At 67.8% G+C, this 225,972-nt stretch carries 195 protein-coding genes, 1 tRNA gene, 1 pseudogene and 1 riboswitch (2 of these 198 running past the window's edge); of the genes and pseudogenes, 103 read left to right on the top strand and 94 right to left on the bottom strand.

Annotation, left to right across the window (positions count from 1 at the left end; all coding sequences use genetic code 11):
- Both nirK and ACZ50Q_RS18690 read left to right on the top strand, forming a co-directional pair.
- A protein-coding gene (gene nirK / locus ACZ50Q_RS18695; RefSeq protein ID WP_464079242.1) for a copper-containing nitrite reductase crosses the window boundary here: on the top strand, positions 1-810 show its 3' portion. Its footprint begins 273 nt before the window's first position; only the last 810 of its 1,083 coding nucleotides appear in the window; the start codon falls outside the window, past its left edge; the stop codon is at positions 808-810.
- A gap of 71 nt (positions 811-881) precedes the next feature.
- Complete coding sequence (locus ACZ50Q_RS18690; RefSeq protein WP_464079241.1) at positions 882-1,208, top strand: c-type cytochrome; 327 nt, start codon at positions 882-884, stop codon at positions 1,206-1,208.
- Positions 1,209-1,240: 32 nt separating this feature from the next.
- On the opposite strand, the gene ACZ50Q_RS18685 is transcribed toward ACZ50Q_RS18690, so the two are convergent.
- A complete protein-coding gene (locus ACZ50Q_RS18685; protein WP_076521566.1) occupies positions 1,241-1,864 on the bottom strand; it encodes a LysE family translocator in 624 nt (207 codons plus the stop codon).
- Positions 1,865-2,097: 233 nt separating this feature from the next.
- Here ACZ50Q_RS18685 and gorA point away from each other — a divergent pair, with 233 nt between their 5' ends.
- Positions 2,098-3,456, top strand: coding sequence for a glutathione-disulfide reductase (gorA, locus tag ACZ50Q_RS18680; protein WP_464079240.1), 1,359 nt, complete (start codon positions 2,098-2,100; stop codon positions 3,454-3,456).
- 4 nt (positions 3,457-3,460) lie between these two features.
- Here gorA and ACZ50Q_RS18675 read toward each other — a convergent pair whose 3' ends face one another.
- Entirely contained in the window at positions 3,461-4,288 is an 828-nt protein-coding gene (locus ACZ50Q_RS18675) for a DUF72 domain-containing protein (RefSeq protein WP_464079239.1), read from the bottom strand.
- A 165-nt stretch (positions 4,289-4,453) separates the two neighbouring features.
- On the opposite strand from ACZ50Q_RS18675, the gene ACZ50Q_RS18670 reads away from it, so the two are divergent.
- Both ACZ50Q_RS18670 and ACZ50Q_RS18665 read left to right on the top strand, forming a co-directional pair.
- A complete protein-coding gene (locus tag ACZ50Q_RS18670; RefSeq protein WP_464079238.1) occupies positions 4,454-5,086 on the top strand; it encodes a LysE family translocator in 633 nt (210 codons plus the stop codon).
- A complete protein-coding gene (locus ACZ50Q_RS18665; RefSeq protein ID WP_056316115.1) occupies positions 5,086-5,382 on the top strand; it encodes a hypothetical protein in 297 nt (98 codons plus the stop codon). The genes ACZ50Q_RS18670 and ACZ50Q_RS18665 overlap by 1 nt, the downstream gene beginning before the upstream one ends.
- Here the strand turns inward: ACZ50Q_RS18665 and pdxR are convergent.
- Complete coding sequence (gene pdxR, locus ACZ50Q_RS18660; RefSeq protein WP_464079237.1) at positions 5,379-6,869, bottom strand: MocR-like pyridoxine biosynthesis transcription factor PdxR; 1,491 nt, start codon at positions 6,867-6,869, stop codon at positions 5,379-5,381. The two genes, ACZ50Q_RS18665 and pdxR, sit on opposite strands and share 4 nt — an antisense overlap.
- Positions 6,870-6,993: 124 nt before the next feature.
- On the opposite strand from pdxR, the gene ACZ50Q_RS18655 reads away from it, so the two are divergent.
- Both ACZ50Q_RS18655 and ACZ50Q_RS18650 read left to right on the top strand, forming a co-directional pair.
- On the top strand, positions 6,994-7,743 hold the full coding sequence (locus tag ACZ50Q_RS18655; RefSeq protein WP_464079236.1) for a GNAT family N-acetyltransferase: 750 nt from the start codon (positions 6,994-6,996) through the stop codon (positions 7,741-7,743).
- Complete coding sequence (locus tag ACZ50Q_RS18650; protein ID WP_076521560.1) at positions 7,734-8,618, top strand: DMT family transporter; 885 nt, start codon at positions 7,734-7,736, stop codon at positions 8,616-8,618. The genes ACZ50Q_RS18655 and ACZ50Q_RS18650 overlap by 10 nt, the downstream gene beginning before the upstream one ends.
- Here the strand turns inward: ACZ50Q_RS18650 and ACZ50Q_RS18645 are convergent.
- The 5 genes from ACZ50Q_RS18645 to ACZ50Q_RS18625 all read right to left on the bottom strand — a co-directional run bounded on the left by ACZ50Q_RS18645 (position 8,603) and on the right by ACZ50Q_RS18625 (position 13,574).
- On the bottom strand, positions 8,603-9,997 hold the full coding sequence (locus ACZ50Q_RS18645) for a carotenoid oxygenase family protein (RefSeq protein ID WP_464079235.1): 1,395 nt from the start codon (positions 9,995-9,997) through the stop codon (positions 8,603-8,605). The two genes, ACZ50Q_RS18650 and ACZ50Q_RS18645, sit on opposite strands and share 16 nt — an antisense overlap.
- A 148-nt stretch (positions 9,998-10,145) precedes the next feature.
- On the bottom strand, positions 10,146-11,087 hold the full coding sequence (locus ACZ50Q_RS18640) for a DMT family transporter (RefSeq protein ID WP_464082014.1): 942 nt from the start codon (positions 11,085-11,087) through the stop codon (positions 10,146-10,148).
- Positions 11,088-11,089: 2 nt separating this feature from the next.
- Entirely contained in the window at positions 11,090-11,425 is a 336-nt protein-coding gene (locus ACZ50Q_RS18635; RefSeq protein ID WP_076521558.1) for a thioredoxin family protein, read from the bottom strand.
- Between the two features lie 13 nt (positions 11,426-11,438).
- Positions 11,439-12,716 carry an allantoate amidohydrolase gene (locus ACZ50Q_RS18630; protein WP_464079234.1) on the bottom strand — a complete coding sequence of 426 codons (1,278 nt, stop codon included), beginning with the start codon at positions 12,714-12,716 and terminating at the stop codon, positions 11,439-11,441.
- 63 nt (positions 12,717-12,779) lie between these two features.
- Entirely contained in the window at positions 12,780-13,574 is a 795-nt protein-coding gene (locus tag ACZ50Q_RS18625; RefSeq protein WP_464079233.1) for an enoyl-CoA hydratase/isomerase family protein, read from the bottom strand.
- Between the two features lie 136 nt (positions 13,575-13,710).
- On the opposite strand from ACZ50Q_RS18625, the gene ACZ50Q_RS18620 reads away from it, so the two are divergent.
- Positions 13,711-14,622, top strand: coding sequence for an SDR family oxidoreductase (locus ACZ50Q_RS18620; protein ID WP_464079232.1), 912 nt, complete (start codon positions 13,711-13,713; stop codon positions 14,620-14,622).
- Here the strand turns inward: ACZ50Q_RS18620 and ACZ50Q_RS18615 are convergent.
- Positions 14,586-15,311, bottom strand: coding sequence for a TetR/AcrR family transcriptional regulator (locus ACZ50Q_RS18615; protein ID WP_076521554.1), 726 nt, complete (start codon positions 15,309-15,311; stop codon positions 14,586-14,588). The two genes, ACZ50Q_RS18620 and ACZ50Q_RS18615, sit on opposite strands and share 37 nt — an antisense overlap.
- Positions 15,312-15,465: 154 nt before the next feature.
- On the opposite strand from ACZ50Q_RS18615, the gene ACZ50Q_RS18610 reads away from it, so the two are divergent.
- The 4 genes from ACZ50Q_RS18610 (at position 15,466) to ACZ50Q_RS18595 (ending at position 24,855) form a co-directional block, all read left to right on the top strand.
- Positions 15,466-17,133, top strand: coding sequence for an acyl-CoA synthetase (locus tag ACZ50Q_RS18610; protein ID WP_464079231.1), 1,668 nt, complete (start codon positions 15,466-15,468; stop codon positions 17,131-17,133).
- Between the two features lie 139 nt (positions 17,134-17,272).
- Positions 17,273-19,129 (top strand): phosphoenolpyruvate carboxykinase (GTP), encoded by a 1,857-nt coding sequence (locus ACZ50Q_RS18605; protein ID WP_092582206.1) that lies wholly within the window; start codon positions 17,273-17,275, stop codon positions 19,127-19,129.
- A 477-nt stretch (positions 19,130-19,606) separates the two neighbouring features.
- Positions 19,607-24,445, top strand: coding sequence for an RHS repeat-associated core domain-containing protein (locus ACZ50Q_RS18600; protein WP_464079230.1), 4,839 nt, complete (start codon positions 19,607-19,609; stop codon positions 24,443-24,445).
- A complete protein-coding gene (locus ACZ50Q_RS18595; protein WP_464079229.1) occupies positions 24,436-24,855 on the top strand; it encodes a DUF6896 domain-containing protein in 420 nt (139 codons plus the stop codon). Before ACZ50Q_RS18600 ends, ACZ50Q_RS18595 begins: the two co-directional genes overlap by 10 nt.
- Positions 24,856-25,040: 185 nt before the next feature.
- Here the strand turns inward: ACZ50Q_RS18595 and ACZ50Q_RS18590 are convergent, their stop codons facing one another.
- Positions 25,041-25,919 carry an aldo/keto reductase family oxidoreductase gene (locus ACZ50Q_RS18590; protein WP_464079228.1) on the bottom strand — a complete coding sequence of 293 codons (879 nt, stop codon included), beginning with the start codon at positions 25,917-25,919 and terminating at the stop codon, positions 25,041-25,043.
- 106 nt (positions 25,920-26,025) lie between these two features.
- Between ACZ50Q_RS18590 and ACZ50Q_RS18585 the strand changes: the two genes are divergently transcribed.
- Positions 26,026-26,931, top strand: coding sequence for a LysR family transcriptional regulator (locus tag ACZ50Q_RS18585; protein ID WP_092582581.1), 906 nt, complete (start codon positions 26,026-26,028; stop codon positions 26,929-26,931).
- Between the two features lie 90 nt (positions 26,932-27,021).
- A complete protein-coding gene (locus tag ACZ50Q_RS18580) occupies positions 27,022-27,651 on the top strand; it encodes a class I SAM-dependent DNA methyltransferase (protein WP_464082013.1) in 630 nt (209 codons plus the stop codon).
- Positions 27,652-27,658: 7 nt separating this feature from the next.
- Here the strand turns inward: ACZ50Q_RS18580 and ACZ50Q_RS18575 are convergent, their stop codons facing one another.
- A complete protein-coding gene (locus tag ACZ50Q_RS18575) occupies positions 27,659-28,177 on the bottom strand; it encodes an O-acetyl-ADP-ribose deacetylase (protein WP_464079227.1) in 519 nt (172 codons plus the stop codon).
- 166 nt (positions 28,178-28,343) lie between these two features.
- Here ACZ50Q_RS18575 and ACZ50Q_RS18570 point away from each other — a divergent pair, with 166 nt between their 5' ends.
- The 3 genes from ACZ50Q_RS18570 to ACZ50Q_RS18560 all read left to right on the top strand — a co-directional run bounded on the left by ACZ50Q_RS18570 (position 28,344) and on the right by ACZ50Q_RS18560 (position 31,666).
- Complete coding sequence (locus tag ACZ50Q_RS18570; RefSeq protein ID WP_464079226.1) at positions 28,344-28,817, top strand: DUF2778 domain-containing protein; 474 nt, start codon at positions 28,344-28,346, stop codon at positions 28,815-28,817.
- 534 nt (positions 28,818-29,351) lie between these two features.
- The gene (locus tag ACZ50Q_RS18565; RefSeq protein ID WP_464079225.1) at positions 29,352-30,560 is read left to right on the top strand and encodes a GGDEF domain-containing protein; all 1,209 of its coding nucleotides are present in this window, start codon (positions 29,352-29,354) and stop codon (positions 30,558-30,560) included.
- A 77-nt stretch (positions 30,561-30,637) separates the two neighbouring features.
- Positions 30,638-31,666, top strand: coding sequence for an alpha/beta fold hydrolase (locus ACZ50Q_RS18560; RefSeq protein WP_092582579.1), 1,029 nt, complete (start codon positions 30,638-30,640; stop codon positions 31,664-31,666).
- A gap of 59 nt (positions 31,667-31,725) precedes the next feature.
- On the opposite strand, the gene ACZ50Q_RS18555 is transcribed toward ACZ50Q_RS18560, so the two are convergent.
- From ACZ50Q_RS18555 to ACZ50Q_RS18545, 3 genes are read right to left on the bottom strand one after another with little or no spacing between them, the layout of a single operon-like run.
- Positions 31,726-32,715, bottom strand: coding sequence for an NAD(P)H-quinone oxidoreductase (locus ACZ50Q_RS18555; RefSeq protein ID WP_464079224.1), 990 nt, complete (start codon positions 32,713-32,715; stop codon positions 31,726-31,728).
- Positions 32,712-33,062, bottom strand: a complete 351-nt coding sequence (locus tag ACZ50Q_RS18550; protein ID WP_464079223.1) for a carboxymuconolactone decarboxylase family protein — start codon at positions 33,060-33,062, stop codon at positions 32,712-32,714. Before ACZ50Q_RS18550 ends, ACZ50Q_RS18555 begins: the two co-directional genes overlap by 4 nt.
- A gap of 14 nt (positions 33,063-33,076) precedes the next feature.
- Positions 33,077-34,513 (bottom strand): NAD-dependent succinate-semialdehyde dehydrogenase, encoded by a 1,437-nt coding sequence (locus ACZ50Q_RS18545; protein WP_464079222.1) that lies wholly within the window; start codon positions 34,511-34,513, stop codon positions 33,077-33,079.
- A gap of 252 nt (positions 34,514-34,765) precedes the next feature.
- Here ACZ50Q_RS18545 and ACZ50Q_RS18540 point away from each other — a divergent pair, with 252 nt between their 5' ends.
- Positions 34,766-35,713 (top strand): LysR family transcriptional regulator, encoded by a 948-nt coding sequence (locus tag ACZ50Q_RS18540; RefSeq protein ID WP_464079221.1) that lies wholly within the window; start codon positions 34,766-34,768, stop codon positions 35,711-35,713.
- Between the two features lie 93 nt (positions 35,714-35,806).
- On the opposite strand, the gene ACZ50Q_RS18535 is transcribed toward ACZ50Q_RS18540, so the two are convergent.
- The 3 genes and pseudogenes from ACZ50Q_RS18535 to ACZ50Q_RS18525 all read right to left on the bottom strand — a co-directional run.
- Positions 35,807-36,469: a hypothetical protein gene (locus ACZ50Q_RS18535; protein WP_464079220.1), complete on the bottom strand. Its 663-nt coding sequence runs from the start codon at positions 36,467-36,469 to the stop codon at positions 35,807-35,809.
- Position 36,470: 1 nt separating this feature from the next.
- Positions 36,471-37,265, bottom strand: a complete 795-nt coding sequence (locus ACZ50Q_RS18530) for a hypothetical protein (RefSeq protein ID WP_464079219.1) — start codon at positions 37,263-37,265, stop codon at positions 36,471-36,473.
- Positions 37,266-37,534: 269 nt separating this feature from the next.
- Positions 37,535-37,759, bottom strand: a pseudogene (locus ACZ50Q_RS18525) (short-chain dehydrogenase); the annotation flags it as partial.
- A 126-nt stretch (positions 37,760-37,885) separates the two neighbouring features.
- Here ACZ50Q_RS18525 and ACZ50Q_RS18520 point away from each other — a divergent pair.
- Complete coding sequence (locus ACZ50Q_RS18520; protein WP_464079218.1) at positions 37,886-38,467, top strand: nucleotidyltransferase family protein; 582 nt, start codon at positions 37,886-37,888, stop codon at positions 38,465-38,467.
- Between the two features lie 131 nt (positions 38,468-38,598).
- Here the strand turns inward: ACZ50Q_RS18520 and ACZ50Q_RS18515 are convergent, their stop codons facing one another.
- Complete coding sequence (locus ACZ50Q_RS18515; RefSeq protein WP_464079217.1) at positions 38,599-39,462, bottom strand: pirin family protein; 864 nt, start codon at positions 39,460-39,462, stop codon at positions 38,599-38,601.
- A 156-nt stretch (positions 39,463-39,618) separates the two neighbouring features.
- Here ACZ50Q_RS18515 and ACZ50Q_RS18510 point away from each other — a divergent pair, with 156 nt between their 5' ends.
- The 4 genes from ACZ50Q_RS18510 (at position 39,619) to ACZ50Q_RS18495 (ending at position 45,398) form a co-directional block, all read left to right on the top strand.
- Positions 39,619-40,176: a DNA-deoxyinosine glycosylase gene (locus ACZ50Q_RS18510; protein WP_464079216.1), complete on the top strand. Its 558-nt coding sequence runs from the start codon at positions 39,619-39,621 to the stop codon at positions 40,174-40,176.
- A gap of 156 nt (positions 40,177-40,332) precedes the next feature.
- A complete protein-coding gene (gene dsrO, locus ACZ50Q_RS18505) occupies positions 40,333-41,106 on the top strand; it encodes a sulfate reduction electron transfer complex DsrMKJOP subunit DsrO (protein ID WP_076521538.1) in 774 nt (257 codons plus the stop codon).
- 19 nt (positions 41,107-41,125) lie between these two features.
- Positions 41,126-42,160: an NrfD/PsrC family molybdoenzyme membrane anchor subunit gene (gene nrfD / locus ACZ50Q_RS18500; protein ID WP_464079215.1), complete on the top strand. Its 1,035-nt coding sequence runs from the start codon at positions 41,126-41,128 to the stop codon at positions 42,158-42,160.
- Positions 42,161-42,197: 37 nt separating this feature from the next.
- Positions 42,198-45,398: a molybdopterin dinucleotide binding domain-containing protein gene (locus tag ACZ50Q_RS18495; RefSeq protein WP_464079214.1), complete on the top strand. Its 3,201-nt coding sequence runs from the start codon at positions 42,198-42,200 to the stop codon at positions 45,396-45,398.
- A 37-nt stretch (positions 45,399-45,435) separates the two neighbouring features.
- On the opposite strand, the gene ccmI is transcribed toward ACZ50Q_RS18495, so the two are convergent.
- The 16 genes from ccmI to ACZ50Q_RS18415 all read right to left on the bottom strand — a co-directional run bounded on the left by ccmI (position 45,436) and on the right by ACZ50Q_RS18415 (position 58,654).
- Positions 45,436-46,761 carry a c-type cytochrome biogenesis protein CcmI gene (ccmI, locus tag ACZ50Q_RS18490; protein WP_464079213.1) on the bottom strand — a complete coding sequence of 442 codons (1,326 nt, stop codon included), beginning with the start codon at positions 46,759-46,761 and terminating at the stop codon, positions 45,436-45,438.
- Positions 46,758-47,210 carry a cytochrome c-type biogenesis protein gene (locus ACZ50Q_RS18485; RefSeq protein WP_464082012.1) on the bottom strand — a complete coding sequence of 151 codons (453 nt, stop codon included), beginning with the start codon at positions 47,208-47,210 and terminating at the stop codon, positions 46,758-46,760. Before ACZ50Q_RS18485 ends, ccmI begins: the two co-directional genes overlap by 4 nt.
- A gap of 59 nt (positions 47,211-47,269) precedes the next feature.
- Positions 47,270-47,791 carry a DsbE family thiol:disulfide interchange protein gene (locus ACZ50Q_RS18480; RefSeq protein ID WP_076521535.1) on the bottom strand — a complete coding sequence of 174 codons (522 nt, stop codon included), beginning with the start codon at positions 47,789-47,791 and terminating at the stop codon, positions 47,270-47,272.
- Positions 47,791-49,800, bottom strand: coding sequence for a heme lyase CcmF/NrfE family subunit (locus tag ACZ50Q_RS18475; RefSeq protein WP_464079212.1), 2,010 nt, complete (start codon positions 49,798-49,800; stop codon positions 47,791-47,793). The genes ACZ50Q_RS18480 and ACZ50Q_RS18475 overlap by 1 nt, the downstream gene beginning before the upstream one ends.
- Positions 49,797-50,225, bottom strand: a complete 429-nt coding sequence (ccmE, locus tag ACZ50Q_RS18470) for a cytochrome c maturation protein CcmE (protein WP_464079211.1) — start codon at positions 50,223-50,225, stop codon at positions 49,797-49,799. Before ccmE ends, ACZ50Q_RS18475 begins: the two co-directional genes overlap by 4 nt.
- On the bottom strand, positions 50,222-50,395 hold the full coding sequence (ccmD, locus tag ACZ50Q_RS18465; RefSeq protein ID WP_464079210.1) for a heme exporter protein CcmD: 174 nt from the start codon (positions 50,393-50,395) through the stop codon (positions 50,222-50,224). The genes ccmE and ccmD overlap by 4 nt, the downstream gene beginning before the upstream one ends.
- Positions 50,392-51,210, bottom strand: a complete 819-nt coding sequence (gene ccmC / locus ACZ50Q_RS18460) for a heme ABC transporter permease CcmC (protein ID WP_464079209.1) — start codon at positions 51,208-51,210, stop codon at positions 50,392-50,394. The genes ccmD and ccmC overlap by 4 nt, the downstream gene beginning before the upstream one ends.
- 7 nt (positions 51,211-51,217) lie before the next feature.
- Complete coding sequence (gene ccmB / locus ACZ50Q_RS18455; RefSeq protein WP_076521529.1) at positions 51,218-51,883, bottom strand: heme exporter protein CcmB; 666 nt, start codon at positions 51,881-51,883, stop codon at positions 51,218-51,220.
- Positions 51,849-52,532: a heme ABC exporter ATP-binding protein CcmA gene (gene ccmA / locus ACZ50Q_RS18450; protein ID WP_464079208.1), complete on the bottom strand. Its 684-nt coding sequence runs from the start codon at positions 52,530-52,532 to the stop codon at positions 51,849-51,851. Before ccmA ends, ccmB begins: the two co-directional genes overlap by 35 nt.
- Complete coding sequence (locus ACZ50Q_RS18445) at positions 52,519-53,157, bottom strand: cytochrome c3 family protein (RefSeq protein ID WP_076521526.1); 639 nt, start codon at positions 53,155-53,157, stop codon at positions 52,519-52,521. The genes ccmA and ACZ50Q_RS18445 overlap by 14 nt, the downstream gene beginning before the upstream one ends.
- A gap of 16 nt (positions 53,158-53,173) precedes the next feature.
- On the bottom strand, positions 53,174-53,650 hold the full coding sequence (locus ACZ50Q_RS18440; RefSeq protein WP_464079207.1) for a nitrate reductase cytochrome c-type subunit: 477 nt from the start codon (positions 53,648-53,650) through the stop codon (positions 53,174-53,176).
- A 15-nt stretch (positions 53,651-53,665) separates the two neighbouring features.
- Positions 53,666-56,161 carry a periplasmic nitrate reductase subunit alpha gene (gene napA / locus ACZ50Q_RS18435; RefSeq protein WP_464079206.1) on the bottom strand — a complete coding sequence of 832 codons (2,496 nt, stop codon included), beginning with the start codon at positions 56,159-56,161 and terminating at the stop codon, positions 53,666-53,668.
- Complete coding sequence (locus ACZ50Q_RS18430) at positions 56,145-56,486, bottom strand: chaperone NapD (protein ID WP_464079205.1); 342 nt, start codon at positions 56,484-56,486, stop codon at positions 56,145-56,147. The genes napA and ACZ50Q_RS18430 overlap by 17 nt, the downstream gene beginning before the upstream one ends.
- On the bottom strand, positions 56,486-56,644 hold the full coding sequence (gene napE, locus ACZ50Q_RS18425) for a periplasmic nitrate reductase, NapE protein (RefSeq protein ID WP_076521519.1): 159 nt from the start codon (positions 56,642-56,644) through the stop codon (positions 56,486-56,488). Before napE ends, ACZ50Q_RS18430 begins: the two co-directional genes overlap by 1 nt.
- A 196-nt stretch (positions 56,645-56,840) precedes the next feature.
- On the bottom strand, positions 56,841-57,695 hold the full coding sequence (locus ACZ50Q_RS18420) for a beta-keto acid cleavage family enzyme (protein WP_076521517.1): 855 nt from the start codon (positions 57,693-57,695) through the stop codon (positions 56,841-56,843).
- Entirely contained in the window at positions 57,692-58,654 is a 963-nt protein-coding gene (locus tag ACZ50Q_RS18415; RefSeq protein WP_464079204.1) for a 3-hydroxyacyl-CoA dehydrogenase family protein, read from the bottom strand. The genes ACZ50Q_RS18420 and ACZ50Q_RS18415 overlap by 4 nt, the downstream gene beginning before the upstream one ends.
- A gap of 134 nt (positions 58,655-58,788) precedes the next feature.
- Between ACZ50Q_RS18415 and ACZ50Q_RS18410 the strand changes: the two genes are divergently transcribed.
- Positions 58,789-59,700 carry a LysR family transcriptional regulator gene (locus ACZ50Q_RS18410; RefSeq protein WP_092582555.1) on the top strand — a complete coding sequence of 304 codons (912 nt, stop codon included), beginning with the start codon at positions 58,789-58,791 and terminating at the stop codon, positions 59,698-59,700.
- Between the two features lie 93 nt (positions 59,701-59,793).
- Here the strand turns inward: ACZ50Q_RS18410 and ACZ50Q_RS18405 are convergent, their stop codons facing one another.
- From ACZ50Q_RS18405 to ACZ50Q_RS18385, 5 genes are all read right to left on the bottom strand, one after another.
- Complete coding sequence (locus tag ACZ50Q_RS18405) at positions 59,794-62,226, bottom strand: TonB-dependent siderophore receptor (RefSeq protein ID WP_464079203.1); 2,433 nt, start codon at positions 62,224-62,226, stop codon at positions 59,794-59,796.
- A gap of 70 nt (positions 62,227-62,296) precedes the next feature.
- On the bottom strand, positions 62,297-63,349 hold the full coding sequence (locus tag ACZ50Q_RS18400) for a FecR family protein (RefSeq protein ID WP_464079202.1): 1,053 nt from the start codon (positions 63,347-63,349) through the stop codon (positions 62,297-62,299).
- 5 nt (positions 63,350-63,354) lie between these two features.
- Entirely contained in the window at positions 63,355-63,876 is a 522-nt protein-coding gene (locus ACZ50Q_RS18395) for a sigma-70 family RNA polymerase sigma factor (RefSeq protein WP_464079201.1), read from the bottom strand.
- Positions 63,877-64,030: 154 nt separating this feature from the next.
- Complete coding sequence (locus tag ACZ50Q_RS18390) at positions 64,031-64,747, bottom strand: GntR family transcriptional regulator (protein ID WP_076521510.1); 717 nt, start codon at positions 64,745-64,747, stop codon at positions 64,031-64,033.
- Between the two features lie 41 nt (positions 64,748-64,788).
- Positions 64,789-66,564 (bottom strand): IlvD/Edd family dehydratase, encoded by a 1,776-nt coding sequence (locus ACZ50Q_RS18385; RefSeq protein ID WP_464079200.1) that lies wholly within the window; start codon positions 66,562-66,564, stop codon positions 64,789-64,791.
- Between the two features lie 222 nt (positions 66,565-66,786).
- On the opposite strand from ACZ50Q_RS18385, the gene ACZ50Q_RS18380 reads away from it, so the two are divergent.
- Both ACZ50Q_RS18380 and pdeR read left to right on the top strand, forming a co-directional pair.
- On the top strand, positions 66,787-67,782 hold the full coding sequence (locus tag ACZ50Q_RS18380; RefSeq protein WP_076521507.1) for a Bug family tripartite tricarboxylate transporter substrate binding protein: 996 nt from the start codon (positions 66,787-66,789) through the stop codon (positions 67,780-67,782).
- 291 nt (positions 67,783-68,073) lie between these two features.
- Entirely contained in the window at positions 68,074-70,071 is a 1,998-nt protein-coding gene (gene pdeR, locus ACZ50Q_RS18375; protein ID WP_076521506.1) for a cyclic di-GMP phosphodiesterase, read from the top strand.
- Between the two features lie 24 nt (positions 70,072-70,095).
- Here the strand turns inward: pdeR and ACZ50Q_RS18370 are convergent, their stop codons facing one another.
- Positions 70,096-70,980: a crotonase/enoyl-CoA hydratase family protein gene (locus ACZ50Q_RS18370; RefSeq protein ID WP_092582550.1), complete on the bottom strand. Its 885-nt coding sequence runs from the start codon at positions 70,978-70,980 to the stop codon at positions 70,096-70,098.
- A gap of 445 nt (positions 70,981-71,425) precedes the next feature.
- Between ACZ50Q_RS18370 and ACZ50Q_RS18365 the strand changes: the two genes are divergently transcribed.
- The gene (locus ACZ50Q_RS18365) at positions 71,426-72,301 is read left to right on the top strand and encodes a dienelactone hydrolase family protein (RefSeq protein WP_464079199.1); all 876 of its coding nucleotides are present in this window, start codon (positions 71,426-71,428) and stop codon (positions 72,299-72,301) included.
- Between the two features lie 25 nt (positions 72,302-72,326).
- Here the strand turns inward: ACZ50Q_RS18365 and ACZ50Q_RS18360 are convergent, their stop codons facing one another.
- On the bottom strand, positions 72,327-73,070 hold the full coding sequence (locus ACZ50Q_RS18360; RefSeq protein ID WP_464079198.1) for an SDR family oxidoreductase: 744 nt from the start codon (positions 73,068-73,070) through the stop codon (positions 72,327-72,329).
- 239 nt (positions 73,071-73,309) lie between these two features.
- Between ACZ50Q_RS18360 and ACZ50Q_RS18355 the strand changes: the two genes are divergently transcribed.
- The gene (locus tag ACZ50Q_RS18355; RefSeq protein ID WP_092582547.1) at positions 73,310-74,221 is read left to right on the top strand and encodes a LysR family transcriptional regulator; all 912 of its coding nucleotides are present in this window, start codon (positions 73,310-73,312) and stop codon (positions 74,219-74,221) included.
- Here ACZ50Q_RS18355 and ACZ50Q_RS18350 read toward each other — a convergent pair.
- Positions 74,200-75,594, bottom strand: coding sequence for a GntP family permease (locus ACZ50Q_RS18350; protein ID WP_464079197.1), 1,395 nt, complete (start codon positions 75,592-75,594; stop codon positions 74,200-74,202). The two genes, ACZ50Q_RS18355 and ACZ50Q_RS18350, sit on opposite strands and share 22 nt — an antisense overlap.
- A gap of 479 nt (positions 75,595-76,073) precedes the next feature.
- On the opposite strand from ACZ50Q_RS18350, the gene ACZ50Q_RS18345 reads away from it, so the two are divergent.
- Complete coding sequence (locus ACZ50Q_RS18345) at positions 76,074-78,734, top strand: T6SS effector BTH_I2691 family protein (protein ID WP_464079196.1); 2,661 nt, start codon at positions 76,074-76,076, stop codon at positions 78,732-78,734.
- On the top strand, positions 78,734-79,846 hold the full coding sequence (locus tag ACZ50Q_RS18340) for a hypothetical protein (protein WP_464079195.1): 1,113 nt from the start codon (positions 78,734-78,736) through the stop codon (positions 79,844-79,846). The genes ACZ50Q_RS18345 and ACZ50Q_RS18340 overlap by 1 nt, the downstream gene beginning before the upstream one ends.
- Positions 79,847-79,907: 61 nt before the next feature.
- On the opposite strand, the gene ACZ50Q_RS18335 is transcribed toward ACZ50Q_RS18340, so the two are convergent.
- The 5 genes from ACZ50Q_RS18335 to ACZ50Q_RS18315 form a co-directional block, all read right to left on the bottom strand.
- Positions 79,908-80,357: an NUDIX hydrolase gene (locus tag ACZ50Q_RS18335; RefSeq protein ID WP_464079194.1), complete on the bottom strand. Its 450-nt coding sequence runs from the start codon at positions 80,355-80,357 to the stop codon at positions 79,908-79,910.
- An 88-nt stretch (positions 80,358-80,445) separates the two neighbouring features.
- On the bottom strand, positions 80,446-81,711 hold the full coding sequence (locus ACZ50Q_RS18330) for an ABC transporter substrate-binding protein (RefSeq protein WP_092582544.1): 1,266 nt from the start codon (positions 81,709-81,711) through the stop codon (positions 80,446-80,448).
- Between the two features lie 135 nt (positions 81,712-81,846).
- Entirely contained in the window at positions 81,847-82,590 is a 744-nt protein-coding gene (locus tag ACZ50Q_RS18325) for a GntR family transcriptional regulator (protein ID WP_076521494.1), read from the bottom strand.
- Between the two features lie 14 nt (positions 82,591-82,604).
- Positions 82,605-84,209, bottom strand: a complete 1,605-nt coding sequence (locus ACZ50Q_RS18320) for an AMP-binding protein (RefSeq protein ID WP_464079193.1) — start codon at positions 84,207-84,209, stop codon at positions 82,605-82,607.
- Positions 84,210-84,212: 3 nt separating this feature from the next.
- Positions 84,213-85,253 (bottom strand): cyclase family protein, encoded by a 1,041-nt coding sequence (locus tag ACZ50Q_RS18315; RefSeq protein ID WP_092582542.1) that lies wholly within the window; start codon positions 85,251-85,253, stop codon positions 84,213-84,215.
- Between the two features lie 144 nt (positions 85,254-85,397).
- Between ACZ50Q_RS18315 and ACZ50Q_RS18310 the strand changes: the two genes are divergently transcribed.
- From ACZ50Q_RS18310 to ACZ50Q_RS18300, 3 genes are all read left to right on the top strand, one after another.
- Positions 85,398-86,390 carry a Bug family tripartite tricarboxylate transporter substrate binding protein gene (locus ACZ50Q_RS18310; protein WP_076521491.1) on the top strand — a complete coding sequence of 331 codons (993 nt, stop codon included), beginning with the start codon at positions 85,398-85,400 and terminating at the stop codon, positions 86,388-86,390.
- Positions 86,387-87,109: an SDR family NAD(P)-dependent oxidoreductase gene (locus tag ACZ50Q_RS18305; RefSeq protein ID WP_464079192.1), complete on the top strand. Its 723-nt coding sequence runs from the start codon at positions 86,387-86,389 to the stop codon at positions 87,107-87,109. The genes ACZ50Q_RS18310 and ACZ50Q_RS18305 overlap by 4 nt, the downstream gene beginning before the upstream one ends.
- An 86-nt stretch (positions 87,110-87,195) precedes the next feature.
- Complete coding sequence (locus ACZ50Q_RS18300; protein ID WP_464079191.1) at positions 87,196-87,870, top strand: DJ-1/PfpI family protein; 675 nt, start codon at positions 87,196-87,198, stop codon at positions 87,868-87,870.
- Between the two features lie 9 nt (positions 87,871-87,879).
- On the opposite strand, the gene ACZ50Q_RS18295 is transcribed toward ACZ50Q_RS18300, so the two are convergent.
- On the bottom strand, positions 87,880-88,362 hold the full coding sequence (locus ACZ50Q_RS18295; RefSeq protein WP_092582539.1) for an Lrp/AsnC family transcriptional regulator: 483 nt from the start codon (positions 88,360-88,362) through the stop codon (positions 87,880-87,882).
- A gap of 132 nt (positions 88,363-88,494) precedes the next feature.
- Here ACZ50Q_RS18295 and ACZ50Q_RS18290 point away from each other — a divergent pair, with 132 nt between their 5' ends.
- Positions 88,495-89,127, top strand: coding sequence for a LysE family translocator (locus ACZ50Q_RS18290; RefSeq protein WP_464079190.1), 633 nt, complete (start codon positions 88,495-88,497; stop codon positions 89,125-89,127).
- A gap of 184 nt (positions 89,128-89,311) precedes the next feature.
- On the opposite strand, the gene ACZ50Q_RS18285 is transcribed toward ACZ50Q_RS18290, so the two are convergent.
- Positions 89,312-91,198, bottom strand: coding sequence for an ABC transporter ATP-binding protein (locus tag ACZ50Q_RS18285; RefSeq protein ID WP_464079189.1), 1,887 nt, complete (start codon positions 91,196-91,198; stop codon positions 89,312-89,314).
- Positions 91,199-91,550: 352 nt separating this feature from the next.
- The gene (locus tag ACZ50Q_RS18280; RefSeq protein ID WP_464079188.1) at positions 91,551-95,153 is read right to left on the bottom strand and encodes an ABC transporter ATP-binding protein/permease; all 3,603 of its coding nucleotides are present in this window, start codon (positions 95,151-95,153) and stop codon (positions 91,551-91,553) included.
- A 94-nt stretch (positions 95,154-95,247) separates the two neighbouring features.
- Between ACZ50Q_RS18280 and ACZ50Q_RS18275 the strand changes: the two genes are divergently transcribed.
- Positions 95,248-96,183, top strand: coding sequence for a LysR substrate-binding domain-containing protein (locus ACZ50Q_RS18275; RefSeq protein WP_464079187.1), 936 nt, complete (start codon positions 95,248-95,250; stop codon positions 96,181-96,183).
- Between the two features lie 64 nt (positions 96,184-96,247).
- Here the strand turns inward: ACZ50Q_RS18275 and ACZ50Q_RS18270 are convergent, their stop codons facing one another.
- The 4 genes from ACZ50Q_RS18270 to ACZ50Q_RS18255 all read right to left on the bottom strand — a co-directional run bounded on the left by ACZ50Q_RS18270 (position 96,248) and on the right by ACZ50Q_RS18255 (position 99,779).
- Positions 96,248-97,036: an ABC transporter ATP-binding protein gene (locus tag ACZ50Q_RS18270; RefSeq protein ID WP_175493276.1), complete on the bottom strand. Its 789-nt coding sequence runs from the start codon at positions 97,034-97,036 to the stop codon at positions 96,248-96,250.
- Positions 97,024-97,794: an ABC transporter permease gene (locus ACZ50Q_RS18265; protein WP_076521480.1), complete on the bottom strand. Its 771-nt coding sequence runs from the start codon at positions 97,792-97,794 to the stop codon at positions 97,024-97,026. The genes ACZ50Q_RS18270 and ACZ50Q_RS18265 overlap by 13 nt, the downstream gene beginning before the upstream one ends.
- A gap of 18 nt (positions 97,795-97,812) precedes the next feature.
- Positions 97,813-98,811 carry an aliphatic sulfonate ABC transporter substrate-binding protein gene (locus tag ACZ50Q_RS18260; protein ID WP_464079186.1) on the bottom strand — a complete coding sequence of 333 codons (999 nt, stop codon included), beginning with the start codon at positions 98,809-98,811 and terminating at the stop codon, positions 97,813-97,815.
- 212 nt (positions 98,812-99,023) lie between these two features.
- Complete coding sequence (locus ACZ50Q_RS18255; protein ID WP_092582533.1) at positions 99,024-99,779, bottom strand: SDR family NAD(P)-dependent oxidoreductase; 756 nt, start codon at positions 99,777-99,779, stop codon at positions 99,024-99,026.
- Between the two features lie 152 nt (positions 99,780-99,931).
- On the opposite strand from ACZ50Q_RS18255, the gene ACZ50Q_RS18250 reads away from it, so the two are divergent.
- The 5 genes from ACZ50Q_RS18250 (at position 99,932) to ACZ50Q_RS18230 (ending at position 104,605) form a co-directional block, all read left to right on the top strand.
- Entirely contained in the window at positions 99,932-100,840 is a 909-nt protein-coding gene (locus ACZ50Q_RS18250) for an AraC family transcriptional regulator (protein WP_464079185.1), read from the top strand.
- 120 nt (positions 100,841-100,960) lie between these two features.
- Positions 100,961-102,148, top strand: coding sequence for an NAD(P)/FAD-dependent oxidoreductase (locus ACZ50Q_RS18245; RefSeq protein WP_464079184.1), 1,188 nt, complete (start codon positions 100,961-100,963; stop codon positions 102,146-102,148).
- Positions 102,132-102,815, top strand: a complete 684-nt coding sequence (locus ACZ50Q_RS18240) for a HutD/Ves family protein (RefSeq protein WP_464079183.1) — start codon at positions 102,132-102,134, stop codon at positions 102,813-102,815. Before ACZ50Q_RS18245 ends, ACZ50Q_RS18240 begins: the two co-directional genes overlap by 17 nt.
- A 108-nt stretch (positions 102,816-102,923) precedes the next feature.
- Positions 102,924-103,673, top strand: a complete 750-nt coding sequence (locus ACZ50Q_RS18235; RefSeq protein ID WP_464079182.1) for an electron transfer flavoprotein subunit beta/FixA family protein — start codon at positions 102,924-102,926, stop codon at positions 103,671-103,673.
- Positions 103,673-104,605 carry an electron transfer flavoprotein subunit alpha/FixB family protein gene (locus ACZ50Q_RS18230; RefSeq protein WP_092582528.1) on the top strand — a complete coding sequence of 311 codons (933 nt, stop codon included), beginning with the start codon at positions 103,673-103,675 and terminating at the stop codon, positions 104,603-104,605. The genes ACZ50Q_RS18235 and ACZ50Q_RS18230 overlap by 1 nt, the downstream gene beginning before the upstream one ends.
- Before the next feature lie 9 nt (positions 104,606-104,614).
- Here ACZ50Q_RS18230 and ACZ50Q_RS18225 read toward each other — a convergent pair whose 3' ends face one another.
- From ACZ50Q_RS18225 to ACZ50Q_RS18215, 3 genes are all read right to left on the bottom strand, one after another.
- Entirely contained in the window at positions 104,615-105,628 is a 1,014-nt protein-coding gene (locus tag ACZ50Q_RS18225) for a LysR family transcriptional regulator (RefSeq protein WP_092582527.1), read from the bottom strand.
- Between the two features lie 45 nt (positions 105,629-105,673).
- Positions 105,674-106,477, bottom strand: coding sequence for an N-formylglutamate deformylase (gene hutG, locus ACZ50Q_RS18220; protein WP_464079181.1), 804 nt, complete (start codon positions 106,475-106,477; stop codon positions 105,674-105,676).
- Between the two features lie 172 nt (positions 106,478-106,649).
- Positions 106,650-107,693 carry a LacI family DNA-binding transcriptional regulator gene (locus ACZ50Q_RS18215; protein WP_076521467.1) on the bottom strand — a complete coding sequence of 348 codons (1,044 nt, stop codon included), beginning with the start codon at positions 107,691-107,693 and terminating at the stop codon, positions 106,650-106,652.
- 141 nt (positions 107,694-107,834) lie between these two features.
- On the opposite strand from ACZ50Q_RS18215, the gene ACZ50Q_RS18210 reads away from it, so the two are divergent.
- From ACZ50Q_RS18210 to ACZ50Q_RS18195, 4 genes are all read left to right on the top strand, one after another.
- Entirely contained in the window at positions 107,835-109,184 is a 1,350-nt protein-coding gene (locus ACZ50Q_RS18210; protein WP_464079180.1) for an MFS transporter, read from the top strand.
- The gene (locus ACZ50Q_RS18205) at positions 109,181-110,560 is read left to right on the top strand and encodes an amidase (protein ID WP_464079179.1); all 1,380 of its coding nucleotides are present in this window, start codon (positions 109,181-109,183) and stop codon (positions 110,558-110,560) included. The genes ACZ50Q_RS18210 and ACZ50Q_RS18205 overlap by 4 nt, the downstream gene beginning before the upstream one ends.
- A 107-nt stretch (positions 110,561-110,667) precedes the next feature.
- Positions 110,668-111,351 (top strand): MarC family NAAT transporter, encoded by a 684-nt coding sequence (locus ACZ50Q_RS18200; RefSeq protein WP_092582522.1) that lies wholly within the window; start codon positions 110,668-110,670, stop codon positions 111,349-111,351.
- Positions 111,352-111,668: 317 nt separating this feature from the next.
- Positions 111,669-111,851: a hypothetical protein gene (locus ACZ50Q_RS18195; RefSeq protein WP_139208602.1), complete on the top strand. Its 183-nt coding sequence runs from the start codon at positions 111,669-111,671 to the stop codon at positions 111,849-111,851.
- Between the two features lie 39 nt (positions 111,852-111,890).
- Here the strand turns inward: ACZ50Q_RS18195 and ACZ50Q_RS18190 are convergent, their stop codons facing one another.
- Together ACZ50Q_RS18190 and ACZ50Q_RS18185 are read right to left on the bottom strand one after the other, a co-directional pair.
- A complete protein-coding gene (locus ACZ50Q_RS18190) occupies positions 111,891-113,096 on the bottom strand; it encodes a DesA family fatty acid desaturase (RefSeq protein WP_092582520.1) in 1,206 nt (401 codons plus the stop codon).
- A gap of 161 nt (positions 113,097-113,257) precedes the next feature.
- The gene (locus ACZ50Q_RS18185) at positions 113,258-114,544 is read right to left on the bottom strand and encodes an LLM class flavin-dependent oxidoreductase (protein ID WP_464079178.1); all 1,287 of its coding nucleotides are present in this window, start codon (positions 114,542-114,544) and stop codon (positions 113,258-113,260) included.
- A 201-nt stretch (positions 114,545-114,745) separates the two neighbouring features.
- Positions 114,746-114,852: riboswitch (TPP riboswitch) on the top strand.
- 99 nt (positions 114,853-114,951) lie between these two features.
- Here ACZ50Q_RS18185 and ACZ50Q_RS18180 point away from each other — a divergent pair.
- Complete coding sequence (locus tag ACZ50Q_RS18180; protein WP_464079177.1) at positions 114,952-116,403, top strand: sodium:solute symporter family protein; 1,452 nt, start codon at positions 114,952-114,954, stop codon at positions 116,401-116,403.
- A gap of 86 nt (positions 116,404-116,489) precedes the next feature.
- On the opposite strand, the gene ACZ50Q_RS18175 is transcribed toward ACZ50Q_RS18180, so the two are convergent.
- A tRNA-Ala gene (locus tag ACZ50Q_RS18175) sits at positions 116,490-116,565 on the bottom strand.
- A 70-nt stretch (positions 116,566-116,635) separates the two neighbouring features.
- Positions 116,636-117,418 (bottom strand): exodeoxyribonuclease III, encoded by a 783-nt coding sequence (gene xth / locus ACZ50Q_RS18170; RefSeq protein ID WP_464079176.1) that lies wholly within the window; start codon positions 117,416-117,418, stop codon positions 116,636-116,638.
- A gap of 231 nt (positions 117,419-117,649) precedes the next feature.
- On the opposite strand from xth, the gene ACZ50Q_RS18165 reads away from it, so the two are divergent.
- Together ACZ50Q_RS18165 and ACZ50Q_RS18160 are read left to right on the top strand one after the other, a co-directional pair.
- Positions 117,650-118,123 (top strand): DUF2778 domain-containing protein, encoded by a 474-nt coding sequence (locus ACZ50Q_RS18165; RefSeq protein WP_092581760.1) that lies wholly within the window; start codon positions 117,650-117,652, stop codon positions 118,121-118,123.
- Positions 118,123-118,404, top strand: a complete 282-nt coding sequence (locus ACZ50Q_RS18160) for a hypothetical protein (RefSeq protein WP_254792093.1) — start codon at positions 118,123-118,125, stop codon at positions 118,402-118,404. Before ACZ50Q_RS18165 ends, ACZ50Q_RS18160 begins: the two co-directional genes overlap by 1 nt.
- A 68-nt stretch (positions 118,405-118,472) precedes the next feature.
- Here ACZ50Q_RS18160 and ACZ50Q_RS18155 read toward each other — a convergent pair whose 3' ends face one another.
- The 3 genes from ACZ50Q_RS18155 to ACZ50Q_RS18145 all read right to left on the bottom strand — a co-directional run bounded on the left by ACZ50Q_RS18155 (position 118,473) and on the right by ACZ50Q_RS18145 (position 120,402).
- A complete protein-coding gene (locus ACZ50Q_RS18155; protein WP_092581762.1) occupies positions 118,473-118,694 on the bottom strand; it encodes a hypothetical protein in 222 nt (73 codons plus the stop codon).
- A gap of 103 nt (positions 118,695-118,797) precedes the next feature.
- Positions 118,798-119,580 (bottom strand): 3-oxoacyl-ACP reductase, encoded by a 783-nt coding sequence (locus ACZ50Q_RS18150; protein WP_464079175.1) that lies wholly within the window; start codon positions 119,578-119,580, stop codon positions 118,798-118,800.
- An 18-nt stretch (positions 119,581-119,598) separates the two neighbouring features.
- Positions 119,599-120,402, bottom strand: coding sequence for a FadR/GntR family transcriptional regulator (locus ACZ50Q_RS18145; protein ID WP_464079174.1), 804 nt, complete (start codon positions 120,400-120,402; stop codon positions 119,599-119,601).
- Between the two features lie 294 nt (positions 120,403-120,696).
- On the opposite strand from ACZ50Q_RS18145, the gene ACZ50Q_RS18140 reads away from it, so the two are divergent.
- Complete coding sequence (locus tag ACZ50Q_RS18140) at positions 120,697-122,133, top strand: aldehyde dehydrogenase family protein (protein WP_172805928.1); 1,437 nt, start codon at positions 120,697-120,699, stop codon at positions 122,131-122,133.
- Between the two features lie 100 nt (positions 122,134-122,233).
- Complete coding sequence (locus tag ACZ50Q_RS18135; RefSeq protein WP_464079173.1) at positions 122,234-122,938, top strand: riboflavin synthase subunit alpha; 705 nt, start codon at positions 122,234-122,236, stop codon at positions 122,936-122,938.
- Between the two features lie 55 nt (positions 122,939-122,993).
- Here the strand turns inward: ACZ50Q_RS18135 and ACZ50Q_RS18130 are convergent, their stop codons facing one another.
- The gene (locus ACZ50Q_RS18130; RefSeq protein WP_464079172.1) at positions 122,994-124,490 is read right to left on the bottom strand and encodes a M81 family metallopeptidase; all 1,497 of its coding nucleotides are present in this window, start codon (positions 124,488-124,490) and stop codon (positions 122,994-122,996) included.
- A gap of 299 nt (positions 124,491-124,789) precedes the next feature.
- Between ACZ50Q_RS18130 and ACZ50Q_RS18125 the strand changes: the two genes are divergently transcribed.
- The 9 genes from ACZ50Q_RS18125 to ACZ50Q_RS18085 all read left to right on the top strand — a co-directional run bounded on the left by ACZ50Q_RS18125 (position 124,790) and on the right by ACZ50Q_RS18085 (position 134,789).
- Positions 124,790-126,223 (top strand): amidase, encoded by a 1,434-nt coding sequence (locus tag ACZ50Q_RS18125; protein ID WP_464079171.1) that lies wholly within the window; start codon positions 124,790-124,792, stop codon positions 126,221-126,223.
- 62 nt (positions 126,224-126,285) lie between these two features.
- Positions 126,286-127,869, top strand: a complete 1,584-nt coding sequence (locus ACZ50Q_RS18120) for an ABC transporter substrate-binding protein (protein ID WP_464079170.1) — start codon at positions 126,286-126,288, stop codon at positions 127,867-127,869.
- 18 nt (positions 127,870-127,887) lie between these two features.
- Complete coding sequence (locus tag ACZ50Q_RS18115; protein ID WP_076521444.1) at positions 127,888-128,829, top strand: ABC transporter permease; 942 nt, start codon at positions 127,888-127,890, stop codon at positions 128,827-128,829.
- Positions 128,830-128,837: 8 nt separating this feature from the next.
- On the top strand, positions 128,838-129,701 hold the full coding sequence (locus ACZ50Q_RS18110) for an ABC transporter permease (protein WP_076521443.1): 864 nt from the start codon (positions 128,838-128,840) through the stop codon (positions 129,699-129,701).
- 5 nt (positions 129,702-129,706) lie between these two features.
- Positions 129,707-131,359, top strand: a complete 1,653-nt coding sequence (locus ACZ50Q_RS18105) for an ABC transporter ATP-binding protein (protein WP_464079169.1) — start codon at positions 129,707-129,709, stop codon at positions 131,357-131,359.
- Positions 131,360-131,370: 11 nt separating this feature from the next.
- The gene (locus tag ACZ50Q_RS18100; RefSeq protein WP_464079168.1) at positions 131,371-132,297 is read left to right on the top strand and encodes a 2-hydroxyacid dehydrogenase; all 927 of its coding nucleotides are present in this window, start codon (positions 131,371-131,373) and stop codon (positions 132,295-132,297) included.
- Positions 132,298-132,389: 92 nt separating this feature from the next.
- Entirely contained in the window at positions 132,390-133,370 is a 981-nt protein-coding gene (locus ACZ50Q_RS18095; protein ID WP_464079167.1) for an alpha/beta hydrolase fold domain-containing protein, read from the top strand.
- Between the two features lie 9 nt (positions 133,371-133,379).
- Positions 133,380-134,027 carry an FMN-binding negative transcriptional regulator gene (locus ACZ50Q_RS18090; protein WP_464079166.1) on the top strand — a complete coding sequence of 216 codons (648 nt, stop codon included), beginning with the start codon at positions 133,380-133,382 and terminating at the stop codon, positions 134,025-134,027.
- An 18-nt stretch (positions 134,028-134,045) separates the two neighbouring features.
- Positions 134,046-134,789, top strand: coding sequence for a class II aldolase/adducin family protein (locus tag ACZ50Q_RS18085; protein WP_464079165.1), 744 nt, complete (start codon positions 134,046-134,048; stop codon positions 134,787-134,789).
- Positions 134,790-134,826: 37 nt separating this feature from the next.
- Here ACZ50Q_RS18085 and ACZ50Q_RS18080 read toward each other — a convergent pair whose 3' ends face one another.
- Complete coding sequence (locus ACZ50Q_RS18080) at positions 134,827-135,618, bottom strand: IclR family transcriptional regulator (protein ID WP_076521437.1); 792 nt, start codon at positions 135,616-135,618, stop codon at positions 134,827-134,829.
- Positions 135,619-135,785: 167 nt separating this feature from the next.
- On the opposite strand from ACZ50Q_RS18080, the gene speG reads away from it, so the two are divergent.
- Positions 135,786-136,370 (top strand): spermidine N1-acetyltransferase, encoded by a 585-nt coding sequence (gene speG / locus ACZ50Q_RS18075; protein ID WP_464082011.1) that lies wholly within the window; start codon positions 135,786-135,788, stop codon positions 136,368-136,370.
- A 14-nt stretch (positions 136,371-136,384) separates the two neighbouring features.
- Here the strand turns inward: speG and ACZ50Q_RS18070 are convergent, their stop codons facing one another.
- The 5 genes from ACZ50Q_RS18070 to ACZ50Q_RS18050 form a co-directional block, all read right to left on the bottom strand.
- Complete coding sequence (locus ACZ50Q_RS18070) at positions 136,385-136,702, bottom strand: NIPSNAP family protein (protein ID WP_092581775.1); 318 nt, start codon at positions 136,700-136,702, stop codon at positions 136,385-136,387.
- A gap of 34 nt (positions 136,703-136,736) precedes the next feature.
- Positions 136,737-137,726, bottom strand: coding sequence for a Bug family tripartite tricarboxylate transporter substrate binding protein (locus ACZ50Q_RS18065; RefSeq protein ID WP_464079164.1), 990 nt, complete (start codon positions 137,724-137,726; stop codon positions 136,737-136,739).
- Positions 137,727-137,776: 50 nt separating this feature from the next.
- Positions 137,777-139,462 (bottom strand): thiamine pyrophosphate-binding protein, encoded by a 1,686-nt coding sequence (locus tag ACZ50Q_RS18060; RefSeq protein WP_464079163.1) that lies wholly within the window; start codon positions 139,460-139,462, stop codon positions 137,777-137,779.
- 168 nt (positions 139,463-139,630) lie between these two features.
- Complete coding sequence (locus ACZ50Q_RS18055) at positions 139,631-140,530, bottom strand: helix-turn-helix domain-containing protein (protein ID WP_464079162.1); 900 nt, start codon at positions 140,528-140,530, stop codon at positions 139,631-139,633.
- Between the two features lie 66 nt (positions 140,531-140,596).
- Positions 140,597-143,020, bottom strand: coding sequence for a heavy metal translocating P-type ATPase (locus tag ACZ50Q_RS18050; protein WP_464079161.1), 2,424 nt, complete (start codon positions 143,018-143,020; stop codon positions 140,597-140,599).
- A 97-nt stretch (positions 143,021-143,117) separates the two neighbouring features.
- On the opposite strand from ACZ50Q_RS18050, the gene cadR reads away from it, so the two are divergent.
- From cadR to lpdA, 6 genes are all read left to right on the top strand, one after another.
- Positions 143,118-143,552: a Cd(II)/Pb(II)-responsive transcriptional regulator gene (cadR, locus tag ACZ50Q_RS18045; RefSeq protein WP_076521431.1), complete on the top strand. Its 435-nt coding sequence runs from the start codon at positions 143,118-143,120 to the stop codon at positions 143,550-143,552.
- 104 nt (positions 143,553-143,656) lie between these two features.
- Positions 143,657-144,250, top strand: coding sequence for a nitroreductase family protein (locus tag ACZ50Q_RS18040; protein ID WP_464079160.1), 594 nt, complete (start codon positions 143,657-143,659; stop codon positions 144,248-144,250).
- Positions 144,251-144,449: 199 nt separating this feature from the next.
- On the top strand, positions 144,450-145,682 hold the full coding sequence (locus tag ACZ50Q_RS18035; RefSeq protein WP_076521429.1) for a 3-methyl-2-oxobutanoate dehydrogenase (2-methylpropanoyl-transferring) subunit alpha: 1,233 nt from the start codon (positions 144,450-144,452) through the stop codon (positions 145,680-145,682).
- A 2-nt stretch (positions 145,683-145,684) separates the two neighbouring features.
- A complete protein-coding gene (locus ACZ50Q_RS18030) occupies positions 145,685-146,728 on the top strand; it encodes an alpha-ketoacid dehydrogenase subunit beta (protein WP_092581782.1) in 1,044 nt (347 codons plus the stop codon).
- Between the two features lies 1 nt (position 146,729).
- Positions 146,730-148,082, top strand: coding sequence for a dihydrolipoamide acetyltransferase family protein (locus ACZ50Q_RS18025; protein ID WP_464079159.1), 1,353 nt, complete (start codon positions 146,730-146,732; stop codon positions 148,080-148,082).
- 2 nt (positions 148,083-148,084) lie between these two features.
- Entirely contained in the window at positions 148,085-149,488 is a 1,404-nt protein-coding gene (gene lpdA / locus ACZ50Q_RS18020; protein ID WP_464079158.1) for a dihydrolipoyl dehydrogenase, read from the top strand.
- A 99-nt stretch (positions 149,489-149,587) separates the two neighbouring features.
- Here lpdA and ACZ50Q_RS18015 read toward each other — a convergent pair whose 3' ends face one another.
- Both ACZ50Q_RS18015 and ACZ50Q_RS18010 read right to left on the bottom strand, forming a co-directional pair.
- On the bottom strand, positions 149,588-151,594 hold the full coding sequence (locus tag ACZ50Q_RS18015; RefSeq protein ID WP_464079157.1) for a PEP/pyruvate-binding domain-containing protein: 2,007 nt from the start codon (positions 151,592-151,594) through the stop codon (positions 149,588-149,590).
- Positions 151,595-151,664: 70 nt separating this feature from the next.
- Entirely contained in the window at positions 151,665-152,102 is a 438-nt protein-coding gene (locus ACZ50Q_RS18010; protein ID WP_464079156.1) for a GFA family protein, read from the bottom strand.
- A 90-nt stretch (positions 152,103-152,192) separates the two neighbouring features.
- Here ACZ50Q_RS18010 and ACZ50Q_RS18005 point away from each other — a divergent pair, with 90 nt between their 5' ends.
- Positions 152,193-153,083, top strand: a complete 891-nt coding sequence (locus ACZ50Q_RS18005) for a LysR family transcriptional regulator (RefSeq protein ID WP_092581790.1) — start codon at positions 152,193-152,195, stop codon at positions 153,081-153,083.
- A gap of 58 nt (positions 153,084-153,141) precedes the next feature.
- Here the strand turns inward: ACZ50Q_RS18005 and argH are convergent, their stop codons facing one another.
- Positions 153,142-154,563 carry an argininosuccinate lyase gene (gene argH, locus ACZ50Q_RS18000; RefSeq protein WP_092581791.1) on the bottom strand — a complete coding sequence of 474 codons (1,422 nt, stop codon included), beginning with the start codon at positions 154,561-154,563 and terminating at the stop codon, positions 153,142-153,144.
- 137 nt (positions 154,564-154,700) lie between these two features.
- Between argH and ACZ50Q_RS17995 the strand changes: the two genes are divergently transcribed.
- The 3 genes from ACZ50Q_RS17995 (at position 154,701) to ACZ50Q_RS17985 (ending at position 158,776) form a co-directional block, all read left to right on the top strand.
- Positions 154,701-156,068 (top strand): mechanosensitive ion channel family protein, encoded by a 1,368-nt coding sequence (locus ACZ50Q_RS17995; RefSeq protein WP_464079155.1) that lies wholly within the window; start codon positions 154,701-154,703, stop codon positions 156,066-156,068.
- A gap of 107 nt (positions 156,069-156,175) precedes the next feature.
- Positions 156,176-158,242: an NAD(+) synthase gene (locus tag ACZ50Q_RS17990; protein WP_464079154.1), complete on the top strand. Its 2,067-nt coding sequence runs from the start codon at positions 156,176-156,178 to the stop codon at positions 158,240-158,242.
- Positions 158,243-158,437: 195 nt separating this feature from the next.
- A complete protein-coding gene (locus ACZ50Q_RS17985; RefSeq protein WP_006386376.1) occupies positions 158,438-158,776 on the top strand; it encodes a P-II family nitrogen regulator in 339 nt (112 codons plus the stop codon).
- A 42-nt stretch (positions 158,777-158,818) separates the two neighbouring features.
- Here ACZ50Q_RS17985 and gspF read toward each other — a convergent pair whose 3' ends face one another.
- The gene (gene gspF / locus ACZ50Q_RS17980) at positions 158,819-160,024 is read right to left on the bottom strand and encodes a type II secretion system inner membrane protein GspF (protein ID WP_092581793.1); all 1,206 of its coding nucleotides are present in this window, start codon (positions 160,022-160,024) and stop codon (positions 158,819-158,821) included.
- A gap of 176 nt (positions 160,025-160,200) precedes the next feature.
- On the opposite strand from gspF, the gene gspD reads away from it, so the two are divergent.
- The 3 genes from gspD (at position 160,201) to ACZ50Q_RS17965 (ending at position 165,901) form a co-directional block, all read left to right on the top strand.
- Positions 160,201-162,564, top strand: a complete 2,364-nt coding sequence (gene gspD / locus ACZ50Q_RS17975) for a type II secretion system secretin GspD (RefSeq protein WP_464079153.1) — start codon at positions 160,201-160,203, stop codon at positions 162,562-162,564.
- Entirely contained in the window at positions 162,561-163,988 is a 1,428-nt protein-coding gene (gspE, locus tag ACZ50Q_RS17970) for a type II secretion system ATPase GspE (protein WP_092581795.1), read from the top strand. The genes gspD and gspE overlap by 4 nt, the downstream gene beginning before the upstream one ends.
- A 317-nt stretch (positions 163,989-164,305) precedes the next feature.
- Positions 164,306-165,901 (top strand): putative bifunctional diguanylate cyclase/phosphodiesterase, encoded by a 1,596-nt coding sequence (locus tag ACZ50Q_RS17965; RefSeq protein WP_464079152.1) that lies wholly within the window; start codon positions 164,306-164,308, stop codon positions 165,899-165,901.
- A 30-nt stretch (positions 165,902-165,931) separates the two neighbouring features.
- On the opposite strand, the gene gspN is transcribed toward ACZ50Q_RS17965, so the two are convergent.
- The 9 genes from gspN to ACZ50Q_RS17920 all read right to left on the bottom strand — a co-directional run bounded on the left by gspN (position 165,932) and on the right by ACZ50Q_RS17920 (position 171,698).
- Positions 165,932-166,699 carry a type II secretion system protein N gene (gene gspN, locus ACZ50Q_RS17960; RefSeq protein WP_464079151.1) on the bottom strand — a complete coding sequence of 256 codons (768 nt, stop codon included), beginning with the start codon at positions 166,697-166,699 and terminating at the stop codon, positions 165,932-165,934.
- Positions 166,699-167,283, bottom strand: a complete 585-nt coding sequence (gene gspM / locus ACZ50Q_RS17955; RefSeq protein ID WP_464079150.1) for a type II secretion system protein GspM — start codon at positions 167,281-167,283, stop codon at positions 166,699-166,701. The genes gspN and gspM overlap by 1 nt, the downstream gene beginning before the upstream one ends.
- Positions 167,280-168,272, bottom strand: a complete 993-nt coding sequence (gene gspL / locus ACZ50Q_RS17950; protein WP_464079149.1) for a type II secretion system protein GspL — start codon at positions 168,270-168,272, stop codon at positions 167,280-167,282. The genes gspM and gspL overlap by 4 nt, the downstream gene beginning before the upstream one ends.
- Positions 168,269-169,240 (bottom strand): type II secretion system minor pseudopilin GspK, encoded by a 972-nt coding sequence (gspK, locus tag ACZ50Q_RS17945; protein ID WP_464079148.1) that lies wholly within the window; start codon positions 169,238-169,240, stop codon positions 168,269-168,271. The genes gspL and gspK overlap by 4 nt, the downstream gene beginning before the upstream one ends.
- Complete coding sequence (locus tag ACZ50Q_RS17940; protein ID WP_092581801.1) at positions 169,237-169,842, bottom strand: prepilin-type N-terminal cleavage/methylation domain-containing protein; 606 nt, start codon at positions 169,840-169,842, stop codon at positions 169,237-169,239. Before ACZ50Q_RS17940 ends, gspK begins: the two co-directional genes overlap by 4 nt.
- A gap of 2 nt (positions 169,843-169,844) precedes the next feature.
- Entirely contained in the window at positions 169,845-170,273 is a 429-nt protein-coding gene (gene gspI / locus ACZ50Q_RS17935; RefSeq protein ID WP_076521416.1) for a type II secretion system minor pseudopilin GspI, read from the bottom strand.
- The gene (gspH, locus tag ACZ50Q_RS17930) at positions 170,260-170,748 is read right to left on the bottom strand and encodes a type II secretion system minor pseudopilin GspH (RefSeq protein ID WP_076521415.1); all 489 of its coding nucleotides are present in this window, start codon (positions 170,746-170,748) and stop codon (positions 170,260-170,262) included. Before gspH ends, gspI begins: the two co-directional genes overlap by 14 nt.
- The gene (gene gspG, locus ACZ50Q_RS17925) at positions 170,720-171,091 is read right to left on the bottom strand and encodes a type II secretion system major pseudopilin GspG (RefSeq protein ID WP_254792100.1); all 372 of its coding nucleotides are present in this window, start codon (positions 171,089-171,091) and stop codon (positions 170,720-170,722) included. The genes gspH and gspG overlap by 29 nt, the downstream gene beginning before the upstream one ends.
- A gap of 163 nt (positions 171,092-171,254) precedes the next feature.
- Positions 171,255-171,698 carry a general secretion pathway protein GspC gene (locus tag ACZ50Q_RS17920; RefSeq protein ID WP_076521413.1) on the bottom strand — a complete coding sequence of 148 codons (444 nt, stop codon included), beginning with the start codon at positions 171,696-171,698 and terminating at the stop codon, positions 171,255-171,257.
- Between the two features lie 337 nt (positions 171,699-172,035).
- Here ACZ50Q_RS17920 and ACZ50Q_RS17915 point away from each other — a divergent pair, with 337 nt between their 5' ends.
- Genes ACZ50Q_RS17915 through ACZ50Q_RS17905 form a run of 3 tightly spaced genes read left to right on the top strand, consistent with a single transcriptional unit; the run spans position 172,036 to position 176,437 of the window.
- Complete coding sequence (locus ACZ50Q_RS17915) at positions 172,036-174,018, top strand: alkaline phosphatase family protein (RefSeq protein WP_464079147.1); 1,983 nt, start codon at positions 172,036-172,038, stop codon at positions 174,016-174,018.
- Positions 174,019-174,038: 20 nt separating this feature from the next.
- Positions 174,039-174,230, top strand: coding sequence for a hypothetical protein (locus ACZ50Q_RS17910; protein WP_464079146.1), 192 nt, complete (start codon positions 174,039-174,041; stop codon positions 174,228-174,230).
- 35 nt (positions 174,231-174,265) lie between these two features.
- Positions 174,266-176,437, top strand: a complete 2,172-nt coding sequence (locus tag ACZ50Q_RS17905; protein WP_464079145.1) for a phosphocholine-specific phospholipase C — start codon at positions 174,266-174,268, stop codon at positions 176,435-176,437.
- Positions 176,438-176,440: 3 nt separating this feature from the next.
- On the opposite strand, the gene ACZ50Q_RS17900 is transcribed toward ACZ50Q_RS17905, so the two are convergent.
- Positions 176,441-177,343: a LysR substrate-binding domain-containing protein gene (locus tag ACZ50Q_RS17900; protein ID WP_464079144.1), complete on the bottom strand. Its 903-nt coding sequence runs from the start codon at positions 177,341-177,343 to the stop codon at positions 176,441-176,443.
- 99 nt (positions 177,344-177,442) lie between these two features.
- Here ACZ50Q_RS17900 and ggt point away from each other — a divergent pair, with 99 nt between their 5' ends.
- The 10 genes from ggt (at position 177,443) to ACZ50Q_RS17850 (ending at position 190,453) form a co-directional block, all read left to right on the top strand.
- On the top strand, positions 177,443-179,071 hold the full coding sequence (gene ggt, locus ACZ50Q_RS17895; RefSeq protein ID WP_464079143.1) for a gamma-glutamyltransferase: 1,629 nt from the start codon (positions 177,443-177,445) through the stop codon (positions 179,069-179,071).
- Between the two features lie 36 nt (positions 179,072-179,107).
- A complete protein-coding gene (locus ACZ50Q_RS17890) occupies positions 179,108-180,619 on the top strand; it encodes an ABC transporter substrate-binding protein (RefSeq protein ID WP_464079142.1) in 1,512 nt (503 codons plus the stop codon).
- 129 nt (positions 180,620-180,748) lie between these two features.
- Positions 180,749-181,693 carry an ABC transporter permease gene (locus ACZ50Q_RS17885; protein ID WP_076521407.1) on the top strand — a complete coding sequence of 315 codons (945 nt, stop codon included), beginning with the start codon at positions 180,749-180,751 and terminating at the stop codon, positions 181,691-181,693.
- Complete coding sequence (nikC, locus tag ACZ50Q_RS17880; RefSeq protein ID WP_076521406.1) at positions 181,690-182,568, top strand: nickel transporter permease; 879 nt, start codon at positions 181,690-181,692, stop codon at positions 182,566-182,568. The genes ACZ50Q_RS17885 and nikC overlap by 4 nt, the downstream gene beginning before the upstream one ends.
- A gap of 14 nt (positions 182,569-182,582) precedes the next feature.
- Positions 182,583-184,451: a dipeptide ABC transporter ATP-binding protein gene (locus tag ACZ50Q_RS17875; protein ID WP_464082010.1), complete on the top strand. Its 1,869-nt coding sequence runs from the start codon at positions 182,583-182,585 to the stop codon at positions 184,449-184,451.
- Positions 184,452-185,031: 580 nt separating this feature from the next.
- Positions 185,032-185,568: a YaeQ family protein gene (locus ACZ50Q_RS17870; RefSeq protein WP_092581808.1), complete on the top strand. Its 537-nt coding sequence runs from the start codon at positions 185,032-185,034 to the stop codon at positions 185,566-185,568.
- 75 nt (positions 185,569-185,643) lie between these two features.
- A complete protein-coding gene (locus tag ACZ50Q_RS17865) occupies positions 185,644-186,240 on the top strand; it encodes a TetR/AcrR family transcriptional regulator (protein ID WP_464079141.1) in 597 nt (198 codons plus the stop codon).
- Between the two features lie 117 nt (positions 186,241-186,357).
- Complete coding sequence (locus ACZ50Q_RS17860; RefSeq protein WP_092581810.1) at positions 186,358-187,050, top strand: SDR family oxidoreductase; 693 nt, start codon at positions 186,358-186,360, stop codon at positions 187,048-187,050.
- A 19-nt stretch (positions 187,051-187,069) separates the two neighbouring features.
- Positions 187,070-188,497 (top strand): DHA2 family efflux MFS transporter permease subunit, encoded by a 1,428-nt coding sequence (locus ACZ50Q_RS17855; RefSeq protein ID WP_464079140.1) that lies wholly within the window; start codon positions 187,070-187,072, stop codon positions 188,495-188,497.
- Between the two features lie 264 nt (positions 188,498-188,761).
- Positions 188,762-190,453: a GGDEF domain-containing protein gene (locus tag ACZ50Q_RS17850; protein ID WP_464079139.1), complete on the top strand. Its 1,692-nt coding sequence runs from the start codon at positions 188,762-188,764 to the stop codon at positions 190,451-190,453.
- A gap of 19 nt (positions 190,454-190,472) precedes the next feature.
- Here ACZ50Q_RS17850 and ACZ50Q_RS17845 read toward each other — a convergent pair whose 3' ends face one another.
- Entirely contained in the window at positions 190,473-190,802 is a 330-nt protein-coding gene (locus ACZ50Q_RS17845) for a YciI family protein (RefSeq protein ID WP_092581813.1), read from the bottom strand.
- A 1,175-nt stretch (positions 190,803-191,977) separates the two neighbouring features.
- Here ACZ50Q_RS17845 and ACZ50Q_RS17840 point away from each other — a divergent pair.
- The 14 genes from ACZ50Q_RS17840 (at position 191,978) to ACZ50Q_RS17775 (ending at position 211,890) form a co-directional block, all read left to right on the top strand.
- Positions 191,978-197,956, top strand: a complete 5,979-nt coding sequence (locus ACZ50Q_RS17840; protein ID WP_464079138.1) for an autotransporter domain-containing protein — start codon at positions 191,978-191,980, stop codon at positions 197,954-197,956.
- 221 nt (positions 197,957-198,177) lie between these two features.
- Positions 198,178-198,975, top strand: coding sequence for a GntR family transcriptional regulator (locus tag ACZ50Q_RS17835; protein WP_464079137.1), 798 nt, complete (start codon positions 198,178-198,180; stop codon positions 198,973-198,975).
- Between the two features lie 20 nt (positions 198,976-198,995).
- A complete protein-coding gene (locus ACZ50Q_RS17830) occupies positions 198,996-200,201 on the top strand; it encodes an ABC transporter substrate-binding protein (RefSeq protein WP_464079136.1) in 1,206 nt (401 codons plus the stop codon).
- Between the two features lie 8 nt (positions 200,202-200,209).
- The gene (locus ACZ50Q_RS17825) at positions 200,210-201,082 is read left to right on the top strand and encodes a branched-chain amino acid ABC transporter permease (protein WP_464079135.1); all 873 of its coding nucleotides are present in this window, start codon (positions 200,210-200,212) and stop codon (positions 201,080-201,082) included.
- Between the two features lie 2 nt (positions 201,083-201,084).
- Positions 201,085-202,056 carry a branched-chain amino acid ABC transporter permease gene (locus ACZ50Q_RS17820; protein ID WP_076521395.1) on the top strand — a complete coding sequence of 324 codons (972 nt, stop codon included), beginning with the start codon at positions 201,085-201,087 and terminating at the stop codon, positions 202,054-202,056.
- A complete protein-coding gene (locus tag ACZ50Q_RS17815; RefSeq protein WP_092581820.1) occupies positions 202,049-202,804 on the top strand; it encodes an ABC transporter ATP-binding protein in 756 nt (251 codons plus the stop codon). Before ACZ50Q_RS17820 ends, ACZ50Q_RS17815 begins: the two co-directional genes overlap by 8 nt.
- A complete protein-coding gene (locus tag ACZ50Q_RS17810; protein WP_092581821.1) occupies positions 202,801-203,511 on the top strand; it encodes an ABC transporter ATP-binding protein in 711 nt (236 codons plus the stop codon). Before ACZ50Q_RS17815 ends, ACZ50Q_RS17810 begins: the two co-directional genes overlap by 4 nt.
- Positions 203,512-203,513: 2 nt before the next feature.
- On the top strand, positions 203,514-204,782 hold the full coding sequence (locus ACZ50Q_RS17805) for a 3-isopropylmalate dehydratase large subunit (RefSeq protein WP_464079134.1): 1,269 nt from the start codon (positions 203,514-203,516) through the stop codon (positions 204,780-204,782).
- Positions 204,779-205,279 carry a LeuD/DmdB family oxidoreductase small subunit gene (locus ACZ50Q_RS17800; protein ID WP_092581823.1) on the top strand — a complete coding sequence of 167 codons (501 nt, stop codon included), beginning with the start codon at positions 204,779-204,781 and terminating at the stop codon, positions 205,277-205,279. The genes ACZ50Q_RS17805 and ACZ50Q_RS17800 overlap by 4 nt, the downstream gene beginning before the upstream one ends.
- 10 nt (positions 205,280-205,289) lie before the next feature.
- Positions 205,290-206,960, top strand: coding sequence for a hydantoinase B/oxoprolinase family protein (locus ACZ50Q_RS17795; RefSeq protein ID WP_076521390.1), 1,671 nt, complete (start codon positions 205,290-205,292; stop codon positions 206,958-206,960).
- The gene (locus ACZ50Q_RS17790; RefSeq protein ID WP_464079133.1) at positions 206,957-209,005 is read left to right on the top strand and encodes a hydantoinase/oxoprolinase family protein; all 2,049 of its coding nucleotides are present in this window, start codon (positions 206,957-206,959) and stop codon (positions 209,003-209,005) included. Before ACZ50Q_RS17795 ends, ACZ50Q_RS17790 begins: the two co-directional genes overlap by 4 nt.
- A gap of 9 nt (positions 209,006-209,014) precedes the next feature.
- The gene (locus tag ACZ50Q_RS17785) at positions 209,015-209,623 is read left to right on the top strand and encodes a cysteine hydrolase family protein (protein WP_076521388.1); all 609 of its coding nucleotides are present in this window, start codon (positions 209,015-209,017) and stop codon (positions 209,621-209,623) included.
- The gene (locus ACZ50Q_RS17780; RefSeq protein WP_464079132.1) at positions 209,620-211,017 is read left to right on the top strand and encodes an FAD-dependent oxidoreductase; all 1,398 of its coding nucleotides are present in this window, start codon (positions 209,620-209,622) and stop codon (positions 211,015-211,017) included. Before ACZ50Q_RS17785 ends, ACZ50Q_RS17780 begins: the two co-directional genes overlap by 4 nt.
- Before the next feature lie 9 nt (positions 211,018-211,026).
- Positions 211,027-211,890 (top strand): isocitrate lyase/PEP mutase family protein, encoded by an 864-nt coding sequence (locus ACZ50Q_RS17775; protein WP_464079131.1) that lies wholly within the window; start codon positions 211,027-211,029, stop codon positions 211,888-211,890.
- Positions 211,891-212,043: 153 nt separating this feature from the next.
- Here ACZ50Q_RS17775 and ACZ50Q_RS17770 read toward each other — a convergent pair whose 3' ends face one another.
- Positions 212,044-212,664 carry a chorismate--pyruvate lyase family protein gene (locus tag ACZ50Q_RS17770; protein ID WP_464079130.1) on the bottom strand — a complete coding sequence of 207 codons (621 nt, stop codon included), beginning with the start codon at positions 212,662-212,664 and terminating at the stop codon, positions 212,044-212,046.
- Positions 212,665-212,756: 92 nt separating this feature from the next.
- Here ACZ50Q_RS17770 and ACZ50Q_RS17765 point away from each other — a divergent pair, with 92 nt between their 5' ends.
- Positions 212,757-213,488 (top strand): pseudouridine synthase, encoded by a 732-nt coding sequence (locus tag ACZ50Q_RS17765; RefSeq protein WP_076521384.1) that lies wholly within the window; start codon positions 212,757-212,759, stop codon positions 213,486-213,488.
- Between the two features lie 93 nt (positions 213,489-213,581).
- Here ACZ50Q_RS17765 and ACZ50Q_RS17760 read toward each other — a convergent pair whose 3' ends face one another.
- Positions 213,582-214,493 (bottom strand): LysR family transcriptional regulator, encoded by a 912-nt coding sequence (locus ACZ50Q_RS17760; RefSeq protein WP_076521383.1) that lies wholly within the window; start codon positions 214,491-214,493, stop codon positions 213,582-213,584.
- A 334-nt stretch (positions 214,494-214,827) separates the two neighbouring features.
- Here ACZ50Q_RS17760 and ACZ50Q_RS17755 point away from each other — a divergent pair, with 334 nt between their 5' ends.
- From ACZ50Q_RS17755 to adeC, 3 genes are read left to right on the top strand one after another with little or no spacing between them, the layout of a single operon-like run.
- Complete coding sequence (locus tag ACZ50Q_RS17755; RefSeq protein WP_464079129.1) at positions 214,828-216,042, top strand: efflux RND transporter periplasmic adaptor subunit; 1,215 nt, start codon at positions 214,828-214,830, stop codon at positions 216,040-216,042.
- A 14-nt stretch (positions 216,043-216,056) separates the two neighbouring features.
- Complete coding sequence (locus ACZ50Q_RS17750) at positions 216,057-219,236, top strand: efflux RND transporter permease subunit (protein WP_464079128.1); 3,180 nt, start codon at positions 216,057-216,059, stop codon at positions 219,234-219,236.
- Positions 219,236-220,741: an AdeC/AdeK/OprM family multidrug efflux complex outer membrane factor gene (gene adeC, locus ACZ50Q_RS17745; protein ID WP_464079127.1), complete on the top strand. Its 1,506-nt coding sequence runs from the start codon at positions 219,236-219,238 to the stop codon at positions 220,739-220,741. Before ACZ50Q_RS17750 ends, adeC begins: the two co-directional genes overlap by 1 nt.
- Positions 220,742-220,841: 100 nt before the next feature.
- Here the strand turns inward: adeC and ACZ50Q_RS17740 are convergent, their stop codons facing one another.
- From ACZ50Q_RS17740 to ACZ50Q_RS17715, 6 genes are all read right to left on the bottom strand, one after another.
- Complete coding sequence (locus tag ACZ50Q_RS17740) at positions 220,842-221,093, bottom strand: GlsB/YeaQ/YmgE family stress response membrane protein (RefSeq protein WP_076521379.1); 252 nt, start codon at positions 221,091-221,093, stop codon at positions 220,842-220,844.
- Positions 221,094-221,214: 121 nt separating this feature from the next.
- Complete coding sequence (locus ACZ50Q_RS17735; protein WP_076521378.1) at positions 221,215-221,829, bottom strand: SCO family protein; 615 nt, start codon at positions 221,827-221,829, stop codon at positions 221,215-221,217.
- Positions 221,830-222,036: 207 nt separating this feature from the next.
- The gene (locus tag ACZ50Q_RS17730; RefSeq protein ID WP_464079126.1) at positions 222,037-224,103 is read right to left on the bottom strand and encodes a M3 family metallopeptidase; all 2,067 of its coding nucleotides are present in this window, start codon (positions 224,101-224,103) and stop codon (positions 222,037-222,039) included.
- 265 nt (positions 224,104-224,368) lie between these two features.
- Positions 224,369-225,220: a bifunctional methylenetetrahydrofolate dehydrogenase/methenyltetrahydrofolate cyclohydrolase FolD gene (gene folD, locus ACZ50Q_RS17725; RefSeq protein WP_464079125.1), complete on the bottom strand. Its 852-nt coding sequence runs from the start codon at positions 225,218-225,220 to the stop codon at positions 224,369-224,371.
- Positions 225,217-225,843 carry a response regulator transcription factor gene (locus ACZ50Q_RS17720; RefSeq protein WP_043545730.1) on the bottom strand — a complete coding sequence of 209 codons (627 nt, stop codon included), beginning with the start codon at positions 225,841-225,843 and terminating at the stop codon, positions 225,217-225,219. Before ACZ50Q_RS17720 ends, folD begins: the two co-directional genes overlap by 4 nt.
- A protein-coding gene (locus tag ACZ50Q_RS17715) for a PAS domain-containing sensor histidine kinase (protein WP_076521375.1) crosses the window boundary here: on the bottom strand, positions 225,840-225,972 show its 3' portion. The gene runs 1,622 nt beyond the window's last position; 133 of the gene's 1,755 nt are visible here — the last part of the coding sequence; the start codon falls outside the window, past its right edge; the stop codon is at positions 225,840-225,842. Before ACZ50Q_RS17715 ends, ACZ50Q_RS17720 begins: the two co-directional genes overlap by 4 nt.

Raw genomic sequence — 225,972 nt, 5'->3', positions numbered from 1 at the left:
GTCGTGCACGAGGGCGATTACGTAGAGCTGACCCTGGTCAATCCCAAGTCCAACGCCATGCCGCACAACGTGGACTTCCATGCCGCGACGGGCGCGCTGGGCGGCGCCAAGCTCACCAACGTGAATCCCGGTGAACAGGCCACGATGCGCTTCAAGGCCGACCGCGCCGGCACCTTCGTCTATCACTGTGCCCCGGAAGGCATGGTGCCCTGGCACGTGGTGTCCGGCATGAGCGGCACGATCATGGTGCTGCCGCGCGAGGGCCTGAAAGACCCGCAGGGCAAGCCGCTGCACTACGACCGCGTCTACACGATCGGCGAATTCGATCTGTATATCCCGAAGGACGCCAACGGCAAGTACAAGGATTTCGCGACCCTGGCCGAGAGCTATGGCGACACGGTCGAAGTCATGCGCAAGCTGACCCCGTCCCACATCGTCTTCAATGGCAAGGTCGGCGCGCTGACCGGCGACAACGCGCTGACCGCCAAGGTCGGCGAAACCGTGCTGCTGATCCATTCGCAGGCCAACCGCGACACGCGTCCGCACCTGATCGGCGGCCATGGCGACTGGGTCTGGGAAACCGGCAAGTTCAACAATCCGCCCGAAAAGGACCTGGAAACCTGGTTCATCCGCGGCGGATCGGCCGGCGCCGCGCTCTACACCTTCAAGCAGCCGGGCGTGTACGCGTACCTGAACCACAACCTGATCGAAGCCTTCGAGCTGGGCGCGGCGGGGCACATCAAGGTCGAGGGCAAGTGGAATGACGACCTGATGAAGCAGATCAAGGCGCCGGGTCCGATCCCGCGCTGATCGACGCCGGGCAGGGCGCGCGCCGCGCGCCTTGCCGCTTCATTCCCACCCCGTAGACGAGAACCCCAGCCATGCTTCACTTTGCCCGACTTGCATTCGCCCTGGCCCTGGCCAGCCTGCCCGCGCAACAGGCGTCGGCGGACACCCCGGCCGCCGTCAACCCCGCCGGCGAAAAGCTCTACAAATCGGCCTGCGTCGTCTGCCATGCCAGCGGCGTGGCCAACGCGCCCAAGCTGGGCGACAAAGCGGCCTGGACGCCGTTCCTGGCGCAAGGCCCGGATGCGCTCATGGTCACCGTGCTGAAAGGCAAGGGCGCCATGCCGCCCCGCGGCGGCTCGGCCGCCGACGAGGCGACGCTGCGCGCCGCGGTGGAATACATGATGGCCGCGGCGCGGTAGCGCGACAGCGCTCCGGCGGCGCCTTGGCTGCGCTAGGCGCGGCGGGCCAGCATGGCCCAGATGCCGGCGGCCGACAGCAGCGCGCCGCCGCCCAGATTGAAGCCGCGCTGCGCGCGCGGCGACGCCAGCATGCGCCGGGCCGAGCCTGCGAACACGGCGTAGGCGGCGGCGTTGATGCCGGCACAGGCGACAAAGGTCGCCGACAGCATCCAGAGCTGCCGCGTCACGTCGCCCGCTGGGTCGATGAATTGCGGCAGGAAAGCCACGAAGAAGATCATGCCCTTGGGGTTCAGCGCGGTGACCAGGTAGGTGTTGGCGAACAGCTTCCAGCGCGATCCCGTGGCCGTCGCCGCGGGCAGCGTGGCCGGCGAGACGCCGGCGCGCAGCAGCCGGTAGCCGAGGTACAGCAGATACAGCCCGCCGACGGTCTTGACCACCGTGAACCAGAACGCCGAGGCGGCGAGCAGCGCGCCCAGTCCCAGCAGCGACAGCACCAGCGCGGTCGAATCGCCCAGCGCCACGGCCAGCACCAGCGGCAGGCGGGCGCGCTTGCCGTGGGTGAGCGAATAGCTGATGACGGTGAGGATGGTGGGGCCAGGCAGCATGACGAGCAGCGCCGAGGCGCCCAGGAAGGCCAGCCAGGTTTCGAGAGACATGGGATGCGCTCCGGATGAAGTGCCGGCCTGCGGGGCCGGCTGCGCCCACTGTATCCCAACCTTCGCCGCGTGGAAACCGGGCGGACGGCAGGGCGCGACCGGTGGCGCGTGCGATGGCTGGGCGCGGCGGGCGGACGCGATGAGGCGGAGCCGGCGGCCCGGGACGCAGTGGTGTTAAATACAGCTTTCCCGGACAGTGAACGCCGGCCGCCAGGCCGCGCGAAGGAAACGACATGGCATTTGATTTTGATCTGTTTGTGATCGGCGCGGGCTCCGGCGGCGTCCGCGCGGCGCGCTTTTCGGCCAGCTTCGGCGCGCGCGTGGCGGTGGCCGAAAGCCGCTACCTGGGAGGCACGTGCGTGAACGTGGGCTGTGTGCCCAAGAAGCTGCTGGTCTACGGCGCGCACTACAGCGAAGACTTCGAGCAGGCGCACGGCTTCGGCTGGTCCGCCCAGGCGCCGAAGTTCGACTGGCCCACGCTGATCGCCAACAAGAACCGCGAGATCGAACGCCTGAACGGCATCTACCGCAACCTGCTGGTCAACAGCGGCGTGACGCTGCTGGAAGGCCACGCCCGCATCGTCGATCCGCACAAGGTCGAGATCAACGGCAAGACCTACAGCGCCGCGCACATCCTGGTGGCGACGGGCGGCTGGCCCCAGGTGCCCGACATCCCGGGCAAGGAACACGCCATCACCTCCAACGAGGCCTTCTTCCTGAAGGAGTTGCCGCGCCGCGTGCTGGTGGTGGGCGGGGGCTACATCGCCGTGGAGTTCGCGTCCATTTTCAACGGCATGGGCGCGCAGACCGTGCAGTCCTACCGCGGCCCGCTGTTCCTGCGCGGCTTTGACCTGGGCGTGCGCGAGCACCTGCGCGACGAGCTCACCAAGAAAGGCATCGACCTGCGCATGAACACCGAGGTCGTGCGCATCGACAAGCGCGAGGACGGCACGCTGGCCGCCACCTGCAAGGACGGGGCCGTCATCGAGACCGACTGCGTGTTCTACGCCACGGGCCGCCGCCCCATGCTCGACAACCTGGGGCTGGAAAACACCGGCGTCAAGCTGCGCGAGGATGGCTTCATCGAGGTCGATGACGAATACCGGACGGCCGAACCGTCCATCCTCGCCATCGGCGACGTGATCGGCCGCGTGCCGCTTACGCCCGTGGCGCTGGCAGAAGGCATGGCCGTGGCGCGGCGCCTGTTCCGTCCGCAGGAATACCGCACGGTGGACTACAAGCTGATCCCCACCGCGGTGTTCAGCCTGCCCAACATCGGCACGGTCGGCATGACGACCGAAGAGGCGCGCGAAGCCGGCTACGAACTGCAGCTCTTCGAAAGCCGCTTCCGGCCCATGAAGCTGACGCTGACCGAATCGCAGGAACGCACGCTGATGAAGGTGATCGTCGACGCGCAGACCGACCGGGTGCTGGGCGTGCACATGGTCGGTCCGGACGCGGGCGAGATCGTGCAGGGCCTTGCGGTGGCGCTGAAGGCGGGCGCGACCAAGGCGGTGTTTGACGACACCATCGGCATCCATCCGACGGCGGCCGAAGAGTTCGTGACGATGCGCACGCCGGTGGCGCAGTAAGCCTTTACAGCCGCTCGATCAGGGCGCGCGCCGCCGCCGGCGCGCGTTCCTTGGCCCCGTTGATGAAATACGCATAGACGTCCCGCGGCCGCGCCTTGGCGGTCTTCGCGGGCTCACCGGCGTGCGGCAGGCCGTCCGGGTCCGCACCGGCCGACCACGCGCGCAGCCGGTCGGCCCAGGCGTCCAGCGCCTTGGGCGCATAGCCCGCCTTGAACCTCGCGCTGGCGCGCATCAGCCGCGCATACACGAAGTCGCCCGTCTGGTCGGCCAGGGAAGGGTAGTCGTCGCTGTCGGTATGGACGGTTGCGGCGCGGTGCTTGCGCGCCAGTTCCACGTATTCCTCGCAGGCGAAGCTGGGATGGCGCACGTCCAGCGCATGGCGCAGGGGCAGGCCCTCGATGCTGTCCGGCAGCAATGCCAGGAAGGCGCCGAAGTCCCGCGGGTCGAACGGCTTGGTCGGGGCGAACTGCCAGACGATGGGGCCGAGCTTCGGGCCCAGTTCGGCGATGCCGCTCTTGACGAAGCGGTCGATGGATTCCTTGGCGCCCGCCAGTTCGCGGCGGTTGGTTGCGTAGCGCGAGGCCTTGAGCGTAAACACGAAATCGTCCGGCGTGTCGTCGCGCCACTTGGCGAAGGTGGCGGGTTTCTGGGTGCCGTAGTAGGTGCCGTTGATTTCGATGGCGGTCAATTGCCGGCTGGCGTATTCCAGCTCGCGCGCGTGCGGCAGGTCTTCGGGGTAGAAAGCGCCGCGCCACGGCTCGTAGGTCCAGCCGCCTATGCCGACGCGGATCGCGGCGGGGCGGGCTTCCGGGGACGAATGGCGTTTCGGCATGCCGGGGCTCCATCGGGGTGAACGACCGGCAAACTGTATCGCCAGCGCGACCTGCCGCCAACCCCGCCGGAAAAATCCGCTGTTTCGGTACAGTTTTGGGCTAAGGTGTGCGTTCACGATCCGACTTCCGACCTCCGACTTCCGACCGGCGCGCGCCGGCTCATCATGCCCGACCTGACTCATTTGCTGACGTTCGCCCTGGTAGCGCTGGGCATGGTGCTCACGCCCGGGCCCAACATGATCTACCTGGTGTCGCGCTCCATCTCCCAAGGGCCGCAGGCCGGCCTGATCTCGCTGGGCGGCGTGGCGGTCGGATTCATCTTCTACGTGGCCTGCGCGGCGTTCGGCATCACCGCCTTGCTGATGGCCGTGCCCTACGCCTACGACGCGCTGCGCATCGCCGGCGCCCTCTATCTGCTCTACATGGCCTGGCAGGCGATCCGGCCGGGCGGACGGTCGCCGTTCCAGGTCCGTGACCTGCCCAAGAGCAGCCCGCGCCAGTTGTTCACGATGGGGCTGCTGACCAACCTGCTCAATCCCAAGATCGCCGTCATGTACGTGTCGCTGCTGCCGCAGTTCATCCAGCCCGACCACGGCAGCGTCTTCACCCAGTCGCTGGCGCTGGGGATGACGCAGGTGGTGATCAGCCTGTCGGTGAACGCGCTCATCGCCGTCATGGCCGGGTCCATCGCCGGGTTCCTGGCGGGCCGCCCGCTGTGGATGGTGGCGCAGCGCTGGCTGATGGGCACCGTGCTGGCCGGCCTGGCCGTGCGCATGCTTGCGGATACGCGTCGCTGATGCCGGCCCAGGACGGTTTTTTCGCAACGCTGGGCGGCATGCTTGGCGAGGGCCTGCGCGCCATCGTGGCAGGGATCAAATGGCTGCTGGGCGGGCTGGGCGGCGCGCTGGCGGACTTTTACGCCGGCCTGGCCGGCGCGATGGGCATGAGCCCGTCGATCTTCAACCTGGTGCTGCTGGCGCTGGGCCTCATGTTCCTGTGGGGCGCGGTGAAGGCGCTGCTGCGGCGCTCCATCCTCGGATTCCTGTTCTGGCTGTTCATGACGCTGCTGGTGCTGGGCGGGCTGGTGGATTAAGCCGCCTTCAGGCCGGCCGCCACCTCGTGCAGCCGGCGCACCAGCGCGGGAAACCGCTCCGCGCCGGTATTGCCGTAGCCGATCACCAGCCCGTTGTCTTCTTCGCGCGGGTTCAGTGCAAAGGACGACAGCGCCGCGGGATTCATCCCCAGCTTGCGCGCCTGCGCCACGATGTCCACGTCGGAATAGGCCGGCGCGAGCCGCACTGTCAGGTGCAGGCCGCAATGTCCGCCCAGGACCTCGTGCTCGATGCCCAGATGCGTTGCCAGCGCCTCCCGCAAGGCGGCCTGCCGCTCGCGGTACAGGCGGCGCATGCGGCCCAGGTGGCGCGAGAACTGGCCGTTTTCGATGAAGGCGGCCATGGTGAGCTGTTCCAGCCGATGGCCGCCGCGCTGCATCTCGATGATGGACGGCATGGCCCGGTCGGCGATCGCCTGCGGCAGCACCAGGAATCCCAGGCGCAGGGCGGGGAACATGGTCTTGCTGAACGTGCCGACGTAGAGGACCGGCGCGTCGGGCAGCAGGCCCTGCATGGCGGCGATGGGTTCGCCCTGGTGCCGGAACTCGCTGTCGTAGTCGTCCTCGATGATCCATGCGCCCGCGCGGCGGGCGCGTTCCAGCAGGTCCAGCCGGCGGGTCAGCGACAGCACGGCGCCTGTTGGGTACTGGTGCGACGGCGTTGTCTGGATCAGGCGCGGCGGCTGGCTGGTCCACGCGCTTTCCGGGATGACGATGCCGTCGGCGTCCACGCGCATGGCCACCACGTTCAGGTCGCCGCCATGGAACGCGGACTTGGCGCCGCGGTAGCCCGGATCTTCCAGCCACGCCGTGTCGCCGGGGTTGGTCAGCAATTGCACGCACAGCGCCAGCGCGCCCTGGGCGCCTTCGGTGATGACGATGCGCGACGCGTCGCAATGCACCCCGCGCGACACCCGCAGGTACTGGGCGATGGCCTCGCGCAGGGCCGGCTCGCCCGCCGGATCGCCATAGCCCAGCGCGGCGGCCGGGGCCGACTGCAGCGCGCGGTCCTGCGCGCGGCGCCAGGCATTGAGGGGAAACTGGGTCAGGGCCGGCGTGCCGGGCGTCATCGGCAGCGATCCGTCTTGCGCCTGGCGCGCGGAGACGATGCGGGCCAGGCGGCGCGCGGTGGCGGGCGGCCGGTCGTTGGCCGGGGCGGCGTGGCGGGCCGCGCTGCGGGCGGCGGCCGACAGGGGCGCCACGCGCGTGCCCTGGCGGTCGGCGATCACGTAGCCTTCGGCCGTCAGTTGCTCGTAGGCGATCAGCACCGTGTTGCGGGAGATCTCCAGTTCCTCGGACAGCGCGCGCGACGAGGGCAGCCTGCCGCCGGCCGGCAGCCGGCCGGCCAGGATGGCCTGCTTCAGCCGCTGGATGAGCTGGCGCTGGCGCGGCAGCGCGCCGGGGCCGCGCGCCAGCGGGCTGGACAGCAACGATACGCCGGCGGAATCGCTCAAAGTGGTGTTGATCATGGCCCTATTAAACAAGAGGTTCGTGGCGCTTTTTATGATGCCACGGTTCCGATATCGTGAGGGCCTGGATGTCGCGCCCGCCACGCTCGGCGGCGCTCCCTGAACCGACCCGAGGCACCGTCGCATGCAACCCCGCACCAACGCTTTCCAACAACCGATCGGCCCGGCGCTGCCCGGCTGGACCCCGCGTCCGCGTCCCCCGCTGGAACCCGCCATCGGCCGCTACTGCCGGCTGGAACCCCTGTCGGCCGAACGCCACGCGGCCGACCTGTACCACGCCTTCAGCCAGGCGCCCGACGGCAGCGACTGGACCTACATGGGCATCGGACCGTTCGCCGACGAGGCGCAATACCGGGCCTTCGCGGAATCCGTGCAGGCGGGCCAGGATCCGATGCACCACGCCATCATCGATCTGGCCACGGGCCGCGCCATCGGGACGCTGGCCCTGATGCGCATCGATCCGGCCAACGGCGTCATCGAGGTGGGCTTCGTGTGCTATTCGCGCCAGCTCAAGCGCACCCGCATCGCCACCGAAGCGCAATTCCTGCTGATGCGCCGCGCCTTCGACGAACTGGGCTACCGCCGCTACGAATGGAAGTGCGATAGCCTGAATGCGCCCTCGCGCGCCGCGGCGCGGCGCCTGGGCTTCACGTTCGAGGGCGTATTCCGGCAGGCCACGGTCTACAAGGGCCGCAGCCGCGACACGGCGTGGTTTTCCATCATCGACAGCGAATGGCCGGCCCTGCGCGCGGCCTACGAACGCTGGCTGAGCCCGGACAACTTCGACGCCGAAGGCAACCAGCGCCGCGGATTGGCCGACCTTGCGGGCGCCGAAAGGGCAGACTCCCCGGGAGAACACGCCGCGTGCGCCTGATCCCGGTGGCCCTGGCCCTGTTCTGGGGCCTGAACTGGCCGGCGGTGAAGATCATCCTGTCGATCTTCCCGCCGTTCACGCTGCGCGTGCTGGGACTGGGCAGCGGCGCGCTGCTGCTGTTGCTGCTGGCGGGGGCCAAGCGGCTGCCGCTTCTGCCGCCGCGCAGTGCGTGGCCCGGCATCGCGGTGGGCGGCATCCTGGCGGTCGCGGTCTTCAACCTGGCCGTGGCCTGGGCGCAGCTCAGCACCAGCACGTCGCGCGCGGCAGTGCTGACTTTCACCATGCCGATGATGTCGGCGCTGCTCGCGTGGCTGGTGCTGGGCGAACGCCTGGACCGCCGGCGCGGCCTGGCGCTGCTGCTGGGCGCCTGCGGCGTCGCGGTGCTGGCCTGGCCCGTGCTGCACGCGGTATTCGCCGGCAACGACGTGGCGGCCGCCAAGGGCCTGGTGTTCCCGCTGGTGGCGGCGTTTGGCTGGGCGGCCGGCACCGTCTACCTGAAGCGCTGGCCCGTGGCGGGCGACCGCATCGTCATCACGGCCTGGCAACTGGTCGTGGGGGCAAGCTGCGCCCTGGCCGGGGCGTTGATCGCCGGAGAATCCTTTCCCACGCGCGGCTGGACCGCCAGCGTCGCCGGCGCGCTCTCGTTCCACATCATCCTGGGCACCGCCGTGGCGTATTGGCTGTGGTTCGTGCTGAGCGAGCGCGTCAGCGCCACGGTCGCCGCGCTGACCACCCTGATGGTGCCCGTGGTCGGCGTGCTGGGCGCGATGGCGCTGGTGGGGGACCGGCCGGGCGCGTCGGATTGGTGGGGCTTTGCGTTCGTGATGGCCGGGGCAGGGCTGATCGTCCTGAACCTGGGTCAGCGGCGCGCCTGATCCGCGCCCGCGGGCGGTGCCGGCATCCATGACCCATGCAGGCCGGCGGGGACGCGGCGCGGCAGGCGGATCGTCGCGACCGGGCCGGCGGCCAGGTCGCGGGCGTCCAGCACGATGAATCGCCCGCCCGCGTCGTTTTCGGCATGCACGAAGCTCAGGAGATAGCCGTCCGCCTCGTCGGCGACGGCCGGGTTGGCGGCCGGGTTTGCGGCCGGGTCGGCGGCGAACACCGGTTCGCACGCGGTATGGCCGGCGGGCAGCCGGAACACTGTCTTTGCGCCCGTTTCCAGGTCGTAGCGGGCAAAGGCCTCGAAGGCGCCCGGTTGCGGCGTCTCGCCCGGGCGCGGGTCGCGCAGGCCGGCATAGCAGTACCGCGCGCGCCGGCCCAGCCAGGCGTCGTTGATCCGGCCGAACTCGCAGGGCTGGTCGTCCAGCATCTGGTCATCGACCTGCCCGCTGGCAAGGTCGATGCGCAGCCGGTGCAGTTCCAGCCGCTTGCGTGAGTCCGGCCCAAAGCCGTCGTGCCAGGGCATCACCGCCTCGATCGTGTCGCCCTCCACGCAGGCGTTGGCGACGTGCCAGTTGAAGAAGGGGGCCGCCTCGATCCACCGGATCTGCGCCGCGTCGGTGCAGTCGCGCGGCACCAGCAGCACCTGTGTGCCGCGCTTCGGTTCCCACGCAGGCGCGGCCGGCCCGCGGCTGAAGTCGAAGACCAGCGGGCACACGAAAGCCACCGCGTGGGTGGCGGTCAGCCCGATGTCGTGGACCAGCGCCGGCCAGGGCGACGCAAACCGCACCTGGCGGTCCACCTGGCCGCTGGCGTCCAGGCGCAGGTATTCGAGCGTGCCCGCCATGAGGTCGTAATTGATCGCCACCATTTCCCCGGTCAGGGGATCGACCTTGGGATGCGCGGAGAAGGCGCCGGCAAGCCTGCCCTGGAACGCGTCCGGTCCCAGCGTCGCCAGCGTGTCATCGATGACGTAAGGGCATCCGCCTTCGTACAGCGCAAATATTCGGCCGGCGTGGCGCAGCACGTTGGTATTGGCCAGATTGGCTTGCGGCGGCGGTCCGAAAGTGGGGTTGTAGAGGCGGCGGCCGGCGTCCCGCTCTTCCTGCAGTTCACGCGTCAGCACCCAGCGATTGCGGTAGCGCGCCCGGCCGGCGTCCAGGTACAGCGCGTGGATCATGCCCGTGCCGTCGTAGGGGTAGGCGTAGCCGGGCCCGGGCTCGAACTGCGGATTGGGACCGTTGCGCATGAAGACGCCGGACAGGCCGGCGGGCAGCGCGCCCTCTACCGGAAGGTCCGTGTCGTCGCGCTCGTCGAAGACGGGGGCAAAGGCGCCTGCAAGCGCCGGGTTGTCGCTGTGCCAGGGTTGCATTGGAGGGCTCCGCGCCGTGGCCGCGCGCCGGACCGGCCGGCCGGGCTGTGGGAAAGACCCTTGGTTATATCCGGTCGGCATTCCCGGCGCCAGCCGAGATAACCATGAGGCTACCGGCCATGGCGCCAGGCGCCGCGGGGCGCTGCGCCTAGCGTCGGCGCAGCAATTGCCTGACCATTTCCGCGCCGCTGACCAGGGTGATCCCCGCCAGCACCATCGCGGCGCCGATCACGAAGCCCGCATCCAGCGGCTCGTCCAGGATCAGCACGCCGAAGCTCACGCCAAAGAGCGGCGTCATGAACGACAGGATGGACAGGCGCGACGCGAGATAGCGGCGCAGCAGCCAGAACCAGGCCAGGTAGCTGGACAGCGCCACCACCACCGACTGGAAGCCGACGCTCAGCATCGCCGCCGGGGTGTAGCGGATGCCGTGCTGGCCAGTGGCCGCCGCGAACGCCAGCAGGCCCACCGAGGCCACCGCCATCTGGTAGAACAGGGTCTTGGCGGGCGCGGCCTCGGACAGCGAGGTCTTGCGGATCGCCACCGTCGTGGCGCCCCACAGCAGGCCGGCCAGCAGGCCCATGGCGTCGCCCAGCAGCATGTTGCCTGCTGCGCCGCCCGGCGCGGCTGGCTGGCTGTCCTTGACCAGGAACGCGACCGCGATGCCGCAGAAGGCGATCGCCACGCCCAGCCACTGCAGCGGCTTCATGCGCTCTTCGGGCAGCAGCCAATGTAGGCCCAGCGCCGCGAAAATCGGCGCGGTGTACAGAAACACCGACATGTGCGAGGCCGTGGTGTGGACCAGGCCCTGGGCCACGAACAGGAATTCACCCGCGAACAGCAGGCCCACGATCAGGCCGGGCAGGATGGTGCCGTCCGTGAAGGCGCGCCGGCCTTCGCCGCGCCACACCACCACGGCCAGGACCAGGGCCGCGAAGGTCGACCGCAAACCGATCTGCATGATCGGGGCCACGTCGTCCGCCACCAGCTTGATGGCGATCTGCTGGAAGCCCCAGCACACGCACAGCAGCAGCATGGCGCCGGTGGCCAGCGCGTCCAGGGGCAGGCGCCGCGGTGTTGCCGTGGCGATGCTCACGGCAATTCGGCGGGGTAGCTGTCCAGCGCCAGGCCGATCTGCTGGCGCAGGTCCCATTCCGCCAGCGTGGACTGCACCGGTCCGTAGAAGGCGCCGTCGCGGGCGACGAACATGGCGGGCAGGTGGAAGACTTCGTAGCGCTCGACCAGGCCGCGGTTGTCGCCGGCGTCGATCCAGCAGAGACGCTCCACGGGCAGTTCCACGGCGGGAAGCTGCTCGCGCGCCACGCGGCAGGTGCCGCAGGTGCGGCTGTGAAAAACGATGAGCGACAGGCCGCGCGCGTCCAGCAGAAAGCGGTCGGCGGTGCTGTCGTTGAGTTCGATCTGTTCCATGGGGTCGTGAGACTCAAGCGCCGCGCAGCGCGCGGTCCAGTTCCAGCACCGACTGGTACAGCACGCGGGTGCCGTCCAGCAGTTGCGCGGGTTCGATCCATTCTTCGGGGCAGTGGCTGCGGCCGTTCAGGCAGGGGATGAAGATCATGCCGATGGGGCCGGTGGGCGCCATGTAGACCGCGTCGTGCCCGGCGCCGCTGGGCAGGCGCATCGACGCATAGCCCAGCTGGTCGGCGGCGGCCTTGACGGCGTCCATGACCAGCGGCGAACAGTCGGTGGGCTGCGCGCGGCTGAGCTGCGTGAAGCCGGCGGTCAGGCGCAGCGCCTTCAGGTCGTCGGCCACCCCGGCCATCAGGGTTTCCGGGAAGGCATCCAGCACGGCGTTGCTGTCGCTGCGCATTTCCAGCGTCATCTCGACCCGGCCGGGCACCGCGTTGGCCGCGTTGGGCGTCAGGGACAGCCGGCCCACCGTGGCAACCACGTAATGCGGGTTGCCGCTGGCGGCGCTGGCCTGGCGATGGGCGGCGTCGATGATGCGGGCCGCGCCCACCAGCGCGTCGCGGCGGATGTCCATGGGCGTGGTGCCCGCGTGGTCGGGTTGCCCCTCGACCACGATCTGCACGCGGCGGATGCCGACGATGTTGGTGACCACGCCGATCGGCAGCTTGCGGCTTTCCAGGACGGGGCCCTGTTCGATGTGCAGTTCGACGAAGGCGGCGGTTTCGCCCGCGCGGCGCAGCGGCGCGCCCAGCGCGGCCGGATCGCCGCCGATGCGGGCGATCCCCTGCGCCAGCGTCTCGCCCTGCGGATTGCGCGCCGCCAGCATGTCGGCGGTGAGCTGGCCGCACAGCGCGCGGCTGCCCACGCAGGAGATGCCGTAGTCGCTGGGTTCTTCGGACAGGAAATCAATGACTTCGAAGGGGTGGTCGAGCGTGATGCCGTGTTCGTGCATCGTGTGCGCGACTTCGATGCCGGCCAGCACGCCGATGATGCCGTCGAAGCGGCCGCCGCTCATCACGGTGTCGCAATGCGATCCGGTGGCGATGGGCTTGCGCGATGCGTCGCGCCCCGCGCGCGTGCCGACCAGGTTGCCGCCCGCATCCAGTCGGGTGACCAGGCCGGCGGCCTCGAACTCGCTGCGCAGCCAGGCGCGCGCGTCATCGAACAACGGCGAAAAGGCGCGGCGCGTCCAGGGCACGTCGGGCAGGGTGAACCGGGACAGGGTTTCGACCCGCGCCCACAGGCGTTCGGCGTTCAGGGGAGGCAAGGCGGGCGGTGTGACGTGCGGCATGAGGCTTCCAGAAGATCCGCCCGGGATTATGGCATCAATGGCGCGGCGGCTCCGGGGCGCGGCTCACGGGGTGCTGCGCCAGGCCGGCTCGCGCTTTTCCAGGAACGCCGTCACGCCCTCGCGGGCTTCATCGGTGCTGCGGATGGCCGCGATGCGTTCGACCGTATCGGCGATCAGGGCGGCGTCCAGGGGCCGGCCCGCAAAGTCCCGCACCAGCCGCTTGCTCGCCTGCACGGCGCCCGGACCGTTGGCGCACAGCGTGCGGCAAAGGGCTTCGGCGGCCTCGAGCGCCTGCGCCAGCGGCACCACCTCGTGGACCAGACCGAGCCGCAGCGCCGTGGCGGCGTCGAACCGTTCGGCGGTCAGGAAATAGCGGTTGGCCGCGCGCTCGCCCATCGCGCGGATCACATAGGGGCTGATGGTGGCGGGCAGCAGGCCCAGGCGGGTTTCCGACAGGCAGAAATGCGCGCTGTCCGCCGCGACGGCGATGTCGCAGGCCGCCACCAGGCCCATGCCGCCGGCATACGCATCGCCGTTGACGCAGGCCACGACGGGCTTCGAGCAGGTCCAGACCGCATTCAGCATGTCCGCCAGCCGCGTGGCGTCCTGGCGGTTGTCCGCGGCGGTCAGCGTGCCCATTTTGCGCATCCAGTTCAGGTCGCCGCCCGCGCAGAACGCCTTGCCCGCGCCCGTCAGCAACAGCACCCGCACCTTAGGATCGTCCGCGGCCGACCGGACCGCCGCCGTGAGTGCGGCAATCAGCGTATCGTCGAAAGCGTTGCGCATGTCCGGCCGGTTCAGCGTCAGCCGGGCGATGGCGCCGTCCAGGGCGACGTCCAGGGGGGTGTTCGGCGTCATGAGTAGTCTCCGGTTTTATTGATGGTGGCTCAATGAATGCTGTCATCTGGTGGACTGATTCTATTGGCAAAAGACCAAAACGGCGACCCTTCCTTTCCAATTATTGAGTTATGCTCAACAAAAAAAGGAGTGAGACATGACCCAGCAGGCAGGCGGCGCAGCCGCCGATCAACGCTACGCATCCGTATTCCGGCCCGGACTGTTCGAGGGCAAGACCGTAATGGTGACCGGCGGTGGTAGCGGCCTGGGCCGTTGCACCGCGCACGAACTCGCCTCCCTGGGCGCCCGCCTGGCGCTGGTCGGGCGCAATCCCGACAAGCTGCGGACGGCGGCCGATGAAATCGCCCGCATCTATCCCGAGGCGGCGGGGCGCATCAGCCAGCACGCCTGCGACATCCGCGACGAGGCCGGCGTGCGCGCCGTCGTCGCCGATGCGCTGGCCGCGCATGGCGGAATGGACGGCCTCTTCAACTGCGCGGGCGGCCAGTTTCCCGCGCCGCTGGACCGCATCAGCCTGAACGGCTGGAACGCCGTGGTGCAGAACAACCTGCACGGCACCTTCCTGGTATCGCGCGAGGTCTATACGCAGCACATGCGCCAGCACGGCGGCGCCATCGTCAACATGCTGGCCGACATCTGGGGCGGCATGCCGGGGATGGGCCATTCCGGCGCGGCGCGCGCCGGGGCATGGAACCTGACCGAGACCGCCGCCTGCGAATGGGCCCACGCGGGCGTGCGCGTCAATGCCGTGGCGCCGGGGTGGATCGCCTCCAGCGGCATGGACAGCTACGACGAACACTACCGCAGCGTGTTGCGCGAATTGAAGACCAAGGTGCCGCTGCAGCGCTTCGGCACCGAGGCCGAACTGGCCGCGGCCGTGGTCTTCCTGCTATCGCCCGCGGCGGCGTTCATCAATGGGAGCGTGATACGCGTCGATGGCGGCGTGCCCAACGCCCGCCATTCATGGGCGCTGCAGCCCGCCGAACGCGGCGAGACCTACAACGGCTTTCCTCAGTACGTGCCGCCTTCGCTCTTCTCGGACGACTGAAGACGATGCAGCGCGTCCTGGACTTCGCCGCGAAACTGCGCCAGTGCCAGGGCGTCCCGGCGCGGCGGCTGCAGGGCCTGCCACAGGAAGCCGACCAGATGGTCGGCGGTGGCGGCCACGTCGGCGCCCGCGCCCCGCAGGATCGCGTCCCACAGCACGTGCTCCATCGGGCCGTAGACCGCCGAGCGCAACAGCCGCAGCGGCATGTCCTGGCGGATGTCGCCGTCGGCCTGGCCCTGCGCCAGGATGCGCATCAGCGGTGCGGTATAGCGGCGCTGCAGGTCGGCGTAGATCTCGCCGAAGTCGTCATTGCGCGCGCGGCCCTCGGAAAGAATGAACGCGCACAGGCCCGGCCCCTCGGCCAGCAGGTGGCGCAGGTGCGTGTGCACGAGGTAATGCAGTTGGGCGCGCGCGCCGTGGATATGCGGCAGGTGGTCCTCCACCTTGGCGATGATTTCGTCGTACCAGTCGCTGATCACGCGCACGCAGAGTTCGCGCTTGCCGCCGAAATACGTGAACACGGTGGCCTCCGACACGCCCAGGCGCTGCGCGATCTCGGTGGTGGTCGCCGCCTGGAAGCCGGCTTCGGAAAACACCTGGCGCGCGACGCGCAGGATGTCCCGGATGCGTTGCTCGGATTTGGCGCTGGCCGGCGGGCGGCGCATGGGAACGGGTGGGGTCTTTTCCATACAGGCAGAAAGCGGAGGGAGGGGGCGGCCAGCCTGCCGGGCCGCCGCGCGAGGGCCTATTATTGAGCCAGGGTCAACTTCCAGGCAAGGCGGCGCACATGCCCCGCGCCGCGCCGGAGCCGGCCCGCATCCATAACAACACCAGAGACAGACCATGCTGCACAGCGCAGATTCCTACGATCAACTCGTGTCCACGTTCCAGTGGCAGGTGCCCGCCGCCTACAACATCGGCGTGGACGTGTGCGACAAATGGGCCGACGGCAGCGGCCGGCTGGCGCTGATCTACGAAAAGAGCGATGGCGCGCAGACGCGCTACACGTTCGATGAGATCAAGGCGCAGTCCAACCAGCTGGCCAACAGCCTGGCGCGCCATGGCATCCGGCGCGGCGACCGCGTGGCCATCTACCTGCCGCAGGCGCCGGAAACGGCGATCGCGCACGTCGCGGCCTACAAGCTGGGCGCGGTCGCGGTGCCGCTATTCACGCTGTTCGGGGTGGACGCCATCCAGTACCGGCTGGCCGACAGCGGCGCGGCGGCCCTCGTGACCGACGCGGACGGCTGCCGCAAGCTGCGCGAGATCCGCGACAGCCTGCCCGCCCTGAAAGTGATCTATTGCATCGATGGCGAAGGGCATGACGGCGCCGAGGCGTCGTCCGCCGCTTCCGGCGCCCCGGCCCAGGTCGATGCATTGCCGTTCCACCGCAGCCTCGCCCTGGAATCCGACGTCTACGACCCGGCGCCCACTGCGGCCGACGACCCGGCCGTCATCATCTATACGTCCGGCACCACCGGCAAGCCCAAGGGCGCGCTACACGCGCATCGCGTCCTGCTGGGCCATCTGCCCGGCGTGGAGATGTCGCACGAGTTCTTCCCGAAAAACGCCGCCCTGATGTGGACGCCGGCCGACTGGGCCTGGATCGGCGGGCTGCTGGACGTGCTGCTGCCGTCCTGGCATCACGGCGTGCCCGTGCTGGCGCGGCGCTTCGAAAAATTCGATGGCGCCTCGGCGCTGGAACTCATGGCCCGCCACGGCGTGACGCACACCTTCCTGCCGCCCACCGCGCTGAAGATGATGCGCGGCTGCGACTGGCCCGGCGAGGCCGGGCCGCGCGCCCTGCGCTCGGTGGCCAGCGGGGGCGAGTCGCTGGGCGCGGAACTCATCGACTGGGGCCGCCGCGTCCTGGGCGTGACCATCAACGAGTTCTACGGCCAGACCGAGTGCAACATGATCGTGTCGTCGTGCTCGTCGCTATTCGACCCCTGCATCGGCGCCATCGGCCGGGCCGCGCCCGGACACCGCGTCGCTATTGTGGACGACGCCGGCGTCGAAGTGGCCGATGGACAGGAGGGCAACATCGGCGTATTGCGCCCCGATCCGGTCATGTTCCTGGGCTACTGGAACAATCCCGATGCGACCGCCGAGAAATTCGCGGGCGATTATCTGTTGACCGGCGACATCGGCGTGCGCGACGCGCAGGGGTTCATCCGCTTCGTCGGCCGCAACGATGACGTCATCACCAGTGCCGGCTACCGGATCGGCCCGGGGCCGATCGAAGACTGCCTGATCGGCCACCCCGCCGTCCGCATGGCGGCGGTGGTGGGCATGCCGGATGCCGAGCGCACCGAAATCGTGGTGGCGTATGTGGTGCTGAATGAAGGCGTCGAAGGCGACGAAGCGCTGGTCAAGGCGCTGCAGGCCCACGTGCGGACCCGTCTTGCGGCCCACGAATACCCGCGCGCGATCCGCTTTGTAACCAGTTTGCCGACCACCGCCACCGGCAAGATTATCCGCAGGGAGCTGCGCGCCGGATACCCGGGATGACCGTCTCACCCGGTGACAATCTCCCCCATGAGGATGGGTTGACGGGTTGCCCGGCGCTGCAAGTATGATTGCGCAAACTGGATACGGCCCCCTCAATTGGGGCCGTATCACCTTTAGCCAAAGTATGGAGATAACCCCAATGAATAAGCCTTTGGACGGGGGATTGGCAGCCTTGAACGTGCCCGCGTACGTCAAGCATCGCGGACTGATCGACTGGGTCGCCAGTTTTGTCGCGCTGGCCAAACCCGATCGCGTGGTGTGGTGCGACGGCTCGCAGGAAGAGTACGACCGCCTGTGCGAGCAGATGGTCCAGTCGGGCACCCTGCGCCGGCTCAACCCCGCCAAGCGCCCCAATTCCTATCTGGCCTGGTCCGATCCCTCCGACGTCGCGCGCGTGGAAGACCGCACCTTCATCTGCTCGGACCGCGCCGAAGACGCCGGCCCCACGAACAACTGGGCCGATCCCGCCGAAATGCGCGATACGCTCAACGGCCTGTTCGACGGCGCCATGCGCGGCCGCACGCTGTACGTGGTGCCGTTCTCGATGGGCCCGCTGGGCTCGGACATCGCGCACATCGGCGTCGAACTGTCCGACAGCCCTTACGTGGCCGTCAACATGCGCATCATGACGCGCATGGGCAAGCAGGTCTATGACGTGCTGGGCACCGATGGCGACTTCGTGCCGTGCCTGCATTCGGTGGGCAAACCGCTGGCCGACGGCGAGGCCGACGTGGCCTGGCCCTGCAACCCCACCAAATACATCGTCCATTTCCCCAAGACCCGCGAAATCTGGAGCTACGGCTCGGGCTACGGCGGCAACGCGCTGCTGGGCAAGAAGTGCTTCGCGCTGCGCATCGCGTCCACCATGGGCCGCGACCAGGGCTGGCTGGCCGAACACATGCTGATCCTGGGCGTCACCTCGCCCAAGGGCCGCAAATACCACGTCGCCGCCGCGTTCCCGTCGGCCTGCGGCAAGACCAACTTCGCCATGCTGATCCCGCCGCAGGGCATGGACGGCTGGAAGGTCACCACCATCGGCGACGACATCGCCTGGATCAAGCCCGGCCCGGACGGCCGCCTGCACGCCATCAACCCCGAGGCCGGTTATTTCGGCGTGGCCCCGGGCACCAGCGAGCAGACCAATTTCAACGCCATGGCCACACTGAAGGCCAACGTCATCTTCACCAACGTCGCGCTGACCGACGACGGCGACGTCTGGTGGGAAGGCATGACGGATACGCCGCCTGCGCACCTGGTCGACTGGCAGGGCAAGGACTGGACGCCCGAGATCGCGCGCGAAACCGGCCGTAAGGCCGCGCACCCGAATGCGCGCTTCACCGCGCCGGCCTCGCAGTGCCCGTCCATCGACCCCGAATGGGAAAACCCCAAGGGCGTGGTCATCGACGCCTTCATCTTCGGCGGCCGCCGCTCCACCACCGTGCCGCTCGTCACCGAAGCCCGTAACTGGGTCGAAGGCGTCTACATGGCCGCCACCATGGGTTCGGAAACCACCGCCGCGGCCGCCGGCCAGCAAGGCGTGGTGCGCCGCGATCCCTTCGCCATGCTGCCGTTCTGCGGCTACAACATGAGCGACTACTTCGGCCACTGGCTCAAGCTCGGCAAGCAGCTCGAAGCGGCCGGCGCGACCCTGCCGCGCATCTATTGCGTGAACTGGTTCCGCAAGGGCCCGGACGGCAAGTTCGTCTGGCCGGGCTTTGGCGACAACATGCGCGTGCTGCGTTGGATGCTGGGCCGCATCGACGGCCAGTCCAAGGGCGTGGACCAGGTCTTCGGCGTGTCGCCCACCTACCAGGACATCGACTGGACCGGCCTGGAATTCAGCCCGGACAAGTTCGAGCAGGTCATGTCGGTGGACGAAGCCGCCTGGCGCGAGGAACTGGCGCTGCACCATGAGCTGTTCGGCCAGTTGGCCCAGGGCCTGCCCGAAGAGCTGCGCTCGACCAAGACCGAGATCGAGGGCCGGCTGGCGGCCTGAGGCTGCTCAGGTTCGTCCCTGAAGGATCGCCTGCGGAGGGACCGTGGGCGGTCAATGCGCCGGTCTGTGAGAGAGTCAGCCCGATTTCCGCGCAGCGTTACGCTGCGTGGAGGTCGGGCTGATTTTTTTGCGGCTATCGGGGCACCGTATCGCCGGCTGACGGGGAATCGGCAAATCAATCGGGCCAGATTTGACCCGACCGGGTCAAATCTGGCCCGGTGCGTTTTCTTATTTATCAATAACTTGGAAATAAACGGGCCAAATTTGTCCCGATTTTCCGGCCAAATCGCGGCTTTTCAGGCGCCGCGATGGCGATCGGCTGGCTGATTCGCGCGAGATTCAGCTTCAAGGCCTTGATGTTGCAGGGGTTTTCTTTGCACCGCTAACCCTGGCACGGATTTCGCATATGTCGCCGCATTCCCGCAACGGGATGCCTCCGGCCTCTTGAAGGCCTTTGCGACGACACCGGACTCCGTCATGCCAACCCCGCCAGGCGCTGCCCCCTCCGTTCCAAACCGAATCGCCCCTGCAGTCGACGAGGACTACACCGAAGCCGAATACCAGGAAGCCGAAGCCGAGAACGACGGCATCCAATGGAGCGACGAAGACCTGGACGGCCCACAAGGCGTCGTCGCTCCGCTGAACACCATTGCCCCCGAAGACGTCGAGGCTGGCCAGAACGCCTTTGACCAATGGCTGCGCGAAAACAGCGACGGCTGGGTCACGCTGCCGCGCATCAAGGCGGCCGCGGGCGCGGTGCCGGTGCTGGGCAACCTCATGGCGCTGGTCGACGCCATCGGCGACATCACGACATTGGTCGACAGCAATCCCACCCAATTCCTGGACTGGGTGAGCCTGGGCATCAACCTGTTCGGCGTGGTGCCCGTGCCCGGCACGGCGGCTGCGCGCATGAGCCTTCGGCCCGCGCTGTTTCTCGTGCAAAAGGAGGTCGCGCGCCAGGCCAAGGCGGGCCTGGGCAACGCCATCATCATGGCCCTGGCCGCGCACTTGAGCGAGAACATCGCCGGCGACATCGAAGACTTCGCGCAACAGGCGCAGGCACGGTTGGAAGGGCTGCTGCAGGATGCGGGGGCCAAGGCAGAAGAAATCATCCGGGCGCTGGCCGATGTCCTGGTCAGCCTGACCGTGCCGGCAAACGCGGACGCCTCGTTTGAGAAGGCGGGCGAGCAGCTCTCGTCCGCGTGGGACAAGAAGTGGGACTCGCCGCTGGGCGCGGCGCGCGACCTCTGGGATGGCCTCGGTAGCGGCGTACGCGGCAGCAAGCAGTCGGTCGGCAACGCCGCCAAGGACCTGCTGCCCGCCAAGGCGCGCGACTTGATGCTGCGCTCCGCCCAGCGCCTGAACGCCCTGGCGCCGCAAGTCAATGACAGCATGCAATCGCTGGCCGACGAGAACAACGTCAACAGCATCGCGTCGCTGCTCATGCAACTGTCGGTGGCCGTGGTGCTGTGGCGCCAGCGCAAGGGGTACGCGATCGGCGCGAACGTGCGACCGGCCGTGGCGAGCAAGGCCCGGCAGATGGCGCGTTCGATGCGCCTGGCGCGCATCCGCCGCCAGGCCCGCGCGCGGCGGAATGCCAATAAAGACAAGAATGGCGCGTGTCCGGCCACCTGCCACAGCATCAGCTTTGCGATGGGGACTGAGCGGATCACGCATGTGGATTTCTCGTTGCCAGGGCCCTTTGCGCTGCGCTGGGCGCGAACGTATTCCTCGGACCTGGCTGCGTACGACAACGGCGTCATCGGCGCACGCTGGATCAACGAGTACACCTCGCGCATCGACATCAAGACGGCAGGCGCGGACCGCGAAACCCTGCGCTATCACGCCGAGGACGGGCGCACGCACGCCTGGCCGCTACCGGCGGTCGGCAAGTTCCACTACGACCCCGTCGAGAACCTGACGGTAGTGCGCACCTCCGACAGCGAACTGACCGTGGCGCAAGGATACGAGCGGCGCGCGACCTATCAACGCGAGGGCCGGCGGTTTCGGCTGACGGGCATCCACCTGCGCAACGGCGCGCGCGTCGCGTTGCACTATCGGCATGTCGTGGGACGGCGCAGCGTTCTGTCCGACCTCGTGACGTATCTGGACGATGTCCCCCACACGCACGTCGGCACGCAGATCGATGCCGCCGGCCGCATCGTGGCGCTCTGGCAACTCAAGGACGGAGAGCCGCAGCGGCAATTGGCCGGCTACGACTACGACGAGCAAGGGGACCTCCTGCGGGCGCGGGACGAACACGGCGCCCAGTGGGACTACCACTACCGGCAGCACCTCATCACCCGCTACACCGACCGCACCGGACGCGGCATGAACCTGGAGTGGGAGGGTTCAGGCCCCAAGGCGCGCGCCGTGCGCGAATGGGCCGACGACGGCAGCTTCGACACGCGCCTGCGCTGGCACCCCGAGATCCGCCTGACCTACGTCACCGATGCGCTCGGGCATGTCACGGAGCACTACTACGACATCGACGGCTACACCTACCGCATCGTGCACCCGGACGGCCTGTCGGAATGGTTATATCGCGACGACGCCAAGAACGTGGTCACGCACATCCACCCCGACGGCAACATCGACAGCTACGCCTACGACGAGCGCAGCAATCTGCTCGAACACCTGCGCGCGGATGGCACGTCAGTCCACTACGCCTACGACGACCAGGACCAGCTCTTCAAGATCCGCGACGCCGAAGGCGGCCTGTGGCAGCGCGACTACAGCCCGCGTGGGTATCTGACCGAGACGATCGATCCGCTGGGTCACAAGACCGAATATGCCTATGACGCGGCGGGCAATCCGGTTGCGATCCGGGACGCCCGAGGCGGCCAGAAGTTGCTGGCCTATAACGCCGCGGGCCAGATAACGCAGTACACGGATTGCTCGGGCAAGCGCAGCGCGTGGGCGTATGACGAGGCGGGACAGTTGACCTCCTTCACGGATGCAGCGGGCAACGTCACGCGCTACGGGTACGAGGCCGGGCATCTGGCCCTGGTCACGCACCCGGACCAGACGGTCGAACACTTCGAGCGCGACGCCGAAGGGCGGTTGATGGCCCACACCGACGCACTGGGCCGGCGCACGCAGTGGACCTATAACGGCGCGGGGCTCCTCGCCCAGCGCCTAGACGCGGCGGGCCGGACGCTCCAATACGAATGGGACAGGCTGGGTCGGCTCACCGCGCTGGCCAACGAGAACGACCGGCAGGCGAGATTCGTCTATGACCCGGTCGGGAGACTGCTGGAGGAGCGAGGCTTCGATGACGTGGCCACACGCTATCGCTACGACCCGGACAGCGGCACGTTGCTGTCTGCGCAGGATGGTGACCGGGTAATCGAGTTCACGTTCGACGCATTGGGGCGCGTGACACAGCGGCTGGCGCGGCCGTATGCGCCGTCGGCGCAAGCGGCAGCGCGTACGTCGGCGCAAACGGCCACGCAAACGTCAGCACCCGCGTCCACACGCTCAGCACCGGTTCGCGTCGAGGCGCAGACAGAGCGCTACGCCTACGACGGCAACGGCCGCTTGACCCTCGCCGAGAACACCGCCTGCCGGCTCCAATGGTTCCACGACGCCGCCGGCAACCTGACTCGCGAACACCAGCACTATTTGCGCCTGGCGCAACCGGTCGTGGCGGTCTGGAAGCACGAGTACAACGAGCTGAACCAACGCATCGCCACGCACCGCCCCGATGGCCATCGCGTCAGCGTGCTGACTTATGGCTCGGGCCACGTGCACGGCCTGATGTTCGACGACCATGAACTCGTCAGCATCGAACGCGACGACCTGCACCGCGAGACCAAGCGCGTACAAGGCAATGGCCTGGCGCAGACGCAATCATGGGACGCGATGGGGCGCCTGAATGCACAGAGCATCGCGCGGCGGGGCGCGCAGCGCCTGATCCACCGCGGCTACCGCTACGATGCTGCGGGCCAGTTGGAAGCAATCCAGGACAGCCGCCGAGGCCCCTTGGCATACCGCTATGACCCGGTAGGACGCCTATTGGAGGCCACCAGCAGCCTCGGCAAGGAAACCTTCGCCTTCGATCCGGCAAGCAATCTCCTCGACCCGTCCAGCGACCCGGCCCACGCCAGCACGCTAGGCATGGCGGGCCCCGTCTACACCTACCGCCAGCGCTCCGCGCGCCTGGACAACCTGCTGCGCGAATACGCCGGCACCCACTACACCTACGACGCGCGCGGCAACCTCGTCGAGAAGCTGCACAACGGCCAGCGCTTGCGCTTCGAATGGGATCTCTTCAATCGCCTGACGGGCTACAGCAACGACCGCCTGCAAGTGAGCTACCAGTACGACGCACTGGGCCGCCGCTTGCTCAAGCAGTCCGAAGCGCACTGGCGCGGTCGGCCCGGCATGACGCCCGCGCAGCGCCAGGAAGAACAAGCGCGCGCGAATCGCGCGATGGGCTGCAGCACGACCCTCTACGGCTGGGATGGCGACACCCTGGCATGGGAAGGCCGCGACGACCAGACCACGCACTACCTCTACGAACCCGGAAGTTTCGTGCCGCTGGCCCAGGCGATCAGCCGCAAGCCCATTCTCCTGCACCAGCAACCGGCGTACGCCGGAGCCTATGACATCGACCGCGATCCGCTATGGACAACCTCGCCCGACCCGGACCCGGTGGATGCCCTGGCCTGGTATCACTGCGACCACCTGGGCACGCCGCAGGAACTGACCGACGCGCAGGGCGAGATTGCGTGGAGCGCGCACTACCACGCGTGGGGCGCCGCAAAAGAAGCCATCACCGATGCCGCCCGCGCGGCGGGAATCCGTAATCCGATCCGATTCCAGGGGCAGTATCTGGACCCGGAAACGGACCTGCACTACAACCGCCATCGCTACTATGATCCGCAGATCGGGCGGTTCATATCGAAGGATCCGATCGGGTTTGCGGGTGGGTTGAATGTTTACCAATATGCGGATAACCCGGTGGGCTGGGTTGATCCGTTCGGGCTAAGCAGCCGATGTTCGACACTGGTAAATCCGAGGCAATTGCAGTCACGCCAAGGACCGAGCGAAATGACGGGAAATAAGGTTAAGCGATATGCGTCGGCGATGCGTGCTCAAGGCGGATTCGGTTCGTTTCCTCCTATCGAGGTCGCGGATTTGGGAGACGGTGCGCTGGTAATCATCGATGGACATCACAGAGCGGAAGCCGCAATCAAGGCGGGCGTATCAACGACTCCGGTACACATCACTGTGGTGTCTCCTGAGGAAGCGGAACAATTGAAGTATGAGGCCGAAATGGCGAGAGCCGAGAGGGTAAACCGATGTCGATGATGATCTGCCAGGAATTCGTTGAACTGGTCAAAGAGTATGTTTCGTACCAGTCAACATTGCAATGCGAGTTTTTCAAGAAAAACTCAAAAATAACTGATTGGAAATTTTTGACGGACTGTCCTCGGAACGGTGTCCTTGGTGCGGCGGAGGAAAATTGGATATATAGACGCCACGGTGTGGGGATAAGATTTGAGAGCGAGCGAGGGCTTGTTATTGATGTCCATAATCACATTGCTTTGAGAGGAGTGGTGGACGCCCACAGAATTTCCGAATATTTGATTTCTAAGAAGCCTGAGGTTGATAGCGAATCCGACGTGTATGTGGAATGCACAAGGCTTCTGAAAGGTATGGAAGTCGCCGGGCTGCTACGTAGAATTTGCGACGATGAGGAGGCATGGATTCTGGTCTGACGAGCTTTCTCGATCCGCTAACCTACCAAGTCCATTGAGTTTGGATTGGCGTCCGCCTTGGTCTGATGCTCGCGCACTGAGGCAACGACTGTCTATTGACCCGGCGCCAGCCAACGGCACTCCGCGCCCGCAGAATTGGATTTCCAGAAAACTACGGGAGGCGGTTGCTTTGCGCGTGGCCCGATTTAAGCCGGCTCGCTCGCGCCGATCCCATCCAGCGCCCTCGCCACATCCTCCGGCAACCGCAACGACCCCGCCGCCATATTCTCCCGCAGATGGCCGGTCGATGACGTGCCCGGTATCAGCAAGATATTCGGGGACCGCCGCAACAGCCACGCCAGCGCCGTCTGCATGGGTGTCGCGCCGATCCGCGCTGCCGCATCGTTGAGAATGGACGACTGCAATGGGCTGAAGCCGCCCAGCGGAAAGAACGGCACGTAGGCGATTCCCTCGCGGGCCAGGTCGTCGATCAGGGCATCGTCGCCCCGGTGGGCCACGTTGTACTGGTTCTGCACGCAGACGATTTCGCAGATCCGGCGGCCCTCGGCCACCTGGGTCGGCGTGACGTTGCTCAGGCCGATGTGGCGGATGAGCCCTTGCTGCTGCAGGCCGGCCAGCACGGACAGCGGCTCCTCGATGGAACCTTCGGCCGGCCCGTGCACGTCGAACATGGCGCGCAGGTTGACCACGTCCAGCACGTCGCGGCCCAGGTTGCGCAGGTTGTCATGGACCGCGCGGGTCAGTTGCTCGGGCGAGAAGGCGGGATTCCAGGAGGCATCGTCCCCGCGCACCGCGCCCACCTTGGTCACGATCACCAGGTCGTCGGGGTAGGGGGCGAGCGCCTCCTTGATGAGCTGATTGGTGATGTGCGGGCCGTAGAAGTCGCTGGTGTCGATATGGTCGACCCCGGCGGCCACGGCCTCGCGCAGCACGGCGATCGCCGCATCGCGATCCTTGGGCGGTCCGAAGACGCCGGGGCCGGCGAGCTGCATCGCGCCATAGCCGAGCCGATGGACCTGGCGCGAGCCCAGGGGGTAAGTGCCGCTGTCTTGGAGGTGGGACATGTGGGGTTCCTGTTCCGGTGAAATGTGGGTACGGACACACGATAGAACTTCCGGCATGCGCTGATAAGCCAATACAATCCGGACGGCTTGTACGGAATTCTGAACAATGTCGACCGATCTCGATGACCTCCATGCCTTCGTCGCCGTGGCGCGCGCCCAGGGTTTCCGGGGGGCGGCCCGGACCACGGGCACCAGCGCCTCGCGGCTCAGCGACACGGTGCGCCGGCTGGAGGCGCAGCTTGGCGTGCGCCTGTTCAACCGGACGACGCGCTCCGTGGCGCTGACGCAAGCGGGGCAGGAACTGTTGAGCCGGCTGGCGCCTGCGCTGACGGAAGTGGAGGCGGCGCTGGACGCCGTCAACGGCTTTCGCGACAAGCCGGCGGGCACGCTCAGGCTCAACGTGCCGCTGAGCGCGTCGCGGCTGGTGCTGCCGTCCCTCGTTCCCGACTTCCTGGCGGCCTATCCCGACATCCGCCTGGAAGTCGTGGCCGAAGAGAGCTTTGTCGACGTGCTGGCCGCGGGCTGCGACGCCGGCATCCGCTACGACGACCGGCTGGAACAGGACATGATCGCGGTGCCCATCGGTCCGCGCGTCCAGCGCTTTGCGGCCGGCGCCTCGCCTGCGTACCTGGACCGGCGAGGGCGTCCCGCGCATCCCGGCGACCTGATGCAGCACGCCTGCCTGCGCGGCCGCTTTCCCAGCGGGGCCATGCCGGCCTGGGAATTCGAGCGGGACGGGGAATCGGTGCGCATCGACGCCACGGGGCCGCTGGTCGTGCAGATCGGCGGCGCGGTGGACCTCGCCGTGGATGCGGCCATTGCCGGCGTGGGCGTCATGTATCTGTTCGAGGACTGGCTGCGTCCGCACTTCGAAAGCGGGGCGCTGGAGCCGGTGCTGCAGCCGTGGTGGCCGCGGTTTTCGGGGCCGTTTCTTTACTACTCCGGGCGCCGCCTGGTGCCTTCGCCGCTCAAGGCCCTGATCGATTTCATCAAGGCGCGGCCGTTTCCCTGAGCTGGGACGGCCGTCTTTCCGGCAGTCGCGGTTCCCCTGAATGACGCCCGCCGCCTCGCCGGCCCACGCCATTTCATGCACAATCGCCCCATGCACCTGGACCCCGAAGACCTCGCCAAGATTACCTCCCTGACGCTGGCCCACTACGAAGAGAACGCCGAGTCGTTCGAAGCCGGCACGCGGGACCACGATGTCAGCCAGAACATCGCGGCCTTGCTGCGGCACATCGAAGGGCAGCCGCCCTACGACATCCTGGACCTGGGCTGCGGTCCGGGGCGCGACCTGAAAACCTTCCTGGCCATGGGGCATCGGCCCGTGGGCGTGGACGGCACGCCGCGGTTCGTGCAGATGGCGCGCGCGGCAAGCGGATGCGAGGTCTGGGAGCAGGACTTCCTGCAACTCCAGCTTCCGGCGGCCCGGTTCGACGGGATCTTCGCCAACGCCGTGCTATTTCATGTGCCCGGGCAGGAGCTTCCCCGCGTGCTGCGCGAACTGCGCGCGGCGTTGCGGCCGCGCGGCGTGCTGTTCAGCTCCAACCCCCGGGGCGGCAATCAGGAAGGATGGAATCGTGGGCGCTATGGGGCCTATCACGACCTGGACGGCTGGCGCGCCTTGATGGAAGCGGCCGGATTCGAGGAGCTTGAGCATTACTACCGGCCCGACGGCCTGCCGCGCGAACAGCAGCCCTGGCTGGCGAGCGTGTGGCGGCGCCTGGACTAGGGACGCGTCAGGCAAGCGGGGCGTTCAACAGGCGCTCATAGTGCAGCAGGTCTTCGGTCGAGAAACAGCAAAAGATGACCTCCTGCACAGGCGAATCCCGCGACAGGCTTTCGCGGATGGTGTTGAACGCCACCTGCGCCGCCAGATCGATGGGATAGCCATATATGCCCGTGCTGATGCTGGGAAAGGCAATCGAGGCGACCGCCCTGTCTTGCGCCAGATCGATGCACCGGCGATAGCAGCTTGCCAGCAACGCCGGCTCCCCGCTGTCGCCGCCTCTCCAGACCGGCCCCACGGTATGAATGATGTAGCGAGCCGACAGCCGATAGGCGCCGGTCACCTTCGCATCGCCCGTCTTGCAGCCCCCCAGCAGCCGGCACTCATGCACCAGATCCGGCCCCGCGGCGCGATGGATGGCGCCATCGACGCCACCGCCGCCTAGCAGCGAGGAGTTGGCGGCGTTGACGATGGCGTCGACGTGGAGTTTTGTAATGTCGGAGCGCAGGGCGCGCAGGGTGGTGGGCATGATTTTGATCCTCATGGCGTGAATGCGGCTGCGGGCGTGACGGACGCCCATAACACTTCTCAGCGTACGTCGGAATGACGCAGTGTTGGCTTTTCGGACGGCACTGATATTTTCGGCGCCATCTGCCAGGCAAGCTAACGCCCCACAAACTATCGTGGAGCGACAAATGATTGAATGGGAGTTCGTGTTGAATAACCAGCCGATGAGCAAGCTGAAGGGGCGGGGGCTTTCAGTCGACGCTTTTTCAGGAAGGGAAGGCCATTTCAATAGATGCGAATCCGCCTGCTTGCGAAACCTTGGTCCTATTCCTGTGGGGAAGTACTACATAGTGGATAGGCCCACCGGTGGATTGAGAGGAACCTTCAATACTTGGATTGGCAGGCGCTGGGACTGGTTTGGACTGTTTGCCGTCGATAGCAAAGTTGATGATTGGGTCTTCTGCAACGACGTTGAAAGAGGCAGTTTCCGCCTCCATCCCAGAGGGCCGCGAGGGATCAGCGAAGGTTGTATTACGCTGGAGCGAGCTTCAGATTTCGCTGCGGTGCGTAGACTGGTCCTGGAAGCTGGCGGGACTGCCATTGCGGGGAGCAGTTTGAAGGCCTATGGAATCGTAAATGTCCGATGTGGCGGAGTGAATTAATGCGACGACTTCTGCAATGCCTGGCGCTGCTGGTGTGGTTGACCCTATCCAGTCTGGCATTGGCCTACGTTTGGATTCGCAGCCCCGATGCCTGGAATCCCATCCCTCGTTGGATCTGGGAGCAAGTAGAGCGAAATGTTGAAATCGGTTGCTGTGAACAGGCTGCCGACGTGGAATATTCCGTCGTGCTTGGGGCGGCCGTTCTTACGATGCTGTTGGTAACGGCCGTGATCGGCTTGGGAATGCGATGGGCGACCTTCCGGTCGAGGCGACGGCAAGATTAATGTGTTGGGCCCAACTGCGGGAAACCCGAGCCGGATGCACGCAGGTTGGTTGGCATGTTTCTGGCCGTCCTGACGGAAAGGCGTCGACATTCTTCCGGCACAATTCTTCCGGATAACGTCCGGCGCACCCAGCATTCGCCAATTCAAAAGCTCCCCTTGACCTGGCTGACATTTCCTCGGTTAATGCTTCGCTTGGCACGGCCTGATCGTGCCGGTACTGGAAATCTGCCTCCCTCTCGACGTTCATCTCATGGTTGCCTCCACGCTAGTCGGCATGCTGTGCGCACACCTGTTGTGCTTTTCCGGCATGTTTTTGCTTATCAGCCGTCGCCTGCCTGGCAACAGGATGGGGATGGATGTCTTTGCCGTGGGCAATCTGCTGCTGGCGGGGGCCTATATTCTGCAGCTGGTTGAAGGCGGCCCCGCCTGGAGTGCGATGAGCGTCGTCAATCACTGCCTGACGCTGGCGGCCCCCATTGCCTACGTGCTTGGCGCCATGCGGTTCTTCGGGCATCAGGTTCGGTTATGGCGGCCTTTGATTGTGTTCTGCGTGGTTTATGGCGTTGCCCAGTGGTGTGTTCAAGCGCAGAGCGGGCCGGAGGCGCGCTACGCCATGCTTGCGGCGTCGGCGACGCTGCTTTTCTTTGCGATGACCGTCACCGTGCTCTACGGCGGGCGCACGTTCGCCAGAGACTTGTTCGGCGAGATGATCTTTTTCGCGTTGCTGATCGGCGGAATCTGTGTTCTGAACGCATTGAAATTCCTGAAGATCGTGGACGGCGGCCTGGACGCGCTGCACATGGACAGCCGCTTCCAGATGATTTTCTACATCTACATGTCGACCCTTGCCACCATCGTGCCGCCCTCCATTGTCTGGCTCGTCCTGCGCCGGCTGACCGACAGCCTGCGCAATATGGCGGCGCGCGATCCCCTGACGGACCTGTTCAATCGCAGAGGACTCTCCGAGGCCTTGACCCAATACTTCAACGGCCGCAATGCCGCACCCGTCTATCTGCTGGAATTGGACGTCGACCATTTCAAGCGGATCAATGACAGTCATGGTCACCAGGCGGGCGACGAGGTGATCCGCCACGTCGCCAATCTGCTGCGCGCCACCGTGCGTCGCGGCGACCTGACAGGCCGGTTTGGGGGAGAGGAATTTGTCGCCATCATCCTGGAAGCGGATGTCGCGGATGTGATGCAACTGGCCGAGCGGTTGCGTGCCAGCGTCGAAGACCAGCCGATCAACGTCGCGGGCATTGATGAACCGCTGCGCTGCACGGTCACGATCGGTGTGTCATCCCGCTTTCACGGCGCGCAGGGCCTGGACGAGGCGCTTCGACAGGCCGATTCCGCGCTCTATACAGGAAAGGCCGCGGGGCGCAACCGGGTGGAGCTGGCAACCGCGTCTCACGGCATGCCAGTGGCCGACATCGAACTGGCCGGCGCACACCCCTAAGGAACCCAGGTCCCGTTCTTGCTGTCCCTCTTGTACAGCGCTGGCAGCGGGCCGGCGCCATAACAGGAGTCACACGCATGACACGATCACAACCTCTTCGGCTGGCTGCGTTCTGCGCCGGTGTCGCGCTTGCGGGCAGCGCCATCGCGGCGGACGCGCCCAAGGTGCCTGACTACGGCCCCAATCTGGAGCGTTTCGCGTATCCGCACGAGGTCAAGCGCCTCTCGCTGGACACGCAGGGCCAGAAGCTCTCGATGGCCTACATGGACGTGGCCGCCGCCAAGCCCAATGGCAAGACCGTTGTGCTCATGCATGGCAAGAACTTCTGCGGCGCCACCTGGGAGACCAGCATCGCCGCACTGAGCCAGGCCGGCTATCGCGTCGTGGTGCCCGACCAGATCGGCTTTTGCAAATCCGACAAGCCGCAGGCCTATCAGTTTTCGTTTCACCAACTGGCCGCCAACACGCACGCGCTGCTCGACCATTTGAAAATCGATCGCGCGAGCATCGTCGGCCACTCCATGGGCGGCATGCTGGCTGCGCGCTATGCGCTCATGTACGGCCCGCAAACCGAAGCCCTGGTGCTCGTCAACCCCATCGGTCTCGAAGACTGGAAACAGGAAGGGGTGCCGTACCGCAGCATCGACGACTGGTACCAGCGCGAGCTCAAAGCCAACTTCGACGGCATGAAGAAGTACCAGCTCGGCACTTACTACGCCGGCCAATGGCGCGACGACTACGACAAGTGGGTTCTCATGGCCGCTGGCATGCTGCAGGGCGAAGGGCGCGAGCGCGTCGCCTGGAACCAGGCCCTCACTTACGACATGTTGTATACCCAGCCGGTCGTCCATGAATTCGGCCAGATCGCCGTGCCCACCACGCTGCTCATCGGCGAAAAGGACAACACGGCTCCCGGCAAGGACGCCGCCCCACCCGAAGTGGCCAAGCGCCTGGGCAACTACGCCGCGCTGGCGCCCAAGGCCGCCAAAGCCATCCCCAATGCCACCCTCGTCGTCTGGCCCGACCTCGGCCATTCCCCGCAGGTGCAGGATTCGACGCGGTTCAACGAAGCGCTGCTCAAGGCATTGCCCGCCCCGAAGGGGTGATGCGTGGCCCGCGTCCGCATGCCGTGATCGGCATGCGGACGTGAGGCCAGGCCGCCAGGTCAAGCGGTCATCGTCAGAATGATTTTTCCCACGTTCTGGGCCGATTCCATCCGGCGATGGGCGTCCGAGGCGCGTTCCAGCGGATAGGTGCTGTCCACGACAGGCACCAGGCCAGCGCCGCTGGAGAAGCGGTCCAGCCAGTGCGCGCGAAAACGCTGGACCATCGCATGCTTTTCCGCCTGCGGCCGCGACTTCATGACCGTGCCAAATATCTGCAGATGGCGGTACAGGATGTCCTCCAACGCAATACTGACCTGGCCGCCGCCGCCCAGGATACCCACCTGGACCAGCCGCCCGCCGTTGGCCAGCGAGGCGATGTTGCGCGTAAAGTTGGGCGCGCCGATAAAGTCGATCACCACGTCCACGCCACGGTTCGAGGTCCGCTCGGCCACGACCTGCGAAAAGTCCTGGGTGCGGTAGTCGATTGCGTGATCGGCGCCCAGCCGCAGGACCTGCTCCAGTTTGCCGGCCTCGGCCGTGGCGTACACGGTGGCGCCCGTTGCCCGGGCAAGCTGGACCGCCGCCGACCCCACGCCGCCGGCCGCCGCGTGGATCAGCACGGAATCACCCGCTTTCAGGCGGCCGAGATGCAGCATGGCTTCGTGTGCGGTGACGAACACTTCCGGGATCGCGGCGGCGTGGACGTAGTCCAGTTCCTCGGGAATGGGCAAGGCCATGCGCCAGTCCAATCTGGCGATTTCCGCGTACGCGCCGCCGCCCACCACGCCCATTACGCGGTCGCCGGTCTTGAAGCCGCGCACGGCGCTGCCGGCTTGCAGCACTTCGCCCGCGATCTCCAGGCCCATGATGGTCGAGTCGCCGAAGTTCGGGCGGCCGTAGCCGCCGCGGCGGTGGGTGAGGTCGGCGCGGTTCACGCCGGCGGCATGGACACGGACGATCAGATCGTCGGGACGCATGTCGGGCCGGGGCACGTCGGCCACCTGGAGCACATCGGCTTCGCCAAACTGTTCAAAAACGATCGCTTTCATTTCTTATCCTTCAGGTCGTTGTGATGTGACTCGGCCAAGGTGGCTTGCGCAATCGCCGAGGCCGTAATTGCGGCGGGAAATCCGACGTAGAACGCCAGGTGCGTGATGACGGCCGACAGTTCGGCCTGCGTCAGCCCATTTCCAACGGCTCGGCGCAGATGCGCGGGCAATTCGTCGGTATGCCCCGCGGCAATCAGGGCGGCCACTGTGATCAGGCTGCGGTCTCGGGGCGCCAACGCCGGATCGTTCCAGAAATCGGGGTACAGCGTGTTGTCGACAAAGGCAGACAGGGCCGGGGTGAAGGCGCGCGCCGCTTCGCGGGGACGGCTGAAATCGATATTCGACATGATGTGCTCCTGGTTCAAGCCTGGCTGATGAATTTGTGCGTGAGGTAGTACTCGATGCCTTCCACGCCGCCCTCCGAACCGTGACCGCTTTCCTTCATCCCGCCGAAGGGCAACTCCGTGGCGACGATCCGGTATTGGTTGATGCCGATCATTCCGGCTTCCAGGCCGTCGGCCACGTCGATCGCCGTGCGGGCATTGGTTGTGAACGCATAGGCCGACAAGCCATAGGGCAACCGATTGGCCTCCTGCAAGCCATCCGCCAGCGCATCGAAGGGCATCAGCACCGCGATCGGCCCGAACGGCTCTTCGTGCATGATTCGGGCGTGCATCGGCACATCCGCCAGCACCGTCGGCTCGAAGAAATAGCCTTCGCCCTCGATGGGCTTGCCCCCCGTCAACACCTTGCCGCCGCAGGCCAGCGCGTCGGCAATCAACGCCTGCATTTTTTCCAGCTGGCGCGGGTTCGCCAACGGGCCGACCTGGGTATCCGGATCAAGGCCGTTTCCGACCTTCAGCGCGCGGGCGGCCTTGACGAAGTGTTCGCGGAACTCGTCATAGACCCCGCGCTGGATCAGAAAGCGCGTGGACGAGATGCAGACCTGGCCGGTGCCGCGAAAGCGGTTGGCAGCGCCCTCCACCGCGGCGCGCTGGACGTCGGCATCGTCAAACACCAGGACCGGCCCATGCCCGCCCAGTTCCAGCGTGATGGGCTTTACGCCTTCGGCGGCGCGCGCCGACAGCAGCCGGCCGATGGGCACGGACCCCGTGAAAGTCACCTTGCGGATCACCGGCGATGCGATCAGGTGCCGGGACACGTCGTCGGGGACGCCAAATATCACTTGCAGCACCCCTTTGGGCAAACCCGCATCGTCCAGCGCGCGGGCCAGGGCCAGCGCGGTGCCCGGGCTTTCCTCACCGGGCTTGATGATGACACTGCAACCGGCGGCCAGCGCGGCGGCAAGTTTGCGCGCCGGCGTGATCGCAGGGAAATTCCAGGGTGTGAACGCGGCCACCGGGCCGATCGCCTGCCGCTTGACCAGTTGCTGCACCCCCGGGCGGTTGGCGGGCACGACACGGCCGTCAATCCGCTTGGCTTCTTCGGCAAACCATTCAAAGTACTCGGCGGCGCGCAGCACTTCATCGCGGCTTTCAGCCAGGGGCTTTCCTTCTTCCAGCGTCATCTGCGTGGCAATGTGCTCGGCGCGTTCGCGCATCAATGCCGCGGCGCGATTGAGAACGCGAGCACGCTCGTTGGGAAACGTCTTGCGCCAGACGTCAAAGGCCGGCTGCGTCGCGGACAGCGCGCGGTCCATGTCCGCCGTCGTCGCAAGGGGGACCCGGCCCAGCTCCTTGCGCGTGGCAGGATTGACCACGCTGGCCGTGTCGCGTTCGCTCGCCCCTATCCATTCGCCGTTGATGAAGAGGTAAAGCGGATCATAATTGCCGTTCATGGTTGCAAACTCCGATAAGATTGTTCGATACCAGCCGGCTCCATTTCCGCCAGATGGGCTCAACCCGCAGGGAAGGGGAGATAGCCATCGGGACGAAGCACGCTTGCGTTCGCCAAGCGCGGGATCAGGGGCCTGACCATGGAACGAAGTCTAGGCGCGAGGGGCGCGCGGATTTAGCCCCGTACGGAAGAATGACTTTCCCTGCCAGAGGAAAAGTCGCAGCAAACACACTGGACCCACCACGGACCCACGATGGACAAGCTTTACAACATGGCGGTTTTTGCGAAAGTGGTGGAAATGGGCAGCTTCACTGCCGTGGCCAACCATCTTTCCACCACGGTCGGCAATATTTCGCGTGCTGTCACGGTGCTGGAAGAGGGTCTGAATGCCCGGCTGATCCAGCGCTCCACCCGCCGTTTGGTCGTGACCGATGTGGGACATCGTTTCTATGACCGCTGCATCGCGATCCTGGGCGACGTCGAGCAAGCGGAGGCCGAAGCGAGCCACGCAACGGTCTCGCCCCGGGGGGTATTGCGCGTTCATGCCGTACCCGGTCTGGGGCGCACGCTGGTCGCCCGCGCAGCCTTGGCGTATAGAAAGACCTACCCCGACGTCTCGGTGGACCTGCTGCTGTCGCAGCGCATGCCGAATCTGCTTGAAGAACAGCTCGATGTCGGCATCGTGATCGCACGCACCTTGCCGGATTCCACCTACGTCAGCCAGAAGATCGGCGTCAGCCACTGCATCCTGGCGGCGTCGCCTGAGTACCTGGAGCGGCATCCCCCCGTACGCACCCCCGAGGACCTTGCCCGGCACGATTGCATTTTGCTGACCACGGTCGACTACGCGCCGGACGAGTGGCATCTGGAAGGCGACGGCGGCGCGTTTATCCACCGTCCATCGGGCGGGCATCTTGGCGTGAACGATATGGACGCCATGGCGACGGCGCTGCGCGATGGCGCCGGTATCGGGCTGCTTGCGGGATTCTCCGCCATTGAGGATCTGCGCCGAGGCACACTGGTGCGCGTCTTGCCGGGGTATTACACGAACCAGCGCAACGTGTATGCGCTGTATCCGTCGCGACAATTCGTCGATGCAAAAATCAAGCTCTTCATCGATGCCTTGAGACAGCACGTTGGCGAGCAACTGGCGGGGTATGCCTCTGAATTGGGGATCGCCACGACGAAAGAGGAGAGTTGAACCCCTGTCTGCGTTAACGGCGCCGTGCCGTTACGGCCGGGCCGGAACGCTGCATATCGGACTAAGGCCCGCGACGCGTGGGTCGATTCAGGTTTATTCGACGCCGGAAAAGAAGGCGCAATGCCCCGGGTAGCCGGGCCGCGCGTCGCAGGCCTTCAAGCAGCCGGGCTTGCCGCCCGGGAAGCTCGCCGCGACCGACATCCCGAACCCGTACGTCGGCGTGGTCACGTCGAAGCGGCTTTCGCACACTGTCTTCGTGCTGTAGGCGAACGTCATGCCCTCGCGCCGGCCGTTGATGGCGAACTCCACCTGGAAGCTATTCGTGCTGGTCCACCCCGGCCGGGGCAAGACGACGAACCGGTAGTGCGTGGCGTCCAGGCGTTCGCCGAAGATCTTCAGTTGCGCGGACGTGGTCCGCGTCGTGGGCGACGGATACGGCAAGGCCAGCAACGTCCGCGGATCGCCCAGCACGCCCAGGTCCAGGCCCATGCCCTTCTGGTAGAACGGAACGTCGATGCTGGGATAGCCGGCGTATTCCACCACCTTTACCTTCGATCCGTACTCGATCGTCTGAGGATCGTAGTCGGGCGCCTGAGCAAACGCCACGTCCAGCGTCAGCACCACGTCCGCGGGGTTGGCGTCTTCGGCGCGAACGTGCCGTTCATATATGTCGGCGTTGGTTGCGCAGCCGGCAAGCGCGGCGGCGCACCCGAGCGCCAGCCAGCGCCAGCAATGAAACGCGGGAATCGGCCTCATCTCATTGCTCCTTCTTCGATTGCAGGGGAAGCGCGGCGGGCTTCAGGCCCTGGCCGATGAATTGCCAGCCGTCCTTGCCTTGTTGCCATCGGAAATTGCGGTTGATCCATTCCGCCTTCAGGTTGTCGTGGAGGCGGCGCTGGTCAATGTGCTTGCCTTCGTCCAGCGCCGCGCGCGCACGCGCACGGCTCTGATCCCACGCCGGCTTGAAGGCCTCGCGCTGCATCGCCCTGGTGAACGGGACGCTGGCGTAGGGGCCTTCGCCCGCCACACTGAGCCGGATCTCGTTGTCGAGCAGCAGGGCGCCATGGCGATTGTCCGGCGACACGGACACCAGCAGCGGGCTGGAGCGCTGGTACTCCTTGGGCAGCAGGTGCTCGAACCACAGCACCTGCCCGGTCGACGTCACCAAGGCCCGCGAACCCGCGGTGAACAGCAGCAGGTCCTGACGCCCGGGCTGCGCCAGGCCCATGTCCGGGTCGCGCACATCGACGGTGGGACTCAGGACGCGCGCAAGGGGCGTGTCGTTCTGCACCGCGATCAGGATCGTGCCCACGCCCATGAAATCGTTCGACACCGCCAGCAGCATCGGCTGGCCGCCCTGGGTCGGGCCCAGCGCCCTGACGTGGATGAACTGGTATGCGTTCAGCGGCCGGTACGGCTTGCCGCGGTACTTGATTCGGTAAAGGTTCGAATTCGGCTGGCCTTCCAGTTCAAAGGCGCCGCCTGGCGGTTGGGTGGCCTGGACAGAGGCTGATGCGGGGGCCGCCCGCTGCGCCTGGGCGGCAGGCGTCATCGATAGCGTCAGCGCCAGCGCGACGCTTGTGCAAACCCGGGAGCGGCGGCGGCCCGGCGGAACGGTCTTCGTAGGAACAGGCACAACGTCGTTGGCGGCGGCGCCGCATGAAAGCGATGCCGGCATTCTAGGTCAAACGCGTCGCCGGGCACGGACGGCCGCCGCGGGCTACCGGTCTGGCTGTCTCCGGCTGTCCGCCTCTGCGCGGCCAATCCGGGCACTTCTGAAAATGCAGTCCGCGCCAACGCGGACGCTTCGATCCGCTTGCTTTATACGGGGATGGGATTGGCCGCGTTCTCAGCGTTGAAGCCATCGACCAGCGCATGTTCGCCGCTGTCGGGGTTATCGCGCAGGGCGCGTATCGCCTCGACGAACACTTCCGGCGCGTCGGTTGCCAGCCCTTTCATGGGTTCGGCGATGAAGGCCTCCAGCGGCATAGCGCGCGGATCGCCGCTCTTTTTGATGAGATCGGTGTCGATCCACGGTGGCGCGATTATCGAGGTGTTGTGGATGATGGTCGCTGTGTCGCAATACGGCCATACACGACTGCGCCGCGAATTGCGCCAACCGCTCGCGGGCCGCACAATCCCGTTTTCGGCGGCTCGGTGCAAATACAGATCGTGACAGACCTGCAGACAAGCAATGAACAACGACTTTGCAACTTGGTGGCCGCGTCTGGCCAACTGATGGGCTTGCTGCGTACCGTACGCTCGCTCGGACTGTCATCTTGGTGCATTGGCGCGGGCGTCATCAGGTCCTTGGTATGGGACGCGTTGCACGGTTTTCAGGATCTTTCCAAAGTGGCGGACGTGGATGTCGCATATTTTGATGCGGACGCGGGTCTGGACCAGGAGGCGGAACTTCAAGAGCGGCTTTCCTTGTTGGCCCCTCATATAGCCTGGGATGTGACGAATCAAGCAAAAGTGCATGAGTGGCTGGTCGGTGAATCAGGGCAGGCAGTTCCCCCGCTCACCTCGTTGGAAGATGGGCTCGGTACGTGGCCCGAATTCGCCACCTGCGTGGGGGTTTATCTGGAAAGCGATGAGTCGATAAAGGTCATAGCGCCGCACGGCTTGAATGACTTGTTCGGATTGTTAGTTCGGCATAACCCTCGCCAGGCCAGTGTCGCGACGTTCATGCATCGTGTGGACTCCAAACAATTCGGCAGGCGATGGCCTCGCCTTTCGATCTGCGTGCCATGATCGCGAAGCGCGTATTTCGTCGGAAGCAGGCGTCCGAGATGGCCTTCGGCCGATTTAGGCGACAGTTTGCGCCCCGTGGGCAGAGAAAACCGCGCAATTCGCGCGGCTTTTTCTTCATACCCTCGGCGTCCTCAATGCATCTGCCCATACCGCCCGGCATTGAAATCCTGGATCGCTTCCACGATTTCCTCCTGCGAGTTCATCACGAAGGGCCCATACCCCACCACCGGCTCATCGATCGGCTCTCCGCTCAGGACCAAAAACACCGCGTCGTTGTTGGCCTCGACGGTGATGTCTTCGCCGTCGCGCGAGAACAGCGCCAGTTGCGCGTCGCGCGCGACCGATTCGCCGTTCACCAGCACCGTTCCACGCAGCATGACGAGCATGCTGTTGCGGCCCGCGGGGATGGGGAAGGTGGCCGACTTGCCAGCCGCCAGCTTTACGTCCCACACGTCCATCGGCGTGAAGGTGCGCGCCGGGCCTGTCTGGCCCGCGTAGGCGCCTGCGATCACGCGCAGCGTGCCGGCGCCGTCGGGCAGGGCCACCACGGGGATGTCCGTGCTGAGGATGCCCTGGTAGCCCGGCGCCGCCTTTTTGTCCTTGGCGGGCAGGTTGACCCAGAGCTGCACCATTTCCAGCTTTCCGCCCGTGCGGGTGAAGGCATGGGAGTGGAATTCCTCGTGCAGGATGCCGGAGGCCGCCGTCATCCATTGCACGTCGCCGGGGCCGATGACGCCGCCGTTGCCGGTGGAGTCGCGGTGCTCGACTTCGCCGCTGTAGACGATGGTGACCGTTTCAAAGCCGCGATGGGGATGCTGGCCGACGCCGCGGGGCTGGCTGGCCGGGCCGAATTCGGCGGGGCCGGCGTAGTCCAGCAGCAGGAAGGGGCTGGTGTCGCGGCCCTTGTCGTTGTACGAGAACAGGGAGCGCACCGGAAAGCCGTCGCCCACCCAGTGGGGACGGGGACTGGCGTGCAGGCCGAGGATCTTCTTCATGATGAGGTTTCCTGTTGCGCGGCGCCATCGGCGCCGTTCGTCATAGAAAGGAAGATAAGGGCGGAACGCCGATTCCGGTAGACCCCGCTTGCGATAAGCACTGTTCCATTTGTCGGACGATGGGGCGGGCCCAGCGGGCGGCGGAGATTCGGCGGTATGCTCCCCGGCATGGACAAGCAGAGGAATGGCGCCGCCGCGCGGCGCGAGGAACAGGTTTGGGGGTTTGCGCCGGTGGTGGGGCAGGGCGCGCGCGTGCTGGTGCTGGGATCGATGCCCGGCGTGGCGTCGCTGCGGCAAGGGCAGTATTACGCGCATCCGCGCAACGCATTCTGGCCCCTGGCCGCGCGCATCCTCGGTTTTGACGCGGGCCTGGAGTACGACGCCCGCCTGCGGGCGCTGCAGGCCCGGGGCGTGGCGCTCTGGGATGTCCTGCAAGCCTGCGAACGGCCGGGCAGCCTGGACGCGGATATCCGGCGCGAGACGCTGGTGCCGAACGATTTCCCGGCGTTCCTTGCCCGCCATCCGTCCATCGTCCGCGTCTGCCTGAACGGCGGCAAGGCCGCGGCGATGTTCCGGCGCCACGTGTTGCCGGCGTTGGCGCGGGCGGACCTGGAATGCATCGAATTGCCATCGACGAGTCCGGCGCATGCGGCGGCCAGCTTCGAGCAGAAACTGGCGGCGTGGCGGCCGGCACTGACCCTGCCGATAGCCTGACGGCGGCGATCCGGCGGTCCCGCCGTCGCCGACGCGAGGCGTTCAGTCCACCCTGATCCGGCACACTCTGTCCCCGAATTGACAGATATCAAGGCTCTATATAACTGCGAGTGATAAGTTAATTCCCGTAACAGCTAAATGTTTCGGAGTTTAACGATGCACACCCCCACGAGCCCCCCGGAAACGCCTCTCCCGGGCAAGCGTGGCTTCCTGAAAGGGCTGCTTGGCCTGGGCGCCGCCGCCACCGTCATTCCCATCCATGCGCAAGCGGCGCCCGGCTTGAACGGCCAGCCGCCGCGCCGCCCAGGCATGGCCGGCAAGCGCTTCGGCATGGTCGTGGACATGCGCAAATGCATCGGGTGCCAGTCCTGTACGGTGAGCTGTTCGCTGGAGAACGTGCCGCCCATCGGGCAGTTCCGCACCACCGTCCTGCAGTACGAGGTCACGCCCGATGCGGGCGGGCCGTGTTCGATGGTCATGCTGCCGCGCCTGTGCAACCACTGCGACAAGCCGCCCTGTGTGCCGGTCTGTCCGGTGCAGGCGACCTTCCAGCGGGAAGACGGCATCGTGCTGGTCGACAACGCGCGCTGCGTGGGCTGCGGCTATTGCGTGCAGGCCTGTCCCTACGACGCGCGCTTCATCAATCACGAGACGCAGACGGCGGACAAGTGCACGTTCTGCGAGCACCGCCTGGAAGCCGGGCTGCTGCCGGCCTGCGTGGAAAGCTGCGTGGGCGGCGCGCGTGTGATCGGCGACATGAACGATCCCGACAGCGCCATCTCGCGCCTGCTGGCCGAGCACAAGGCCGATATCAAGGTGCTCAAGCCCGAGATGAAGACTGATCCCCACGTCTATTACATCGGCCTGCCCGACGCGTTCGTGCACCAGGTGGACGGCCAGGCCGGCGTGCGCCTGGCCGGCGGCCATTGAGCCATCGACGAGGACTCTCATGCAAATCTCCGAATTGCTCACGCCGGTCTACGACGCCGCCTGGCTGCCCTGGGCCGTGCAGTATTTCTTCCTGATCGGCATCAGCGCCACCACCGCGCTGACCGCCGCCTTAGCGTCCTTTGGCCGGCCGGATTCCGACGCGCGCCGGCTGTTGCCGGCGGCGGTGACGGTGCTGCTGGTCAGCGCCATCGCCGCGCCGGTGTCGCTTCTGGCCGACCTGCATCAGCCCGGGCGTTTCTGGCACTTCTATGCGCACATCACGCCGTGGTCGTGGATGTGGCTGGGCGCCTTGCTGCTGCCGGTCTTCGTATCGCTGGCGCTGCTGTTCTGCGCGGTCTGGTGGTGGGGGCGGATGGGATGGCTGCGGGTGGTGGCGGCGGCGCTGGCGCTGTCGGCCCTGTCCATCCTGGTCTACACGGGCGCCGAGGTGATGGTGCTGCGCTCGCGGCCGCTGTGGCACACCGTGTTCCTGCCGCTGAACTTTGCGCTGACGGCGTGGCTGGGCGCGCTGGGCGCGATGTTCCTGGTGGGCCGCTGGCTGCCGGGCGGACTGCGGGCGCTGCCGGTGGACGCGCTGCGCAGGCTGAGCGTGACGGCGGTGGCGATGATCGCGCTGGGGGCGGGCGCCTGGGCGGTGCTGGGAATGCTGGGGCTGGATGCGTCGTTCGACGCGGCGCTCCGGTTGTTCGCGGCGTTCCCGGTCTGGCGTCTCAGCCTGGCCGGCGCGGTGATCACTGCGTTCTGCATCGTCGCGCTGTTGCAGCGTCCGTCGCGCACGCTGGCCGCGCCTCTGCCGTCCGCCGCGCTGGCGCTGACGATGCTGGGCGCGGCGTGGATCTTCCGCTGGGTCGTCTTCATGAGCGTGCAGGGCGTGCCCAAGTACGGCGCGGGACTGTATCTGTACGAGATGCCCTGGGGCAGCGACGGGCTGCTGGGCATGGTGGGCGTGCTGGGCCTGTGCGTGGCGCTGGTCACCGCCGTGACGTGGGCCATGGAAATCCTTCCGGCCCGCGCCCGCGCCGTGGCCGCCTGAACGGGCGGCGATACGCAAGAACATGGAAAAGAAAGCAATGGACAAGCAACACGAAGACGACAAGCGCCGCCCGGCGGACGATGGCCCGGACGTGCCGCACGATGAGGCCCGGCGCAAGCTGGTGATGCGCGGCGGCATGGTGGCCGGCGGCATGGCGGCCTTTGCCGCGGGGTATGGCGAGACCGTCGTGAAGGCGGTCAAGGGTCTGTCGCAGGGCAGCGCCGGCGTACCGACCGCGCATGCCGTGCGGGGCAACTCGCTCACGCCGGAGTTCCGCATCGATCCGCTGACGGGCGCGTTCGACGCGCAACCGGGCCAGATCGTCAGCCCGTCGAGCTGCCTGGGCTGCTGGACGCAGTGCGGTGTGCGCCTGCGGGTCGACACGACCCAGAATCGCATCCTGCGCGTCGCTGGCAATCCGTATCATCCGCTGGCCACGACGCGGCCCGCGGCCATGGAGACGCCGGTGCGCGACGTCTACGCGCAGTTGGGCGGCGACAACGGCCTGGAGGGGCGGGCCACCTCGTGCGCGCGCGGCTCGGCCATGCTGGAGCAATTGGACAGCCCGTTTCGCGTGCTGCAGCCCATGAAGCGCGTCGGCAAGCGGGGCGAGGGCAAGTGGCAGACCATCACCTTCGAACAACTGGTCCAGGAGGTCTGCGAAGGCGGCGACCTGTTCGGCGAAGGCCATGTCGATGGCCTGCGCGCCATCTTCGACCGCGAGACGCCGCTGGACCCGGACAATCCGGAGTACGGCGCGAAGGTGAACCAGTTTCTTTTCACCGACGCTTCCAACGAAGGGCGCACGCCGCTGATCCAGCGCTTTGCCGGGCAGTCCTTCGGCACGGTCAATTTCAGCAATCACGGTTCCTATTGCGGGCAGAGCTTCCGCGTGGGCGCGGGCGCGGCGCTGGGCGACCTGAAAGGCATGCCGCACGGCAAGCCGGACTGGGACAACGCGCGCTTCGGGCTGTTCATCGGCGCCGCGCCGGCGCAGGCGGGCAATCCGTTTCAGCGCCAGGCGCGGCAACTGGCCGAAGCGCGCGTGCGGCCGCAGGAATCCGGTTTCACCTACGTGGTCGTGTCGCCGGTGCTGCCGGCCTCGTCCAGCCTGTCGGCCGGGTCGGGCAATGAATGGGTGCCCGTCAATCCGGCCAGCGACCTGGCGTTGGCCATGGGCCTGATCCGCTGGATTCTGGACAACGAACGTTTCGACGCGCGCATGCTGGCGCAACCGGGGCCGCAGGCCATGCAGGCGGCGGGCGAGGCGGCGTGGACCAATGCGACGCACCTGGTGGTGGCCGAACCCGGCCATCCGCGGCAGGGCGCGTTCCTGCGCGGTGCGGACCTGGGCTGGGCGCGCCCCGTCGACGCGGACGAGAAATGGGAAGACGTGTACGTCGTGCGCCTGGCGGACGGCACGCTGGCGCCGCACACGGGCACGACGCCGGCGGCGCTTTTCGTGGACGAGGCCATCGCCGCCCCGGGCATGGCGGGCGCGCCCGAATCGCTGCGCGTGTGCTCGTCGCTGACGCTGCTGCGCGAGGAATCGCGCCGCAAGACGCTGGAGGAATACGCCGCGCTGTGCGGCGTCCCCGCAGCCAAGATCGCGTCGCTGGCCGAGCGCTTTACCAGCCATGGCAAGCGCGCGGTGGCCGATGCGCACGGCGGGACCATGAGCGGCGCGGGCTTCTACACCGCCTACGCCATCGCCATGTTGAACACGCTGGTGGGCAACCTGAACGTGGAGGGCGGCCTGGTGCTGGACGCCGGTCCGTTCCCGCCTTACGGCGCGGGGCCGCGCTACAACATCGCCGGCTTTGCCAACAAGGCGACGCCCAAGGGCGTGTCGTTGTCGCGCAATCGCTTTCCGTACGAGAAATCCAGCGAGTTCAAGCGCAAGAAGGCGGCCGGCCAGCCGGCGTATCCGGCGGCCGCGCCCTGGTATCCGGCCACCGGGGGGCTCAGTTCCGAGATGCTGGCGTCCGCGCTGGCGGGCTACCCGTACCGCGCCAAGGTCTGGTTCAACCACATGAGCAACCCGGTCTACGGCATTGCGGGGTTCAAGCAGGTGGCGCTGGAGAAGTTGAAGGATCCGGCCGTGCTGCCGCTGGCGGTGTCGATCAACCCCTTCATCAACGAGACCAATGCGCTGGCCGATTACATCGTGCCGGACACGGTCACCTATGAAAGCTGGGGCGTGTCGGCGCCCTGGGCGGACGTGGTGGCGAAGGCGTCCACTGTGCGCTGGCCCGCCGTGCAACCGCGCGTGGCGCGCACGGCCAGCGGCGAGCCGGTGTGCCTGGAGACCTTTCTCATCGCCTGCGCCAAGCGGCTGGGCATGCCGGGCTTTGGCGCGGGCGCCATCTCCGACAAGGAAGGCGCCAAGTATGCGCTGGACACGCCCGAGGACTTCTTCCTGCGCGGCATGGCCAATATTGCGTTCGCGGCGGGACGCCCGGTGGGCGAGGCCAGCGACGACGACATGGCGCTGACCGGCGTGGACCGCCATCGCGAGCTGCTGCAGAGCATGCTGAAGCCGGGCGAGTGGCGGCAGGTGGCCATGCTGATGAGCCGCGGAGGTCGCTTTGACCGGATGGATGACGCGTGGACGCAGGACGCAGGGCAGGGGCGCCGCACGCGCGCCGCCTACGCCAGGCCGCTGCATGTGTGGAGCGAGGAACTGGCGGGCTTTCGTCATGCGATGACGGGCGAGCGCTACAGCGGCTGTCCGACCTGGTATCCCACGCGGCTGGCGGACGGGCGCGACGTGCGGGACGAGTATCCGCGCGACGATTGGCCTTTCCTGCTGAGCTCGTTCAAGTCCAACCTGATGAGCTCTTTGTCGATCGGGGTGAACCGCCTGCGCCAGGTGCATCCGCACAACCCGGTGTCGATCAACCGGCAGGACGGCGAACGGCTGGGCATCCGCAACGGCGACGCGGTGCGCATCGTCACGCCGGGCGGTTCGGTGACGGGGCTGGCGCTGCTGCGAGACGGCGTGCAGCCGGGCGCGGTGGGGATCGAGCATGGCTACGGCCATACCGAGCTGGGCGCCCGCGCGCACGTGGTGGACGGCAAGCCGATGCCGCACGATCCGGCGCTGGGGGCGGGCGTCAACCTGAACGACCTGGGCTTTGCCGACGCCACGCGCGGCGCGCATGCCAACGTGTGGATCGACTGGGTGTCGGGCGCGGCGGTGCGGCAGGGCCTGCCGGCGCGGATCGAGCGGGCCTGATCGCACGGCGCGGCCGGCGCCGGCAATGGCGCGGCCGCTAGCGCACGACGGTGTCGGCCACCAGTTCCAGGCCTTCGGCGCGCGTGGCCACGTCATTGAGCACGCCGCTCAGGTCGCCGGCCTGGGCGGCGGCGTTGCCGGACGCGCTGACGCGGATCTCCACCCGCACGGTGCCCGCCTTCGACAAGGTGGCGTCCGGCGACATCGCCGTGGTGTCGTCCAGCACGAAGGCGCGCGGCAGGTCGGCCACGCGCATCCGCAGGATGGCGACGGGCATGCGCGGGCCGTCCACCGGCCGCGCCAGGATGAAGACGGTGTCGGCCGGTCGGACCTGTCCGCGCAGCGCCTCGGCGATGCGGGCCTGGCCGCTGATGCGGGCGGGCGCGGCGGGCGTGGTGGCGGTGGTGGCGGCAGTGGTGGCGGTGGCGGCGGTGGCCGCTGGCGCAGCGGAGGGCGAGGTCGCCGGGGGGGACCCCGGCGCGCCCGGCGCCGATGCCATGGCACGCGCCTGCGAGATATTGGTCTGGATCTGGCGCGCGGCCTCGGAATCCGGCGGCAGCAGGGCTTGCAGCCGCTCCCAGTGCGTCAGGGCCTCGGCGGCGTCGCCCCGCCGCAACGCCATCATGCCGGCGAGCGCCAGCGCCTTGGGCTGGTCGGGTTCCGCCTCCAGCGCCTGCGCGACGGCGGCGATGGAATCCTCGTCGGGCCGACCCTGCCGCGCCGACAGCAGCGCGTCGGCCAGGTCGGCCAGCACGGCAGGCTGGCCGGGCACCCGCCGCAGCACCTGCTGGTAGGCGGCCACCGCATCGTTGTAGCGGCCCAGCGTCTCGTAGGAGCGGGCCAGCATGTACCAGCCATCGACATCGTCGGGCGCGGCGCGCAGGCGCTGGGCCAAAGCGTTGATGGCCAGCGCCATGTCGTTGCCCGCCTGCGCCGCGTGCGGCTCGGCCGCTTGCGGCAGCGCGAACATGGCCGCCGCGCGGGGATTGCCGAGCTGTCCGTACAGCAGCACGGCGGCGACCGGGACGGCCACGGTGAGCAGGCAGGCCGCGGCGATGCCCGCACGCTGTCCGCCCCGGCGCGCGCCGGGACCGCTGCGCAGGGCGAGGTCCTGCAGCAGTTCGCGCTGCAGCTCCTCGTCGGCACGGGCGTGCGCCTGCGGCGTCAGGGCGCCGTCGTTCAGGTCGCGACGCAACTGGTCGCGTTGGGCCAGATAGAACGCTCGCACGCCGGCGTCCGACGCGTCCTCCGGGGGGAAGCCCGGGGCGTCGTCCGAACCCGGCGGGCGGCGCAGCAGCGGGGGCACCAGGCAGAACAGCGTGGCCAGCAGCAGGGCCAGGACGACGAGCCACAGCGTGGTCATGAGCCGGAATCCAGGAAGCGGGCGGCGCGCTCGCGTTCGTCGGCGGTCAGCGGCGCGCGCATGCCGGCGCGCCGCTTGAGCGTGCGGGCCAGGACCAGAAAGCCCAGCGCCAGCAGCGCGAACGGGCCCAGCCAGAGCAGCCAGGTGGCCGGCTTGAAGGGCGGGTCGTAGCGGACGAAGTCGCCATAGCGGTCCTGGAAGAAGCGCATGATCTGCGCGTCGGTCTTGCCCTCGGCAAGCTGGTCGCGGATGAGCCTGCGCATGTCCAGCGCGAGCGGCGCATTGGATTCGGCCAGGGTCTGGTTCTGGCAGACCAGGCAGCGCAGGCCGTGCGCCAGCCGGTCGGCCCGCTGTTCCTGGTCGGCGGACAGTACAGGGACAGGCGCGGGCTCGGCGTGCAGGGCCGCCGGGGCCAGGAGCATGCCCAGCAGCGCGGTCGCCACGGCGATCAGCAACGCGGCCGACGGCAGGCGCAGCAGTGGCGCGTGGGGCAGGATACGTGGCGCGGTCATTGCAGCGCCTCGATGACGGGTTGCAGGCGCGTGCGCCACAGCTCGGGCGTGATGAGGCCCAGGTGCTTGTAGCGGATGCGGCCGTCGCCGTCGATCACAAAGGTCTCGGGCACCCCGTAGACGCCATATTCGATGCCCACCCGCCCGTCGGCGTCGCTGGCGGACGCGAGGTACGGATTGCCGTTGCGCGCCAGCCATGCGCGCGCCTCGTCGGGCTTGTCCTTGTAGTTCAGTCCGTAGAGCGCGATGCCGTGGCGCTGCGCGGCCTCGCGCAGCACGGGCAGCTCGTCCTTGCAGGGACCGCACCAGGACGCCCACACGTTCAGCAGCCAGACCTTGCCGCGCAGGGACTCCACGTCCAGCGTGCGGCCCGGTTCCAGCAGGTCGGGCAGCCCGATGGCGGGGGCGGGCTTGTCGATCATCGCCGACGGCACCGCGCGCGGGTCGCGCGACAGGCCCATCGCCAGGAACACGGCCATCGCCAGGAACGCGGCCAGCGGCAGCAGATAGCGCAGCATCAATAGCCCTCCCGTGCGGCGCGCCCGGCAGCCGCGCCACGGGCCTGCGGGACGGCGGCGCCGGCCTGCTGCGTACGCCGGTAGCGGCCGTCGCCTGCCGCCAGCAGCCCGCCCAGCGCCATCAGGATGCACCCCGTCCAGATCCAGGTCATGAAGGGCTTGACCTGGATGCGCACGGTCCAGGCGTTCTCGCCCACCGGTTCGCCCAGGGCCACGAAGAGGTCGCGCGAAAAGCCGCTGTCGATGTCGGCCTGGCTGAGCGCCATGTCCTGCACGGTATACAGGCGCTTTTCGGGATACAGCGTGACCACCGGCCCGCCGTCGCGCGTGACGCGAAAGACGGCGCGTTGGGCGCTGTAGTTGGGTCCGGCTGCCGGGCCGATGCCGGCGAACGTGAAGCCGTAGCCGCCCGCTTCGTGGGACGCGCCCACCTCCAGCCGCAGCTCGCGCTTGACTTCGTAGCCGTTGGCCAGCGTGACGCCCGCGATGAAGACGCCCACGCCCGCGTGCGCCAGCAGCATTCCGTACCAGGAGCGCGGCTGGCGCGCCAGCCGCCGCAGCACCTCGCCTTCGCCATCCGTAATGCGCTGCCACGCGTGCGCGGCGGCGCTGGCGATGGACCAGGCGGCCAGCCACAGGCCCAGCACGATCATCGGCGATCCGAAGCGCGGCGGCCCGGGCATGGCCAGCGGCGCCAGCACCGCCGTCAGCACGCTGACCCCGAACGCCGCCTTCAGCCGCCTGGCGAGGTCGGGGATCTCGGCCTGCTTCCAGCGCGCGACCGGGCCCACGCCCATCAGGAAGAGGGCAGGCGTCATCAGCGGCACGAACACGGCTTCGAAATAGGGCGGGCCGATGGAGATCTTGCCCCAGGCCAGGACGTCCAGCACGACCGGATACAGCGTGCCCAGCAGCACCGAGCCCGCCGCGACCGTCAGCACCACGTTGTTCGACAGCAGCAGCGATTCGCGCGACAGCAGCGAAAAGCCGCCGCCCAGCCCGACCGAGGGCGCGCGCCAGGCATACAGCGCAAGCGATCCGCCCACGATCACCGTCATGAAGGCAAGGATGTACAGGCCCCGGCCCGGGTCCACCGCGAAGGCGTGCACCGACGTCAGCACGCCTGAGCGCACCAGGAAGGTGCCCAGGATGCTGAGCGAGAACGTGCAGATGGCCAGCAGCACCGTCCAGCTTCGGAACGCGCCGCGCCGCTCGGTGACGATGAGCGAATGGATCAGCGCCGTGCCCGCCAGCCAGGGCATGAAGGAGGCGTTTTCGACCGGGTCCCAGAACCACCAGCCGCCCCAGCCCAGGACGTAATAGGCCCAGGCGCTGCCCAGCAGGATGCCGATGGTGAGGAACGTCCACGCGGCCAGGGTCCAGGGGCGCACCCAGCGCGCCCACAGCGCGTCCAGTTCGCCCGACAGGAGCGCGGCGATGGCGAAGGCGAACGCCACCGAGAAGCCCACATAGCCCATATACAGCATGGGCGGATGCACGATCATGCCCGGGTCCTGCAGCAGCGGATTCAGGTCGCGGCCCGCCATGGCGGGCGGAATCAGGCGTTCGAACGGGTTGGACAGGAACAGCATGAACAGCAGCAGGCCCACGCTGATCCAGCCCATCACCGCCAGCACGCGGCCGGCGAAGGCCAGAGGCAGCCGCCGGCTGCACAGCGCCACGGCCAGCGTCCAGGCCGTCAGCAGGGTCTGCCACAGCAGGAGCGACCCTTCGTGCCCGCCCCAGACTGCCGCGAAGCGGTATGCGGGCGGCAGGTCGGCGTGCGAGTTCGCGGCCACGTACAGCACGGAAAAGTCGTTGTGCACGAAGGACCATGCCAGACAGGCGAAGGCCAGCGCCGTAAGGGCGAACTGGCCCATGGCGGCAGGCCGCGCCACGCGCAGCCCCGCCTGCCAGCCGGCGGCCGCGCCGATGAGCGGCAGGATGCCCTGCGCCAGCGCCACCAGCAGCGCGAGGATCAGGCTGAAGAGACCGATCTCGGGAATCATCGCGCCTCCGCCTGCTTGATCGCCGCGGCGGCTTCCGGCGGCATGTAGTTCTCGTCGTGCTTGGCCAGCACCTCGGTGGCGCGGAATACGCCGTCACCGCCCATCTTGCCGGCCACGACCACGCCCTTGCCTTCGCGGAACAGGTCGGGCAGCAGCCCCTGGTAGGCGACGGGCACGGCGTGGGCCGTGTCGGTCACGGCAAAGCGCAGGGTCAGGCCGTCGGCCTCGCGGCGCAGCGAACCCTGTTCAACCAGGCCGCCCACGCGAAAGCTCCCCAGGCTGGGCGCCTCGCGGGCCGCCACCTGCGTCGGGCTGAAGAAGAACACCAGATTGGATTGCAGGGCGTTGAGCACCAGCGCGGTGGCCAGTCCCAGCAGGGCGAGACCGCCCAGGACGGCGAGCGCGCGGCGCTTGCGCGGGCTCATGGACGGGTCCTGCCGGCGAGACTGCCGGATTCGTCCCGATGCCGCCGGGCGCGGCGCGCGCGCCGCCATAGCGACAGCGCCTCCCACCCCATCAGCAGGATGGTGACGCCGTAGGCGCCCAGGATGTACGGGCCGTGGCCTTGCAGCGAAAACAGGGTTTCCCAGCTCATTTCGCCTCCGTGCGCGCGCCGCGCGGGCCGGTCTGTCCCGCTGCCATGTCGCCGCCCGCCTGCACGGCGCCGGGCTCGCGCTCCAGGATGATGCCGCGCACGCGCGCCAGCGCCACCGCCGCGCTGTACAGCCAGAAGGCGGCGACCATCAGCAGCATGGCGGTGACCATGATCCGCGCCATGCTGGGCGCGGCAGTCAGGCTGATGGACGCGCCCTGATGCAGCGTGCTCCACCACTGCACCGAGAAGTAGATGATGGGTACGTTGACCACCCCCGCCAGCAGCAGGATCGCGCCGCCCCGGTCCGCGCGCTGCGTGTCGTCGGTGGCGGCCTGCAGGGCCATGAACCCCAGATACAGGAACAGCAGGATCAGCTCGGACGTCAGCCGCGCATCCCACACCCACCATGCGCCCCACGTCGGCTTGCCCCACAGCGCGCCCGTCCACAGGGTCAGGAACGTGAACAGCGCGCCGGTGGGCGCCAACGCGCGCATCATCATGAACGACAGCCGCGTGTTGAAGATGAGCCCCAGCGCGGCGTAGCCCGCCATGACCAGGTACAGGAACATGGACATCCACGCCGCCGCCACGTGGATGAATAGGATGCGATAGACCTCGCCCTGCTGGCTGTCCACGGGCGCGGCCACGAGGCCCGTGTACAGCCCGGCGGCCGCGAGCAGGGCGGCGCCCACGGCAAGGAACGGAATCATCCGGCCGGCCAGCGGGTAAAACACCGCGGGCGAGGCGTAGCGCAGCCAGCGCGCGCGAGGTGGGGCGGAGCGGGGGGAGCCGAAGGCGGATGGGGGGATGTGCATGGAACCCTCAGTCCAGCGCCACGCGCAGCGCCGCCGATGCGCTCCAGGGGCAGAGCAGGATCGCCAGGCACAGGCCCGCGCCCAGCAACGAGAGCTGCGGTCCCGCGCTCAAACCGGCGTGCGTGGCCGACACGGCGCCCGCGCCGAAGATCAGCACCGGCACGTACAGCGGCAGCACCACGAGCGGCAGCAGCGCGCCGCCGCGCAGTCCCAGCGTCAACGCCGCGCCCAGGCCGCCCACCAGCGCCAGCGTGGGCGTTCCCAGCAGCAGGGACAGCACGAGGATGCCGATGGCGTGCGGCGCCAGGCCGAACTGCAGGGCCAGCACCGGGCTGGCAAGAATCAGCGGCAGGCAGGTGCTGAACCAGTGCGCGCCCAGCTTCACGCCCACCAGCAGCGGCAGCGGATGCGGCGACACCAGCAACTGTTCCAACGCGCCGCTGTCGTAGTCCTGCGCAAAGGGGCGTTGCAGGCTGAGCAGGATGCCGAGCAGGGCGCAGACCCACAGCACGCCCGGTCCCATCGCCAGCAGCAGCGCGGGCTCGGGCCCCACCGCCAGCGGGAACAGGGAACCCGTGACGATGAAGAACAGCGTCGCGCCCAGCGTGTCGGCCGGTCGCCGCCAGGCCAGCCGGATCTCACGCAGCGCCAACTGAGACAGCGTAGCCAGCATCCGCGTAGTCATCCATGTTCAGGGTTTGGGTATGGGAGGCGCAGGTGGCCGGCGCCCGGTGCGAGGCGACGACAGCCGCGCCGCCCGCCGCCAGGTGCGCCTCCAGGGCCTGCCGCAGTTGCTCCAGGCTGGCTGCGTCCAGGCCCGCGTCGGGCTCGTCCAGCAGCCACAGGGGCTTGGCCCCCAGCACCACGGCAGCCAGCGCCAGGCGGCGGCCTTGGCCCTGCGACAGCCGGGCGGCGGGCGCATGCAGGCAGGCGTCCAGCCGCCACGTGCGCAGGCAGGCGGCGATCTCGGCGTCGGCGTGCGGCGTGCCGGCCACGTGCAGGGCGCAGCGCAGGTTCTCCAGCGCGGTCAGGTCGCCGGACAGGCCGTTGCCATGGCCCAGGTAGGCGGTGCGCGCGTAGTGCGCGGCCGGATCGCGCCGGACGTCGCCGTCCGCGTTGAACACGGCGCCCGCCAGCGGCCGCAGCAGGCCCGCCAGCATGCGCAGCAGGCTGGTCTTGCCGCTGCCGTTGGCCCCCTGCACGTGCAGCAACTGGCCGGCGTGCAGGTCGAAATCCAGGGGGGCAGGCCCGCCCGGTCCGCCGCGCCGGCTGACCAGTCCGCGCGCGCAGAGAACCGGCGACGGCGCGTCAGCGGGCCGCATTGGCCACCTCTTGGGACGCCCTGGCCGGCGGCGTCGCTTGGGAGGTCTGGCCAGGCGGAATGTGCGGCAGCGTGTGGGCGATGCCCTTGTGGCAGTCGATGCAGGTCTTGGACTTGTCGGCCAGGTACGTGGAATGCATGTTCTGCGCCCGCACGCTCTGGCGGGTGAAGTCCATGTATTCGTAGTTGTGGCAATTGCGGCATTCCAGCGAGTCGTTTGCCTTGAAGCGCGCCCACTCGTGCTGGGCCAGCTCCAGCCGCTTGTCGACGAACTTCTCGCGCGTGTCGATGGTGCCGAAGATCTTGCCCCAGACCTCCTTGGACGCCTGCATCTTGCGCGCGATCTTGTCGGTCCAGTTGTGCGGCACGTGGCAGTCCGAACACAGCGCCCGCACCCCCGAGCGGTTGGTGAAGTGGATGGTGCCCTTGAGTTCCGCGTAGACGTTGTCGCGCATTTCGTGGCAGCCGGTGCAGAACTTCTCGGTGTTCGTCAGCTCCATGGCGGTGTTGAACGCGCCCCAGAACAGGATGCCGCCAATGAATCCGCCCACGGTCAGAAACCCCAGGCTGAAATGCACGCTGGGCCGGCGGATGATGTTCCAGTATCGCTTGATGAGCTTGACCATGACGGGCTCCTGTCCCTTACTTCTTGTCGGACGCCGGAGCGGTCAGGCGCTTGAGGATCACGTCGATGTCCTGGTAGTCATTGGCCACGAGCGGCTTGGCTTCGGCCTGCGGCACGTGGCATTGCACGCAGAAATAGCGCCGCGGCGACACTTCGGCCAGCACGTTGCTGTCGCGGTCCATGTAGTGCGTGACGCTGAGCGGCGGGGCCTGCGTCTCTTCCGTGTTGACGCGCGCGTGGCAGGTCAGGCAGCGATTGAAGTTCTTGTCGATCTGATAGCCATCGATCTTGTGCGGGATGGTGGGCGGCTGCATGGAGTACGTGCGCATCCGCTTGATGTCCTTGTTCTCGATGGGGCTGATGAGCGGCGGGTCGGTCTCGTCCGCCACGGGCGTGGGGCCGCGCATCGGATCCATCACCTCGAAGGGCGGGGCCGCCCAGGCGGCCGAGCCGACCAGGGCGCAAAGCGCGATTGCGGTGACGCGATTCTTCATGGCTGTCTCCCGGGCTCAGACCTTGACGATCTTCACGGCGCATTTCTTGAAGTCGGTCTGGAACGAGATCGGATCGGTGGCGTCCAGGGTGACCTTGTTGATGAGCTGACCGGCGTCGAACCAGGGCACGAAGACCAGGCCGCGCGGCGGCTTGTCGCGTCCCCGCGTTTCCAGCCGCGTGCGCATCCGGCCGCGCCGCGAGACGACTTCGACCTCCACGCCCCGGCGCAGTCCCATGGCCTGGGCGTCGTCCGGGTGCATGAAACAGACCGCATTGGGAAACGCCTTGTACAGTTCGGGAACGCGCCGCGTCATCGATCCCGAATGCCAGTGCTCCAGGACCCGGCCGGTGGACAGCCAGAACGGATATTCCTCGTCCGGCGACTCCGGGGGCGGCTCGTAGGGCAAGGCGTAGATCACGGCGCGGCCGTCCGGGTTGCCATAGAACTCGAAGCCCGCGCCCGCCTTCACGTACGGGTCGCTGCCTTCGCGGTAGCGCCAGAGCGTCTCCTTGCCGTTGACCACGGGCCAGCGCAGGCCACGGACCTCGTGGTACGTGTCGAAGGGCGCAAGGTCGTGGCCGTGGCCGCGGCCGAACTCCGCGTATTCCTCGAACAGGCCCTTTTGCGCATAGAAGCCGAAGGCCTTGGCCTCTTGATTCTCATAGTCGGCATTGAGCTCGGTATTGGGGAACTTGTTGACCTTGCCATTGGCGAACAGCACGTCGAACAGGGTCTTGCCCCGGTACTCGGGCTTCTTGGCCAGCAGGTCGGCCGGCCACACTTCCTCGACCTTGAAGCGCTTGGAGAACTCCATCAACTGCCACAGGTCCGAGCGCGCGTCGCCCGGCGCATTGACGAGCTGATGCCAGAACTGGGTGCGGCGTTCGGCGTTGCCGTAGGCGCCTTCCTTTTCCACCCACATGGCGGCCGGCAGGATCAGGTCGGCCGAAATGGTCGTGACGGTGGGGTAGGCGTCCGACACCACGATGAAGTTGTCGGGATTGCGATAGCCCGGCAACCCTTCGTTCATGAGGTTCGCGGCCGCCTGCATGTTGTTGTTGACCATCACCCAATAGGCGTTGATCGTGCCGTCCTTGAGCATGCGGTTCTGCAGCACGGCATGGGCGCCGACCTTGTCGGGGATGGTGCCCGCGGGCAGTTGCCAGATCTCTTCGGCATGCGCGCGGTGCTTGGGATTGGTGACGACCAGGTCGGCGGGCAGGCGGTGCGAGAACGTCCCGACCTCGCGCGCCGTGCCGCAGGCCGAGGGCTGGCCGGTCAGCGAGAACGGGCTGTTGCCCGGCGTCGAGATCTTGCCCGTCAGCAGGTGGATGTTGTAGACCATGTTGTTGGCCCACACGCCGCGGGTGTGCTGGTTGAACCCCATGGTCCAGAACGAGGTGACGCGCACCTTGGGGTCCGCGTAGAGCTCGGCCAGGTCCTGGAGCTGCTTCTTCGGCACGCCCGTCAGCTTGGCGGTGTAGTCCAGGTCGTAACTGGAGACGAACTTGGCGAATTCCTCGTAGGTGATCGGCTTGGACCCGCCCGCCTTGTCGGCATTCTTGGCCGCCTTCTGCAGGGGATGGTCCGGACGCAGCCCGTAGCCGATGTCGGTGTTGCCTTCGCGGAACACGGTGTGCTTGTCCACGAATTCGCGGTTCACCCGCTTGGTCTGGATGATGTGGTTGGCGATGTAGTTCAGGATCGCCAGGTCGGTCTGGGGGGTGAAGGTCAGCGTCAGGTCGGCCAGCTCATACGAGCGGTGCTCGAAGGTGGACAGCACCGCCACCTTGGTCTTGGGCGCGGACAGCCGCCGGTCGGTGACGCGCGTCCACAGGATGGGGTGCATCTCGGCCATGTTCGACCCCCACAGCACGAAGGCGTCGGCGTTCTCGATGTCGTCGTAACAGCCCATGGGCTCGTCCGCCCCGAAGGTGCGCATGAAGCCCACTGCCGCGGACGCCATGCAATGGCGCGCGTTGGGATCCAGGTTGTTGGACCGAAAGCCCGCCTTCATCAGCTTGAGCGCGGCATAGCCTTCCCAGACGGTCCACTGGCCCGATCCGAACATGCCGACCGCGGTGGGGCCCTTGTCCTTCAGCACCCGCTTGAACTGCTCGGCCATCACGTCGAACGCGGTGTCCCAGGACACGGGCGCGAATTCGCCGTCCTTGGCGTACTTGCCGTCCTTCATGCGCAAGAGCGGCGTGGTCAGCCGGTCATTGCCGTACATGATCTTGGACAGGAAATAGCCCTTCACGCAGTTCAGGCCCTTGTTGACCTCGGCGTTGAAATCGCCGTGCGTGGCCACGACCTGGTTGTCCTTGACCGCGACGTTCACGCCGCAGCCGGTCCCGCAGAACCTACAGGGCGCCTTGGACCATTTCAGCTTGGCGGCCTCGGATTCGGTGACGATGTTCTGCGTGTAGCCCACGATCGGGATGCCGGCCACGGTGGCTGCGGCGGCAACGGCGGACTGCTTGATGAATTCCCTACGGGCGATGGCCATCGTCGATCTCCTGATTCATCGCGTCCAGCGTATCCGCGGCCTGGAAGACCAGCGCCGACGCCAGCACGCCATCCAGGCGCTGGATCGCGGAGATCTGCGCCATCATGTCGTCGGTGGAGGGGGCTTCCAGGGTGACCACCAGTTTGCCGGTGTCGGAAGCGCCATGGATTTCCGCGCCCGCGATCGCCTGGATCGCGGCGCGCACGTCGGTCAGCCGGCGCGGCATGGCGTGCACCACCATGCTGGCGATATGCAGCTCGGGCGCCGCGCTACAAGATGCGGAGGAAGGCTGAGCTTGGGGGGAGGGGGGGCGCAGGGGCTGCATCAGCTTCCCGGGGGGCCTGCGAACATCTGGTAGATCCAGACGGCAAAACCGTAGCCGGCCACGATGAGAACCGCCAACACCGGGGCCATGACTGCCGCCAGGAACAGGAAACTTCGGAGTTCCTGGGCTTTTGTATAGCCATCAGACTCGTTTTGCACACACCACCTCTCAGTTGGAACTTTCAGGGGTATTGCGTAGAACGTGTGGATGCGGAACTTTTAGCAGAGGACTTTGCGCAGCGTCAATGTTGCGGCACAGCGAAAAACTGTCATCACGGCGCAATGCGCCCGGTGCAGGGAAATGGACGCAGGGACGCCGGGCGGGCGCAACGCCCGGCGTCACAGGGCGGGCAGGTCAGCCGATGGCCCCGTAGATCCGCCGCGCGTCGGCGGCGGTGGCAAGCGGCCGGCCCAGCGCGCGCGCGCCCTGCGCGGCCTGCGCCACCAGCGCGGCATTGTGCGGTGCAATCGTGCCGTCGCGCAGCTTCAGGTTGTTTTCGAACCCGACCCGCATATGGCCGCCGAAAGCCGCGGCGGTCGTGACGCAGGCGTTTTCCTCGGGGCCGAAGGCGCAGATGGCCCAGGGCAGCGCGTGGTCATAGGCCGCGAGAAAAGGCAGCAGGTCGTAGGCGGACGACGTCTGGCCCGCGCTGTAGCGGCCCAGCACGAACAGCACCGACCACGCGCCGGGCGGAACCAGCCCGCGCGCGCGCAGCGCCAGCCAGCGGCGCACGTCGGCGTCGTCGTACAGGATGATCTGCGTCATCACGCGGCGTTCGGCCAGCCACGCGAAGAACGCGGCGAGGTCCGCCTCGGCAATGCCGGGCACGGCGATCTCGCGCAGGCCGATGGAGACCGCCTCGGGCTGCAGCTCGCGCACCATCGCGATCTGTTCGGCGGCCTGGTAGACGCCGGCGGCTTCGCTGGTCACCTGCACCAGCAGCTCGTCGCCGACCGCCTTGTGCACCGCGGCAAGCGCATCGCGATAGGCCTGCGCGTCCAGCAGATGGCTGCCGTCGGGCTTTCTGACGTGCATGTGCATCATCGCGGCGCCGGCCTCCAGGCAGGCGCGCGCTTCCGACGCCAGCGCGGCCGCGGTCAGCGGCACGGCCGGGTGGTCGGCGGCCTTCTTGTAGGCGCCGTTGGGCGCGACGGTGATGATGACGGGGGAATCGGCCAGCGCGGTGCGCGGCGGGACGGAAGCGTTCAAGGCTGGATCTCCGGCAGTTCGGGAGCGATCAGGTCCAGGCCGGCGCGCAGCAGCCTGTCGTAGCGGGCGCGTTCGGCCGCGATGGTTTCCGGCGTCCAGGCATAGAAGCCTTCGCCGGTTTTCATGCCGTGGCGGCCGTCGGCCGCGCGTTCGGTCAGGCAGCGCGCCGGGTGGTCGGCGTTGCAGAATGTCGGGTACATGGTCGCGCCGGCCGCGGCGTGCACGTCGATGCCGGCGTGGTCGCGCTGCATGACGGGGCCGGCGGCCAGGAACCGGAAGCCGAAACCGAAGCGCACGGCGGCGTCCACGTCCTCCGGCGACGCGATGCCGCGGTCGATGAGGTCGAAGGCTTCGCGCGACAGCGCGTGCTGCAGGCGGTTCGCCAGAAAGCCCGGCAGGTCCTGCTTGACCTTGACCGGCACGCTGCCGCAGCGCCGCATGAAGGCGATCAGCGTGTCGGCGCAGGCGTCGTCGCTGGCCTCGCCCAGCACCACCTCGACGAGCGGCACCAGGTGGGCCGGCATGAAAAAGTGCAGGCCCAGCATACGGCCCCGGGTGTCCAGGCCCTGGCTGATCGCGCTGATCGGAAAGCTGGAGCTGTTGCTGGCCAGGATGGCGTCGGGCCGGGCGCGTCGCGCCAGGTCGGCAAACAGCGCCTGCTTGATGTCCAGGCGCTCGGGGATGCATTCGATGACCAGATCCACCGTGGACCAGTCCACTTCGTCCAGCGAGGGCGCGGTGGCCAGCAGGGCGGCGTTCGCCTCGCGCCCGATGGTCTTCAGGTTTTCGGCCACCCGCGCGGGCAGGCCGGCCGCCCTGTCGGCATTCGATTCGATCACGGTCGTGCGGCAGGCCGCGCGGGTCAACACCACCGCGACATCGGCGCCCATCGTGCCGCCGCCCACCACCACCGCATGCGCCGCGCCCGGGTTGGGCAGCGCCTTTGCGTCCTTCTGCATGCTGTTCTCCTGGTTCTGAAACCCTGCTTGGGGGCGAGTGTAGAGAAGCGCGGTTGATTGATGAATCAGAATTTTTGAATAGAATGATCGGCCAATCAGATCAATAAATCCATGCTTGAGGTGGGGGACGAATCATGCAGATCAATCTATCGATGCGCGACATCGACACGACGCTGGTGCTGGGCCGCACCCTCAATTTCCGGCAGGCCGCCGGCCAGCTTCATCTGTCGCAGTCCGCGCTGTCCACGCAGGTCCAGCGGATCGAGGACGCGCTGGGCGTGCGCCTGTTCGACCGCACCACGCGCACGGTGCGCCTGACGGCCGCGGGCGAGGTCTTCCTGCAGCAGGCCGCGACCCTGCAGGCGGCGTTTCGCGACGCCATTGCCGCCGTGGGCGGCATTTCCAGCGCGGAGCAGGGGCAGGTGTCGGTGGCGGCGCTGCCGTCCCTTGCGGCGCGGCTGCTGCCGCGCGTGCTGATGGCCTATCGCCAGGCGCATCCGCACGTCGCGCTCAAGGTGCGCGATACGCTGTCCGGCCCGGCGTTCGACCTGGTCCGCGCCGGCGAGGTGGACTTTGCGCTGACCGCGGCCGATCCGCAGCATGCGGACCTGCATTACGTGCCGTTGATGTCCGACAGTTTCATCCTGCTGATTCCCGAGGCGCACCCGCTGGCGCGGTCCAAGGGGCCGCTGCGCTGGGCCGATACGGCGGGCGCCGAGCACGTGTCCATGGTGCATCCGAGCAGCGTGCGCCAGTACACGGAATGGGCCTTCCTGCAGAACCGCATCCGCTTTGCGCCCGCCTTCGAGGCCGAGCACCTGACCACCATCGTGGCGATGGTGGAATGCGGATTCGGGGTCGCGGCGCTGCCCGAGATCGCCGCGGGGGCGGTGGCGCAGAACGGCATCGTGCAGCGGCGCCTGACCGGACCGGTGGCCGAACGCTCCATCGGCCTGGTGACCGCGCGCAACCGCAGCCTGTCGCCCGCCGCCGTGGCGCTCGTGCAGACCCTGCGGGAATACGTGGCGGCCCCGCCGCGCCAATGAAAAACCGGCCCCTGTGCAGGGGCCGGCTGTCGTTGGCGCAAGCTGGGCAATCCGCGGCGCCGGCCGCGGTTCGCCGCTGGAGGTCCGTGGCGCCTAGAAGTCGATCTGCGCCGACAGCAGGAACGTGCGCGGCGCGGCGACCGTGGCGTAGGAGCCGCTGGCCAGCCAGTAGTCCTTGTTGAAAAGGTTCTCGATGTTGGCGCGGAACACCACCGCGCGGCCCAGGATCTCGGTGTTGTAGCGCGCGCCGATGTCGTAGCGGGTCCACGAGGGCAGGGTCAGCGTGTTGGCCGCGTTGAAATACATCGACGAGGTGTGGATCACGCGCGCGTTCAGGCTCAGGCCGCGCACCCACGGCGTGTCCCAGTCCACGCCCAGGTTGAAGGTGTTCTTCGGCACGCCGTTGGCCTCGTTGCCGTCGTTCACCCCGCCCGCGGTGCGCTTGAGCGTCGCGTCGTAGAACGTGGCGCTGGCCATCATGCGCAGGCCCGGCATGGCTTCGCCGAAGGCCGACAATTCCAGGCCGCGGTTGCGCTGTTCGCCGTCGAAGCTGTAGATCCGGGTGTCCGGGTCGGTCATCGAGTTGGGACGCGTGATCTGGAACACCGAGGCGCTGGTGATGACCTTGCCCCAGTCGACCTTGACGCCCGCTTCGTACTGCTTGGACTTGTACGGCGCGAAGACCTGGCCGGCGTTCGCCGCGGTGGCCGGCGCGATGCCGCCGCGGGTCAGGCCCGAGGTGAAGTTGCCGTACAGCGAGACGTTGGAAATGGGCTTGAACACGATGCCCGCGACCGGCGAGATCGCGCTTTCGTCATACGAGCTGGTGCGCGCGCCGGTGGCCGTCGAATAGTTGTCCAGGGCCACGCGCTGATTGCGCAGGCCGCCCGTGATCAGCAGGGTGTCGTCGGCGAAGGACAGCGTGTCGGTCAGGGTGTAGCTGGTCAGCTCGGTCTTGGACGCCTTCTGCGGCGCGCCGCGGTCGGCGGTGACCGGGGGCAGCGGCGCGGGACGGAAGATGCTGGACGGCACCGAGGTGCCGGACGTGACGTAGGCGTTGCCGGATTCCTGGTCCAGGCGCGTGGCGGACAGGGTCAGGGTGTGGCCGACGCCCCAGGTGTCAAAGCGCGCGCGCAGGCCGACGTCGCCGGTCCAGGTGCGCGAGTACGAATCGTAGTAGGCGTTCGTCACCGTGAAGTTGCCCAGCGCGTCGGCGGGGCCGGACGGGAAAGTCTGCTCGGCGGTGCCATAGCGGTAGCCGGTCGCGCCATAGACCATCAGGTGGTCGTTGATGTCGTATTCAAGACGCGTGGCGACGGTGGAATCGTTGAGCGTGAGCTCGGTGCCGGGGTAGAAATTGCGGTGGCCCGACGGCGGGGAGGGCAGCGAAGTCACGTTCGACTGGAACCCGATCTGCGGCCGGAAATTGTCGATGTCCTCGTGCTGCGTATAGGCGTCCAGCGACCAGCGCAGCCGCGCGCCGCGATAGTCCAGCGCCAGCGCGCCCACGCCTTGCTCCTGCTTGCCCTCGTCGATGGTCGTGTCGCCGTTGCTGTACACGCCGTTGACGCGGATGCCCCATTCGTTGTTCTCGCCAAAGCGCCGGCCCATGTCGAGCTGGCCGCCCAGCTGCGACTTGCTCTGGTACGTGGTGGTCAGCCGGGTCAGGGGCTCGTCGCCCGCGCGCTTGGTGACGATGTTGATGCCGCCGCCGATGCTGCCGCTGGGGCCGATGCCGTTCATCAGCGTGCCGGGGCCCTTCAGGACTTCCACGCGCTCCATCATGGCGGCGGGCATGCGGCTGGCGGAGGCCAGGCCGTACAGGCCGTTCAGGCCCACGTCGCCGGCGGACACGGAAAAGCCGCGGATCTGGAACTCGTCGGAAAAGCCGCCGCTGGAGGTCGTGGTGCGCACCGACGACTCGTTGATCACCACGTCGGCCAGCGTGCGGGCCTGCTGGTTCTCGATCATCTGCGCGGTGTAATTGGTGGTGCTGAACGGTGTGTCCATGATGTCGGCCGTGCCCAGCACGCCCAGGCCGCCGCCGCGCGCCACCTGGCCGCCCGCAAAGGGCGCGGGCAGGGCGGGATCGGCGGCCGAGGCGGTCACCGTCACGGCGGGCAGTTGCGTGGTCGCGATCCCCGCGCCCGCGGGACGGTCCAGCACATAGCTGCCGTTCGCCTGCGGCAGCACCCGGATGCCGGTGCCGGCCAGCAGCGCGTCCAGTCCGCCGCGCACGCCGTAGTTGCCCCGCAGGCCGTTGCTTTGCAGGCCGGCGGTCACATCGGGCCGGAACGACAGCACGATGCCGGCTTCGCGTCCGTAGCGGCCCAGCGCGTCCTCGAGCGTGCCCGCGGGAATGTCATAGCTGCGGGTCGCGGCGGCCTGCGCGTGGGCCGCGGTTGGAACGCCGAGGACCGGCGCCGCCAGCAGCGAGGCGGTGGCAATGCGTCCGGCCAGGCGCGCCGTGGCGGCGCGCCGCAGGAATCGAGGGGACTGGCGCTTGGGCGCCCGGACGTGGGTCATGTACTGGCCTTTCAGAGAGGTGAGGTTGCTGTGTGCTCACCTGTCATGACCCCCCAGATCGCAAAACGGATCAGCTTTTTTGTAACAGCGACGATGGGCGTGCCGTCTCGAGTCCGGCGATCAGGTGCAGGCGCCGCCCGCGCCACAGGCGGGTTTCCGCTTGCACGCGGATGTTCAGGGTGGCGCTGAGCGCGGCCAGCACCTTGTCCACGTCGTTGACGGGAAACGAGCCCGACAGCCGAAGACCCGAGATGGCGGCATCGCAACTGAGCGTGTCCCGGCAATACCGTCCCAGCTCGGCGATGAAGTCATCGAGCCGCATGCCGCGCGCGACGATGAAGCCGTCCTTCCAGGCGATCTGGTTTTCCTCGGCCGCGGCCGGCTGGTCGACGCCGCGCGCCCAATAATGCGCGCGCAGGCCCGCCTGCAGGGTCAGTCCGGGGTTGGCGTCGTTGCGCGGCTGGATCTGGACCGCGCCCTGGAAGACGCTGACCTCGGTCGATGCGCCCAGCAGCCGCACGGTGTATTCGGTGCCCAGCGCGCGCGCCGTGCCATGGGGGGTTTCGACGAGGAAGGGGCGCGCCGGCCCGGCCGTGTCGGGCGCGGTCGCGATCAGGATCTCGCCCGCGATGAGCGCCACGCGGCGCTGCAGGGCGTCGTAGCGCACGTCGATGGCGCTGTCCGTGTTCAGCACGACGCGCGTGCCGTCCGGCAGGGTCAGGCCGCGGCGTTCGCCCACGGCCGTGCGGTGGTCCGATGTCCATTCGCGCCAGGGCGTGACCTGGCCGACGCCCCAGGCCGCGCCGCTCGTGATCGCCAGGACGCTCATGGCCTTCAGCGCCCGCCGGCGCTGCGCACAGGCGGGCGCGGCAAGCGCGGCCTGCGCGATGGCGGCGCCGGCCGCGCCGGCGAGCGGCTGCAGCGTGCCCTGGACGGATTCGATGCGCAGCCAGGCCCGTTCATGGTCCGGGTGCGCGGCGCGCCAGGACGCCCATTCGCGCACCGTTTCCGGGGCGACCGCGTCGCCCTGCAGTTCCACCAGCCATTCCAGCGCGCGTTGCGCCACGGCGGGCGAGAGGGCGCTGGCATCGCGCGTGCTCCGGTACCAGGGCGAGGCGGCCATGCGGCTCATCGGGTAAAGGTAAGGTCGGCAAAGCAGCAGCGCTGCAAGGCCTTGACGAGGTAACGCTTGACCGTGGGGATCGAGATGCCCAGCGTCTCGGCCACCTGGGCATGGGTGCGCCCCTCCAGTTGCGACAGCAGGAAGGCGCGCCGCACCGGGGCCGGCAGGCCGTCGAGCAGGCGGTCCAGCTCCAGCAGCGTTTCCAGCACGATGGCCCGGTCTTCGGGCGACCAGTACACCGCCTGCGGCGCCTGGGCCAGCGCCTCGAGGTACGCGCGCTCCAGCTTTTCGCGGCGCCAGTGGTTGGACACGAGATGCTGGGCAACGGTGGTGAGGAAGGCGCGCGGTTCGGCCAGCGTGGCCGGGACGCGTTCGCTGCTCAAGAGGCGGATGAAGGTGTCGTGGGCCAGGTCTTCGGCCTGGTCGGCGTTGCCCAGGCGGCGGCGCAACCAGCCGCGCAGCCACGAGTGGTGGTCGCTATAGAGCGTTTCGATGGAGGAGGGGAAGGCGCATCCCGGCGTACTCAAGATCCAACCTTTTGATCAAGCCGCCGGCGCCTCGCAGGCCGAGGCGGGCCAACTGCTCATGCGAATTACGGGAAATAGTAATTGTTATTATTACCGATTCGGGGCGGGTCTTGTCAAATTGTTGCCGGCGCGGGCGCGCGGCGTTGCGCCGATGTCAGAAGGCGGCGCTGGCGGCGAGGGTCGCGCCGTGGGTCTGGGCGTACGCCTGCTGCGACGCCAGATAGGCGTCGCGCGAGGGGATCAGGTGGTCGCGGCAGACCGTCATCAGCGCCTGCCGGTCGCCGTCGCGCAAGGCCTGGATCATCGTCCAGTGCTCCTGGCGCGCGCGTTCGCGATGGCCCGCCGTCACCAGCGAGCCGAAGCGGATCGGGTGGGTGCGGCGCGCGTATTCCTCGATGGCCTGGCCCAGCACCGCGTTGTCCAGCAGCCCGAAGAATTCGCGGTGAAAGCGCTGGTTGCTGCGGAACACGCGGCGCGCGTCGCCCGCGGCCACCGCCGCGTCGTGCTCGCGCTGCACCGCCACCAGCGCGGCCAGCCGCGCTTCGGGCACGGGCAGCGGCATCTGGCGGGCGGCGTGCACTTCCAGCACTTCACGCAGCGCGTACAACTCCATCACCTCGCGCACCGAAAACGCGCGCACCACCGCGCCGACATTGCGCTTTTTCTCGACCACGCCCAGCAGTTCCAGGTCGACCAGCACCTGGCGCACCGCATGCCGCTTCATGCCGAAGCGGGCCATGAGCTCGTCTTCGGTCAGGCGTTCGCGGGGGTGCAGCCGGCCGAAGACAATGTCTTCTTCCAGCGCGGCCACGGCCGCCTGGACGGCGTCGGCGGCGGGTTCCTGCAGGGCGGCGGGCGTGATGGCGTTCATGGCGAGGCAGGGCGTGTCGAGAATGGCTTACTGAGAATGGCTTACTTCTTGGGAACGGTGTCGTGCGTGACGCCCGCGCGCAGGAAGTCGAAGTCGACGCCCTGGTCGGCCTGCGTCACGGATTGCAGGAACAGCTTGCGGTAGCCGCGGTCGGCGGCGGGCCGGGTAATGGGCTGGGCGGCGGCGCGGCGGGCCAGTTCGGCGTCATCGACCAGCAGCGCGATTTCGCGCCGGGCCACCGACAGGCGGATGCGGTCGCCATTTTGCACGTAGGCCAGCGGTCCGCCGATGGCCGCCTCGGGCGTCACGTGCAGCACGATGGTGCCGGCCGCGGTGCCGCTCATGCGGCCGTCCGAGATCCGCACCATGTCCTTGACGCCGGCGCGCGCCAGCTTCTTGGGGATGGGCATGTAGCCCGCTTCGGGCATGCCCGGCGCGCCGGTCGGTCCGATGCGCTTGAGCACCAGGATATCGTCGGCGGTCACGTCCAGCGCGTCGTCGTCGATGCGGCGCGCCATGTCCTCGGCGTCCTCGAACACCACGGCGCGGCCTTCGTGCTCCATCAGGTCGGGATTGGCCGCCGACTGCTTGATGATGGCGCCGCCCGGGGCCAGGTTGCCGCGCAGCACGGCCAGGCCGCCCACCGGATAGATGGGCGCGGCGGCGCTGCGGATGACGTCCTGCTTGAAAGGCGGGGGCGCGTCGTCCAGTTCTTCGCCCAGCGTGCGGCCGGACACGGTGAGCGCGTCCAGGTGCAGGAAGGGGCGCAGCTCGCGCAGCAGGGCGGGCATGCCGCCCGCGTCGTGGAAGTCTTCCATGTAGTGCTGGCCCGAGGGCTTCAGGTCGACCAGCACGGGCGTCTCGCGGCTGATGCGGTCCAGGCCCGCCAGGTCGATGTCGATGCCCAGGCGGCCGGCGATGGCGGTCAGGTGGACGATGCCGTTGGTGGATCCGCCGATGGCGAGCAGCACGCGCAGGGCGTTCTCGATGGATTTGCCGGTCAGGATCCGGTCGGGCGTCAGGCGCGACGCCGCCATGGCGACGGCCGTGGCGCCGGTGCGCTCGGCCACGCGCACGCGGTCGGCGGTGACGGCCGGGGCGGACGCGCCGCCCGCCACCATCATGCCCAGGGCCTCGGTGATGCAGGCCATGGTGCTGGCCGTGCCCATCACGGAACAGGTGCCCACGCTGGCGACGAGCTGGTTGTTGACGTCGGCGATCTCGACGGCGTCGATTTCCTCGGCGCGGTAGCGGCCCCAGTAGCGGCGGCAGTCGGTGCAGGCGCCCACGCGCTCGCCGCGGTGCGAGCCGGTCAGCATCGAGCCGGTGACGAGCTGGATGGCGGGCACGCCGGCCGAGGCGGCGCCCATCAGTTGCGCCGGCACGGTCTTGTCGCAGCCGCCGATCAGCACGACCGCGTCCATGGGCTGCGCGCGGATCATTTCCTCGGTGTCCATGGACATCAGGTTGCGCAGGTACATGCTGGTGGGCTGCGAGAAGCTTTCGTGCACCGAGATGGTCGGGAAGTCCATCGGCAGGCCGCCCGCCAGCATGACGCCGCGCTTGACCGCCTCGATGAGCTGCGGCGCGTTGCCGTGGCAGGGGTTGTAGCTGCTGCCGGTGTTGACGATGCCGATGATGGGACGGGCCAGCGCGTCGTCCGACAGGCCGGCGCCCTTGATGAAGGCCTTGCGCAGGAACAGCGAAAAGCCCTTGTCGCCGTAGTTCGTGAGCCCGCGGGCGACGCCCTGCGCGGTGGCGCCGTCGCTGTCAAAGGGGCCCTTGGCGGGCTTGCCGCCCTTGGTCTCATCCGTCATTTTCAGTCCCGATAATATTATTGATAATCCTGGGCCGACATCATATCCAGCCCGTGGCGAGGCCCGCAAGCGGTTTATCCAGCGGGTTGGGATTGATCTGTTTGGAAGATCAGTCGATAGAAAAATGGTGATTCTTCAATCAAGCATGGCCCCCTACACTGGCGCGGTTGACGAACCGGGCGTCCGATCATTCCTATACCCATCCCGGCTGGAGAGACTGATATGTCAGACCTGCGTCTGCGGCCGCGCCGCGCCGTGCTCTTTTCCCTGCTGGCCCTGTGCGCCGGCATGTCCGCCCCGGCGTTGTCCGCCGACGCCTATCCCGACAAGCCCGTGCGCCTCATCGTGCCGTATCCGCCCGGGGGCGCCACCGACGTGATCGGCCGCGTGCTCGCGCAGGAACTGACCGGCGCGCTGGGCCAGACCGTGGTGGTCGAGAACCGGGCCGGCGCCGCCGGCAACATCGGCGCCGACCAGGTGGCCAAGGCCCAGCCCGACGGCTACACGCTGCTGATGGGTGCGCTGACCAGCCACTCCATCAACGCGGCGCTGTACCGCGGCCGCGTCACCTACGACGTGGAAAAGAGCTTCGCGCCGGTGGCCATCGTGGGCACGGTGCCGCTGGTATTCGTGGTGAATCCCTCGGTGCAGGCCAAGACGCTGTCCGAATTCATCGCGCTGGCCAAGTCCAAGCCCGGCTACGTGACCATGGCCTCGGCCGGCAACGGTTCGCCCCAGCATCTGGCTGGCGAAATGTTCAAGCGCACCGCGGGCGTCGACATCCTGCACGTGCCCTACAAGGGCAGCGGCCCCGCAATGACCGACCTGATGGGCGGACAGGTGCTCAGCATGATCGAGACCGTGCCCGCGGCGCAGGCCAACATCAAGGCCGGCAAGCTGCGCGCGCTGGCGGTGACCTCGCCGCAGCGCGTCGATGCGCTGCCCGATGTGCCCACCGCGGCCGAAGCCGGCCTGAAGGACTTCGAGGTCAGCTCGATGTTCGGCATCGTGGCGCCCGCCAACACCCCCGCGCCGGTCATCGAGCGGCTCAACGCCGAGCTCAAGAAGATCCTGGCCAAGCCCGAGGTGAAGGCATCGTTGCTGAACCAGGGCGCCGTCGCCACCTGGACCACGCCCGCGGACGCCGGCGCGCGCGTGTCGGCCGAGGTGGCCCGCTGGACCAAGGTGATCGACGAAGCCGGCGTGAAGGGCGAGTAAGCCGCCCCGTCCGGCGCGTTGCGCGCCATTTACGCCTTGCGCCGGAGATCCGACACGGATTTCCGGCGTTGTCGTTTTTATGGCAACGGAAAAGAACCGAAATAATCGATTCCCCGTCCGCCGCCCGTGCGCCGGGACAAATCCTGTATTTCAGAGAGTTGCAATACCCGAGCCGACCGCTATGCAATAAATCGCAATAATCGCCTCGGAACGCACCGCGGGGGTGGTTGACCCCAAATTCAGTAGCCCGTAATGTGCTTTGCGGGCCTTAGGACGGCGGGGGGGATACCAATGACTGAGAACCAGGACGAAAAGTCGATCCTGCATACGCATTTCGGTACGTATAGCCCATATTGGCGCTTGTCCGCCGATAGCGATGCCATTGAGCTCGCCGCGGTCAAAGGCGCCACCAATATCGCGATGGCCTTGCGTCCGGACCAGGCCGATGCCGTGCGCAGCCTGACGGGCATCACGTCCAGCGTGCGCATCGACATCATGCTGTATGGCGACCTGCTGCACCTGCACCTGGTCGGGCGCAAGATCAACCCCAACGAATGGGCCGGCACCGCGTCCGCCTACACTGACACCGATTCCGTCGCCAAGGACCTCGTCGAAGGCCTGTCGTTCGCGGAAACGGTCGTGTCCGAAGCCAATTCGGTCATCGCCATCGTGGACCAGAATGGCCGCGTGCAGCGCTTCAACAAGCTCTGCGAGGAATACACCGGCAAGCGCGAACAGGACATTGTGGGCCGCAGCGTCTTCGATATGTTCATGACGCGCGAAGAGGCCGTCGCGTCGCGCCGCAATATCGCCGAGTTCTACAAGCGGGGCCAGTCGTACGAGGTCGAGCGCACCATCAACACGGTCAAGGGGCCGCGCCTGTTCCTGTTCCGCAACAAGTTCGTCACCAGCGGCAGCGGCGAAAAGCGGGTCTACCTGATCTGCTCGGGCACCGACATCACCGAGGAACGCCAGGCGCAGGAGCGCCTGCGCGTGCTCGCCAACACCGACATGCTGACAAACCTGCCCAACCGCCACGCGATCACCTCGCGGCTCAAGGGCGCGCTGGCGGCCGGCAAGGAAGGGCGCGGCGGGGTGCTGTTCCTGGACCTGGACAATTTCAAGCGCATCAACGACCACTACGGCCACGGCTTCGGCGACCGGCTGCTCAAGGCGGTGGCGGTCGCCATTTCGAACTGCCTGTCCGAAGGCCAGACCCTGGCCCGCCTGGGCGGCGACGAATTCATCGTCCTGCAGGAAGAGGCCCAGGCCTGGCAGCTCGAGGCCACCGCGCAGCGCATCATCGAACGGTTGCGCGAGCCCTTCCGCCAGGGCCTCATCGAGGTCTACACCAGCTGCTCCATCGGCATTGCGATGTATCCCGACCACGGGGCCGACCTGGATAGCGTGGTGCGCAGCGCCGACATCGCCATGTATGTCGCCAAGGAAGCGGGCCGCCATACGTACCGCGTGTTCCAGAGCGAGATGGACCGCCGCAACGCGGACTACGTATGGCTGGACACCAATCTGCGCAAGGCGCTGGCCGAGAACCACCTGATGCTCTACTACCAACCCAAGCTGGTGGGCCGCACGGGCGAGGTCGACGGCGTGGAGGCCCTGGTGCGCTGGCGCTCGCCGGAGCGCGGCATGGTGGGCCCCGACACCTTCATCCCGTACGCCGAGGAATCGGGCCTCATTTCGCCGCTGGGCGTCTGGGTCATGCGCGAAGCCGCCCGGCAGGCGGCGGCCTGGAAGCGCGATGGCCTGAACCTGCGCATCGCCATCAACATGTCTGCCCGCCAGCTCGACGACAAGGGCGTGGTCAGCGATTTCATGCGGGCCATCAACGATGCGAACCTCGATCCCTGCCTGCTCGACATCGAACTGACCGAGAGCTGCCTGATCGACGATGAAGACGCCGCCATCGAACTGATCAAGCAGTTCCGCCAGCTCGGCGCCCGCGTCCACCTGGACGACTTCGGCACCGGCTACTCGTCGCTGTCGCAGCTTGCGCGCATTCCGCTGGACGCGATCAAGCTCGACGCCAGCTTCGTTCGCGGCGTGAACGAGAATCCGGTGTCGCAGGCGCTGGCGCGCGCCATCGTCGCGGTGGCGCGCACGCTCGAGCTCAAGGTCATCGCCGAGGGCGTGGAGACCCAGGAAGAAACGGCTTTCCTGGACACCCTGGGCGTGGACGCCAAGCAGGGCTATCTGTACGCCAAGCCGATGCCCGCGGAGGAGTTCACCGCCTGGCTGGCCAAGCGCCGCCGGCTGCATCTCATCGCGTGATGCAACCGGCGACGCATCGCCGGATCAGTGCATGGTCGCCACTTCGGTGGCCTCCGAACTGCTCGCCGTGCGGCGGTTCTGCGCCATCACCAGCCGCTCCATGTAGGCGCGGTCCTTCGGGTCGATGGAGAACGCAGCCTCCACCCAGTCCTCGGTGATGTCCATCAGCTCCGAGCGCGTCAGGCTCAGCACGCGCTGGCGGGCGCGCAGCATGGCGCGCATGCCGTTGAGCTTGGGCCGCATTACGTCGATGAAGGTGCGGGTGGCCTTGTAGGCCTCGCCCGGCTCGAACAGCACGTCCACCAGGCCCCGGCCGTGGAACCACTCGGCGGTGTGCGATTCGCCCGTGCCGATCAGCTCTTCGGCCAGCTTCATGCCCGAGCGGCGCGCGACCAGCGAATAGCCGCCCATGCCGGGGAACAGGTTGAATGCCATCTCGGGAAAGCCCATCCGCGCATTGTTCTGCGCCAGCACGAAGTGGTGGGCCAGCGCGGCCTCGAAGCCGCCGCCCAGCGCGGTGCCTTCGATCATGGCCAGCGAAATGGCGCCGGTGTCAAAGCCGCGCGTCGCGGCGTGCACGCAGTCGACGCAGGCGCGGGCATAGGCCCGCAGCGCTTCGCGCTTGCCGGTGCGGATGGCCTCGGCGAAGAAATTCAGGTCGCCGCCGACGTTGTAGATCTGCGGCACCAGCGAGCCCGTGACCCAGAAGTCGATGGGCAGGCCGGAATCCTTGGCGGCGCGCGCCAGGGTCATGATCTCGTCGATCAGTTCATGGTTAAAGCACGGGCGCGGTTGCGCGCGCAGCATCATCCACATGACACGGCGTCCCTCCTCGTAGAACGCGGAGATCTGCTTCAGATTGCCTGCTGCGGTAAAGGGGTGGCAGTCCGGATGAATGAGTTGATTCATTGCTTTCGTCCAATCGATCAAGGTGAGTCGGAGTACTGCCGGGTCAGGCTAAACCACGGCTTACGGACTCCGTCTCATGCAAACCTCGTCCAACTGGCCAGACTTTTCCGTAATTCAAAGTCCGGGTCGCGCAAATCAAAAAATTCAAAACTGGCGGTGACGCCTCACCCCATCAGGGGATGGCCGCATGGGTAGAACGGATGAGGGGGGCCAGCAAATCCGTGGCGGTCCGGGCGATGCCGCGCGCAACCGGCAAGGGCGCCGCGTTCATGCGTAGGGATGAGGGGTCTGCGTTTCGTCTGCGGTGCGTCTGCGGTCCCAGCGCGCCGCGCGGGTCGTGAAATCGTCCGTCCGCACCCGTGCACGTGCGACTGGTCCAGGCCAGATGGAGGGCGTAACGTGTTGCGCACCCTGAACGGTGGTCCTATCCAGAAGGCGGAACGACATGAACTTGCTCGAACGAATCGCGCTTGTCTGCCTGGCCGGGCTGGTTACGGCTTGTGCGTCCACATCAACGGGTACGGGCGGCGGCACAAGCGTGCAGAAGGTGCCCGTATCGGTGCCCACGGACAGCGGCGTCGTCACGGGGGAATTGGTGGTGAGCGTGCATGTGCCCGCGGCGGCGGGCAAGCATCCGCTGCTGGTCCTCAACCATGGCCGTGGCGCGAGCGCGGCAGAGCGGGCGAAGATGAACCGCACGCCGTATCCGCAGGCGGTCAAATTCTTCACCGACGCCGGCTTCGTGGTCGCCGTGCCGCAGCGGCTGGGCTATGGAGAAACGGGCGGCCCCGACCTGGAAGACAGCGGACCTTGCGACGACCGGCAGTTCACGCCGATGTTCGACCGGGTCGCCAGCCAGATCGGCCAGGTGGTCAAGGCGCTGCAGCAGCACCCGGCCGTGGAGCCCTCCCGCGTCGTGCTGGTGGGCCAGTCGGTGGGCGGGGCCGCCGTCATCGCATTGGCGGCGCAGAATCCGCCCGGCGTCAGTACCGCCATCAACTTCGCGGGGGGCGCGGGCGGGGATGCCAAGTCGCCGGGCCAACCCTGCGGACCCGAACGGCTGCAGCAGACCTTTGCGGCCTATGGCAAGACTTCCCGCCTGCCCACGCTCTGGATCTACGCCGAGAACGACCTCTTCTGGGGGGCGGACTGGCCCACGCGGTGGGTGGACGCCTATAACGCCGCGGGTGGTGCCGCCACCTTCATGGGGATGGGGCCCGATGGCAACAACGGCCATCTGCTGTTTACCCGTTCACCGCAGAAGTGGCAGCCCGTCGTGACCAAATACCTGCGCGACCTGGGCTACGCGATGCCGAAATAGGCCAGGCCGCGTCGCGGGCACCTGTTCAGGCCACGCCGCCGTTGGCGCGCACGATCTGCCCGTTGACCCAGCCGCTGTCCCGCCCCGCCAGGAACGAGACGATGCCCGCAATATCATCCGGCTGGCCCAGGCGTTCCAGGGGTGGCATCTTGGCGTAGTGCTCGATGAGCTCGGGGCTCTTGCCCTTGAAGAAGAGCTCGGTGGCGACCGGGCCGGGCGCCACCGCGTTGACCCGGATCTGGCGCCCGCGCAGTTCCTTGGCGAAGACCTGCGTCAGGCTTTCGACCGCGGCTTTGCTGGCGATGTAGACCGAGTAGCCGGGCAGGTTGAGCGCGACGGTAGTGCTGGACACATTGACGATGCTGCCGCCATCGGCCAATCGCGTGGCGGCTTCGCGCAGCGTATTGAAGGTGCCGCGGGTGTTGATGTCGAAGGTCCTGTCGTAGAGCTCGTCGCTGGTCTCGGCCAGCGGCAGCACCTGCAGGACGCCGGCGCTGTTGACCAGCACATCGATCCGGCCGAATTCGGCCAGCACGGCGTCGAACAGGGCGCGGACCTCGGCCGCCTTGGATACGTCGGCGCGCACGGCCAGGGCGCGTCCGCCAGCCTGGCGGATCTCGGCGGCCAGGGCCTGCGCCTCGGCTTCGCTCGCGGCGCAGTTGATGGCGACGGCAAAGCCGTCGTTTGCCAGGCGCCGCACGATGGCGGCGCCGATGCCGCGCGATCCGCCGGTGACGAGGGCAACGCGCTGGGGGGCTTGGTCGTTCATGGAAACTCTCCGTCGAAAGGGGTGGGACGTATGATCGACTATTCCTGAGCAAAGATAATTACCTTTGCTTTGCTAAGATAATTTCATTTGCTTTAACAATGGGATCGGATCTACGACCCCGGATCTCAGACCCCGGATCTACGACCCCGGATCTACGGCTCCGGATCTACGGCTCCGGATCTCAGGCCCCACACCTCAGATTTCAGACCAAAGACCATGGACAACGGGCGGCAATAGGCATGGATCGCTTCCAGGAAATGCAGGTGTTCGTGCGCATCGCGGAGCGCGGCAGTTTTTCCAAGGCGTCGGAGGACCTGCGCATTCCGCGGGCCACGGTGACCAACCTGATCAAGCGCATGGAGGCCCGGTTGGGCGCGCGCCTGCTCGATCGCACGACGCGCCAGGTGCGCCTGACGCACGACGGCGAGGCGCATTACCAGCGCTGCGTACGCCTGCTGGCCGACCTGGAAGAAGCCGACGGCGCCTTTCTCGACACCGCGCCCAAGGGCCTGTTGCGGGTCAACGCGCAGGGCACGCTTGCCCGGTTCTTCGTGATGCCGGGCCTGCCGGACTTCCTGCAGCGCTATCCCGACATCGTGCTGCACCTGGGCGAAGACGACCGGCTGGTGGACCTGGTCCGGGAAGGCGTGGATTGCGTGCTGCGCGCGGGCGTCCTGCAGGATTCCACCCTGGCCGGCCGGCAAATCGCCCAGATGCCGCAGGTGACGGTGGCCAGTCCCGCCTACCTGGCGCGCCATGGCGTGCCCGCCAGCCTGCAGGAGCTGGAGCGGCACCGGGCCGTGGATTACGTGTCCAGCGCCACGGGCCGCGCCGTGCCGCTGGATTTCATGGTGGAGGGCCGCAGCGTGCAGGTGCGCCCGCGTTCCGTCGTCAGCGTGACGGGCGCCGAACTCTACACCAGCGCCGCGCTGGCGGGGCTGGGACTGGCGCAGGTGCCGCGCTACCGGATCGAGCGCGAACTGGCGGCGGGGCATCTGCGCATCGTGCTGCCCCACGCGCCGCCCGCGCCCATGCCCGTATCGGTTCTGTATCCCCAGAACCGGCAGGTGTCGGCGCGGGTGCGCGTCTTCACGCAGTGGCTGGCGGGCGTCTTCGCCGCCGCTTTCGATCAGACGATGCCGGTCAGGTAGAAGACGCCGATCACCACGAACACCGACAGGGTCGATATCAGCGTGATGGCGAAGATGTCGCCGTAGGACTGGCGGTGCGTCAGGCCAGTGACGGCCAGCAGCGTGATGACCGCCCCGTTGTGCGGCAGCGTGTCCATCCCGCCGCTCGCCATGGCGGCCACGCGGTGCAGCACCTCCATGGGAATGCCGGCCGCCAGCGCGCCGTCGATGAAGGTCTGCGACATCGCGGCCAGCGCGATGCTCATGCCGCCCGAGGCCGAACCCGTGATGCCGGCCAGCGTCGTCACCGCCACCGCTTCGCCCACCAGTGGATCGGGGATGGCCTTCAAGGCCTGGGCCACCAGCAGAAAGCCCGGCAGCGCCGCGATGACGCCGCCAAAGCCGTACTCGGCCGCCGTGTTCATAGAGGCCAGCAGCGCGCCCGACACGGCGCTTTTGCTGCCTTCGGCGAAATGCGACTTGATGGCCCGGAACGAAAACAGCAGGATGGTGACGATCCCTGCGATCAACGCGCCCATGACGGCCCACAGCGCGACCTGTTCGTCCGCGTTGACAGGCAGGGGCTTGGGCAGGCCGGGCAGGACGACTTCGGAACCCGCCGGATACCACCCCGGGATCCAGCGCGTCAGCAGGAAGTTCATCACGCCCACCACCACCAGCGGCAGCAGCGCGATCAACGGATGATGGTCGCGTTCGCCGGTCGGCGTCGCGGGCTCGTTGCGCAGGTCCGTGCCGTAGGTTTCGCCGGCCGCGGCGGCGCGCTTGCGGCGCCATTCCAGGTAGGCGATGCCGGCGCACAGCGTGAACGCCGAACCGATCAGGCCCAGCCAGGGAGCGGCCCAGGTCGTGGTCTCGAAGAACGTCGTGGGGATGATGTTCTGGATCTGGGGCGTGCCGGGCAGCGCCGTCATGGTGAAGGTGAAGGCGCCCAGCGCAATCGCGCCCGGCATCAGGCGCTTGGGAATGCCGCCCTGGCGGAACATCTCCGCGGCAAACGGGTACACCGCGAACACCACGACGAACAGCGACACGCCGCCGTAGGTCAGCAACGCGCATACCAGCACGATGGCGACGATCGCGCGCTCGGCGCCGATCAGGCGCAGCACGGCCCGCACGATGGCGCGTGAAAAGCCCGACAGCTCGATGAGCTTGCCGAACACGGCGCCCAGCAGGAACACGGGGAAATAGAGCTTGGCAAAGCCCGCCATGCGCTCCATGAAGATGCCCGAGAACACGGGCGCCAGCGCCGACGGGTCCGTCAGCAGCACCGCGCCCATGGCTGCAATGGGCGCGCACAGGATCACGCTATAGCCTCGATACGCCGCCAGCATCAGAAACGCCAGCGCCGCCACCACGATGAACAATCCGGTCATTCAGTACTCCAGGAATGACGTGACAAGGGGTGTGGGGCTACACCTTAACGCATCGTCCCGGCGGTTTCGTTGCGCGGCGCGGACGGCCAGGCAAGATGGCGAGGGTCGATACCGGGTCGGCACTACCCAGCGTCTGCCCATCAGTATCGCAAGCGTAAATAAGAACCTTCTTATGTACGCGGCGGAATCTGGCATGCACGATCTGGACCCAAGTTCTTGGACGTCCATTGCTGTCAGAGGCGAATATCGCGTACGCCCGCGCGCGGCAGTGGATGCTCATTCCCCACATGGCCCGGACGCGGATGCTGACGCACAGGGCCGCCGCTGCAGGAGCGCCGCGTGCATGCCCTATCCGATCCGCGCTTTTCTTTTGCCGTTGGCGCCGTCGCCGGCGGCGAGCCGCTGTATGAATCGCTGCACGAGCCGCTGCACGAATCGCTTGCCCGACTTTCGATACCCCAAGACCGAGGGGCGCGGTCATGAAGCCGATTTCCCTCGACCAACTGCTATCACAGGCGCTCGATATCGCGCGCAGCACCCGCCGGGACGAGCCCGCGAGCCCTTGCGTCGATTGCAAATCCGAAGTCGCCCTCCTGCCGCTGCGCTATGCCGTGGTGACCAGCGATGACCCGCAAGCCCTTGCTGCCCTGACGCCGGATCTTGCCGCTAACCTTGGCCGGGGACTGCCCCCGCTGGAAGCGGCGGGCGTGCGATACGCCGTGCGCGCCATGCGTCAGGGCTATCTGTACGCGTTCATCAAGCGCCTCGGAAACTGGACTTGCGAGAGCGCATGGCGCGCCACGGGGACGGGGGTGTTCTCGCCGATCTGGCCCTACGCGCCGACTCTGCCCTATGCGCCGGACCAGAGCCGTCTGCTCGGGCTTGGCGCCTGGACCCTCCTGTTCAAGGCGCCTGAAGCCATCGACGAAGCGCGCCTGCTGTTCACGCCTGATCCCTTGACTGAACGCATGCTGGACAAGCTGCGCGATACCGACGCGCTGCGCAACAAGCTCCAGGCCTTCGACATCCGAGAGATCGCCAAGAGCTGTTCGTTCGCCGCGGATGTGCTGGATACCGCAACGCCAGCCAGTAGCGTCGCCGAGGACATCGCCGCAGCCAACAAGCACCTGGCGCCGGTGCTTGCCAACCAGCTTTACGCCGATCCGGATTACCACCACGCGCCGCAACTGATCGCGTCGGACCTGAAGGAAACGACGACGCGCGCCCGCGGCGCCGCGATCGTATTGCACGATCCCATCGGCATTACCCAGCAGCTCAATGCCTGGCGCAACGAGGCCGTGGAGACGTTGCGGGCCCACCTGAACAAAGGGGCGGCGAACAAGGGCATCAGCAACGAGCGCAAGATCCTGGTGGCGCAGGCGTTCGAGGACGTCAGGCGCCAGTTCGAAGAAAAGTCTGCCGCCCTGGAGGCGCAGCACTACATCGAGATCGAGCGCGACAAGGTGTTCAATCCCGAGATGGCCCAGGCGCGCAACTGGATTCTCAATGATGAGGAGCAGAGGCGCTGGGACGAGGCGGCCGCGCAGCACGTGCGCGCCTATGAAGCGACGATACGGGCGCGCGTCCAGGCCAAGCTCGACAGCGGCGAATACCGCAATCGTTTCGAAAGCAAATACGTCACGCCACCGGATCCGCAAGCCGCCCTGCAGGTGGGCGCCATGAAGGCGGCGCTGGCGGATTTTGACGCGCGGTGCCAGGCCGCCCAGACGGAAGCCGAACGGCGTGCGCGGCCCTATGAGGCATGGCTGCAAAGCACGCAATTGCTGGACGGGTTGGAGGTCTATGACGATGCAGACCTGGCAAATGGCTGGCAGTTTGCGGGCCAGACCGGGCTGTGCGTGTTTGGCGCGGAAGGGTGCGAGAGCAGCGCCGACCTCATCCAGAGGTGGTGGCAGGGCCGCCCACAAGACCGCAATAACCTGGCCCTGCGCAGTTTCGGGTTGAACCAGAAGACCATCCTGGCCGAGATGCATCGCACGCTGGAAGCGGCCCGGTCCCAACCGCTTCCCGTCGATGCCGAAGCCATCTACCAGTACACGAAGACGGGCCTGGAAAAGGCAAAGACGCTTGCAGAGCTTTTTGACAAGGCCAACGGCGTGTTTGAAGAGCTGGAGAGAGCCGGCCGAGCGGGATTGTCCGGCGGCATCCTGGCCTGGTACAGCAGCCTCGGCCGCCAGACGCTGCGCCACGCGCCAAAAGGGGGAGAGTGGTTCGTCCACGGCGCCACCCGCGCCTGGCTGGCCGCCAGCATCGGCAAGGGCGCGGTCAACCTTCGCCTTGAGGAATTGCAGGCCGTCGGCCGCAGCGCTGATCGGGCGACCATGCGTGGCCAGATCAATAGGAACGTCCAACTCGCCTTTGCGACAGAACTGGTGGACGCGCGTTCGAGCGAGTTCTACAAGGTGCGCGCCAGCGGGTGGCTGCTGTTGCTGGAGGCAGGGTTGCTCAGTTTGAGGATGCGCAGCCTGCCGAAAGATGACAGGCAACGCGCGGAGCTGGCCGCCGCGGTCTTGGCGGCGGGCGCGGCCGGGATGGAGGTGCTGGCCTGCGGCACGGAATTGGTGCTGCGGCACTTTAACGCCGCGAGCACGACGGGGGTGGGTGCGACGGTGTTTTTGGGGAGGCTGAAGTTATGGGGTGGGGTGTTGGCAACGGCGGGCAGCGTGGTGCTGCTGATTCACGAGTGGAGGGATGGTACGGCGGCGTTCAAGGTCGATCGCACTGTACTCGGCGTCGCATACCGGATTCGCTTTTTTGCGGCAGCTGCGATGACAGCCAGTCAAGCCAGTTTGGCAATTGCGGCTGCGAGCCCCATGTTCAAGATACTGGCCGAGCGTGCGGTGCTGAGCAAATTTGGCACCTTCTTCAACCTATTCGCTCGAATCTCGGCGCTGTTGGCCCAAAGAGCGGTGATGCTCTTCTTGAGGCAGGTGTTGCTTCGTGGAACGTTGATAACGATCGCCGTTACAGCGGTCATTGTGATCTTTGATGACGACGCCTTAGAAAAATGGTGCAAGCGCACACTCTATCGCGGTCCGAAATTCAAGGATGAAAAGGCGTTTGATGATGCGCCACAAGAACTGGGCGCCTTGTATGGCGCGTTGTCGGAGGTTATCTGATGTACGTCGCAGAGTGGGTCATGTGGTTAAGTTGCCTGAAATCCGATTCCTGGTTCAGGAAGAACCTGGATGAGTATAAGAATCCGGCGACGCCAATCATCCAGCCCGCCTATGAGGACAGCATCGTGGAAGACCGGGCGCGCCAGGCGGCAAAGCGGTTCCAGCATGCCCGATCCAGGGGACCTGTCTATGCATGCAACGACACATACCTGGAACTGCGCTGCGGCGGCATGGAGGACAAAAGGGGATTCATTTCGCTCCTTACGATAGTGTTGATGTTCTTCCTTGTTGGTTCATGGATCGATTTTGATGGAAGACTTGTCTGGGCGGTCATTTCCGGTTCGGGAACCGTGTATGGCCGAGCACTTTCCATCGGAGACCTGTTCATGTTTCTGGTTGGAACCAGCCTTACGGGGGGCGCGCTCTGGCTGTACTTCAAATATGCGTTCCGCTTCAGTCGCCTGGAACTTCTGACATCGCGTCATCTGCTCATCCGCTTCAACCGAATGACGCGCCAGGTCTTTCTTCATCGACCGGCAAGTTGCGGCGGCATCCTTGTCCTGCCTTGGGACGGGGTGCTTACAGAGGAAGTCGCCGGATTCAGCCTCACGATGGGTTGGTTTCCCGGCGACAGCACAGACTTGCCCTTTCCCACATTGGTCTTCATTGGCAGGCAAAGCAGTCGTCTATCCGACCTGCAATCCGAATGGGAATTCATCCGGCGCTACATGGACGAGGGCGGCGTCCAGGCTGTCGAGAAACCGCGCATCAGCTCGCAACTGCCTTTGCCGTGGCCGGCCTTCACCGCGCAGTTCGACGCCCTGGGGCCATTCCTGCGCAACAGCGGCCCTGTCGTATGGCTGGGTTGCCTGCTGATCTCGCCGGCCTTCGTCATCCTCGGTTTGTCGCACTGGGCATCGCTGCTGCTGTGCTGGCGTCCCCGTTGGCCGCGCATCATCCGCGAGGCCGGGCAGCCGGGCAAGCCGGTGCCGGCCTTTACGACCGTGGAAGACTATCCGCCAGATGTGCAGGTGCAATTGCTGGCCAATGCCCACCGCTGGGCGTTGCGCCCGGGGCGTGCGCCAGAGAATCGGCGGCGCGGCGGGCGTTGAGTCCGGTTGAGAGCTCGGGCGACGCCAAGTGATGCTTTGGCAGCTTGGCACTGATAGCGCGTCATTCCCCTGGCAGGCTTTCCCTCATCAGGTCCGCCGCCTTGTGCGCCAGTTCCGCCACGCCGAAGCTGGTCGCCAGCGCATGGGCGTCCAGGTCGGCCAGGGACACCCAGCGCGCATCGCGCGCATCGTCGCCCGCGACCGGTTCGCCGGATTGCCAGCGGCACAGCACCGCGATCAGGATGAAGTGGCGGCGCAGGGCGCCCGCCTCGTCGCGGTCGAACACGTCGACGGCGTCAAAGACGTGCAGCGGTTCGGCCGTCACACCGGTTTCTTCCCGCAATTCCCGCGCGGCGGCGGCCTGCAGGCTTTCTCCCGCGTCGATCTTGCCGCCCGGGAATGCCCAGCGGTCCTGGTCGGGCGGGTTGGCGCGGCGCACCAGCAGCACGTGGCCGTCGCGCACAACGGCGGCGATGGTGGCGGCGATGGGGCGCGAAGCGGGCGTGGTCATGCGGGTTTCCTTGGGGGTGTCGTTCACCCCGCAAGAATACGCCGGTCCGGCCACGCCGCTTGGTCGCAGGCGCCCCGTGCTGCGCGCGCTACTTCTTGACCAGCGGGCAGGTGGACCGGGACAGCGGCATGAAGGCCTGGTCGCCCGGCAGCGTTGCCACCAGCTTGTAGTAGTCCCACGGCCCCTTCGATTCCGACGGCTTCTTGACCTCGAACAGGTACATGTCATGGACCATGCGACCGTCTTCGCGGATGCGGCCATTGGTGGCGAAGAAGTCGTTGATGGGCGTGGCCTTCATCTGCTTCATGACCGCGGTGGGCTCGTCCGTGCCCGCCGCCTGCACCGCCTTCAGATAGTGCATCACGGAAGAGTACGTGCCGGCCTGGCTCATGTTGGGCATTTTCTTGAGCTTGTCGTAGTAGCGCTTGGACCACGCCCGGGTCTGGTCGTTCATGTCCCAGTAGAAGGCTTCCGTGAGCGTCAGGCCCGCCGCCGCGTCCAGGCCGATGGCGTGGATGTCGTTGATGTACAGGAGCAGGCCGGCCATCTTCTGTCCGCCCTTGGTCAGCCCGAATTCGCTGGCCGCCTTGATGGCGTTGACCGTATCGCCCCCTGCGTTGGCCAGTCCCACGATCTGCGCCTTGCTCGCCTGGGCCTGCAGCAGGTACGAGGCGAAGTCGGCCGACCCCAGCGGATGCCGCGATGCGCCCAAGACCGTGCCGCCGTTGGCTTTCACGACCTCCGTGGCCGATGCCTGCAGCGTGTGGCCGAAGGCGTAGTCGGCCGTCAGGAAGTACCAGCTCTTGCCGCCTTGCTCGACGGTGGCGCGCGCGGTGGTGTTGGCCAGCGACCAGGTGTCGTAGGTGTAGTGCACGGAATACGGCGAGCACAGGTCGTTGGTGATGCGCTCGGTGCCGGGGCCGCTGAAGACCACGATTTTTTTCTTTTCCCGCGCCACTTCCAGCACCGCCAGCGCGGGCGCGGAAGCCGCCACGTCCATGATGGCGTCCACCTTCTGGGTGTCGAACCACTCGCGCGCCTTGGCGGCGGCGATGTCGGCCTTGTTCTGGTGGTCCACCACCAGCAAGTCCACCTTTTTGCCCAGCACGCTGCCGCCGAAGTCGGCGATCGCCATTTCGGCGGCGGTGGCGCTGCCCTTGCCTGTCACGTCGGCGTAGACGCCGCTCATGTCCAGGATCAGGCCAAGCCGGACCACGTCGTCGGAAATGGCGGGCGAGGGCGCCTGGGCCTGCGCTTGCGCACCGGCCGAGGCGGCGAACGCCGCGGTGGCGAACAATCGGGCGATCGTGCTGCGGCACTGCAATGAAATCCGGGTCCTGTCGGCATGTCTCATGGTTGTCTCCCTGTATGCCGGATTCTTTTCGGATGTTGCGGGCGCTTGTTCTGTTTTGAGGATGCGCCATGTGGGGTCGGACGGCGGTGATGGCGTGGGGTGGCGATCGTCTCCTTGGTGGGGTGGGCAATGCGCTCAGCGGCTGCCGAGCAGGTCGAATTCCATGCGCACTTTGCGGAACGGGAATTCCAGCCGCGCGAAATACACCACGCGGCCGTCGATGCAGGCGTAGCGGCGCAGCTCGGCCACGGGCGAGGACACCGGAATCTGCAGCGATTCGGCCGACTCCTGGCCCGCTTCGATTACGTTGAGAACCTGGCGCGCCTCGGAGATGCGCGCGCCGTAGAACTGGTCGAGCACCGGCGCCACGGTGCTCTTGCGGATGCGGGCGCGATGCTTGCGAAACAGGCCGCTTTCGAGGAAGACCTCGCTATAGCAGAACGGCCCGGCGTCGGTGGTGTGGACGCGGCGCAGGTACTGGAAGCTGCCGCTGCGGTCCGCCTGGCAAGGCATGCCCAGCGTGTCGGGCAGCGGCGAATCGGCGCTGGACTCCACCAGCGACACCGTGCCGAGCTGGTTGCTCAGTTCGACGGTTTCGGCCCAGGTCTTGGGGATGAGCAGGGTCGGAGTTTCCGGCAGCTCGGCGTTGACGAAGGTGCCCGAGCCGCGCGAGCGCCGGATCAGGCCGTCTTCTTCCAGCAGGCCGAATGCCTGGCGGATGGTCGCGCGCGAGATGCCGTAGGTCTGCATCAGCGATTCCAGCGGCGGGATCTGCTGTCCGGGGCGCCAGGTGCGGTTCTGGATATGGCTGCGAAACAGCGCCGCGGCCTGCAGGTAGAGAGGCTGGGGGCTGTGCGAGAAAAGCTTGCGGGCGGTCATGGCGAGGCGTGGGGCTACGAAGCGCAATCCGAGAGTATGGCGTCTGCCATCTCGCGCAGGCGGTGCTTCTGGATCTTGACCGAATTGGCGCTCTCGACCGACGGAAAGGCCTCCAGCACGGTAAAGCCCGCGGGCGCCTTGAATCCCGCCATCGCCGCCTTGCAGGCGGCCGTCCAGCCGGCGGGGTCCGCCTGCGCACCCGCGTGCAGCAGGACGAAGGCGTAGGGCACGATCCGGCCCTGGCGCGTCGCGCCGACCACCTGGCAGGCGCGCACGCCAGGCAGCGTCTCGACGACCTGTTCGATTTCGACCGGATTGACCAGAAAGCCCGACAGCCGCAGCGAGTCTCCCATCCGGGTCTGGAACACGAACTGGCGCTCGGTCAGCGTATAGCCCAGGTCGCCGGTCTTGAAATAGCCGTCGTCCGTGAGGGCCGCCCGGGTGGCCTCGGGATTGTCCAGGTAGCCCTGCATCAGGCTGGGCGAGCGGATCTCGATTTCGCCGGACTGGCCATGCGGCAGGATCTGGCCGGTTTCGGGGTCGCGGGCCCGCACGCGGGCATCGGGGTAGATCAGCGTGCCGCCGGGCTGGTGGCGGGCCGACACGTCGCCCTCGGCGGGATCGCGCGGTTGGCCGGCCACCAGCGCGATCAGTTCGCTGGAGCCGTACAGGCCCGTCAGCGGCACCCCCGCCTCGCCCGCCAGGTCCAGCAGATTGTCCAGCGCGGGCGTGAAGCTGGCGAAACCGAACAACTGCGCGCGGGAGAACGCGCCGGGCGCGGCGGCCTGCATCATGCCGACCAGGGCTTCGTTGTTTGCATAGGTGTGGGTGACGGCGTGGCGGGCGGCGGCCTGGGCCGATTGCGCCGCATCGAACACGGGCGCGCAGACGACGGGCACGCCGCGCGCCAGGCCGCCCACCAGCGTCGCAAAGCCGAAGGCGCCGCAGAATGGCGCGCTGGCCAGCACGCAGGCGTCGTCGCCGTAGCCGAAGGCCCGCGCCACCATCGCGCCGTGCCGCAGCAGGGTCTTTTGATCGTGCAGCACAAACTTGGGCTTGGACGTGGTGCCGGACGTGGTGAAGCACAGCACGCCCGCGTTGCCTTGCGCGGCGGGGGCCGGGTCGGCGCAGGCCAGCAGGGCGTCATACCGGTGCACGGGCTTGCCGTGCACGGCGGCGGGAGAGAGCTCGTTCGCGCCGGACAGGGCGACCGCGCCCTGCAGCCGCGCCAGGTCCTCGGGCGCCACCCCGTCCAGGATGCCCTGGAAGTCGATGCCCTTGAAGCCAGGCCAGTACACCAGCCAGTCGGCCCGGCCGCGGCCCAGGATGTCGGCCACTTCCAGCGCGCGAAAACGCGTGTTGACGGCCAGCACCAGCGCGCCCAGGTGCGCGCAGGCCAGAAAGGATTCGACCCATGCCGCGCAATTGGGCAGCCAGACGGCCACGCGATGGCCGGGCTGCACGCCGAGGCGGGCCAGGCCCGCGGCCAGCGCCCGGCTGCGCGCGCGCAGGTTTGCGACGGAAATGGGCTGGTCCTGGTCGATCAGCGCGGCGGCGCCGGGCTGGCGGGCGGCCAGCGCGTCCAGGTGTTCGGAAAACGTCGAGTACGGCAGGGGCATGGCTTACACCGTGGCGATGGGCGTCACGGGCGACCCCACCGCGCCGGGCATGCGCAAGGGCGGGGCGGTCAGCAGGAACCGGCTGCGGCCGTGTTCGTGCAGCCAGCCGGCCAGGTCCTTCAGATACCACAGCTCGGCGAGCGGCACGCCCAGCTTGAAAAGGCAGTGATGATGCAGCGGCAGGATGGAATGGCCGGGGCCGGACGTGCGCGCCGGATAGGACTCCACCGCATAGTTGTCGGCGCAGATCGCGGCAATGCCCGATTGCGTGATCCAGTCCAGCAGCGCCGGGTCGGCGCCGTCCAGCACCGCGCCCGTCTCTTCGAGGCGGTGCGGGTCGGGCTTGCCCCCCATGGCCACGACGGCTTCGGCAAAGCCCGTGCGCAGCACCAGCATGTCGCCGGCTTCGGGCACGGCGTCCTGCTCCCGCATCGCGGCCTGCAACTGGTCGTGGCCCACCACCGTGCGTCCCGGGCCGAAGGCGCGCGCCAGATCGACCAGCACGCCGCGTCCCTGCATGCCTTTTTCGGCGTAGCGGCTGACGCTGAGCTTGCGCGCATACGACCCGCCCGGCGGGCAGCAGGCATCCACCGCGTTGTCCGTATCCGCGCCGCCGAACACATCGACGCCCGCCGCGTAGCCGTTGTAATAGACGCGGCGCGCCTGCCCGTCGCCCTGGATGTCGAACATCGCACCCACGTGGCACAGGCCGTCCCATTGCGTGGAGTACTGCATGGAAAGCGTGACCTGGTCGTCCGACAGCACGTCGATGGCCTCGGGCTGCACCTGCGACATGGCGAAGTTCAGGTAGGGCGTGCCTTCGCGGAAGGTGGGCTTGAGCGTGGGCGCGTGGCGGCGGGGATTGAGCACGTTGCCGCCGGGAAGATCCAGCGGCAGCGACAGGCAGAAGACCTTGCCGGCGCGGACTTCGCGCACCGCCTGCAGCACCTTTTCCTCGGTCAGCAGGTTCAGGCGGCCGAGTTCGTCGTCCGGGCCGAAGTCGCCCCACGTGGAACCTTCGGGGCGTTGCGTCCAGCGTTTCATCTGCTTGTCTCCTGTCGGTTTTGTATGTTCTTATGGATGCGCTTGTGAGCATAGTACGTATTTACGTACTTTAAAGAAATACCCCATAAAAGAAAGCCCCATAAAAGAAATCCGCATTCAGCGGGTTCGATAGGAGACAAGACCATGACGCAACCGCAGCATCCGCGCGCCGGCTGGCGCATCGCCTTCGCCGCGCTGGCCGTTCTGGCGCTGCCCGCCGCCCACGCGGCGGGGTATCCCGACCACCCGGTGACGGTCGTCGTGCCGTATCCGCCGGGCGGCGGCGCCGACCTCTTCGGCCGGGCCATCGCCAACGCGCTGCAACCCGGCCTGAAACAGACCGTGCTGGTCGAGAACAAGCCCGGCGCGGGCGGCAACATCGGCATGGCCTACGTGGCGCGCGCCAAGCCCGACGGCTATACGCTGGGACTGGGCACGATCGGCACGCAGACCATCAACCAGTTTCTGTACGGCAACATGCCCTTCGATCCCGAGCGCGATCTGGTTCCCATCGCGCTGGTATCGACCACGCCCAATGTCATCGCCGTTAGCGCGAAATCGCCGTACAAATCGGTCGCGGACGTGATCAAAGCGGCCAAGCAGTCCAAGGACAAGAAGCTGACCTACGCATCGCCCGGCATCGGGTCGTCGGTGCACCTGACGGGGGCCTACTTCGAGGCCATGGCCGGGGTGACGATGCTGCACGTGCCCTTCAAGGGCTCATCGGCGTCGCTGCCGGCGGTGGCGGGCGGGCAGGTCGACCTGCTGTTCGACAACCTGCCTGGCGCGCTGGCGCAGATCAAGGACGGCAACCTGGTGCGCGGCGTGGCCGTGACCTCGGCCGCGCGCGATCCGTCGGTGCCCGACCTGCCCACCGTCGCGGAATCCGGCCTGCCGGGCTTCGACGTTACTGCCTGGTTCGCCCTGTACGCGCCGCGCAATACGCCCGCGCCGGTCGTCGAGCAACTGATCGCCGCCGCCCGCAGCGGGCTGCAGACGCCGGCCATCGCCGCCAGCTTCGCCACCATGGGCGCCAAGCCCGGCACGCTGTTTGGCGCGGACCTTGCCGCGTTCGAAACCACCGAGCGCAAGAAATGGGGCGGACTCATCAAGGACCAGGGGATCAAAGCGCAATGAACACGCCCATCGCTCTCGTCACCGGCGGCAGCCGGGGCATCGGCCGCGCCATCGTGGCACGGCTCATCGAAGACGGCTATCAGGTCGTCAACTTCAGCCGCACGGCGCCCGAGGCGTTGCTGCGCGGCGAAACGTTCCGCTCGGTCGACCTGGGCGATGCGGCGTCGACGACCGCCGCCGCGCGCGAACTCGCGGCGCAGCAGCCCGTGCTGAACCTGGTCAACAACGCCGGGATGATCCAGGTCGCCAACATCGAGGACATCACGCAGGAAGCGCTGGCGCGGACGATGGCGCTGAACCTCGTGGCGCCCATCCTGCTGTTGCAGGCGTTGCTGCCCGGCATGCGCCAGGCGAAATACGGGCGCGTCGTGAACATCGGCAGCCGGGCCGCGCTGGGCAAGGGTGGCCGCTCCGTGTATGGCGCATCCAAGGCCGGGCTGGCGGGCATGACCCGGACCTGGGCGCTGGAGCTGGCGGGCGACGGCATCACGGTGAATACCGTGGCGCCGGGGCCGGTCGCCACCGAACTCTTCAATCAGTCCAATCCGCCGGGCGAGCCCAGGACGGTGGCGCTGGAAGCATCGATTCCGATGCGCCGCGTCGGCCGGCCCGACGAGGTGGCGCACACGGTGGCGATGTTCCTGGATCCGCGGGCGGGCTTCGTGACGGGGCAGGTGCTGTATGTGTGCGGGGGGATGTCGGTGGGATTGGCGGGGTAGCACGGGGCCGGCCCCGCGCAATGCGCCGTGTGCTTGGGGCCGCGCTCGCCTATGCTGGACGCTGGCGTTTTCAACGGAGCATCGTCATGCATGTGAATTTCGTCTTGTTCGAAGGATTGACCCAGCTCGACATGACCGGACCCTACGAGGTGCTGGCGAACGCGCCGGGCTTTACCGTGGACTTTGTCGCAAAAACGGCGGAGCCGGTGCGCTGCGACCGGGGGCTGCGTTTCGTGCCCACCCAGACGCTGGCGTCCGCCCCGCCTTGCGACCTGCTCGTCGTGCCGGGAGGCCCCGGCACGGACGACGCCATCGTCGACCCGGACTGGGTGGCGTTCACGCGCCGCCAGGGGCTGGGCGCGAAATACCTGTTCGGTATCTGCACGGGGTCGCTGCTGCTGGGGGCGGCCGGGCTGCTGCGGGGCAAGCGGGCGTCCAGCCATTGGCGCGCGCGCGAACTGCTGGCCCGCTTCGGGGCGACGCCGAGCGATGAGCGCCTGTGCGTGGACGGCAATGTGTTCACGGCGGGCGGCGTGACCTCGGGCATCGACATGGGCCTGAAGGTGGTGGCGGCGCTGTGCGGTGACGACGTGGCCAAGCTCATCCAGCTACAGATCGAATATGACCCGAAGCCGCCGTTTCCCGGCGGCACGCCCAAGACCTCGGAGCCGGCCATCGTCGAGCGCTACCTGGCGATGTCGCAGGCGCGCTTCGACCGGCGTAGCGCGGCGGTGGACCGGGCGGCGGCGGCCATGCCTTGAAGGCCGGCCTTATCGGCCCAGGTGGTCCAGCGGCAGCGGGCTTTGGGGCTTGACGGTCTGGATCGCGAAGTTGCTGCGGATGTCTTTCACCCCCGGCAGCTTCAGCAAGGTATGCAGCAGGAAATGCTCGTACCCCCGCAGGTCCGGCACCACTACCTGCAACAGGAAGTCGGACTCGCCGGACACGAGGTGGGCGGCGATCACTTCCGGCAGCGCGCTGACCTCCTGGCGGAACAGCTCGGCGTCCCGCTCGTGGTGGCGCTCGACCTTCACGCCCACGAACACCGTCAGACCCAGCCCGACCTCGTGCGGATCCAGCCGCGCTTCGTAGCCCTGGATGACGCCGGCTTCTTCCAACATTCGCACCCGCCGCAGGCAGGGCGATGGCGACAGGCCGATCTGCTCGGCCAGTTCCACATTCGTAAGCCGGCCGTTCTTCTGGAGGGCCTCCAGAATTCGGCGGTCGTAGGCGTCAAGCTGGCGGTTTGGCATGAATATCTATTAAGTGGGGAAGGATTGGCTTGATATGCCAGAAATGGTAATTGAGTTAGCAGTAATAGCAAGCACATGCCAGCCCCTTTTTCCTAGAATCCCGCCATTGAAATATTGCGTGGGAGCGCGGTCATGGCCGATATGGCGTTGTTTCTGGGAGCCTTGCTGATTGTCTACGTAGTGCCGGGGCCGGACATGATCCTGCTGCTGGAAACCGGCCTGTTGCGCGGCCGCGGCCAGGCCCTGGCCGTGGCCGCGGGGTTGGCGATCGCGCGTGCGGCGCACGTGACGCTGGCGGCGCTTGGGCTGGCGGCCCTCTTCAAGACCCATCCCTGGGCCTTCGACGCCGCGCGCACGGTGGGGGGCTGCTACCTGGTGTGGCTGGGCGTGCGCCTGCTGCGCGCGCCGCCCGCGGCGCCGGCCGTGGTGGGCGAGGGCGCGGCGCGGCATGCGGGCTGGGGGGCGGCGCTGATGAGCGGGGTGCTGACCAACGTGCTCAATCCCAAGGCGCTGCTGTTCTGCTCGGTGCTCCTGCCGCAGTTCGTGTCGCCCGGGCAGGGCCCGATCGGCCAGCAGTTCGCGGTGCTGGGCGTCATCCTCGTCGGCCTGGGCCTGACCTTCGACGTGTTGTGCGCGCTGGCAGGCGGCGCGGTGGGCCGCTGGATGGCGGCCAGCCCGCGTGCGCAGAGGATCCAGGGCATGGTGTTCGGCACCGCGCTGATCGGCTTCGGGCTGCGCCTGACCTTCGCCAACCGTCCGGCCTGAAGCCAGCCTGCGCGGCGCAAAAAAGGCCTGGCGCGTATGAATTGACCCTCGGAACTTGGAAGGTCAGAAGCTAAAGCCCGAAGTAGAGCCCGAAGGCCTCTGACCTTGCCCCGCAAATTGGACAGTGCAACACCGGAGAGCGGCTGCCGCTTGCGCCAGGCATTTTGCGCTTGGCGCGCCGGCTTCACTTGCCGAAGGCATAAGACGAGGCGTCCTCCTCCTGCGTCCTGTCAGGCGGCGGCGCGGCCCCGTCTTCCAGCAGTTCGGCGGGGTCCAGGCCCTTGGTCAGCTCCAGCGCCTGGCGCTCGAACAGGCGCCGGTACAGGCCGCCCTTGAGCCGGATCAGCGCGTCGTGGCTGCCTTCTTCGATGACGCGGCCATGGTCCATCACCAGCAGGCGGTCCAGCGCCCGGACCGTCGACAGGCGGTGCGCCACGACCAGCGTCGTGCGGCCTTGCATCAGGCGGTCCATCGCGCGCTGGATCAGGACTTCGCTTTCGCTGTCCAGGCTGGAGGTGGCTTCGTCCAGGATCAGGATGGGCGCGTCCGCCAGGAACGCCCGCGCAATCGCCACGCGCTGGCGTTCGCCGCCCGACAGTTTCACGCCGCGTTCGCCCACCAGCGTGTTGTAGCCCTTGGGCAGCGCCACGATGAAGTCGTGCGCGCTGGCCAGCCGGGCCGCCTGCTCGATCTGCGCCTGCGTGGCGCCGGGCCGGGCATAGGCGATGTTCTCCGCCAGCGTCCGGTGAAACAGCACCGGCTCCTGCTGCACGATGGCGATCTGGCTGCGCAACGACGCCTGCTTCACCTGCGCGATGTCCTGCCCGTCGATGGTGATGCGCCCGCCGTTCACGTCGTACAGGCGCTGGATGAGCTTGATGAATGTCGTCTTGCCCGATCCCGAGTGGCCCACCAGACCCACCCGTTCGCCCGGCGCGATCCGCGCCGAGAACCGCTCGTACAGCGCCGTCTCGTGCGCGCCATAGCGGAACGTCACGTCCTCGAAACGGATCTCGCCCGCCGTCACCGCGATGTCGCCCGCGCCCGGCCGGTCCTCCACGCCCAGCGGCTGCTTTTCCAGCGACACCAGTTCCTCCATGTCGTTGACCGAGCGCTGCAGGTTGCGGATGTGCATGCCCACGTCGCGCAGATAGCCTTGCAGGACGAAGAACATGGTCAGCGTGAACGTGATGTCGCCCACGCTGGCCTGGTTGCGCGACCACAGCAGCAGCGATGCGCCCAGGATGGCCGCCTGCATGGCCACCAGCATCGCGCCCTGGATGCCGCCGTTGAGCGTGCCCCGGATCCAGGTGCGGCGCGTGCGCCGGCGCCACTTGTCGATCACGCGCTCCAGGCGGGCCTCTTCGCGCGTCTCCGCGCCAAAGGCCTTGACCACGGCGTTGCAGCTCACGGCATCGGCCAGCGCGCCGCCCATGCGCGTGTCCCAGGCATTGCCCAGCCTTGCGGCGGGCGCGACGTAAGCCAGCGACAGGGCCGTCGTGACGGCGATATACAGCACCGAGCCCAGGCCCACCACCAGTCCCATCAGGGGCCAGTACGCGCCCAGCAGGGCGGTGGCGCCCACCAGCATGACGACGGACGGCAGCAGCGCCACCAGCAGCGTGTCGTTCAGGAGGTCCACCGCCCACATGCCGCGCGTGATCTTGCGCACCGTGGAGCCGGCGAAGCTGTTGGCATGCCAGTCGGTCGAAAAGCGCTGCACGCGGTAGAAGGCATTGGAGGCGATGCCGTTCATCATCTTCAAGGTGAACGTGATGATGTTCTGGAACACGGCCTGGCGCAGCAAGGTGCCGCCCACGCCCAGCGCGACCAGCAGCCAGAAGGCCGCGATGGCCGCGTCCCACGCCAGCGTGTCGCCGGCCGCGCCCGACGCCACCGCGTCGACCAGGCGGCCGGCGTACATCGGGGTCAGCACGTCGGCCACGGCGGACAGCAGCGCCAGCGCCACGATGAGCGCGATGCGCAGGGGTTGCCGGCCCCAATAACGGAAGGTAAAGCCCAGGACATCCTTGAAGGCCTGTCCTCGAAAGTCGATTTTTTTTCTAGCCATTGGCATGGCCCGGCGCCAGGAGACGCGCCAGGTTCCTTGTAAGAAAGGAGGGAAAACATGCCGCGCGCCTGTCTGGCGTCGGCAACTGCGTTCAAGGGTTCAGATGGGCGCGGCGGACCCGTCGCCAGATAGGGAACTGGCGAGGAAGCCGCGCGGGCGACGACTTAATGGCGTCGCGGGGACACGCGCGGGACGGCGTTCGGCATGGGGTACATCATGCAGCCTCCCTGTCGGTGGGTGAGGGAAAAAAGAAGGGCGAAGGCCCGAACTGCCGATTCTAGCGAAGCGGTCCGGGCGAATCAACGGGCCTTGCGCGGGCGACGGCGGGCGCTGTCGGTTTTTGTCGACGCGGCTAGCCGCGCAACGACGCCGCGCCCGCGGATGCGTAGCCGCCCTGATGGCTGGCCAGGCGCGCATACACGCCTTGCCTGCGCAGCAACTGGTCGTGCGTGCCGGCCTCCGCCAGCGTGCCGCGGTCCAGCACCAGGATCAGGTCGGCGTCGCGGATGGTGGACAGGCGGTGCGCGATGACGAGCGTGGTGCGGTGGCGCATCAAGACGTCGAGCGCGCCGCGCACCTGCATCTCGGACAAGGTGTCCAGGTGCGACGTGGCTTCGTCCAGGATCAGCACGGGCGCGTTCTTCAGGAAGGCCCGCGCAATCGAAATGCGCTGGCGCTGGCCGCCCGAAAGCTGCATGCCGCGTTCGCCCACGCGCGTCGCCAGTCCGTCGGGCAGGCTCTTGACGAAGTCCGTCAGCGCCGCCTGTTCCAGCGCGCGCGCCAGGTCCTCGGGGCTGGCCTCGGGGCGCGCCAGCCGGATGTTGCCTTCCAGCGTGTCGTTAAAGAGGTAGGTGTCCTGCGTGACCAGCGCCACGCGCTCGCGCAGTCCGTCCAGCTTGAGCTGGCGCACGTCCATGCCGTCCAGCTTGACGGCGCCCGCGCGCGGATCCCAGAAGCGCAGCAGCAGGCTGGCGACCGTGCTCTTGCCGGCCCCCGAGGCGCCCACGATGGCGACGGTGGCGCCGGCGGGCGCCGTGAAGCTGAGGTCGCGCAGCGTGTCCTCGGTCTTGCCCGGGTAGGCGAAGCTGACATGCTCGAACGCGAGCGACAGGCCGTTCGCGGCAACCGGGGCGGGCAGGGGGCCGTCCACGACCGGCTCGGGTTCGTTGGCCACCACGTGCAGGCGGCGCGTGGCCGCGATGGTGTCGGCCAGTTGCCGGCTGACCTGCGAAATCTCCGACACCGGCAGGAACGTCGCCAGGGCGATCAGCACCAGCAAGGGCAGCATGCCGGCGGCCAGCGCGCCCGCCTGCACCTGCAGGGCGCCCACGACGGCCACGGCCAGGCCGCCCAGGCCCATCGCAGTCTCGAACCAGGCGGTCTGGCGCGACAGGTCGCGCAGGATCTCCAGGCGCCGCGCGCGGTACTGGTCGGCGACCTTCAGGAACTGGTCGCGGCGGCGGCCGGTGGCCTGGAAGGCGGTCAGGTCGGCCAGGCCCTGGATGGTGTCGGTGGTGTGGGCGCTCATGTCGCCCAGGGCCCCGCGCGCCTTGTCGCCCAGGGCGTCGACGCGGCGTCGGCCGCGCACCGGCGAGACGAGCGCATAAGCCAGGAACGGCAGCAGCGCCAGCGCCACGGGCCAACTGTAGACGCCCAGGAAACCCAGCACGGACAGCGGCACCAGCACCGACACGATGGCGGGCGCGATGGTGTGCGCGTAGAAATACTCCACCATCTCCACGTCCTGCGTGGCCAGCGCGACCAGGTCGCCCGAGCGGCGCTGCAGCAGATACGCGGGCGCCAGCCGCTCCAGCTTGTCGTAGAGCTTGACGCGCATGTCGGCGAGCAACTGATAGGCCATGGCGTGCGCCAGCCAGGATTCCAGCCAATGAAAGAGCGCGGCCAGCGGCGCCGCGATCAGCAGGCCGGCGATCAGGGCGGACGTGTCGCGGCCGTCGCGAATGGCCGCGACGATCAGCGCGCTGAACACGCCCACGCCGATGAACGCGGCCACGCGCGCCACGCCCAGCAGAATGGTTGCGATGAGCGTGCCGCGCCAGGGCCGCACCACCGACAGCAGGGTGCCTAGCGTGGCGCGCCAGCCGACCTGGCCGGCGTCGGCGTCCAGCGGGCGCAGGGCAGGGCCCTGGCCGCCGTCGCCGACGGGCGTGGCCGTGGCGTCCGGCCGCTGCGCCGCCACGGGCTGCCCGGCGGCCGGATTGCGGTGCGCCGCGGCCTGCTCGTGCATCAGGCGGTAGTACAGCCCGCCCTGGCGCATCAGGTCGGCATGCGGACCGGCTTCGGCCACGCGGCCTTGGTCCAGCACCAGGATGCGGTCGGCGCCGATCACGCTGGCCAGCCGGTGCGCCAGTATCAGCGTCGTGCGGCCTGCCATGAGGCGGTCCAGCGCCTGCTGGATCAGCGCTTCGTTTTCGGTGTCCACGGACGACAGCGCCTCGTCCAGAATCAGGATGGGCGCATCGCGCAGCAGGGCGCGGGCGATGGCCACGCGCTGGCGCTGACCGCCCGACAGTTGCAGGCCGCGTTCGCCGATGCGCGTGGCGTAGCCCTCGGGCAGCGCCATGATGAAGTCATCGATGTTGGCGGCGCGCGCGGCGGCGCGCACCTGTTCATGGGTGGCGTCCGGACGGCCCAGGCGCAGGTTGTCGTCGATGGTGCCGTGGAACAGGGTGATGTCCTGGCTGACCAGCGCAATGTGCGACAGCAGCGCCTGCGTGTCCAGCGTGTTGATGTCGTGCCCGCCGACGCGCACGGTCCCCGCCTGCGGCACGCATTCGCGCAGCAGCAGCCGCACGATGGTGGACTTGCCCGCGCCGCTGGGTCCGACGATGCCGACCCGCTCGCCCGCCGCGATGTGCAAGTCCAGGCCCTGGTGGGCGCGCCGCTCGGGCGTGTACGAGAAGGTGACGCCGTCGAACGCGATGGTCGGCGCGAGACGGGCGGGAGCCGATTGCGCGGCGCGCGCATCCGGCGCGGGCGTCAGCGGCTGCGCATCCATCAGCGCGTGGATGCTGGCGGCGGCCGACTGCCCCAGCATGCCCCGGTGCAGCACCGCGCGCAGGTCGCGCAGCGGGCGGAAGATTTCGGTTCCCGCCATCAGCACGATCAGCAGCGCCTCGATGCTCATGTCGCCCGAGGCCACGCGCCAGGCGCCCAGCGTCAACGCCAGCGCTGCGCCCAGCGCCACGCCCAGGTCGCTGATGCCGCGCGTCAGCAGGCTGACGGACAGCACCCAGAACGTGTTGTCCGACAGGGCGCGCGCGCGGGCGGCCAGCCGCTGGCCCCAGGCCTTGCCCTGGCCATAGGACTTGAGGGTGGGCAGGCCCTGCACGGCGTCCAGGAATTCTTCGCCGAAATCATTGAGCGACCGCGTGCGCGCCAGGCTGGCGCGCCGGTCCAGCATGTGCACCGCCATCGGCCCGAACAGCGCAAAAAGCGCCGCGGCCAGCAAGACCAGCGCGGTCGGCACGTCCCAGAACGCAATGACCGCGAAGATGGCGAAGGGCGCGGCCGCGGCAATGGCCACTTGCGGCAGGTATTGCCCAAAGAAGGTCTGCAACTGTTCCACGCCGTCCACCACGGTGAGCATGACGCCGCCCGTGCGCTGGTTGGCGAACCACGCCGGCCCCAGCGCGACGATGCGGTCGTACAGCCGCGCCCGCAGCGTGTGCTGGATGGCGGCGGACGTGCGATTGGCCTGCACCGTGCGCCAGTCGTCGAAGAACGCGCGCAACAGCACCATGGCCGCCACGCACAGCGCCGGCGCCATCCAGTCCTGCCAGGGCGCGCCGTCAAACACGCGCGCGAGCAACTGTCCCAGGAACACGTAGCGCGCAATGCCGGCCGCCAGGGCCAACAGACCCAGGAATATGCCGCCCGCCATGCCGGCGCGCAGACCCTCGGTCAGGCGCCACAGCCTCGAATCGAAATACATAGCCATTACTCCATCCAGAGCCTGCATGGTCCCCGATCCGGCGCGCGCGCGAAAGCGATGATTTTTCAATCTTGGGTTGAGATAAACTCAACCGATGCCCGACACCCCTTACCGCACTCCGCCCCTTGCCGCCTTGCGCGCGTTCGAAGCCGTCGCCCGATTGGGCAGCCTGAGCCGCGCCGCCGCGGAGCTGAACGTCACGAAAAGCGCCGTCAGTCATCAGTTGCGCGCGCTGGAGGCGGATCTGGGGACGCCGCTGTTGCTGCGCGGCGGCACGGTGCGCCGGGCGCAGACCACCGAAGCCGGGGCCGCCCTGCTGGCTTCCGTACAACAGGCCTTGACCCTTTTGGAAACCGCCTGCCGCAACGTCCGGGCCTCCGCGCGCGGCAAGCGCCGCTACACGCTGAATGTGTCCGCCAACCCGTCGCTGGCCGCGCTGTGGCTCGCGCCGCGCATCGGCCGCTTCATCGAATTGCATCCGGACATCGACATCCAGGTCTACCTGCACGCCAGCCAGGATCCGGCCTGGAAAACCCAGGACATCGATCTGGCCTTCCTGCACGTGCGGGCGCGGGGGCCGCACACCGCCGAGCCCGGCGACATCCCGCTCATGACCGAGACGGTCGTGCCGGTCTGCAGCCCGGCGCTGGTCGCCCCGGCCGACCGGAACGACCCCCGGGTTTTCGCGCGCCATCGCTGGCTGGAAGAGAAGCACATCGACAGCCCGGAGACCGACTGGCGCACCTGGAGCCCGCGGCTGGGCCTGGCGGATGCCGACTGGCAGGATCCGATGGTGCTGAGCGGGCTGAGCACCGTGGTGGCCGCCGCCGCGGCGGGCGTGGGCATCGCGCTGGGCCGCGCCCCGCTGATCGACGAAGACCTGGCGAGCGGCCGGCTGGTGCCGCTGGTGCCGCACCTGCGCATGGCCGGGTCATGGGGGTATGTGATGCGCATCCACGCCAACCGGCCGATGGACCCGTCCCTGCCCGCGCTGGTGGAATTCCTGGCCGAGGAAGGCCGCCGGGTTTAGTGGGGCACGCCGAGTGGGGCGCACCTAGCGGGGCGCGCCCGGCAGGCCGCCCCGCCAGGCGCGCCTAGTCGGCGGTCAGCTCCATGCTGCGCGTGACCTCTTCCTGCACGCGTTCCCAGATCGCGCGCTTCAGGTCCACGAAACGCGGCGACAACTGCACGTCGGCGCTGCGCGGATGCGGCAGGTCGTTCTGGATGTCCTGCACGATGCGTCCCGGCTTGGAACCCATGACCGCCATGCGCGTGGACAGGGTCAGTGCCTCGTCGATGGAGTGCGTGATGAAAACGATGGTCTTGCCGCTCTGCTCGTAGATGGACAGCAGCTGGTCCTGCAGCACCTGCCGCGTCATGGCGTCCAGCGCGGCGAAGGGCTCGTCGAACAGCATCACGTCCGGGTCGTTGGCCAGCACGCGCGCGATGGACACGCGCTGCTTCATCCCGCCCGACAGCGCGTGCGGATATTTGTCCGCGGCGTGCTTCAGGCCCACCATCTCGATGAACTTGCGGGCGATCGGCGCGCGTTCCTGGCGCGACATGCCGCGCATCTTCAGGCCGAATTCCACGTTTTCCTGCACCGTGCGCCACGGAAACAGCGCGTACTGCTGGAACACCATGCCGCAGGCGGCGGTCACGTCGGTGACCTGCTTGCCGTTGATTTCCACCGACCCCGTGTTGGGCGTGATGAAGCCCGCCATCAGGTTCAGCAGTGTCGACTTGCCGCATCCCGAGGCGCCCAGCAGGACCAGGAATTCCCCGCGCTTGACCTCGAGGTTGACCTTGTCCAGCACGGTCACCTCGCCGTAGGCCTTGGAGACGTCCGTCAGCCGGATCATCGTGTCGTTCATCGCTGCCATGCCAGCACCCATCGTTCAAGAAGCCGCAAACACAGATCGGTCACCAGCACGGTGAAACTGATCAGCACCATGCCCAGCACCACGGTGTCGGTCTGGAAGAATTCCTTGCCGTTCATGATCATGAAGCCCAGGCCTTCCTTGGAGGCCACCAGCTCGGCGGAGATGACGCAGGTCCAGGACAGGCCCAGGATGATCTTCATGCCCGACAGGATCTGCGGCAGACAGCCCGGGAAGAGCACCTCGCGCATGACCTGCCAGCGATTGGCGCCCAGGTTGCGCGCCGCGCGCACCAGCACCGGATCGATGCTGCGCGAGGCCTCCATCACATACAGCAGCGCGGGCACGAACGAACCCATGAACACGATGCTGTACTTCTGCGTTTCGGTGATGCCGAACCACAGCAGCGACAGCGGAATCCAGCTCATGGACGGCAGTGGGCGCAGGAACGAGATGATGGGGTCGAAGACCGCGCGCGCCACCTTCGACGTGCCGAGCAGGATGCCCAGCGGGATGGCGACCATCACCGCGGCCAGGAACCCGACCATGACCCGGCGCGTCGAGGCCAGCACGTTGTAGAACAGCGTGCCCTGGTCCGACATGGACAGCGCCCGCGCCAGGACCTGGGACGGCGCGGGCAGGAAAATGGGATCGACCGCGCCGGCGCGGCACAGGCCTTCCCACAGCAAGAGAAAGCTGAGCAGGGAAAACACGCTGACCCAGAGCAGGCGTGTTTCCCGTGAAGACGAACGCGAGGACATAGGCAGGCTGTCCGGGGTTCAGAGGTACGAGGACTGGACCCAGTCCCTGACGGCGGGCGCGCGGTCGATCTGCTTGAGCGACACCAGCATGTCGGCCAGCTTCTGCATGCCGTTGACGAAGTTGCCCGGGTCCACCATCAATGCTTTCTGGTCTTCGGCCGAGTACCACTGCGTCTGCTTGATGACGGCAAGCTGCTCGTCCTTGGACAGGCCGGTCAGTTCCAGCAGCACCGCGGCGGCTTCCTCGGGCTGGTTGCTCAGCATGGCGTTGGCCTGGAACACCGCCGCCAGGAACTTGCGCACCGCTTCCGGATTCTCCTTGCCCAGCTTCGCATGGGTCAGCAGCACGTCGGGGCCGGGGGTGATGGCGTATTGCTTGTAGAGCGAGAACGCGGTGTCGTCCAGCAGGACGCGGGTGCCCGGCACGGCCTTGATGCGGTCGAAGGCCGGCGTCCAGGCCACGGCCGCGTCGATCTGGCCGCCCTGGTAGGCCGACAGCAGGTTGGTGGCCGGCAGGTTGATGATGGAGACGTCGCGGTCCGGGTTCATGCCCGCCTGGCGCAGCACGTCCAGCAGCAGCACATGCGCGCTGGATGCATACGTGACGCCGATCTTCTTGCCCTTCAGGTCGGCGACCGACTTGACGTCGTCGCGCACCAGCACGCCCTCGGCGCGGCCGAAGTTGTTCGGGGTGGCGATGACCTGGAACTGGCGCGCACCCGCCGCCATCAGCGCCAGCGAGGACACCACGCCGGTGCCGGCCAGGTCGATGTTGCCCGCCATCACCGCGCTCATGCGGTCCGACGACGTGGCGAAACTCTGCCACTTGATGTCCAGGCCCTGCTTGGCGAAGAGCCCCGTCTTCAGCGCGATGTAGGCGGAGTAATGGCCCAGCCACGCGGAGCCGCCATAGGTGTAGGTCGCGCCCGCGGCGCGGCCGATCATCGGGAAGCCCAGGGCGCTTGCGCCTGCGAGCGCGGCGGTGCGCACCAGCATGGCGCGGCGATTCATGTTCATATTTTTCCCCTACTTGAATGTAGATTGACCGATAGATTCCATGTCGCCAGCACTCTGGGGTGCGGCAGACGAGACTTTCGCCCGAGCGCCTGGCGGCGGCGTGAATATAAGGAGCGGCGATGGTCAACATCAGCAGCGCTTAAGAGGCGCATGCCTTCGCAGGGGGGGGGATGGCGGGCCGCACGGCGCGGCCCGTCCGCGGCCGGCAGGCGTCAGATGCCTTGCCCGCCGGACACTTCGATGCGCTGGGCGTTGACCCACCGGTTGTCTTTGGACAGCAGGCTGGCGATCATCGGCCCGATGTCGTCGGCCACACCGACGCGGCCCAGCGCGGTCATGTCCGCAAAGGCGCGGTTGAATTCGGGCGTGTCGCGCACGGCGCCGCCCAGGAAGTCGGTCTCGATGGCGCCGGGCGCAACGGCGTTGACGGCGATCCTGCGCGGGCCGAGTTCCTTGGCCATGTAGACCGTCAGTACCTCGACCGCGCCCTTGGCCGCGGCATACGCCGCCCAGCCTGGCGCCGACACGCGCGTCAGGCCGCTGGACAGGTTCACGATGCGGCCGCCGTCGGCCAGCAGCGGCAGCAGGCTCTGGGTCAGGAAGAACACGCCCTTGAAATGCACGTCGATCAGCTTGTCGAAGGCCTGCACGCTCATGTCGGCGATCGGCGCCATGTCGCCGTGCCCGGCATTGTTGACGAGGTGATCGAAGGTGTCGCGCCGCCAGGTTTGGGCCAGCGCGGCCTTCAGGCGCGCCACGAAGTCGGGAAAGGCGGCGACATTGCCCGCGTCGAGCTGCAGCGCCACGGCCTTGCGGCCGAGCCGCTCGATCTCGGCGACGACCTCCTGGGCTTGCGCCTCGCGGCTCTGGTAGGTGATGACGACGTCGTCGCCCTTGCGGGCGATGGCCAGGGCGGCGTTGCGGCCCAGGCCCCGGCTTGAACCCGTGACGAGAGAAATCTTGCTCATAGATCGGCTCCTTGGTGATCGGTGGGGGGAGGCTTGATTCTGCGGCGCGGGCGGCGGATCTCCTTTGCCTGAACGTTGGCGTTGTTGGCCTGATCCTCCAAATGTGCGTGCGGACGGACCAGAACCCATTACGATGGCCTCGTGGAAAATCCTTGCCATTTCTGCCCATGAACGACACCTTGCTCGCCGCCGTCAGCCGCTATCTCCAGGCGCATGCCGGTCCGGACGGCGTGGCGCTGACGCCCATCGCGGGCCTGGCCGTCATCCGGGCGCTGCAGCCCAGCGGCCTGGACCATGCGATATCGCGGCCGCTCGCCTGCCTGGTGCTGCAGGGCGCCAAGCGCGTGGCGCTGGGGGCCCAGTCCTTCGATTTCACGGCGGGCGATTCGCTGCTGATCACGGCCGATGTGCCCACCGTCAGCCAGATCACGCGCGCCAGCGTCGTGCAGCCCTATTTTTCGCTGGTCCTGGAACTGGATCTGGCGGTGATGTCCGAGCTGGCCCTGGAGATGAAGCTGGGGCCCGAGGACCCCGGCGCGCCGGTGCGGATGGAACAGACCGACATCGAGGTGGCCGACGCCGCGCTGCGCCTGATGCGCCTGCTCGAGCGGCCGGCGGCGCTGCCCGTGCTGCAGGCCCAGCTTGTGCGCGAAATGCACTATTGGCTGCTGGTGGGCCGGCACGGGCAGGCGATCCGCCAGCTGGGCTGGCCCGGCAGCGGGACCCAGCGCATCGCGCGCGCCGTCGCGCTGCTGCGGGCCGAGTTCGCGCAGCCGCTGCCGGTCGAGCGGCTGGCGGCCGTGGCCGGGATGAGCCCTTCGTCGTTCCACCAGCACTTCCGCGCGGCCACGTCGCTGTCGCCGCTGCAGTTCCAGAAGCAGTTGCGCCTCATCGAGGCGCGCCGGCGCATGACCGTGGAAGGCGCCTCGGCCAGCAGCGCGGCGTTTGCGGTGGGCTATGAGAGCGTCCAGCAGTTCACCCGCGAGTACCGCCGGATGTTCGGCCTGCCGCCCGGCAAGGACGCCGAGGCGATACGCGGCGCCGTCGGCGCGGCGGCCTGAGCGCAGCCGGGGCGCGCCGCGCTGCACGGCGCGCTTTTATTAAGTATTCGCGGCGCTTATATTGCGGCGGCTCCGAAATGCCGGGTCCACACTCGCGGCACTTGTCCTTGGAGCCTTGTCGTGAAAAGTTATGACGTGATCGTGATTGGTGCCGGCGTGATCGGCAGTTCGGTGGCCTTTCACCTGGCCGAGCTCGGCGCGAAGAACGTACTGGTGCTGGACCGCGCGACCATCGGCGCGGGCACCACGTCGCAGTCGTCCGGCATCCTGCGCACGCACTATTCCGTGCGCGAGAACGTGGAGCTGGCGCAGCGGTCGTGGAGCGTGTTCAACAACTTCGCCAGCTATCTCGGCGACGAAGAGGCCTCCTGCGGCCTGGTCAAGTGCGGTTACCTCATTACCGCGGCCGATGACGACAAGCTGGAGCCCCTGCGCGGCGCGTTGGCGCAGCAGCAGGCGCAGGGCATCGCGCTGGAACTGCTGGACGCCGCGCAGGCCCGCGAGCTGCTGCCCATTGCCTCCTTCGACAATGCCGCGCTGATCGGCTATGAGCCCGAGGCGGGCTTTGCCGACGCGTATCTGGTGGCCACCAGCTTTGCGCGCGGCGCCCGCCGCCGCGGCGTCACCATCCGGGAGAACGTCAACGTCCAGCGCCTGCTCATCGACAACGGCCGCGTGACGGGCGTGTCCACGTCCGAGGGCGACTACGCCGCCCCGCTGGTCATCAGCACCCAGAACATCTGGACGCCGGAGCTCGCCGGCTGGACCGGCGTTTCCATGCCGGTGGTGCCGGAGCGCCACGCCGTGCTGGCGCTGGAATGCGACGCGGCGCCCTATACGTATTCGATGCCGGTCTTCAAGGACCTGGCCTCGCCCGGCATGCTGTATTGCCGCAGCTACGGCGGCAACCAGATGCTGGTGAGCGAAGGCGTCGTGGGCGAAGCGCTGCAGAACAGCGACGCCGAACAGGGCGATATTCCGCTGGACTACGTGGCCGAAGTGGGCGCGCAGGTGGCGGACCGGTTCCCGGCCTATGAGACCGCGGGCCTGGCCTCGTCCTGGACCGGCGTGTACGACGTGACGCCGGACTGGAACCCGGTGCTGGGCCGCGTGCCCGGCGTCCAGGGGCTGATCGTGGGCTTCGGTTTCTCCGGGCACGGCTTCAAGCTGTCGCCCACCGTGGGCCGCGTGCTGGCGCAAGAGGCGCTGGGACTGCCGACCGACGTCTCGCTCACGCCTTATGAACTGGACCGCTTCCAGCGCGGCGCGCTGCTGACCGGGAAGTACGGCCTTGGCGCGGTCTCCTGATCCGCGCGCCCCGGTGCGCGCGAGCTGGCTGGCGCTGCCGCCCGAGCCCTGGAAGAACGGCGGGGGCGTCACGCGCACGCTGGCCGCCGACCCGGCCGGGCGCTGGCGCGTCAGCATCGCCGACATCGGGCAGGACGGACCGTATTCGCGCTTTCCCGGCTACGACCGCGTGTCGGTCGTGCTGTCGGGCGAGGGTGTGGCGCTGCAAGGCGAGGGTGTTGCCGTGGCGCTGCGGCCCCGGTCGCCCACCGTGTTTGCCGGGGACGAGGTGCTGCAGTCGCGCCTGGTCCGCGGGCCGGTGAGGGTGCTGAACCTCTTCGTGCTGCGCGGCTCGGCCGAGGGGCGGGTGGAATGCGCGGCGGGCCCGGCGTGCAGGGCGGGTTCGCTGGCGGGCGCGGGCGGGCGGCGGGTGACGCGGATCGTCGTGGCGGTGGACGCCGGCCGCTTCCCGGGGGCGCCCGGGGGCGCGCCTTGGGTGCTGGACGGCGGGGACTATGCGTGGGACACGGACATCGGCGCGGCGTGGGGGGCGGCTTGGGACTCGGCGTGGGCGCCGGCTTCGGAAGCCGATCCCATGGCGCCGCCCGGCCTGGCCTGTGCCCCCGCCCCGGACGCCCCGTTCGCCGTGGGCCTGGACATCGCGGTCCACGCGCGTGGCGCTGGCTGACCCGGCGACGCCCATCCGCCAGGCGGAGGGCGGGCCTTGATTTCTCATTGATTCCTCATTGATTTCTCATTGATTCCTCATTGATCTCATTTACCCAGGAGTGATCCCATGAAGGTACTTGCCGCGGTCAAGCGCGTGGTTGACTACAACGTCAACGTGCGCGTCAAGGCCGACCAGAGCGGCGTGGACATCGGCAACGTCAAGATGTCGATGAACCCGTTCGATGAAATCGCCGTCGAGGCGGCTGTGCGTCTGAAAGAGCAGGGCATTGCGGCCGAGGTGGTGGCCGTGTCTTGCGGCACGGCGCAATCGCAGGAGACCTTGCGCACCGCGCTGGCCATCGGCGCCGACCGGGGCGTGCTGGTGCAGACCGACGTGGCGCTGCAACCGCTGGAAGTGGCCAAGCTGCTGCGCGCCGTCGTGCAGAAGGAAGCGCCCGCGCTGGTGATCCTGGGCAAGCAGGCCATCGACGACGACGCCTGCCAGACCGGCCAGATGCTGGCGGCCCTGCTGGGCTGGCCGCAGGCCACCAATGCCAGCTCTATCGAGATCGGCGCCGGCACGGCGCGCGTCACGCGCGAGGTCGACGGCGGCCTGGAAGTGGTGGAACTGACGCTGCCGGCCATCGTCACGGCGGACCTGCGCCTGAACGAACCGCGCTACGTCACCCTGCCCAACATCATGAAGGCCAAGAAAAAGCCGGTGGACGTCGAAACGCCGCAGGCCCTGGGCGTGGACCCCGTGTCCCGCCTGGAAACGCTGCGCGTCGAGGAGCCCGCGGCGCGCGCGCCCGGCGTCAAGGTCGCCGACGTGGCCGCGCTGGTCGACAAACTGAAGAACGAAGCCAAGGTGATCTGATGACAGTCCTAGTTATTGCCGAACACGACAATCGGGCGCTCAACGGCGCCACGCTCAACGCCATCGCCGCGGCCGCGACGCTGGCCATGCCGGTGCATGTGCTGGTCGCGGGCGCAGAGGCCGGCGCGGCGGCCGAGGCCGCCGCGCGGGTCGCCGGCGTCGACAAGGTATTGCTGGCGCAGGCGCCGCAGCTTGCGGACGGCCTTGCGGAGAACCTGGCCGCGCAGGCGGCCGCCGTGGCCGCGGGCTACTCGCACGTGTTCCTCGCCGCCACGGCGCAGGGCAAGGGCGTGGCGCCGCGCGTTGCCGCCTTGCTGGACGTGGCGCAGGTCTCGGACGTGATCGAGGTGCTGGCGCCCGACACGTTCAAGCGTCCCATCTACGCCGGTAACGCCATCGCCACGGTAAAGAGCGGCTACCCGGTGATCGTGGCCACCATACGGCCCACGGCCTTCGACCCGGCCGCCGCCGAGGGCGGCAACGCGGCGGTGGAAGCCATCGAGGCCGTGGCCGGGGCCGGGCTGTCGCGTTTCGTCAGCCGCGAGATCGCGGTGTCCGAACGCCCCGACCTGGGCAGCGCCCGCGCCGTGGTGTCGGGCGGCCGGGGCCTGGGCAGCGCCGACAACTTCAAGCTGCTGGATCCGCTGGCCGAGAAGCTGGGCGCGGCCCTGGGCGCCTCGCGCGCCGCCGTCGACGCGGGCTACGCGCCGAACGACTGGCAGGTCGGGCAGACGGGCAAGATCGTTGCGCCCGACCTGTACGTCGCGGTCGGGATCTCGGGGGCCATCCAGCATCTGGCGGGCATGAAGGATTCCAAGGTCATCGTCGCGATCAACAAGGACGGCGACGCGCCGATCTTCGGCGTGGCGGACTACGGCCTGGTCGGCGACCTGTTCGAGGCCGTGCCGGCCCTGACGTCCTCGCTGCCCTGAACCGCGCGCCTAGCGCCGCAGGCTGCGCCAGAGCGTGGCCGGCGGCAGGCCGAGGGCCGGGGCGAGCTCCTTGTGGATCAGGCGTTCCATCGCCATCAGGATCACGTCCCGCGCCTCGGCGGGCAGCTTGCCCACTTCCTGCTGGCGCGCGGCCAGGTACAGCGTGCGCGACAGGCTGGGATCGTCCGCGCGCGTGGCGCCCAGGTAGGGCGCCAGCGGCAGCACGCGCAACTGATCCAGGAAGTGGCGCGACTGCCAGATGCACAGCGGGGTGCTGATGCCGAATCCCAGGCCGGCCGTGACCAGGCTGAGCAACGGATCGGTGTTGTCGAATTCGTAGGTGCGCTCGATCATCACGCCGTGCGATTCGACCAGCCGGTCGATTTCGGCGCCGATGAACGAGCGGGCGCTGTAGCGGATGAACTGGGCGCGTTTGCCCAGTTCCTTGAGCGTATCGAGCCGGTCCATGTTCATCGACCGCGGCACGATCAGCACATAGGGTTCGCTGAACAGGCTGTACTTGCGGATCGTGGGCTTGCCGGCCGACGCGCTGGTGGTCACCACCAGGTCGAGCTGACGGTCTTCCAACTGCTTGTCCAGCACCGGGGTGATGCCGGACCACAGGCGGATCTGGCGCGACGCGCCGGACAGCCCGTGGATCAGCGTCGGCCCCAGCGTGCCCGCGAACGAGTCCACGCAGCCGAACCGCACGATGTTGCGCTTGGCCCGGCTGAGATTGCGCACGCTCTCGGTCATGTCGCCCGCCTGCGCCAGCAGGCGCGCGGCGTGTTCGAACAGCAGCTCGCCCGCGGGCGTGGGCCGCGCCGGGCGGGTGCTGCGATCCAGAAGCTCGGTCGACATGGCGGCCTCGAGCTGCTTGATCCGCTGCGACACCGCTGCCTGCGAAAACCCCAGCAGACGCGCCGCGCCCGAGACCGAGGCGGCTTCGACCACCGCCACCCAGGTCAGCAGCAGGCTCCACTCGGGATAGTTTTCCGTGGTGCTGAACGAAAAGCGGTTCATGGCGGCGTCCTGCTCGCGGCGCGCAATCGGTGTCAGCGCGGGGTGTCAGCGCGGACGCGCGACGGTCTGGCGCAGGGCGGCCGTCACCATGCCTTCGACCACCGGAATGACCTTGTCGGCCAGGTCGGGGCGATAGCCGTACGGGTAGGTCTCGTCCATGTAGGTGGACTGGCACATCTCAAGCTGGATGGCGTGCACGTTGTCGGCCGGCGCGCCGTAATGGCGCGTGATGTAGCCGCCCTTGAAGCGGCCGTTGACGGCCCAGGTGTAGTCCTTGCAATCGTCCAGCCGGGCCTGCACGGCGGCCAGGATGTCGGGCGCGCAGGCGGCGCCGTCGGACGTGCCGATGTTCAGGTCGGGCAGCTTGCCCTCGAACAGGCGCGGCAGCACGCTGGCGATGGAATGCGCTTCCCACAGCAGCACGGTGCCGTGCTCGGCCTTGATGCGGTCCAGTTCTTCGCGCAGCTTGGCGTGGTAGGGCTTCCAGTAGGCGTCCAGGCGGTGCGCGCGTTCCGCGTCCGTCAGCACGGCCTCGTCCTGGTACAGCGCCTCGCCGCGAAACGTCTGGGTGGGGCACAGGCCGGTCTTGGTCTGGCCGGGGTACAGGCTTTCATCGTTGGGCGGGCGGTTCAGGTCCACCACATAGCGCGAGTAGCGCGCGCCCAACACGGACGCGCCCAGCGCCTCGGCAAAGCGGTACAGCGTGTCCAGGTGCCAGTCGGTGTCGCCGGACTGCAGGGCCAGCGGCGTCATCTGCGGGCGCTGCGCGTCGGGAATCTGGCTGCCGAGATGGGGAATGGAGATCAGCAGCGGCGCGGCGCCGCGGCTGAAGTGATAGAGGTCGCTCAAGGGAAACTCCGGGGTGGCAAGGGCAATGGCAAGGGCGATGCGCCGCGGCACCGCCGCGGACGGCGGACGTTCGTATGCTAGGCAGCACGGCCCGCCGCGCGTTTTGCATCAGTTTAATGGATGTTGATGATCAGCCCCGCTGATGCAATGGGCGGGGGAGCCCCGGCGCGCGTCAGCCCGCAATCCTGCGGTTGCTGCTGTCGCGCACCACCAGCCAAGGCGCCAGCCGCTGGCTTGGCGGCTGGCCGCCGGCCAGCTTCTGCAGCAGCAGCTCCAGCCCCAGCCGGCCCATCTGGTGCATCGGCGAATGAATGGTGGTCAGGCCGATGGGCAGGGCGCCCGCCAGCGGCGTGTCGTTGTAGCCCACGATGGCGACGTCGCGGCCCGCCTCCAGGCCGTGGTCGCGCGCGGCGCCCATCACGCCAACGGCCAGGAAGTCGTTGACGGCGAAGATGGCGGTGGGGCGGTCGGCCGTGTCCAGCAGCCGGGCGCCCAGCGCCCGGCCCGCATCGGTGTCGAAGGGGCTGGCGATGCGCCAGTGCGCCGGAACCTCCACGCCGTGGCGCGAGCAGTAGTCCAGGAAGCCATTGGACCGGTCCCGGCCCGTGCTGGCGAAGGGCTCGCCCATCATGACGGCGATGCGCCGGTGGCCCATGGCCAGCAGGTGTTCGGCAGCCAGGCGTCCGCCCTCGATGTCGTCGCAGGTGACGGCGCAATGGCTGCCGGCGTGGCGGCTGACCAGCACGAACGGGACGTCGCGGGCCGCCAGGTCGGCCAGCAGCGGATTGGGCGGCGCGTCGTCCGGACCGCTGTGCGCGTCGCCCAGGATCAGGCCATCGACGCGGCGCGCGACGGCCATGTCGATGAGCTTGCGCTGCTTGTCGGGCACGTCCTGGGTGTTCGACACGAAGGTCAGGTAGCCGTGTTCGGCCGCGGCTTCGTCGATGCCTTCGTAGATGGTGGCCAGCACCATGTCGGACAGCCGGGGCACCAGCACGCCGATGGTGCGGCTACGCCGCGTTTTCAGGCTGGCCGCGTGGGGATTGGTCTGATAGTGCAACTCGGCGGCAAGCGCCCGGATGCGTTTCACGGTGTCCGGCGCGGCGGCGCCGCGCGCGTCGTCTTCGGATCCGTTCAGGACCCGCGACACGGTCGAAACGTTCAAACCGAGCTGCCGCGCCAGGCTTTGCAGGGTGACGGGGCGCGTTTTGTTCATGGGGCTGGAGGATACACGCGGAAATAGCGCAGGGGCGCGCATGGCGGCAACCTAGGGTTTACACCGAATCGATTTTTGGTTTTTTACCCCGTAGCATTGCCCGACCCAAACGTTTGGGTAAACCGATTGGATCGAAACGCTATGACAACTGAAAGCCAGAACTCCCGGTTCAGGTACCGGATCTTCACCATGGTCGTGCTGCTGGCGCTGATCAACTACATCGACCGCGGCGCCATGTCCTATGCCGCCGCGCACATCACCGGGGAATACGGCCTGGACCGGGGCGAGTGGGGCTCGGTGCTGGGTTACTTCGGTTACGGCTACATGGTCGGCGCGCTGTTCGGCGGCATGCTGTCCGACCGCTACGGCCCGCGCAAGGTCTGGATCGTGGCCGGCATCGCATGGTCGCTCTTCGAAATCGCCACCGCCTGGGCGGGGGACTTCGGCCTGGCCTTCCTGGGCGGGTCCGCGCTGGCGGGCTTTGCCACCATCCGCATCCTGTTCGGCGCCGCCGAGGGACCGGCGTATTCGATCATCAACAAGACCATCGCCAACTGGGCCACGACGCGCGAACGCGGCTTCGTGGTGGGCTTTGGCCTGCTGAGCACGCCGCTGGGCGCCTTGCTGACCGCGCCGGTGGCCGTGGGCCTGCTGACGCTGACCGACAGCTGGCGCGCCATGTTCTTCGTGCTGGGCGGGGCAGGGCTGGTCGTGCTGGTGTTCTTCATGCGCATCTTCACCGACCGCCCCGAAACCAATCCCCGCGTTTCCCCGCAGGAACTGGCAGAGATCCAGGCGTCGCGCGCGCAGTCGGCCGCCGCCGCCGAGGCCCCCGGCGCGCCGGCGCTGCCCTGGTGGAGCTTTTTCCGCAGCAAGACGCTGGTGCTGAACACGCTGGGCTATTTCTCGTTCATGTACGTGAATTTCCTGCTGCTGACCTGGACGCCCAAGTACCTGCAGGACAACTTCGGCTACAGCCTGTCCTCGCTCTGGTACATGGGCATGATTCCGTGGGTGGGCGCCTGCTTCACGGTGCTGCTGGGCGGCCGCATTTCGGACCTGCTGTTCAAGCGCACGGGCAGCCTGAAAGTCGCGCGCAGCTGGTTCGCCGCGGGGTGCCTGCTGGCCACCACGCTGTGCTTCCTGCTGGTGTCGCAGGCGCAGTCGGTGTTCGCCGTGATCGCCCTCATGACGCTGGCCAATGCGCTGAACGCCTTGCCCAACTCGGTCTACTGGGCCGTGGTGATCGACACCGCGCCCTCCAACCGCGTCGGCACCTTCAGCGGCCTGATGCACTTTTTTGCCAATATCGCGTCCATCCTGGCGCCCACGCTGACCGGCTACCTGACCGCCCGCCACGGTTATTCGGTGATGTTCATTGCGGCATCGGTCGCCACCGCGGTCGGCATGTTCGCTATGCTTCAGGTGCGTCCCGGCGTCGGGCCCCGCATGCCCGCCCGCCCGACGCTGCAACCTGGAGCCGCCAAATGACCGACCGCAGTGTTTCCGTCCCTCCGCTGGCCGTCGAGCCCGGCTTCTTCCGTGGCCGCTCCATCGCCGAACTGCAGCAGGCCATGGCCGACGGCGGGCTCACCGCGCAGGATCTGGTGCGCCACGCCGGCGCGGCGATCGAACGGCTCAATCCGCAGCTGAACGCCTTCGTCCACGTGGACATCGATGCCGCGCTGGCCGCGGCGCGCGATCGCGACGCCGAACGGGCGCAGGGTAGGGTCCGCGGGCCCCTGCACGGCATTCCGGTCGCCATCAAGGACAACGTCGATACGGCGGACATGCCCACCACGATGGGGGCGGCCCACTTCCTGGGCCACCGTCCGGGGGCGGACGCGCGTTGCGTGGCGCTGCTGCGCGAGGCCGGCGCCATCGTCGTGGGCAAGACGCTGACCCACGAATTCGCCTACGGTCCCACTGGCGACCGCAGCGTGCAGGGCGCCTCGCGCAATCCCTGGCGGACCAGCCAGATCACCGGCGGCTCCAGCGCGGGCAGCGCCGCCGCCGTGGCCGCGGGCATGGTGCCGGTGGCGCTGGGCACCGACACCGGCGGCTCGGTGCGCGTGCCATCCGCGCTGTGCGGCCTGGTCGGCTTCAAGCCCACGCATGACCGCATTGCGTCCGAGGGCGTGTTCCCGCTGTCGCCCACGCTGGAAGATCCCGGCGTGCTGGCCAATTCCGTGCAGGACGCGCAAATGTTCATGCTGGCGCTGAGCGCGGGCGCCATGGCCCCAACGGCTGGCGGCGATGACGCGCCGCGCGTGGCCTGGGTGCCCAACGCGCCATTCGCGATGGACGATGCGGCGGTCACGGCCTGCGTGCGCGCGGCGGCGCAGCGCCTGGCCGGCGGCCCGCTGAACGAGGCCCCGCAGGTCACCCGCCATGCGCGCGCGCTGCAAACCGCGCTGGGCGCCATCCAGCGCGCCGAAGCCTACGAAGTGCACGCCGAACGCGTCGACAGCCAGCCGGAGAAATTCGACCCGGAAGTGCTGGAGCGCCTGCGCGCGTCGCGCGGGGTGCTGGGCTGGGAATACGTACGCGCCATGAAGGAAAGAACCCGGCTGCAGGCGGAGTTCGCGCGCCTGTTCCAGGAATTCGACGTCCTGGCCCTGCCCACTGTCGCCATCACCGCGCCCGCGCTGCAGCAGCGCAGCGTGGCCGGTCCGGGCAGCGCCGGCGTGCGCGAGACCCTGCTGGGCCTGACCAATCCGTGGAATGTGCTGGGGCTGCCGGCCATCAGCCTGCCCGCGGGCCGGGTGAACGGCCTGCCTGTCGGCCTGCAGCTGGTTGCGGCGGCAGGCGCCGACGAGGCCTTGCTGGCGCTGGCGGCGCGCCGCTGGCATCCGCTGGGGGAATGACGCGCAAAGGCTGGTAAGGTAGAGGCGCGTGGCGCACCCCGCCGGCCGCCTCGCCGGCCGGGGTCCGATTGTGCGGGCGCGTGCCGCGCCCACTCTAGCGAGCCTCCATGACCGATGAACTGATCCAACTGGCCAAGCTGGTCAGCCTGGGCCTCGCGCTGATGCTGCCGCTGGCCAATCCGCTGACCTCCATGACGCTCCTGTTGTCGCTGGGCCAGCAGATTCCCTTCAAGGAGCGGCAGCGCCAGGTCACCCAGGCGGCGTTCTACGTGGTCGGCATCATGCTGGTGACGTACTACGCCGGCGCGCTGCTGATGAATACCTTTGGCATCTCCATTCCGGGCCTGCGCATCGCGGGCGGCCTCATCGTGGTGACCATCGGCTTCAGCATGCTGTTCCCCTCGGACCAGCCGCGTGCGCTGGAAGCCGAGGCGGCGGCCGACGCGCTCGAGCGCCAGAGCCCCAACATCGCGTTCGTGCCCCTGGCGCTGCCAGGCACGGCGGGGCCGGGCACCATCGCCATGATCATCAGCGGCGCGGCGTCGGTGGATACCGCCATCGCGCCCGATTACGCCAGGTGGGTCGTGGCCGTGACGCCGATCATCGTGTTCTCGCTGCTGGGCGTGCTGTTCTGGGTCTGCCTGCATTGGGCGGGCCGAATCGTGGCGGTGATCGGCAAGAGCGGCGTCGAAGCCATTTCGCGCGTCATGGGCTTCCTGCTGGTGTGCATGGGAGTCCAGTTCGTCATTAACGGCGTGCTCGAAATCATCGGCAAATATCCGAACGTGTGAACAGCCCCTGACTTTTGTCCGAAAAGGTCCGAAACGGGCTTGGCTGGCTGCTGTAACAAGGTAATGTGGAGTACATTGCGGTGTTGAAACTCATTTCGCAATGGCGTGGCTGCCTGGCTACGCGTTGCAGCGGTCTTGCAAGACCGAATCATGACTGCTTACCTCGTTCAGTCGGACGCGGGGACCAGCCCCGGGCCGATGTTGCATCCTGACTTGTCGCATCCCTCCAGTTACGCCTTTTGCATTGCTTCCGTGACCGCCGCTGCCGGCAGCCGTCGCACGGCCTGCGCGCGCGCCTGCCCGTGCCGGAGGCCGCGATGACGGCCTGGGTATTCTGGGTCGTCGGCGCCTTGGCGGCCATGGGTTTCGTCATGGCGCTGGTGCGCCGTCCCGGCGTTGTGCTCTACGACTGGTTCGCCACGCGGGCCCGCAGGCCGGCAACCGCTGACCAGACGCAGCCTGACGGCAAGGCGCCCAAGCCGGCCACCCAGGCCGGCTGACGGGCTGCCTGTGCCGCGCCGGCCCGCCAGCGGCGGCGCTCAGGCGTAGCGCGACAGGTCCCGCGCAAATCGGGACAGGCCAGTGATGCCGCTGCCGCTGGCCTGTGCCAGCCACGCGCGCAGTTGCTGCAGCAACTGGTCGCTGCTTGCGGACGAGCTTTCCCACAGTCGGGCCAGCGCCTGCCGCATGTCCACCAGCCGCTGCAACTGCTCCATCCCGCTGAGCGCGGAGTCCAGCTGGCTGCGCTGGGGCTCGCTCAGCAGCGCTTCCTGGCGCAACAGAAACTTGCGCAGCACCGACCGGCGCCATTTGAGCGTGGCGCGCGCGTCCACCTTCCTGCGCTCGCGCAGTTCGCGCAAGGCAGTCTGCTTGAGCAGCGCGCCAAAGCGGCGCATCACGTCGTAACGGTGGGTCTGCACCGCCTCCAGCGTGCGCAGGTCCGCCGCAAGGCCGGCCTGCGTGCGGTCGCGCAGCACGCGCTTGGGCGCCACGCGGCGCACCTTGGCCAGGCCCAGCGCCTGGAGAATGCGGATATACATCCAGCCCAGGTCGAACTCATACCACTTGCTGGAGAACTTGGCCGAGGTCGCATGCGCATGATGGTTGTTGTGCAGCTCTTCGCCGCCAATCACCAGGCCCAGGGGCGACAGGTTGGTGCTGGCGTCCGGACTGGAAAAATTGCGGTAGCCGACGAAGTGCCCCAGCCCATTGACCACGCCCGCCGCCCAAAAGGGGATCCACGCCATCTGAACGGCCCACACCGTCAGGCCCAGGGCGCCGAACGCCAGCAGGTCGATGACGAGCATGATGAGGATGCCCCAGGTGCTGTGGGGGGTGTAGACATTGCGCTCCAGCCAGTCGTCCGGCGTGCCGCGGCCGTAGCGTTCCAGCGTGGACGCCATCGACGCCTCGACGCGGTACAGGTCGGCGCCGCGCAGGAACACGCGCATCACGCCATACACCGCGGGCGAATGCGGATCGCCTTCGCGTTCGCATTTGGCGTGGTGCTTGCGGTGGACCGCGACCCATTCGCGGGTCTTCATGCCGCTGGTCAGCCAGAGCCAGAAGCGGAAGAAGTGGGCGACCGCGGGATGGAAATCCACGCCGCGATGGGTCTGGCTGCGATGCAGGTAGAGGGTGGTGCCCGCAATCGTGATGTGCGTAGCCGCGAGCGTGAAGAGGACGATCTGCCAGATGCTGAAATGAAACAGGCCGTGCGCAAGAAATTCCAGGAAGGATTGCATTCAAAAAACCAGGGATACGACTGTGGGGTAGCGGACGCAACGCCTGAGCCGAACCCCGCGTCGCCGCCCGGACGATTCTAGCGACCGCGCGGCGATACAAATATGGGGCCTGGTGGGTCGATCTATTGCTGGAACGGCAACAATGAAGGCCGGGCCACGGCTCAGCGTTGCGGCCTTTCCAGCCCCAAGTGGCCGCGCAGCGTGCGATGTTCATATTCGGTGCGGAACAGCCCGCGCCGTTGCAGCACGGGCACCACCTGCTCCACGAAGTCGTCGATCCCGCCCGGCAATGACGGCGGCATCAGGTTGAAGCCGTCGGCGCCTTCGTTCCTGAACCATTGCTCCATCCGGTCCGCAATCTGCTCGGGCGTGCCCACCATCGTGCAGTGGCCTCCGCCGGCCGCCAGCCGGCCCAGCAACTGGCGCACGGTGGGCTGTTCGGTTTCGATGATGCGCAGGATGGTGGCGTAGCGGCCCTTGGGGCCGGTGAATTCGGCCAAGGGGGGCAGGGGCGGCACGGGCGCATCCAGTTCCCAGCCGTTGCAGTCCTGCAGCACGAACATGCCCAACTGGCGCAGCGAGGCGTCGCTGGGCAGCAGTTCGTCCAGTTCGCGCTGCTTGGCGCGGGCCTCGGCTTCGGTCGAGCCCACGTAGGTCACCAGTCCCGGCATGATGGGCACGAAGGCATCGCGGCCCGCGGCGCGCACGCGCTGCTTGATGTCGCGGTAATAAGACTGCGCCGCGGCCAGGTCGTAGGCCACCGCGTAGATGGCTTCGGCGCGCCGCGCTGCCAGATCGCGGCCCTGGTCCGAGGCGCCGGCCTGGAACAGCACCGGGTGGCCCTGAGGCGGGCGCGGCACGGTCAGGGGGCCGTCGACCAGGAAATGCGCGCCATGGTGATGGATCTTGTGCAGGCGGTCGGGCACGCCATAGAAGCCCGCGCGATCAATGGCCAGCGCGTCGTCTTCCCAGGAATCGAACAGGCGCAGCGCGACGTCGACGAATTCCTCGGCGCGGGCGTAGCGCCAGTCGTGGCCCGGCATGGATTCGTAGCCGTGATTGCGCGCCTCGGCGTCGAACATCGACGTCACCACGTTCCAGCCCATGCGGCCGCCCGAGATGTGGTCCAGCGAGGCGACCATGCGCGCCGCGTGAAAGGGCGTGAAGAAGGTGCTGGAGACCGTGCTGATCAGGCCAATGTGCGTGGTGGCGCGTGCGATGGCCGCCATGGTGGTCAGCGGTTCCAGATACCAGCGCGGTCCATCGCCGATGTTGTCCATCGACTGCCCGTCGGCAAAGAAAATGGCGTCGAGCTTGCCGCGCTCGGCCGTGCGGGCCAGTTCCTCGTAGTAGCGGATGTCGCCCAGGCGCTCGGCCGCCGAGTCGGGGTGGCGCCAGGCCGCGCGGTGATGGCCGCAGCCGAAAATGAACAGGTTCAGGTGCATCATGGCGATCGGCTCGTCGGTTGCGTCGTCGGGGCGGCAGCGATGGCGGGGGCGTGGCGCCTGGGCGCCTGGGCGTTTTCCTGCCCGCCCTCGGGCGCCGCAAGCGGGCGAACTTAGCATAAAACCGCCAGGTGGGCGTGCGCCAGCGGCCACGCGCCCCGGGCGGGCCGCGTTGACATCGTCGCGCCGCTCTCCTAACCTTGCGGCAATTCCTGGGGGAGCTCTGTACGGGCTGAGATTCCGCGCCAACGCGGTAACCCTTTGAACCTGATCCGGGTAATGCCGGCGAAGGGAAGGACTCCGCAAGTCTCGCGCGCCCTCCCTGATTCCATTCATCATTCGGCCCTCCGCACGGCGGGCCGCCGCGTTGCGCGTCCGGCTCCAGGCCGTCCGCGGGAGGACCGACTTTCATGCTGACCCAAACCACCGCCCTGATGTGGCTGCTGCTGTTTTCCGGCGGCTTTGCCATCGCCAGCGTGCTCTATACGCGCCGCAAGCGCGGGACGCTGGAGGACTACATCGTGGCGCGCAATAGCCAGGGGTCCTTCGGCACGATCCTGACCCTGATGGCCTCCACATTGGGCGCCTGGATTCTCTTTTCGCCCGCCCAGGCGGCCACGTGGGGCGGGCTGGCGGCGGTCATCGGCTACGCGCTGGGATCGATGTCGCCGCGCCTGGTCATGATCCCGCTGGGACGGCGCATGCGCGAACTGATTCCGCACGGTCACACGCTGACCGAATTCCTGATGGCGCGCTACGGCCGGCCGATGTACGGGCTGGCGCTCTTCATCATGCTCTTTTACCTGTTCATCGCGCTGTCGGCCGAGATCACGGCCATCGCCAAGCTGGTTGCCATGCTGGCCCCCGTGCCGCTGTGGGCAACGGCCGCGATCGTGATGGGCACGACCTTGCTCTACACCACCTATGGCGGGCTGCGGTCGTCCATCTTCACCGATCAGGTGCAAATGATGATCATCGTGCCGTTGCTGGTGATCCTGTGCTTCTTCGGCTGGCAGGTGGCGGGGGGCGCCACGCCCACCATCGAGGCGCTGCAGGCCAAGGCCCCGCAATTGCTGGACCTGACCGATCCGGTCGGCGTGAAGGCGGGGCTGACGTTCTTCGTCGCCATCCTCCTGACCGGCATCTTCCACCAGGGCAACTGGCAGCGCATCTACGCCGCGCGCGATGCGCGCACCATGCGTAACGGCTTCCTGCTGGGCGGCGCGCTGGTGGCGCCGTTCATTTTCCTGATGGGCCTCTTTGGCCTGGCGTTCGTCGCGCTCGCGCCCGCGGGCGACAGTTCGATCGCGCTGTTCAGCGTCATCATGCCGAACGCCCCGGTCTGGTTCGTCATCGCCCTGATTCCCCTGGGGCTGGCCCTGGTCATGAGCACCGCCGATACCGCGATCAGCGCCGTGACGAGCATCATCGCGGTCGACCTGCGCCGCCTGATGCCCCATGCCCAGGGCGCGACCATGAAGCGCCTGGCGCGCTGGCTGGTGCTGCTGATGGCGATTCCCGTCATGATCGTGGCCTCGCAGGGCTACAGCGTGCTGTACCTGTTCCTGCTGGCCGACCTGCTGTGCTCGGCCGCCGCCTTCCCCGTCTTCTACGGCCTGTTCAGCCGCAAGCACGACGGCTTCACCGCCACGGCCGCCACGATCGCGGGCCTGATCGCCGGGCTGTTCTTCTTTCCCGCGCCGGGGGACAAGCCGGTATTCCTCTTGGAATCGTTCCTGCTGGCGGCATTTGTGCCGGTGGTGGTGACGGTATTGATCCGTCTGGTGCTGCGCGGGCGCAAGGAATTCGATTTCGCGACGCTGAGCGCGGCGGTGCGCAGGCTGGATCAGGACAGGGTCTAAAGGTCTGAGAAGTACGCGGCCCCGATGGGCCGCATAAAACAAAAAAGCCCTGGACCACAAGGTCCAAGGCTTTTCCGTCTGGAATTTGGTGGAGCGGAGGAGGATCGAACTCCCGACCTTCGCATTGCGAACGCGACGCTCTCCCAGCTGAGCTACCGCCCCAAATCAAGCAAGACCAGAAATATACAGGAATTCAGTAGGCCTGCGCAACACGTTCCGGCGCACCGCCGCGTCAGGCGAACTCGAGCGTCGCAATGACCGGCGCGTGGTCGGACGGCTGCTCGTTGCGGCGGGGTTCCTTGTCGATGACGCAGGCGACGCAGCGCTTGACCAGCGGGGCGGACAGCAGCACGTGGTCGATGCGCAGGCCGGCGTTGCGGCGGAAGGCGAATTGGCGGTAATCCCACCAGCTGAACGACTTTTCCGGCTGCTCGAACAGGCGGAACGAGTCGGTCAGACCCAGGTCCAGCAGGGAGCGCAGCGCCTGGCGCTCCGGCTCGGACACCAGGACCTGGCCTTCCCACTTCTCGGGGTTGTGCACGTCCTCGTCGGCCGGCGCGACGTTGTAGTCGCCCAGCACGGCAAGGCGCGGGAACTGCTTGATCTCGTCGGCCAGCCAGTTGCGCATGGCCTCGAACCATTCCAGCTTGTAGGTGTACTTGTCCGACCCGACCGACTGGCCATTGGGGCAATAGGCGCACACGACGCGCACGTCGCCCTCGGGGCTGGGGAAGGTCAGGGCCAGCACGCGCTGCTGGGCGTCTTCATAGCCGGGGATGTTGCGCACCATGGTCGTGCCGGGCACGCGCGAAATGATCGCGACGCCGTTGTAGGTCTTCTGGCCGGCCCAGACCGCGTGGTAGCCGGCTTCCTTGAACGCCGCTTCGGGGAACTTGTCGTCGGTGAGCTTGAGTTCCTGGATGCACAGCACGTCGACGGGGTTGGCGGCGAGCCAGTCAAGGACCTGTTGCAGGCGCACGTTCAGGGAGTTGACGTTCCAGGTGGCGAGTTTCATGTTGTTGGTAGACCGGTGATTATTGCGATTGTCGGCGCTGCCGTTCAAGGACCGGTCTAGCTGCACATCTGGCTACGATCCGGGGTACAGGCAGCCGGTGCGAAGGACAAGGCCAGATGATACCTGCTTACGATTGGAGCCCATGAAAGGCAAATCTATCGGACCACGCCTATTCACCTATTTGGACGAATAGCGCACCCTGGCACCGTCGATCACATTTTGGAGCCGCCGATGTTCGAATGGGATTTCCTGCTCAACAGCCAACCCATGAGCAAGCTAAAAGGCCGTGGGCTGTCCGTGAATGCCTTCTCAGGAAAGGAGGGCCACTTCAACCAGTGTGAGTCCGCCTGCCTACGCAATGTGGGGCCAATTCCAGCCGGCAAGTATTACATTGTGGATCGGCCGACCAGTGGCCTGCGAAGTGCGATCAATACGTGGATAGGCGGCCGATGGGATTGGTTTGCTCTCTATGCTCAAGACAGTAAAGTGGACGATTGGGTTTTCTGCCATGAAGTTGAGCGCGGAAATTTCCGGCTACATCCCAAAGGCCGGAGGGGAATCAGCGAAGGGTGCATAACCATCGATAGCGCCTCGGACTTTGCGGCTGTGCGCAGGACGCTTTTGGGGAGCGAAGGTACCGCTATTCCCGGATCCGTACTCAAGGCTTACGGCATCGTGAACGTGCGATGCGCAAGGGGTCTTTGATGCGCAGGCTTTTGCGTTACTTTCTTCTGGCTCTTTGGCTTATCGTGTCGACGATCGGGTTGACGCTACTTTGGATTCGTGACCCGAGTTTGTGGGCCCCCATTCCGCAGTGGGTCTGGGAGCAAGTGAACCGGCACGTAGAGATTCGCTGCTGCGAAGAGGCCGCCGACGTCGAATACCTTGTGGTTTTTACCGCTGCAGCGATGACCGTGGTTCTGGCGACCGCGCTGATCTGGATTGCCGTGCGCGGTTTGCGTCGGTGCAAGACGCCTGTCCCGTAGTTCGGTTTCGCAGGCTCCAGCGTCGCACGAGCACAGCCCAGATAAAAATCGGGGCTGTCCGGTTGTTGCTACTCGCTGATGTGATTGAATCGTACCGACCCCGGCTCGATTCCGCCGCGCCGCAGCCTGCCGTCCACATCCTCGTGGTCTGCGGCCGAGCTATCCGTCTCGGGCAAGTCCAGCCAGTTTGCAAGATCCTGCTTGGCTTGATGCAGTTCGGAAATTCCGCCATTCACGAGGGCCACGCCCTCGCCGCCGTCGAGCTTTCGGTAGGTGATCTGCGTCTTCATCGTGTCTCCTGAGTTTTGGTGGATCTGCCGTTCCACCGTAACACACGATGCATCGGTCGGCCTCAGCCGGGCGGCGAGCCGAATGGCGCTGTCACCTCCGCCATCACCCCTTCACCAGCCCCCCATCGACAATCAGATTCTGTCCCGTCACCGCCCGCGACCACGGGCTGGCGAAGAACAGCACCGCGTCGGCGAACTGTTCGGGCGTGGTGACTTCGCGCAGCGGGGTGCCGGCGGCGATCATGTCGAAGACGGCGTCGGGCGTGGCGGCCGAGGCGTCGGTGGTGCGCAGCAGGCCGCCGGACACCATGTTGACGGTGATGCCGTCCGCGCCCAGCTCGTGCGACAGGGTGCGGGTGAAAGCGAGCAGGGCGGCCTTGGCGGCGGTGTAGTCGTGGTAGGGCACGACCGGGTTCTGGACCAGGTTGGTGCCGACGTTGATGATGCGTCCGCCGCCGGCGGCGCGCATGCCGGGCAGGGCGGCCTGCGTGGTGTTCAGGGCGGCGCGCACGCTGCCTTCGAGCTGGGCGTTCATCTGCGCCCAGTCCAGCGTGTCGGCGTGGGGGCGGGCGTCGCCGTTGAACTGGAAGGCGGGCAGGGCGTTGTTGACGATGGTGTGGACCGGCTGGCCGAAATGCTCGCTGGCGCGCGCGACCATCGCGGCCACGGCGGCCGGGTCGCGCACGTCGGCCTGCACGGCCAGGGCGCGGTCCGGGGCGGACGCCGCGAGCGCCTGCGCGCGATCGGCGCTGTTCAGATAGTTGATGACGACCCGGGCGCCTTCACGCAGGAAGGCTTGGGCGATGGCGGCGCCCAGGCCGCGGCTGGCGCCGGTGACGATGACCAGTTGCTGGTCCAGGTTCAGTTGCGGGCGTTGCGATGACATGGGTAAACGGTTTCCTGCTTAGTGTTCGGAGCCGCTGTTGAGCATGCGGCTGCGGGCTTTTTCGATGTGGGCGCGCATGACGTTGCGCGCGCCGTCGGCGTCCTGGTCGCGGATCAGGGTGTAGATGTGGCGGTGTTCGTCGATGGCGGCGCGCGTGCGCTTCCAGGGTTCACTGTGCACCAGATGGCGCATGACGTTCACGGCGTGGCTGACGTCGTACTCCAGTGACTTGAGCACCTGCACGAAGCGCTGGTTGCCGGTGGCGGACGCAATCGCGCGGTGAAAGCCGTAGTCGTGATGGTGGGCGATGGCGCCGGACGCGTCGGCTTCTTCGTAGCCGGTCAGCATGCGGTCCATTTCCTGCAGATCCTCGGGGGTGCGGCGCAGCGCGGCGAGGTGGGCGCATTCGGGTTCGATCACCATGCGTAGTTCCAGGCCTTCGAGGATGTGGCCGACCCGGCGCGCGGGGTCGACCGCCGGCATGCCGCCCATCAGGTCCGGCTTGGACTTCACGTAGGTGCCCGATCCCCGGATGGAATCCACGAGCTGGTCTTCGCGCAGCCGGTCCAGCGCCTGCCGCACGACGGGGCGCGACACTTCGAATAGCGCAGCCAGTTCCAGCTCCGTGGGCAGCTTGTTGCCGGGCGCGATCTTGCCGGTGGCGATCGCGTAGAAGAGGCTTTCGTAGACGCGCTCGGCAAAGCGCTCGGCGCGGACGTAGCCCAGGCCGGACGCCACTTCCGCCAGCACGTCCAGTTCGGGACGGGGGCGGGTGGCCGCGGCCAACAGCGATTCGAGCTGCGGGTCACGCACGTTGCTCATCAGGCGCGCTCCTTGAGGATGGGGGACGGGTTGTCATCCTTCATGACTAACCCGTGGGGCGCTAAGCCCCTGAAATATTAGGGATAACCCGATCATTCAGAAAAATGTCCCGAAGCTTGGGATAAAAGCTGTCATTCCAATTGACAAGTTGCGGGGGGCTCCCGTACCTTGCCATCAAACCACAACGCCCGCGCGCACGACGCGCCGGCGGCGCAACCGGCCCAGCCGCCGGGAAGCGCCTGGAGACACGCAGATCCCCCCAACCGGCCGTTCGGCCGCTACTTTACTCCGCACATCGTGACTCAGAAGAACTTTATCGCCAACCAATGGGTGGCCGCTGCCACCGGTGAAACCATTCCCGTCCTGAACCCGTCCGATGGCAAGCCGTTCGAGGCGCTGGCCCGCTCGAACGAAGCCGACGTGGACCGCGCCGTGCAGGCCGCGCGCCAGGCCTTCGAGGGCGAGTGGGGCCAGATGGCGCCCGCCGTTCGCAGCCGCCTGCTGATGAAGATCGCGTTTGCCCTGCTGGACCGCCAGGAAGAACTGGCCCAGCTTGAATCGGCCGACACCGGCAAGCCCATCAAGCAGGCTCGCGCCGACGCCGCCGCCGTGGCGCGTTACTTCGAGTTCTACGCCGGCGCGGTCGACAAGCTGCACGGCGAGACCATTCCCTACACGCCGGGCTTCACCGTCCTGACGGTGCGCGAGCCGCACGGCGTCACCGGCCACATCGTGCCCTGGAACTACCCCCTGCAGATCTTCGGGCGTAGCGTCGGCGCGGCGCTGGCCGCGGGCAATGCCTGCGTGGTCAAGCCTGCCGAGGACGCCTGCCTGTCGCTGCTGAAGCTGGCCGAGATCGCCGCCGAGGTCGGGCTGCCCGCGGGCGCGCTGAACATCGTCACCGGCTACGGCCACGAAGCGGGCGCCGCGCTGTCCGCGCACCCCGGCATCGACCACATCTCGTTCACCGGCTCGCCGCAGACGGGCAAGATGGTGGCCCACGCCGCCGCGGAAAACCACGTGCCCGTCACGCTGGAACTGGGCGGCAAGTCGCCGCAGATCGTGTTCGACGATGCCGACCTGGACGCCGCGATGCCCGTGCTGCTGGGCGCCATCATCCAGAACGCGGGCCAGACGTGCTCGGCCGGCAGCCGCGTGCTGATCCAGCGCGGCGTGTATGAAACCGTGCTCAAGCGCCTGTCGGACGCGTTCGCGGCCACGGTGACCGGCCCGGCCGCCGCCGACCTGGACGTCGGCCCGCTGATCAACGCGCGCCAGCAGGACCGCGTGCGCGGTTTCCTGGCCGAGGCCGAAGCGCAAGGCATGAAAGTGGCCGCGCGCGGCAAGCTGAAGGACGGCACGCCGGAAGCGGGCTTCTACCAGCCGCCCGTCCTGTTCCGCGACGTGCCGCCGGATAGCCGCCTGGCGCAGGAAGAGGTCTTCGGTCCGGTGCTGGCCGCCATGGTGTTCGACACCGAGGAAGAAGCGCTGGAAATCGCCAATGGCACGCTCTATGGCCTGGTGGCCGGCGTGTGGACCCGCGACGGCGGCCGCCAGATGCGTCTTGCGCGCAAGCTGCGCGCCGGCCAGGTGTTCATCAACAACTACGGCGCGGGCGGCGGTGTGGAGCTGCCGTTCGGCGGATCGCGCCAGTCGGGCTATGGCCGCGAAAAGGGCTTCGAGGCGCTTTACGGCTTCACCTCCCTGAAGACCATCGCGATCCGCCACTGATCGCGTTACGGATCGCGGGACGGGCGGCGGCCCCGGGCAAAATATCGGTTAACGTTGATGTTTTGCTTCCGGGGCGCGCCGCCCCGCATTCAGGATCCGTATGTTCACCGGTATTGTTCAAGGCACCGCGAAGATCGCAAAGATCGCGGATCGCGAGGGCCTGCGCACGTTCACGCTGGATTTCCCCCCGGGCTTCTGCACCGACCTGGCCATCGGCGCCAGCGTATCGACGGACGGCGTGTGCCTGACCGTCACTGAAATCCTGTCGGAAAGCCAGGCCACCTTCGATGTCATGCTGCAAAGCCTGGCCATCACCACGCTGGGCCGCTACGCCGAGGGCGACCGCGCCAACGTCGAGCGCGCGGCCAAGGATGGCGCCGAGATCGGCGGCCATCCGCTGTCGGGCCACGTCGATTTCACGTCGGAAGTGCTGATGGTGAAGTCCTCCGACACCAATCGCCTGATGCGGTTCAGCATCCCCGAGGCGTTTCGCAAGTACGTGTTCGCCAAGGGCTACATCGCCATCAACGGCGCCAGCCTCACCGTGTCGGAAGTGAACCGGACCGAAGGCTGGTTCGAGGTCTGGCTGATCCCCGAGACGCGCCGCATGACGGTCTTCGAGGACAAGCAGGTGGGCGACACGGTCAATATCGAGATCGAGCGCAGCACCCAGGTCATCGTCGACACCGTGCGCGAGACCGTCCAGGAAAGCCTGGGCAAGCTGCAGCCGCTGCTTGAGGCGATCCTGAAGGAAAAGGGGTTGACGCTGGAAGACTTCGTCAGCCCGCAGGGCAAGCTGAAGTAATCCGGCCGCCCGGCCGCCCGGCGGGCCGCTGCCGACCCGCCAGACCGCGTCGCCCTCACTTCGCCGCGAACGGCTGCCCCTGCGGCCGCACCCGCATGCCCGGCGCCAGTCGGGTCCAGGGCAGGTCCGCCGGGTCGGCCTGCATCGGGCCGGGCGCCTTGGCGACCAACACTTCGTGCGCGATGGGCTGGAAATCGGCGCGGAAGTGCACCGAGCTTTTCACCACCAGCATCCTCATCTCCTCGGGCTGCACGCCGCCGACGCGGAACAGGTTGCGGTCCAGCATCTGCGCCTTCCCGGCGCTGACCACGACGCGCACGCCGCCGATGCGCAGCGTGGCGACCGCGCCCAGGTCCACGTCCATGCCGTTCATCATCGGCCCGTCAAAACGCAGCTTGCCGTCTGACAGCGCCTCGACCTCGAATTCGCCTTCGAACGGCGCATCGCCCGCCACGCCGGATTGTCCGCCCAGGCTGAGCCTGACGGTGGCGCCAACGCCTGCGTTCGTCGCCTGGCGCACCGCCTCGGGGTCATAAAGCAGCCCCAACGCCGCGTTCTGCGCGTCGGCCTGCACCAGCGCGCGCAGCATGCCCGTCGTGTTCGCGTCGCCGCCCGCGCCGGGATTGTCCTGCGTGTCCGCGATGACCACGGGCCGCGTGGCGCTGGCGGCCAGGGCCTGCGCGCGCCGCACGGCTTCGGCCGGCTCCAGGAAATCGGGCGACCATTCGGGCTCCAGCGCCTGCACGCGGGCGTACAGCGATTCCACCGCCTGTGTCACTGCCGCGGCGTCCGTGCCGTAGGCCCACACCACCGGCCCGCACTCCGGAAAATCCGCCGCCGGAAAGCCCGGCGCGAACGAGATCGACGCGATCCCGGGCGCCTGTTCCAGTTCCGCCAGCAGTTCGTACACGCCCTGCGAGGGTTGGAGCATGGTGCACATGCCGTTGATCGGAATCAGGAAGGGCAGCCGGCGTTCGCTGCGCGTCCATTGCTCGCCGGCCTGGATGCGGGCGGCCAGCAGGCGCGCGGCCCGCTCGCCGGTGTCGGCCATGTCCACGTGCGGATAGGTGCGGAACGCGACCAGTCCGTCCGCCATCTGCAGCATGCGCGCGGTGACGTTCGCGTGCAGGTCAAGGCTGGCGACCACCGGCACGTCCGGCCCCACGATCTCGCGCACGCGGGCCAGGAGCTCGCCTTCGCCGTCGTCCAGATGCTCGGTGACCATCGCGCCGTGCAGGTCCAGGTAGATGGCGTCAAAGCCGCCCGCCCGGACCGCGTCCAGGATCTCGCCGGCGATGCGCTCGTAGGCGTCCTGCGTCACATGGGCCGACGGACTCGCGCCGGCCCAGATCACGGTCTTGACGGTGTGGCCTTCGGCCGCCACGGCATTGATGAAGCCGCCCGCCGGAATGTTGACCTCGCGCAGCCCCAGCACGTCCGCACCGCGCACCATCGCGGGAAAGCCCTCGCCGCGGACGAAGTTCTCGTAGCCCGCCTTGGACGGCGCGAAGGTGTTGGTTTCGTGCTGGAAGCCTGCAACCAGGATGTGCATTTTCGTTTTCCTCGCCGATGGGGCGTGAATTCAAGGGTCCGGGAATTATTGGGGGCGGCGCAGCCTTCAGCAATACCGCCAGTGCCGCATAGGTCCTCCCATGGCCGCCCACGCCCGTTATCGCGGGAAATCCCTGATCAATCCTGCGTTGCACGCCGCGAAGTTGCTCGCTTAGAATATTTTTATGAACTACGTAGGTATTGCTAATCAATACTTAAAAGTTGACCCGTGATGGCGCATCGAACCGGATGCGCCATGTCGCGCCCGCCGCTCAGGCGCATCAAATTTGCAGGGAAGTCATGCGGATAGACGAATACGAAAAGCTGGATGGGTTGGACCTGGCGGCGCTGCTTGCGCGCAGGCAGGCGACGCCGGCGGAACTGATGGAATGCGCGCTGCAGTTGGCCGAGGAACGCGGCTCGCCGCTGAACGCGCTGACCTACGCGCAGCCCGACACCGGCCGCCGCCTGGCGGAACGATGGAACGAACGCGGCCTGTTCCGCGGCATTCCTTTCTTGCTGAAGGATTCGGGCCTGCCCAGCCGGCGCTTTCCGTCCAGCCTGGGCTCGGCGTTGTTCGACGACACCGAGTATGGGTTCGACGCGACGCTGGCCGAGCGTTTCGAGGCGCTGGGGCTGATCCCCTTCGCCCGCACCACCGTCTCTGAACTGTGCATGGGACCGTCCACGGAAGCGCGCCGCAACGGCGGACCCACGCTGAATCCGCGCGCGCTCGACCGGTCGGTGGGCGGTTCGAGCGGCGGCGCGGCGGCCGCGGTGGCGGCGGGCATCGTGCCGGTGGCCCATGGCAGCGACGGCGGCGGTTCGATCCGCATTCCGGCGGCTTGCTGCGGCGTGTTCGGACTCAAGCCCAGCCGCGGGCGCGTGCCCATGGGGCCGGCGCGTGGCGAAGGGTGGGGCGGCATGGCCTGCGAAGGCGTGCTGACCCGCAGCGTGCGCGATACCGCGGCCGCCATGGATGGCATCGGCGGCTACGCCCCGGGCGCGCCCTACGCCGCGCCGCCCGCGCCGGGTTCCTATCTGGATTCGGTGCGCGAGCAGCGCCGCGAGCCGCTGCGCATCGCGTTGTGGCGACAGGCCTGGAATGGCATTCCCATTGCCCCGGAATGCCTTGCCGCCGTCGAGCGGACGGCCCGCCTGTGCCAGGAACTGGGGCACGAGGTCGTGGAAGCGCCGTTGCCCGACCTGGACTATTCCGGATTCGTCCGCGCCCATGGCACGGTGCTGGCCACCAATATCGTGCTGGCCGTGCAGGCCAGGCTGGCCATCCGCGGCCGCACCTTGCGCGACGACGACCTGGAACCGGTCATCCGCGATGGCCTGTCGGTCGGACGCGAGTTGTCTTCCACGCAATACGTGGATTCGATCAACCGCTTCCACGCGATCGGACGCGCCATCGAGTCGGCCATGACCGGCTTCGACCTGGTGCTGACGCCCACGCTGGCGCAACTGCCCGCCAAGCTGGGCGACCTGGCGCTGGAAGGGGAGTTCTGGGCGTTCCGCGAAAAGGTGTCGCGCTACGCGACCTTTCTGGCGGTGATCAATGCGTCGGGCCAGCCGGCAGCCAGCCTGCCGCTTGACTGGACGGAATCGGGAGTGCCTGTGGCAAGCCAGTTGATCGGGCACTTCGGGCGCGAGGACCAGGTCCTGCGCATGGCAGCCGAGCTGGAGCGGGCCGCTCCGTGGGCGGGGCGGCAGATCTTGCTGCCCTGATCGGCATCGCGGTCCGCCGGCACGATCCGGCGGCGCCGTACCAAATCACACAAGGGGAAGAAATGAAACGATCCTTTATGTTTTCCGCAGCCATGTTCCTGGCCGTGGCGGGCCCGCTGGCTGCGGCGCCCACCGCCAGCCAGGCCGAGACCTCCGCCAAGTTCGTGATGCATGCGCCGCTGCGCGTGCTGGACCCGATCCTGACCTCGGCCTACGTAACGCGCAACCACGGCTATCTGGTGTACGACACGCTGTTCTCCATGGATGCCGCGGGCCGTCCGCAGCCGCAGATGGTGGAGTCGTGGAAGGTATCTGAAGACGGCATGGCCTATACCTTCAAGTTGCGTCCGGGGCTGGTCTTCCACGACGGCGCGCCGGTGACGGCCGACGACGTGGTCGCGTCCCTGCAGCGCTGGGAGGCCGGCGATGCCACGATCGGCAATCGGCTCAAGAACGCCACGGCGGAGCTGGCCGCGTCGGGCGCGGACACCTTCACGCTGAAGCTCAAGACCCCTTATGGCCTGGTGCTGGAGTCGCTGGCAAAGGAAAGCTCGCCGGTGCCTTTCATCATGCCCAAGCGCATCGCCTCCGCGCCCGCCTCCCAGGCAATTACCGAAACCGTGGGATCGGGCCCGTATCGATTCGTGCAGGCTGACTTCCAGGCTGGGGTAAAGGCCACCTATGTGAAGTTCTCCGGCTACGTGCCGCGCAAGGAACCCGCAAGCGCGTTCGCGGGCGGCAAGGTCGCCAAGGTCGACCGGCTGGAGTTGGTGAACATCCCGGATAGCCAGACAGCGGTGAACGCCCTGCGTAACGGCGAGATCGACTTCCTGGAGGATGTGCCGCCCGACCTGATGCCGCAGTTGAAGGACGCCAAGGGCATCGCGTTGAAGTCCTATGGCAAGAACTCCAACATGTTCACCCTGAGGATGAATTGGCTGCAGGCGCCGTTCAATAACGTGAAGGTGCGGCGGGCGGCGCTGGCGGCCCTGTACCAGCAGGATTACCTGGATGCGCAGATCGGTGACCCCGAGGTCTACCAGGTGTGCGGCGCGGTCCTGACCTGCGTGTCGCCCTATGCGTCCGAGGCAGGCGCCACGCAGATCAAGGCGCCGGACCTGGCGCATGCCCGCAAGCTGCTGAAGGAAAGCGGTTACGCCGGCGAAAAGGTCGTGGTGCTGCATCCGACCGACCTGCCCATCTTCGCCAACATCGCGCCCGTCACGGCGCAGGCCCTGCGCAGCATCGGCATGAACGTCGAGATCCAGTCGATGGACTGGGCCACGCTGCTCAGCCGCCGCAGCAAAAAGGAGGGCGTGGACGATGGCGGCTGGAGCATCTTCCAGTCCAACATGTCCAGCCTGGACCTGATCTCGGCCGTGGGCAATCCCAACCTGGACGGGCGCGCCGGCACCACCTATCCCGGCTGGACCCACGACGAGGTCATGGACTCCCTGCGCAACCGCTTCGCCGCCGCCCGCAGCGAGGACGAGCGCCGCGAACTGGCCCTGGCGATCCAGCGCCGCAACTACGAGCAGGTGATGTATGTGCCGCTGGGCGGGTATTCCAAGTTCAAGGGATACAACGCCAAGTTCGCCGATCTGGTCGACGCGCCGATTCCGCTCTTCTGGACCTCGCCCAAGTAGCGCAAGGGGATCTCCATCATGCTCAACCTGATCTTCAAGCGCGTGCTGGCCGCCATCCCCGTGATGCTGGTGGTGGCCACCGTGGTGTTCCTGCTGTTGCGGCTGGCGCCGGGCGACCCCGCCCGCGTCATCGCCGGCGACATGGCCAGCGAGCAGGCCGTGGCGGAGGTCCGCGCCGAAATGGGCCTGGATCGACCGCTGCCCACGCAGTACCTGCTGGCCATGGGCGCATTGCTCAAGGGCGACCTGGGTTCCTCGATCATTTCCAAGGACCCGGTGGCGACCCTGATCGGCCAGCGGCTGGGCCCGACGATGGCGCTGGCGATCTGCGCGATCCTGCTGACCATCTGCGCCGCGATTCCGCTGGGGGTCTTCTCGGCGTGGTGGCACAAGGGCCTGTTCGACCGCATCACCCTGGCGTTGACGGTGCTGGCGTTCTCGGTGCCGGCGTTCGTGGTCGGCTATCTGCTGATCCTGGTGTTTTCGGTGAAGCTCAATTGGCTGCCGGTGCAAGGCTACGCGGAGCTGGCCTCGGGCTTTGGCACGTTTCTGTACCACATGGCCCTGCCGACCATCACGCTGGCGACGGTGTTCGTGGCGCTGATCACCCGCATTACGCGGGGCAGCATGCTGGAAGTGCTGGGCGAGGACTTCGTGCGCACGGCGCGCGCCAAGGGGGTGCCCGAACGCTATGTCCTGTACCGCCACGCCTTGCGCAACGCCGCGGTGCCCATCGTGACCGTCATCGGCCTGGCGCTCACCACGCTCATCAGCGGCGTGGTCGTCACCGAAACCATCTTCAACATTCCGGGCGTCGGGCGCCTGATCGTCGACGCCGTGCTGGCGCGCGACTATCCGGTGGTGCAGGGCACGATCCTGTTCTTTTCGTTCGTGTATGTCTTCATCAACCTGGCGATCGACCTGCTTTATGTGGTCCTCGATCCGCGCATCCGCTATTGAGGCCGGACATGAACACAACCGTTTTGGACCGACCCCGCTCGTTCTGGCCCGCGCTGACGCGCGATCCGCTGATGTTCACCGGCCTCGCGCTGCTGGTGGCCCTGGTAGGGCTGGCGATGCTGGCGCCCCTCATCACCTGGCACGATCCGGCCACGCTGGCTCCCCGGATGCGGCTCAAGCCGGTCAGCCTGGAATACCTGCTGGGCACCGATTCGCTGGGCCGCGACCTGTTCTCGCGCGTGCTGTACGGCGGACGCCTGTCGATCACGCTGGCCGCCCTGGTCAGCGTGATCTCGGTGTGCGCCGGTCTGTTGCTCGGCCTGCTGGCAGGCTACTTCCGCAGGCTCGACGCGGTGGTCATGCGCATCATCGACGGCATCATGGCCATTCCCGGCCTGCTGCTGGCCATTGCCATGGTGGCCCTGGGCGGGGCGACCATCCCGACCATGGTGACGGCCATCGCCATTCCGGAGATTCCGCGCGTGGCCCGGCTGGTGCGCAGCGTGGTGCTGTCGGTGCGCGAGGAGCCCTATGTCGAAGCCTCGCTTGGCATGGGCACCCCGACATGGCGCGTGCTGTGGCGCCACGTCCTGCCCAGCACGATCAATCCGCTGGTGGTGCAGGCCACGTTCATTTGCGCCTCGGCCATCCTGATCGAAGCCGTGCTGGGATTTCTGGGACTGGGCTTTCCGCCCGAGATCCCCAGCCTGGGCAGCATCATTTCCGAGGGTCGCGCGTTCTTCCAGCGCGCGCCGTGGATCGTCCTGTTTCCGGGTGTCTTCCTGGCGCTGCTGATCCTGTCCGTGAACCTGTTCGGCGACGCGCTGCGCGACCGCCTGGACCCGCGCATGGCGCGCCAACGCAAGGGCTGAAGCCGATGTCTTCCACACCCATCCTGGAAATCCGCGACCTGAAGGTCAGACTGCCCGGCGCCGGCGACCGGCGGTATGCCGCCGAGGGCATCGCGCTTACCGTCAACCCGCGCGAAATCGTATGCATCGTCGGCGAATCCGGCTCTGGCAAATCCGTCACGGCCAGCGCCGTCATGGGCCTGCTGCCCAAGAACGCGCTGACGCTCGAAAGTGGCCAGATCCTCCTGTCCGGCCGGGACATCACGCACGCCTCCCTGGCCGAACTGCGCGCCCTGCGGGGCGACCGGATGGCAATGATCTTCCAGGAGCCGATGACGGCCCTGAACCCGCTGATGCAGGTGGGCGACCAGATCGCCGAGATCTTCCAGTTCCATGGTCCGTCGCTGTCGCGCCGGGACGTCGACCAGCGCGTGCTGGCCCTGCTGGCCGACATGCGGCTGCCTTCGCCCGAAACGCTGCGCCACGCCTTTCCGCACCAGTTGTCGGGGGGGCAGCGCCAGCGCGTGATGATCGCCATGGCGCTGGCGATGGAGCCGGCGCTGATCATTGCCGACGAACCGACCACCGCCCTGGACGTGACGTCCCAGGCCCAGGTGCTGCGCCTGCTGCACGGCCTGCGCGAGCGCCACGACACCGGCATCCTGTTCATCACGCACGACTTCGACGTGGTGGCCGAGATCGCGGACCGGGTGATCGTGATGCAGCACGGCCGCATCGTCGAAACCGGCGCCGCCGACGAGGTGCTGGCCAATCCCCAGCATCCCTATACCCGCAAGCTGATCGACGCCGTGCCCCGGGGGCAGTTCGGCGCCGGCGCGCCCCTGCCCGACGGCGACCCCGTCATGTCGGTCGAGAACCTGGGCATGCGCTTCGTGACGTCCAGCCTGTTGCGCGCCAAACGCCGCGAGGTCAACGCGCTGGACGGCGTCTCGCTGTCGCTGGCCCGTGGCGAAACGCTGGGCATCGTCGGCGAATCGGGGTCGGGCAAGACCACGCTGGGGCGTTGCCTGGCGCACTTCGCGCGCCCCACGTCCGGGCGCATCGTCATGAACGGCGAAGATGTGTCGCACCTGTCCCGCGCGGCCTGGCGGCAGTGGTGCAAACGCATCCAGATGGTGTTCCAGGACCCTTACCGCTCGTTCAATCCGCGTCTGACCATCGAAGCGACGCTCTCGGAGGGACCGCTGAACTACGGCGAGGATCCGGCGCGCGTGCAGGCGCGGATGCGCGACATGCTGGCGCTGGTCAGCATCGACGACAGCGCGCTCCAGCGATACCCGCACGAATTCTCCGGGGGCCAGCGCCAGCGGATTTCGATCGCGCGGGCGCTGATGATGGAGCCCGAGATCCTGATTGCCGACGAGGCGGTGTCGGCGCTGGACGTGTCGGTGCAGGCCCAGATCCTGGATCTGCTGGAACGGATCCGCGCGCAGCTGAACCTGAGCATGATCTTCATCACCCACGACCTGCGCGTGGCGGCCAGGCTGTGCCATCGCATTGCGGTGATGCAGCGCGGCCGCGTCATGGAGATCGGCCCCGCCGAACAGATCTTCACGCGGCCGGACAGCGCCTATACCCAGGAACTGCTGGCCGCCATCCCCGGCAAGGAAGGGCTGGGCAGCCGCTGCGCGCCCGGGCTGGCCCTGGCCGGCGCTTGAAGGAGACGCCGATGACACGCGTTGCCTTATTGAGCCGGTCGGCCAATCTTTCCTACTTCCAGCCCCTGTTGCAGGGCCTGGCGCCCGAGCTGGACGTTGCCGTCTGGCCCGACCCGCGCAGCCTGCAGGCCGACGTGGCGGTGTGCTGGAATCCGCCCGAGGGCGTGTACGACGACATGCCCAACCTGAAACTGATCCACAGCATCGCCGCCGGCGTGGACAACCTGCTGGACGGCCAGCGCACGCGCGGGCTGCCGGTCTGCCGCGTGGTGGATCCGCAACTGGCGCAGGGGATGCTGCAGTACGTGCTGTGGTGCGTGCTGACGTTCCATCGCAGACTGGATCTGGCGCTGTCCAACCAGCGCGCCGCGCGCTGGCACCGTCCCGCGCAGACACCCGCTTCGCAATGCCGGGTCGGCCTGATGGGCCTGGGCGAGCTGGGCGGCGCCATCGCCGCCGTGCTGCCGGGGCTGGGCTATGCCGTCAATGGGTGGTCGCGCACGCCCCGGCAGATCGAGGGCGTGCGCGTCTATGCGGGCGAGGGCGCGTTCGAGGCGTTTCTTGCCAACACCGACATATTGGTGTGCCTGGTGCCGCTGACCCGCGCCACCCGCGGCATCCTGAACCGGCGCACGTTCGACGCCCTGCCGCAAGGCGCGGCGGTGGTCAATTGCGGCCGCGGCGAACACCTGGTCGAGGCGGACCTGATCGACGCGCTGGCCCGCGGGCAATTGCGCGGGGCGGTCCTGGACGTGTTTGCCAAGGAGCCGCTGGATTCGGCCAATCCGCTGTGGTCCACGCCCGGCGTGATCGTGACCCCGCACATGGCCACCATGCCGGCGCCCGCCACCGTGGCCGAGCAGGTCGTGGCCAATATCCGCCGCCTCGGGCAGGGCGAAGCCCTGGCCAACGCGGTGGACCTGACGCGCGGCTACTGACTCCGACAGTCCATCAGCCCATCAGCCCATCAGCCCATCAGCCCATCAGCCCAGCCCGTTATCCGATTGCCAACCCTAGACGAGAAACTTCCATGTATTTTGATGACCCCGCGTTCACCATTCCGACCGGCGCGCCCGCGCCCCTGGACCCGCAGATCGCAGAATTCCTGAAGCGCATGGCGGCGGACGCTTCCCAGTATCCGCGCCGCGACACCCTGTCCATCGAGCAGGGCCGCGCCAACGCCGAGAAGGTGCGGCTGCCGTGGGCCCAGGGCGGTCCCGCCATGGCGCGCACCGATGAGCGCCAAGTCACGACGCGGCACGGCCAGGTGCGCGTGCGCGTCTATTACCCGGCGCAGCGCCGGCTGCCGGGCGCCTTCATGTACATCCACGGCGGCGGCTTCGTGCTGTTCAGCATCGACACGCATGACCGCGTGATGCGCGAGTACGCCGAGCGGGCCGGGATCGTGGTCGTCGGCGTGGACTACACCCGCGCGCCGGAAGCCAAGTTTCCCCAGCCGCTGGAGGAGTGCGTGGACGTGCTGCGCTGGATCGCCGCGTCGGCATCCGACCTGGACATCGACGCGGGCCAGCTCTTCGTGGGCGGCGATTCCGCCGGCGCCAATCTGTCCATGGGCACGGCGCTGACGCTGCGCGACGAGGGCACCCCGCTCATCAAGGGGCTGGTGCTGAACTACGGCGGCTTCGGCAGCAACCTGTTCCGCAATTCCGTCGTCCGCTACGGCGCGGGGGAATATGGGCTGTCGCTGCACATGATGATCTGGTTCCGCGGCATGCATATCCGCCACGGCAAGGACTTCTTCGATCCCCGGGTGGATATCCTGCGCGCCGACCTGACGGGCCTGCCGCCGGCGTGGCTGGTGGTGACCGAATGCGATCCGCTGCACGACGACAGCATCGAGCTGGAGCGCAAGCTGCGCGAAGCCGGCGTGGACGTCGCGTCCAAGGTCTACCCCGGCACCGCGCATAGCTTCCTGGAGGCCGTATCGATCGCGGCGGTGGCCGGCGAGGCGTTCGACGACACGGCGAGCTGGCTGCACGCCAAGGCCTAGGAGCGCGCGATGTATACCCCGCCGGCCTATGCCGAAACCGATATCGGCGTGCTGCACGCGTTCATCCGTGCGCACAGTTTCGCCACCCTGGTGACCGTGGGCGCGGAAGGCGCGAATGCCACGCATCTGCCGTTCCTGCTGCGCGACGACGGCGGGCGGGGCGTCCTGGTCACCCACCTGGCCCGCGCCAACCCGCAATGGCGGGACTTGCAGGGCGGCGCGCAGGCGCTGGTGCTGTTCCAGGGACCGCACGCATTCATTTCGCCCAGCTGGTACGTCAATCGCCAGACGTTTCCCACCTGGAACTACACGGCGGTCCATGTGCGCGGCGCGCCGCGCCTGATCGAGGCGCCCGAGGCCATCCGCGCGGTGCTCTCCGAGACGGTCGCGCGCTACGACGCGCCGCTGGGCGGCGAGTGGACCTTCCCGTCCATGCCCGAATCCCTGACGGCGCCGCGCCTGCAGGCGATCGCGGCGCTGGAGATCCCCATCGGCACGCTGGAAGGAAAGATGAAGCTGAATCAGGACAAATCGGTGGCCGACCGCCTCGGGGTGATACGCGAACTGGAGCGCCTGGGCGACACTGGCAGTCTGGCCATTGCCCGACTGATCCGTGCCCAGCCTGATCTGGCGGCGCAGGCGGCCGGCCCAGCCTGACCACAACCGGAGTCCCTCATGATTCATGATGCAAACGAAGCGCGCGTGCGCGACGAACTGGCCGCGCTGTACCGCCTTGTCGCCCACTTCCGCATGACCGACCTGATCGACACCCACATCAGTGCGCGGGTGCCGGGCACGGATAACCATTTCCTGATCAACCGCTACGGCGTGCTGTTCCATGAAATGCGTCCGCAGGATCTGGTGAAGATCGACCTGGAGGGCAATCCGGTCGATCCCGGCGACGCCGAAAGCCAGATGGTCAATGCGGCGGGGTTCACCATTCATTCGGCGGTGCATGCCGCGCGCCATGACCTGGCCTGCGTGGTGCATACGCACACGGCCGATGGCATTGCGGTGGCATGCCAGCGCGACGGCCTGTTGCCGATTACGCAGCATGCGCTGCGCTTTTACAAGCGGCTGGGCTATCACGACTACCAGGGCATCGCGCTGGATCTGGAAGAGCGTGAAAGCCTGGTCGCCAGCCTTGGGCCCCACAAGGCCATGATCCTGCGCAACCACGGCCTGCTCGCGGCCGGTTCGTCGGTGGCGGAGGCCTTCGTCAACATCTATTACCTGGAGCGCGCCTGCCAGGCGCAGGTCAAGGCGCAATCGACCGGCGCGCCCCTGGTGTTCCCGTCGGAGGCGGTGTGCGAGCGCACCGCGAGCCAGTACGAACGGCCGACCGCCCCGATCTACACGCAGCGGGTATGGACCGCGGCCCGGCGCCTGCTGGAGCCGGACTTGGAGACGGTCGAATGAAAGACGGCCTGGCCAACCTGGACGGGCGGGCCGGCGTTCAGGACAAGCCGACCTTGCCGCTCAGGCCGCGCGCCGCGGTCAGCAGCAGCGGCGAATAGCGCCGCGCGAATTCCGCCGGCGTGGCCCATTCGGACACCAGCCCCGCGATCTGAATTGCCGCCACCGGGCGATGGCGATGGTCCAGGATGGCGGCGGCCAGGTTCAGTTCGCCGAGCATGCTTTCCTCGATGGCAATGGCATACCCGTCCTGGCGCGCCTGCTCGACCAGGGCGCGGATACGGTCCGGATCGTTGTCGGTCTTGGGCGTGGTCGGGATGGCGGCAAGCGGCATCTGCGCCGACCGGGCCAGGATGTCTTCGACCTCTTCGGCGGGCAGGTGGGACATGATGGCGCGCCCGCCGGCCGTTTGCACCATCGGCAAGGCGCGGCCGGCCAGCGTGCTGCTGAAGGTCTGGCGCTTGGTCTGGCGGCGCAGCGCAAAAATGATGTAGAGGTCGTCGAACAGGCTCAGCTCGACGCGTTCGTTGGTTTCGCGCTGCATTTCGGCGATGAGCGGGGTGGCGCGTTCAAGCAGCGGCACGCTGCGCATGTAGTCGAAGCTGCGCTGCAGGATCTTCTTGCCGGGCGTGTAGCCCTTGCCGCCCGCGCCGCGTTCCAGGTAGCCCAGCGTGACCAGGGTGTGCGTCATGCGCTGCGTGGTGCTGCGGTCGAATCCCGTAATCTCCATGAGTTCATTCATGCTCATGGTCGACGGGCGCTGGGCGAAGGCTTCGAGCAGCTCGAAGCCTTTGGCCAGGGATTGAACGAACAGGGGGTCGGGACGGCTCATGGATATCGCTTCCAGGGCGATGGGTCGCCCGCTCAGATAGGAACCCAGGGATTTTATAAAGGTTCTTAAGTATTTCCTATAGATACTTGTGTGCTTACCGGCGAGACCGTGCGCGGCAGGCCGATTGGCATAGAATGCCCTACATCAGCGGCCATACCGAGGTCATCATGTCGGTCACATCCGATATCAAGATTCGCCCCCTCGAGCGCGGCGACCTGCACTTCGTGCACAAGATCAACAATAACGACGTCATCATGCGCTACTGGTTCGAAGAGCCCTACGAGGCCTATGACGAACTGGTCGCCCTGTACGACCGCCATCTGCATGACCAGAACGAGCGGCGCTTCATCATCGAGCACGACACCGGGCAGCCCGCGGGGCTGGTCGAACTGGTGGAGATCGATTACATCCACCGCCGCGCCGAATTCCAGATCATCATCGCGCCCAGCTACCAGGGCAGGGGCTACGCCAAGGCCGCGACCCGCATTGCCGTGGGCTATGCGTTTCGCGTGCTGAACCTGCACAAGGTGTATCTGGTGGTCGACAAGGACAATACCGCGGCCGTGCACGTCTACGAGCGCTGCGGTTTCCAGATCGAAGGCCTGCTGAAGGAAGAGTTCTTTTCCAACGGCGCGTACCGCGACGCCTACCGGATGGCGCTGCTGCAGCACGAGCATTTGCGCGACGTCGGGCCGGGCGCGCCGGATGCGCCCGTGCTGCGCGACTGGCCGCAGGAAGAGCAGGCGGGCTGACGCCCGCCGCCCGCTCAGGGCTTGAAGAACGCCGTGGGCGTCATCAGGCGGTTTTCCTGGCTGATCAGGTATCCGGCGTCCGCGCTCTTGGTCAGGTAGGTGGCCCAGTCCGGGTCCTTCTGCAACGCCTGGCGCTTGGCTTCGCGGTCGGCGGCGCTGTCATAGACCCAGATGTGCATGTAGGTGTTGACGTTGCCCGTCTCGGTCTGCATGTAGGCGAGCGGCTTGCCCAGATGGCGGCTCTGCACCTCGTAGCCGTGCTCGGCGTAGAGCGCCAGGTGCTTCTTGATGGTGCCGGCGCGGCAAGTGTAGGTACGTACGTCGTAAAGCATGGTGCATCCTCGATGAATGTTGCGTAAAAGCCTGCTAGTCGGCCGTGGCGCCGGACTGCTTGACCAGCGCGCTCCAGCGTTTGACTTCGTTGTTCACGTATTGCTGGAAGGCGGCATGGCCGTCGCCCACGGGATCGGCGCCCAGGCCCTTGAGCTTGTCCTGCACCGCGGGGTCCGCGACGCCGTCGGTGATGGCCTTGGACAACTTTTCGACCACCGGCGCGGGCGTGGCCGCGGGGACGAACAGGCCAAACCAGGAGCGCGCGTTCATGGCCGTGTAGGGCGTTTCGGAAAACGCGGGCACGTCGGGCAGGGCGGCGTGGCGCTGCGTGCCGGTGACGGCGATGGGCGTGAGGCGGCCCGCCTGCACCTGCGACAGCACTTCGGGCAGGTTGGCGAACATGATCTGCACCTGGCCGCCCATCAGGTCATTGAGCGCCTGCGCGCCGCCCTTGTACGGCACGTGCGTCATCTGCGCGTCCGCCAGCGAATTGAATTGCGCGCCGGCCAGGTGCGACGCGGTGCCGGTGCCGCCGGACGCATAGTTGACGCGGTTGCCGTTGGCCTTGGCGTAGGCGGCCAGCTCCTGCGGCGTCTTGGCCGGCACCGAGGGGTTCACCACCAGCAGCAGGGGCACCGACGCCAGGTTGGACAGGCCCGCGAAGTCGCGCGTCAGGTTGTAGTCCAGCTTGTGGTAAAGCGTGGCGTTGATGGCATGGCTGGAGGTGGCCATCAGCAAGGTGTAGCCGTCGGGCTCGGCGCGCGCGGCCATGACGGCGCCGATATTGCCGTTGGCGCCCGCCTTGTTTTCCACCACCACGGGCTGCCCCAGGCGGGTGGACATGGATTGCGCGACGGTGCGTGCGATCACGTCGGTGGCGCCGCCGGCCGCGAAGGGCACGATGATGCGCAGGGGGCGGTCGGGGTAATCCGCCGCGGCGGGCGTGGCCACCGCGCCCAGCGAGGCGGCGGCCAGCATGGCGGCGCCGGCGAGGCGCCGCGCGCGGGTCAGGGAATTCGTCATGTCTCTCTCCAGTGTTGGATTTTTTTATGGGGGTGCCGGACCGGCGTGCGTCAGGTCCTGGCGGCGCGCGCCTTGTCGCGCAGGCTCGTCAGGGTGGCCCGGGGCGTGATCACCTCGGGGTCCAGACTGAGTTCGATGAGATAAGGGGAGCCGCTGTCCAGCGCACGCGCCAGGGCCGGGGCGAAGTCCTCATGGCTGGCCACGCGTTCGGCGGTCAGGCCGAACGACTGCGCGTACGCCACGAAATCGGGGTTGCACAGGTCCGTGCCGATGGTGCGGCCGGGGTAATGGATCTCCTGGTGCATGCGGATCGTGCCGTACATGCCGTTGTTGAACACAACGAATACGATTCCCAGCCGATGCTGTTTCACGGTGGCCAGTTCCTGCGAGGTCATCAGGAAGCAGCCGTCGCCGGCCAGGCAGATCACCTGGCGGTCGGGGTGGCGCAGCTTGGCCGCAATGGCCGCCGGCACGCCGTAACCCATGGCGCCGCTGGTGGGCGCAAGCTGGGTGCGGGGCTGGCTGAAGCGGTAGTAGCGATGCGCCCAGGCGCTGTAGTTGCCCGCGCCATTGGTCAGGATCGCGTTGGGTTCCAGCGTGTCGCGCAGCGTCAGCATGACGCGCGCGGGGTCCAGCCGCGCCGTCGAGGCGGGCGGTTCCGTGTAGCGCAGGTAGTTGTCGCGCAGGCCGCTCGCCCAGCCGCGCCAGGGCGCCGCATCCAGGGGCTCCAGTTCCGCGGACATGCGGGCGAAGGCGTCCATGCCCGACTGGATCTTGAGCGCCGGCTGGTAGACGCGGCCCAGTTCTTCCGCGCTGGCCAGCACATGGATCAGCGTCTGGGAGGGCACCGGCGATTGCAGCAGCGTGTAGCCGCCCGTCACCATCTCTCCCAGCCGCGCGCCCACGGCCAGGATGACGTCGGCGCTGCGCACCGCCTCGGCCAGTGCCGGGTTCACGCCGATGCCGACTTCGCCCACGTACTGCGCGTGGCGGTTGTCGAACAGGTCCTGGCGGCGGAACGAGGCCGCCACCGGCAGACCGTTCAGGGTGGCAAAGCGGGTCAGGTTCGCCAGCCCCGCGTCGGTCCACCCGGAGCCGCCCACGATCATGAGGGGGCGCTGCGCGCCGGCCAGCAGCGCGCGCATGTCGGCCAGCGCCTCGGGCGCCGGGTAGGCCTGCGGCACCTGGATCGACCCGCAGGGCAGGGCCGGGGCCACGTCGGTCAGCATGTCCTCGGGCAGCGCCAGGACGACCGGGCCGGGGCGGCCGGAGGTCGCGACGGAAAACGCGCGGTTCATGTATTCGGTGACGCGCGCGGGGCTGTCGATCTGCGCCACCCACTTGGTGAACTGGCCGAACATGCGGCGGTAGTCGATCTCCTGGAACGCCTCGCGCTCGACCATGTCGCTGCCGACCTGCCCGACCAGCACGATGAGCGGCGTGGAGTCCTGGAACGCGGTCTGCACGCCGATGCTGGCGTTGGTGGCGCCGGGGCCGCGCGTGACCATGCAGATGCCCGGGCGGCCGGTCAGTTTGCCGTGCGCCTCGGCCATGAAGGCGGCCGCGCCTTCATGGCGGCAGGACACCAGGCGGATCCGGTCGCCCGCCGTGTACAGGGCGTCCAATACGTCCAGGTAGCTTTCGCCGGGGACACCGAAAACCGTATCCACGCCGTGTTCCAGCAAGGCCCGCACCACATGCTGGCCGCCCGTCATCAAAGTTGAAGTGTCGTTCATCGCCGTTTCAGTTCATCGCCGTTTCAATCAGGCCGCAGCGCGGCGGGTTGAGTCTGGATGAACTGTACGCAGCCCCGGCCGGGGCGCGTTAGGACAGATCAGAGCTTGTTTTGCACTTTTTTGCGGCCCGGCCCGGGGTGGCCGGCAGCGTGGCCGCCGACGAGGACGTCATTCGACGGGGCGGTAGTACTTCTTGCGAAAGTCGCCCGGCGGGCAGCCGGTATGCTTTTTGAAGAAGCGGGCGAAGTACGCGGGGTCTTCGATGTTCAGCTGGAATCCGATCTCGGCGATGCTCAGATCGGTATTGCACAGGAGCCGCTTGGCTTCCAGCGCGATGCGTTCCTGGACGAGCCGGCTGGCGGTGCGCCCCACGTTGCGCTTGACGGCGTCGTTGAGCTGGCGTTCGCTGACGCACAGGGCATCGGCGTACTGGCGGATGGCGGTGAAGTCCAGGTAGTGCTCTTCGATCAGCATGGTGAACCGCTTGGCCAGCGAATAGCTGGGGCCGGCGGCGGTCTCCCGTTCGTCGGCCGGGTACAGGCGGCGAAGCTGCGTCAGGAGGATCAGCAGGTAGGAGCGCACCACGTCGAAGCGCCCCGTCTGGCGGTCGCGGGTTTCGCGTTCGATCTCGCCCAGCAGCGGCAGCATGGCGTCGTGCTGGTCGCGGGTCAGGTAAATGACCGGCGAGCCGCCCGCCAGGTGAAAGAACGGAAACTTGGCGATGTCGTCCGCGCGCGGAAACATCTGCGCGAAGAACTCCGTGCTGATGTTCATGACGTAGCCGCTCGGCTTGACCGACGACGTCCAGGCGTGGATCTGGCCGGGCGACAGGAAGAACACCGAATGGTCGCGCACCTCGTGCTGTTCGAAGTCCAGCATGTGCGAGCCATGCGCATGGGTCATCCAGAGCAGGTGGTAATAGCGGTGCCGGTGCAGAAAGCCGCGCGGGATGTCGTCGTGGTCCTGCAGGCGCACGAGATCGAAGTAGAAGGAACCCTCTCCCGAGAAATCGGACGATTCAAAGGTGGGAAACGTCTCCGGGGAGGGCGAATGCGTACCTGCGGACAAGCGGAGTCTCCTTGACGGCGCGCGGGGCGGCTCTGTTTTTCGCCATCATATAGGCAATCTCCGAGGTCACCGCGCGGCGCGCAGCAGCCGCAGGCCGTTGGCCACCACCAGCAGACTGGCGCCCACGTCCGCAAACACCGCCATCCACAGCGTCGCGTGCCCGGTCACCGCCAGGGCCAGGAATACCGCCTTGATGCCCAGGGCCAGCGCGATGTTCTGGACCAGCACGCGATGCGTGGCGCGCGACAGGCGCAGGAAGGTGCCGATCTTGCGCAGGTCGTCGTCCATGAGGGCAACGTCGGCGGTCTCGATCGCCGTGCCGGTGCCGGCCGCGCCCATGGCAAAGCCGATGTCGGCACGGGCCAGCGCGGGCGCGTCGTTGATGCCGTCGCCCACCATGCCGACGCGGATGTCCGGGGCCAGCTTGCTTTCGATGGCGGCCAGCTTGTCTTCGGGCAACTGGTCGCCGCGCGCTTCGTCGATGCCGACCTGGCGCGCGATGGCCTGCGCGGTCGGGGTGTTGTCGCCGGTCAGCATCAGCGTGCGCACGCCCAGTCCGTGCAGGTCCGCGATGGCCTGGGCGCTGGTGGGCTTGACCGTGTCGGCCACGGCGGCCAGCGCCAGCACGCGGCGGCCATCGGTCAGCGCGATGGCGCTCTTGCCCTGGCTTTCCAGTTCATCCAGGCGGGCTTCCAGCCGGTCGCTGGACACGCCCAGTTCGCGCATCAGGCGGCGGTTGCCCAACTGGTACGTCACGCCGTCGAGCCGCGCGCTGACGCCGCGGCCGGGCAGGGCGGTGAAGGCGTCCACGTCCCGCAGCGCGCTGCCAGCCTCGCGCGCGGCGGTGGCCACCGCGAGCGACACGGGGTGATCCGACCGGGCGGCCAGGCTGGCCGCGACCAGGGCGGCGGGGGGGCGGCCCGGTTCGGCGGCCTCCCAGTCCTGGATGTCGGTCTGCACCGGCTTGCCATGCGTCAGCGTGCCGGTCTTGTCCAGCGCCAGCCATTTCAGGTTGCGGCCTTCTTCGAGATACACGCCGCCCTTGACCAGGATGCCGCGGCGCGAGGCCGCGGTCAGGCCGCTGACGATGCTGACGGGCGTGGAGATCACCAGGGCGCACGGGCAGGCGATGATCAGCAGCGCCAGCGCGCGGTAGATGGCGTCGAACCAGGGCTGTGCCCACAGCAGCGGCGGCAGCACCGCCACCGCCAGCGCGACGGCGACCACGGCGGGCGTGTAGACGCGCGAGAAGCGGTCGATGAAGCGCTGGGTCGGCGCGCGCGCGCCCTGCGCCTGCTCCACGGCGTGGATGATGCGCGCCAGCGTGGTGTTGCCCGCCGCGGCGGTCACGCGATAGTCGAAGGAGCCGGCCGCGTTGACGGTGGCGGCGAAGACGGGGTCGTCCTGGGCCTTTTCGACCGGCAGGCTTTCGCCGGTGATGGGGGACTGGTCCACGGCCGAGCTGCCGCTGACGATGATGCCGTCCGCCGCGATGCGCTCGCCGGGGCGCACGCGCACGATGTCGCCCGGTTGCAGGGAGGCGGCGGGCACCTCGGTCCAATTGCCGTCGGGCTGTCGCACCGTGGCGGTTTCGGGGGCGAGGTCCAGCAGGCCGCGCACGGCGTTGCGCGCCCGGTCCAGCGACCGCGCTTCGATCAGCTCGGCCACGTTGAACAGGAACATCACCATGGCGGCCTCGGGCCATTGGCCGATCAGGACCGCGCCGGTGACGGCGATGCTCATGAGGGCGTTGATGTTCAGGTTGCCGTTGCGCACGGCGATCCAGCCCTTGCGGTAGGTGCTGACACCGCATGCCAGGATGGCCGCCACGGCCAGCGCCGCGGTCAGCAGCAGGGGGCCGCCGGCGAAGTGCGAGAACTCGGACAGCGCGGCCAGCACGCCTGCGCTGCCGATCAGCCACCAGTTCACCGCCTTGGCGGCGGGCGCGGGGGAGGGCGCCGCGCCGTCGGCCAGCGGCTCGGGCGTCATGTCGAGCGACTTGATGGCGGTGACGATGCGGTCCAGCGCGCCGTCGGCGTGGACCACCGTCAGCACGCGCTGCATCAGGTTGAAGTCCAGCGCATGCACCCCGTCCACGCCGGCCAGCTTTTTGCGGATCAGCGTTTCCTCGGTGGGGCAGTCCATCTGGCCGATGCGCAGGCGCGCCAGCCGCTGGCCGGGGCCGGCCGACAGGGCGCTGGGGGCGGGGTCGGCGGCGTCCAGGCTGGCGGGGGGATGGTCGTGGCCGCAGCACGGCGCGTCGGCATGCGCGTGGCGGTGCCCGGCGTCAGGCGCCGGGTCGTGGCGTTGTCCGCCGCCGCAGCCGGCGTGGCCATGATCATGGCCGTGGTCGTGGTCGTGGTCGGGCGCAGGGCCGTCCGCGCGGCGCTGCGCTTCGCACGCCTTCGCTTCGCGCGCGGGGCCGCCGCAGCAGGCGCCACCGCGCTCGGCGGGCTGATGTTCGCGTTGTTTGACCGGCGGTAAAGACATCTGCTTGACCCTTCAAATAAGCTGGTGACGCAATTCCACACCTTGGAGTTACTATAGGGTCAACCCCCAACCATCGGATTTGATCCGGGAGGCAGCCATGCGTATCGGAGAATTGGCCACGGCGGCCGGCACCACGGTCGAAACCGTCAGGTACTACGAAAAGGAAGGGCTGCTGCCCGCGCCGGAGCGGGGACTGAACAATTACCGCAGCTACGGCCAGACGCACCTGGAGCGCCTGCGGCTGATCCGCAATTGCCGGGCGCTGGACATGACGCAGGACGAAATCCGCGCCATCCTGTCCGTGGCCGACAACCACCGGACCGGATGCGGCCCCATCAATGAACTGTTCGACGCGCACATCTCGCACGTCGATGCGCGCATCTCCGAACTGATGCAGTTGAAAGCCCAGTTGACCGAATTGCGCCAGCGCTGCGTCTCCGCGCGGCCCGACACGGACGATTGCGGCATCCTGCACGGCCTGAGCGAAATGCAGGTCGAAGAGCGGCAGGAGCGGCATACGCACCTGGGGTGAGGGCGCGGCGTCGATATCCTTGCTGCAGGCCGGGGGATGGCCGCCCCGGCCGGCCTCATCGCTTAATATGAGAATCTGTTTCTTTCCCATTTGCGCACGAATCAATGACCGAAAACCAGACCGCCGCCCCGATCCACGCCCTGACCACGCGCCGCTCCACCAAGTTCCTGCGCGCGCCCGCGCCCAAGCCCGACGAACTCCAGCAGATCCTGCAGGCCGCCATGTCGGCGCCCGACCACGGCGCCCTGCGCCCGTGGCGCTTCGTCGTGATCCAGGGCGAGGCCATCGGCAAGCTGGCGGACGTGGCGCTGGAGGCCGTTAAGCGCAGCGGCGATCCGCGCATGACGCCGGAAAAGGAAAAATCGGTGCGGGCGTGGATGGCCGATGTGCCGCTGTTTATCGGCGTGGCGCAGAAGATCGCCCACGACAACACCAAGATCCCCGAGCAGGAGCAGCTGCTGGCCACCGGTTGCTCGGTGATGAACATCCTGAACGCGGTGCACATGCTGGGCTACGGCGCCTTCTGGAGCACGGGCGTGGGCACGTACGTCGAAGACGTGCAGAACGCGTTGGGCTTTGACTCGCTGGATTACCGCTTCCTGGGCTTTTTGGCCGTGGGCACGCCTGCGTGCGCGGTCCCGCCCGCCAAGCGCCCGGACTACCGTGAATTCGTCACGGAGTGGACCGGCGCCGCCTAAGGAAAACCCGTAGTGCCACAAGGGCCCGCCAGCCCGCCGGGCCCGCTCATCCGCCCTGTCCCCTGTGCTACTCTCGTCAACGGCCGCGCCCAAGTATCCCCGGGCAACGGCCGACGACGGCAGCGTCCGAGGTCACACGCCTCTGGCAACGCCTTGGTAGGAAGAAAACGCATGACACGATCAAGCGTGGAGACAATACATGAGCCAATATGGGCCGCTGAAGTTGCACGTCCCCGAGCCGACAGGGCGACCGGGTTGCAAGACAGACTTTTCCTATCTGCATCTTTCGCCGCCCGGCGAGGTGCCCAAACCCCCCATTGATGTTGCCGCCGTTGACACCGGCCCCCTGGCGTACAGCCTGGTCCGGGTGATCGACGACGACGGCCGCGCGGTCGGGCCCTGGGCGCCCGAGATCAGCCACGAGATGCTGCGCGCCGGCATGCGGGCGATGCTCAAGACGCGCATCTTCGACGGGCGCATGCTGACCGCGCAGCGCAAGAAGAAGATTTCGTTCTACATGCAGAGCCTGGGCGAGGAAGCCATCGGCACCGCCCACGCGATGGCGCTGGAGAAGGGGGACATGTGCTTTCCCACCTATCGCCAGCAAAGCATCCTGCTGTCGCGCGACGTGTCGCTGGTCACCATGATGTGCCAGCTCATGTCCAACGAGCGCGACCCGCTCAAGGGCCGCCAGCTTCCGGTCATGTATTCCGACCGCGAAAACGGCTTTTTCACGATTTCGGGCAATCTGGCCACGCAGTTCATCCAGGCGGTGGGCTGGGCCATGGCCTCGGCCATCAAGGGCGATACCCGCATCGCATCCGCCTGGATCGGCGACGGCGCCACCGCCGAAGCCGATTTCCATACCGCGCTGACCTTCGCGCACGTCTACCGCGCGCCGGTCATCCTGAACGTCGTCAACAACCAGTGGGCCATTTCCACCTTCCAGGCAATCGCCGGCGGCGAGGGCGCGACCTTCGCGGGCCGTGGCGTGGGCTGCGGCATTGCGTCGCTGCGGGTGGACGGCAACGATTTCCTGGCGGTCTATTCCGCCTCGCGCTGGGCCGCCGAGCGCGCCCGCCGCAACCTCGGTCCGACGCTGATCGAATGGGTGACCTACCGCGCCGGCCCGCACTCCACGTCGGACGACCCCTCCAAGTACCGCCCCGGCGATGACTGGAGCCACTTCCCGCTGGGCGATCCCATCGAGCGCTTCAAGAAACACCTCATCCTGTTGGGCATCTGGTCCGACGCCGAGCACGACGCGGTCCGCGCCGAGCTCGACGCCGAGATCCTGGCGGCCCAGAAGGAAGCAGAGAGCTACGGCACCCTGGTGGACGGTCACGTCCCCAGCGCCGCCAGCATTTTTGAAGACGTCTACAAGGACATGCCGGAGCACCTGCGCCGGCAGCGCCAGCAGCTCGGAGTCTGACCATGGCAATCGATAACAACGCTGGTCCGGCCTCGGCGCCGATGACCATGATCCAGGCATTGCGCTCGGCCATGGATGTAATGCTGGAGCGCGACAACAACGTGGTGGTGTTCGGGCAGGACGTCGGCTACTTCGGCGGCGTGTTCCGCTGCACCGAGGGCCTGCAGGCCAAGTACGGCAGCTCGCGCGTGTTCGACACGCCCATTTCCGAAGGCGGCATCGTCGGCGTGGCGGTCGGCATGGGCGCGTATGGCTTGCGCCCCGTGTGCGAGATCCAGTTCGCCGACTACTTCTATCCGGCTTCCGACCAGATCGTGTCCGAGGCGGCGCGCCTGCGCTACCGCTCGGTGGGCGAATTCATCGCGCCCATGACGATTCGCATGCCTTGCGGCGGCGGCATCTACGGCGGGCAGACGCACAGCCAGAGCCCCGAGGCGATGTTCACGCAGGTCTGCGGGCTGCGCACGGTGATGCCGTCCAACCCGTACGACGCGAAGGGCCTCTTGATCGCCGCCATCGAAAACGACGACCCGGTGATCTTCCTGGAGCCCAAGCGGCTCTACAACGGGCCGTTCGACGGGCACCATGACCGGCCCGTCACGCCCTGGACGGGCCGGCCGGGCAGCGTCGTGCCCACCGGCTACTACACCGTGCCGCTGGAATCGGCCGCCATCGTGCGGCCAGGGTCGGAACTGACGGTGCTGACCTACGGCACCACGGTGCACGTGTCGCTGACCGCGGCCGAAGAGACCGGCATCGACGCCGAGGTCATCGACCTGCGCAGCCTGTGGCCGCTGGATCTGGACGCCATCGTCAACTCCGTGAAGAAGACGGGGCGCTGCGTGGTGGTCCACGAGGCCACCCGCACCTGCGGCTTCGGGGCGGAGCTGATCGCCCTGGTGCAGGAACACTGCTTCCATCATCTGGAGGCGCCCGTCGAGCGCGTGACCGGCTGGGACACGCCGTATCCGCATGCGCAGGAATGGGCGTACTTCCCCGGCCCGCGCCGGGTCGGCGAAGCGTTCAAACGCGCGATGGAGGCATGACATGGGGATTCATATCATCAAGATGCCCGACATCGGCGAAGGCATCGCGGAAGTCGAACTGGTGGGCTGGCACGTCAAGGTGGGCGACACCGTCGCCGAGGACCAGCCGCTGGCCGACGTGATGACCGACAAGGCCACGGTCGAGATTCCGTCGCCGGTGGTTGGCAAGGTGATTTCGCTGGGCGGCGACGTCGGCCAGGTCATGGCGGTGGGCGGAGAGCTGATCCGCCTGGAGGTCGAGGGCGAGGGCAATGTGAAGGCCGGGGCGGCTGCGCCCGCGCCGGCCGCGCCCGGAAAGGCGGCTGAAAAGGCGGCGCCCGAAACGGCGGCGCCTGAAAAGGCAGGTTCTGAGAAGGCGCCATCCGAAAAGGCCGCACCGGCGGTATCCGCGCCGCAGCCGGCCGCAGCGTCGGCGCCGTCCCGGACGCCGGCCTCGCGCCAGTCGGGCGGCGCGCCCGCCGCGTCCCGCCAGCCGGGCGAAAAGCCGCTGGCTTCGCCCGCCGTGCGCAAGCGCGCGTGGGACCTGGGCGTGGAACTGCGCTTTGTGCAGGGCAGCGGCCCGGCCGGGCGCATCCTGCACGAAGACCTGGACGCCTGGCTGCAAGGGCAGGGCTCGGCCAGCAACGCCCGCGCCGGCTCGGCCTATGCCGAACGCAACGATGAAGACGCCGTGCCCGTCATCGGGCTGCGCCGGAAAATCGCGCAGAAGATGGCAGAGTCCAAGCGCCGCATCCCGCATTTCAGCTACGTCGAGGAAATCGACGTGACCGAACTGGAAGACCTGCGCGTGCAGCTCAACGCCAAGTGGGGCGAGTCGCGCGGCAAGCTCACGCTGCTGCCGCTGCTGGCCCGGGCCATGGTGGTGGCGCTGCGTGATTTTCCGCAGATCAACGCGCGCTACGACGACGAGGCTGGCGTGGTGACGCGCTACGGCGCGGTGCACATCGGCATCGCCACGCAGAGCGACGGCGGCCTGATGGTGCCGGTGATGCGTCACGCCGAGGCGCGCGACGTCTGGTCCATGGCGGCCGAGATCGGGCGGCTGGCGCAGGCGGTGCGCAGCGGATCCGCCGGGCGCGACGAGCTGTCCGGTTCGACCATCACCATCACCAGCCTGGGCCCCCTGGGCGGCATCGTCACCACGCCGGTGATCAACCATCCCGAGGTCGGCATCGTAGGCGTGAACCGCATCGTCGAGCGGCCCGCCTTCCGCAATGGCGCCGTGGTGGCGCGCAAGCTGATGAATCTGTCTTCGTCCTTCGACCACCGCGTGGTGGACGGCATGGACGCGGCGCGCTTCATCCAGGCCGTGCGCGCGCTGCTGGAACAACCCGCGCTGCTTTTCGTGGAGTAAGCATGAGCCAGATCACAAAGACAACGACATTGCTGGTGATCGGCGGCGGCCCCGGCGGCTACGTGGCCGCCATCCGCGCCGGGCAGCTTGGCGTGCCGACCATCCTGGTCGAGGGCGCGCAGTTGGGCGGCACCTGCCTGAACATCGGCTGCATCCCGTCCAAGGCCCTGATCCATGCGGCCGAGGAATTCGACAAGGCGCGCCACTACGCCGGCGAATCGGCCCTGGGCATCGCCGTGGACGCGCCGCGCATCGACATCGCCAAGACCGTGGCCTGGAAGGACGGCATCGTCGGCAAGCTCACGGGCGGCGTGGGCGCGCTGCTCAAGAAGAACGGCGTGGAAGTCGTGCGCGGCTGGGCCACGCTGCTGGATGGCAAGACGGCGGAAGTCGACACGCCCGATGCGGGCCGCATCCGCATCCAGTGCGAGCACCTGCTGCTGGCGGCGGGCTCCGAGCCCACGCCGCTGCCGTCCATGCCGTTCGGCGGGAAGGTGGTGTCCTCCACCGAGGCGTTGTCGCCCGACAGCATCCCGAAGCAGCTCGTGGTGGTGGGCGGCGGCTACATCGGCCTGGAGCTGGGCACCGTGTACCGCAAGCTGGGCGCCGAGGTCGCCGTGGTCGAGGCGCAGGACCGCATCCTGCCCACCTACGACGCGGAACTCACCAAGCCGGTGGCGGCCGCGCTGGCCAAAATGGGCGTGGCGCTGCACCTGGGACGCAAGGTGATGGGGTTGAACGGCGCGGGCAACGCGGTCCGCGTGCAGGACGCCAGCGGCGCCGAAACCCTGCTGCCCGCCGACCGCGTGCTGATCTCGGTGGGCCGCCGTCCGCGCACGCAGGGCTGGGGCCTGGAAAACCTGCAGCTCGACCGCAAGGGCAACGCGCTGCGCATCGACGACCAGTGCCGCACGTCCATGCGCGACGTCTGGGCCATCGGCGACATTGCCGGCGAGCCCATGCTGGCGCACCGCGCGATGGCGCAGGGCGAGATGGTGGCCGAGTTGGTGGCCGGCAAGCGCCGCCACTTCCAGCCCGCGGCGATTCCCGCCGTGTGCTTCACCGATCCGGAAGTGGTCGTGGCGGGACTGTCTCCGCTGGAGGCCGAAGGCGCCGGGCTGGACTGCCTGACCGCCTCGTTCCCCTTCGCCGCCAACGGCCGCGCCATGACGCTGGAATCCACCGACGGCTTCGTCCGCGTGGTGGCCCGGCGCGACAACCACCTGATCGTGGGCTGGCAGGCGGTGGGGCGCGGGGTGTCTGAACTGTCGACCGCCTTCGGCCAGTCGCTCGAGATGGGCGCCACGCTGGAAGACGTGGCGGGCACCATCCACGCGCATCCCACGCTGGGCGAGGCCGTGCAGGAAGCGGCGCTCAAGGCGCTGGGGCACGCGCTGCATATCTGAGGCAGCAGGCGCGGGCCGCAATGGCCCGCGCCATTCATCGCGGTTCGCTGGCCATTCTCCGGCCGCGTCCCCGCCTTTTTCAGCCGATACGCCCGCGCCTTACCGGCTGCCGTCGATATAGGGCCGCGCCTGCAGGATCAGGACCTTGTCCCCCTGCACGGCCCATTCGATGTCCTGGTCCCCATTTCCCAGCCGCTTCTTGACCTGCCGCCCCACGGCGGCCAGGCGTGCGACCAGCGCGTCGTCCAGCACCTGGCGGGCGCCGTCGATCGGCACTTCGCGCACGCCGCCGCCGGACGCGGCCACCAACTGCGTGTCTTCGGCCGAGCGGCTGAGCACCTGCACGGCCTTGGACCAGCTCGAATACATCACCTGTTCAGCCTGGCGTTTGCCTTCCACCACCTTGATGCCCAGCCCGCGCTTGGCCGACAGGTAGGTCACGTGGCGGCGCGAGGCGTCGAACGGGTCGCGCGTGATCATGACGCCGGAACTGTCCGAGGCCGCCGCCTGCTGCACCAGCACCGCCATCACCACGCCGGCCGCGCCGATGCCGGCCGCGCGGCGCGCCTCGTAGGCCTCGAAGTTGTAGACCGAGGCCCAGACCGTCTGCACCGCCCGCGCCAGCGCGTCGGCATGCGTGACGTTCGGCACGGTGGTGTACAGCCCCGCGCCGCTGAACCCGGGCAGGTCTTCGGAGTTGGACGAGCTGCGCACGAAGACGCCGCGGCCCTGCAGCTGCGTCTGCCAGTGGTCGCGCCACGCGGCGGCCTGCGCCGGGTCGGGCTGCGCGTCGATGATCTGCTGGCGCAAGGCGGCCAGTTCGGCGCGGCGCACGTTGGCGTCGCTGGCGAAGTCGGGGCGTCGCTCCAGCGCCGCCACGCGCGCGGGCACGTCCAACCGGTCCATGAACGCCGCGTACTGGGCGAACGGAATGCAAAAACCGTCGGGCACGCTGGCCGCCGGTGGCAGGACGGCCTTCAGCGCGCCCAGGTTGGCCGCCTTCACGCCGCAATGGCGGCTGTCGCGCGTTGTCATGCCGGTCAGCGGCTTGATGGCGCGCACCGACAGGTCGGGCTTGGGCAGCGGCGCGCCGGCCGCCTTGGGCGCGGTCGCCGCGGGCTGGGCGATGCGCTGCACCTGGTAGCCGTTGCTGGAGACAGTCAGCTCGACCCACTGCCCGTCATGCTCGCGCAGGGTCGCCACCGCGTCGCGCACGTAGGCATTGGGAATGCGCCAGCCTTTGGCCAGCAGGTTCACGTGCGACAGCAGGGTGGATGGCCGCTGCGTGACCAGGCCCGCGACGGGCGTCAGCGCCACGGGCACTTCGTCCAGCACCACGATATCGGTGGGCGACAGGTCCGGCGTGTCGTCCACGGACTTCACGATGCGCAGCCGGCCTTGCGCGCGTCCAGTGTTCAGCGGCAGGAAGGCCTGTTCGCGCAGCAGCGCTTCCTGGGTGACGAAGTCGATGCCGGCGTTGCGCGCCGTCTGTTCCTGCAGTGTGGAATTGCTCTTGAAGCGCAGCGGCTCGTAGAAGGTGGCGGCCAGCTTGTCGCGGGTCAGCGCCAGCAGTTCCGGCGTCAGCAGGTCGCCTTCCCAGAATTCATAGGTATAGCCCGGCAGGCCGTTCTGCCAGCTCAGCGTGCCGAACAGCAGGCGCCGGTCCGGGGCCTTGTACTGGGCGATCAGCGCGGCCTTGTCGCCGGACAGCAGTCGCCGCTCGCGCGCGAAGGTCTCGTGCAGCGCGTAGCGCGGCGTGTGAAGGTAATAGATGCGGTTGGCGCGTTGGCGGTCGATCACGAACAGCACGTGCGGAATCTCCAGCGGGGTGCCGGCGTTGTAGACGCGGGCTAGTTGCTGGAATTCGGCCTGGGTGCGGATCTGCTCCAGGAAGCGGGGGCCGCCCCAGCGCGTGTCCTCGGTCTTGCGCGCTTCGACCTCGTCAGGGCGCAGGGGGCGGCCGTTTTCGTAGGGCGAAGGCTTGCGGGCACTCTGTGCCTGGGCCACCGGAGAGATTGCGCCCGCCAGAAGGCAAGACGCGGACACGGCGGCAAGGGACATGCACAGCGGTGCAAGGGGCTTGAGCGACGCGCGCATGAGGGACATGGTTTTGGGGACAGGTCCGTAAAGGCGCAATGATATCGGACCTTGCCCCTTGCCCCTTGCCCGACGGCTCCTATCGGCCCATGACGGCGCTGGCGAACGCCTCGGGCGAGGGGCTTTCGGGCCAGCTGGGCACATCAGGCGGCACTTCCAGCCAGGCGTGCTTGCGGCGGGTCCAGATGTGCGCCACGGGCGCCAGCGCGGCCGCCTCGTCCAGCGTGCCCGCGCGCAGCACGCGCATGCCGGGCGCGGCGTCCGTCGTGTTGAAGATGCGGGTATGGCACTGCGCGCAGAGGTACTGGCGCGATTGCAGGCCGGCGTGTTCATGGCGGTACTCGGCTAGCGCACCGGTTATGCTCATCGCCGTTTCCGACAGCAGCATGTGCAGCCCGAAGGCGCTGCCGCTCCAGCGCTGGCAGTTCAGGCAGTGGCAGGCGTAGACGAGCGGCTTGCCGGCCGGCTCGACGGTATAGCGCAAGGCGGCGCAGCGGCATTGGCCAGTGAGGGTCATGGATGGGTTCCTTGAAGGGGGCGCCACAGGATGCCCTGGATGCCGGCCGCCGGGAACCGCCAGAATGAACCATCCGTTAGCAGGTTTTGTATGAGCATCGATTCTCTTGAATGGGAAAGCCAGCGCGTTTTTCTTGCCGTCCTGCGTAGCGGCAGCCTGTCCGGGGCGGCGCGGCTGTTGAACATCGCCCAGGCGACGGCGCGCCGTCGCATCGAAAAGCTGGAGGCCAGTGTAGGCGTGAGCCTGTTCCTGCGCACGCCCGCCGGCCTGCAGCCCACGGACGCGGCCCGCGAACTGAGCGACCACGTCGAAGCCATGGATGTGGCGGCTCGCGCCTTCAGCCGGCGGGCGGGGACTGGCGCGGACGCGGCCGAAGGGGTGGTGCGCGTCACCAGCAGTGAACTGCTGGGCGTCGAGGTGCTGCCGACGATGCTCCTGGGGGTCCGCCAGGCCATGCCCGGGGTGCGGCTGGAATTGAGCGTGCAGGACCGGCTGGAGGCCTTGCCCCGGCAGGAGGCCGACATCGCGGTAAGGCTGCAGCGCCCCAGCGAAGCGAACGTGGTCGCGCGGCGCACCGGCGCCTTGCGGGTGGGGCTGTACGCCGCGCCCGGCTGCATCCGCGCCTATGGGCTGCCGCAATCGCGCGCGCAGCTTCGCGGTCTGCCGATGATCGGACCGGATCGTCGCCTCTCTGACCGCCGCATGCTGGCCGAGCACGGCGTGATCGATCCCGACCAGGCCTTTGCCGTGGCCTGCGACCACCACGTGGCACAGTTCGCCGCCCTGAAGGCGGGGCTGGGCTTCGGTGTCTGTCCGGGCCAGCTTGCGCGGCCGTTGGGGCTGGTGCCCGTCCTGGAGCAGGAAATCGGCTTTGACGTCGACGTGTGGATTGCCATGCACGGAGACCTGCGGCGGGTGAAGCGGGTGGCGGGTGTATTCGATGCGCTGGCCCGGGAGCTGGACGCCTATTTGGCGGGCTAGAAACAACGAGGCCCCCGGAAAGGGGGCCTTGCAGGAGCGGCGCGCACCAAGGACGGAATCAGCCTTCGGCCGTCTCCGCCAGCACGCGGCGGGCTTCCTCGGCCACGCGCTCGGGGGCGGTGCCGCCCACGTGCTTGCGCGCGGCGACCGAGCCTTCCAGGGTCAGCACTTGGTGGACGTCTTCGCCGATGCTGGCGTGGTAGGCGGTCAGTTCGGCGGTAGACAGGTCGGCCAGGTCGCAGCCGCGCTGTTCGCAGTCGCGCACGGCGTGGGCCACGACTTCGTGGGCGTCGCGGAAGGGCACGCCGCGCTTGACCAGGTAGTCGGCCAGGTCGGTGGCGGTGGCAAAGCCCTGCAAGGCGGCGGCGCGCATGTTGTCGGCCTTGACCTTGATGCCGCCGGCCATGTCCGCGAAGATCGTGAGCGTGTCGCGCAGCGTGTCCGCCGTGTCGAACAGGCCTTCCTTGTCTTCCTGGTTGTCCTTGTTGTAGGCCAGCGGCTGGCCCTTCATCAGGGTCAGCAGGGCGACCAGGTTGCCGTTGACGCGTCCGGTCTTGCCGCGGGCCAGTTCGGGCACGTCGGGGTTCTTCTTTTGCGGCATGATCGAGCTGCCGGTGCAGAAGCGGTCGGCCAGGTCGATGAAGCCCACGCGCGGGCTCATCCAGAGCACCAGCTCTTCGGACAGGCGCGAGACGTGCGTCATGATCAGCGCGCCGGCGGCGCAGAATTCGATGGCGAAGTCGCGGTCGGACACGGCGTCCAGCGAGTTGCGGCACACGCCTTCAAACCCCAGGGTCTTGGCGACGCGCTCGCGGTCGATGGGGAACGACGTGCCGGCCAGGGCGGCGGCGCCCAGCGGCAGGCGGTTCACGCGGCGGCGGCAGTCGGCCAGGCGCTCGGCGTCGCGGCCGAACATTTCGGCGTAGGCCAGCAGGTGGTGGCCGAAAGTGACGGGCTGGGCCACCTGCAGGTGCGTGAAGCCCGGCATGATGGTGGCGGCGTTTTCCAGCGCCACCGTGGCCAGCGCGTGGCGCAGCTGGCGCAAGAGCACCTGCAGGGTGTCGATCTCGTCGCGCAGCCACAGGCGGATGTCGGTGGCGACCTGGTCGTTGCGCGAACGGCCGGTGTGCAGGCGCTTGCCCGCGTCGCCCACCAGTTCCACGAGACGCTTTTCGATATTCAGGTGGACGTCTTCGAGGTCGAGCAGCCACTGGAAGCTGCCGGCGTCGATTTCGGACAGGATCTGGGTCATGCCGCGCTGGATGTCGGCCAGGTCCTGGGCGCCGATGATGCCCTGGGCGGCCAGCATGTCCGCGTGCGCGAGCGAGCCCTGGATGTCGTGGCGCGCCAGGCGCTTGTCGAAATCCACGGACGCCGTGTAGCGTTTGACGAGTTCGGAAACCGGCTCGGAGAACCGGGCGGACCAGGCCTGCGCCTTGTTGGCGAACTGGTTTTGATCGGGGGAGGGAGTCTTTGCCATGATGGGCGGGATTATAGGGCCTCGCGGCGCACCGGGCGCAGGCGGCCCCGGTTTCGCGGGGCCGGAACCCGCAGCCGGGGCGAGTTGGCGGATAATCCCCGCTTGGTTTCAATGATCTGAGAAGCGAGTACGGATCCATGCCCCTGGAATGGGAAGAGCTAGTCACCCAATTTGATGCCCACCTGCCGCGCGAGATCTGGGCGCAGACGCTGATCGGCATCGGCGCGCTCATCCTGGCCGCGCTGTTCGTGCAGTGGGTCGTGGCCCGGGTCGTGCTGCTGCTGGCGCACCGGCTGCTGGTCGTCAGCGGGCATGGGGACTGGGACAAGGCGCTGCAGCGCCGCCGCGCGTACCAGAACCTCTGGTACGCGGTGCCGTTCGCGGTGGTGTCGATGGGCATCGGCCTGGTGCCCCACGCGGAAAGCGTGGTCACCATCGTGGGCCGCCTGGCGCACGCGGGCGCCTGGATCTGCGTGTTCGTGGCGGTTTCGGGGGTGCTGAGCGCCTGGCAGGACACCTATTCGGCCACCACCCGCGCGCAGACCCGCTCCATCAAGGGCTACATCCAGATTGGCAAGCTGGTCCTAGCGGCGGTCTGCACCGTGCTGGTGCTGTCCATCCTGATCGACCGCTCGCCGCTGTGGATGATCTCCGGCCTGGGCGCGCTGTCGGCGGTGTTGCTGCTGGTGTTCAAGGACACGCTGCTGTCGCTGGTGGCCAGCACCCAGCTCACCAGCAACGACATGCTGCGCATCGGCGACTGGATCGAGATGCCGCAGTGCAACGCCGACGGCTTCGTCAAGGACATCGCGCTGCACACCGTGAAGGTGCAGAACTGGGACAACACCGTGACCACGGTGCCGACCTACAAGCTGTTCTCGGAAAGCTACCGCAACTACCGCCACATGTTCGAATCGGGCGGCCGGCGCATCAAGCGCACCATCCGCATCGACGCCGCCAGCGTGCGCTTCCTGACCGACGACGAGGCGCAGCGCCTGATGAAGTTCCGGCTGCTGCACGATTACCTGCAGACCAAGACGCAGGACATCGTGCAGGCCAACCAGACCTTGGGCGAGCTGGCCAGCGTGCCGGCCAACCGGCGCCGCCTGACCAACATCGGCACCCTGCGCGCCTACGCGCTGGCCTTTCTGAAGCAGAACCCGGAGATCCGCCAGGATATGGCGATGATGGTGCGCATGATGGAGCCCACCTCCGAGGGCATTCCGGTCGAGGTCTATTGCTTTACCGCCGTAACCGCGTGGGTCGAGTACGAACGCATCCAGGGCGACGTCTTCGACCACCTGCTCGCGATCCTGCCGGAGCTGGGCCTGCGCCTGTACCAGCAGCCGTCCGGGGCGGACATCGGCGCGATGGGCAGCTACCTGCGCGACAGCGCCATCCAGGCCGCGCTGACGGCCGAGCGCGACAGGCAAGGCCACGTCGTGGACGGCGACCCGGCGCTGCCGTTCGAGCGGGGCCTGACCGACAGCAAGATGCCGCGCTAGGCCGGCAGGCAAGGCCGCGTTCCGGAGCCCGTGAGATAATCCGGCGGTTGATTCCAGGGCCTCTTAACACCAGGCAAACACCCCGCGAACCCCCAGGCGAAAACCCGATGTCGAACCCGTTCTTCAACCTGTATTCCCACGGCTTCGCCCGGGTCGCGGTCGGCGTGCCCGAGTGCCGGGTCGCCGATCCCGCGTTCAACGCCGCGCAGACCATCGCGCTGGCGCAGCAGGCCGCCCAGGGCGGCGCGGTGCTGGCGGCCTTCCCCGAGCTGGGCCTGTCGGCCTACACCTGCGACGACCTCTTTCACCAGAAGGCCCTGCTGGACGCCTGCGAGGCCGCGCTGGCCCGCGTGGTCGAGGCCACGGCCGAACTGGACATCGCCCTCATCGTGGGAGCGCCGCTGCGCGTGTCCCACCAGTTGTTCAACTGCGCCGTGGTCGCGGCGGGCGGGCGCATCCTGGGCGTGGTGCCCAAGACCTACCTGCCCAATTACGGCGAGTTCTACGAAGCCCGCCAGTTCAGCGCCGCCGATTGCGCCATCGATCCCGAGATCACCCTGCTGGGCCAGACCGTGCCCTTCGGCGCGGAGCTGCTGTTCCAGATGGAAAAGCTGCCGCTGTTTCAGTTCCACGTCGAAATCTGCGAAGACGTCTGGGTGCCGATTCCCCCGTCGTCCTATGCCGCGCTGGCGGGGGCCACGGTGCTGGTCAACCTGTCCGCCTCCAATATCGTCGTCGGCAAGGCCGAATACCGCCACCAGCTCGTGTCGCAGCAGTCGGCGCGCTGCCTGTCGGCCTACATGTACACGTCGGCCGGTCGGGGCGAATCGTCGACCGACCTGGCCTGGGACGGCCAGGCCCTCATCTACGAAAACGGCGAGCTGCTGGCCGAATCCGAACGCTTCCTGAGTCACTCCCATCTGCTGTTCTCGGACGTGGACCTGGAACGCCTGTCGCGCGAGCGCATGCGCCAGAGCACCTTCGGCCAATCCGTGCGCCGTCACCAGGACGAGGTGCGCCGGTTCCGCCGCGTGGCGGTGCCGGTGAATCCCCCGCTGGAAGACGCCGAGCTGCCGCTGGAGCGGCGCGTGGCGCGCTTTCCGTATGTGCCGGCCGATCCGCAGCGCCGCGATGCGCGCTGCAAAGAGGTCTACAACATCCAGGTGCAGGCGCTGGCGCAGCGCCTGTCGGCCAGCGGCATGAAGAAGGTGGTCATCGGCATCTCGGGCGGGCTCGATTCCACGCACGCGCTGCTGGTCTGCGCCAAGGCCATGGACGCCCTGGACCTGCCGCGTTCCAACATCCTGGCGGTCACGATGCCGGGCTTTGCCACCAGCACCCGCACCTTGCAGCAGGCGCGCCGCCTGATGGCGGTGGTGGGCTGCACCGCGTCCGAAATCGACATCCGGCCGAGCTGCCTGCAGATGCTCAAGGACCTGGGCCATCCCTATGCGGACGGCGAGCCGGTCTACGACATCACTTTTGAAAACGTGCAGGCCGGCGAGCGCACCAACCATCTGTTCCGCCTGGCCAACTTCAGCAACGCCATCGTCATCGGCACCGGCGACCTCAGCGAGCTTGCACTGGGTTGGTGCACGTACGGCGTGGGCGATCACATGTCGCACTACAGCGTCAACGCCAGCGTGCCCAAGACGCTGATCACGCATCTGGTGCGCTGGGTGGCCGAATCCGGCCGCCTGGGCGACGACGGCGCGCAGGTGCTGCTGGACGTGCTGGGCACGGACGTCAGCCCGGAACTCGTGCCCGGCGGGGCGGACGACAAGCCCGAGCAGAAAAGCGAGGCCTCCATCGGCCCGTACGAACTGCAGGACTTCAACCTGTACTACACGCTGCGCTATGGCTTTGCGCCGAGCAAGGTCGCCTTCCTGTCCTGGACGGCGTGGCGCGACCGCGAGGCCGGCGCCTGGCCCGAGGGCGGCCACGTCGCCCGCAACCAGTACGACCTGGCTGCCATCAAGCGCAACCTGAAGATCTTCCTGGACAAGTTCTTCCGCCTCAGCCAGTTCAAGCGCACCTGCATCCCCAACGCGCCCAAGGTCGGTTCGGGCGGCTCGCTCTCGCCGCGCGGCGACTGGCGCGCGCCCAGCGATTCGGAATCGGTGGTGTGGATGCGCGAGGCCGACGGCATTCCCGACGAGGCGCCCAACACCTGACCGGCGGCGCCGCGCACCAAGTTGGGGCGGCCGCGTGAATGCGCGCCGCAGGCAGGCCTGGCGCGCGTTTCCCCGTAGCCGCGTCCGCCGCTGTGCGGTGTTATTCTCTTATCCATTGCGCCCGGCGCCCGTCCGGCAGGATTGCGGGCGGCGCGGCAGGGCGACGCAACACATTAAAAACCCAGGACGACCAACGTGAAACAAGTCACCGCCATCATCAAACCCTTCAAGCTCGACGAAGTCCGCGAGGCGCTGGCGGAAGTCGGCGTCAGCGGCCTGACGGTCACCGAAGTCAAGGGTTTCGGCCGCCAGAAGGGCCACACCGAACTCTATCGCGGCGCGGAATACGTCGTGGACTTCCTGCCCAAGATCCGCGTCGAAGTGGTCCTGCCCGATGACCAGGTCGAAGCCGCCATCGAGGCCGTCGTCAAGGCCGCCCGCACCGGCAAGATCGGCGACGGCAAGATCTTCGTGACGCCGGTTGAACAGGCCATCCGCATCCGCACCGGCGAGAGCGACGAAGAGGCGCTCTGATCCTCGCTTTTCGCGGGCCGCCGTCCAACGCGGCCCGCGCGCCTACCTGATCAACTGGTTCATCTCCAGGATCGGCATCATCACGGCCAGCACGATCAGCAGGACGAATCCCCCCATCAGCAATATCAGCGCCGGCTCCAAGAGGGCCGTCATGGCCATCGCGCGCCGCTCCAGGTCGCGCGAGAGGTTCTGCGCGCCCCGGTCCAGCAGCTCGGGCAGGCGCCCGGTCTTTTCGCCGCTGGCGATCAGGTGCACCAGCAGCGACGGAAAGACCTTTTGCGCGCCCAGCGACGCCGATAGCGCCGCGCCTTCGCGCACGCGGGCCGCGGCCTCGTCCACCGCCAGGCGCAGCACGTCGTTGCCGAGCGTGCGGCGCGCCGCCTCCAGGGCGGTCAGCAGCGCCACGCCGCTGCCGCACAGGATGGCCAGCGTGGACGCAAAGCGCGCGGCGTTCACGCCCAGCACAAAGCGTCCGGCCAGCGGCAGCCGCAGCACGCGCGCATGCCAGGCCCGGCGCGCGGCCGGCGCGCGCAGCGTGTAGCGCCACAGCGCAATCGCCGCCACCACGCCTGCGCCCGTCACCGCGCCCCATTCGCGCACATAGTCCGACAGCCCCAGCATGATCTGCGTCAGCATCGGCAGTTCCTGCTTGGCCTGGCTGAACGCCGACACCACCTGCGGCACGACATAGCCCAGCAGGAAGATGACGATGATCACCGAGACGCTCGCCACCACCGCCGGATAGATGAACGCGGTCATGACCTTGCTGCGCAAGGTGTTGCGTTCCTCGATGTAGTCCGCCAGCTTTTCCATCACCTGCGCGAGGTCGCCCGATTCCTCGCCCGCGCCGATCAGCGCGCGATAGATCTCGGGAAAGTCGCGCGGCCGCGAGGCCAGCGCGGCGGACAGCCGGTGGCCGGCGCGCACGTCGTCGCGCACGCCGCCCAGTGTGGCCGCGATGTGCTTTTTTTCGGCCTGTTCCAGCGTGGCGCTGAGCGCGGCATCCAGCGGCAGGCGCGCGGCGAGCAGGCTGGCAAGCTGGCGCGTCAGCCACGCGAGGTCCGCATCCGACAGGCGCGTGCGCAGGGCCGCGCCCATGCCTTCGGCACGCGCCGCCAGCGAGGTCGACAGCGGCAGCAGGCCCCGTCCACGCAACTGGTTTCTGGCGCCGCGCTCGGAGTCGGCGTCGATCGTGCCGCGCACGATTTTCCCGAGCGCGTCGGTGGCTTCATAACGGAAGGAAGGCATGACTGTAATAAAGCGGAAGCACCTGCCGAAATCGCCAGGAGCCCCGAATTTAAAGGGTTTCCAGGGCGTTACCTTGCCTTGGAAATATGACCGGGATGTTGCAGTCACACCCCGTATACTCCGACGCGCTTTCACGTTTTTTCATACGACTTCACGTCTCGGGCACCTATCTCGTCATGCGTCACATCGCGCGTTTCAGTCTTGCATTCCTGCTTGCCGCAACCCAACTCGGACCGGCCGCCAGCACGGCCCACGCACAACAGGCGGACAACCGCGTCAGCCTGAATTTCGTCGACACGGACATTCCCGCCGTGCTGCGTGCGCTGTCCCTGTTCACGCAGCGCAACTTCCTGGTGGATCCTCGCGTCAAGGGCAAGCTCACGCTCGTCTCGGACCGTCCCGTCGATAGCGCGCAGGCGCTGTCCATGCTGACGGGGGCGCTGCGGCTGCAGGGCTTTGCGATCGTCGACGTGGACGGCGTGACGCGCGTGGTGCCCGAAGCCGACGCCAAACTGCAAGGCAGCGCGGTGGTGGGCGGGGCCAGGCCCGCATCCGGCGCGACGGCCGCGAGCAGGGCGCCCGTGCCGGTGTCGGCCTTCGCCAAAAATGGCGGCGGCAACAGCGGCGAGATGCTGACGCGCGTGTTCCCGCTCAAGTACGAAAACGCCGCGAATCTCGTGCCGGTGCTGCGCCCCATGGTGCCGCCCAACAATCCAATCAACGCCTATCCCGGCAACAACACGCTGGTCGTCACGGACTATGCGGACAACCTGGAGCGCATCGCGGCCGTCATCGCGCGCATCGACGTGCCCAGTTCGATGGACACGGACGTGGTGCCGGTGCAGTCCGGGATCGCGACCGACATCGCCATCCTGGCCTCGCAGTTGCTCGACACGCAGAGCAGCGATCCGACCCAGCGCATCGCAGTCGTCGCCGACCCGCGCAGCAACAGCGTGCTGGTGCGGTCGGGCAGCCCCGCGCGCACGCGCCTGGCCCGCGACCTGATCCAAAAGCTGGACGCACAGCAGAACCGCGCCGGCAATCTGCACGTGGTCTACATGCGCAACGCGCAGGCCACGCGCATCGCCGAGGTGCTGGGCGGGCTGCTGACGGGCCAGGCCAATTCCGCGCCCGGCGCGGCGCCGGGCGCAAGCAGCAGCGGCACGACGCAAGGCGGCGCGCGCACGCAGAACACCGCCAACAGCACCAGCAACAAGGCCGGGCTGGGCATGTCCAGTTCGTCGGGGTCGTCGAGCGGTGGCCTGTCCGGCGAACAGGAGCGCATCGCGCGCGAAGACAATTCCTCGCAGGCGGTGTCGTACTCCGCGGGCGGCGCCACCATCCAGGCCGACCCGTCGACCAATTCGCTCATCATCTCCGCGCCCGAACCGCTGTACCGCAGCCTGCGCGAAGTGATCGACCAGCTCGACCAGCGCCGGGCGCAGGTGCTGGTCGAAAGCCTGATCGTGGAGGTCAGCGAAGAAAAGGCCGCCGAGTTCGGCATCCAGTGGATGACGGGCGCGGGCAGCCTCAACGGCAATGGCACCAGCTTCGTCGGCGGCACCAACCTGGGCGGCAGCGGCATTACCGGCAACGGACCGACCTCGATCGACGCGCTGGGCGGCGGCCTGAGCCTGGGCGTGGTCAAGGGCACGGTGGACGTGCTGGGCAACGAGGTCATCAACCTGGGCGTGCTGGCGCGCGCCATGCAGAACACGGGCGAAGCCAACATCCTGTCCACGCCCAACCTGCTGACCCTGGACAACCAGTCGGCCAGCATCCTGGTCGGCAAGACCGTGCCGTTCGTGACCGGGCAGTACGTGACCTCGGGCAGCAACGGCAGCTCCAACCCGTTCCAGACCATCGAACGCGAGGACGTCGGCCTGAAGCTGAACATCCGTCCGCAGATTTCCGAGGGCGGGGCGGTCAAGCTCGACATCTACCAGGAAGTCAGCAGCATCGACGAAAGCCGCTCGAATTCCACCACCGGCATCGTCACCAACAAGCGCGCCATCGACACCAGCGTGCTGATCGACGACGGCCAGATCATCGTGCTTGGCGGCCTGCTGGAAGACAACGTGACGCTCACCTCCAACAGCGTGCCCGGCCTGGGCTCGCTGCCCGTGATCGGCTCGCTGTTCCGCTACGACACCCGCAAGCGCACCAAGACCAACTTGATGGTGTTCCTGCGCCCCTACGTCGTGCGCGACGCGAACCGCAGCGCCAGCGTCACCATGGACCGCTACGATTACATGCGCCGCGCGCAGGGCGTGGTGCAGCCGCGCGAGCATTGGGCGTTGCCGGACATGCAGGCGCCCATGCTGCCGCTGCCGGGATCGGCCCCGTCGGTGTCCAACAACGCCTATGACTTGCGGCCCGAACAGCAGGCGGCGACGCTGCGCCGCCCTCCGCCCACGACGGTGGAGACCTTTGCCGTGCGCCAGTATCCCGGCATGGCGCCCGCGCCCGCGCAGCAGCCCATCCGCGCGCCGCATCCCGTGATGATGACGGTGGCGGTGGACCCCGAGAAACTGCGATGAGCGCCCACCCGTTGCCCTATGCCTGGGCCCGCGCGCAGCGCGCGGTGCTGTCGCTGCGCGGCGGGCAGGCACAGTTGACGGTCAGCCCGCGCACGCCCGACTGGGCCGTGCGCGAGATCCGCCGGTGCCACGGCGACATCGCGCTCGCGCAGGTCGACGACGAGCAACTCGAAACGCTGCTGACCGCGGCCTACAGCCATTCGGAGGATGCCGCGTCGGTGATGGGCGTGGCCGAAAACGAAATCGACCTGGACCGGCTGCTGCAGGACATGCCCGAGGTGGCGGACCTGCTGGAGGCCCAGGACGACGCGCCCGTGATCCGCATGATCAATGCGCTCTTCGCCCAGGCCGCGCGCGACGGCGCCAGCGACATCCACATCGAACCCTTCGAAACCCATTCCGTGGTGCGCTACCGCGTGGACGGCACGCTGCGCGACGTGGTGTCCCCGCGCAAGGCGCTGCATGCGGCGCTGATCTCGCGCATCAAGATCATGGCGCACCTGGATATCGCCGAAAAGCGCCTGCCGCAGGACGGCCGCATCGCGCTGCGCGTGGGCGGTCGACCCATCGACGTGCGCGTGTCCACCTTGCCAACCGGTCATGGCGAGCGCGCCGTGCTGCGCCTGCTGGACAAGGAGGCCGGCCGCCTGCAGCTGGAAAAGCTGGGCATGAGCCCCGGCGTGCTGGAACGGCTGGATCGCCTGATCCGCCAGCCGCATGGCATCGTGCTGGTGACCGGGCCCACCGGCAGCGGCAAGACCACCACGCTGTACGCGGCGCTGAGCCGCCTGGATGCCTCCACCAGCAACATCCTCACCGTGGAAGACCCCATCGAATACGACCTGCCCGGCATCAGCCAGACGCAGGTCAACGCCAAGATCGACATGAGCTTCGCGCTGGCCCTGCGCGCCATCCTGCGCCAGGACCCGGACGTGATCATGATCGGCGAAATCCGCGACCTGGAAACCGCGCAGATCGCGGTGCAGGCGTCGCTGACCGGCCACCTGGTCCTCGCCACGCTGCACACCAACGATTCGGTGTCCGCGGTCACGCGCCTGACGGACATGGGCGTCGAACCCTTCCTGCTGGCCTCGTCCTTGCTGGGCGTGCTGGCACAGCGCCTGGTGCGCAAACTGTGCCCGGCCTGCAAGGCGCCGTCGATGCTGGACGGCGTGCAGGTGTTCCATCCCGTGGGCTGCGAGGCATGCAACCACACCGGCTACAGCGGCCGCTCGGGCATCCATGAGTTGTTCACGGTGGATGACGAGGCGCGCCGGCTGATCCACGAAGGGCGTGATGAGCGCGAACTGCGCCGGGCTGCGGCTGCGTCGGGCATGCGGAGCATGCGCGAGGACGGGCAGCGCTGGGTGGATGGCGGGCAGACCTCGCCGGAGGAAATTCTGAGGGTGACGCGGGACGCGTAGGGCGCATGGCGTCAGCGGGGCGGCCGACGTCGGCGCTCAAGGCGCCGGTCTCCGTCACGCTCATCATGCCCGCGACACCGCAGTTTCGAAATCATGAACAATTGCAATTTGTATGGCCTGCCCCTTGTTCTACAGGGGCAGCACAGGCCGTTAGAATATTCGGAACCACCGTTTGCGGGCCGACAACGGCTCTAAAGTGCACGGGGACATAGGTCCGAAAAATGGCTCGACATACGCACCATCCACGGGCTGCTGAGGCCCACCAGCCTGCACCGGCTCATCTGGCGGAAATGCTTGACAGCCTTAGCGACGGATTCATGTCGCTAGACAAGTCTTGGCGCTTCACGTATCTCAACAATACCGCCGAGCGGTATTTGCAGCAGGCGCGGAAAAACCTCCTCGGACGCGAAATCTGGCAGTGTTACCCGGACTTGGTGAACTCCGGCTACTACCAAATCTACCGGCACACAGCGGCGACAGGGCGTCCCGGCTGCCACACAGGCTATTACGCCCCGCTTCGAACTTGGTTTGAAGCCCGCTCATTTCGCCACGATGAAGGCATTACGGTACTTTTTCGCGACGTCACGCGCGAACACGAGCACGCCGCCCAGTTAGCGTTTGAAGCGAGTCACGATTATCTGACGGGGTTGGCGAATCGACGCAGTTGCATGGAAGCGCTGTCTCGTGCAGTAGCAGACGCTGCCTTGCCAAGCGGGCCGGATGGCGTCTCTGTCGCGGTGCTGTTTATCGACTTGGACCATCTCAAGGAAGTCAATGACGCGTTCGGCCATGTTGCCGGTGACGAACTGCTGCGTAGTTTCGCGGTAAGGCTGAAGGCAAGTCTCGGGCCTGCCTTTTTTGCAGCCCGCGTCGGCGGCGACGAGTTTGTTCTGCTGTTGCGCAACACCACAAAAAGCGCGGTGGAAGCGTGCGCATCTGCGGTGCTCAACGCGCTTGCGATGCCGTTTGAAATTTGCGGCCGAGCGATCTCTCTGTCCGCCAGCATTGGTATTGCGCTAATGGGAGAAGACCCCGAAACCGCCGAGACACTGCTGAGTCAGGCCGATACGGCCATGTACGCAGCCAAGTCTGCTGGCGGGCTTCAAGTACGTACGTATGACGTGATCCTGGACAGGGGCGTGCGCAACCGTGTCGCGTTGCGCTCCGACCTCCGTGCGGCGTTTGCGCAGAACCAGTTCGAGCTCCATTTCCAGCCCCAGATATCACTCGCGGATGCCTCCCTGATCGGTGCTGAGGCGCTTCTTCGCTGGCGTCATCCCGACCGGGGCCTGCTGACACCTGACGCATTCCTGGCTCTGCTGCTTGAGTCGCCCTATGAAGGCGCGCTGGTCGAATGGCTGCTCAATGCGGTTTGCCTGCAGATCGCCTCATGGCAACGGATGGGCGTCGCCGTACCGCGTATCAGCCTGAACCTATCGGCTCGGCAACTTCTCGATATGGGGCTCGTGGATCGGATTCACTCTGCCGTCAGTAAACACGACATCTCCGCCGCGATGCTCGATGTGGAAATCACGGAAGACTGCCTGGTAAGCGATATAGATAGGGCGACGTCAGTCCTCGCCACCCTGAAACGCGCCGGGCTATCCACGTCGCTCGACGACTTCGGTGCGGGATACTCAAGTTTGAGCTATTTAGTCCGACTGCCTATCGACACGCTCAAGATCGACAGGTCCTTTGTCCGCGGGCTGGCGGCGTCGGAGAAGGCCTCGGCGGTAATTCGAGGCGTCGTTGGTCTTGCTCGTTCGCTGGGCATGAAAACGATCGCCGAAGGTGTCGAGCACCAACATCAGGCCGACGAGTTAAAGGACGCCGGCTGCGACTCCATTCAGGGTTATCTGGTTAGCCGCCCGTTGAGCGCAGAGGCTTTCGTGGAGTTTGTGCGACAAGCGTGACGGCAGAGAACGGTAGTGAGGCTGTCCCGCCTATCGCGCGGAGGCACCCGTCCCGAACGTCACCGTGTCGCCTGACCGCCGGCCCAGCGTGGACATCAGGCCGTCCAGGGCGGCGCGATCGGCTTCGTTCGCCGATTTGGCGAACGTCGCTTCTCCGTGAAAGCTCAACCCACGGCCGCCCGCGCTGCCCTGGCCCTTCACATCCAGCAGTCCGCTCTCCGTGCTGAGGACCAGCGTGGCGCCGGACTTGCCGCCGCCCTGCACGCGCAGCAGGTAAGTCCCTACCGGCGTCACCGGCGTGAGCGCGGTGCCGGCGTTGCGCCAGCGCAGGTCCACGGCTGGTCCCGGCGGCAGCGGGGCGCCCAGGCGCAGCGGCTGCCAGTTGATTTCCAGCATGCCCTGCGGGGCCAGCGTGTTCCACGGCGCGCCCAGCGCGGGCAGCACCGTGGCGGGCACGCGCAGGGATTGCGCCGGGACCGCCAGCCCGTTCCATCCGGGCCGCGCGCGCAGCGTGCCTTGCAGCCAGGGGTGGGAAAGGTCCAGCGCCATGGCGTCCCAGCGCCATTGCCATTGCACGGGCTGCGGCAGCACCCGGCGGGTGCCGGGCGGGCCGAGCGCGATCCATGCGCTGCCGCGCCACAGGGTGCCGCTGGCGTCGGCCAGCGTGACCGGCGCGTCGTCGGGCAGTAGCGCCAGCGCCCAGCGCGCGGGCAGCACGGCCGCGCCTGCCGCCGCGGCGCACAGCGCGCCGGCCAGCCACAGCCCGGCGCTGCGCGGGAAGGGAAGTCTCCAGCGCATCAGCGGCTCCCTGCCGCCTGCGGCGGCAAGAGGACGACCTTGCCGTTGACCAGGCCCGGCAGCGGGCGTCCATTGGGGTTGGCGGCCCGCGTCAGGTCCACCTGCGCAATGGCCAGGCCCCAGTCGCGCCCCGCGCCGTCCAGCCAGCGCATGAGCGCGGATGACGGCGCCTGGTCCAGCATCAGTTCCACGCCGCCCGCCTCGCCATCCGACAGCGTCCACAGCCCCGCGGGCAAGCCCGCCCGTTCCAGGCTGGCCGCCAGTTCCGTCCGGGCGGGCATGGATGCGGCGGGCGCGGCGCTGCGCTGGCGTAGGACCGTGGCCTGCGCCGTCAGGTCGGCGACGGTGGCGGCCTGCGCGCGCAGCCCGGGCAACTCTGCCTGCAGCGTGCGCATCGTCTTCAGGGCGGGTTCGATGAGGCCGACGAAGACGATCGCCGCGCCCAGCAGCAGGGCCGCGCCGGTGACGAGGCGGCGTTCGCGCGGCGCCATCGCGCCGTAGCGCTGCCGGGCGCGCGCCAGCGCCGGATCCAGGGGTTTGCGGGCGGCTTGCCACGCGTTGTGCAGTCGATCGAGCGGTTTCATGGTTGGCTGCGCACGATGCGCCAGGTGTTGTCGGTGTCGCCGCGTTCCAGCTTCAGCCCCAGGGCGGCGGCCTGCTGGATCAGCGCGGGGGTTTCGGCGACGCGCTGCGCTTGCGGGCCGGCGTCGGCGAGCTGCAGCGTGAGCGCCTGGTCGGCGTAGGTCAGGTGCGCGACCTTGTCGGCGGCGAAGGGCAGGGCCTGGGCCGCCGCGCGCGCAAGCGGCAGGAAGTCGCCGGCGCTGGCCGCGCCGCGATTGGCCAGCAGCGCGTCCAGGCCTTGCTGCGCCTGGCGCGCGGGGTCCAGCACCACGGGCAGGTTGGGAAAGGCGGCCAGCACCTGGTCGCGCATGCCGTTCTTCAGGGCATCGGCTTCGCCACGCAGTTGCGCGGCATGCAGGTTCAGGCCCGCGATCCACACGACGGCGGCCAGCGCGCCCCAGCGCCAGACCGGCCGCCAGCGCGACACGCTGGCCGGCGCAAGCTGCGGCATGGCCAGCGACCAGGGGGGCGAGGGCGCAAGCCAGCGCGGATCGGCCGGATCGCGCAAAGGCGCGTCCGTCGCCGGCGCCAGCGTCTGGGGCGCGATCAGCGCGCGCACGCGCAGGCCCTGGGCGCTGAGCAGGCCCCAGGCGCGCCGCACGGGCTCGCGCGGGGACCAGGCCAGCGCCACGGATCCATCGGCCGTGCGCGTGCCGTGGCCTACCGCCAATCCTTCCAGATCGCTCAGCACCAGCGGTTCCAGGGCGCCGCGCACGGCGGCGCCGAAATGCGCGCGCGCCACCGCCGGAATCTGCACGGTGGCCGCGATGACGTCGGCGGGGTGCAGCACGGCCTCGCACAGGGCCTGCGGCCAGGCGTGGCCGAGGGCGCGCAGCGCCAGCTCGCCTTGCCGCACGCAGCGGCCACGCCGGTCGAACCAGGCATAGGGCAGGGGCGAATCGGCGCCGAATTCCTCAAGCAGGGGCAACGCGATGCGCAGGGTGTTCTTCACGGTGAGTCTCTTGTCCAGATCGTTTCGGGAGCGGCCGGCGGGACGCTGCGCAGCAGCGCCTGCATGGAGACGCGCGCCCGTTCGTAGACCACGGTGCCGCTGGCCAGGAACCAGCCGCTGTTGGTGGCGACCGACGGCGCGGGCGTCTTGATGCCCGTGCCCGTCAGCCGGTTGGCGAAGTCGCCGGGGTTGTTGAACCAGTTGCCGCGGTCGCGCTCGCCGGCCATGGCGCGCGCCTGGGCCAGCGACAGTCCGGGCACCAGCGCGGCGATGACCTCCGCGGGCGCCGTGTTGACGTTGACGTTGGTGGCCGCCGGCAACAGCGTCATCGTGCGGCGCAGCGCATTGCGCATCGGCGGCTCCAGTGCCAGCAGCGCCGCCACTTCGTCCATGCCGCGCGGCAGCGGTGCGCGGGCCTGGGGCGCGGGGCGCGCCGGATTGGTCGGCGCGTCCGCCGCCAGGGCGGGCGGCTGCGCGGACGCGACGATGTCGACGATGCGGGCGGCCAGCGTATCGGGTAGTTCCAGCGTGGCCAGCAGGCGGCGCAGGATCTCTTCCTGCTCGGGCTGGGGCACGCCATTGCGCGCGAGGTTATAGAGGTTGTATTTGCCCTGTTCGTCCTGCACGGCGCCTGAAAACACCGCCACGCGGTCGTCGTCCGGGCGCTCGATGCGGGTGTCCAGCACGGGCGTGGCCCAGATCTGGTCGCCGCGCGTGATGGGTTCGCGCCGGCCGTGGTCGCGCACGACCAGCCGGGCCCAGTCGATGCCGCCCGCCAGCATCGCGCGCGCCTGCACGCGGGCCATTTCGTTCTCCACGCGGCGGGTGCTGGCGGTCTGCCGCTGGAAGAGGCTGGTGGTCAGCGCGGCCACGATCGCCACGATGATGAGCGCGCTGACCACGGCCGCGCCGCGTTCGCGGGCCGTGTTTCCAGGCGTGGTGGGCGCGCGGGCGAGGGCCGGCCTCATGGCAGCTCCAGGATGCGCGTGTAGCGCCGCAGGTCGCCCGGCACGCCGCGTTCGAAGGCGATCTCCAGGCCCGTGGGCGCCGCCGCGAACGAGGCGTTGGCGTCCACCCAGCCCACGCCCGGCACCCACGCGCGCAGCGCAAGGGTGCGCACGCCGGGCAGCAGCAGCACGCCCGCGTTGGCCGCGGGCAGGGGACTGCGCGGCGCGGACGGGCCGCTGGCGCGCCACAGGCCGTCTGCCCGCACCTGCCAGTGGACGCGCTGCCACAGGCCGTTGCCGTCGGGGTCGGGACGCAGGATTTCCAGGGTCTGGCCGCCCGCCGCGCGCGGCAGCAGGCGCAGCCCGGTCGTGAACGCCACCGCATCCAGGCCCGGGGAATCGAAGGCCGGGCCGGTGTAGGACAGCTCCACGTCGCGCGCCATCTGGCCCAGCGTGCGGACGATGGCGTCGGTGTCCTCGGCCTGCGCGGCGATGAGGTCGCGCGCGCCCGACACGCTGGCCAGGCCGCGCCAGGCCATCAGGCTGACCAGCGCCATCAGGGCCAACGCGACCAGCACTTCGATCAGCGTGAAGCCGGCCTGGGATCTGGGGGAACGGCGCATCGTCATCGCAGGCTGGATAGCAGCCCGTCGAGCTGCAGCAGGATCGCGCCTTCGCGCGCGGACGCCGCGTCGTGGACCTTGACGGCCACCTGGCGAAAGCTGCGGTTCATGGAGTTGGTGAAGACCAGTTCGCATTGCAGGGCCAGGCCGCCTTGCGGACAGGGCACGGTCTGCGAGCCGGCGCGCGGCAAGGCCTGTTCCAGCCGCAGCTGCGTCAGCGCGTTCTGCGCGGCCAGCAGCGCCAGCGTCTTGTCCTGCAGGGCCCGGTTGTTCGCGGCCATGACGCCCGTGGCGCGCAGGGCCGCGCCCATCGCCACGGCGATGATGGCAAGCGCCACCAGCACTTCGATCAGCGTGAAGCCGCGCTCGCGCCGGGACGCAGCGGGGAACGCGACCGTGGAATCGTCCGGGGATGCCTCAGCGGATGTCATAGCGTCCGGCGGCGTCGCGCTGCAGCGTGACGTGCGCGTCTCCCGCGCTCAGGTTCAGTGTCATGGGCGCGGCGACCCACTCCGTGTTGAATACCAGCGGCCGGTCGGGGTCCAGCCGCCACTGCACGGGGGCTGCCGACCACGCTTGCGGCCGCAGCACCTCGTCATGGTCGAACCGGTCGGCGGCCACGGGGATGTCGTCCTGCGCCGTCGGGCCGGGCGGCCGGCCCGCACGCTCGAACGACCAGCCCTGGCCGTTGGCCAGCCAGCGGATGGATCGCCCGTCGCTGCGCGCCTCGCTCTGCGCCACGGTGAACGCGTCGGCCAGGCGCTCGGCGTCGCCGCGCAGGCGGTTGTCGCCGCGGCCGATGGACAGGCTCACCATGCTGGCGGCGATGGCCACGATCACCAGCACCACCAGGACTTCGACCAGCGTGAAGCCGCGTTCAGAGTTCCCACGAACCGATGTCGGCATCGCCGTTTTCTCCGCCGGGCTTGGTGTCGGCGCCGAACGAGAACACGTCGACGTCGCCTTTGACGCCGGGGCTCAGGTATTGATAGGGGTGGCCCCACGGATCGTTGGGCAGCTTGTCCAGGTAGCCGCGCCAGTTGGCGACGCCGTCCGGCTTTTGCGCCAGCGCGCGCAGGCCCTGGGCGGTGGTGGGATAGCGGCCGTTGTCCAGGCGGTAGAGCTTGAGCGCCTGCATGATGCCGCCGATGTCCTGACGCGCCGCGGCCTGCCGGGCCTGGTCGGGGCGGTCCAGGACGCGCGGCACCACCAGCGCGGCCAGGATGCCCATGATCACAATGACCACCATGATCTCGATCAGGGTGAAGCCCTGCTGGCGGGCAAGCCCGCGCGGTAACTGACGCACTTTCCGACTCCGGTCATTCTGTAGAAGCCCGGGATTGTGGACATGAAATATGACAGTAATGCGCACGCAGCCGGACGCCTGCGCAACGCGCGGTGCGCGCGCCTTCCTACTTTTCGCGGGTGATGCCGCCCGGCGCGTCCTGCGCCGCCGGCGCCGCCAGGCGGCTCGCGCGGCCCGACTGCTCGACCGTGACGGCGTCAGCCGCGATGTCGCGCAGCACGATGCCCGGCGCCACTTCCGCGCCGGTGCGCCAGGCCAGCGGCGGGCCGCCGTCCACGCTCAGCACCGCCGCGCCGTCGGGGCCGGCCGCGATCACGCCCAGCACGGTGATCTGCGTGCGCATGGCTTCGTCTTTGCCGAACCACTGCGCGACCGGTGTATTGTCGGCCGCGCGCGGCGCGGCGGCCGAGACGGCGGGTGGCAACGGGCCGGGCCGCGGCGCGAGGAGGACCGAGGCCCACACGCCCACGCCCGCCGCAAAGGCCAGCACGGCAAGGACACGCAACGCGGTGGGTGCGGAGGGCAGGGGCAGGCGCAGGGACAGGGGCATGGCAATCGATGGCGAACGAAACGACGCGGCCGACTATAGCGGCGTTTCATGACAGCCATGCAATGGCGGGCCGCCGCGTGGCAAGCGCGCTCGCGGGCCTGCCCGGACAAGCGCTTGACCGCGCCCGCTGCCTTGCGTTGCGCGCAAACGGATCGCGCGTGCGGCGTCCCGGCCTTGCGTCTTGCGCAAAAGAATCCTGATCCAACGATCAACGTTTCTCTTCTTTGTTTCACGGGTCTTTCACCTTGGACCGCCACCATGTCGGCCAGCGCAAGACCCCCTTCATAAACCGAGAAGAGAAGCAATGCAGACATTGAATTGGAGAAGATGGTGCGCCATGTTGCTGGCGACCAGCGCATTGGCCGGCTGTGGAGGCGGCGATGACGACGACGAGGAGCCCGTGGCCCCGCCGACGCAGCCGCCCGTGACTTCGCCCGGCGAGGCGAGCGTCGACAAAGTGCTGTTCGTGGGCGTCGACGGCCTGACTTACGACGCGCTGCGCCGCGGCATGACCGACAAGACCCTGCCCAACATCGGCCAGCTCACCGCCACGCGCGCCTGGACGGGCGGGGTGACGGGCACGGTGACGCAGCAGCCCACGCTGGCCGCGCCGGGCTGGGCCACCTTGCTGACCGGGCAATGGGCCGATGTGCATGGCGTGCGCTCCAATGCGCAGGGCCAGGCCATGAAGGCGCCCAGCCTGTTCCAGCGCGTCAAGACCGCGCAGCCCGAGGCGCGCATTGCCGGCGCCTTCAACTCGCCGCTGCTGGCCGGCCTGCTGGGCGTGGACCGCGACGCGGGCTACGTGCAGGTGGTGACGGACTGCGCCGGCGTGGACGACTGCGTCGCCTCGCAGGCCCGGGACCGCATCGCCGAGGGCTATGACGTGGTGGTGGCGCAGTTCGGCGCGCCGGAACGCGCCGCCGCCGAGAGCGGCTTCGGCACGACCTACGAAGCCGTCATCCGCCAGACCGACGCCGCGATCGGCGTGCTGGCCAAGCAGCTTGCCGACCGCCGCGCCGATCATCCCGGCGAAAACTGGCTGATGGTGGTGGCGTCCAGCCACGGGCTGGACAAGACCGGCGGCAGCGACGGCCTGCCGTTCTCGACCAACAAGACCATCCTGCTGGCGGCCAACCAGCCCGCCTTGTTGGGCGGCAGCGCCGACGATGCGTCGTTCGACGGCTTGTGGGACACCAACTGGTACGCGCTGCCCAGCGCCGCCGACGTGGCGCCCACGGTTTTGTCGCACCTGGGCGCGCTGCCCGCTGCCGACGCCTACGACATGGCCGGCACCTCGCTCAGCGAACCGCTGGCGCTGCGCCGCGTCGCCACCACCACGTCCATGGACAACAAGAGCGTGACCGTGACCTGGGTGCGCGTCGGCGAGCCCGAGGGCGACATCGTGGTCAGCCGCGACGGCGTGGAGGTGGCGCGCCTGCCCGGCACCGCCACGGAATACGTCGACACCGGCTTCACGTTCGACACCGAAGGCGTGCACGCGCTGCATTACAGCGTGTCGGCCGGCCGGGCGGTCAGCGCCGCGCGCGCCACGGTGGTCTACGCCAAGCCCGTGCCGCTGCTGGCCTCGCTGCGCACCGGCCTGACGATGTTCTTCCCGTTCGAGGGCGACGTGGCCGACAAGGCCGCGGGCGGCGGCGCGATCACGCCGTACGACGGCACGCAGGCGCCGGCCTATGCCGACCCCGGCGTGTTCGGCAAGAGCTTCCAGAACGAGCGCAGCGCGGCCGCCCTGGGCGCGTTCAAGCTGGACTATCCGGCGGGCCTGCTGGACAGCGTTCAGGCCTTCACCATCGGCTTCTGGTATCAGTCCGACGGCACGGCGAACGACCGCTCCATCGTGGGCAACAAGGACTACAACTCCGGCGGCAACCCCGGCATCACCATCGCCCAGTGGGCCGGCCCCGAGCTGCGTTTCAACATCGCGGGCGGCGGCAAGCGTGCGGATATCAACGGCGTGAAGTTCACGGCCAACAAGCCGGTCTACATCGCGATGACCATCGACAAGACGGCCAAGACGATGACGGCCTACCGCTACGACAGCGAGCTGGGCTTCGTGCGCACCGTCACGTCCACGGCCACGCCGGGCGTCGACCTGACCGCGGTGGCGGGCATCTTCGGTCCGCACATCGGCCTGAACGAAGACGGCAAGGGCACCTACGGCATCTGCTGCGCCGGCACCAGGGGCCCCTACACGATGATTTTTGATGACCTGGCGTTCTGGTCGCGAGCCTTGACCGAGGAAGAAGTGAAGTCCCTGGCCATGTCCGGCAAGTCCGTCTCCGAACTGTTTCCCTGATGTCCAAGGATAGACACCCCATGAGCAAGTCCATGATTCTGCGCGGTTTCCTGCGGGCCAGCGCGGTGCTGATGCTGACCGCCACCCTGGCCGCCTGCGGCGGCGACGACGGCGGCGACGATGACGCCGGCACCCCGGGCAACCCCACCCAGCCCGAGACGCCCACGACGCCGCCCACGCCGGCCAAGCCCGAACTGCGTTGCGCGCCCTGAGCCGCGCCCTCTGTAGACCCATAGGAAAACAATCCGTGAAGTCCGAAAAAGACACGATCCACGCCGGCAAACGCCGCTTCCTGCGCAACGCCGCCGCCTCTACCGCGGGGCTGACCGCGCTGTCGATGTTCCCGCCGGCCATCCGCCGCGCGCTGGCCATTCCCGCCAACAACCGCACCGGCACCATCAACGACGTCGAGCACGTGGTCATCCTGATGCAGGAGAACCGCTCGTTCGACATGTACTTCGGCACGTTCAAGGGCGTGCGCGGCTTTGGCGACCGCATCACCATTCCGCTGCCGGACAATCGCTCGGTCTGGGAGCAGACCAACGGCACGCGTGTCGTGATGCCGTACCACCTGGACAGCACGCAGGGCAACGCCCAGCGCGTGGCCGGCACGCCCCACGACTACGTGGACGCGCAGATGGCCTGGGACGGCGGCCGCATGGACCAGTGGCCGCGCTACAAGCAGAACCAGTCGATGGGCTATTACCGCCAGAAAGAGGTGGAGTTCCAGTTCATGCTGGCCGACGCCTTCACGCTGTGCGACGCCTATCACTGTTCCACGCACGGCGGCACCAACACCAACCGCCTGTTCCACTGGACCGGCACCAACGATCCGCTGGCGCAGGGCAACGGCCCGTCCACCCGCAACCAGTGGGACAGCCTGGGCGCCTCGTCGACCGGCTGGACCTGGAAGACGTATCCGGAACGCCTGCAGGAAAACGGCGTGACCTGGAAGGTCTACCAGAACCTGCCCGAGAACTTCGGCGACAACCCGCTGGCCGGCTTCCAGCAATACCGCCGCGCCAATGAACTGGCGGGCAACGGCAGCAACGGCTCGCCTTATCCGGCCTGGACGCCCAGCATGGACGCCGCCAACCCGCTGTACAAGGGCACGGCCAACACCATGCCGGACGGCGGCTTCCTGCAGGCCCTGCGCGACGACGCGTTGAACGGCACGCTGCCGCAGGTGTCGTGGATCGTGGCGCCCGCGACGTATTCGGAGCACCCCGGCCCGTCCAGCCCCGTGCAGGGCGCCTGGTACATCCAGGAAACGCTGGACGCGCTGACGGCCAACCCGGACGTCTGGAGCAAGACGGTCCTGCTCATCAACTTCGACGAGAACGACGGCTACTTCGACCACGTGCCGCCGCCCGCCGCGCCGTCGCTCAATGCCGATGGGTCGATGGCCGGCGCCTCCACCGTCAATACCGACCTGGAGCGCCACACCCACGCGTCCGCCCAGGATGCCGCCGACAACCGCGTCTACGGTCCGGGCCCGCGCGTGCCCATGTACGTGGTGTCGCCGTGGAGCCGCGGCGGCTGGGTCAATTCCCAGGCGTTCGACCACACGTCGGTGCTGCGCTTCCTGGAAGCGCGCTTCGGTGTGAAGGAAGAGAACATCAGCCCGTGGCGCCGCGCGGTGCTGGGCGACCTGACCTCGGCCTTCAACTTTGCCACGCCGAACGACGAGACGCTGCCGGACCTGAACCTGCTGACCCGATCCGGCGCCGACCAGGAACGCGCCGCGCAGCAAGCGCTGACCGCGGTGCCGCTGCCCGATCCGTCCACGCAGGCCAAGGGCGTGCAGGAGAAGGGCGTGCGCTATTCGCGTCCCTTGCCGTACGAGCTGCACACGAGCGGCCGCAGCCAGCCCGAGACCGGCAACATGTGGCTGGTGTTCTCCAACACGGGCAAGCAGGCCGCGGTGTTCCACGTCTATGACCGCCTGCACCTGGACCGCCTGCCGCGCCGCTACACGGTGGAACCCGACAAGCAGCTCGAAGGCAACTGGGACACGGCGGCCGACGGCGGCAAGTACGACCTGTGGGTGCTGGGTCCCAACGGCTGGCACCGCCACTTCGCGGGCGACCTGGCGCAGGACCGCACGGCGCAGCAAGATGCCGAGATCCGCGTCTGCTACGACATCGCCAACGGCGACGTCTACGTCAGCTTCATCAACGCCGGCAAGACGCCGTGCACCTTTGAAGTGACGCCCAACGCCTACTACGCCAACCACGAACGCTGGACGTTCACGGTGCCGGCGGGCGGCCAGGTCGAGCAGCACTGGGCGCTGGCGGCCAGCCATGCGTGGTACGACTTCACGGTGCGGCTGGCCGAGGATCCGTCGTGGCTGCGCCGCTTTGCCGGCCGCGTCGAAACCGGCAAGGCGTCGGTGACCGACCCGGCGATGGCCGAGTAAGCCTCAGGCGGCGGCGTGCGGTTCGCGTGCGCGAAAGGCCTTCGCGCACGCCTCGCAGATCGCCGCCGTGATGCCCTGGCGGGCATGCTCGCGCCGTTCCAGCATGCCGATAGAGCGCGACAGCGGTCCCAGGTCCGCGGGCAGGTGCAGGATCCGCAATTCCGGGCTGTGCTGCCAGTTCGCGCCGTTGATGAGCGGCAGCAGGGTCACGCCGACCTCCTGGCGCACCAGCTCCACCAGCGTCTCGATGGCGTTCAATTCCAGGAAATCGTTCACCGGCACCGCCATGCGGCGCAGCAGCCGGTCGATCTGCAGGCCGGTGCGCTGGGTGCGGTCAAAGCGCAGGAAGGGATTGCCTGCCAGCACCTGACGGGCGTCATCGCCGGCCGCCGAGCGCGGCGCGATCACCACCATCTGTTCTTCATAGAGCGGGGTCCAGCGCGTGCTGGCCATCTTGCGGCCGGCTTCCACCAGGAAGGCCGCGTCCAGCTCGCCGTCTTCCACCTTGCCCGCCAGCTCGCTGGCCTTGCCCGACAGGATGCGCACGTCCAGCTTGGGATGGGCTTTCTTCAGGCCCGAGATCACCTTGGACAGCGTGCCCATGCAGGACACGATGCTGCCGACCGAGACCGAGCCCGCCAGTTCGCCGGGCGCCGTGCTTGGCCGCCTCAGTTTGTCGTATAAATCCAGCAAGTGCTTGATTTCAGGAAGCAATTCCCGGCCGGCTGCGTTCAGCATGGCCAGGCGCCCGCTGCGGTCGAAAAGTTCGCGTCCCAGCTCGGCCTCCAGCGACCGCATCTGGAAGCTCACGGCCGCCTGCGTCAGCGCCACCTGCTCGGCGGCTTCGGAGAAGGAGCCGTGGTGCGCGACCGCCAGAAAGGTGCGCATGAAGCGGATCGTACTCATAAAAAATTCTTTTATGACGGAACAAAAAATCAAATTGATTTAATTAAAGCACGAGAGTAACTTCGCCCGCTTAACCATATGCCTTAAGAGACCCGCCACATGAAATCCTTCGACTGGGGCAACCCGTATCCTTCCGTTCGCATCCCGCTGTTTGCCCGCAACGTGGTCTCCACGTCGCATCCGCTGGCGGCCCAGGCGGGGCTGCGCATGCTGCTCAAGGGCGGCAACGCCGTGGACGCCGCCATTGCGGCCGCGGCCACCATCGTCCTGGTCGAACCGGTTTCCTGCGGCCTGGGCGGCGACTGCTTCGCCATCGTGTGGGACGGCAAGGAACTGCACGGGCTGAATTCGTCGGGCGTCGCGCCCGCGGCCTGGAGCACCGAATACTTCAAGCGCAAGTACGGCACGGGCCCCGACGGCCTGGCCATCCAGCCCAAGCGCGGCTGGGACGCGGTCACCGTGCCCGGCGTGGTCGCCGGCTGGGCCGCGCTGCATGAAAAGCTGGGCAAGCTGCCGTTCGAGCAACTGTTCGAGCCCGCCATCGAGATCGCCGAGCGCGGCTATGCCGTGCCGCCCGTGGTGGCGCACAAGTGGGCCGCCGCGGCCGACGAACTGAAGTCGCAGCCGGGCTACGCCCAGGCCTTCCTGCCCGAGGGCCGCGCGCCCAAGGTGGGCGAACACTTCCGCTTCCCCGACGCCGCCAACACGCTGCGCCGCATCGCCGCGTCCAAGGGCCGCGACTTCTACGAAGGCGAACTGGCCGAACGCATCGCCGCCTTCAGCAAGGAATGCGGCGGCGCGATGACGCAGGAGGACCTGCGCAACTACCGTCCGGAATGGGTCAAGCCCATCTCCAAGTCCTACCGCGGCTACGAGCTGCACGAGATCCCGCCGAACGGGCAGGGCATCGCCGCGCTGATCGCGCTGGGCATCGTCGAACGCTTCGACATGGCCGACATTCCCGTGGACTCGGTGCAATCGCAGCACATCCAGATCGAGGCCATGAAGCTGGCCTTCGCCGACCTGTACAAGTACGTGGCCGACCCGCGCGCCATGCAGGTCACGCCGGAACAGATGCTGTCGGACGCCTACCTGGACAGCCGCGCCAAGCTGATCCGCTTGGACCAGGCCACGCATTTCGAGGCCGGCCGTCCGCACGCTGGCGGCACCATCTACCTGACCGCCGCCGACGAAAACGGCATGATGATTTCGTTCATCCAGTCCAACTACATGGGCTTCGGGTCGGGCGTGGTCGTGCCGGGCACGGGCATCAGCATGCAGAACCGCGGCGTGGGCTTCTCGATGGATCCCAAGTCGGCCAACGTGGTCGAGGGCGGCAAGCGGCCCTTCCACACCATCATCCCGGGTTTCCTGACGCGCGGCGGCAAGCCGGTCATGAGCTTCGGCGTGATGGGCGGCGACATGCAGCCGCAGGGCCACATGCAGACCGTGGTCCGCATGATCGACTACCACCAGAACCCGCAGGCCGCCTGCTGCGCGCCGCGCTGGAAGGTCAACCGCGATTTCACGCTCGACATCGAGACCAACATGACGGCATCTACGATTGCGGGACTGAAGGACCTCGGGCATGCTTTGAAATCCGTTGACGATCCCTACATGGACTTCGGCGCCGGCCAATTCATCTGGCGCATGTCCGAGAACGACAACGAACTGGGCTACGTCGCCGCCAGCGACAGCCGTCGCGACGGCCAGGCGGTGGGCTTCTAATCAACCGGCATGCAGCCACAAGGGGAAAAAACACATATGAAACGCTTTGCCTTGACTTTCGGCGCCAGCCTGCTGGCGCTGGCCGCCGGCGCCGCCAGCGCCCAGAACATCCGCATCGGCCTGCAGGAAGACCCGGACGTGCTGGATCCGCACCGCGCCCGCACCTACGTGGGCCGCATCGTGTTCACGTCGCTCTGCGACAAGCTGGTGGACATCGATCCCAAGCTGCACTTCGTGCCGCAACTGGCGACCTCCTGGTCGTTCAGCGAAGACAACAAGGTGCTGACCTTCAAGCTGCGCGATGACGCGCTGTTCCACGACGGCTCGAAGTTCGACGCCGCCGCGGCCAAGGCCAACCTCGAACGCGCCATGAGCCTGCCCGACAGCCTGCGCAAGGGCGAGCTGCGCTCGGTGGCCAAGGTCGACGCGCCCGACGCCACCACGCTAGTGCTGACCCTCAAGGAACCGGACGCCACGCTGCTTGCGCAACTGTCCGACCGCGCCGGCATGATGCTCTCGCCCAAGACCTTCTCGGACGACGTCGCCGCCGTGGGCCGCAAGCCGGTCTGCTCCGGCCCGTACAAGTTCGTCGAGCGCATCCAGAATGACCGCATCGTGCTGGAAAAATTCGACCAGTACTACGGCGCGAAGGACTACGTCTTCAAGCGCGTGACCTTCCTGCCCATTCCCGACACCACCGTGCGCCTGTCCAACCTGCGCGCCGGCGACCTGGACATGCTGGAACGCCTGAATCCGTCGGACGCGCCGCAGGTCAAGGAAGACGCCAGCCTGACGTTCGCGCCGGTCGCGGGCCTGGGCTTCCAGCAGTTCATGTTCAACGTGGACAACGGCAAGCGCGCCCAGGACAACCCGTTCAAGAACAAGCTGGTGCGCCAGGCGTTCCAGTTTGCGCTGGACCGCAACGCCATCAACGAAGTGGCCGGCGGCGGCATCTTCGAGCCGGCGCAGCAGCCGTTCCCGCCCGCCAGCCCCTATCACAGCGACAAGTTCCCCGTGACCAAGCGCGACGTGGCCAAGTCCAAGGCGCTGCTCAAGCAGGCGGGCTTTGACCGCGTGAAGGCCGAGCTGGTGTTCGGCAACAACACCACCACCTCGTCCATCGCCGAGATCGTCCAGGCGATGGCGTCCGAGGCGGGCTTCGACCTGTCGCTGCGTCCCACGGAATACGCCGCGCTGCAAAAGGAAGCCTCGGGCGGCAACTTCCAGATCGTGATGCTGGGCTGGTCCGGCCGGGTCGATCCCGACGGCAACATCCATGCCTTCGTGACCTGCAAGGGCGCCCTGAACGACGGCCACTACTGCAACCCGGAAGTGGACAAGCTCCTGAACCAGGCCCGCACCGTGCCCGACGAAACCAAGCGCAAGGCGATTTACGAGCAGGCGCAGACCATCATCCAGGACGAGCTGCCCGGCGTGTACAACTACTACCAGCCGTGGCCCTTTGTGATGAGCAAGAAGGTCAAGGGCTTCACGCCCTATCCGGACGGCATGATCCGCCTGAAGGGCGTGACGTTCGCCCGGAATTGATGTTGGCGCGGCGATTGCCCGCCGCGCCCGCCGGACGCGCTTGCGCGTCCGGCTGTTGTTTTGCGGCGCCCGCGTGCCGCGCCCGATCCGTCCGGCGCCGTCCGCCGTTCCTGTTTTACGGTTTCCCACATGCTTAAACTCATCTTGCGCCGCGTGATCGTCGCGATCCCGACACTGATACTGGTGTCGATGATCGTCTTCATGCTGCAGAAAATCCTGCCCGGCGACCCCGTGCTGACCCTGGCCGGCGAAGAGCGCGATCCGGCCGTGCTGGACTACCTGCGCGACAAATACCGCCTGAACGACCCCTTGCCGATGCAATACGCGGCCTGGGCCGGACAGGTTTTGCAAGGCGACCTGGGCAAGTCCCTGCGCACCGACGTGCCTGTCACCACGCTGATCGCGCAGAAGCTGCCCGTGACCCTGCAACTGGCCGCCATGGCCATGTTCTTTGCGCTGCTGGTGGGGATCCCCATGGGCATCATCGCCGCCGTGCGCAAGGGCAAGCCCGTTGAAATGGGCGCCAACATCGCGGCGCTCTCGGGCATGTCCATTCCCAACTTCTGGCTGGGCATCATCCTGATCATGGTGGTGTCGGTGCAGTGGAAGCTGCTGCCGGCCTCGGGCTACGTGTCGCCATCCGAAGACTTCTGGCTGTCGATCAAGACCATGCTGATGCCGTCGCTGGTGCTGTCCACCGCGATCGCGGCGTATCTCATGCGGCACACGCGTTCGTCCATGCTGGAGGCGCTGTCCGCCGATTACGTGCGCACGGCCCGCGCCAAGGGCGTGTCGCCGCGCGGCGTGGTGCTGCGCCATGCGCTGCGCAACGCGCTGATGCCGATTGTCACGCTGGTGACGCTGCTGTTCGGCGAACTGCTGGCGGGCGCCGTGCTGACGGAACAGGTCTTTACGATCCCGGGCTTCGGCAAGCTGGTGGTCGACGCGGTGTTCACCCGCGACTACGCGGTGGTGCAGGGCGTGGTGCTCTGCGTGGCGGTGGGCTTCATCCTGATGAACCTGCTGGCCGACATCCTGTACATCCTGGTCAATCCCCGCCTGAGGCACTCATGAGCGCAATTCCTGCAACGGCCGCAGCCGTCACGCCGCCCCGCAGCCGCAATCGCGCGTGGGGCAAGTTCAAACGCAACCGCATCGCGATGCTCGGCCTGGGCATCGTGCTGTTCTTCGTGGTGGTGGCCGTGCTGGCCCCCTTGATCGTCAATCACGATCCGCTGCAGACCAGCTTCACCACCATCCGCAAGGCGCCCTCGGCGGCCCACTGGCTGGGCACGGATGAGCTCGGACGCGACATCTTCAGCCGCATGGTGTATGGCGCGCGCGCCTCGCTGATGGCCGGCCTGGTGTCGGTGCTGATCGCGCTGATCGTGGGCGTGCCGTTCGGCCTGGCCGCGGGCTACTTCGGCGGCTGGACCGACAGCGTGATTTCGCGCGCCACCGAGGCGCTGCTGGCGATTCCCTTCCTGATCCTGGCCATTGCGCTGGCCGCTTTCCTGGGGCCCAGCCTGACCAACGCGATGATCGCCATCGGCGTGTCGGCCGCGCCCAAGTTCATCCGGCTGACGCGCGGGCAGGTGCTGGCGGTCAAGAACGAAGACTACGTCCAGAGCGCCCGCGCGCTGGGCGCGTCCGACCTGCGCATCATCGGGCGGCATGTGTTTCCCAACGTGATGCCGCCGCTGATCGTGCAGGCCACCATCACGATCGCCACGGCCATCATCGCCGAGGCCAGCCTGTCCTTTCTGGGCCTGGGCCTGCAGCCGCCGACGCCGTCGTGGGGCTCGATGCTGAACACGGCCAAGAACTTCATGACCCAGGCGCCCTGGATGTCGATCTTTCCCGGATCGGCCATTTTCCTGGTGGTGCTGGGCTTCAATCTGCTGGGCGACGGGTTGCGCGACGCGCTCGATCCGCGTCAGGAAAAGTAATCACTATGGCAACCATGGACCCCAAACGCGTCGTGCAGGTCAACGACCTGACGGTGCGATTCAAGACGCCCGAACGCATTGTGGAAGCGGTGCGCAATGTTTCTTTCCACGTCGACCGCGGCGAAACCCTGGCCATCGTGGGCGAATCCGGTTCGGGCAAGTCGGTGACGTCGCTGGCGCTGATGCGCCTGGTGGAGTATGGCGGCGGGCAGATCGTCAATGGCGGCATGCTGCTGCGCAGGCGCAGCGGCGACGTGCTGGACCTGGGCAATGCGCCCGATTCCACGTTGCAGCGCGTGCGTGGCGCCGACGTGGCCATGATCTTCCAGGAGCCGATGACGTCGCTGAATCCCAGCTTCACGGCGGGCAACCAGATCGCCGAGGCCCTGCAGCTGCACCAGGGACTGGACGCGGCGGCGGCGCGGGCTGAGACGCTGCGCATGCTGGAGCGCGTGCGGATTCCGGAGGCGCGCGCCATCCTGGACCGCTATCCGCACCAGTTGTCGGGCGGCATGCGCCAGCGCGTGATGATCGCGATGGCGCTGTCGTGCAAGCCGCAACTGCTGATCGCCGACGAGCCGACGACGGCGCTGGACGTGACGATCCAGGCGCAGATCCTGCAGCTCATCCGCCAGCTCCAGGAAGAAATGGACATGGGCGTGATTTTCATCACGCACGATATGGGCGTGGTGGCCGAAGTGGCCGACCGGGTGCTGGTGATGTACCGCGGCGACAAGGTGGAAGAGGGCGGTTCGGACGAGATCTTCGCGCGGCCGCAGCATGCCTACACGCGCGCTTTGCTGTCGGCCGTGCCGCGCCTGGGCGCGATGCAGGGCACGGACGAGCCGGCGCCGTTTCCGCTGTTGAAGGTGGACGAGGCCGCGCGGGTGCTGGATCCGGCCGGGCTGGTGGACACGCCCGTGGCCGAGCCGTCCACGGTGCGCCGCGAAAACGGTCCGGTGCTCAAGGTGCGCGATCTGACGACCAGCTTCGATATCCCGGGCGGCATCCTGGGCCGGGTGCAGAAGCGCGTGCACGCGGTTGAAAAGGTCAGCTTCGATCTGTACCCGGGCGAGACGCTGTCGCTGGTGGGCGAGTCGGGCTGCGGCAAGACGACGACGGGCCGCTCGCTGCTGCAACTGGTCAAGAGCAAGAGCGGGTCGATTGAATTCGACGGCAAGAATCTGGGCGCGCTGCGCGGCAGCGCGATGCAGACGCTGCGCCAGCACATGCAGTTCATTTTCCAGGACCCGTTCGCGTCGCTGGATCCGCGGATGACGGTGGGCTATTCGATCATGGAGCCGCTGCTGATCCACAAGGTGGCGCGCGGCAAGGAGGCGCAGGAGCGCGTGCGCTGGCTGATGGACAAGTGCGGGCTGCTGCCGGAAATGATCGACCGGTATCCGCACGAGTTTTCAGGCGGGCAGCGGCAGCGGATCTGCATTGCGCGGGCGCTGGCGTTAAATCCCAAGGTGGTGATTGCGGATGAGTCGGTGTCGGCGCTGGATGTGTCGATCCAGGCGCAGATCGTGAATCTGCTGCTGGATCTGCAGCGCGAGCTGGGGGTGTCGTTCCTGTTCATTTCGCACGATATGGCGGTGGTGGAGCGGGTGAGCCACCGGGTTGCGGTGATGTACCTGGGCCAGATCGTGGAGATCGGGCCGCGGCGGGCGATCTTTGAAAATCCGCAGCATCCTTATACGAAGAAGCTGATGGCGGCGGTGCCGATCGCGGATCCGCAGCGGCGGCATCGGGAGCGGTCGCTGCTGGTGGATGAGATTCCCAGTCCGGTGCGCCGGGTGGGGGATGATCCGCTGGTCGAGCCTCTGGTTGCGGTGGGGGATGGGCATTTTGTGGCTCGGCATGCCATTGGGGTTTATTGAGGCGGTAGGGCTGGGTTGCTGTCATTGCTGGCTTTGATGTCTCTGATGGCTTTGCTGGCTTTGCTGGTGGCGGGGGTGGTTCTTGGGCCGCGGCCGGCGCCGGGCCGGGCGCGAGCGAGGGGCCACGATTGCGGTCCGGAGCCTTCGCTCCGGACGGACCCTGCGTCATCCTCGTTGCCGCCTGCGGCGGCGGCCTTCGGATTCCCTTGGGCGCATCGACGCCCCTCGCTCACGCCCGACCCGTCACCGACCGCTCCGTCGATTGCGGGCGCAGGCTGGCGGGGCGAGTTGTTTGCTTGGCGTTCTGGCGGCGGTCGGGGTGTTTAGGGAAGGTCTTGCGGGGTCGCCAAAATCGGCCGCGCGGGCGGCCTTCTTTGGCGTTTGGGCGTCTTGCGTCGTGGTGATGACGCTGCGCGCCTTTTTCGGGGTCTGACGCCCTTGTGATCTCCGTCAATCCGCCGCAGGCATTCCCGGGTGTCAGACACCGTTGGCGGTGGTGTGCCCGGCCGCCTTGGCGCCGGGGGCGGGCGGTTATCATGGCGGCCTTCCCGAAATTCGCTTTTTTGAACGGACTCTCGCCATGGCCCTGCGCGCCACCATCTACAAGGCCGACCTGAATGTCGCCGATACCGACCGTCACTATTACGGCAGCCACGGGCTGACGGTGGCGCGTCATCCTTCTGAAACGGATGAACGGATGATGGTCCGCCTGCTGGCGTTTGCCTTGCATGCGCAGGAAGAGCTTTCGTTCACCAAGGGGCTGAGCGACACGGATGAACCGGATCTGTGGGTGAAGGATCTGACCGGAGAGGTCAAGCTGTGGATCGAGGTGGGCCAGCCGGAAGAGCGCCGCATCCTGCGTGCCTGCGGGCGTGCTGACGAGGTGATCGTGTATTGCTATGGCGGTTCGGCCAGCAAGATCTGGTGGGACGGGGTGCGCAACAAGCTGGAGCGCACGCGCAATCTGAAGGTGGTGAATCTGCCGGCGGAGCAGACGCGGGCGCTGGGCAAGCTGGCCGAGCGCACGATGCAGTTGAACGCCAATATCTCGGACGGCGTGGTGTATTTTTCGGCGGAAAAGGGCGAGGTCAGCATCGAGCCGGAGGCCTGGCGCTGAAATTGGGGCCGGGGGTTGCGCGGCGGGCGCGGGCACGCTTAATATGATGATCATCATATTTTGATTGCCCCGATCATGGCCACTTCCCGCCGCAAGGAACAATCCCACGAACGCATCGTCGATGCGGCCGCGCGCGCCATTCGGCGTGGCGGGTATGCGGGGGTGGGCGTCGCGGACATCATGAAGGAGGCCGGGCTGACGCACGGCGGCTTTTATGCGCATTTCCCGTCGCGCGATGCGTTGCTGGCCGCGGCGATGGAGCGCGCCGGTCAGGATGGCGCCGAGCGCCTGAACCAAGCCATGGCGCGCCGCCGTGCCGAAGGCGCCAGTGCGCTACGCGCCTGGGTGGAGTCCTATCTGGGGCCCGCGCATCTGGCGGGTTGCGAAACCGGCTGTCCGCTGGCCGCGCTGGCCTCGGAGATTCCGCGTCAATCCGAAGGCGTGCGCGAGGCCGCCGCGGGGCGCGTCGAGCGCCTGCTCGACACTATCCGGCGGCTGCTGCCGGCCAGCGCTGGCGAACACGCGGCGGCGGCGGTGCTCAGCACGCTGGTCGGCGCGTTGCAACTGGCCCGCGCGCTGGGCGACAACGACCGCGGCCGCGCGGTGCTGGCGTCGGCCCGCCAATCGATTCTGGACCAGTACGACCACGAGGGTCCCGCCGACTCCCACTGATTGCTTATCCATTGGCCGCATGCGCGGCCTTTCTTTCATCCACAAATATGATGATCATCATATTTGTGGATAGTCCACCCCCATCATCCGCTTACACCACCGATCAGGACTGACATCATGGAACTCAAGAACGCCGTTGTTTTCATCACCGGGGCCAATCGCGGCCTGGGGCTGACTTTTGCCCGCGAGGCGCTCGCCCGAGGCGCCCGCAAGGTCTACGCCGCCGCGCGCGATCCGTCTGGCATCACGCTGGAAGGGGTGGTGCCGGTCAAGCTGGACGTGACCCGCGCCGAGGACGTGGCCGCCGCGGCCGAGCAGGCCGGGGATGTGACGCTGGTCATCAACAATGCGGGCATTGCGGAGATGGGCGGATTCCTTGCGCCCGGCAGCGTGGCGTCGGTGCGGCGCCATCTGGACGTCAATCTGTTTGGCCCGCTGCTCGTGGCGCAGGCGTTTGCGCCGGTGCTGGCGGCGAACGGCGGCGGCGCGATGCTGAACGTGCTGTCGATCGCAAGCTGGACCAACAATCCGGTGCTGGGCGCGTACGGCCTGAGCAAGTCGGCCGCCTGGGCGTTGACGAACGGCCTGCGTCATGAGCTGCGCGGTCAGGGCACCCAGGTGCTGGGCCTGCACATGGGGTTCGTGGACACGGAAATGACCAAGGAGATCGACGCGCCGAAGTCCACGCCGCAGGCCATCGTGGCGCAGGCGCTGGACGCGCTGGAAGCGGGTGACGAGGAGGTGCTGGCCGACGAGCGGACCCGCCAGGTCAAGCAGGGCCTGTCCGCCAATCCGGCCGTTTATCTTTGATCGGGAGCCATCGGCCATCATGCGTGCCCATTCGACTTCGACCGCTTCCCTTCCTGGCGCCGGCGACAGCGCCGCGACCGCGCCGCCCGCCGCGTCTCCCTGGCCTGTGTTCTGGGTCGCCAGCATCGCGGTGTTCCTGGTGTCGCTGGACAGCACGATGCTGTACGCGGCGTTCGGCGCGCTGCGCGAGGGGTTTCCGCAGGCGTCGGCCGCCGACATGTCCTGGGTGCTCAATGCCTATACGGTGGTGTATGCCGCCATGCTGATCCCGGCGGGGGGACTGGCCGATACCCATGGCCGCAAGCGCATGTTCATGGGCGGGGTGCTGCTGTTCCTGGCGGCGTCGGCCGCCTGCGGGCTGGCCGGCACCGAGCAGTGGCTCATCGCCGCGCGGGTGCTGCAGGCGGTTGGCGCGGCGCTGCTGACGCCGGCCTCGCTGTCGATCGTGCTGGCGGCGTTTCCGGCGTCGCAGCGTGCGGTCGCGGTCAGCCTGTGGGGCGCCGTGGGCGGGCTGGCGGCGGCGGTCGGGCCCAGCCTGGGGGCCTTCGTGGTGGACGTGGCGGGCTGGCCGTGGGCGTTCTACATCAACCTGCCGCTGGGCGCGGTGTCGCTGTGGTTTGGCGCGGGGCTGCTTCGGGAGTCGGTCAAGCCCGAGGCGCGCCGCCGCGTGGACGGCGTGGGCATGGCGCTGTTGATCGTGGGCGTGGGCGCGTTGGCGCTGGCCATCGTGCAGTCGGAATCGCCGTCATGGCAGCGCGGCGAGCTGGCGGTGGCGGCCGCGGTGGGCGTGATTTCTATGATCGCCTTCGTTGCATGGGCCCGCGCCACGCCGCACCCGCTGGTGGACCTGGCGCTCTTTCAGCACCGGACGTACCGCTACGTGAATCTGGCGACGTTCAGCTTCGGCATTGCGTTCGCCATGATGTTCTTCGCGTTCTTTTTCTACATGACGGGCGTGTGGCATTACAGCCTGCCGCGCGCGGGGCTGGCGGTCACGCCCGGGCCGCTGCTGGTGATGCCCACGGCGATCATTACCGGACGTCTGGCCGCGCGGATGGGCCATCGCCCGTTCCTGGTGGGCGGCGCGCTGGTGTATGCGGCCAGCGGGTTGTGGTTCCTGCTCGTGCCCGGCGCGGAACCGGCGTACCTGCGCGAATGGCTCCCCGGACTGGTGCTGAGCGGCATCGGCGTGGGCATGGTGCTGCCGTCGCTGTCCGGCGCGGCGGTGAACCGGCTGCCGGCCCGGCATTACGCGGTGGGCAGCGCGGTGAATCAGGCCACGCGCCAGATCGGCGGGGTGCTGGGCGTGGCGATCACGGTGTTGTTGCTGGGGCAGGGGGCGGCCAGCCACGCCGATTTCTCGCTGATCTATGCCGGGCACGTGGCGCTGGCGCTGCTGACGGCGCTGCTGTGCCTGCCGGTGGACACGCGGCCGAAGGCGGCCTGAACGCGGTGGCAATGCGGGCGGGCCGGCGCGATTCCTGATCGGCGCGCCGGCGGCCCTTCTTGCGGTCGCTTTCGGGGACAGCTAGACGGGACTGGCGCAGGCGCATGGCCTCGCGCCAGGGATGGCTCTGAAACGCCGTTTGGGACGGGAACGATCGTACCGGCGCACCATCAAAATGATGCAATTTTGGTGCGGAACGTGACAGAATGTCAGCCACGCTCAGCTCGGCCGTATTGATGAATCCCGTATTGATCAGGTCCCGAAATGCCCGCTACCGGTGACGCGTCTCCATCCCCTGCGCGTGTCGACGACGCGGACGGCGCGCAGCCTGAAGCGGACGGCCCGTTGGACAAGCTGGCGCGCCTGGCGCGGCGCCTGTTTGGCGTGGACATGGCGCGGGTGGCCTGCACCGACGCCGATGGCGTGTGGCAGGCGGTGTCCGGCGCGCTGCCCTCCGTGACGGCGGAACTCCCCTGGTCCCTCGAATGCCCCGTGCGCGCCGCCGATGGCCGTCTGCTGGGCGCTTTCCGGCTGCTGCACGGAAAGCCGCGTGAGGTCACCGACGAGGACCGGCAGGCGCTGCAGGATCTGGCCAGCCTGGCCGCCACCGCCGTCGAAAAGCGCCATGCCCTGGCCTGCGAACGCGCCGACGAAGACACCTGGCGCGACGAGGCCCGCAAGCTGTCCCTGGCCATCGCCGGCAGCGGCACGGGCGTGTGGGACCGCAATGTGGTGACGGGCGAAATCACCTATTCGCCCGGCTGGAAGGCGCTGCTCGGCTACGGCGAATCCGAACTCTCGACACGCATCGAGGACGCCTACACCCGCCTGCATCCGGACGACCTGGCGTACGTCTGCGCGGCCATGCAGGACCACTTCGACGGCAAGACCGACAGCTACGAGGTCGAGCACCGCATCCGCTGCAAGGACGGCAGCTACAAGTGGATATGCAGCCGCGGCAAGGTGATCAGCCGCGACGAGTCGGGCAGGGCGCTGCGCATGATGGGCACCACGACCGACATCAGCGCGGTGCGCGCCATGTCCGAGCGCCTGCAGCGCACGGCGGACCTCGTCGTCAACCTGACCGACGCCGTGCCCGGCCTGGTCTTCCAGTGCCGCCCGGTGCCCGAGGGCGGGTCGTGGTTCTCGTACGTCAGCGCGGGCATCTGGGACATGTTCGAGCTCACCGCCGACGACGTGCGCGCCCGCACCACCGCCATCGAGCAGCGCATCCATCCCGAGGACCTGCCTGCCTACCTGTCGTCATTGCAGGCCGCGGCGGCGGCGCAGGCGCCCTGGCACCTGGAATTCCGCGTATGCCTGCCGCTGCAGGGCGTGCGCTGGCGGCAGGGCGATGCCAGCCCGCGGCGCGACGCGGACAACGGCGTGGTCTGGCATGGGTTCGTCACCGACATCACGGATCGCAAGCGCGCCGAACTCGAACTGCGCGAACTGGCGGCCACCGATGCGCTGACCACCTTGCCCAACCGCCGCCATTTCATGACGCGCATCGCCGCGGAGCTGGCGCGGCTCAAGGGCCACGGCGGCCCGGGATCGGCGGTGCTGATGTGCGACCTGGACCACTTCAAGCACATCAACGACACGTGGGGCCACGCGATCGGCGATGGTGTGCTGCAGCATTTCGCGGCCATGCTGCGCACGCAGTTGCGCGAGATCGACCTGGTCGGGCGCATCGGCGGCGAGGAGTTCGCCGTCGTGCTGCCCGACACCGACATCGCGCGCGCGCACGTATTCGCTCGCAACGTGCAGCGCCGCATCGCGGATACCCCGTATTCGTCGGGCGGGCGGGACATACCGCTGACGGTCAGCATTGGCATTTCCACGCTGCATACGAAGGACGACGACGCGGAGCTGGCGCTCAGCCGCAGCGACCGCGCGCTCTATTACGCCAAGCAACGAGGGCGCAACCGGATCGAATCCGTGTTTTTCCGATGATCCTGGCGTGGTTGCCTTGCTACGGCTGTTCCAGCGGCCACACTTCAACCACGCCGTGGGCAACGGCGCACGGCGTGCGAGACGCCAGCGCTATCGCCTCGGCCAAGTCCGCGGCTTCGATAATGGCAAAGCCGGCCACCGGCAAGGCTGATCTCATATACGGCTCGTTCATCGTTTCCACCCGAACCGCGTCGGTGTTGCGCACCTGGACCGGGGCGCCCGCAATGCCCATCAACACGCCATCATCCTGCAATTGCTTGTCATGCGCGTGAGCGGCGTTTCTTACGTTGTGCGGGGTGCGGTCATAACCCGCTTGATCCCCATACCCGATGGTGATGAACGTTGGCATGAATCGTCTCCTGACGTTATTCCCTGTTGGGGTTATCCCTTGTCGGGAAATTCTTGAACAGGTGAGGTGATTTCGAGTAAATAGCTGGGCAGCCTACTTAATAGGGACGCAGACAACAATAAATCTGAAGCATCCCTAAATTTTCGCGCTGACCCGCCGATAACAGGGGTAGTCGGCGCACGGTTTTGTCATCAATCCGGCAATTTCCACGGATCGGAATTAGCCGCGCTGATTGAACAAGAACAGCGGCGCCCGGCAGGCCGCACTGACGGCCTTGCCGCATCCCCCCATGTTTGCTTCGCCTGTAGTGGCACGTCCGATTGAATATCCCGGCTAACAATAAACCTTGTATGCCGGGCTTGCTTACGTCAACAACAACAACCCTCTCACGTGAGACATTGCCCATGCGTACCCCCTCTGCCGCCCGCAAGCTGAGACTTAGCCCCGGCTATCTGGCGCTTGCCGCTGCAACCTGCATGCCTCTTGCTGTAACCCCGTCGTTCGCGGACAGCCTGCTGGTGGGCAACGGTGGCAATGGCGGCGTGGCGGCTGGCGCTTCTCCCGCTGGCAGCGGTGGAGGCGGTGGTATTGGTGGCGGCGGCGGCGGCGGCGGGGCTGCCGCCAGCGGCGGCGCGGGGGGTGGTTTGGCGCGCGGTGGCGATGGGACAGTGGGTGATGGCTCGAGCGGCGCAAGCAGCGGTGGTACCGACGGTGGCGCTGGCGGCGCATCTGGCACCTCAGGCGGGCAGAGCGGCGTTGGTGGCGGCGGCGGCGCAGGCGGCCCAACGGACGGTTCTGGAGGCGGCGGCAGCGGCGGTGGCGCGCTGGGGGCTGGCGGCGGCGTGGGCACCGGTGGGGCTGGCGCCGATGGCGGCGCTATTGTCCGCCTCGACGGAACGTCTTTTACGGGTACGGCAGGCCAGGGCGCCCAAGCGGCTTCCTCGGGCGCTCTCAACCCGCTACCCCCACTGTACGACTACATCGGTATTGGTGGAGGGGGCGGCGGTGCCGGTACATTCGCGGATGGTGGGGACGGCACGGCGGGCAGCCTGACGGCCAACGGTACGGTGTTGTTCGCATCCCGCTCAGTACTGGTGGGCGGGGCGGGCGGAGGTAACAGTCTGGGAGCCACCGGTGGCCGCGGCGGAGACGGCGAACTGACGCTGACAGGCTCCATGCTGGTTATTCAGAATGGGGCGCTACAGATCGGCGGCGCTGGCGGCGGTGGCTCGGCGTCCGTGCCGACAGGCGGCCAAGGCGGCAACGGCACGGTGACTGTAGACGGCAATTCCACCCTGCAATTCCTCGGCGCGGGGAGGGTGCTGGTGGTAGGCGGCGGAACCGGTGGCGGAGCCGGCGTGCTGAACCTGGGTCAGGGGGGCCTGAGCTTCATGAATAGTGGGACGTTCACCATTAACGCCAATGGCACCCTCAATATCGGAAACGCGTCGCCCAACGCAGCGACGGGCGGCACGATCAGCTTCCTGGCCCCCCTGATCAACAACGGAACGATCAACTTCAACCAGTCCGGGTACTACGCGCTGGGCATGGACATCACAGGTTCTGGTTCCTTGGTGGTCAACAGCAGCAGCGGGGGGGTGCTTACCGGCACTAACACGTATACGGGCGGAACGACCGTATCCGCGGGCACCCTGTACATCGGCCAGGGCGGCATCACGGGCTCAATCGCGGGCGATATCGTCAACAACTCGTCGGTCGGTTTCAACAGAATCGGCACTATCGACTACGCCGGCAACATCAGCGGCTCTGGTTCGTTGATCAACCTTGGGACCGGCCTGCTGCGGCTGTCGGGTGCAAGCACCGCGACAGGTCAGATCATTGTTTCCAAAGGCGGCATGGAGTTGACGGGCGCTTCGGCGCGGTTGGGAAGTGTGACGTCCGATGTATACGTCGGTGCGGACGCCGCTGCGCAATTGATTGTTAGCAACGGCGCTCAATTGACGTCCCACGACGTGCGCGTCGCTTCCTCTTCGTATGGCGGTGACGCAACCGTTACGGGAGCAGATTCGACGTGGTCGGCCAACTACTTTGAGATAGGTGGGGCCTTGGGCGGGGATGGCTCGTTGCAAGTCATAAACGGCGCTCAGCTATCGGCCGTGAAGAGCTTCGTCGGCAGTGGTGCAAACGGGAGCGCCCTGGTCTCTGGCGCAAATTCACGATGGGACAGCCAATTCGGGTTGATCCTGGGCAGCGGAGCAGGCGGGACGGGCTCGGTGATCGTGGACGGGGGCGCCACATTGAGCGCCCAGCAGGTAGAGATCACCGGTATGGGCGGATCTGCGGAAATCAACGGTTCGGACGCGACCGGCCGAGGGGTTCTGCAGACAGCGTACGTTGAAAGACATGCCGGCACCCCGATAAGCACCGTCGACTTCAATGGCGGTGTGCTGCGGGCGACAGCCTCGCAAACCAACCTCTTCCAGGGCTTCACCGCCGGCGATATCACGCTGGGCGCGGGCGGCATGTACCTGGATTCCAACGGCTTCGACGTGGGCACCTCGACGGTGCTGGACGGCACCGGTCAGCTCACCAAAACCGGCGCGGGCACGTTGACGCTGTCCGGCGCCAACACGTATTCGGGCGGCACCGTTATCCAGGGCGGCACGCTGTCGGTATCGGCCGACGTCAGTCTGGGCGCGGCCATCGGCAACCTGGAGATGGCCGGTGGCACGCTGGCTACGACCGACAGCTTCGACACGAATCGCAACGTCTCCTTGGCGCAGAACGGCACATTCAATGTGGCAAACGGCACGGAACTGGGCTTGACCGGCACGGTCTCGGGCACGGGTGCTTTCGTCAAGGACGGCGCCGGCACGCTGACGCTATCGGGCATCAACACGCATGCCAGCACGCAGGTGCTGGCCGGCACCCTGATCGGCAACATCGCGTCGATCCGTGGCGACTTGCTCAACAATGGCTCGGTCGTCTTCGACCAGGGCGTGGACGGCAGCGCCGCGGGTTCGATGTCAGGCACCGGCAGCAATACCAAGCGTGGGGCGGGCGTCCTGACCCTGGCCGGCACGAACGCGCTGAACTGGAACATCGAACAAGGCACGCTTGCCAGCGAGGCCTCGCGCTATGGCGGCAACGCCACCATCGGCGCCGCGGGCACGCTGCGCTTTGCGCAAGCGGCCAACGGCAGCTACGCCGGCCAGATCTCCGGCAGCGGCATCTTCGAGAAAACCGGCGCGGGCGCACTGACCCTCAGTGCGGACAACAGCGCCTACACCGGCACGACGCGCGTGCAGGCCGGCATGCTGACCGTGGCCAATCAACTGGGCGGCAATGCGGACGTGGTGGGTGGCCGCCTGCATGTGACGGGCGCGCTAAGCGGCAATGCCGCGATCGGCAATACCGCCATCCTGTCGGGCACCGGCACCATCGGCCAGAACGTCACGCTGACGGGCGGCACGCTGCAAGGCGCGCAAGGCGGCACGCTGACCATCAGCGGCGATCTCACGCTGGACAATGCCAGCCAGGTCAATGTGGCGTTGGGCAATGCCCCGTCCAACGCGCTGTTCGATGTGCAGGGCAACCTGGCCTTGGCCGGCACGCTGAACGTCACCGACGATGGCGGGTTTGGCCCCGGCGTCTACCGCCTGTTCGACTATGGCGGCACGCTGACCGCGAACACGCTGGCCATCGGCGCCGCACCCACAGGTGTTACGGCCGCTGACCTGCGCATCCAGACGGCCGTCAACGGCCAGGTCAACCTGATGTCCAGCGCCGGCGCCACGCTGAGCTTCTGGGACGGCAGCAATGGCGCGCAGCGTGACAACAGCGCTATTGATGGTGGCTCGGGTGCCTGGCGCACCGATGGCATGAACTGGACCAACGCCGACGGCACCCTGAACGGCCGCTTCCAGCCCAACCCCACCTTTGCCGTGTTCCAGGGCCAGGCAGGCACCGTGACGGTGGACGACACGGCGGGTGCGGTGAGCGTGACGGGCATGCAGATCGCGTCGAACGGTTACCGCATTGAAGGCGATTCGATTGCGCTGGCTGGCGGCGCGGAAACCATCGTGCGCGTGGGCTCGGGCGATGTGTCCGGCGCGGCCATCACCGGCACCATCGCGTCGAACCTGACCGGGGCAAGCAAGCTTGTGAAGGCCGACTACGGCACGCTGGTGCTGACGGGCGCCAACGCTTATACGGGCGGCACCGAAGTCCGCACGGGTACCTTGGTGGGCAATGCGGCGTCGATTCGGGGCAATCTGCTGAACAACGGCGCTGTCGTGTTCAACCAGGCTACCGATGCTGCCTACGCGGGCATTGTGTCGGGCACGGGCACGATGGCCAAGCAAGGCGCGGGCACGCTGCAACTGTTGGGCGACAGCAGCGCCTTTGCCGGCCAGACGCAGGTCCAATCCGGGATGCTGTGGCTGTCGGGCATGCTGGGCGGCGACGTCACCGTAAGCGGCGCGGGCATCCTGTCTGGCATCGGCCGCGTTGATGGCAACGCCACGCTTGCGGGCGGCGTGCTGGAAGGCGTGCAGGGACAGACACTGACCATTGGTGGCGACTTGTCGCTGTCCGGCACCAGCCAGGTCAACGTGACGCTGGACCGGGCGTCGAACAACGCGCTGTTTGATGTTGGCGGCAACCTGACCCTGGCCGGCACGCTGAACGTGACGGACCAAGGCGGCTTTGGCGCTGGCGTTTATCGCTTGTTCGACTACGGTGGCAGCTTGGTCAACAACGGCCTGACCGTGGGCGCCACGCCCGCTGGTATCGATGCCAGCACGTTGGCCGTGCAGACGGCGGTGGGCGGACAAGTGAACCTGGCCTCGATATCCGGCGTAACGCTGGGCTTCTGGGACGGCGACGACATTGCCCGCCACGATAACGGCGCCATCGACGGCGGCGCGGGCACCTGGCGCGCCGATGGCCGCAACTGGGCCAACACGAACGGCACGCTGAACGGTCCGTTCCAACCCAACCCCACCTTCGCGGTCTTCCAGGCGCGGGCGGGAACGGTCAGGGTGGACGCCTCGGCCGGCGCGATCGGCATCACCGGCATGCAGATTGCCACCGATGGCTATCGCATTGAAGGCGACGCCATCGCGCTGCAAGGCGCGGGCGGTGAGAGCATCATCCGAGTGGGGGCGGGGTCGTCGGCGGACGCCAGCATGACGGGCACCATTGCCTCAACCCTGACCGGCGCCAGCAAGCTGGCCAAGGCCGATTACGGCCGCCTGGTGCTGACCGCCGACAACACCTACACCGGCGGCACGGATGTGCGCCTGGGCACGTTGTCGGTGTCCAGGGACGCCAACCTGGGCGCGGCCACGGGCGGTGTGACGCTGAGCGGCGGCGTGCTGGCCACGACGGCCAGCTTCACGACAAACCGCGCCATCACGCTGACGCAGGCGAGCGGCATCGATGTGTCGCCCGGCACCACGCTCGGCTTGTCCGGCGCGATCAGCGGCAGCGGTGACTTGAGCAAGGCAGGGGCGGGCGTGCTTACCGTGGCGGGTGACGGCAGCGGCTACACCGGCAGCATGCGGGTGCAGGAAGGCGCGTTGAACCTTGCATCGACCGGCAAGCTCGGCGGCGCCTTGACCTTGGCCAGCGGCACGCTGTTGCAAGGCGAGGGCCAAGTCGGCACGACCACGCTGCAAAGCGGCGCCATTCTGGCGCCGGGCAAGGTCAACGGCACCTTGAACGTGGCGGGCAATCTGACCTTCATGCCGGGGTCCATCTATCAAGTGGCGGCCGATCCGGCGTCATCCGACAGCGCCCGCGTGGCCGTCAGCGGCGTTGCCAATCTGGCGGGCTCCGTGGTGCACGTCGGGCCGGAAGGCGGCTTTGAAACCACACGCCAGTACACCATCCTGAGCGCCAACGCCATCAACGGCCAGTTCGACAACGTGTCGTCGAACTACGCCTTCGTGGCGCCAGCCCTGCGCTACGGCGCGCAGGATGTCACGCTGCAACTCGGGCGCAAGCAGGTGCCGGCAGAGCCTGGCACGCCCTCTCGCCCCATCGCCTTTGCCGACGCCGCGCGCACCGGCAACCAACGCGCCGTCGCCAATGCGCTGGACAGCCTGCCGGCCGACAATGCACTGCACCAATACATCCTGACCTTGCCCGAAGGCGCGCCGCCTGCTGCCTTCAACAGCCTGTCCGGCGAAGCGCACGCCAGCGTCGCGTCCAGCTTGATGGGTTCCAGCAGCATTACGCGCACGCTACCGCTGTCGTACCTGCGGGCGAACCTGAACGCTGGCATGCGTCCGGGCGCGCCCACGGCGCAAGCGGGCGGCACGCTGTCCGCGTCCGCCTTGCCGTCGTCGAATGCCCGGCCCGCGTGGGCCGAGCTGGTCGGCAACTGGCAAACGCAGAACGCCACGGACAACACCGCGCAAGTCCGTCAGCACACCGGCGGCGTCTTCGTTGGCGCCGATCATGCCGTGGGCAACGGCTGGCGTGTGGGCGGGGCCGTCGGCTACACCGACAGCAAGATCCGCGTTGACGATCGCTCGTCGAACGCCGACGTGTCCGGCTACAGCGCGGCCATCTATGGCGGCAAATCGTTTGAGGCGGGTGCGGGCAAGCTGAACCTGCTGGTCGGCACGTCGTACACCTGGCACGACGTCAGCACCGAACGCTACGCCACCGTGGCCGGCGCATCGCAAAAGCTGACCGCCGACTACGGCGCCAGCACCACCCAGCTCTTCACCGAACTGGGCTATGCCATGCCCTTGTCAGACCGCGCCACGCTTGAGCCCTTCGTGGGGCTGGCCTGGAGCGACCTGCGCAGCCGCAGCTTCAAGGAATCGGGCGGTTCGGCGGCGTTGAGCGGCCAAAGCAGCAGCGACAAGCAAACCAGCAGCACGCTGGGCATGCGCGCACAAACGGACTTCACGGTCAGGGGCGCCGAAGGCCGCTTGCAAGCCACGCTGGGCTGGCGCCATGCGTTTGGCGATGTGTTGCCGCAATCCACCATGGCGTTTGATGGCGGCCAGGCGTTCACGGTGTCGGGTGCACCGATTGCGCGTAACGCGGCGGTTGCCGAGCTGGGCGCGGAAGTGGCGGTGTCCAAGAATGCGTCACTGGGCTTGAACTACAGCGGACAGTACGGCGGCGGAAATCGCGAACACGCGGGGTCGTTGAACGCGCGCTGGCGGTATTGAGGACATAGGGTGCAGGAAATAGGGGGGCAGACTGCAATTCCCAGGTGATATTGCAGTCTGACACCTTAAAACAAACACTCCAGCCCCTCATCGCCAGCGTCCGCGTCGATCCCCGCCGCCCAGGTTTCGCGCGTGATGCCGTCAGTGTTTTCCCGATAGAACAACCCGCCCGGTCATTTGTTCCATTGACGGTACATTAGGACACCCCTAGAGTTCCCGTCATGGGAACCTCATTACCGCTTCCGAAATACCACCAGATCTATCTCGTCCTGCGCGAACAGCTGCAGGAGGGGCGGTTTGACCAGGACGGCGTGCCCGGCGAACACGCGCTGGCCGACCAGTTCGACGTGGCGCGCATCACCATCCGCAAGGCGATGGAGATGCTGGTGGCCGACGGCCTGGTGTCGCGCCGGCCGGGCCTGGGCACCTGGCCCCTGCGCGGCGCGCCCAGCGCCCAGAGCGCCGCGGCGCCCACCGCGCAGCAGAAGGCGCACCTGACCGGCCTGCTCGAAAACATCGTGAACATGGGCCTGCGCACCTCGGTGCAGGTGCTGGACAGCACGCTGGTGTACGCGCCGCCCGCCGTGGCCGAGGCGCTGCATATCGCGACAGGCACGCCCGTGCACAAGAGCCTGCGGGTGCGCAGCACCGAGGCCGGGCCGCTATCCCACATCACGACCTACGTGCCGCAATCCGTGGCCGACTTCACGCGCGAGGACCTCGAACGCGAGCCGCTCCTGATGCTGCTGGAAGCGGCCGGCGTGGAATTCGGCGGCGCCACGCAGACCATTTCGGCGCGGCTGGCCGATGCACAGGTGGCGCGCCACCTGGACGTATCGGTCGGGTCGGCGCTGCTGGCGGTGACGCGCCTGGTGCGCGACGTCGATGACCGGCCCGTGCAGTTGCTGCAGGGCCTGTACCGCCCCGATCGCTATCAATATCAGTTGCAGCTATCGCGCGTCGGCAGCATCGACGCCAAGGTCTGGGTCAGCGAAGAGCTGTCGGCCCAATTTCATTGAACCCCGTCGGAGATCCCCCCATGAATTCGCGCCGCACTTTCCTCTATCAATCCGCCGCCGCGGCGGCCCTCGTGTCCGCGCCCTGGGTGGCCCGGTCGCAGGGCGCCACGCCCATCAAGGTCGGCGTGCTGCACCCGGTGACCGGCGCGCTGGCGTATTCCGGCCAGCAATGCCGCCTGGGCGCGCTGCTGGCGATCGAAGACATCAACAAGGCGGGCGGCATCAAGTCGCTGGGCGGCGCGCCGCTGCAGGCCGTGCTGGGCGATGCGCAGTCGCGTCCCGAGGCGGGCTCGGCCGAAGTCGAGAAGATGAACGAGGCGGGTGTGGCGGCCATCGTGGGCGCCTATGCGTCGGCAATCTGTCTGGCCACGACGCAGACGGCCGCCAAGTACAACCTGCCCCATGTGGTGGACGTGGGCGTGGCCGACCAGATCGTCGAGCGCGGCCTGAAGAACACCTTCCGCTTCGGGCCGGGCTACCGCGCCTGCAGCGAACGCGCCATCCTGGACCTGGCGGCGCTGAACGACGCCGCCGGCAAGCCGGCCAAGACCGTGATGATCGTGCACGAGGACTCGCTCTTTGGCACCGGCACGGCGGCCCTCTTGTCCAAGTCGCTGCCGCAGCATGGTTTCGAGGTGAAAGAGGTGGTCAAGCACCCGAACCCGACGCGCGACTTCAACAACATCGTGCTGCGCATGCGGTCGGTCAATCCCGACATCGTCATTCCGGCCAACTACTACAACGAATACGCCTTGCTGCTGCGTGCCATGAAGCAGCAGAAAGTGCAGCCCAAGGCCATCTACTCGGTCCTGGGCGGAGCGGCGTCCAGCTACAAGTTCCTGAAGGAATTCCCGGACATCGCCAACGGCATCATCGACTGCAACCACTGGTTCAACCCCAAGGATGCGCGCGTGGCGCCGCTCAAGGCCCGCGTCGAAGAGAAGGGCGCTTACTTCAGCTACGAGGTCTTCATGACCTACACGGCGATGCTGCTGCTGGCCGACGCGCTGGAGCGCGCCAAGTCCGCCGACCGCGCCGCCATCATCGAGGCGCTGGCGTCCAGCACGTTCCAGGACAACCTGATGCCCTACGGCCCGACCAAGTTCGTCAACGGCCAGAACACCGGCGCCCAGCCGCTGCTCACGCAGGTGATCGGGGGCGACATCAAGGTGATCTTCCCGGCCGAGTTCCGCCAGGCCGACGCCGTCTTCCCGCTGAAGGCCTGATCCGACCCATGCTCGATCCCGCCATCCTCTTTTCCTCGGTGCTGAACGGCCTGACGACGGGCGCGGTGTACGCGCTCATCGCCCTGGGCCTGACCCTGATCTACGGGGTGCTGCACATCATCAACTTCGCCCATGGGGCGGCGCTCATGGTGGCGCTGTACGCCGTATACCTGCTCAAGGACCGCCTGGGCATCGACCCGTACGCGGCCCTGCCGCTGGTGGTGCCCGGGATGTTTGCGCTGGGCTATGCCCTGCAGCGCTTTGTCATCAACCGCGCCAGCCATGGCAAGGACGAGAACATCCTGCTGGTGACGCTGGGCCTGGCCATCGTGCTGGAGAACCTGGCGCTGGTCTGGTTCAAGTCCGACACGCGCAGCATCGACACCGCGTACACGCTGTCCACGGTCGAGATCGGGCCCGCCCTGATCGCGCTGCCCAAGATCATCGCGTTCTTTGGCGCGCTGGCGGTGGCGGCGGTGCTGTTCTGGATCATCCGCAGCACCGACCTGGGCCGCGCGATCCGGGCCGTGGCCCGGGAAAAGCAGGGCGCCAAGCTGATGGGCATCGACGTCGAGAAAGTCTATGCGGTGTCGTTCGGCATCGGCATGGCCTGTCTGGGCGCCGCGGCCTGCTTCCTGCTGCCCGCGTATTACGTCAACCCGCAGGTGGGCAGCGGCTTCGTGCTGGTCGCCTTCACCATCGTGGTGCTGGGCGGCATGGGCAGTTTCGTGGGGGCGCTGGTGGGCGGTCTGCTGATCGGCGTGGTGGAGTCCATCGGGGGCCTGTTCCTGGGCGACTCGCTGGGCCAGATGGGCATCTTCGCGATCTTCATCGCGGTGCTGCTGTTTCGCCCGCAGGGGCTGTTCGGGGCGAGGGGCTGAGCATGAAACGGGATCTCTGCGCAATCGCGCTCTTTGCCGTGGCCCTGGCGGCCGTGGCCACGTTCGCCCAGTCGGGCGTGCTGCTGACCTTCGTGATGATGTCGCTGTATGCGGCCCTGCTGTCGCAGGCCTGGAACATCCTGGGCGGATACGGCGGCCAGTTGTCGTTCGGGCATGCGCTGTTCTTTGGCGTGGGCGCGTATGCGCAGGCGCTGGGCCAGCTCAACCTGGGCCTGAATCCCTGGCTGGTGCTGCCGATGGCGATCGCCCTGGGCGCGCTGGTCGGGCTGGCGGTGGGCGGGCTGACGTTCCGCTACGGGCTCAAGGGTTCGTATTTCGCGCTGGTGACGCTGGCGTTCGCCGAAGTGTTCCGCATCCTGGCGCTGTCCGTGTCCTTCACCGGGGGCGGGGTGGGGCTGATGGTGCCGCTGCAGGAAGGCGTGGCGAACATGCAGTTCGGCTCGCGCCGCGGCTACATCTACCTGCTGCTGGGCTTTGTGCTGCTGGCGCTGCTGGTGACGGCGTGGCTGCGCCATTCGCGCTTCGGCGCCTACCTGCAGGCCGTGCGCGACAACGAGGACGCGGCGCGCGCCATCGGCGTGAATCCGCTGCGCGTGAAGCTGGGCGGCATCGCGCTGTCCGCGGCGTTCATGAGCGTGGCCGGAGCTTTCTACGTGCAGGTCTTCCAGTACATCGACCCGGGCATCGCCTTCGGCTCGGCCGTGTCGGTGGAGGCCCTGGTGGGCGCCATCGTCGGCGGCATGGGCACCCTGTGGGGCCCGCTGCTGGGCGCGGTCACGCTGCATGCGCTGGCCGACCTGACCCGCAACCTGTTCGGCGAACTGCCGGGCATCAGCATGGTGATCTACGGCGTGGTGCTGATCCTCATCGTGATGTTCATGCCGCGCGGCATCACCGGCGGCGGGCAGTCGCTGGGCCGCCTGTTTGGAATGAAGGAGCGCGCCCGTGTCTGACATCCTGCTGCAAGCGCGCAATCTGTCCATCACCTTCGGCGGCCTGAAGGCCGTGCAGGACGTGAGCCTGGACGTGCCGCAAGGCTCGCTCACCGCGCTGGTGGGCCCCAACGGCGCGGGCAAGACCACGCTGTTCGGCCTGTTGTCGGGCTTTCTCAAGCCCGGTTCGGGCACCGTGCATTTCGCGGGCCAGGACATCACCGGCATGGCGCCGCACGAATCCGCGCGGCTGGGCCTGACCCGCACTTTCCAGATCGTGCAGCCGTTCGGCGCGCAGACCGTGCGCCAGAACATCGCCGTGGGCGCGCACCTGCGCCTGGCGGACCGGCAGGAGGCGCTGGCCGCCGCCGAGGCCGTGGCCGCGCGCGTCAACCTGCAGGCCTCGCTGGACAAGCCGGCCGCCGACCTGACGGTGGCGGGACGCAAGCGCTTGGAACTGGCGCGCGCGCTGGCCACGCGGCCGCGCCTGCTGCTGCTGGACGAGGTGCTGGCGGGGCTCAATCCCAGTGAGATCGACGAGATGATTCCGGTGGTGAAAAAGCTGGTGGACGATGGCGTCACCGTGCTGATGATCGAACACGTGATGCGCGCGGTGATGAGCCTGGCCGAGCACGTGTGGGTGCTGGCGCAGGGGCGCCTGATTGCCTCGGGCACGCCCGGCGAAGTCACGCGCGATTCCAAGGTGGTCGAGGCCTATCTGGGCCACGGCGCGGCGGCGCGGCTGGCCGCGCAGGGAGCGCCGGCATGAGCGCGCTGCTGGAGGTCAAGGGCCTGCGGGCAGGCTACGGGCGCATGGAAGTGTTGCGCGGCGTGGACCTGGAGGTGGGCGCGGGCGAGATCGTGGTGCTGCTGGGCAGCAACGGCGCCGGCAAGTCCACCCTGAACAACACGGTGTGCGGACTGTACCGGCCGTGGGGGGGCGCCGTGCGCTTCGAGGGCCAGGACCTGACCGGCCGCCACTACCGCCAGGTGGTGCAGGCCGGCCTCATCCAGGTGCCCGAAGGGCGCCGCATCTTCCCCAACCTGAGCGTGCGCGAGAACCTGGAACTGGGGTCGTTCACCCGGGCGCGCGAGCGCCGGGCGCAGAACCTGGACAAGGTGCTGGACATCTTTCCGCGGCTGCGCGAACGCCTCGAACAACTGGCCGGCACCATGTCGGGCGGCGAACAGCAGATGCTGGCCATCGGCCGCGGCCTCATGGCCGAGCCGCGCCTGCTGATCCTGGACGAGCCCTCGCTCGGGCTGTCGCCGTTGATGGTCGAGGAATTGTTCAGCCTCATCAAGCGGCTGCACGGCGACGGCCTGGCCATCCTGCTGGTCGAGCAGAACGTGGGCCAGTCGCTGGAAACCGGACAGCGCGCCTATGTGCTGGAGAACGGCGCCGTGCGCTACAGCGGCGCCTGTTCCGACCTCTTGGCCAGCGACGACGTGCGCCGCGCCTATCTGGGGATGTGATCATGGCCCAGCCTCAAACCCTGGCCCAGAAGCTGATCGCCGCCGCCTGCGGGCGCGAGGCGGTGGCCGAGGGCGAAATCGTGACCTGCGCGGTGGACCTGGCGATGTTCCACGATTCCAGCGGTCCGCGCCGGCTGCAGCCCATGCTGCAGGAGCTGGGCGCCACGCTGTGGGATCCGGCCAAGGTCGTGCTGGTCATCGACCACTACGTGCCGGAGTCCGACGACGAATCGCGCCGCATCGTGCGCATCGCGCGCGACTGGGCCGCGGAAAAGCAGTTGCCCAACGTGTACGACTCCGTCGGCATCTGCCATGTGGTGGTGCCGCAGCACGGCCACATCCGGCCCGGCATGTTCTGCGTGGGCGGCGACTCGCATTCGCCCACGGGCGGGGCATTCGGCGCCTACATGTTCGGCATCGGCAGCACCGAGATGCTGGGTGTGGCGGTCACCGGCCAGATCTGGGTCAAGGTGCCCAAGACGCTGATGATGGATTGGCGCGGCCGCCTGGCCGACGGCGTCACGGCCAAGGACATGATGCTGCACATGATCGGCCGCTACGGCATGAATGGCGGACGCTACCAGGCCGTGGAGTTCTGCGGCGAAGCCGTGCGCGCGCTGTCCATGCAGGAGCGTATGACGCTGTCGAACATGAGCGCCGAGCTGGGCTCGCAGGTGGGCCTGATCGCCCCGGACGAGACCACCGCTGCCTATCTGCGGGCGGCGGGCGTCACGGCGGAACTGGACCTGGCGCGCTGGCAGGGCGACGCGAACGCCGACGCCGAGTGGCACGACTTCGACGCGGCCGCGCTGGCGCCGCAGGTCGCCGCCCCGCACAGCCCCGCCAACGCGCGCGCCGTGGACGAATACCCGGACGTGCCGCTGCAGGTGGCCTACATCGGCGCCTGCACGGGCGCCAAGCTGGAGGACCTGCGGGCCGCGGCCCGCGTGCTGCGCGGCCGCTGCCTGGCCGACGGCATGCAGTTGATGGTGGCGCCGGCCAGCCGGCAGGACCAGGAACAGGCGGACCGCGAAGGCGTCATGCAGGTGCTGCGCGACGCCGGCGCGCAGGTGCTGGCCACCTCGTGCGGCGCCTGTGCGGGCTACGGCGGCTCCATCCCGGATGGCGCCAGCGTCATCTCCACCACGGCCCGCAATTTCAAGGGGCGCATGGGCTCCGAGACGGCCCAGGTCTACCTGGCGTCGCCCTACACGGTCGCGGCCTCGGCCGTGGCCGGCCGCGTCGCCGATCCCCGGGAGTTCCTGGCATGAACGATCAGACCACGACGCACCGCGTCTGGCGCGTGGGCGCGGACATCGACACCGACGCGCTGGCGCCCGGCGCCTACATGAAATTCGGCATCGACGAGATCGCCCGCCATTGCCTGCAACGCGTGCGGCCCGAATTCGCCAGCCAGGTCCAGCCCGGCGACGTGCTGGTGGCCGGCCCCAACTTCGGCATCGGCTCGTCGCGCGAACAGGCCGCCGCGGCGCTGGTGCGGCTGGGCGTGGCCGCGGTGATCGCCCCGTCCTTCAACGGCCTGTATTTCCGCAATGCCTTCAACGTGGGCCTGCTGCTCCTGACCTGCGAACAGGCCGGGACGCTGGCCGAAGGCGAGCGCGTCACGCTGGACCCCGTCGCCGGCCGCATCGGCCGGCCGGGCGGCGCGCCGGATGCATTGCACTGCGAGACCGTGCCCGGCTTCCTCCTTGACATGGTGCAGGCCGGCGGACTGCTGAATCTGCTGAAACAGCGTCAAACCTCTTAGGAATCACATCATGCTCGACCCCGTCACCCTGGCGGTCCTGAAGGGCCGCCTGGAACAGATCGCCGACGAAATGGACGCGACGCTGTACCGCAGCGCATTCAATCCCATCATTGCCGAGGCCCACGACGCCTGCCACGGCATGTACGACGCCGCCACCGGCGCCACGCTGATCCAGGGCAAGTCGGGCCTGCCCGTCTTCGTGGGCGCGATGGCGTTCGCGGTGAAGGCTGCGGCCAAGGCCGCGTCCGAGCGCGGCGGCATGGTGGACGGCGATGTGTGGCTCTTTAACGATCCGTACGAAGGCGGCACGCACGCCAACGACTTCAAGCTGGTCAAGCCGGTGTTTCGCGGCGGCAGCCTGTTCTGCTTCCTGGCGTCGGCGGCCCACTGGCACGACGTGGGCGGCGCGGTGCCCGGCAACTACAACCCGGCCGCCACGGAATGCTGGCAGGAAGCGGTGCAGATCCCGCCGGTGCGCATCGTGCGCGCGGGCGTCCTGGACCAGGACGTGCTGGCCATCCTGAAGGCCAACACGCGCCTGCCCGACAGCCTGTGGGGCGACCTGAACGGCCAGCTCGCGGCGCTGGAACTGGGCGCGCGCCGGTTGGACGGGCTGCTGGACGAATACGGCGATGCCACGGTGCTGGAATCCCTGGACACGCTGCGCGAGCGGGCGCGTCGCCTGATGCGCGACCATATCGCCAGCCTGCCGGACGGCGAATACGTCTTTGAGGACATGCTGGACAACGACGGCGTGCGCGACGCGCCGCTGCGCATCGCGCTCAAGCTGTCCATTGCCGGCGACCGCCTGTCGCTGGACTTCACCGGCACGTCGCCCGCCTGCGCCGGCCCGGTCAATATCTCGCGCGCCACGGCCATCGCGGCCTGCTACGTGGCGCTGAAACACCTGTTCCCGGACGTGCCGGCCAATGCCGGGGTGCTGGACGCGGTGGATGTGGTCCTGCCCGACGGCCTGGTGATTTCGGCCGACCGGCCGCGCCCGGTGGGCGGCTATACCGAGACCATCCTGCGCATGATCGACGTGATCTTCTGCGCCATGGCCCAGGCCGCGCCGGAACGCGCCATGGCCCAGGCCTACGGCACCATCAACGCGCTGTCCATCGCCGGCTACCGCAGCGATGCCGCCCGCAAGGGCCAGCGCTGGGTGATGTTCAGCTTCTTCGGCGGCGGCCACGGCGGGCATTCGGACGGCGACGGGCTGAGCCACGGCAACGCGCCCATCTCCACCGCCACCATCCCGCCGCTGGAAATCCTGGAGGCGGCCTACCCGGTGCGCTTCACGCAATGGGCGCTGCGCCCGGATTCGGCCGGCGACGGCACGCACCGCGGCGGCCTGGGCGCCATCTATGAAATCGAATTGCTGGAAGACAGCGCCGAAGCCTTCATCTTCGGCGAACGCGGCCGCAGCGCGCCCAAGGGCATCGCGGGCGGCGGCCAGGCCGCGCTGAATGTCTTCCGTTACCAGCAGGACGGCCAGTGGCTGTCCCCGCCCATGAGTTCCAAGATGCTGGGCATCCGGCTGCAACGCGGCGACCGCGTGCGCCTGGAAACGCCGGGCGGAGGCGGCTACGGCGAGCCCGCGCGGCGCGATCCGGCGGCCCGCGAGCACGACCGCAAGATGGGCTATGTCAGCGATATTCAGAAGGAGCAGTCGGCATGAGCGCGGCGCAAGGATTGGTGGTGGGAGTGGACGTGGGCGGCACGTTCACGGATCTTTTCGTGCTGGACGAGGCGGGCGGCAGCGCGCGCGTCGTCAAGGTGCCGTCGACCCGCGGCGAGGAGGCGCGCGGCTTCATGAACGGCATCGCCCGGGTGGCCGACGGCGCGGGCGACATTGCGACCATCGTGCACGGCACCACGGTAGGCACCAATGCGCTCCTGGAGCGCAAGGTGGCGCGCACCGGCATCATCACGACGGAGGGTTTCCGCGACGTGCTGGAAATGCGCCGGCGCGACCGGCCCCAGACCTGGGGCCTGCGCGGCAACTATGAACCGGTGGTGCCGCGCGACCTGCGGCTGGAAGTGCGCGAACGCGTGCTGGCCGATGGCGCGCTGCACACGCCGGTGGACCTGGACCAGGTCGAGGCCGCCGCGCGCAGGCTGCTGGAGCAGGGCTGCGATGCGGTCTGCGTGTTCTTCGTCAATGCCTACGCCAACCCGGTCAACGAAGCCCAGGCCGCGGCGCGCGTGCGCGCGATCTGGCCGAACGGCAATGTCACGGCGGCGACCGAGGTGCTGCCCGAGATCCGGGAATTCGAGCGCTGCTCGACGGCCGTGCTGAACGCGGCGCTGCAGCCCGTGGTGGGCAGCTACCTGACGCGGCTGGAATCGGACCTGCAGCAGCATGGATTCGAGGGCGAGCTGCTGGTGGTGCAGAGCAACGGCGGCGTGATGTCGCGCCAGACGGCTTGCGACGTGCCCGTGCGCACGGCCCTGTCGGGGCCTGCGGCCGGCGTGATCGCCTGCGCGGCCATCGCGCGCGCCGCGGGCTTTCCCAATGTGGTCACGGGCGACATGGGCGGAACCTCGTTCGATGTGTCGCTGGTGGCCGAGGGCGAGGCCTCGCTGTCGGCGCAGACCGCCATCGACTTCGGCATGGTGGTGCGCGCGCCGATGATCCAGATCGAAACCATCGGCGCGGGCGGCGGGTCGATCGCCAGCGTGGACGCGGGCGGCCTGCTGCAGGTCGGACCCGAGTCCGCCGGCAGTATCCCCGGCCCCGCCTGCTACGGCCGCGGCAACACGCGCCCCACGGTCACCGACGCGAACGTGCTGCTGGGCCGCATCGCGGCCGAGCGCCCGCTGGGCGGCGGCCTGCTGGCCAAGATGGATGTGGAACTGGCGCGCGCCGCCATCGAGGAACACGTGGCCCGCCCGCTGGGGCTGGACGTGCACGCGGCGGCCGAGGCCATCCTGACCGTCGCCAACGCCAAGATGGCGGGCGCGATCCGCGTGGTCTCCATCGAACGCGGCCACGATCCGCGCAAGTTCGCCTACATGCCGTTCGGCGGCGGCGGCGCCTTGCACGTGTGCGCCATGATGAACGAAGTGGACGCCGCGCATGGCATCGTCCCGCGTTATCCGGGCGTGACCTCGGCGCTGGGCTGCGTCATGGCCGACATGCGCCATGACGGGGTGCAGACCCTGAACGTCGCGCTGGACGCGCTGGACGCCGCCGACCTGCTGGCGCGCATCGACGCGCTGGCGCACGCCTGCCAGGAACGGCTGGATTCGGCCGGCGTGTCGTTCGAAGGCATCCGCGAGAGCATCGAACTCGACATGCTGTACGTGGGCCAGAGCCACACCGTGCGCGTGGAAGTGTCCCGCGCGGACCTGCACCGCGACGGCATCGCCGCCGCGTTCGACCGCGCCTATCGCGCCGCCTTTGGCCGCAGCCTGACCGGCATCGCCGTGCGCATCCTGAACCTGCGCTATGCCCGCATCGGCCAGCGCCCCAAGTTCGACCTCGCGCTGCTGGCGCCCACGGGCAAGGACATGCCGGCCTCGCTGGGCACGCAGCGGGTCTTTCACGCGGGGCAATGGCGCGAGGCCGTGCGCTTTGCGCGCCTGGACCTGCCGGTCGGCGCCGAGGTGGCGGGCCCCGCCATCCTGGAGCAGCCGGACACCACCATCTGGATCGAGCCGGGCTTTGCCGGCCGGGTCGATTCCCTGGGCAATCTGCTGATCGCCCGGACCGATTCGTAGGAGCGGACCATGCATTCCTTCGATCCCCGCACCACCGCGCTGGTCATCATCGACCTGCAGAACGACTTCCTGGCGCCGGGCGGCGCCTATGACCGCGGCGGCGCGGTCAGCCCGCAGGCGCGGGCGCTGCCGGCGCGCGTGGCGCCGGTGGCCCGCGCGCTCAAGGCGCAGGGCGGCTTCGTGGCCGCCAGCCAGTTCACGCTGTGGCCCGATGCGCACGGCGAGCCCATGATCTCGCCGCATCTCAAGCAGTTGCGCCCGTTTCTTCGCAAGGGCGACTTCGTGGCCGGTTCGCCCGGCCAGGCCAATGTGGCCGAGCTGGACGGGCTGGTCGACGTGTCGGTCTGGAAGGTCGCGTATTCGGCATTCTTCAACACGCAGCTCGACTGGGTGCTGCGGCGCGCGGGCATCTCCAGCGTCGTGGTGGCGGGCATCGTCACCAACGGCGGGGTCGCCAGCACGGTGCGCGACGCCCACATGCGCGACTACCACGTGACGGTGCTGGCCGACGGCTGCGCCGCGCCCACGCCCGCCATGCACGATGCCGCGCTGGCGGACCTGCGCACGGTGGCCGACGTGGTGTCGTGCCAGGACCTGCTGGACAGGCTGGCGCCGTGAGCGCGCCGGTCGTCAGAAGCGGCGCCGCGCCCGGCGCGGACGCGATGCACGTGCCGGTGGTCATCATCGGCGCGGGCGCCTGCGGCCTGACCGCCGCGCTGCGGCTGGCCAGCGCCGGCATCGAGACGGTGCTGATCGAACGCGACGCGGCGCCCAGCGGCTCGACGGCGCTGTCCTCGGGCTTCATTCCCGCGGCCGGCTCTGCGGTGCAGCGCGCCGCCGGCATCGAGGACGACGCGGCGCGCTTTGCCGCCGACATCCAGGCCAAGGCGGGGGGCACGGCGTCGCCCGAACTGGTGGCCGCCTACACGGGCGCCGCCGCCGAGGCCATGGACGCGCTGGCGCGGCACGGCCTGCGGTTCGAAGTGCTGGACGGATTCCTGTACCCGGGCCACACCGCGCGGCGCATGCACACGCTGCCCGAACGCACGGGCGCGGCGCTGGTGGCGGCCCTGGAACGCGCGGCCACCGAGGCGGGCGCCTATCTGCTGACGCGCGCGCTGGCCCGCGAACTCTGGACCGACGCCGAAGGCCGCGTGACCGCCGTGGGCTGCGAACGTCCCGACGGCTCGGTCGACGTGATCGGGTGCGACGCGCTGATCCTGGCCTGCAACGGCTTCGGCGGCAATGCCGCGATGGTGGGCCAGTACCTGCCCGCCATGCGCGAGGCGGTCTACGGCGGACACGTCGGCAACGACGGCAGCGCCATCCAGTGGGGCACGCAGCTCGGCGCCCGGCTGGCCGACCTGGGCGGCTACCAGGGCCACGGGTCCTGGGCCACGCCCCAGGGCGCATTGATCTCCTGGGCCGTGATGATGGACGGCGGCGTGCAGATCAACCGCGACGGCCGGCGCTTTCACGACGAGACCCACGGGTATTCCGAGGCGGCGGTCCACGTGCTGGCGCAGCCGGGCTCGGTGGCCTGGAACGTGTTCGACGACCGCACCCTGGCGCTGGCGCGCGGGTTCCCCGATTTCGTGCAGGCCGAGGCGGGCCACGCGCTCAAGACCTGCGCCGACGTGACGGCGCTGGCCGCGCTGATCGGCTGCGATCCGGACGCGCTGCGCCAGACGCTGGACGCGGTCCGGCCTGACGAACCGGACCCGCTGGGCCGCCGCTTCGAACGGACGCTGCAGGCGCCGTATTACGCGGTCAAGGTCACCGGCGCGCTCTTTCACACGCAGGGCGGACTGGATATCGACGCGCATTGCCGCGTCCTGGACACCGCGGGTCGGGCGCTGCCCAACCTGCTGGCCGCGGGCGGCGCCGCCCGCGGCGTTTCGGGCAACGACGTGTCGGGCTACCTGTCCGGCAACGGCTTGCTCAGTGCGGTCGCGGGCGGCCATATCGCCGTGGCGACCGCGGCGGCGCTGCTTGGGCGCCGCCTGGATTAGGAACACACGATGCAGACACAGAACCTGAAAGCGCAATTGGCGGCCGGCCCGGTGCTGGCCCCCGGCGTCTACGACGCCCTGTCCGCGCTGGTGGCCGAGCAGGCGGGCTTTTCCGCGCTGTACCTGTCGGGCGCGTCCATTGCCTACACGCGGCTGGGCCGCTCGGACATCGGGCTGACCACATACACCGAGGTGCAAGACACGCTGGCCCGCATCGCCGAGCGCGTGTCGGCCGCCGTCATCGTCGATGCCGACACGGGCTTTGGCAACGCGCTGAACACGCAACGCACGGTGCGCGGCTTCGAGCGCGCCGGGGCGGCGATGATCCAGCTCGAAGACCAGACCTTTCCCAAACGCTGCGGCCACCTGGACGGCAAATCGGTGATTCCGGCTACCGAGATGTGCGGCAAGCTGCGCGCCGCCGTCGACGCCCGCGTGAACGCGTCCACGCTGATCCTGGCGCGCACCGACGCCCTGGCGTCCGAAGGCCTGGAGGCGGCGCTGGACCGCGCCGAATCCTACCTGGAGGCCGGGGCGGACGCGCTCTTCATCGAAGCCCTGCGCACGCCGGACCAGATGCGCGCGGCCTGCGACCGCTTCGCGGCGCGCGTGCCGCTGCTGGCCAATATGGTGGAGGGCGGCAAGACGCCGGTGCAGGACGCGCAGGCGCTGTCGGGCCTGGGGTTTCGCATCGTCATCTTTCCGGGCGGCACCGCGCGCGCCGTCGCGCACACGCTGCAGGGGTATTACGGCAGCCTGCGAGAGCACGGCACGACGGGGCCCTGGAAGGACCGGATGCTGGACTTCGATGGGCTGAATGACGTGATCGGGACGCCCGAGCTGCTGGAACAGGGGCGGCGCTACGAGGGCTGATCAGTTGGAGGGTTCGGCGTCTCTCATGGGTGTCTGACACCCATGAACCGCCCGCGCATGATGAAGTTCGTCTCACCCGGGTGTCAGACACCGCTGGGTTGCGGAGCCCGTATCCGTGACGTGACGCCTGCCACGCCACCCCGGTCGCCGTCGTCAGCGCGGCGTGCGTTGGTGCGGCACGAGCGGTGGCACGGGCTGGCCGGCGATCAAATCCCAGAAGCCCGGCAGAAACGCCTCGGCCACCAGCAGGGGCTGGCCCTGGCGCCAGAACACCGAGCGGCGCGCCCAGATGCGGCCGGCCTCCAGGGCGCACCGTTCGGGGGCCAGCACGCCCGAGGCGGTGGCGTGAAACGGCACGGGCGAGGCCAGGCGGCGGCAGGCAAAGGGCGAGCGGATGACGGTGCTGTCGTGGTACAGCATGTCGGCCAGCGGCCGGGTCAACAGGCGGCGCATGCCTTGCCAGGCGCCGTGCGAGGCCGTCAGCGGGGTCAGGCTGCGCGCCGGCACGCTGTCAATGCTGTTCACCGACATCAGCACCTCGCGGATCCACACGGGCGAACCCGGATCGATATGCATCGCCCGCGCCTCGTCGGCCGGGGCGCCGTCGGCGTACTCTGCCAGCACCCGCAGCCGCACCTGGCCGACCTGGCGCAGGCCCGCGGTGAGCGCGCCCGGACGGAACAGCCAGTGTCGTTGGGCAGGGGACAGAATGGCCGGGGCGTGCGCCAGCCAGCCGGCGGCGAGAGGGGGGCGATGGGCTGCGGGTGTCGTCATGGCTGCGTATTATGCCAAGCCCCGGGGGCCGGCCGTCTGCGTCGCAGTGCCGCAGGGCGGGGCGCACGAGCCCTGCGCATACAATACGGCCCATGGAAAAAGTACGTATCTCCAAGCTCATGTCCGAGCGCGGACTCTGTTCCCGCCGCGAGGCGGACAGCTATATCGAGCGCGGCTGGGTCCGCGTCGACGGCGTCGTCGTGTCCGAACTGGGCGCGCGGGCCTATCCCGACCAGGTCATCACCCTGGAGCGCGCCGCGCATGCGCGCCAGACGTCCCGCGTCACCATCCTGATCAACAAGCCGGTCGGCTATGTGTCCGGCCAGGCCGAAAAGGGCTACACGCCCGCCGTGGCCCTGATCGACGCGCGCTCGCGCTTCGCCGGAGACCGCGCGCCCCAGCGCTTTGAACGCGCGCACCTGGATGGGCTGGCGGTGGCGGGTCGCCTGGACATCGATTCGCAGGGCCTGCTGGTGCTCACGCAGGACGGCCGCGTCGCCAAGCAATTGATCGGCGAGGATTCCACGATCGACAAGGAATACCTGGTCCGCGTGCAGGGCGACCTGTCCGACAACGGCCTGGCCCTGCTCAATCATGGCCTGTCGCTGGACGGCAAGGCGCTCAAGCCGGCGCAGGTGCGTTGGCAGAACCACGACCAGTTGCGTTTCGTGCTGCGAGAAGGCAAGAAGCGCCAGATCCGCCGCATGTGCGAACTGGTCGGGCTGAAGGTGGTGGGCCTGAAGCGCGTGCGCATCGGCCGCGTGGCCCTGGGCGACCTGCCGCTGGGCCAATGGCGCTACCTGCGCGAGGACGAATCGTTCTGAGCCGGTGTCTGACACGACCCCAGGCTCAGGCATTGGTCATTTCTCCCGACATCTGATGTCGGCGGCTTCTGGATTTTTCAGTCGGTTTCGGGCTCAGACGGACCGCATGAAAACAGGGGTATCCTTCGCCTGCCAGTGACTGCCCAGTCGCTCCATCAGGAACTCAATGAAGATCCGCGTCTTGGCGGGCAGCAGCCGCGTCTCGGTGACGGCATGGACCGGAAACGGCCCTAGCTGCCAGTCCGGCAACACGCGCTGCAACTGGCCGGATTGCTGCTCCGCCAGCTGCCCCCCGACCAGCACCGCGATGCCCGCGCCCAGCATGGCCAGGCGGCGCGCCATGGCGACGCCGTTCACGGAAAACCGATTGCCCGGCGTGAACTCGATGTGCTGCTGGCCATTGGTCAGCGGCCAGCGCGTCACGCGGCCGGCGCCTTCCGCGCGGAACTCGATGCACTCGTGGCGGGTCAAGTCGCTGGGATGCTTCGGTTCGCCGTGCTTTTCCAGGTACTCGCGCGAGGCGTACAGGTAGGCGGGCAGCATGCCCAGCAGTCGTGCAATCTGGGTCGAATCGGGCAGGTCGCCGATTTCGATCGACACATCGCAGGTCTGGAACACGCGCGAGGCGTGGTCCGGATTGGCGAGGTCAAGGAAAAACGTCACATCGGGATAGCGCCGGGAAAACTCCATGAATGACTCAGCCAGGAAGTCCGTGCCGAAGTCCGCGGGCATGTTCACCCGCAGCGGTCCGGTCGGCGTATCGACCAGCTTCTGCAGTTCTTCATGGGCGATCTGCGCCTCGGCCACGATGCGCTGGCAGCGCTCGAAATACAGCCGGCCGGCATCGGTGAGCTCCACTTTGCGCGTGGTGCGGCTCAGCAGCCGCAGCCCCACCGATCGCTCCAATTCGGCCACCTGGCGAGACAAGGTCGACTTCGGCACGCCCAGCGTTGCCGCAGCGCGGCTAAAACTGTGCGTCTTGGCGACCTCGACGAAGAGTTCCATACCCTGTAGGCGTTTCATGTCGGCATTTTGTCACAGTAGGGGGAGTTCCAGATTGTCCCATAAATGGAATGATGTTTTCTCAACATGCCACTTTGTTTCTAAAGCGGGATAACTCAGAATGCGAGTTCTGCAATGCAGCAATGCGATAAGCGTACAGCCTTGCGTGTTCAACGCGACTCCACCAAAGCCGAGCCACGCGGTCCGCGTCAAAGCGGTCTGACGGGCTGATGTTCTTCGCAGGACCGCCCCAACTGATCAGGCCCGTCCAGGGCAACCGGGCACGCGGCGCATGCGCCGCGTGGGGCTACTTTTATTGAAATCGGGAATGCAATCTATGAATAAGAAAAGCGCTATGTGGCGCGGCGCGGCTGTTTTTGCGCTGACGGCATCGGCTCTCACACTGGCCGCTTGCGGCAAGAAGCAAGAGGCGCCCCAGGCGGGCAAGCCGCAAGTGACGGTCGTCACGTTGGCGACGCAACCCGTTTCCCTCACCACCGAACTGCCGGGCCGCACGTCGCCATTCCGTGTGGCGGAAGTGCGTCCGCAGGTCAACGGCATCGTCCAGAAGCGTCTCTTCACCGAGGGCGGCGAGGTCAAGGCCGGGCAGCAGCTCTATCAAATCGATCCCGCCCTCTACCAGGCCGATTTCGACAGCCAGAAGGCCGCGCTGGCGCGGGCCCAGGCCCAGCAGAAGACGGCGGCCCTCCTGGCCGAGCGCTACAAGCCGCTGGTTGCGACCCGCGCGGTCAGCCAGCAGACCTACGACAACGCCGTCGCCTCGCGCGACCAGGCGGCCGCCGACGTGCTGGCGGCCAAGGCGGCGCTCGATACGGCGCGCATCAACCTGGTCTACACCAAGGTGCTGTCGCCAATCGCCGGCATCATCGGCCGCTCGGCGGTCACCGAAGGCGCGCTGGTCACGGCCAACCAGACCAACGCATTGGCTGCGGTGCAGCAAATCGACCCGATCTACGTCGACGTCACCCAGTCCAGCGTACAGCTCCTGCGCCTGCAGGACGCCCTGGCCAGCGGCCAGTTGAAGAAGGCGGACGGCGAGCAGGCCGCGCTGGTCACGCTGACCCTGGAAGACGGCTCGCAATACAAAGAGACCGGCAAGCTCCAGTTCTCGGAAGTGACCGTGGATCAGGGCACGGGCTCGATCACGCTGCGCGCGGTGTTCCCCAATCCGGACCGCCGCCTGCTGCCGGGCATGTTCGTGCGCGCCCGCCTGGCCGATGGCGTTGCCGCCGACGGCCTGCTGGTGCCGCAACGCGGCGTGACCCGCAACCAGCGCGGTCTGCCGACGGCGCTGGTGGTCAACGCCAAGAACCAGGTCGAACTGCGTGACCTGAAGACCGACCGCGCCATCGGCGACAAGTGGCTCGTCACCGAGGGCCTGGCCGCCGGCGACCGAGTCATCGTGGAAGGCCTGCAGATGGTCCGTCCCGGCGTCGAAGTGGTCGCCACCGAGGCCAGCGCCCAGCCGCAGCAGCAGCCGCAGCAGCAGGCCGCCAATGGCGCGGCCAATGCCGCGCCGGCCAAGCAGTAATCAGGGAGCCATGCATGGCAAAGTTTTTTATCGACAGGCCGGTATTTGCCTGGGTGATCGCGATCGTGCTGATGATGGCCGGCGCGCTGTCCATCCTGCAGTTGCCGGTCGCCCAGTACCCCAACATCGCCCCGCCCGCCATCGGCATCGCGGTGACCTACCCGGGCGCATCCGCGCAGACCGTGCAGGACACCGTGGTGCAGGTGATCGAACAGCAGATGAACGGCCTTGACGGCCTGCAGTACATCTCGTCGGAAAGCAACTCCGACGGCAGCATGTCCATCACGCTGACCTTCAAGCAGGGCACCAACCCCGACACCGCCCAGGTGCAGGTCCAGAACAAGCTTGCGCTGGCGCAGCCGCTCCTGCCGCAGGAAGTGCAGCAGCAGGGCATCCGCGTCACCAAGGCCACCAAGAACTTCCTGATCGTGGCGGGCTTCGTGTCCACCGACGGCACGATGACCAAGGACGACCTGGCCGACTACGTCGCGTCGTACGTCCAGGATCCCATCAGCCGCACGCAGGGCGTGGGCGACTTCCAGCTGTTTGGCTCGCAGTACGCGATGCGCATCTGGCTGGACCCGGCCAAGCTCGTCAATTACGGGCTGACCACGGTCGACGTCACCACCGCGATCAAGGAGCAGAACGTCCAGGTGTCCTCTGGGCAGTTGGGCGGCCTGCCGTCCGTGCGCGGCCAGCAGCTCAACGCCACCATCATCGGGCCGTCGCGCCTGGAAACGGCCGAGGATTTCGGCCGCATCCTGCTCAAGGTCAACACGGACGGCTCGCAGGTGCGCCTGGCCGATGTCGCCAAGATCGAACTCGGCGGCCAGACCTACGCCATCGACAGCTTCTACAACGGCAAGCCCGCCTCCGGCCTGGCGATCAAGCTGGCGCCGGGCGCCAATGCGCTGGACACGGCGCAGGCGGTGCGCGACACCATCAACAACCTGAAGCCGTATTTCCCGCCGGGCATGGACGTCGTCTATCCGTACGACACGACGCCGTTCGTCAGCCTGTCGATCCATGAAGTGTTCAAGACGCTGGTCGAAGCCATCATCCTGGTGTTCCTGGTGATGTACCTCTTCCTGCAGAACTTCCGCGCCACGCTCATCCCCACGCTGGCCGTGCCCGTGGTGCTGCTGGGCACGTTCGGCGTGCTGGCGGCGTTCGGCTACTCCATCAACACCCTGACCATGTTCGGGATGGTGCTGGCCATCGGCCTCCTGGTGGACGATGCCATCGTGGTCGTGGAAAACGTCGAGCGGGTCATGGCCGAGGAGGGGCTATCCCCCAAGCAGGCCACCCGCAAGTCCATGAGCCAGATCACCGGCGCGCTGATCGGCATCGCCATGGTGCTGGCCGCCGTGTTCATCCCCATGGCGTTCTTCGGCGGCTCCACCGGCGTGATCTACCGCCAGTTTTCCATCACCATCGTGTCGTCCATGGTGCTGTCGGTGATCGTGGCCATCGTCTTCACGCCGGCCCTGTGCGCGACGATGCTCAAGCCCATCCCCAAGGGCCACCACGGCGCCAAGAAGGGCTTTTTCGGCTGGTTCAACCGCACGTTCGAGCGCAGCAGCAACGGCTACGCCAACACCGTGGCGCGCGGCCTGAACCGCACCAAGCGGCTGATGGTGGTGTACCTGGCGCTGGTCATCGCGATGGGCTGGATGTTCACCCGCATCCCGACCGCGTTCCTGCCGGCCGAAGACCAGGGCATCCTGTTTGCCCAGATTCAGACGCCCGCCGGCGCCACCGCCGAAGCCACCAAGGCCGTCATCGACGACGCGACCAACTACCTGCTGACCGAGGAAAAGGACGCCGTCACGTCGGTGTTCGCGGTCAACGGCTTCAACTTCGGCGGCCGCGGCCAGAACGCGTCCATCCTGTTCATCAAGCTGCGCGACTGGGAAGAACGCGGCGACGCCAGCCTGAAGGCCGGCGCCGTGGCGGACCGCGCCAACGCGCACTTCGCCAAGACCGAGCGCCGCGCGAAACTGTTCGTCGTGCCGCCGCCCTCCGTGATGGAACTGGGCAACGTCACCGGCTTTGACTTCCAGCTCATGGACCGCGCCGGCGTGGGCCACGAAAAGCTGCTTGCCGCGCGCAATCAGTTGCTGGGCGAGGCCGCCAAGAGTCCGGTGCTGGCGGGCGTGCGTCCCAACGGCATCGAGGACGCGCCGCAATACCAGCTGGACATCGACCGCGAAAAGGCGCGCGCCCTGGGCGTGGCCGTCTCGGACATCAACAGCACGCTCGCCACCGCTTGGGGTTCGTCGTACGTCAACGACTTCATCGACCGCGGCCGTGTGAAGAAGGTGTTCGCGCAGGGCGAGGCGTCCTCGCGCATGCTGCCGGAAGACCTGAACAAGTGGTACGTGCGCAATAGCGCCGGCGACATGGTGCCGTTCTCGGCCTTCTCCAAGGCGACCTGGAGCTTCGGCCCCCAGAAGCTGAACCGCTACAACGGCGTGCCGTCCTACAACATCCAGGGCCAGGCGGCGCCGGGCTATAGCTCGGGCGCGGCGATGGAGGAAATGGAACGCCTGGCGGCCAAGCTGCCCGTGGGCGTGGGCTTCGAGTGGACGGGCCTGTCCTTCGAAGAGCGCCTGTCCGGCGCCCAGGCGCCCGCGCTGTACGCGATCTCGCTGATCGTCGTGTTCCTGTGCCTGGCCGCGTTGTATGAAAGCTGGACCATTCCGTCCGCGGTCATGCTGGTGGTGCCGCTGGGGATCATCGGGGCGCTGCTTGCCACGATGCTGCGGGGCTTGTCCAACGACGTGTTCTTCCAGGTGGGGCTCTTGACGACCATCGGGTTGGCGGCCAAGAACGCCATCCTGATCGTGGAATTCGCCAAGGAGCACTACGAGGCGGGCGCCAGCCTGACGGAATCGGCCATCCATGCCGCACGCCAGCGCCTGCGTCCCATCCTGATGACGTCCCTGGCGTTCATCCTGGGCGTGACCCCGCTGGCCATTTCGTCCGGCGCGGGGTCGGGCAGCCAGAACGCCATCGGCACGGGCGTGATCGGCGGCATGCTGACCGGCACCTTCCTGGCCATCTTCTTCGTCCCGGCCTTCTTCGTGATCATGCTGCGCGTGTTCAAGGTCAAGCGCATGAGCGAAAACGTCGACAAGCACGACACCAGCGCCAAGGCCGCGCACGACGTGCCGGCGGAGGGTCAACCGTAATGAAACTCCAGATGAGAACCTTGCTGTCTGTATCCCTGGCGGCGGCCCTGGCGGGCTGCTCGCTGGCCCCCACGTATGAGCGTCCCGACGCGCCCATCGACGCGGCCTATCCCACGGGCGCCGCCTACAACGCAGCCCAGGTGGCCGCGCCGGGCGGACGGGCGGTGGCCGACATCGGCTGGCGCGACTTCTTCGGCGATCCGCTGCTGCAACAGCTCATCGAGCAATCGCTCGCCAACAACCGCGACCTGCGCGTGGCGGCGCTGAACGTCGAGGCGGCGCGCGCGCAGTACCGCATCCAGCGGGCAGACCTTGCGCCCAGCATCGGCGTGGCGGGCCAGAACTCGGCCCAGCGCACGCCGGCCGACCTGTCGCCCAGCGGCCAGGCCAGCACCAGCCACAGCTACCAGGTCGGCGCCGCGATGTCCGCGTGGGAACTCGACCTCTTCGGCCGCATCCGCAGCCTGAGCGAGCAGGCGCTGGAATCCTACCTGGCGCTGGACGAGACCCGCACGGCCACGCAGCTCACGCTGATCGCCGAGGTCGCCAACGCCTACCTGACGCTGCGCGCGGACCAGGAACTGCTGAGCCTGACGCGCGAAACGCTCAAGAGCCAGGAAGATTCCTACCAGCTCACCAAGCAGAGCTACGACCAGGGCCTGTCCACGGCGCTGGACCTGAGCCAGGCCGAGGTGTCGCTGCGCACGGCGCAGCGCAACCTGTCGCAGTACACGCGCCAGGCGGCGCAGGACCGCAACGCGCTGGTGCTGCTGGTGGGCCAGCCCCTGTCTCCCGAGATGACGGCGGCGCTGGACGGCGCGACCACGCTGGACGACGGCATGCTGCCGACCGCGCTGCCCGCCGGCCTGCCGTCGGACCTGCTGGCGCGCCGCCCGGACATCCGCGCGGCCGAACATCAGCTCAAGGGCGCCAACGCCAACATCGGCGCGGCGCGCGCGGCGTTCTTTCCGACCATCAGCCTGACGGGCTCGGCCGGCACCGCCAGCGCCAGCCTGGGCGGCCTGTTCGAGGGCGGTTCGGGGGCGTGGAGTTTCGTGCCCCAGATCACCGTGCCGATCTTCGCGGGCGGCTCGCTGCTGGCGGGGCTGGATCTGGCGAAGGTGCAGAAGAACATCCAGGTGGCGCAGTACGAGAAAGCCATCCAGACGGGATTCCGCGAAGTCGCCGATGCGCTGGCGGGCCGCGGCACGCTGGACGAGCAGATCCAGGCCCAGCGCCTGCTCGTGGACGCCAACCAGCGCGCCTACGACGCCTCGGAGCAGCGCTTTCGCCAGGGCATCGACGATTACCTGAGCGTGCTGGATTCGCAGCGCTCGCTGTACTCGTCGCAACAGGCGCTGGTGGACACGCGCCTGGCGCGCCTGTCCAACCTGGTCACGCTGTATAAGGTGCTGGGCGGCGGCTGGACCGAGCGCACCGAGGCAAATGCCGGGCTGCCGGCGATGCCGGCCACGCCAACCGCGCCAGCTGCGACTGCGGGCTGATCCCCGGCGCTTGGTGCGCAAGCAGCAAAATGCGCAAGCAACAAAAAACGGGCCGATCGCAAGGATCGGCCCGTTTTTTTTGTCCGCCTGGCGGCGGACGTCAGGTGCGCTTCTTGGCGATCAGGCCCACCACGAACAGCACGATGATCGCGCCCACGACGGATGCGATCCAGCCTGCGGGCTCGCCGGGTTGATACCAGCCGAGCGACTGGCCCAGGAAGCCGGCGACGACGGCGCCGACGATGCCCAGAATGGTGGTCATGATGATCCCCATGTTCTGGTCCCCGGGCATGATGGCGCGGGCGATCAGGCCCACGATGAACCCGACGATGATCATGATGATGATGCTCATGCGCGTACTCCTGTTAGGGAAAAAAGGGGGCGATGTGGCCTGATGATACCCACGCCCCGCGCGCCGTCGCTGTAACAACTGGTGTGCAGACCGTGCCTGGGCCGGTTCGCGCCGTGCCCGGTCAGGAGGTGAGGTCGATGAGCTGGCGCACGTCCTTGGTCAGCGCCTCGATGCTGTCGGTGTCCGACGCCAGCAGGCGCGCATGGCCGTCCTTGTCGAAAATGTACACGCCGCGGCTGTGCGTCACTTCGTACATGTCGGCGTCGTCGCCGGGGCGGGGCTTTTCGATCTGGTAGGCCACGCGGTAGCGGCGCGCCAGGTCGGCGATCTGCCGTTCGTCGCCGGTCACGCCGATGGCGTTGTTGTTGAAGGCATTGACGTAGGCCTGCAGGATGTCCGGCGTGTCGCGGTGCGGATCCACGCTGACGAAGAGGATGCGCACGTCCTTGGCCTTGTCGCCCAGGTTCTGCAGCACCGCGGTCAGCTGCGCCATGGTCGTGGGGCAGATGTCCGGGCAACTGGCGTAGCCAAAAAACAGCAGCACCGTCTTGCCCTTGAGGTCTTCGCTGCTGACCGTCTTGCCGCCCGCGCCGGGCAGCGAGAACTTCAGGTCCGGCAGATGCCCCTTCACGTTATAGAGCGTCCAGTCCACGTTCCTGTCGCCGCAGGCGGCGAGAAACACACACAAGGCCAACAGCAGTCCGCGAAAGGCGCGGCCGGTAATCAGGTGTCGCATGGGTCCAGTAGCCGGAAAGGGGTAAACCTCCCGGATTCTACCCGCTGGGGTCCACGCGGGCGCAGCGGGCGGCGCGTCGGCTTGTGCGGGCGCAAGGGCCGGTCGAAAAAACGGCCCGCGCGTGGGCGGGCCGTATCAGTCGGTGTCTGACACCGCGGACCGCCGTCAGCCGTCAGCAGTCAGCAGTCAGCAGTCAGCAGTCAGTCGTCAGCCCGCTGTCATGCCGCTGTGGCGCAGCAGCGCGTCGATGCGCGGCGCGCGGCCGCGGAACGCGGCGAAGGACTCGGCCGCCGGGCGTGAGCCGCCCACGGCCAGCACTTCGCGGCGGAAACGCGCGCCGGTTTCCGGGTCCAGCGTGCCCAGGGCGTTGCCGGCCTGTTTTGCGGCAGCCTCCTCGAAGGCCTCGTAGGCGTCGGCCGACAGCACTTCCGCCCACTTGTAGCTGTAGTAGCCCGCGCCATAGCCGCCCGCGAACAGGTGCGAGAAGGCGTGCGGCAGGCGATGCCAGGCGGGCGGGAACAGCACCGCCACTTCCTGGCGCACTTCCTGCAGCAGGGCCAGCACTTCGGAAATCGACGCGCCCTTGCTGCGGTCGTGCATCAGCATGTCGAAGAGGGCGAATTCGATCTGGCGCACGGTCTGCATGCCGCTCTGGTAGTTGCGCGCGGCAACGAGGCGGTCGTAGAGCGCGCGCGGCAGCGGCTCGCCGGTGTCCACATGCGCCGACAGCTTCTGCACCACGGCCCATTCCCAGCAGAAGTTCTCCATGAACTGCGAGGGCAGCTCGATGGCATCCCACTCCACGCTGGCGAACGCGGCGGCGCCGGGCTCGTCCACTTCGGACAGCAGCGCATGCAGCGCGTGGCCGGTTTCATGGAAGAGGGTGATGACGTCGTCGTGCGTCAGCACGGCGGGACGGTCGCCATTGGGACGCGAGAAATTGCACGTCAGGTAGGCGATGGGCGTCTGCACCTTGCCGGCCACGACGCGGCGCGTGCGTTCGCTGTCCACCCAGGCGCCGTTCTGCTTGCCGGCGCGCGCGTACAGGTCCAGGTACAGGTGGCCGATGAGCGCGCCGTCGGGGCTTTCCACCCGCACGCCGCGCACGTCGCCGTGCCACGAGGACACGGGCGTTTCCGCCAGGCGCACGCCGAACAGGGTCTCGATGACCTCGAACAGGCCCGCCAGCACGCGGGGCTCGGTGAAGTACTGCTTGACCTCGTCTTCCGAGTACGCGTAGCGCGACTCGCGCAGGCGCTCGGAGGCATACGCCACGTCCCAGGGCTGCAGGCTGTCCAGGCCCAGCTCGCCGGTCGCGTAGGCCGTCAGTTCCGCCAGGTCGCGCTGCGCGAACGGCTTGGCGCGCGCCGCCAGGTCGCGCAGGAAGACGGTGACTTCCTGGGCGTCGCGGGCCATGCGCGTCTGCAGGCGCAGCGCGGCAAAGGTGCCCAGGCCCAGCAGGCCGGATTCCTCGGCGCGCAGCGCCAGCAGTTCTTCGATCAGCGGGGAGTTGTCGAACTTGGCGTCGCCCTGCTCGGAGGCGACAGTGCCGTAGCCGCGGTACAGCGCCTCGCGCAACGACCGGTCCTGCGCGTACTGCATGACGGGCAGGTAGCAGGGCATCTTGAGCGTGAGCTTCCAGCCGGCCTTGCCGTCTTCCTCGGCGGCGGCGCGGGCGGCAGCGCGCACGTCAGCCGGAATGCCGGCCAGGCGGGCTTCGTCTTCGACCAACAGCGACCAGGCGTCGATGGAATCGAGCACGTTTTCCGAGAATTTCTGCGAGGCCTGGGCTTCTCGGTCAGAGATCGCGGCATAGCGTTCGCGGTCCGCGCCCTGCAGTTCGACGCCGCTCAGGCGGAAATCGCGCAGGGCCATTTCCACGATGCGGCGGCGCACCGGCGTCCAGGACGCGAAATCGGGGGCGGCGGCCAGGCGCTGGTATTGCTTGTACAGGCCTTCGTGCAGCCCGACCCAGGTCGAGAATTCGGTGACCAGGGGCAGGGCGGCGTTATAGGCTTCGCGCAGCTCGGGCGTGTTGACGACGGCGTTCAGGTGCCCGGCGACCGACCAGGCGCGCCACAGCCGCTCGGAGGCGGTATCCAGCGGCTCCACCACGGCCTCCCAGGTGGGCGCGAGCGCGGGATCGGCGGCCTGGTCGACGGCCTGGCGGGCAATGCCCAGCAGTTCCTCGACGGCAGGCACGATATGCCCGGGCTTGACGGCCGCGTAATCGACCAGTTCGGAAACGGGAGCGAGCAGGGGGTTCTGGGTCATGGTGTTACCGGCTTATAGGGTGGCGGGCGGCGCGGTCGGCGCGCCGGCAAAGGAGATAAGGATCAGGTAGGGGCGATCCGGCCAAACGCAAGGTGCGGACTGACGGCCGCGCCGGGGCGGGTGTCGGGGTGGGTTTCGGGGCGGGTGTCAGGCACCGAGTTGCAGCAAATCGGCAGGTGCCGGTGTCTGACACCGGGAAACGATGGTTCGGGCTGGAACGCATCTCACGCGGTGTCAGACACCGCGCGGCCCCCCCCCCGTGCCTTCAGCCAGCGGCCCGTTCAGCCGCTTCGACCGTATTGACCAGCAGCATGGCGATGGTCATGGGACCCACGCCGCCCGGCACGGGCGTGATCGCGCCGGCCACTTCCTTGGCGGAGGCGAAGTCCACGTCGCCGCACAGCTTGCCGTCCGCGCCGCGGTTGATGCCCACGTCGATGACGACGGCGCCGGGCTTGATCATCGAGCCGTCGATCATGCCGGGCTTGCCGGTGGCCACGACCAGCACGTCGGCGCGGCGGGTCTGTGCCGCCAGGTCGCGCGTCTTGGAATTGCAGATGGTGATGGTGGCGCCCGCCTGCAGCAGCAGCATCGCCATGGGCTTGCCCACGATATTGCTGGCGCCCACGATGACGGCCTCGGCGCCGCGCAGCGCCACGCCTTCGGCTTCCAGCATCTTCATCACGCCATACGGCGTGCAGGGACGGAACAGCGGCTGGCCGGTCATCAGCAGGCCCGCATTGCTGACATGGAAGCCGTCCACGTCCTTCTCGGCCGCGATGGCCTCGATGACCTTGTGGGCGTCCATGTGCTTGGGCAGGGGCAACTGCACCAGGATGCCGTGAATGGAAGGATCCTGGTTCAGGACCTCGATGCGGGCCAGCAGTTCGGCCTCGGTCATCTCGGCGGGGTACTGCTCTTTCACGGAGTGCAGGCCGGCCTTCTCGCAGGCTGCGACCTTGTTGCGCACATACACCTGCGACGCGGGGTCCGCGCCCACCAGCACCACGGCCAGGCCGGGGCGGGTGCCCTTGTCGGCCAGGACCGAAACACGTTGGGCGACTTCTTCGCGAATGCGCTGCGACAGGGCCGCGCCGTCAATAATCCTAGCGGTCATGCATGTGCCTCAGGTTTGGCCAAGGCCACTTTCATCAAATCAGCAACGGTAGTCACTTCCAGTTTTTCCATAATGTTGGCGCGGTGCGCCTCGACGGTCTTGATGCTGATGCCCAGGTCGTCGGCGATCTGCTTGTTCAAGCGGCCGGCGACGATGCGCTCCAGCACCTGCTGCTCGCGCGCGGTCAGGCGCGCCAGCATGGCTTCGTGGTCCTTCTGGGCCTGGTGCTTGCTCACGCGCTGCGTGGCCTGCTCCAGCATGCGCGCCACGATCTCGCGCAGGTCGGATTCGTTGAACGGCTTTTCCAGGAAGTCGACGGCGCCTTTCTTCATGGTCGACACGGCCATGGGCACGTCGCCGTGGCCCGTGATGAACACGATGGGCAGCGGCGCATTGCGGGCGATGAGCTGCTCCTGGAGTTCCAGGCCGCTCATGCCGGGCATGCGCACGTCGGCGATCAGCACGCCAACCTGGCTGGCGTCGTAATCTTCCAGGAAAGATTCGCCGCTGGCGTAGGCGCGAACGCGATATCCGTTGGCTTCCAGCAGCCAGCGCAGCGAATCGCGGACCGCTTCGTCGTCGTCAACAATGAATACCGTGCTCGACAGGTGGGGCGTGTTCATGCGTGCAACTCCTCGGACTGATCGTTCTGGGCCTGCGTCTGGGTCGCAGCGCAGGGCAGGGTAAAGCGGAAGATAGTACCGCCGGCGGGATTCGGGTCGGCCCACAGGCGGCCGTGGTGCGATTCAATA

The organism is Achromobacter sp. T5-5 (assembly GCF_055397965.1).
The sequence above is the reverse complement of the archived record's forward strand: the minus strand, read 5'-3'. Positions and strand labels throughout refer to the sequence as shown.

Excerpts from the sequence above, each read along its gene's own strand:
- ACZ50Q_RS18690 (WP_464079241.1), top strand. The coding sequence starts at position 882 with ATGCTTCACTTTGCCCGACTTGCATTCGCCCTGGCCCTGGCCAGCCTG.
- ACZ50Q_RS18685 (WP_076521566.1), bottom strand. The coding sequence starts at position 1,864 with ATGTCTCTCGAAACCTGGCTGGCCTTCCTGGGCGCCTCGGCGCTGCTC.
- gorA (WP_464079240.1), top strand. The coding sequence starts at position 2,098 with ATGGCATTTGATTTTGATCTGTTTGTGATCGGCGCGGGCTCCGGCGGC.
- ACZ50Q_RS18675 (WP_464079239.1), bottom strand. The coding sequence starts at position 4,288 with ATGCCGAAACGCCATTCGTCCCCGGAAGCCCGCCCCGCCGCGATCCGC.
- ACZ50Q_RS18670 (WP_464079238.1), top strand. The coding sequence starts at position 4,454 with ATGCCCGACCTGACTCATTTGCTGACGTTCGCCCTGGTAGCGCTGGGC.
- ACZ50Q_RS18665 (WP_056316115.1), top strand. The coding sequence starts at position 5,086 with ATGCCGGCCCAGGACGGTTTTTTCGCAACGCTGGGCGGCATGCTTGGC.
- pdxR (WP_464079237.1), bottom strand. The coding sequence starts at position 6,869 with ATGATCAACACCACTTTGAGCGATTCCGCCGGCGTATCGTTGCTGTCC.
- ACZ50Q_RS18655 (WP_464079236.1), top strand. The coding sequence starts at position 6,994 with ATGCAACCCCGCACCAACGCTTTCCAACAACCGATCGGCCCGGCGCTG.
- ACZ50Q_RS18645 (WP_464079235.1), bottom strand. The coding sequence starts at position 9,997 with ATGCAACCCTGGCACAGCGACAACCCGGCGCTTGCAGGCGCCTTTGCC.
- ACZ50Q_RS18635 (WP_076521558.1), bottom strand. The coding sequence starts at position 11,425 with ATGGAACAGATCGAACTCAACGACAGCACCGCCGACCGCTTTCTGCTG.
- ACZ50Q_RS18630 (WP_464079234.1), bottom strand. The coding sequence starts at position 12,716 with ATGCCGCACGTCACACCGCCCGCCTTGCCTCCCCTGAACGCCGAACGC.
- ACZ50Q_RS18625 (WP_464079233.1), bottom strand. The coding sequence starts at position 13,574 with ATGACGCCGAACACCCCCCTGGACGTCGCCCTGGACGGCGCCATCGCC.
- ACZ50Q_RS18620 (WP_464079232.1), top strand. The coding sequence starts at position 13,711 with ATGACCCAGCAGGCAGGCGGCGCAGCCGCCGATCAACGCTACGCATCC.
- ACZ50Q_RS18615 (WP_076521554.1), bottom strand. The coding sequence starts at position 15,311 with ATGGAAAAGACCCCACCCGTTCCCATGCGCCGCCCGCCGGCCAGCGCC.
- ACZ50Q_RS18610 (WP_464079231.1), top strand. The coding sequence starts at position 15,466 with ATGCTGCACAGCGCAGATTCCTACGATCAACTCGTGTCCACGTTCCAG.
- ACZ50Q_RS18605 (WP_092582206.1), top strand. The coding sequence starts at position 17,273 with ATGAATAAGCCTTTGGACGGGGGATTGGCAGCCTTGAACGTGCCCGCG.
- ACZ50Q_RS18600 (WP_464079230.1), top strand. The coding sequence starts at position 19,607 with ATGCCAACCCCGCCAGGCGCTGCCCCCTCCGTTCCAAACCGAATCGCC.
- ACZ50Q_RS18595 (WP_464079229.1), top strand. The coding sequence starts at position 24,436 with ATGTCGATGATGATCTGCCAGGAATTCGTTGAACTGGTCAAAGAGTAT.
- ACZ50Q_RS18590 (WP_464079228.1), bottom strand. The coding sequence starts at position 25,919 with ATGTCCCACCTCCAAGACAGCGGCACTTACCCCCTGGGCTCGCGCCAG.
- ACZ50Q_RS18585 (WP_092582581.1), top strand. The coding sequence starts at position 26,026 with ATGTCGACCGATCTCGATGACCTCCATGCCTTCGTCGCCGTGGCGCGC.
- ACZ50Q_RS18580 (WP_464082013.1), top strand. The coding sequence starts at position 27,022 with ATGCACCTGGACCCCGAAGACCTCGCCAAGATTACCTCCCTGACGCTG.
- ACZ50Q_RS18575 (WP_464079227.1), bottom strand. The coding sequence starts at position 28,177 with ATGCCCACCACCCTGCGCGCCCTGCGCTCCGACATTACAAAACTCCAC.
- ACZ50Q_RS18570 (WP_464079226.1), top strand. The coding sequence starts at position 28,344 with ATGATTGAATGGGAGTTCGTGTTGAATAACCAGCCGATGAGCAAGCTG.
- ACZ50Q_RS18565 (WP_464079225.1), top strand. The coding sequence starts at position 29,352 with ATGGTTGCCTCCACGCTAGTCGGCATGCTGTGCGCACACCTGTTGTGC.
- ACZ50Q_RS18560 (WP_092582579.1), top strand. The coding sequence starts at position 30,638 with ATGACACGATCACAACCTCTTCGGCTGGCTGCGTTCTGCGCCGGTGTC.
- ACZ50Q_RS18555 (WP_464079224.1), bottom strand. The coding sequence starts at position 32,715 with ATGAAAGCGATCGTTTTTGAACAGTTTGGCGAAGCCGATGTGCTCCAG.
- ACZ50Q_RS18550 (WP_464079223.1), bottom strand. The coding sequence starts at position 33,062 with ATGTCGAATATCGATTTCAGCCGTCCCCGCGAAGCGGCGCGCGCCTTC.
- ACZ50Q_RS18545 (WP_464079222.1), bottom strand. The coding sequence starts at position 34,513 with ATGAACGGCAATTATGATCCGCTTTACCTCTTCATCAACGGCGAATGG.
- ACZ50Q_RS18540 (WP_464079221.1), top strand. The coding sequence starts at position 34,766 with ATGGACAAGCTTTACAACATGGCGGTTTTTGCGAAAGTGGTGGAAATG.
- ACZ50Q_RS18535 (WP_464079220.1), bottom strand. The coding sequence starts at position 36,469 with ATGAGGCCGATTCCCGCGTTTCATTGCTGGCGCTGGCTGGCGCTCGGG.
- ACZ50Q_RS18530 (WP_464079219.1), bottom strand. The coding sequence starts at position 37,265 with ATGACGCCTGCCGCCCAGGCGCAGCGGGCGGCCCCCGCATCAGCCTCT.
- ACZ50Q_RS18515 (WP_464079217.1), bottom strand. The coding sequence starts at position 39,462 with ATGAAGAAGATCCTCGGCCTGCACGCCAGTCCCCGTCCCCACTGGGTG.
- ACZ50Q_RS18510 (WP_464079216.1), top strand. The coding sequence starts at position 39,619 with ATGCTCCCCGGCATGGACAAGCAGAGGAATGGCGCCGCCGCGCGGCGC.
- dsrO (WP_076521538.1), top strand. The coding sequence starts at position 40,333 with ATGCACACCCCCACGAGCCCCCCGGAAACGCCTCTCCCGGGCAAGCGT.
- nrfD (WP_464079215.1), top strand. The coding sequence starts at position 41,126 with ATGCAAATCTCCGAATTGCTCACGCCGGTCTACGACGCCGCCTGGCTG.
- ACZ50Q_RS18495 (WP_464079214.1), top strand. The coding sequence starts at position 42,198 with ATGGACAAGCAACACGAAGACGACAAGCGCCGCCCGGCGGACGATGGC.
- ccmI (WP_464079213.1), bottom strand. The coding sequence starts at position 46,761 with ATGACCACGCTGTGGCTCGTCGTCCTGGCCCTGCTGCTGGCCACGCTG.
- ACZ50Q_RS18480 (WP_076521535.1), bottom strand. The coding sequence starts at position 47,791 with ATGCTGCGCTATCTGCTGCCGCTGGCCGCGTTCCTGGCGATGGCCGTG.
- ACZ50Q_RS18475 (WP_464079212.1), bottom strand. The coding sequence starts at position 49,800 with ATGATTCCCGAGATCGGTCTCTTCAGCCTGATCCTCGCGCTGCTGGTG.
- ccmE (WP_464079211.1), bottom strand. The coding sequence starts at position 50,225 with ATGAGCCCGCGCAAGCGCCGCGCGCTCGCCGTCCTGGGCGGTCTCGCC.
- ccmD (WP_464079210.1), bottom strand. The coding sequence starts at position 50,395 with ATGAGCTGGGAAACCCTGTTTTCGCTGCAAGGCCACGGCCCGTACATC.
- ccmC (WP_464079209.1), bottom strand. The coding sequence starts at position 51,210 with ATGCACATCCCCCCATCCGCCTTCGGCTCCCCCCGCTCCGCCCCACCT.
- ccmB (WP_076521529.1), bottom strand. The coding sequence starts at position 51,883 with ATGCTGGCTACGCTGTCTCAGTTGGCGCTGCGTGAGATCCGGCTGGCC.
- ccmA (WP_464079208.1), bottom strand. The coding sequence starts at position 52,532 with ATGCGGCCCGCTGACGCGCCGTCGCCGGTTCTCTGCGCGCGCGGACTG.
- ACZ50Q_RS18445 (WP_076521526.1), bottom strand. The coding sequence starts at position 53,157 with ATGGTCAAGCTCATCAAGCGATACTGGAACATCATCCGCCGGCCCAGC.
- ACZ50Q_RS18440 (WP_464079207.1), bottom strand. The coding sequence starts at position 53,650 with ATGAAGAATCGCGTCACCGCAATCGCGCTTTGCGCCCTGGTCGGCTCG.
- napA (WP_464079206.1), bottom strand. The coding sequence starts at position 56,161 with ATGGCCATCGCCCGTAGGGAATTCATCAAGCAGTCCGCCGTTGCCGCC.
- ACZ50Q_RS18430 (WP_464079205.1), bottom strand. The coding sequence starts at position 56,486 with ATGCAGCCCCTGCGCCCCCCCTCCCCCCAAGCTCAGCCTTCCTCCGCA.
- ACZ50Q_RS18415 (WP_464079204.1), bottom strand. The coding sequence starts at position 58,654 with ATGCAGAAGGACGCAAAGGCGCTGCCCAACCCGGGCGCGGCGCATGCG.
- ACZ50Q_RS18410 (WP_092582555.1), top strand. The coding sequence starts at position 58,789 with ATGCAGATCAATCTATCGATGCGCGACATCGACACGACGCTGGTGCTG.
- ACZ50Q_RS18405 (WP_464079203.1), bottom strand. The coding sequence starts at position 62,226 with ATGACCCACGTCCGGGCGCCCAAGCGCCAGTCCCCTCGATTCCTGCGG.
- ACZ50Q_RS18400 (WP_464079202.1), bottom strand. The coding sequence starts at position 63,349 with ATGGCCGCCTCGCCCTGGTACCGGAGCACGCGCGATGCCAGCGCCCTC.
- ACZ50Q_RS18390 (WP_076521510.1), bottom strand. The coding sequence starts at position 64,747 with ATGAACGCCATCACGCCCGCCGCCCTGCAGGAACCCGCCGCCGACGCC.
- ACZ50Q_RS18385 (WP_464079200.1), bottom strand. The coding sequence starts at position 66,564 with ATGACGGATGAGACCAAGGGCGGCAAGCCCGCCAAGGGCCCCTTTGAC.
- ACZ50Q_RS18380 (WP_076521507.1), top strand. The coding sequence starts at position 66,787 with ATGTCAGACCTGCGTCTGCGGCCGCGCCGCGCCGTGCTCTTTTCCCTG.
- pdeR (WP_076521506.1), top strand. The coding sequence starts at position 68,074 with ATGACTGAGAACCAGGACGAAAAGTCGATCCTGCATACGCATTTCGGT.
- ACZ50Q_RS18370 (WP_092582550.1), bottom strand. The coding sequence starts at position 70,980 with ATGAATCAACTCATTCATCCGGACTGCCACCCCTTTACCGCAGCAGGC.
- ACZ50Q_RS18365 (WP_464079199.1), top strand. The coding sequence starts at position 71,426 with ATGAACTTGCTCGAACGAATCGCGCTTGTCTGCCTGGCCGGGCTGGTT.
- ACZ50Q_RS18360 (WP_464079198.1), bottom strand. The coding sequence starts at position 73,070 with ATGAACGACCAAGCCCCCCAGCGCGTTGCCCTCGTCACCGGCGGATCG.
- ACZ50Q_RS18355 (WP_092582547.1), top strand. The coding sequence starts at position 73,310 with ATGGATCGCTTCCAGGAAATGCAGGTGTTCGTGCGCATCGCGGAGCGC.
- ACZ50Q_RS18350 (WP_464079197.1), bottom strand. The coding sequence starts at position 75,594 with ATGACCGGATTGTTCATCGTGGTGGCGGCGCTGGCGTTTCTGATGCTG.
- ACZ50Q_RS18345 (WP_464079196.1), top strand. The coding sequence starts at position 76,074 with ATGAAGCCGATTTCCCTCGACCAACTGCTATCACAGGCGCTCGATATC.
- ACZ50Q_RS18340 (WP_464079195.1), top strand. The coding sequence starts at position 78,734 with ATGTACGTCGCAGAGTGGGTCATGTGGTTAAGTTGCCTGAAATCCGAT.
- ACZ50Q_RS18335 (WP_464079194.1), bottom strand. The coding sequence starts at position 80,357 with ATGACCACGCCCGCTTCGCGCCCCATCGCCGCCACCATCGCCGCCGTT.
- ACZ50Q_RS18330 (WP_092582544.1), bottom strand. The coding sequence starts at position 81,711 with ATGAGACATGCCGACAGGACCCGGATTTCATTGCAGTGCCGCAGCACG.
- ACZ50Q_RS18325 (WP_076521494.1), bottom strand. The coding sequence starts at position 82,590 with ATGACCGCCCGCAAGCTTTTCTCGCACAGCCCCCAGCCTCTCTACCTG.
- ACZ50Q_RS18320 (WP_464079193.1), bottom strand. The coding sequence starts at position 84,209 with ATGCCCCTGCCGTACTCGACGTTTTCCGAACACCTGGACGCGCTGGCC.
- ACZ50Q_RS18315 (WP_092582542.1), bottom strand. The coding sequence starts at position 85,253 with ATGAAACGCTGGACGCAACGCCCCGAAGGTTCCACGTGGGGCGACTTC.
- ACZ50Q_RS18310 (WP_076521491.1), top strand. The coding sequence starts at position 85,398 with ATGACGCAACCGCAGCATCCGCGCGCCGGCTGGCGCATCGCCTTCGCC.
- ACZ50Q_RS18305 (WP_464079192.1), top strand. The coding sequence starts at position 86,387 with ATGAACACGCCCATCGCTCTCGTCACCGGCGGCAGCCGGGGCATCGGC.
- ACZ50Q_RS18300 (WP_464079191.1), top strand. The coding sequence starts at position 87,196 with ATGCATGTGAATTTCGTCTTGTTCGAAGGATTGACCCAGCTCGACATG.
- ACZ50Q_RS18295 (WP_092582539.1), bottom strand. The coding sequence starts at position 88,362 with ATGCCAAACCGCCAGCTTGACGCCTACGACCGCCGAATTCTGGAGGCC.
- ACZ50Q_RS18290 (WP_464079190.1), top strand. The coding sequence starts at position 88,495 with ATGGCCGATATGGCGTTGTTTCTGGGAGCCTTGCTGATTGTCTACGTA.
- ACZ50Q_RS18285 (WP_464079189.1), bottom strand. The coding sequence starts at position 91,198 with ATGGCTAGAAAAAAAATCGACTTTCGAGGACAGGCCTTCAAGGATGTC.
- ACZ50Q_RS18280 (WP_464079188.1), bottom strand. The coding sequence starts at position 95,153 with ATGTATTTCGATTCGAGGCTGTGGCGCCTGACCGAGGGTCTGCGCGCC.
- ACZ50Q_RS18275 (WP_464079187.1), top strand. The coding sequence starts at position 95,248 with ATGCCCGACACCCCTTACCGCACTCCGCCCCTTGCCGCCTTGCGCGCG.
- ACZ50Q_RS18270 (WP_175493276.1), bottom strand. The coding sequence starts at position 97,036 with ATGGCAGCGATGAACGACACGATGATCCGGCTGACGGACGTCTCCAAG.
- ACZ50Q_RS18265 (WP_076521480.1), bottom strand. The coding sequence starts at position 97,794 with ATGTCCTCGCGTTCGTCTTCACGGGAAACACGCCTGCTCTGGGTCAGC.
- ACZ50Q_RS18260 (WP_464079186.1), bottom strand. The coding sequence starts at position 98,811 with ATGAACATGAATCGCCGCGCCATGCTGGTGCGCACCGCCGCGCTCGCA.
- ACZ50Q_RS18255 (WP_092582533.1), bottom strand. The coding sequence starts at position 99,779 with ATGAGCAAGATTTCTCTCGTCACGGGTTCAAGCCGGGGCCTGGGCCGC.
- ACZ50Q_RS18235 (WP_464079182.1), top strand. The coding sequence starts at position 102,924 with ATGAAGGTACTTGCCGCGGTCAAGCGCGTGGTTGACTACAACGTCAAC.
- ACZ50Q_RS18230 (WP_092582528.1), top strand. The coding sequence starts at position 103,673 with ATGACAGTCCTAGTTATTGCCGAACACGACAATCGGGCGCTCAACGGC.
- ACZ50Q_RS18225 (WP_092582527.1), bottom strand. The coding sequence starts at position 105,628 with ATGAACCGCTTTTCGTTCAGCACCACGGAAAACTATCCCGAGTGGAGC.
- ACZ50Q_RS18215 (WP_076521467.1), bottom strand. The coding sequence starts at position 107,693 with ATGAACAAAACGCGCCCCGTCACCCTGCAAAGCCTGGCGCGGCAGCTC.
- ACZ50Q_RS18210 (WP_464079180.1), top strand. The coding sequence starts at position 107,835 with ATGACAACTGAAAGCCAGAACTCCCGGTTCAGGTACCGGATCTTCACC.
- ACZ50Q_RS18205 (WP_464079179.1), top strand. The coding sequence starts at position 109,181 with ATGACCGACCGCAGTGTTTCCGTCCCTCCGCTGGCCGTCGAGCCCGGC.
- ACZ50Q_RS18200 (WP_092582522.1), top strand. The coding sequence starts at position 110,668 with ATGACCGATGAACTGATCCAACTGGCCAAGCTGGTCAGCCTGGGCCTC.
- ACZ50Q_RS18195 (WP_139208602.1), top strand. The coding sequence starts at position 111,669 with ATGACGGCCTGGGTATTCTGGGTCGTCGGCGCCTTGGCGGCCATGGGT.
- ACZ50Q_RS18190 (WP_092582520.1), bottom strand. The coding sequence starts at position 113,096 with ATGCAATCCTTCCTGGAATTTCTTGCGCACGGCCTGTTTCATTTCAGC.
- ACZ50Q_RS18185 (WP_464079178.1), bottom strand. The coding sequence starts at position 114,544 with ATGATGCACCTGAACCTGTTCATTTTCGGCTGCGGCCATCACCGCGCG.
- ACZ50Q_RS18180 (WP_464079177.1), top strand. The coding sequence starts at position 114,952 with ATGCTGACCCAAACCACCGCCCTGATGTGGCTGCTGCTGTTTTCCGGC.
- xth (WP_464079176.1), bottom strand. The coding sequence starts at position 117,418 with ATGAAACTCGCCACCTGGAACGTCAACTCCCTGAACGTGCGCCTGCAA.
- ACZ50Q_RS18165 (WP_092581760.1), top strand. The coding sequence starts at position 117,650 with ATGTTCGAATGGGATTTCCTGCTCAACAGCCAACCCATGAGCAAGCTA.
- ACZ50Q_RS18160 (WP_254792093.1), top strand. The coding sequence starts at position 118,123 with ATGCGCAGGCTTTTGCGTTACTTTCTTCTGGCTCTTTGGCTTATCGTG.
- ACZ50Q_RS18155 (WP_092581762.1), bottom strand. The coding sequence starts at position 118,694 with ATGAAGACGCAGATCACCTACCGAAAGCTCGACGGCGGCGAGGGCGTG.
- ACZ50Q_RS18150 (WP_464079175.1), bottom strand. The coding sequence starts at position 119,580 with ATGTCATCGCAACGCCCGCAACTGAACCTGGACCAGCAACTGGTCATC.
- ACZ50Q_RS18145 (WP_464079174.1), bottom strand. The coding sequence starts at position 120,402 with ATGAGCAACGTGCGTGACCCGCAGCTCGAATCGCTGTTGGCCGCGGCC.
- ACZ50Q_RS18135 (WP_464079173.1), top strand. The coding sequence starts at position 122,234 with ATGTTCACCGGTATTGTTCAAGGCACCGCGAAGATCGCAAAGATCGCG.
- ACZ50Q_RS18130 (WP_464079172.1), bottom strand. The coding sequence starts at position 124,490 with ATGCACATCCTGGTTGCAGGCTTCCAGCACGAAACCAACACCTTCGCG.
- ACZ50Q_RS18125 (WP_464079171.1), top strand. The coding sequence starts at position 124,790 with ATGCGGATAGACGAATACGAAAAGCTGGATGGGTTGGACCTGGCGGCG.
- ACZ50Q_RS18120 (WP_464079170.1), top strand. The coding sequence starts at position 126,286 with ATGAAACGATCCTTTATGTTTTCCGCAGCCATGTTCCTGGCCGTGGCG.
- ACZ50Q_RS18115 (WP_076521444.1), top strand. The coding sequence starts at position 127,888 with ATGCTCAACCTGATCTTCAAGCGCGTGCTGGCCGCCATCCCCGTGATG.
- ACZ50Q_RS18110 (WP_076521443.1), top strand. The coding sequence starts at position 128,838 with ATGAACACAACCGTTTTGGACCGACCCCGCTCGTTCTGGCCCGCGCTG.
- ACZ50Q_RS18105 (WP_464079169.1), top strand. The coding sequence starts at position 129,707 with ATGTCTTCCACACCCATCCTGGAAATCCGCGACCTGAAGGTCAGACTG.
- ACZ50Q_RS18100 (WP_464079168.1), top strand. The coding sequence starts at position 131,371 with ATGACACGCGTTGCCTTATTGAGCCGGTCGGCCAATCTTTCCTACTTC.
- ACZ50Q_RS18095 (WP_464079167.1), top strand. The coding sequence starts at position 132,390 with ATGTATTTTGATGACCCCGCGTTCACCATTCCGACCGGCGCGCCCGCG.
- ACZ50Q_RS18090 (WP_464079166.1), top strand. The coding sequence starts at position 133,380 with ATGTATACCCCGCCGGCCTATGCCGAAACCGATATCGGCGTGCTGCAC.
- ACZ50Q_RS18085 (WP_464079165.1), top strand. The coding sequence starts at position 134,046 with ATGATTCATGATGCAAACGAAGCGCGCGTGCGCGACGAACTGGCCGCG.
- ACZ50Q_RS18080 (WP_076521437.1), bottom strand. The coding sequence starts at position 135,618 with ATGAGCCGTCCCGACCCCCTGTTCGTTCAATCCCTGGCCAAAGGCTTC.
- speG (WP_464082011.1), top strand. The coding sequence starts at position 135,786 with ATGTCGGTCACATCCGATATCAAGATTCGCCCCCTCGAGCGCGGCGAC.
- ACZ50Q_RS18070 (WP_092581775.1), bottom strand. The coding sequence starts at position 136,702 with ATGCTTTACGACGTACGTACCTACACTTGCCGCGCCGGCACCATCAAG.
- ACZ50Q_RS18065 (WP_464079164.1), bottom strand. The coding sequence starts at position 137,726 with ATGACGAATTCCCTGACCCGCGCGCGGCGCCTCGCCGGCGCCGCCATG.
- ACZ50Q_RS18060 (WP_464079163.1), bottom strand. The coding sequence starts at position 139,462 with ATGAACGACACTTCAACTTTGATGACGGGCGGCCAGCATGTGGTGCGG.
- ACZ50Q_RS18050 (WP_464079161.1), bottom strand. The coding sequence starts at position 143,020 with ATGTCTTTACCGCCGGTCAAACAACGCGAACATCAGCCCGCCGAGCGC.
- cadR (WP_076521431.1), top strand. The coding sequence starts at position 143,118 with ATGCGTATCGGAGAATTGGCCACGGCGGCCGGCACCACGGTCGAAACC.
- ACZ50Q_RS18040 (WP_464079160.1), top strand. The coding sequence starts at position 143,657 with ATGACCGAAAACCAGACCGCCGCCCCGATCCACGCCCTGACCACGCGC.
- ACZ50Q_RS18035 (WP_076521429.1), top strand. The coding sequence starts at position 144,450 with ATGAGCCAATATGGGCCGCTGAAGTTGCACGTCCCCGAGCCGACAGGG.
- ACZ50Q_RS18030 (WP_092581782.1), top strand. The coding sequence starts at position 145,685 with ATGGCAATCGATAACAACGCTGGTCCGGCCTCGGCGCCGATGACCATG.
- ACZ50Q_RS18025 (WP_464079159.1), top strand. The coding sequence starts at position 146,730 with ATGGGGATTCATATCATCAAGATGCCCGACATCGGCGAAGGCATCGCG.
- lpdA (WP_464079158.1), top strand. The coding sequence starts at position 148,085 with ATGAGCCAGATCACAAAGACAACGACATTGCTGGTGATCGGCGGCGGC.
- ACZ50Q_RS18015 (WP_464079157.1), bottom strand. The coding sequence starts at position 151,594 with ATGTCCCTCATGCGCGCGTCGCTCAAGCCCCTTGCACCGCTGTGCATG.
- ACZ50Q_RS18010 (WP_464079156.1), bottom strand. The coding sequence starts at position 152,102 with ATGACCCTCACTGGCCAATGCCGCTGCGCCGCCTTGCGCTATACCGTC.
- ACZ50Q_RS18005 (WP_092581790.1), top strand. The coding sequence starts at position 152,193 with ATGAGCATCGATTCTCTTGAATGGGAAAGCCAGCGCGTTTTTCTTGCC.
- argH (WP_092581791.1), bottom strand. The coding sequence starts at position 154,563 with ATGGCAAAGACTCCCTCCCCCGATCAAAACCAGTTCGCCAACAAGGCG.
- ACZ50Q_RS17995 (WP_464079155.1), top strand. The coding sequence starts at position 154,701 with ATGCCCCTGGAATGGGAAGAGCTAGTCACCCAATTTGATGCCCACCTG.
- ACZ50Q_RS17990 (WP_464079154.1), top strand. The coding sequence starts at position 156,176 with ATGTCGAACCCGTTCTTCAACCTGTATTCCCACGGCTTCGCCCGGGTC.
- gspF (WP_092581793.1), bottom strand. The coding sequence starts at position 160,024 with ATGCCTTCCTTCCGTTATGAAGCCACCGACGCGCTCGGGAAAATCGTG.
- gspD (WP_464079153.1), top strand. The coding sequence starts at position 160,201 with ATGCGTCACATCGCGCGTTTCAGTCTTGCATTCCTGCTTGCCGCAACC.
- gspE (WP_092581795.1), top strand. The coding sequence starts at position 162,561 with ATGAGCGCCCACCCGTTGCCCTATGCCTGGGCCCGCGCGCAGCGCGCG.
- ACZ50Q_RS17965 (WP_464079152.1), top strand. The coding sequence starts at position 164,306 with ATGTCGCTAGACAAGTCTTGGCGCTTCACGTATCTCAACAATACCGCC.
- gspN (WP_464079151.1), bottom strand. The coding sequence starts at position 166,699 with ATGCGCTGGAGACTTCCCTTCCCGCGCAGCGCCGGGCTGTGGCTGGCC.
- gspM (WP_464079150.1), bottom strand. The coding sequence starts at position 167,283 with ATGAAACCGCTCGATCGACTGCACAACGCGTGGCAAGCCGCCCGCAAA.
- gspK (WP_464079148.1), bottom strand. The coding sequence starts at position 169,240 with ATGAGGCCGGCCCTCGCCCGCGCGCCCACCACGCCTGGAAACACGGCC.
- ACZ50Q_RS17940 (WP_092581801.1), bottom strand. The coding sequence starts at position 169,842 with ATGCGCCGTTCCCCCAGATCCCAGGCCGGCTTCACGCTGATCGAAGTG.
- gspI (WP_076521416.1), bottom strand. The coding sequence starts at position 170,273 with ATGACATCCGCTGAGGCATCCCCGGACGATTCCACGGTCGCGTTCCCC.
- gspH (WP_076521415.1), bottom strand. The coding sequence starts at position 170,748 with ATGCCGACATCGGTTCGTGGGAACTCTGAACGCGGCTTCACGCTGGTC.
- gspG (WP_254792100.1), bottom strand. The coding sequence starts at position 171,091 with ATGGTGGTCATTGTGATCATGGGCATCCTGGCCGCGCTGGTGGTGCCG.
- ACZ50Q_RS17920 (WP_076521413.1), bottom strand. The coding sequence starts at position 171,698 with ATGCCCCTGTCCCTGCGCCTGCCCCTGCCCTCCGCACCCACCGCGTTG.
- ACZ50Q_RS17915 (WP_464079147.1), top strand. The coding sequence starts at position 172,036 with ATGTTGCTGGCGACCAGCGCATTGGCCGGCTGTGGAGGCGGCGATGAC.
- ACZ50Q_RS17910 (WP_464079146.1), top strand. The coding sequence starts at position 174,039 with ATGAGCAAGTCCATGATTCTGCGCGGTTTCCTGCGGGCCAGCGCGGTG.
- ACZ50Q_RS17900 (WP_464079144.1), bottom strand. The coding sequence starts at position 177,343 with ATGAGTACGATCCGCTTCATGCGCACCTTTCTGGCGGTCGCGCACCAC.
- ggt (WP_464079143.1), top strand. The coding sequence starts at position 177,443 with ATGAAATCCTTCGACTGGGGCAACCCGTATCCTTCCGTTCGCATCCCG.
- ACZ50Q_RS17890 (WP_464079142.1), top strand. The coding sequence starts at position 179,108 with ATGAAACGCTTTGCCTTGACTTTCGGCGCCAGCCTGCTGGCGCTGGCC.
- ACZ50Q_RS17885 (WP_076521407.1), top strand. The coding sequence starts at position 180,749 with ATGCTTAAACTCATCTTGCGCCGCGTGATCGTCGCGATCCCGACACTG.
- nikC (WP_076521406.1), top strand. The coding sequence starts at position 181,690 with ATGAGCGCAATTCCTGCAACGGCCGCAGCCGTCACGCCGCCCCGCAGC.
- ACZ50Q_RS17875 (WP_464082010.1), top strand. The coding sequence starts at position 182,583 with ATGGACCCCAAACGCGTCGTGCAGGTCAACGACCTGACGGTGCGATTC.
- ACZ50Q_RS17870 (WP_092581808.1), top strand. The coding sequence starts at position 185,032 with ATGGCCCTGCGCGCCACCATCTACAAGGCCGACCTGAATGTCGCCGAT.
- ACZ50Q_RS17865 (WP_464079141.1), top strand. The coding sequence starts at position 185,644 with ATGGCCACTTCCCGCCGCAAGGAACAATCCCACGAACGCATCGTCGAT.
- ACZ50Q_RS17860 (WP_092581810.1), top strand. The coding sequence starts at position 186,358 with ATGGAACTCAAGAACGCCGTTGTTTTCATCACCGGGGCCAATCGCGGC.
- ACZ50Q_RS17855 (WP_464079140.1), top strand. The coding sequence starts at position 187,070 with ATGCGTGCCCATTCGACTTCGACCGCTTCCCTTCCTGGCGCCGGCGAC.
- ACZ50Q_RS17850 (WP_464079139.1), top strand. The coding sequence starts at position 188,762 with ATGCCCGCTACCGGTGACGCGTCTCCATCCCCTGCGCGTGTCGACGAC.
- ACZ50Q_RS17845 (WP_092581813.1), bottom strand. The coding sequence starts at position 190,802 with ATGCCAACGTTCATCACCATCGGGTATGGGGATCAAGCGGGTTATGAC.
- ACZ50Q_RS17840 (WP_464079138.1), top strand. The coding sequence starts at position 191,978 with ATGCTGGTTATTCAGAATGGGGCGCTACAGATCGGCGGCGCTGGCGGC.
- ACZ50Q_RS17835 (WP_464079137.1), top strand. The coding sequence starts at position 198,178 with ATGGGAACCTCATTACCGCTTCCGAAATACCACCAGATCTATCTCGTC.
- ACZ50Q_RS17830 (WP_464079136.1), top strand. The coding sequence starts at position 198,996 with ATGAATTCGCGCCGCACTTTCCTCTATCAATCCGCCGCCGCGGCGGCC.
- ACZ50Q_RS17825 (WP_464079135.1), top strand. The coding sequence starts at position 200,210 with ATGCTCGATCCCGCCATCCTCTTTTCCTCGGTGCTGAACGGCCTGACG.
- ACZ50Q_RS17820 (WP_076521395.1), top strand. The coding sequence starts at position 201,085 with ATGAAACGGGATCTCTGCGCAATCGCGCTCTTTGCCGTGGCCCTGGCG.
- ACZ50Q_RS17810 (WP_092581821.1), top strand. The coding sequence starts at position 202,801 with ATGAGCGCGCTGCTGGAGGTCAAGGGCCTGCGGGCAGGCTACGGGCGC.
- ACZ50Q_RS17805 (WP_464079134.1), top strand. The coding sequence starts at position 203,514 with ATGGCCCAGCCTCAAACCCTGGCCCAGAAGCTGATCGCCGCCGCCTGC.
- ACZ50Q_RS17800 (WP_092581823.1), top strand. The coding sequence starts at position 204,779 with ATGAACGATCAGACCACGACGCACCGCGTCTGGCGCGTGGGCGCGGAC.
- ACZ50Q_RS17795 (WP_076521390.1), top strand. The coding sequence starts at position 205,290 with ATGCTCGACCCCGTCACCCTGGCGGTCCTGAAGGGCCGCCTGGAACAG.
- ACZ50Q_RS17790 (WP_464079133.1), top strand. The coding sequence starts at position 206,957 with ATGAGCGCGGCGCAAGGATTGGTGGTGGGAGTGGACGTGGGCGGCACG.
- ACZ50Q_RS17785 (WP_076521388.1), top strand. The coding sequence starts at position 209,015 with ATGCATTCCTTCGATCCCCGCACCACCGCGCTGGTCATCATCGACCTG.
- ACZ50Q_RS17775 (WP_464079131.1), top strand. The coding sequence starts at position 211,027 with ATGCAGACACAGAACCTGAAAGCGCAATTGGCGGCCGGCCCGGTGCTG.
- ACZ50Q_RS17770 (WP_464079130.1), bottom strand. The coding sequence starts at position 212,664 with ATGACGACACCCGCAGCCCATCGCCCCCCTCTCGCCGCCGGCTGGCTG.
- ACZ50Q_RS17765 (WP_076521384.1), top strand. The coding sequence starts at position 212,757 with ATGGAAAAAGTACGTATCTCCAAGCTCATGTCCGAGCGCGGACTCTGT.
- ACZ50Q_RS17760 (WP_076521383.1), bottom strand. The coding sequence starts at position 214,493 with ATGGAACTCTTCGTCGAGGTCGCCAAGACGCACAGTTTTAGCCGCGCT.
- ACZ50Q_RS17755 (WP_464079129.1), top strand. The coding sequence starts at position 214,828 with ATGAATAAGAAAAGCGCTATGTGGCGCGGCGCGGCTGTTTTTGCGCTG.
- ACZ50Q_RS17750 (WP_464079128.1), top strand. The coding sequence starts at position 216,057 with ATGGCAAAGTTTTTTATCGACAGGCCGGTATTTGCCTGGGTGATCGCG.
- adeC (WP_464079127.1), top strand. The coding sequence starts at position 219,236 with ATGAAACTCCAGATGAGAACCTTGCTGTCTGTATCCCTGGCGGCGGCC.
- ACZ50Q_RS17740 (WP_076521379.1), bottom strand. The coding sequence starts at position 221,093 with ATGAGCATCATCATCATGATCATCGTCGGGTTCATCGTGGGCCTGATC.
- ACZ50Q_RS17735 (WP_076521378.1), bottom strand. The coding sequence starts at position 221,829 with ATGCGACACCTGATTACCGGCCGCGCCTTTCGCGGACTGCTGTTGGCC.
- ACZ50Q_RS17730 (WP_464079126.1), bottom strand. The coding sequence starts at position 224,103 with ATGACCCAGAACCCCCTGCTCGCTCCCGTTTCCGAACTGGTCGATTAC.
- folD (WP_464079125.1), bottom strand. The coding sequence starts at position 225,220 with ATGACCGCTAGGATTATTGACGGCGCGGCCCTGTCGCAGCGCATTCGC.
- ACZ50Q_RS17720 (WP_043545730.1), bottom strand. The coding sequence starts at position 225,843 with ATGAACACGCCCCACCTGTCGAGCACGGTATTCATTGTTGACGACGAC.